The organism is Arthrobacter globiformis, from assembly GCF_030818015.1.
Taxonomy (GTDB): domain Bacteria; phylum Actinomycetota; class Actinomycetes; order Actinomycetales; family Micrococcaceae; genus Arthrobacter; species Arthrobacter globiformis_C.
The window spans coordinates 964,885-1,192,593 of sequence record NZ_JAUSZX010000001.1 but is presented as its reverse complement, the minus strand read 5'-3'; the positions used below and the strand labels follow the sequence as shown (position 1 = coordinate 1,192,593).

Genomic DNA, 227,709 nt, shown 5'->3' with positions numbered 1-227,709 from the left:
TGGACGTCGATTCGTACAAGAGGCATTTGATCTCCTTTGATAGTTTGTCCTGACATACTATCAAAGCAAAGGCTAGGCGCAAGGCACTCCCCTGCGTCTGCCCAACTAGGCGGGGGTGAGCGTTCCCGTTAAAACGCCGACGGCGGCCGGTGACGTTCAAGATGAAGGTCACCGGCCGCCGTCGGACGATTTAGTTGCGGTGCGGGCCCTACTTGGCCAGCACCTCCTCGAGCCGCTCGTAGCCGTCACGGAGTCCGGTTTCCATGCCGGAGTCAGCCATGCCGTCGCGGGCTTCCAGAGTGGGACAGACAACATGGTTGCGGAGCCGGGACCGTCCGCCGCCGAGATCCTCGAAATGGGTGAACTCGATGCTGACAATGTCCGGGTAGCCGCTGAACTCAAAGGTCTGGACGGCAAACTCGTTGTCCCGGACGGTATGGAAGAGGCCATTGGCGGTGTAGGTCACGCCATCAGGTGCGGTGTGGTTGTAGAGATAGCTGCCGCCGGTGCGGAAATCGTAGTGGTCGATGTCCATGCTGGTTCCACGCGGGCCGAGCCACTGCGCGATCAGCTCGGGCTCCCTGTGGGCGCGGAACACGTCCGCCACTGGAAAGTCGAACTCCCGCTCAATGTCGATGAAGGGTACGCCGTCCGGGATGGTGAGTTTGAGTGCATTGGTCATGATCGGTCCTTGTCGCTGCTGCCGTGCTTAGAGACCGCCAACATAGACCTCACTGCACGCAGAGGCAAGGCTCTGTCCGCCCGCGCTTAAACGAAGAAACGCGGGGTTACCCTGCGCCCAATCCGGGGGGGTGGATTGGGCTGGGAGTGACCCCGCGTTGCCTGCGGTGAGGCTTAGAGCGCTGCGTAGACTTCGCGCAGCAGCTTAGCGGTCTCGGACGGCGTCTTGCCGACCTTCACGCCTGCAGCCTCGAGGGCTTCCTTCTTTGCCTGGGCGGTACCGGCGGAACCGGAGACGATGGCGCCTGCGTGGCCCATGGTCTTGCCTTCAGGCGCGGTGAAGCCAGCCACGTAGCCGACAACCGGCTTGGTGACGTTGGCCTTGATGAAGTCGGCGGCACGCTCTTCGGCGTCGCCGCCGATTTCGCCGATCATCACGATGGCCTTGGTCTCCGGGTCAGCCTCGAACGCAGCCAGGGCGTCGATGTGGGTGGTGCCGATGACAGGGTCACCGCCGATGCCGATGGCGGTGGAGAAGCCGAGGTCGCGCAGTTCGTACATCATCTGGTAGGTCAGCGTGCCGGACTTGGACACCAGGCCGATGGGGCCCTTGCCGGTGATGTTCGCCGGGGTGATGCCCACGAGGGCCTCGCCCGGGGTGATGATGCCGGGGCAGTTCGGTCCGATGATGCGGGTGACCTGGTTGCCATCGGCGTCGACCTTGGACTGCGCCAGTGCCCAGAACTCGGCGGAGTCCTGAACCGGCACGCCTTCGGTGATGACGACGACCAGGCCGATGCCGGCCTCGATGGCTTCAACGACGGCGTTCTTGGTAAATGCCGGCGGGACGAAGACGATGGAGACGTCGGCGCCGGTCTCTGCCATGGCTTCCTTGACCGTGCCGAAAACGGTGATCTCGTTTTCGCCGTGCAGGACGGTGGTGCCGGCCTTGCGGGCGTTGACGCCGCCCACGATGTTGGTGCCGGCCTTGAGCATGAGGGCGGTGTGCTTGGTGCCCTCGCCGCCCGTGATGCCCTGGACGATGACCTTGGAGTCCTTGTTCAGATAAATAGACATGTTTTCTTTCCTAGATCTCGACAGGCTCGATCAGCGGGCGTTGGCGAGCTCGGCGGCCTTGTCGGCGCCCTCGTCCATGGTGGCGGCCAGGGTGACCAGCGGGTGGTTGGCCTCGGCGAGGATGCGGCGGCCTTCTTCGACGTTGTTGCCGTCGAGGCGGACAACCAGCGGCTTGTTGGCGGAGTGGCCCAGCTCGGCCAATGCGCCCACGATGCCCTTGGCAACAGCGTCACAGGCGGTGATGCCGCCGAAGACGTTGACGAATACGGACTTGACCTGCTCGTCGCCCAGGATGACGTCCAGGCCTGCGGCCATGACCTCGGCGGAGGCTCCGCCGCCGATGTCCAGGAAGTTGGCGGGCTTGACGTTGCCGTGGTTCTCGCCGGCGTAGGCGACGACGTCGAGGGTGGACATGACGAGGCCTGCACCGTTACCGATGATGCCGACTTCACCGTCCAGCTTGACGTAGTTCAGGTCCTGCGCCTTGGCCTTGGCCTCGAGCGGGTCTGCGGATTCCTTGTCCTCAAGCTGGGCGTGCTTGGGGTGGCGGAACTCGGCGTTCTCATCGAGCGTGACCTTGCCGTCGAGCGCAACGATCTCGCCGGCGCCGGTCTTGACGAGCGGGTTGACCTCCACGAGGGTGGCGTCTTCCTTCTTGAAGACGTCCCAGAGCTTCAGAATGACGCCGGCGACTTTGCCGCGCAGTTCTTCAGCGAAACCGGCAGCAGCGACGATTTCGTCAGCCTTGGCCTGGTCGATGCCCACAGCGGGGTCGATAGCTACCTTGGCCAGGGCCTCGGGCCGCTCGACGGCGAGCTGCTCGATCTCCATGCCGCCTTCAACCGAGCACATGGCCAGGTAGTTGCGGTTGGCCCGGTCCAGAAGGACGGAGAAGTAGTATTCCTCGGCGATGTCCGCACCCTGGGCGATCATCACCTTGTTGACGGTGTGGCCCTTGATGTCCATGCCCAGGATGTTGGTGGAGTGCTCAAGCGCCTCGTCGGCGGACTTGGCAACCTTGACGCCGCCAGCCTTGCCGCGGCCACCGACCTTAACCTGTGCCTTGACGACAGTTACGCCGCCGATCTTCTCGGCAGCTGCCTTTGCTTCTTCAGGGGTGTGCGCCACGATGCCGGCGAGCACGGGTACACCGTGCGCTTCGAACATATCGCGCGCCTGATATTCAAACAGGTCCACGGTTTAGTGTCCTTCTACGTCGAAGTAGTTTCTGTACAGCCGGACAACACCAAAGGTGCGGACCGGGCTGCGGAATTAACGCGCCCTGCGGCAGGTCCGGAAACGAGCCACGCGGCGCAATGCTCCTTTGGGAACTCTAGTCCTTTGGAGGGACCGGCCCGTTCCAGACTACCTGTTCTGTGAGTAAGGACACTATTCTATGGACCGTAGAAAAACCCCTAGATTACGGGGTTTTTGAGGCCTTGGTGGGCGCCGTTTGGACGTTTTTGCCGTTCGCGGAGATGAGTTCGTAATGATCCCGGCTGACAAAGAAACCGACGCCGCCTGAGACGTTTCCGCAGGCCACCCCCGAGCGGTATGCGGAGCATCGCAGGCCGTTCCGTTCAAGGTTGCCGCCCTCAGGCAGGACGGGAAGCTTGGAGACGGGCCCGTTGCGCGTGCCCTTTGGCCCGTACTCAGCCTCCATCTGGGTGACGCCGGACCGGCATTCACCGTACCCGGCCCGGCTGGGCGTCAGGAGTGCCGCGCCGCCCAGATAGCCGAGCCCGGTTCCCGAGCAGTCGTCACCGACGTCCGTTGCTGCCGGTGCGGGATACACCGCGAGCTCGCAGTGCGCCACGGGCACGGTTGCCAGTTTTTGGTTGTCGGAATCGCTGAAGTTGTTGGTTTCGTAGGGCAGATTCAGGTGCGGTCCGCGGGCTGAGGTCAGGGCGCACACCGCGTTCCGGTCCGCGGTGACGAACGCCAGCACGTCTTCCCCTGCGGCAAACCCCGCGGGGTCTGTGAGCGGTGCCTGTTTCAGCTGCTCCATGGCTGGCAGCGGCGGCGGAGGGGTGTACTCCGGATCCGCGACGGTTACTGAACAGCCAGCCAGAGTCAATGAAAACAGCGCCATCGGGAACAGCAGCGCCCGGCCTGCAACGCGATCCAGGCGCCGCACCGGCACGCTCAGGCGTCGATCTTGGTCAGCGGCGCGTAACGGAGCAGCAGTCGCTTCTCGCCGACGTCGAACTTCACCTTAGCCACGGTCTTGTCCCCGGCGCCTTCGACGGCGAGCACGGTGCCGTTGCCGAAGCTGGTGTGGTTGACCTTGTCCCCCACGCTGACCGCAATGACTTCCTTCTGCGGCTGCACGCGGTTTTTCGCGACGGCGGCCGGAACGTCGGCGTTGAAGCCCGCGGAGGAATCGGCCCGGGTGCCGCGGGCCGATCCGGCGCCCCAGAAGGATCCGCTGTACCGGCTCGATCCGATGGCGGCGTCGCTTCCCCAGCCGCCGGCCTGCCGGCTTGTGCCCTCGCGCTTCCATTCGACGAGCTCGGAGGGGATTTCCTCCAGGAACTGGCTGGCCGGGTTGTACTGGCTTTGCCCCCACATGTTGCGGACCTCGGAACGCGTGACGTACAGGCGCTTCCGGGCGCGCGTCAGTCCCACGTACGCGAGGCGGCGCTCCTCCGCCAGTTCCTTGGGGTCCGTTGCGGAACGCTGGTGTGGGAAGAGCCCGTGCTCCATGCCGGTCAGGAACACCACGGGGAATTCGAGGCCCTTGGCCGTGTGCAGCGTCATGAGCGTGACCACGCCCAGCCGCTTTGCCTCCGCCACCGCGGCGTCGATGTCCGCACCAGGGGCGTCCGGGATCTGGTCAGCGTCGGCCACCAGGGACACCTGCTCGAGGAAGGCGCCCAGGGATCCTTCGGGATTGTCGCGCTCGTATTCACGGACGACGGCGACAAGCTCGGCGAGGTTCTCCACCCGGGACTCGTCCTGCGGATCGTTGCTGGAGCGCAGCGTGGCGAGGTAGCCGGTCTGTTCCAGCACCGCCTCGAGCGCGGCCGCGGCGCCGGAACCTGCGGCGACCTCGGCGAGGTCGTCCAGGAGCTTCACGAAGCCGAGCACCGCGTTGACGGAGCGGGTGGCCATGCCGGGCGCCTGGTCGGCGCGGCGGGCCGCAGCGATAAAGGACGTGCGCTCCCGCTCGGCGAGGGCCGCCACGGCACCCTCGGCCCGGTCCCCGATCCCGCGCTTGGGTTCGTTGAGGACGCGGCGGAGGTTGACGTCGTCGTCCGGGTTGACCAGCACGCGCAGGTACGCCAGGGCGTCCTTGATTTCCTTGCGCTCGTAGAACCTGGTGCCGCCCACCACTTTGTACGGCAGCCCCACGCGCACCAGGACGTCCTCGATGGAACGGGACTGGGCGTTGGTGCGGTAGAAGATGGCGACGTCGCCGGGGCGGAGGTTGTCCTCGTCCTGGAGCCGGTCGATTTCCTTGGCAATGAACTGGGCTTCGTCGTGCTCGTTCTCGCCCACGTAGCCGATGATCTTATGGCCCTCGCCCTCCGCGGTCCAGAGCCTCTTCTCGGGGCGGTTGGGGTTGCGGGAGATTACGGAGTTGGCCGCGGTCAGGATGTTCTGGGTGGAGCGGTAGTTCTGCTCCAGCTTGATGGTGCGGGCGTCGGGGTAGTCCTTCTCGAACTCCACGATGTTCCGGATGTCCGCGCCGCGGAACGCGTAGATCGACTGGTCCGAGTCGCCGACGACGGTCAGCTCCGCCGCCCCCGGCCCCTCGCCGACGATTTCCCGGACCAGGGCATACTGCGCGTGGTTGGTGTCCTGGTATTCGTCCACCAAGACATGCCGGAACCGGCGCCGGTAGGAATCTGCGAGCGCCGGGAAGGCCCGGAACATGTAGACCGTCTGCGCGATCAGGTCATCGAAGTCCATGGCGTTGGCCTGGCGCAGCCGCTGGGTGTAGCCCTTGAAGACGTCGGCCACGGCGCTTTCGAACGGGTCACTGTGGTTGGCGGCGGACGCGAAGGAGTCGTCGTCGATCAGTTCGTTCTTGAGCGCGGAAATCTTGTGCTGGATGGCCTTGGGCGCGAACTTCTTGGGGTCCAGGTCCAGGTTCTTGGCCACCAGCGTGATCAGCCGCAGGGAGTCGGCGGAGTCGTAGATGGAGAAGTTGGAGTTCAGGCCGACGTTGGCGGCCTCGCGCCGCAGGATCCGGACGCAGGACGAATGGAACGTGGAGATCCACATGGCCTTGGCCCTGCCGCCAACAAGCGCCTCGATGCGTTCGCGCATTTCCGCGGCGGCCTTGTTGGTGAACGTGATGGCCAGGATCTCGCCGTGGTGGGCCCGCTTGGTGGCAATCAGGTAGGCGATCCGGTTACTGAGGACGCGGGTCTTGCCGGAGCCGGCTCCGGCCACGATCAGCAGTGCGCTGCCGGAGTGTTTGACCGCTTCCTCCTGCTGCGGGTTCAGGCCGGCCAGCAGCGCCCCGGCGTCAGGGAGGTGGTGCCGCGCATGCTCCTCTGCCGGGCCCCCACCAGCCGGTCCGGCCGCGGGGCCGCCTGCCGGGCGGCCCGCGGGTTCACCCGGGCCGCCGCCGAACCCGGGCGCCATCAGCCCTGTTTCGGGGCGCGACTTGGTGATGGCACCGGCGTGGGAACCAGCCTTGAACGGACCGTCAGCGTAGGGGTCAAACAACATATCCATGGTGACTACAAGTCTAGGCGGTGGGGCTGACACTGGATTCCGCCCTGTGGATAACCCCGCTGCGGGGAGGTCCCGACGGGGATCCGGCGAACGGACATCTAGTCGACAGAGCCTGACTCGAGGGCGGCACGCAGCTGGTGCACCGCCGTCGTTCCTCCCGCCATGAACCATTCCAGGCCGTTGACGTGGACGCTGCCGGCAACGCCGCCGGCGGCCGTCACGATCGCTTTTCCGGGAAGCCAGTCCCATTCGGGGCAGCTGTGCTGGAACCAGCAGCCAAGCTGCCCGTCAGCGACGCGACCAAGGTCGCACGAGCCAGATCCGAGCATCCGCAGCGTCGCGGCCGAGGTCGCGGCGGCGTGCCACGGCATGGCGCACATCGGGTCGGAGAGCCAGCGCGGGTGGATGTAGGTGGCGGCGCCGAGGTGGGACAGGTCGGCGGCGTTGCGGTTGGTTCCGTCCTCCTTGAAGGTGGTGACGGGATCGCCGTTGAGGGTGGTGGCGCGTTGCTTGCCGCCGATCCAGAGTTTGTCCTCCTCGGGCTGGAAAATGGCTCCTAGCAACACATCGGATTCGTCCCTGAGGGCGATGGCTGAGCACCAGTAGGTGGAGCCCTGCAGGAAGTTGTAGGTGCCGTCCACCGGGTCGATGACCCAGGTCCGCCCGCTGCTGCCGTGCACCGCGGCGCCTTCTTCGCCCAGGACGCCGTCGTCCGGGCGGCAGCGCTGCAGCTGCTCCAGCACATACGCTTCGGCCGCGTGGTCCGCGGCTGTGACGATGTCGGAGATCGAGGTCTTGCGCTGGGCGTCGAGGCCGCCCTGCCGCATCAGCAGCGCCAGCTGCCCGGCCTCGCGGACCAGTTCAGCCGCCAGCTCATAGTCGTCGAGCTCGGGGCTCAGGTTGGTGGCACTGTGTTTGCCGAGTTTGTGTCTGCCCAGTTCCGTCACGGTTCCCACCCTATCGGCGCCGGGCACGCCCTGCACAGCAGAGGCGCGGCACAGCAGAGGCGCGGTAGGCCAGTACAGCCTGCGGTGCAGGCGGGCCCGGTTTGCAGCGGGCGATAATGGACGCATGGCCAAAACACCTGCACAGCGGATCAAGAAGCACGGCGCGAAGGCCGCAGTACCCCAGCACCACCTGCCGCCGGTGATCAACCCCGGCACCGACCGCACTCCCGCGAAGGCGCAGAACAACGCCAACCTGATTGTCATTGCCGGCGTGGTGGCCAGCCTCTTCCTGTTCTGGTACGTCCACCTGCTCACGCTGAACCAGCTCACCCAGCTGTCCGGCGGGCTGGCCATGCCCGATTCCCTGATCGGCGGCTTCGACCCCGGCTACGCCGAGCAGCTCCGCCGCGCCCTGGACGCCGACGCCCGCGGCCAGCTCAATTACGTCCACAAGACGGCGGGCACCCTGTTTCCGCTGATCTTCGCCTTCACCTGGCTGCTTCTGATCGGCACCAACGTTGCCCGGAAGTCGCTTCGCTGGGCGCTCTGGGCGCTGCCGCTGCTGTTCGTCGTGGTCCGGCTGTGGGGCAACGTCACCGTTGATTCCATGATCGCGGCGGTAAATCTCGACGCCGGCCAGGTTGCCTTGGCCTCGGGCCTCACCGTGACCGGCTGGGTACTGTTCGTGGCCAGCCTGCTCGCAGGCGCAGCTGCCGTATTCCTGGGGCGCCGGTCCTCGAAGAACCCCACCCCGCAACAGGAAGCCTAAACGCGGTCTGTCCAACGCAGGAGGCCTAGGCGCTCCGAACCGCCCGGGCCCGGGCGAAGGCCCTGCGAACCTGCCGTTCCTGCCGGACGCGCTGGGCGATGACCAGGCCGGCGGCGGCGAGGCCAATGGTGATCGGGTAGCCCATCAGCCGTTCCAGGGTACCCGGCTCGGGGACGTCCAGGCCGGTGACGGCCGCCGTGACGAGCGCGGCCGCGGACACCCCGCCGGAGGCCAGAACGAACCACCCCAGCGGAGATTGCCGGAACCACAAGGCGCCGAGCAGCAGCAGCGCCAGGGAGCCGGCGATGAAGTACATCACGGCCCCGGCGTAGTGCCAGCCCGATTCCAGGTCCTCCGGGACCAGCCCCACGATGATCGTGCCGGTACCCGCCGTCCCGGTCAGGATCCGCGCCGCCACCGCCGAGTACCAGGGCACTTCACCGGAATGGCTTACCGCCACCCGCACGCCGGCCCGGGCGGCCACCCGCAGCAGCGCCGAGCTCAGCAGCAGCGCGCCCAGCAGCATCCCCAGGCCCTGCACCACGAAGGAGGAATTCATGAGCACGTGCAGCGGCGAACAGATGCTGCGGCCGTTGTAAAGGCCGCAGGTGACGGCACCCAGGTCGCTGATGAGGCCGGTCCGCCGGCTGTAGGGGTCGGGTCCGGCCCAGGCGCCGATGACAGCGGCCTCCGCCACGAAATACTGGACCACGCTGAGCACCGCCCACGCCCCGATGTACTGGCGCGTGGAGGCGGTGTCTGGCAGGAACGTTGCCCGGGCGGTCGGGACTTGAGCTGCGGCGGCCATGCCAAGAGCGTAGTACGCGCCGTCACCTTGTATGCTTGTAAGCGTGCCCGAACGGGCCGGTCCAAAACCCGGCCGCGGCGGGCGCCCGCCCTCGTAGCTCAGTGGATAGAGCACGGCTCTCCTAAAGCCGGTGTCGTTGGTTCGATTCCAATCGAGGGCACTTGAATCTGCAGCACCCGCCCGGGCTCCGCGACTATCTGCTGGGCATAACGCCGGCGGACCCCCCATCCCCCGGCCGTCCCCAGGCAGGGCGCTGGTCGGTGGAACGGACCCTGCTGGACCGGGCCGCCGGCACCCACGGCACCTTCACCGGCGTCGTGATCTTTTCCCCCGACGGCGACGGCGGGCTCCGCTTCCACGAGGAAGGGACCGTTGTCTGGCCTTCAGTAAACTGGCCTGCCGGTGACGGCGACACCTTCACCGGCCCGGCTACCCGCGACTACCTGCTCAGGCCCACGGACACGCCGGACGCCATGGACATGCTGTTTCACGACGGCCGGCCCTTCCACCGGATGAGCTTCTCGCCGGAGGCCAGCCAGGACCGGCACTGGTGCGATCCGGACACCTACCGCGTCACCTACGTCCGCCACGGCGAGAACGAGTTCAGCTACGTCTGGGATGTCACCGGCCCGCGCAAGGACCTGCTGCTGGAGTCAGTGCTGCGGCGGCTGCCCGGAACGGCGGCGGCCGCAGACGGGCTAGGCTCGAAACCGTGAATCCACGCATAATCGTTTCCGCCGTGTGTGTCTACGACGCCGCTGGCCGGCTCCTGACCGTCCGTAAGCGCGGCACGGACAAGTTCATGCATCCCGGCGGCAAGCCCGAGCCCGGCGAGACCGCGGTGCAGGCCGCCGCGCGGGAGCTCCAGGAGGAGGTCGGCATCATTGTGGATCCGCGGGAGCTGACCCTCATGGGCGTCTGGCTGGCCGATGCCGCCAACGAGGCAGCCACGGAAATCGAAGCCACAGTCTTCACCGCGCCGGGCACCTGGGTGGCCCACCCCTCCGCGGAGATCGCCGAGATCCGGTGGCTGGACCTCGCGGCAGAATTGCCCGGGGACCTGGCGCCGCTGCTCACGGACCACATCCTTCCGGCGCTGGCGGAATCCGGGCGCTGACGCCGGGCCCTGGACAGCAGGGGCCGGCGCCCAAAGCTCAGTACTCCGGGACCGCTTCCTCCGCCACAGCCGTGGCCTCGGCGAACTGGGTCCGGTACAGCTCGGCGTACCGGCCGTCCGCGGCCAGCAGCTCGGTGTGGGTTCCGCGCTCCACGATCTGTCCGTCTTCCACCACTAGGATGACGTCGGCCGCACGGATCGTCGAAAGCCGGTGGGCAATGACGACGGCGGTGCGCCCTTCCAGCGCAGCGCCCAGCGCCGCTTGCACGGCGGCTTCGTTCGTGGAGTCCAGCGCGGCGGTGGCTTCGTCCAGGATGACCACGCGGGGCTGGGCGATCAGCAGCCGGGCGATGGTGAGCCGCTGCCGTTCCCCACCGGAGAGCCGGTAGCCGCGCTCCCCCACCACAGTTTCCAGTCCGTCGGGAAGGGAACGGATCATGGCCTCGAGCCGGGCCTGGCGCAGGACCGCCCACATGTCCTCGTCGGTGGCCTCCGGCCGGGCAAGCCTGAGGTTGGACGCGATGGTTTCGTGGAACAGGTGCCCGTCCTGGGTGACCATGCCCAGGGTGGCGCGGATGGAGTCGAAAGTCAGGTCGCGCACGTCCAGGCCGGAGGCCGGGGCGGTGCCGCCCAGGCGCACGGCGCCGGAGTCGACGTCGTACAGCCGTGACAGCAACTGCGCCACAGTGGATTTGCCGGCGCCGGAAGAGCCCACGAGGGCGACGGTCTGTCCGGGTTCCACCCGGAAGCTGATGCCGTGCAGCACTTCCTCGCCGCCGCGGGTGTCCAGCGTGGAGACCTCCTCCAGCGAGGCCAGCGAGACCTTGTCCGCGGAGGGATAGGAGAACCGCACGTCGTCGAACTCCACGGCCACGGGCCCGGGCGGGACTGCCAGCGCACCGGGCTTTTCCTGGATGAGGGGCTCGAGGTCCAGGATTTCGAAGACCCGTTCAAAACTGACCAGGGCGCTCATGATCTCCACGCGGGCGTTGGACAGCGCGGTGAGCGGCGCGTAAAGGCGGGTAAGCAGCAGCGCCAGCACCACGACGTCGCCCGGGGCGAGCTGTCCGCCGATGGCCAGCCAGCCGCCAAGGCCGTAGACCAGGGAGAGTGCCAAGGCTGAGACGAGCGTCAGCGCCGTCACGAACGTGAACTGGAGCATGGCCGTCCGCACGCCGATGTCGCGGACCCGGCCGGCACGGAGCGCGAACTCGCGGGACTCGTCGTCGGGCCGTCCAAAAAGCTTCACAAGGGTGGCGCCGGGCGCAGAGAAGCGCTCGGTCATCTGGGTGCCCATGGCGGCGTTGTTTTCGGCCGCCTCGCGCCGCAGGTCCGCGAGCCGGGAGCCCATCCGCCGCGCGGGGATGAGGAAGATCGGCAGCAGGATCATGGCCAGCACGGTAACCAGCCAGGAGGTATTCAGCATCACCACGAGGGTGAGGATGAGGGCCACCACGTTGCTGACCACACCGGACAGGGTTCCGGCGAACGCGGACTGCGCGCCGATGACGTCGTTGTTCAGGCGGCTGACCAGCGCGCCGGTGCGGGTCCGCGTGAAGAACGCGATGGGCATTCTCTGGACATGGTCGAAGACCCTGGTGCGGAGGTCCACGATGACGCCCTCGCCGATGGTGGAGGACAGCCAGCGGCTCACCATGCCCAGGACTGCCTCGGCCACTGCGACGCCGGCGATCAGGGCCGCCAGGCGGATCACCTCGCCGGAGTCGGCGCGGGCAACGATCGTGTTGACCACCTGGCCGGCCAGCACGGGCGTGGCCACAGCCAGGAAGGCCATGGCGACGGACACGGCCACAAACGCGATCAGCCTGCCGCGGTGCGGCCGGGCAAAGCCGAGGACGCGTTTGAGGGTCTCCTTGGAGAACGGCCGGGAGCCGCTCTTGGCCCGGGTGATGTTGTAAAGCGAGCGCCACGCGACGCCGTCCATGCTCATCTGTTCTGCTCCATCTTGCCTGCCACCAGTTCGGTGACGACGCCGTTGTCCACGTTCCAGCGCACGTCCAGGCGCACGTTCTCCAGCAGCCGCCGGTCGTGGGTGACCAGCAGCAGGGCGCCGTCGTAGCTTTCCAGTGCTTCCTCCAGCTGCTCGATTGCCGGGAGGTCCAGGTGGTTGGTGGGCTCATCCAGGACCAGCAGGTTCACGCCGCGGGCCTGCAGCAGGGCCAGGGCGGCACGGGTCCGCTCCCCCGGCGACAGCGAGTCCACCGTGCGCGGGGTGTGGTCCGCCCTGAGGCCGAACTTCGCCAGCAGGGTCCGGACCTCGGCGGGCGTGTAGTCGGTCAAGACGGCTTCGACGGCGTCAGCCAGTTTCATGTGCCCGGCCAGCAGCCCGCGGGCCTGGTCGATCTCGCCGACGGCCACGGACGCACCGCGGGAAGCGTCGCCGGAGTCCGGTGCCTGGGTTCCCAAGAGCAACCGGAGCAGCGTCGACTTGCCGGCCCCGTTCGGCCCGGTGATGCCGATCCGCTCGCCGGCGGTGAGCTGCAGGTTGACGGGCCCCAGGGTGAAGCCGCCCTGCCGGACCACGGCGTCGCGCAGCGTTGCGACCACAGAGCTGGAGCGCGGCGCCTGGCCGATGCTGAACTGCAACTGCCACTCCTTGCGCGGTTCTTCCACCACATCCAGCCGGGCGATGCGCGATTCCATCTGCCTAACCTTCTGCGCCTGCTTTTCAGAGGACTCGGTGCTGGCGGCGCGCCGGATCTTGTCGTTGTCCGGGTTTTTCTTCATCGCGTTCCGGACGCCCTGGGAGCTCCACTCGCGCTGGGTGCGTGCCCGGGACACCAGATCCGCCTTCGTGGAGGCGAACTCCTCGTACCGTTCGCGGGCATGCCGGCGGGCCACGGCGCGTTCCTCCAGGAAGGCCTCATAGCCGCCGTCGTACACGGCCACCGAGTTCTGGGCGAGGTCCAGTTCCACGATGGAGGTCACGCAGCGGGCGAGGAACTCGCGGTCGTGGGAGACCAGCACCACTCCGCCGCGAAGGCCCTGCACGAATGCTTCCAGCTTGGCCAGGCCGTCCAGGTCAAGGTCGTTGGTGGGCTCGTCCAGGAGCACGACGTCGAAGCGGCTCAGCAGCAGGGCCGCGAGCGCGACGCGCGCAGCCTGGCCGCCCGACAGCACTGTCATCTCGGCGTCGGGACCGACGTCCAGGCCAAGGTCGGCGAGGACGGGGGCTATCCGTTCATCCAGGTCCGCGGCGCCGGAGGCCATCCACCGGTCAAATGCCACCGAGTAGGCGTCGTCGGCTCCCGGCGCCCCCGAGCCGAGGGCCTCGGCCGTGGATTCCATCTCAGCGGTGGCTTTGGCGCAGCCGGTGCGGCGGGCGATGTAGGCGGCGACGGTTTCGCCGGCAATGCGTTCGTGTTCCTGCGGCAGCCAGCCCACAAAGGCGTCGGCCGGGGCGAGGCTGACTGTGCCGGCCTGCGCCTGGTCCACGCCGGCAAGGAGCCGCAGCAGCGTGGACTTGCCTGCACCGTTGGCGCCGACCACGCCAACAACATCCCCGGGAGCCACTGTGAGGGACAGCCCGGAGAACAGGGTGCGGTGATCATGACCGCCCGAAAGGTCCTTCGCAACAAGGGTTGCAGTCATCAATCCATCCTCTCACCGCTGCCCGGTTTCACCCGAAAATTCAGGCGGGCATGAAAGAACCCGCTGGTCCGGACTTGGGGGGTGTACGGACCAGCGGGTTCGACCACCTAGCATAGTTGAAGCGGCGCGCAAAATAAAATCGAGGCTTGCGGCCCGCCGTCAATTCACCGTTCCAGTCAGCAGAGAGCGTTCCATGCCCATCCCCGCCAAGGCTTTCCAGCGCTGGCTGCACGGCGTCGCGCCGGACGCCAGCGTTGCTGATGTGGCCAGGGCTTCGGGGGTCAAGCGCACCACCCTGGCCCAGCAACTGGTCCGCGGCAAGGTGGCCGAGGCAACCGTGGTGGGGATCAGCCGGGCCTTCAACATCAACCCGGTGGCAGCGCTGGGCTCCTTCGAGGCTTACCGGGAGCTGGGAAAGCCGCCGATCCCGCCCACACTGCAGGAGCTGGTCAGCCAGATCGCCACCGCAGACCTGCTGCACGCCATCATTGCCCGCACCGAGCCGGACACCGGCACAGGGACGGGCGCGGTCCCGCCGGAGCTCAGCCCGCCGCCGCACGCCACCTCCGTGAAGAACTGGGTGGACGCGATCGACGACGGCGAACTCCGCCACCGGGTCTCCGCCGCCACCGGCGTGGCCCCCCAGAACTACTCAGCGCAGCTGACCGCCAACCGCCTCGCCCCGGAACTGGCCGTCGCCACCTCCCGGGCAGCCGGCGTCGGACTGGCAGGCGGACTGGTAGCCACGGGGCTGGTGACCGAAGCCGAAGCCGGCTGGCCGCCCGGCGCACGGCAAGCGGCGCTGGACCGGCTCAGCGACGGCGAACTGACTGTCCTGGCCGGCGAACGCCTCCAGGCACTCGGCAAAACCCTGCGGCGGCAAGAACAGGACCAACGACAAACCGAAACGATCTGGGAGAACCTCGGATGATTGAAATCCTGCAATGGACCACCCTGATCGCGTCCGGTGCTGCGGCGTTGAGCCGGATCCCGAACCTGGTCCGCCGGAAGAACAGATCGATTTTCTATGCTCTGGTGCTCCTGACGCTGGCGATCCTGCTGAGCATCCGCGGTCCCTACATGGCGATCGATGCGCTCCTCGGCGGTGTGAACGTGGCCAACCTCCTGCTGCGTTTCATCATCTTCGGGGCCATCTTTTTCCTTGCCCTCCGGATTGCGGCCGGGTTTGGCGACAGCCGTGGAGTTCAGCTGATCCGGGGCCGGACTGGAATGCTTGCACTGGGACTGATTTCGGCCGTGCTGGTGGTGTGCTTTGTCCTGATGGATACGTCGGGTTCGTCTGCGGGCCTGGTGGAGGTGGCAGGCAAGAACCAGCAGAACGCCCTCCTCGTCGAGTACTACGGCGCCGCCGGCCGCGCCTACCCGGCCTACGTGTGTCTCGCGATCCTCCCAGGAATGCTGCGGGCCATCAGGAGCCCGCTGCCGGCACTGCTCCGGGCGAGCGCAGCGCTTCTGGCCGCCGGCAGCATCGCGATCCCCCTTTCGCTGCTGTTCCCGGTCGTCCCTCCGGGGCTGGGGTTCCTGCGTTTCGCCATCAATTACGCGGCCATCCTTTGCTTCGTCGTTGGCCTGGCACTCATCTGGCTTGCCAGCGGCCTGGCCGCCAGGAAGCACCGGCTGCTGTCCGGCGAACGCCGCTAATATGAGTCAAACATTCGTTCAGCAGAGAGTGTTTCATGCCCCTCCCCGCCAAGGCATTCCAGCGCTGGCTTAGCGGCGTAGCACCGGATACCAGCACGGCCGATGTCTGCAGACTCTCCGGAGTCAAGCGCACCACCCTCGCCCAGCAGTTGGTGCGGGGCAAGGTTGCAGAGACTACAGTCGTGAGCATCAGCCGGGCCTACAACATCAACCCGGTTGCCGCGCTGGCCACCTTCGAGACTTACAGCGACCTCACCAGTTCCTCCTTCCCGCCAACCGACAAGGAACTGGTAAGCCAAATCGCCACCATCGACCTGCTGCGGGCCGTCATTGTCCGCACCGCGCCTCTTGGCTCCACCGGCGCGGTCCCGCCGGAGCTCAGCCCGCCGCCGCACGCCACCTCCGTGAAGAACTGGGTGGACGCGATCGACGACGGCGAACTCCGCCACCGGGTCTCCGCCGCCACCGGCGTCGCCCCCCAGAACTACTCAGCGCAGCTGACCGCCAACCGCCTCGCCCCGGAACTGGCCGTCGCCACCTCCCGGGCAGCCGGCGTCGGACTGGCAGGCGGACTGGTAGCCACGGGGCTGGTGACCGAAGCCGAAGCCGGCTGGCCGCCCGGCGCACGGCAAGCGGCGCTGGACCGGCTTAGCGACGGCGAACTGACTGTGCTGGCCGGCGAACGCCTCCAGGCACTCGGCAAAACCCTGCGGCGGCAAGAACAGGACCAGGAACAGACCGAAAGAATCTGGGAGAACCTGGTATGAGCGAGATTCTCCCGTGGATAACGCTGGTTGTCTGTGCGGGCGCCGCACTGGCCCGTTTTCCCAGCGCCGTGCGCGGTGTGAACCCCGCCCTGTTCTTCATCTTCATGTTGGCGACGGTGGCCGCGGTCCTGAGCATCGAACAGTTCTATGTGGCCATCGACGGTGCCCTCGGCGCCAGGAACATTACCCACGTCGTGCTGCGCCTGATTGTTTTCGCCACGATCTACCTCATCGCGCTCCGCGTCACTAAGGGGTTCGGCGCCCCTGACGCCCACCGCATGATCGCCGGTCCGCCCGGTCTGGCCATGCTCGGCATTTTCTCCGCTGCCTTGGTGGTCATTTTCCTCATGATGGATGCCTCCGCCTCGTCAGTGGGCTTCAGGGAAGCCGGGACCAGCGCCTGGAATGAGGCCCTGATGCCGTACTACTGGGCCGCCGCCCGGGGCTACCTGGCGTACGTCTCCCTCGCGCTGCTGCCTGCCCTGCTCCGCAGCGTCAAGGAAAGCCTGCCCGGGCTCGTCAGGACTGGGGCGGCCCTCATGGCAGCCGGAGCTGTGGCCACTGTTGCCGGGCTCTGCCTTGAGTTCGCGCCTCCCCAGCTCCTCCCGGCGGCGCCCGCGGTGAACAACGGGGCGGTGGTTTTCTACATCTCCGGCCTCGTTATGGTCTGGCTTGCACGGGTGAAGGCCGCCAGCCCCAGGGGTCACGGAACGTCATCTACCGATGGGTAGCAACCCGGGATTCACAAAATCATTAGACCGTGAGAGAATCATGAATGTGTGAAAGGAGTTGCTGCCTGGCTTACAAGCCGTGGCGCCTGCCGGATCGCACATTGGGGGGATGAGTGGTGGCGGCCGTTGGGGACCGCCCCCACTCAGCCTTTTTAAGGGCCCGTTTCAGCCCCCGTATGATGGCGAAATAAGAGACTTTGCCAATGCGTTGCACGCACTGGCACCGCGGGGCCGGATCCGGCCGCCGCGTTGCCTCCGCCGCAGCCTGAAGAAGAAGGTACCCGCCATGAACCGTGTCCATTCCCGCCGCTCCGCCCTTGCGGCCACCCTTGCCGGACTGGCCCTGGCTCTGACGGCCTGCGGCAGCGGAGGTTCCCAGGCCCCGGCCGCCAGCAGCTCGGACACGTCACTCAGCGATGTGAAGTCCAAGGGCGAGATCGTCATCGCCACGGAGGGCACCTACAAGCCGTTCTCGTTCCACGCCGAAGGCGCCGGCGACCTGACTGGCTATGACGTGGAGATCGCACGGGCGGTAGCGGAGAAGCTGGGCGTGAAGGCCGCCTTCCAAGAGACCCAGTTCGACGGCATCTTCGCCGGCCTCGACGCCAAGCGCTTCGACACCATCGCCAACCAGATCTCCATCAATGACGAACGCAAGGCCAAGTACGACTTCTCCAAGCCGTACACGGTCTCCACGGGCGTGATCGTGACGAAGGCGGACAACAACAGCATTACCGGCTTTGACAGCCTCAAGGGCAAGACCACAGCCCAGTCGCTCACCAGCAACTTCTACAAGATGGCCGTCGACGCCGGCGCCAACGTCCAGTCCGTGGAGGGCTGGGCCCAGGGCGTGGCGCTGGTCCGGCAGGGACGCGTGGACGCCATCGTCAATGACAAGCTCACGTACCTCGACTACGCCAAGACGAACCCGGATGCCGGGCTGAAGATTGCCGCCGAAACCACGGAGAAGTCCGAAAGCGCCTTTGTGTTCCGCAAGGGGTCCACGGAGCTCACGAAAGCGGTGGACAAGGCGCTCGAGGACCTTCGCACTGCCGGGACGCTGGCCAAGATCTCGGAGAAGTACTTCGGCACGGACGTCACCAAGTAGATGCCGTTGAACTGGGATCTCATCTGGAGCTCCTTCGGCCCTATTGTCACGGGGGCAGTTACCGGCACCATCCCGCTTACGCTGGCGTCGTTCGTGATCGGCCTCGCTCTGGCCCTGCTGGTGGCGCTGATGCGGCTGAGCCGGAACGCCGTGGTGTCCGGCGTGGCGCGGTTCTACGTTTCGGTGATCCGCGGCACGCCGCTGCTGGTGCAGCTGTTTGTGATCTTCTACGGCCTGCCCAGCCTGGGCGTGAAGCTTGATCCGTGGCCCAGCGCCATCATCGCCTTTTCACTCAACGTTGGCGGCTATGCCGCGGAGGTCATCCGGGCCGCCATCCTGTCGGTGCCCAAGGGGCAGTGGGAAGCCGGCCACACCATCGGCATGTCCCGTGGCCAATCGCTGCGCCGCATCATCCTGCCACAGGCCGCGAGGGTGTCCGTGCCGCCGCTGTCCAACACCTTCATTTCGCTGGTCAAGGACACGTCCCTGGCCTCGCTGATCCTGGTCACGGAGCTCTTCCGCAACGCCCAGCAGATCGCGGCCTTCAGCCAGGAGTTCATGGCGCTCTACCTCGAGGCTGCCCTGGTCTACTGGGTGATCTGCCTGGCGCTCTCCTCCGGGCAGTCCGTTCTTGAAAGGAGATTGGACCGCTATGTCGCCCACTGACGGAGCAGCACACACGGCAGCCCACGGAGCCTCAGCACAGGCCAGGCCCGTACTGTCGGTCCGCAACCTCGCGAAGGCGTTCGGCAGCAATGTGGTGCTGAGGGACATCGACCTCGACGTGCGCCGGGGCAATGTGGTGGCCCTGATCGGGCCGTCGGGTTCGGGCAAAACCACCGTGCTGCGCTCACTGAACGGACTGGAAACGCCCGACGCCGGGACGGTCACCTTTGCGGGGCCGGGCACCGATCTGGCGCTGGATTTCTCGGCCAGGGTCTCCAAGAAGGAGATATCAGACCTGCGGGACCGCAGCGCCATGGTGTTCCAGCACTACAACCTGTTCCCGCACATGACCGTTTTGCAGAACGTCATCGAAGGACCCGTCCAGGTGCAGAAGCACAAGCGAGCCGAGGCGGTGGCCGAGGCCGAAAAGCTGCTCGCCAGGGTGGGGCTGGCGGATAAGCGGGACGCCTACCCGTTCGAGCTCTCCGGCGGCCAGCAGCAGCGGGTGGGGATCGTGCGGGCTCTGGCCCTGAAACCCCAGCTGTTGCTGTTCGACGAGCCCACCTCGGCGCTTGACCCGGAACTGGTGGGCGACGTCCTGGGCGTCATCCAGGAACTGGCCGACGAGGGATGGACCATGGTCATCGTCACCCACGAGCTTGCCTTCGCCCGCCAAGTGGCGGACGAGGTCATCTTCATGGACGGCGGCCTCGTGGTGGAGCGCGGACCGGCCGCCGAAGTCCTCCGCGCGCCGCGGCAGGACCGGACCCGGCAGTTCGTCCGGCGCCTGCTGCACGAGTTCTGAGCGCTGGCGCTGGCCGTTTACCTCAGCGGGCGAGCCTCAGTGTGACCAGCTGGAACGGCCGCAGGGTGAGCTCGGCGGAGTCCGCCCCGGCCACCACGCCCGTCGCCTCAACCGGCCGCTCGAGCAGGTCCACGGTCTGGATTCCCGTGGCCGGGAAGTTGGCTGCGAGCCGTCCGGCCGAGCGCTGGCCCAGTGATTCGTACAGCCGGACGATGACATCGCCGGAGCCGTCTTCGGCCAGCTTCACGGCTTCAATCACCAGGGCCGGGTTGTCCACCGTAACCAGCGCTTCGGCCGGGTGGGCGCCCCGCACCGTCCTCGGCGCGAGGTTGGCGCGGTAGCCCTCCTCCACGGCCTCGGCGATTCCCGCTGCCGGCCGGACCCAGACGTCAAGCACGTGTCTGCCGCGGTCGGCTTGGGGGTCGGGGAACTTGGCGGCTCGCAGCAGCGAGAGCCGGACGGTGGTGGTGGTCCCGCCGTCGTCCCGGACAGACCGGGCGACGTCGTGCCCGTAGGTGGAGGCGTTGGCGATGGCCACGCCGTACCCGGGTTCCGCGACGTGGATCCAGCGGTGCGCGCAGATCTCGAATTTCGCCGCCTCCCATGAGGTGTTCACGTGGGTCGGCCGGAAGACGTGGCCGAACTGGGTCTCCGCCGCCGAGCGGTCGGCCCTTAGGTCCAGCGGGAATCCCAGCTTGAGCAGCTTCTCCCGTTCCTGCCAGTCGACCTCAGTCGAGATTCCCAGGGACGGGCTGCCCGCCGCCAGCGTGATGCGCTGGGTGATGCAGGAGGAACCGGTGAGCCGTTCCACCACGACGACGGCGTCCCCGCCGTGCCGCTCCAGCCGCACCTCCGCGGCGTCGGTAAGGCTCGTGACGTTGCGCCGGTAGAACTCGTCGATGTCCCAGGCGTCCCACTCGTTGGGGGTGTCGCGGTGCAGTTCCAGGTGGTTTCCGAACTGGCCCGGTGCGATCGCTTCGCGGCCTGACCTGTGATCCCGCAGGGACGTCAGGAGCCCGTTGTCATCGAGCACGGCACGGATAACACCGTTGTCCAGGACAAAGCCGCCATCCAGCGGCGTAGCCTCAACCTCATCCTTGGCTGACACTGCGTCCTGGGTTGACACAGGCACTCCTGCCGCGAGCGCCGGGACTCCCAGCCGGCCATGAGGGCTGGCATTGAGCAGGAACTCCTGCGTCCCTTCGCCAAGGAGTGCCGCGGCAGCCTCGGTGATGAGTGCTTCCAACCCCTTGGCCACGGCTGCGTAGTTGCGTTCGGCGTCCTGGTGCACCCAGGCGATGGCGCTGCCGGGCAGGATGTCGTGGAACTGCTGCAGCAGGACCAGCTGCCACAGCCGCTTCAGCTCGGCGGCGGGATAGGTGTACTCCCCGCCGGAGCGGACAGCGGCTGTGGCGCACCATAGCTCCGCCTCGCGGAGGAGGTGCTCGGACCGGCGGTTGCCCTGCTTGGTCCTGGCCTGGCTCGTATAGGTGCCGCGGTGCAGCTCCAGGTACATCTCCCCCACCCAGACCGGCAGCGCTTTGTACTCGGCCTCGGCCTGTTCGAAGAAGCTGCGAGGCGAGCCGATCCGAACTTTCGGTGAGCCTTCCAGGTCGGCCGCGCGGTGCGCGGCAGCGACCATCTCCCGCGTCGGTCCGCCGCCGCCGTCGCCATAGCCGAAGGGAACGAGCGAGATGGTGCCGTGGCCGTGGTCCCGGTAGTTGCGCTCGGCGTGCGCCAGATCCCGGGCGCTGAGTTCAGAGTTATACGTGTCCACTGGCGGGAAGTGCGTGAAGAGGCGTGTGCCGTCAATGCCTTCCCAGTTGAAGGTATGGTGCGGCATCCGGTTGATCTGGTTCCAAGAGATCTTCTGGGTCAGGAACCAGCGGCTGCCGGCGGCCTTGACGATCTGCGGCAGGGCTGCGGAGTAACCGAAGGAGTCCGGTAGCCAGGCTTCCCTGCACTCGACGTCGAATTCCCTGAGGAAGAAGCTCTTGCCTTCCACGAACTGCCGGGCCATGGCCTCCCCGCCTGGCATGTTGGTGTCGGATTCCACCCACATGCCGCCCACGGGAATGAACTGGCCCGACTTCACCTTTTCCCGGATGCGCCCGAAGAGCTCCGGGTAGTATTCCTTGATCCAGGCGAGCTGCTGGGCCGACGAGCAGGAAAACACGAAGTCCGGGTCCTCGTCCATGAGGGCAACCACGTTGGAAAAAGTCCGGGCGCACTTGCGCATGGTCTCCCGCACCGGCCACAGCCAGGCCGAGTCGATGTGCGCGTGCCCGGTGGCGAGCAGCCGGTGGGCGGAAGCGTAGGCGGGCCTGGCCAGCACCTCGGCCAGGGCAGCCCGCCCTTCCGGCGCGGTGCCCGCGACGTCGTCGGGGTCCATGGTGTCCATCATGCGCTCGAGGGCACGGAGGATCTCGTGCCGGCGTGGCAGCTCCGTGGGCAGCTCGTGCATGAGGCCGCTGAGCGTCAGCACGTCCTGCTGGAGCTCCCACACGGCGCGGTTCAGTTCGGCTATGGCGATGTTGCCGAGGCGGTACTGCGGTTCGGTTCCGGCGGTGGCCTTGTCCCCGTACGGAGTCGCAGCGAAGCTCCAGCCCTGGGCGACGTCGGGGTTGGCCGCCGCCTCCACGTAGAAGTCCACGGCCAGTCCGCTGCCCAGGAGCTTCAGCGGGATGTGCTGGTTGCGGGGCGAGATGGCCTTGATGATGGTGCCGTCCGGGCGCCACGCGATCCCCTCGCACTGGAAGCCGGGAATCTCCGTGGTGAACCCGAGGTCCACCACGATCTCCACCTCGGTATCCGGCGCCGTTCCCCAGGCATCCGGCACCTCCCCCTGGAGCCGCAGCCATTTTGTGCTCCACGGACGTCCCCAGGCGGCACCGTGTTCCTGCGGCGTGAACTCCTGGCGCAGCGCCTCCAGAACCGCGACGGGTTCATCCGGAACATCCCAGCTGCTGAGCTCCAGCGGCACGCTACGACCATAGATGGCGGGGGTAATGCGTTCGCGGAGAAAGCGGTCCAGGCGGACTTCCGTGATCCGGCGGTCGTCGTGCAATGTGTACCTCTTTAGTACGTGAAAGCAGAAGCGGGCTGTGCTGGCTTTCGTGCGGGCATGGGCGTCGCGGTCAGCTTAGGTCCGGGCAGTTCAGCTGTCGTGTGGGATCAACGCTTCTATTCGATGGATAAAATCTACTGCTTTGGCGTGCGGACGCCAAGGTGCCACGCCCCTACCGCGGCACCGGAGCAGGCGTGGAGATGCGGCCAGGACCTGCGTAGACATTCAGGCTGGTTCCCCGGCTGAACCCGGCAAGGGTGACGCCAGCGGACTCGGCTAGCTCCACCGCCAGGCTGGAGGGTGCGCTGACCGCGGCAAGCACCGGGATGCCGGCCAGTGCGGCCTTCTGGACGAGCTCGAAGGAGGCCCGCCCCGACACCTGGAGCACGGTGTTGGTGAGCGGCAGCCGCCGTTCACGCAGGGCCCAGCCAACTACCTTGTCCACCGCGTTGTGCCGGCCCACGTCCTCCCGCAGGCACAGCAGCTCCGCCCCGCCGTCGTCGTCAATCCTGAACAGTCCGGCAGCGTGCACTCCCCCGGTCACCTCGAAGACTGCCTGCGCCTCCCGCAGCCGGTCCGGCAGGGAGGCAAGCGTTTCGACCGGAACGGTGAGCCGGTCGGCGGCGGGGTTGAAGTGCGAGGACTTGGTCACCGATTCAATGGAGTCCGTGCCGCAGATCCCGCACGAGCTGGACGTGTAGACGTGCCGGCCGGTGTCCGGCAGGGGCACATCGGGCCGCAGCTGGGCTTCGACCACGTTGAATGTTTGGACCCCGTTTTCATCCTCACCGGCGCAGAACCTGAGCGAGATCAGCTGGTCGGCGTCCCAGATGACGCCTTCTGAGACGAGGAACCCTGCCACGAGGTCGAAGTCGTCCCCGGGCGTGCGCATGGTGACTGAGAAGGACAGGTTGCCCAGCCGGATCTCAAGCGGTTCCTCGACGGCGAGCACGTCCTCGCGGTGCCTGACGGGGAACTCCAACGCCGCGGCCGAGCCGTCCAGGACGTAGCGGTGCACCTTGCGTCGTTGCGTTACACGGCCCATGCGAGACTCCGCGCTGAGTGGCTGTTCATGCCTCCATCATTGCACCTCAGTCGAGCAGGGCGCTCCAGTCCACGGGCCCGCTTTGCGCGGCCTGTTTGGCGGAGGTGCGGGAGGAGGACTTCCGCGCCGGGCTCTTGGGCTTGGGTTCGGCGGTCTTGGGCTCGGGAATGGCCGGACCCCAGGGCAGGGCGAAAGCCGGCACCATCTCGCCCAGCTGCACGCCATGCGGCGGCACCACCAGGACGCCGTCGGCGGACGCCAGTCCACGCATCATGCCGGGGCCGGTGTGCTGCGCGGGCGACGCCATGCCATAGAGGAGCCGGAAGGGCATCAGCCGGGTGCGGCCTGGATCGGGTTCGAGCATGGTTCCGGAGGGAACTTCTTGCACGGGCGGCAGCTTGCCATGTCCGAGGGCGGCCAGGAGCGGCGCGCCCACCGTGGACAGTGCCATCATGGCGGCCAGTGGGTTGCCCGGCAGCCCCAGCACGAAGCGCCCGTCCGGCAGCTCGGCGAGGACGGCGGGGTGTCCCGGCCGCATTGCCACGCCGTCGATAATCAGGCGTCCGCCCAGTTCAGCCACGGCGCGCCTGAAGTGGTCGGTGCCGGACCGGCCGGTGCCACCGGTGGTGATGACGACGTCGGCCGGCAAGTTTTGTGCCTCGGCGATGCCTGTGTCCTCGAGGCCCTGCAGCCATTCCGTGTAGCCGTCGCCGATGCGAACCTGTTCCCGGCAGAGGCCGCCCAGCATCTCCACCACCGTGGCCAGCTGTGGCCCGAACGTGTCACGCACCCGCCCGGGCTCGGGCACTCCCTGTTCCACCACTTCGGAACCTGTCAGCAGCAGTTTCACCACCGGTTTGCCGAGGACCTCCACCTCGTCGTACCCGGCGAGGGCGGCGAGGGCCACATGGGCGGGGTTAAGCACGACGCCGGCCCTGACCAGCACGTCCCCGGCAGCCGCCTCCTCCGCAGCCTTGCGGATGTGCTGGCCGTTCCTCGGTTCGCCGGGTCGGGCGGTGCCGCCCAGCGTCAGGATGGGCAGCCCGTCGTCGTCGGTGGAGAGCACACCGCTCTCGGTGCGCAGCACCGCCTTGGCGCCGGCGGGAATCAGTCCGCCCGTCACGATCACGCTCGCCTGGTGCGGTGCCAGAGGCAGTCCCGGTTCGGCCAGGATCCACGGACCCGTTCCGTTAACGGCCCAGCCGTCCATGGCGGATGACGCGTAGTGCGGCATGTCCTGGTGGGCGATGATGTCCGCGGCCAGTGTCCGGCCCACGGCGTCGCGCAAGGGAACGGGTGCCGCAGGTATCGGGGCAGCACAGTCGAAGGCGGCCTGCCGGGCCTCCTCCCAGGTGTGCGCCAAGTGCTTGGCATGCGCGTCGGGCTCCCCCGGTGCCTCCGGCTCCCCCTGACCATCCGGCGCCCCTGCCGCGGAAGCGGGTTCGGCGTCGGGCGCGGATTCGGCGGCATCGGAATCGGGTTCCGCGGCGGAAGCAGTTCCGCCGACGGCAGCAGTCGCGTCCCCGGCAGGGGTTGCCTCCGCGGAGGAGGGGTCGTCAGAGCGGTGCTCGGGCGCGGCTGTCATTCCCTCGGGGTCCCGCTGGGCGCCGAAGTTCCGGCGGAGCCTGCGGCCGGGGAACCGGCCGCAGCCTGCGCCTCGTCGGCCGCGTAGGCCTTGGCAACGGCCCGGGCCACGTCCATGGCGCTTTGCATGGCGTGGACGTCAGGCGCCTGGCCCGAAGCGCATTTGAAGCCGGCGGCGAGCCCCGCTATGAAGGTGGTGAGGGGTGCAGCCGGACGCACCACGGAGTGCGCAGCTACTCCCGCGACGGACAACACCTCGTTGATGTCCACGTCCACATCCTCGAGCTCAAAGGCCCGCAGCAGCAGACGGCACCATTCCTCAAGCGTCTCGTCCTGGCTCTTCATGCCTGCCTCCAAATTCACGGCGGTCCGGAATGCGCGTCACTGCTCCCGGACAGCTACTCCCAACGCAGCCGCATCGTCCCACGTGTCCACATCATCCGTGGAGCCCGTTGGGACAACCACAGCCTGCACGTCAAGACTAGCAAGGAGGGCGAAGACTGACCCGTGAACCAGGGCGTTGCGTGCGGCGGCATCCTGCACAGCGCGTTCCAGCGCAGCTGTGCTATAAAAACCTGCCAGCGGCTGCCGCCGCCCGTCGGCCGACGCCGCCATGACGCCGTCCGCACCGGCGCCGGGGAGAGCATCCAGGAGTGCGCGGACGGCATCGCCCACGCGCGGCATGTCGCACGCGAGGACCAGGACCAGGTCCGCGGGATCTGCGCCCCGGAGCGCGGCAAGGCCGGCGGCGATGGCCGCGGCCGGACCTGCAAAGGGCGGATCCTCACGCGAGGTGAGAACACCGCCGGGGAGGCCAGCCGTCTCAGGTCCCACCACCACAGTGTGCCGGGCTTCCGCGGCCGCCGCGAGGGAGCGCTCAAGGAGGGTGGCGCCGTCGAACATCAGGGCAGACTTGGGTGAGCCTCCCAGTCGCGAGGAGCGGCCGCCGGCCAGAATTATTGCATCAAAGTCCACACACCCAGCGTAATGCTGTGAGGCTCAGAGCAGCGTCAGGCTGCTCTTTCCGGAAGCAGGAACGGATCCCACGCCGGTGTGGGCTTCTCCAACTCCTTGATCTGCCACATGGTGCCCACCGGTGGAGCCGGATCGAACCGAAGCTTCCAGCCCATTTCACCGGGCGTGTGGTCACCCTTGACGTTGTTGCAGCGGAGGCAGGCGGCGACGAGGTTCTCCCAGGAGTCGGCACCGCCCCGGGATTTAGGCTGGACATGGTCTATGGTGTGGGCTGCCTTGCCGCAGTAGGCACACCGGTGGCCGTCGCGGCGAAGCACACCGCGCCTGCTCACCGCGGTGATCATGTTGTACCGGGGGCGGATGTAGCGGTTAAGGAGAATCACGGACGGACGGCCCATGATGTCCTGCGGCCCGACGACAGGATCGTCGCCTTCGGCCACCACGCTTGCCTTTCCGGTGAGCACAAGGACCAGCGCCCGGCGGAATGTCACTACCGCCAGCGGTTCATATCCAGCATTCAGAACGAGTGTGCGCATGCACATACCTCTTCACGGCCGCACCCGGCAGAGGCGCGAGGGCCGGCTGCCCTCTGCATGTCCGGGCTATGGATCGACACAATAAGAGTAAACACTCACTAGGCAGATGGGCGAATCGAACACAAGCATCGTCATGGCGTGTCACCAAAAATTAATGCGGGCGCAAGGCAAAAAAGGACCCCCGCCGGCTGGCGGGGGTCCTTTTTAATGCTTCGGGAGTCTTAGCCGCCGACGCGGATGAAGACCGGGCCGGAGCCGACGTTCACGCTGAACAGTGCGGTGGTTCCGCCGTTCCAACCGCCGTGGACCGCCTGGCCGTTGCCGACGTACACAGCGATGTGGGCCAGGCCCATGCCGCCGTTCTGGTAGTAGGCGAGGTCGCCCGGCCGAGCCTCAGCAGCACTGACGGTGCGTCCGAGGGACAGGTAGCCTGCCGGCCAACCGTGGTAGTGGATGCCCACGGCTGCGAGCGCGTTGGTGGCGAGCGCGGTGCAGTCCTGGGAGACTCCCAGCTGCGCGTAGGCAGCAGCAGCGATTGCAGCGCCCTTGCCGCTGGCGGCAGTGGTCTTCGGGGCAGCGGTCTCGACGGCGGCGGTGGCCTGGACCGCCGGTGCGGCGTCGGCAACGGGAGCAGCGTCAACGGCGGGAGTGGCTTCCTGGACCTTGACAACAGGCTTGGGGGCCTCGACGACGGGAGCCGGCGTGGTGGAGACAGCAGGCTTCTCGTAGGAGATGGCGATGCTGGAAGCAGCGGAGATGGTTGACGGTGCAGCGGACTGGACTTCCAGCGTGGAAGCTGCGGCGGATTCGCGCTGAACGTTGGTCTCAGCGGCGTTGGCGGCGATGCCGCTGGTCAGGACAAGACCGGAAGCAGCAGCGATAACTGCGGCCTGGCGGCCCATGCCACCTGCGTTGTCGCCGACGGCTTTGGCTATGACAGCGAGCGAGTTGGTCTTGGTGACCTCGGCGCGGTGCCGTGCAATGGTCGCACGTGTAGTCATTAGTTTCTCTCTTTCGTGTTCCACGGACCGCGGTAGCAGGCCATGGGTTATCGACGCGCCGGCATCTTGGGGGTAAGCCGGCCCGCCTCGAATCGGATTCTTAGCGAAGGGTGTAAAAAGCGGACGTGCCCGTTGCGGACACCGCGTGCAGGAGAGTGCCCTGCGAGGGGTTCAGCGCGCTGATCATCATGCCGTTGCCGACGTAGATGCCCACGTGGGCGCCGCCGTTCTGCATGACCAGGTCGCCGGGAGCAGGCGTGGACGTGGGCTTCATGGCGTTCCACGCGTTGACGCGGGGAATGCTGATGCCTGCCTGAGCGTAAACCCACTGGGTAAAGCCGGAGCAGTCCCAGCCGCTGGGCGTGGTGCCGCCCCAGACGTAGGGGCTGCCGATACCGGTGTACGCGATTGCAGCCAGCCCGGAAGCTGCGGCGGAGGCCGCACCATCGGTGGACTTGGCGGTGACGGCCTGGGCCGCACCTGCGCTCTCGTTGCCGGCTTGGCCTCCATCGGCCGTCTGGCTCTCATCGTTCGACTGCGGAGCGATGGTTTCGGCGACCGGGGCTGCCACCGTGGTGACGGCAGGACGCTCGAAGGAGACAGTGGCGGTGGGTGCGGCGGTCACAGCAAGCTGCGCGGCCTGGGATCCGGTCTCCGAGGAGGCGGAAACACCAATGTTGGCGTCGGCTGCGTTGGCAGGCATGCCAACGCTCAGGATGAGTCCTGAAGCAGCTGCGATGACAGCTGCCTGGCGACCTACTGTGCCGGCATTGGCGCTAACCGCCTTGGACACGGAGTCCAACGGGTTCATACGAACCGTTTGCGCGCGGTGGCGCGCGGCATTGTGGCGTGAAGACACGAAGGTAGCCTCTCCCAATGCCTGCGAGGTGAGCTGTCGGATTCGGATGGGAGTCACCCGGCCGCTCCGCTTCCTGGGAAGCTTTGCGACTTAACCCCAAGGCCTTCTTGCGAAGACCAAAATTGGTTCCCCCGCCCCTGCCAGACGATGTAATGCGAACGGACCTTGAGCGGTGGCAGAGTTAGGCAATCCACTCAAGAGCGTCAACTTCGGAAAAGTTGACGCGGTTTAGACGGTACAGCAGTTCGGAGCCAATGTCACATTCAGGTCACGGCGTGTCACGGGAATGAGAGTGCTCACTCGGCTTGGCTCAGAGCCAGCCGGTGGGATCAACGACATCCCCGTTGACCATCACCTCGAAGTGGAGGTGGCAGCCGGTGGAGGCGCCTGTGGTCCCGCTGAGGGCGATCACTTCGCCGCGGGTAACCTTCTGGCCAACCTGGACGCTGGAGGACGACAGGTGGTTATAGGTGGTTTCCAGGCCGTTGCCGTGATTGATCACCACGCGGTTGCCTCCCCCGTACGGGTGCCACCCGGAGAAAGTCACCGTGCCGCTGGCTGCGGCCAGCACCTCGGTGCCGCACTCGGCGGCAAAGTCCTGCCCGCGGTGGAACTCGCCGGCGCCGCCGGTGATCGGGCTGACCCGGTAACCGAACGGCGAGGACTTGACCAGCGTGGTCAGCGGCCCGCCCAGAGTGCCCGCCGAGGCCGAGCGGCTGATGCTGCCGGCCGATTGCGCACTCAGGAGTTGCTTGAGCTTTCCGTCCGGGTCACCGGTGGTGGAGACGGACGTGCGGCTGAAGTCGATCTTTGCCGCCGCTTCAGCCGAGACCTTCGGTTGGGCCGGTGAGGCAGCGGACGCGGACGCCCCTCTTTGCTGCTCTCCGGCGGCCAGGACAGGGCTGGTGGCGGGGACAGTAACAGTCAGCAGCAGGCCTGTGGCCGCAAGGGCTACGCCGGCCTTCTGCCCAACGCCACTGGCGGAGGCGAAGTCCGTAACCTGCCGGAACGGACCCCGGCGGCGGCGAGCTTCACGCTGGGCGTCCCGGGGACGGTCCGCGGCAATGGCCTCCGCAAGGCGCGGCTCCGGAGCGGGACCGGACGCGCGGCGGCGGCCCCGGGCATTCTGCATGGACAAGTACTGTTTCCTCTCTGGATAGCCTGCGAAGTTAGCTGTCGGATTCGGGTCAGAGAGTTCGGACCCGGTCCGCCGTAACAAGCCATTCCGGCACAGGGGTATCCCGGGAGGATTCCTTCTGCGGAAAAGACTTGCTGCTGCGGACTTCACCCCAAGGCTGTAGAAACAGCCGCTTGTGGTTCCCCCGCCCCTGCCAGTGGGTGACTCGTACTGCTGATCTGCTGGCAGGGTTCGGCTCCAGATCAGGTAACGCTTTGGTATCGGCGTTGCCGTTTAACTATAGGCGATTAAAGGGCGCAGTAATAATTCCGTTATATTCACTGTGCAGAAGTGGTAGGTCATCCTGCCTGCAGATGTCAGACAGGAAGCGGCGTCCGCCCCGCGGCCGTTTGGAAGCTAGCCGACGCGCACGAACACGTGCGCAGCAACTTCCGGCGGCAGCTCAAGGGCACCTTCGAAACCGGGCACACGGACAGAGATGTACTCCCCCACGCGTTCCAGCGAGACGGCGGCGCCGGGCCGGATCCCGCCTTCATCCAGCTGGAGCAGCAGCTCCGGCTCCACCTGGATGGGTTCTGCTAGGCGGCTGACGGTGACCTTGGATTCCGGGCCGTAGCCGGTCATGGCGTCGAGCAGGTTCACCACGCCGTCAGAGAAGGGGCGGGCAGGCTGCCCGCCCAGTGCTGCCAGGCCGGGGATCGGGTTGCCGTACGGCGACTCGGTGGGGTAGTCGAGCAATTCGTAAATCCTGCGCTCCACCCGTTCACTCATGACGTGCTCCCACCGGCAGGCCTCGTCATGCACGTAGGCCCAGTCGAGGCCGATGACGTCGGCGAGGAGGCGTTCGGCGAGGCGGTGCTTGCGCATCACTTCGGTGGCGCGTTTCCGGCCCACTTCGGTCAGTTCAAGGTGGCGGTCACCGGAGACGACGACGAGGCCGTCGCGTTCCATCCTGCCGATGGTCTGTGAAACGGTGGGGCCCGAGTGGCGGAGTCGTTCGGCAATGCGTGCCCGAAGCGCCACGATGTTCTCTTCCTCCAGCTCCAGAATGGTGCGAAGGTACATTTCCGTGGTGTCGATCAGATCCGTCATTCAGCTCAGCTCCTCGAGCACAGTATTTGTGTCCGTCCCACCGTACCGCGGGCCCGCCGCACCGGGTTCCGGCAAGCTGCAGCGGCGGTCGGATATCCGACGGCGGCGCAGCACCGGCGCTCTGCCCGTACGTTCAGTGCCAGCTTAGCCTATTTTGAATTAGTCCGGATAATCTGCAGCATGGAGACGGCGGGCACCGTCTCAATGACTGGACTATGACGGGGGCATGTTCCTGCGGTATCCGCGCTTCGGGCAGAATAAGGAGGGTCTTCGTGGCGGTCAAGGTTGCCTGCCGGCCATCGCCCCGACCAGCCGAACCGCACTTCCAAGCCGAAAATTGGAGCCACTGTGAGCGACACCAGCATCACTATTCCCGCAAACCTCCTGCCCAAGGACGGACGGTTCGGCGCCGGTCCTTCCAAGGTCAGGCCGGAGCAGATCGAGGCACTCTCAGCAGCCGCCACGACGCTCCTTGGTACGTCCCACCGCCAGGCCCCGGTGAAGAACCTCGTGGGCTCCGTCCGCGAAGGCCTCAGCACCTTCTTCCGTGCCCCCGAAGGCTACGAGGTGGTCCTGGGCGTCGGCGGTTCCACCGCGTTCTGGGACGTCGCCAGCTTCGGCCTGGTGGAAGAGAAGGCACAGCACCTGTCCTTCGGTGAATTCGGGTCCAAGTTTGCCGCGGCCACCGACAAGGCGCCGTTCCTTGCGGAATCCTCCATCATCAAGTCCGAGCCCGGCACCTGCCCCGTCGCCAGGGCCGAGGCGGGCGTTGACGTTTACGCCTGGCCGCAGAACGAGACCTCAACGGGTGTTGCCGCGCCTGTCCAGCGGGTGAACGGCGCCGACGAGGGCGCGCTGGTGCTGGTGGACGCAACCTCGGCTGCCGGCGGCCTTGACGTCGACGTGGCCCAGACGGATGTCTACTACTTCGCACCGCAGAAGAACTTCGCCTCCGACGGCGGGCTGTGGCTGGGCCTCTTTTCCCCGGCAGCGCTGGAGCGGGCCGAGCGCGTCAAGGCCAGCGGGCGCTGGATTCCGGACTTCCTGGACCTGAAGACCGCGATCGACAACTCCAGGCTGAACCAGACGTACAACACCCCGTCGCTGTCCACGCTCGTCACGCTGGATGCCCAGGTGCAGTGGTTGAACGCCAACGGTGGCCTGGACTTCGCCGCCGGACGCACGGCCGACTCGGCCGGACGCATCTACAAGTGGGCGGAAGCCTCCGAATTCGCCACGCCGTTCGTTGCCAATGCCGCCGAGCGCTCCAACGTCATCGCCACCATCGACTTCGATGACTCGATCGATGCCGCCGCCATTGCCAAGGTGCTTCGCGCGAACGGCATCGTGGACACCGAGCCCTACCGGAAGCTGGGACGCAACCAGCTGCGCATCGCCACCTTCGTGGCCATCGAGCCGTCAGATGTCTCTGCCCTGCTCGAGTGCATCGACTACGTGGTGGGCGAGCTGAAGAAGTAGCCAGGCTCAATCACTGGTGACGCCAAAGCGTCGGTGTTCGACGGCGTCGTCCGGGCTTGTGTCCCGGCCGGCGCCGTCGGCCGTTCCGGCCCCCCTGGCCGTGACGGGATTTGTCAGGCATAAGCCAGTGGCGTCGGGCCCCATGGGGCCCGACGCCACTGGGGTGTCAGCACTGTCAAAGTCAGCGGTCATTGAGGTGACCCCGACGGCGTGATCAGTCTTTCGCCGGGCGGTCAGTTCCAGTCTGGCCGTCGGTTCCGGTCTGGGCGCTGGTTCGAGCCTCACCATCCGTAGCCGCATCGGCACCCGGTTCTGATTCGTCACCGGACCCTGTTTCGTCACCGGACTCAGTTTCGGCGTCGGCGGCAGTCTCGCCCGGAGCTCCGTCCGCAGCCACGCCTTCAGCCGGTGCTTCCTCCCGGGCGTCTTCCGCGTCCTGCTCCCGGGCGTCCTCAGGGCGCACGCGCTCGGCCCACGGCACCCACTCCGGGGCGAGGATCGAGTCTTCGGACGGGAGCAGGCCAAGCTCGTTGACCGTAATCACCTTGGAGCGGGAGTTCCGGGTCAGGACGGCATACCACTGCCAGCCGATGTACCCCGGCAGCCGTGATTCGAAAAGGTGCGTCACCACGCGGTCGCCCTCGGTACGGGCTGCCAGGTGGTCCCCGATTTCGGAAGCCTTTGCAATGCCTTCGATGGCGGCCCGGGCGGTGTCCACGGCAGCGGCCAGCACGGCGTCGGGTTTCCCCGTCCGCCACACCGGGATACCGGCGCGCCGCCTGGGTGCCTTGGGTTCCACCTTGGATTCAGCCTGTTCAGGTTCCGGGTTCATCGGGAGGCCTAGGCGTCCAGCTCGTCGGCAACCTTACGCAGGGCAGCGGCAATGGCCTTGCCCTTGTTGCCATCCGGGTACTTGCCGGACGACAGCGTGCCGGACAGGTTGTCCAGAACCGTCACCAGGTCCTGCACCAGCGGGGCAAGATCCCTGGCGCTGGGGCGCTTGGCCTTTGCGATGGACGGCGTCTTTTCGAGGACGCGCAGGCCCAGGGCCTGGGCGCCCTTGCGTCCGTCCGCGACGCCGAACTCAACCCGGGTGCCGGCCTTCAGTTCCGAAACTCCGGCGGGCAGCGCGGACTTGGGGAGGAATACTTCCTGCCCGTCCTCGCCCGCGAGGAATCCGAAGCCTTTGTCCTTGTCGTACCACTTGACCTTGCCGGTAGGCACCTAATCAACCTTCTTCGTTCTGACGTTTCTGGGACATGGCCGGCCGTCACCGCATCCGCACTGATGTGCGGGTTCAGGGTATGACAGCCTGGTCCATGTTGGTCTGCTCCTTCAAGGTTATCCTGACTGGCACGCTAATCCCGCTTTGAGGCGCGGCCGCGGCGCTGCTGTTAGCGTTACGTCCATGACATCCGCGCGTATCCGGCGGCCACTGATGGCCACCGCAGTGCTCCTTGCAGTTTTGTCCCTCGCAGCCGTCGGGGCGGTCATGGCGCTGGCCGCTGCGGGCCACGCCGCACCGCAGTGGGTCACGTCGACGGCGCTTTACGGCCTTCCGGCGGCCTTCCTGCTGATGCTCGTGCTGGTGGCCGACGGCGTTGCCGCCCGCCGCCGGGCAGGAAGCCCCGGCGGGCGGTAACGTTGGACTGATGTCCCTCATTCGAGCGCTCAGCAAGGAACTGGAGGCACGCAGCGACGAGTCACTGCGGGCTTTGTTCGCTGCGCGGCCGGACCTGATCTCCCCCGGCGTTCCCGACTTCCCCGCACTGGCCGCCCGCGCCAGCGCGCGGGTGAGTGTGCAGCGGGCCCTGGAACGCCTGAACCGCCCGCAAATGCAGGTCCTGGAGACGCTGCACCTGTGCACCAACACAGACACCGGGCACAGCGCATCGGCCGCGGTGCTGAAAAAGACCATCGCCGGCTCCACCGTGGCGGCCATCGAGCAGCTCCTGCAATCGCTGCATGACCTGGCCCTCGTGCAGCGGGCGGAGCCGCCGCACGGAGCGGGACCTGGCGCCCAGCGGCAGCGCTTCTACCTTCCGGTGAGCAGCCTGAAGGACGTCGTCGGGATCTATCCGGCCGGGCTGGGGCGCAGCTACACCGAGCTGGTCAGGCTCCAGCCGGCCTTCGCCCAGCGCGTTGTCCAGCTTGTCGCGGAGCTGCACCGCAGCGGCGCCGCCGTGCAGGCTGCCACCACTCCTATGGAGGCAGCGCTGGCGCTGCAGCACTGGACATCTTCCCCCGAGGAACTGCACGCGCTCCTCGCCAGCGCTCCGGAACGGACGACTGCACTGCTGGCACGGTTCAGCAACTGGGCCATGGGCGCCGTCCCCCAGGCCCAGCGGAAGGCGTCCGTCACAACTGAAGGTCACGACGTCGGGCCCGTCGACTGGCTGCTGGCCCGGGGCCTGCTGGTGCCGCTGGACGCCGCCCATGTGGAACTGCCGCACAGCGTGGGAATCTCCCTGCGCGGCGGCGCCATCATCGACAACTTCTCCCTGACTCCCCCGGCGCCGACGCTCGGCGTCACTACCGCGGCGCTCCGCCGCAACGCCGCGCTCGGCGCCATCGCCGAGACCCTGCGCCTCACCGGCGAACTGCTGCATGCCGTCAGGGACCAGCCCCTGGCCACCCTGCGGAGCGGCGGTGTGGGCATCCGCGAGATGCGGAGGCTCGCCGAGACGCTCCGCGTGGACCACCACACCACCGCCGTGCTGCTGGAGCTCAGCGCCCTGGCCGGCCTGATCCGGCTGGACGTGGACAGCTCGTGCTGGGTGCAGCCGCCCCAGCTGGAATGGCTCGGGCTGCCGCGGCAGGAACAGTGGCTGTGGCTCGTCAACGCCTGGCTGGCCAGCGAGCGGGCCCCATCACTCGTGGGCCAGCCCATCAACGGCCAGCCCGCCGGACCGGCGAACCACCGGGCGGCCCCGGCGGCCACCGTCAACGCCCTCTCTGCCGAGGCGCAGCGGTCCGACGCACCCGTCATCCGCAAGCGGATCCTGGAGATACTGCGGGAACTGACGCTCGAGGCGGAGATGCCGGACGGGGCTGCGCCGGTGCTCAATGCGGAGGCTGTGCTGCAGCGTGCCGAGTGGTCCCAGCCCCGCATGGCGCGGCGGTTCAGTTCCCTGATCAGCGGCGTCCTTGCCGAGGCGGAGCTGCTGGGGCTGATCGGGTCCGGCGCCCTCAGCCAGCTGGGTGCCGCCATCGCCGCGGACGCGCCAGACGACGCCATGAACCTCCTCGGCGAACACCTGCCTGCTGCCCTCAACCACGTGCTCCTGCAGGCCGACCTGACCGCGGTCGCGCCCGGCTATCTGGCCCCCGACCTGGCAGAGCAGCTTCAGGGGATGGCCGACGCCGAAGGGCAGGGCCCGGCCACGACGTACCGGTTCTCCGTCGAGTCCATCCGGCGCGCACTGGACTCGGGCCAGGACGCAACAGCCATCCTCGATTTCCTCCGCCGGCACTCCGCCACCGCCGTGCCGCAACCGCTGCAGTACCTCGTGGAGGACACGGCCGCCAGGCACGGCAAGCTGCGGGTCGGGGCGGCCGCCAGCTTCATCCAGAGTGACGACGAGGCCGCACTCAGTGAGCTCTGCCGGGAAGCTGCGGCCTCGTCCCTGGGCCTGGTCCGGATCGCCCCCACCGTCCTGGTCTCCATGGCCTCTCCCCGGCAGACGGCCCTCGTGCTGCGCGGGCTGGGGCTGTCACCCGCCGTTGAAGATGCCGGACCCGCCGTCGTCCGCCTCAACCGCACCGCGCCCCTTACGGGCACCGCGCGGCCCGTCTACAGCGCGCCGCGCTCCGCCCTTCCCGACGCCGACGTCACCGCCCAGCTCGCCGTTCTCCGCAGCCAGGCGGCCGCCGGCTCCGGCCCCAACGGCTCCCGCCCGGCTGCCGCCGGCGGCGAGGAGGCAACCCAGCTGGGACTGGAGACCCTGCACAAAGCCATCCGGCTCAGGCAGAAAGTCGTGATGAACGTCGTGGACAGCCTGGGGAATGCGAAACTGGAAACGGTTGTTCCGGTATCCGTCGCGGGTGGACGCGTCCGTGTCTTCGACCCCGCGAAGGACACGGAGCGGGTGCTTTCCATCCACCGGATCATCGACATCGAGGCAGCAGAGGAAATGCAGCAGTGAAGGTTCTACCTGCGTGAATGACGGACCGCTGATTGTCCAGAGCGACAAAACCATCCTCCTCGAAGTGGACCACGAGCAGGCGACGGAGGCCCGGCACGCCATCGCGGCCTTCGCCGAACTGGAGCGCGCGCCAGAGCACATGCACAGCTACCGGCTCACGCCGCTGGGGCTTTGGAACGCCCGGGCAGCAGGGCTCGACGCCGAGAAGGTGCTGGACACGCTGCTCACCTATTCCCGGTTCCCCGTGCCGCATTCCCTGCTGATCGACATCGAAGAAACAATGTCCCGGTACGGCCGGTTGCGGCTGGAGAAAGACCCCCAGCACGGGCTGGTCATGCGCACCAGCGACTATCCGGTGCTGGAGGAGGTCAGCAGGGCCAAGAAGATCCAGCCGCTGCTGGGCCCACGCATCGACGCTGAGACCGTGGTGGTCCATTCCTCCCAGCGCGGCCAGCTGAAGCAGCTGCTGCTGAAGATCGGCTGGCCGGCTGAGGATCTGGCCGGATACGTCGACGGCACGCCGCACCTCATCATGCTCAACGAATCCGGCTGGACCCTGCGGCCATACCAGCGGCTGGCCACGGAAAACTTCTGGGCTGGCGGCAGCGGCGTCGTCGTACTCCCCTGCGGCGCCGGAAAGACGCTCGTGGGCGCCGCGGCGATGGCCACCAGCTCCACCACAACTCTAATCCTCGTCACGAACACGGTCTCGGCACGGCAGTGGAAGGACGAGCTGCTCCGGCGGACCTCGCTGACCGAGGACGAGATCGGCGAGTATTCGGGCGCTGTCAAGGAGGTCCGCCCGGTGACGATCGCAACCTACCAGGTCCTCACCACCAAGCGCGGCGGCCTGTACCCGCACCTGGAGCTCGTCGACGGCCACGACTGGGGCCTGATCATCTATGACGAGGTCCATCTGTTGCCCGCACCGATCTTCCGGATGACCGCCGATCTGCAGGCCCGGCGACGGCTGGGCCTCACGGCGACCCTGGTGCGTGAAGACGGCCGGGAAGGGGAGGTCTTCAGCCTCATCGGCCCCAAGCGCTATGACGCGCCGTGGAAGGACATCGAGGCCCAGGGATACATCGCCCCCGCGGACTGCGTGGAGGTCCGCGTGGACCTGCCCAAGGACGAGCGCGTGGCCTACGCCATGGCCGAGGACGCGGACAAGTACCGGCTGTGCGCCACGTCCGAGACCAAGACCCTCGTCGCCGAACAGCTGGTGGAGCACCACCGGGGCGAGCAGGTCCTCGTAATCGGGCAGTACATCGACCAGCTCGACGAACTCGGCGAGCGGCTGGACGCTCCGGTCATCAAGGGCGAAACCTCGGTCAAAGCCCGCCAGAAGCTCTTTGACGCCTTCCGCGCCGGGGAGATCCAGACCCTCGTGGTGTCCAAGGTGGCGAACTTTTCCATCGACCTGCCCGAAGCCTCCGTGGCCATCCAGGTCTCCGGGTCCTTCGGCTCCCGCCAGGAGGAGGCCCAGCGGCTCGGCCGGCTGCTGCGGCCCAAGCAGGACGGCCGGGCGGCACGCTTCTACTCCCTCGTTGCCCGCGACACCCTGGACCAGGATTTCGCGGCCAAGCGCCAGCGCTTCCTGGCCGAGCAGGGCTATGCCTACCGCATCATGGACGCCAAGGACGTCGAGTCCTGCTGACCCAAGCAACACACAACATACATCCAGAAAACTCCCAGATTCTGGGAGCATCATGGGAGATATGAAAAAGAACAGCGCCGAAGCGAAGCTCCTCGTGGTTGATGACGAACCGAACATCCGCGAGCTGCTTTCCACGTCCTTGCGCTTCGCCGGCTTTGAAGTGGTGTCCGCGGGGAACGGGCGGGAGGCGCTGGCTGCTGTCGAGGCACACGCCCCCGACCTCGCGGTGCTGGACGTCATGCTTCCGGACATGGACGGCTTCACCGTCACCCGCCGGCTGCGCGCCGCCGGCAAGCATTTCCCCGTCCTCTTCCTGACCGCCAAGGATGACACGGAGGACAAGGTCACCGGGCTGACAGTGGGCGGGGACGACTATGTCACCAAGCCCTTCAGCCTGGATGAGGTGGTGGCCCGCATCCGCGCCGTGCTCCGCAGGACGCAGCCGATGCTGGAGGATGACGAGGCCGTCATCCGGGTGGACGATCTGGAGCTCGACGACGACGCCCACGAAGTGCGCCGCGGCGGCAAGGTGATCGAGCTGTCCCCCACCGAATTCAAGCTGCTCCGCTACCTGATGCTCAATCCGAACCGGGTCCTGTCCAAGGCACAGATCCTGGACCACGTCTGGGAATACGACTTCAACGGTGACGCCTCCATCGTCGAGTCCTACATTTCCTACCTGCGGCGCAAAGTGGACATCGATCCCGACGCCCCGGCCCTCATCCAGACCAAGCGCGGCGTCGGCTACGTGCTGCGGACAGCAGAAAAGCGCTGACCTTGCTGGAGCGATGGAGGTCCGCGCTGGAGCGCTGGAAGTCCGCCACCCTCCGGTCGCAGCTGGTGGCCATCATGATGGCGCTCCTGCTGGTGGCGCTGGCCGTGACCGGGGCGGTTGCGCTGACGCTGCTGCGCGGCTACCTCGAGGGCCAGGTGGACGACAAGCTGCGGGCCGCCGTCGCTGCCGCCCAGTCGCAGCGCTCCATCTCCCCCATTGCCAACCCGGCAGTGCCCACGGACTACACGGTGACGCTCTACTATCCGGGAACGCAGCGGGACCCCATCGACGAGAAGCTGGCCCGCCCCGACATTGCGTCGATCACCGTTGACGAGGCCCGCGAGCGTGATTTCCGCCCTTACCAGGTGCGGGGCACCGACGGCAAGAACTGGCGCGTGGTGGCTGTTCCCGTTGTTGTTGGCAGTGAACAGCAGCGGGCGGTGGTGGTCATCGGGCTGCCGCTGTCCACGGTGGATGAGGTACTGCGCCACATCAGCCTGGTCGGGGTGGGTGTCGGGGTACTGACGCTCATCCTCGCCTTCTTCATCGCCAACTGGACCGTGACCAGGTCCTTCCGCCCGCTGGCCAGGGTGGAGAAGACCGCCGCCGCCATTGCCGCGGGCGACCTGTCGCGCCGCGTCGACGTGGAGAACCCCTCCACGGAAGTGGGCCGCCTCGGCAGGTCGCTGAACGCCATGCTCGCCCACATTGAGGCGGCCTTCGCGGCCCGGATGGCCTCCGAGGACCGGATGCGCCGGTTTGCCGCGGACGCGTCCCATGAGCTGCGCACCCCGCTCGTGACGATCAGGGGCTACTCGGAGCTTTACCGGCACGGCGCGCTGCAGTCGCCGGAGGATGTGGCCAGCGCCATGGGCCGGATCGAGAGTGAGGCCAAGCGGATGGGCTCCATGGTGGAGGACCTGCTGCTGCTGGCACGGCTTGACGAGCAGCGGCCGCTGCAGCGCAAGCCCATCGACCTGCAGCTGCTCGCCCATGACGCCGTGGTGGACACACAGGCCAGCGAACGGAAGCGCACCATCAGCCTGACCGGCCTGCACAACGGCAGCGCCGAACCGGCGCCGGTGCTAGGCGACGAGGCGAAGCTCCGCCAGGTCATTGGCAACCTGGTGGGCAACGCACTGCGCTACACGCCCGAGGGAACTCCCATCGAACTCGCCGTGGGCGTCCGGCGGGCCGACGACGGTTCCGCCCAGTCCGTCCTCGAGGTCCGGGACCACGGCCCCGGGATCTCCGACACGGAGGCGCCCAGGGTCTTCGAGCGCTTCTACCGGGCCGACACGTCACGCACCCGGGAGACGGGCGGCAGCGGGCTGGGACTGGCGATTGTGGCTGCCATTGTCGGCTCGCATGGCGGCTCCGTCCAGGTGGAGGGTACCGACGGCGGAGGCGCAACCCTCGTCGTCAGCCTCCCCCTCCGGGAAGACTCCCCCGAGGCGGACAGTCCGGAGGCGTATGGCCCGGAGGTGGACAGCATCGGGACGTTCTCGGACAGCGTCGACGGGAACAGCGTCGACGGGAACAGCGTTGCCGGGGACAGTGCTGCCCACGGGAACCGGGCAGCTGGCGGGAACCGGTTATCCACATAGCGAAAACCGGCTATGGCACCGCCCGCCGGCGGGTTCCTAGGCTCGACGTAGCGGACCGGAACGGCCGATCCGCCAGCCACAGCGACTGCCCTGCCGGGGCAGTCCCTCAAGTTGTCGAGAGGCCCGCCATGAGCATCATTTCCGTCGATACCGACCTACTGCAGGTGAAATCAGCCAACGTCAAGGCGACCGTTGACCGGATCAGCGCCGACGTCCAGGCGATGAAGCACGGCCTGGACGAACTGCAGGCCACGTGGCGAGGCTCGGCTGCCACCAACTTCCAGGCCCTCGTTGCCGAGTGGACACTGACGCAGGGCAAGGTGGAGGCCTCCCTCGCCTCCATCAACCTCGCCCTGTCGTCGGCCGCGGACACCTACGCGCAGGCGGAGCAGGGCAACGCGCAGCGCTTCAGCTGACACGGCCGGCGGCGGCTCAGGCCTCGGGTGTGCCCTGGTGGAACCGCAGGCGCCACTGTTCGCCGTCCAGGACCCACAGGGAGCTCCGCAGGGCTGAGCCGGCACGGGAGTAGCTGCGGTAGGTCAGCAGGACCGTGTCCGTGCCGATCCGGTCGGCGCTGAGAACGTCCAGGTCGACATGACCGGACGGGCTCTCCTCGAGGGACATCATCATCGCGTCACGGGTCCAGAGGCGCCCCGCGGTACCGATTTCCGTGAAGTCCGGGTGCAGGAGCTGGCCCGTCCGGCCGATGTCGCTGCGGACATCCGGGCGGAGGAGCTCACGTTCTAGGGCCTCGACAATCTCTTCGGGCGTGGCGCCCACAGGGGGTTCCGCAAACGCCTCGTCACCGAGTTCGCCGGCGCCCAGTTCGCTGAAGAGGTCAGGCTCGTCTCCGAAGAGAGCGGGGGTCCCGGACTCGAAGCGGTCCTGCTTGGCGGCTTCGCTGCGGACCGGGGTCCCGGCCGCGCCCCGGGCCGCTGATTCAGCCGCGCCCCGGGCCGGTGGTTCAGGTTCAAACAGCGAAGGGATACCGCCCTCGCCACGGCCCTCCTTGACGGCCCGTCGGGCTGCTGCCGGTTCGGCGTCGGGGAATCCGGGTCCTGAGCGGGCGGCAACGCCCTGCTGGTAGGCGAGTGCCACGGCCCTGGCGCGCTCGTCGGCGGCCTCGTTCAGCTCGTGCCCGGCGTGGCCCTTGACCCATTCGAACCTGTACTTCCGCCCGGCGAGCTCCCGGTCGATGTCCTTGAGGATGTCCATGTTCAGCACGGGCTTGCCGTCCGCCTTGCGCCACCCTTTGCGCTTCCATCCGGGCATCCACTTTGTCACAGAGTTGATCACGTACTGGCTGTCGCAGAGGATGTGCAGGTCCTCGTCGGGGAGGTGCGCGGTGGAGCGGAAGAGGTCCAGGACGGCCATGAGCTCACCCTGGTTGTTGGTGCCGTGCGGCCAGCCGCCGGCCCGCCAGCAGTCGTCGTTCACGTACCAGGCCCACCCTGCGGGACCCGGGTTTCCCAATGCCGAACCGTCGGCTGCTGCAGTAATCGTCACCGAACCATCCTGCCAGACTGGACAGACAAAAAATGCGCAGACAAAAGCGCAGACAGAAAAGTGCGGCCCCCTCGGTGGAGGGGGCCGCACTTTTTAGACGCTGGGAGCAGCGGGAGGCTAGAAGCCGCCCATGCCGCCCATCTCGTCGCCGCCGCCGACGGCCGGGGCGTTCTTCTCCGGCTTGTCGGCCACAACGGCCTCGGTGGTGAGGAACAGGCCGGCAATGGATGCCGCGTTCTGCAGGGCAGAGCGGGTCACCTTGACGGGGTCGTTGACCCCGGCGGCCAGCAGGTCGACGTATTCGCCGGTTGCAGCGTTCAGGCCGTGGCCGGCAGGCAGGCCGCGGACCTTGTCGACCACAACGCCGGGCTCGAGGCCGGCGTTGAAGGCGATCTGCTTCAGCGGGGCGTCGATGGCAACGCGGACGATGTTCGCACCGGTTGCTTCGTCGCCGGTCAGGTTCAAGTTGGCGAATGCCTTGGCGCCGGCCTGGATCAGGGCCACGCCACCACCGGCAACGATGCCCTCTTCGACGGCAGCCTTTGCGTTGCGGACAGCGTCCTCAATGCGGTGCTTGCGCTCCTTGAGCTCAACTTCCGTGGCGGCACCGGCCTTGATGACTGCAACGCCGCCGGCCAGCTTGGCCAGGCGCTCCTGCAGCTTCTCGCGGTCGTAGTCGGAATCGGAGTTTTCGATCTCGGCGCGGATCTGGGAAACGCGTCCGGCGATCTGGTCGGCGTCGCCTGCACCTTCGACGATGGTGGTCTCGTCCTTGGTCACGACAACCTTGCGTGCCTTGCCCAGGAGCTCGAGGCCGGCGGTCTCAAGCTTGAGGCCCACTTCCTCGGCGATGACCTGGCCGCCGGTGAGGATGGCGATGTCAGCAAGCTGTGCCTTGCGGCGGTCACCGAAGCCCGGAGCCTTGACGGCGACGGACTTGAATGTGCCGCGGATCTTGTTGACGATCAGGGTGGCCAGGGCCTCGCCCTCGATGTCTTCGGCGATGATCAGCAGCGGCTTGTTGGACTGCATGACCTTCTCGAGGACAGCAACCAGTTCCTTGACGTTGGAGATCTTGGAGTTGACGATCAGGATGTACGGGTCTTCGAGGACCGTTTCCTGGCGCTCGGTGTCCGTGACGAAGTACGCGGAGATGTAGCCCTTGTCGAAGCGCATGCCTTCGGTGAGCTCCAGCTCGAGGCCGAAGGTGTTGGACTCCTCGACCGTGATGACGCCTTCCTTGCCCACCTTGTCCAGGGCTTCGGCGATCAGGGCGCCGATTTCGTCGTCACCGGCGGAGATGGAAGCCGTGGCTGCGATCTCTTCCTTGGTTTCGATTTCCTTGGCGGAGTTCAGCAGTTCAGCGGTGACGGCCTCAACGGCCTTCTCGATGCCGCGCTTGAGGGACAGCGGGTCAGCGCCGGCCGCGACGTTGCGCAGGCCTTCCTTGACCAGTGCCTGGGCCAGGACGGTGGCCGTGGTGGTGCCGTCACCAGCGACGTCATCCGTCTTCTTGGCAACTTCCTTGACCAGCTCGGCGCCGATCTTCTCGTAGGGGTCGTCCAGCTCGATCTCCTTGGCGATGGAAACACCATCGTTGGTGATCGTGGGGGCGCCCCACTTCTTTTCGAGGACGACGTTGCGGCCACGCGGGCCGAGGGTGACCTTGACGGCGTCGGCGAGGATGTTCAGGCCCCGCTCAAGACCGCGGCGTGCCTCTTCATCAAATGCAATGATCTTGGCCATAACGGCAGTAGTCCTTTCGGGACAGTCGTTAAGAAGGAACCTCGCTGCGGTGCCCGCGACGGACGATCCATTCCGCAGGCCTCTGTACGCCTGACAGTCCGGATCTCACCCCAACCAGGTGTTTCTTTCGCTCCTTGTGTCGCTGCCGGGGTGGTGCCGGTGTGAACCGGACGACCCTTTAGCAGTCGGCACGCTGGAGTGCTAATCAATAATTAGCACTCCCCCGGGGAGAGTGCAAGCAGATGTGCTTGTTTTTCCCGCAACCGGGCGGAGTATTCGCTGCCAGCGATCAGCCGGCAGACCTGCCGGCTGCCTCGCTGCCCGTGAGCTTGGCCTTGTTGTCGGCTCCGTAGGTGAACACCATATACTTCGCGGCAGTCACGTCTCCGTTCGCATCGAAGCGGACAGGTCCTGACTCGCCGTCGTAGTCAATGGCCTTTCCGTCCCGGATGGCGGCAAGGCAGTCCTTGTACGTCGAGCAGACGGCCGGCTCGCCGGACAGCGAGGCGGACGGTGAGGCGGACGCCCGACTGCCGGAAGAGCCGCCGGAGACGGAGATGAGCGTACCGGCGATGGAGGCACCGGCGTCGTCCTCTGCCGCAGCGGCGGCCAGGGCCGCGAGGTTCACGGCATCATAGGTTTCGGCCGCGAACGTTGTGTCCTTGAGTCCCGCATCGACGGCCACGAGTTCAGCCTGGAAGTGCGCCGAGGGGAAGACCCCGGGCACCAGGGCGCGTGTTCCCTCCAGCGACTTTGATCCGAGGTCGGACCCGTACTGCCTGAAGGCGCCGTCGCCCAGGATGAGTTTGTTGCCCGGCAGTCCGGCGTTGGTGAGCTCGGCGATGGCGCCCTGCGCACCGTCCCGGGCAATGACGACGACGGCGTCCGGCGCCACGTCGCGGGCGGCGGCCGCGGACTTCTGTGCCTCGCCCGCCTTGAAGCCGGAGACGGTGACCGGATCCAGCCCGCCGGCCTTGGCGGAAGCGGACACTGCTGCAGACACGGCCTGGCCGTAGCTGCCGTCCTCGTAGACCACCGCGAGGCTCTTGGCACCGGCGTCCTTGGCGAGTTTCACCAAGACAGGAGCCTGTGCGATGTCCGCCGCGGCCGTCCGGAAGTAGTAGCCGCCGCTCTTGTAGCTGCTGAGTTCCGGAGCCGTGTTGGCGGGAGAGATGAGCGTGATCCTGGCTTTGGACAGCACGTCGATGGCGGCCGGCGCACGGCTGGAATCGGTGGGACCAATCACGACGTCCGCCTTGGCATCGACGAGTTTCCGGGCCTGCGCGCCGGTGTCGCCCTCGGTTGTCTCAGGCAGCAGCTCGACGGGCCGGCCCTTGTGCCCGCCTGCCGCGTTGATCTCCTGGACGGCGAGCTTGGCGGCGGCCAGTTGGGCGGCGTTCAGGAAGGCCTGGGGTCCGGTGTTGTCGAGGATCAGCCCGATCCGCAGGGTCCCGTCGCCACTGGCTTCCACCGGAGCCGTCCGGGCGTTGTCCCCGGACCCTGAGCAGGCACCCACCGTCAGCACGACGGCGGCGCCCCAGACAGCAGAACCCCGGAGACCTGTGCGGCGTGCCACTAGACGGGCCGGACATTTTCTGCCTGCGGACCCTTTTCGCCTTCGCCCACTTCCAGCTCCACGCGCTGGCCCTCATCCAGTGCCCGGTACCCGTCGGTCTGGATGGCCGACCAGTGCACAAAGACGTCGTCGCCCGAATCGTCAACGGTGATGAAGCCGTAGCCCTTTTCCGCGTTGAACCATTTCACGGTTCCCAATGCCATGATCCCCACACTTTCAGGTTGCTCCCGTAAGGCCCACGTCGGTGTGTGCCGTGAATTACGCCTTGAAGCCTGCCATCACTCTATCCAGTCAAGCCCTTTCAGACGCAGGCCAGCGGCCGGCAGCGACGGCAATAGTTATTCAGGCGTAACCGGAATGGCTACTCGTAGCCGGGGCCCAGCACCACCACAACGGGCGTCGGGAAGTCCGCACTCTCCACCAGCGTGGGGATGTTCAGCAATGCACTGAGCGCCTCGGCGTTGGCCCTGTGGGCAGCGTCCGAGTAGAAGATCACCGACTGCTGCTGGGGTGCACCCTGCCAGTTGGCCACCTCACCGAGCACCCAGCCGTCGGACTTGACTGTGGCACCCACACGTCCGGCCAGTCCGGAAGTCAGCGTGCCATTGAAAATGGCAACCGGCTGCGACTTGTCCACCGCCGCAGGGGCAATGGTTTCCGAGGTGGCGGGCTCCAGCGCGGAGGGCGAAGCCGTTTCGGAGGCGGACGCCGAGGCCGAGGCGGTGGCGCTGGGCGTCGCACGCGCAGACGTCGTCGCCGTTGAGCTGGGCGACACCGTGGAAGTGCCGGCCGCAGCGGCAGGCTGCGGCGCGATGGCGGGCTGGAAACCCAGCTGCGGCAGCAGGAGGAAAGCAACCAGGCCGACGGCCAGCGCGCCGATTCCCACGGAAAGGATGGGCCACAACTTCGGGCGCGACGGCGCAGAGACATCGCGGTGTACGCCCTGCCGGGAGGAGACCTCAGGCACCCTGTCAAATTCGTCCCGAGCAAAATTAGTCATGGTAAACAGGCGTCCTTGTTGGTTTTCGCCGGCAGTCCGGCACTAGCAGTTACGCGTCAGATCCAAGGCGGCGAGCAGTGCGGGCCCGCTGACGTGACGTACGTAGTCTACGCAATCTCTTCACGAGCATGGGGTCGTGGGCCAGCGCGTGCTCTGTATCAATGAGGGCATTAAGGATCTGGTAGTAGTGCGTCGCGGACAAATCAAAGAGCTCGCGGATGGCCTGTTCCTTGGCACCGGCGTACTTCCACCATTGCCGTTCCAGGGCGAGAATCTGCTGCTCCCGCTCGCTCAGTGGCGAGTCCCTGAGCCTGAAGTCGTCCAGCAGCGAGCCGCTCCGCAGCCCGTGCTCCAGCGCTGAGTCCTGCCCTGGATCCTGCTCCGCGAGGTGGTCCTGCAACGGCTCGGCCACTGCGCTCTCCTTAGCTGAATCCGGTCAAAGTACCTCCCCTATGTTACGGAGGAATAACAGCCTTGTCATTTGCGGCGCGGCGGCACCGGCCTCCGCGCCCCGGAGGCTGGCACCGGGCTTCCGGCATCATTGCGGGAGAATGGACACCGTGACGGAACCTGAACCACTCTTCGACCTCGAGCCCACAATGGCGGCTGGCCCGGACTTTGCGGAGCTGGCCGGGCTGCCCCTCGGCGAGCTGATGGCACCTGACTGGGCGGACGCGCTGGCGGGAGTGGAGGCCGAGTTGCGGTCCGTACTGTCCTTCCTCGCCAGCGAGGAGGCGGCCGGGCAGCGTGTGCTGCCGTCGGCGTCGAACGTCCTCCGGGCTTTCCGGCAGCCGTTGAACGGGGTACGGGTCCTGATCGTGGGCCAGGATCCGTACCCCACACCCGGACATGCCGTGGGGCTCGCCTTTTCCGTGGACTCCGGCACCCGCCCCATCCCGCGCAGCCTGGCCAACATCTACAAGGAGCTTGAAGCGGACCTGGGCCTGCCGCCGCGGATCCACGGCGACCTGGGCGCCTGGGCGGACCAGGGCGTATTGCTGCTGAACCGGGTGCTGAGCGTGCGTGAGGGCGCTGCGGGATCCCACCGGGGCAAGGGCTGGGAAACGGTCACGACGGCCGCTGTTGCCGCCGTCGTTGGCCGCCGTACAGCGGAGGGAACCACAGCGCCGCTCGTCGCCCTACTCTGGGGGAAGGACGCCGAGAGCGTCCGCCCCCTGCTGGGCGGCACACCCGTGGTGGCCAGCGCCCACCCCAGCCCGCTCTCCGCCTCGCGGGGCTTCTTCGGCTCCAGGCCGTTCAGCCGGGCCAACGACCTGCTGAAAGAGCAGGGCGCCGGGCCTGTGGACTGGGAACTCCCCGCCGTCCCGCTAAGGTACTTAGGCTAGGCTTACCTCCATGACTTCCCTTCCGGCCCCCACAACCGCCACGAAAAAATCCCGCCCGCAGGTCACCCTGACTGTCCTTCGCCGGGAGCAGCTTTCCGCGCACATGGTGCGGATCGTCGCCGGCGGCCCGGGGTTCGCTGATTACGTCAACAACGACTTCGTGGACCGGTACGTCAAGATCGTCTTTCCGCAGCCCGGGGTGGACTACCCCCAGCCCCTGGACCTTTGGGCCGTCCGGGAAACGATGCCCCGGGAGCAGTGGCCGCACACCCGGACATACACGGTCCGCTGGGTGGATACGGCCGCCGGCGAACTGGCCATTGATTTCGTGGTCCACGGAGACGAAGGCCTGGCCGGTCCCTGGGCTGCCGCGGCCGAACCGGGCGACAGCCTCATCTTCACCGGCCCCGGGGGCGGCTACAACCCCGATCCGGCCGCGGACTGGTACCTGCTGGCCTGCGACGAGGCAGCACTGCCGGCAGTTGCCGCCGTCATCGAATCCCTTCCCGCGCAGGCCCGCGGCCTGGCCTTCATCGAAGTGGGCACGGAGGCTGACGTCCAGGCGCTTGCTGTCCCTGCCGGGCTTGAGCTGGTCTGGCTGCAGCGCGGCGACGTTCCCGCGGGTGAGAGCAGCCAGCTGGTGGAAGCAGTGCGCAACGCCGCCTGGCCCGACGGCCGCGTGAACGTTTTTGTGCACGGCGAGCGGGGCTACATGAAGGGCCTGCGGGACGTGCTGTTCCGCGAGCGCGGCCTGGACCGCAGCCAGGTTTCGCTGTCCGGCTACTGGGCCAAGGGCCGCGTCGAGGACGTGTTCCAGGCCGAGAAGAAGCTGCCGATAGGCAAAATCTAACCCGGAAAGATCCAGCAGGGCCCTAGCGGCGGCGGGACCGCCGCCGCTCATTGCTGGCGAGGCTCCGCGTGAGCGGCCGTGCCAGCGTGTCACCAAGCACAATGCCGCCGGCAACGCCAAACACGATCGCCCCGGCGCTGAGCATCCCGCCCGCCCCGAGCAGGATCTCGGACTCCTCGATGGTCAGGACGTACATCGACCGGAAAATGGTGAGCCCGGGCAGGAGAATCAGACCGGCCGGCACGGCGACCACAAGCTGCGGGGCGCCCATCTTCAACGCCACCACGCGGGCCAGCAGGCCGATCACCACAGCGGCGAGTGCCGGCGAAAACCGCGGGCCAATGCCGATCGCCTCGCCGCCGATGAGGGCCAGGTGCCCCACCACACCGACGGCCGCCGTCGGAAGCAGCAGCTTCCAGTCCGTCTGTTCCGTAATGCCGATCGCCACGACCGCGATGGCCACCAGGATCACCTGCACCCACAGCGGGTAAGCAGGCGGGAAGGATTCCGTGACGTTGATGGGCTCCATGCCGATCCTGTCCCCCACCACAAACGCGACAGCGATGCCAGCGACAACGGCCCCGAAGGTCAGCAGGGTGGACAGGAATCTGCCCGCAGCCGTGACTGGGAAGCCGTTGATGGCATCCTGGACCGAGGACACGAGCCGCCCTGTGGGAAGCAGCAGCAGGATGCCGCCCACCACCACAATGGCGGGGGCCAGCCGGATCCCCACAGGGCTGCCGAACCTCCACATCAGCAGCGCGATGACCGTCACCACAAACGAGCAGGCCGCCGTGATGAAGAAGTCAGGCGTCCGCCAGCGGCCCAGCTTCCGGGCCACCAGGCTGATGAGCAGGTTGGAGGCGAACGCGACGGCCGAGGCGCCGGGACCGCCGCCGATGACGGCCACGAACACGGCCGCGAACACCGCGAACGCCACCGTCACCATCCAGCGCGGGAACGGCTTGGGGCGGCGGAGGATCTCGTCGAGCCGGCGGACGGCCTCGTCCCGGCCGACACCGCCGGCCACGATATCTGTGACCAGTTGGTGGACCTGGGCAAGCCCCGCATAGTTATTCGTCCAGGAACGGACCACCCGCAGGAGGGCGATGGGCGTCTGGTCCTTGGCTGCGTAATTGATGCCCACGGACTGGTTGGTGATGTCCACCTCGATGTTTTTCAGCCCCAGCGCAGCCGTCACGGCAATGATGCTTGTTTCCACCTCCAGGGCGCCGGCACCGTACCGGAACATGGACTCGGCAAGATGCAGCGCAAAGTCCATCGTCTTGCGGGCGGACTCATCGATCCCGCCCACCTGGATCATGGGATTGGCGTAGGGGCTCCCGGCGAGCCTGTCCACGATGCTCAGTGGTGCCGTCGGCGGATTTTCCCCCTGGACCAGGCGGCGCAGCATGCGCTTGGCCGCCGCGTTCTGGTGCAGCTGCGAGGCGGTGAGCGGCTCCGTCTTGGGCAGCCCGTCCGTGGGCTGCCGGTTGGCGCCGCGGGGTTCTTTGGTCATCGGGGCTCCCTCCGTTCAGTGCCTTAGCCGTTCAGTGCCTTAGCCGTTCAGTGCCTTAGCCGTTCAGTGCCTTAGCCGTTCAGTGCCTTAGCCGTTCATGCCTCAGTAAAACTGCTGCCCGGTGCGGCGCGTATACAGCTGCCGGGCGACGCGTTCGCCGGCAGCAATCCACGCCTTGTACTTCAGCGGGCTGATGACCTGGTCATAGCAGCCAACGAAATCCGTGACCGTCTTGCTGAAGCTGGTCTTGAAAAGCCCCAGTCCGTGGAAGGGGTTCGACGTGTCCTTGAGCTTGTCGCTGGGCGGCGTCCCGCAGAAGTCGTATTCGGTGCAGCCCAGCTCCTTGAGCTGGTTGATGGCGGTCCACTGCACCAGGTGCGAATCGCCGTACTGATTGCGCTTCTGCAGGGAGCCGCCGTCCTTGTACGTGCCCTTGCGGCCGTAGTTGATCACGAAGGCACCCACCGAGGGAACGCCGTTTTCGTACACAAACATAAGCCTGCCCTGGCCGCGCTTGATGAAGTTCGTCCAGAACTGGCGGTAGTACTCGTATTCGCGGACGCGGACCTGCGACTTCGCCTGGACGGTGTCGGTCATCAGGGCGTACATGGCCTTGAAGTTTTCCTCGCTGGGGTCCACGTTGTGCACTTCGACGCCCTCGCGGATGGCGCGGCGGACGGCGTTGCGTCCACGTGAGTGGAGGTTGCGCAACAGCTGATTCTCCTCGGGGGAAATATCCAGCAGTGCTGTGGAGTCGTTGGGCTGCAGGTTGTGCGTCTTGACCAGCCCAGCCCCTTCGATGACCCCGCGGGCGGCGTCGCTGAGGATGATGTCCGGCTCGATCTTGATGGCGAAGACGCCCAGCCGGGCGCGCTTGACGAACTCTGCATTCGCCGCGGCAATGCCCGGGATGTCCTCGACGCCGGCCACATCCGGTCCCTTGATGAGGTACCAGAGCTTGCCGAGCAGCGGGAAGCTCTTTTCCAGCACCAGGTTGTAGCTCGTGTAGTCGGCTGTTTCGTAGACGAGGTGCAGGGTCTTCCAGCCGAAGTGCTGCTTGACCTCGGCGAAGGCTTCCGACTGCAGCAGGTTTCCGCCGTTCGGATTCGCGGTGACGTGGGAGTCCCAGTTGGCAACCTCTTCGGAGGTGGCAAAGCGGGCAGTGAATTCTCGCAAGTGTGCCGTGTCCAATCTTCGCTTACGTTTCGTGCAGATGCCGGAGGAGCAGCCTCAAGTCTATCCGTCCGGCTTCCCGTACCGCTTGCCGCGGGCCCGTGATCCTGGTCAGAGCCGCACCTGCCGAAGGTCCGTGAGCGCAATCGCTGCCGGCCCCGGGCCGCCTTCCGGAATGCCGGCGGTGAACCGGTCGGCGTCGGCGAGGCGCGTCAGCACCATGCCGGTCAGGGCAGCGATTTGCGGAATGGGGACCTGGAAGGTCCGGTAGGGCCCCAGCGGCGGTGGCTCGTCCGCCAGCAGGCGTTCCCTGACAACCCGGGCCAGTTCCTCCGGGCCCAGCAGCGGGGACTGGTCCAGCAGGAAGCCAGCCGCGGCCAGCCGTCCATCCGTGGTCCAGGCCGCGATCTTCCAGAACTTCCGGGGGATCTGGATGCCCCGGTACGGCAGGTCGCCGGCGTCGAGGACGGGTCCGGTGAAGACGCTGATCCTGGCGTCGTATTGGCCGGCATGGTTGAGCACGTGGTCCTCCAGACCAGCCCAGAGTTCCTTGCCCTGGTTGAATGCTGCTGCCTGCGGCGCCGCATTCGGGTATGTGAAGGTGTCCTGGTTTGCGGTCAGCGCGGTGCTGTCATCACCCCAGACGGGGTCCAGGCGGCGGACAAGGTGGCCCCGGTCCAGGTCGTTGTGCTGGTAAACATCGGGTCCGGTCTGGAGCCCCCGCGGCACCCGGGGGTCGTAGTGCCAGGTTCCCTCGCGCCCAAGCGGTACCAGTGCTTGTCCGTCGATGTTGACGCCGGTCACGGCTGCGAGCCTGCGTGCCGGCAACAGCCGCACCGAGAAGTGGGTGTAGTCGAGGAGGATGGTGGGCGCCTCCGGGCCCGGCAGCTCAAGGGCCTCGCGCAGGAAGCCGGGATCGTAGCCTTCGCCCATGGTTCCCATGGTGGCACGCCATCCTGACAATCCGGCGTTCCCGCCTTGACTCCGGCTGTGCCCCTGGCAACTGTAGAGCAATGGAAAGCAGGGACCGCGGGCCAGCCGCGGAAGCCGGAAGAGGCGCCAGCAGCAGGAGTGACGGCGCGCAGCCCAAGCCGCGGCCCACCGCCGTCGAACTGGCCGCACTCCTGTTGTTCCTGGCAGCCAGCGCCCTGGTGGCCTGGCTGGGTTCGCAGGCGACCATCAGCAATGTCACCGGCTGGTATGCGGCGGCCAACAAGGCGCCGTGGTCCCCGCCCAACTGGGTGTTCGGGCCGGTTTGGACCGTGCTGTACACCGCCATGGCGGTGGCGGCCTGGCTCGTTTGGCGGAGCCGTAGCCCGAACCGCCGGGCTGCGCTCACCGTTTACAGCGTGCAGCTTGCCTTGAACCTGGCGTGGACGCCCGTCTTCTTCGGGCTGTTTCCGGTGTGGGGTTCGGCCGCCCTCTGGCTGGCGCTGGGCGTCATCATTGCGCTTGCGCTTGCCGTCGCCACCGCCGTGCTGCTGTTCGGGCCGATCCGCCGCACTGCCGGCCTGCTGATGCTGCCCTACCTGTCATGGGTCATCTTCGCGGCGAGCCTCAACCTGTGGGCCGCCGCCAACAATTAGGCACCGGGTCAACCGCCGATTAGGCGGTCAGCACTCGACGACGTTGACCGCAAGTCCGCCCATGGCGGTTTCCTTGTACTTCGAACTCATGTCCCGGCCGGTCTCCCGCATGGTCACGATGACCTCGTCCAGCGAGACCCGGTGCGAACCGTCACCCCACAACGCCATCTTCGCGGCGTTGATGGCCTTGGCAGCGGCGATCGCATTGCGTTCGATGCAGGGCACCTGCACCAGCCCGCCGATCGGGTCGCAGGTCAGGCCCAGGTTGTGCTCCATGGCGATTTCCGCGGCGTTCTCCACCTGCGCGGGTGTGCCGCCCATGACCTCGGCAAGCCCGGCGGCGGCCATCGACGACGCCGATCCCACCTCGCCCTGGCAGCCCACCTCCGCGCCGGAAATGGACGCCTGCTCCTTGTACAGCACCCCGACGGCGCCCGCGGCGAGCAGGAAACGGACCACCACGTCGTCGCGGTCTTCCTGGCGGGCCTTATCCATCCCGGGGGCAAAGTACAGCGCGTAGTACAGCACCGCCGGGATGATGCCCGCGGCGCCGTTGGTGGGGGCGGTGACCACGCGCCCGCCGGAGGCGTTTTCCTCATTGACGGCCAAGGCGATGAGGTTGACCCATTCCTGCCAGTACTTGGGGTCCCGGTCCTTGTCCTCCTTCAGGAGGCGTTCGTGCCAGTCGGGAGCACGACGGCGGACCTTCAGTCCGCCGGGCAGCAGCCCCTCCCGCTTCAGGCTCACCTCCACGCAGCCTTCCATCACCGAATAGATGTGGAGCAGGCCTTCGCGGATGTCCTCCTCGGACCGGGAAGCGCGTTCGTTGACCAGCATGATGTCGGCGATGGACAGGCCCTGGGCGCGGCAGTGCTCCAGCAGTTCCGCGGCGGTGCGGAACGGCAGGGGCAGTTCCTTCTTCGATTCCTCCAGCTCCTGCTGGGCCGCGTCCTCCTCGCCCTCGCGGACAATGAAACCGCCGCCCACGGAGAAGAACGTCGCCTTCCGGAGCTCGGAGCCGGCGGCATCAAACACCGTGAACGTCATGCCGTTGGTGTGCCGGGGCAGCACGGTCAGCGGCCGCAGCACCATGTCCGCCACGCCATAGGGCAGCGGAACCGATCCGGCCAGCTGCAGCGTCCCGGTCTCCGCGATCGACGCCAGCCGTGCTTCCACCTCATCGGGCAGGATCAGCTCGGGGTGGTAACCCTCCAGGCCAAGCAGGATCGCCGTCATGGTTCCGTGCCCGTGCCCCGTCGCCGCGAGCGAGCCGTACAGGTCCACCCGCAAGGAGGCCACGTTTTTCAGCTTGCCGGAGGACTTCAGCTCCTCCGAGAACACCGCGGCGGCCCGCATCGGGCCCACCGTGTGTGAACTGGACGGTCCTATTCCGATGGAAAAAAGGTCAAAGACTCCAACGGCCATAAATCAATCCTAACTAGACATGTCATCGGGTTGGGTGGGAGGTGACCGAATTCCTCCGCGTGCTGCTCCTTCGTCGCTTTGACGCACGCTTCCGGAATCCACTCACCTCCCATCCGCCGGTCACCACACTGCACATTCACTGGCGGTAGGAACTCTGAAGGAGGTGAGCCGACGGGGCCCCTTTGGGGCCGGCATCCGGAAGCGTTCTCCCCACCGTCTCCCTAACCTCGCAAGCTCAGCCAGGGAACCCGGAGGGTGTGGCCCCGAGGGAGCGTCACGTCCACTCAGCGGGCGTCTTCGCGACCGAGCACGCGGAGGATGCTGGCCCCAACGGGCCAACGGTGACCGTCAGCCAAGTGCCGCCACGCCCGGGTAGAGCGGGTGCGCGGCGGCGAGTGCCTCCACACGGTGACGCAGGCCGGACAGGTCCGCGCCGGCGTCGGCCGTCAGGGCTTCGGCGATGATGTCCGCAACCTCGGCGAAGGCGGCCTCACCGAAGCCGCGGGTGGCCAGCGCAGGCGTGCCGATGCGCAGCCCGGAGGTGACCATCGGAGGGCGGGGATCGAACGGCACCGCGTTGCGGTTGACCGTGATGTCGATTTCCGCGAGGCGGTCCTCGGCCTGCTGTCCGTCCAGCTCGCAGTTGCGCAGGTCCACCAGGACCAGGTGCACGTCGGTGCCGCCGGAGATCACGTTGATCCCCTTGGCGGTGACGTCCGGCTGGACCAGGCGCTCGGCCAGAATCCGTGCACCGGCGAGCACGCGCTCCTGGCGTTCCTTGAACTCGTCGGATGCGGCGATCTTGAACGCCACAGCCTTGCCCGCGATGACGTGCTCCAGCGGACCGCCCTGCTGGCCCGGGAACACGGCCGAGTTGATCTTCTTGGCGACGTCAGCGTCGTTGGTCAGGATGATGCCACCGCGCGGACCGGCCAGGGTCTTGTGCGTGGTGGATGTGGTGACGTGCGCGTGCGGGACCGGCGACGGGTGCAGGCCCGCAGCCACCAGGCCGGCGAAGTGCGCCATGTCCACCATCAGGTAGGCGCCCACGGAGTCGGCAATCCGGCGGAACTCGGCAAAGTCCAGCTGCCGGGCGTAGGTGGACCAGCCGGCGACGATCAGCTGCGGCTTGTGTTCCTGGGCCAGGCGCTCCACCTCGGCCATGTCGATCCGGTGGTCCTCTTCGCGGACCTGGTACGGGATCACGTTGTACAGGCGGCCGGAGAAGTTGATCCGCATGCCGTGGGTCAGGTGGCCGCCGTGGGCCAGGTTCAGGCCCATGATGGTGTCGCCCGGCTTGATGAGGGCGTGCATCACCGATGCGTTGGCCTGGGCGCCGGAGTGCGGCTGCACGTTCGCGTACTCGGCGCCGAACAGGGCCTTGACGCGGTCGATCGCCAGCTGCTCGATCACGTCCACGTGCTCACAGCCGCCGTAGTAGCGCTTGCCCGGGTAGCCCTCGGCGTACTTGTTGGTCAGCACCGACCCCTGTGCCTGCATCACGGCCGCGGCGGTGTGGTTCTCCGACGCGATCATCTCCAGGCCCGAGCGCTGGCGGCCGAGCTCGTCATCGATCTTGGCCGCGATCTCCGGGTCCAGCTCCGCGAGGTCAGCGTTCAGGCTCGCGGATACGACCTGCTCGAAAGCCACGGTCTCTGTGCCTGCGGCACCTGCCGCGCTCACAGCTCGCCGCCGTTCTTGGAGGCGTATTCCTCGGCCGACAGCAGCGGGCCCTCGGAATCAGCGGCCACCTTGAACAGCCAGCCGGCGCCGTACGGGTCATTGTTGATCAGGGCGGGGTCCTCGACGACGACCGGGTTGATCTCCGTAACCTCACCCGTCACCGGGGAGTACAGGTCCGAGACCGACTTGGTGGACTCCACCTCGCCGCAGGTCTCCCCCGCGGTCACGGCCGAGCCGACCTCGGGAAGGTCCACGTAGACGATGTCGCCGAGGGCGTCAGTGGCCACGGCAGAAATGCCAATGGACACAACGTTCCCATCCTCGCGGGAGACCCACTCGTGTTCGTCGGAGTACTGCAGTTCAGGGGCAACTTTTGCCATTTCGTTCCTTATTCTCGTTGCTGCTGTGGTCGGGTTGGGAGGCGGGTGACCGAATTCCTCCGTGAGCTCGGTCGCGAAGGCGCCCGCTGAGCGGACGCGACGCTCCCTTAGACGCTCACTTCCGGAATCCAGTCACCCGCCGTCTCCGGCCGTCAGTTCCGGAAGGGAACAAACGGCAGTGAAAGATAAAGCGGTTCTCCGGTCGATTTCTTGGCCTCGAGTGTTCGGCAAGCTCAACCCCCAATGATCGAGCTTGCCGTAGCCGCCGATTCGGACAAGCCAACCCCCGGCAGGCGGCTCATCCCCCAGCACCTTTGGCTGCCGAAGGCGCTGGTCCCGGCTGCGGTTTTGTCCTGTTACTACCGATGGTGAGCTGCCCTCGAGGGGCTGGCTGGCCGCGGTTTTCGAAAGCGTGCGTCAAAGCGACGAAGGAGCAGCACGCGTGAAAACTGGGGCCCGCCGGCCCCGGAGCCGGGGAGGATTTCGCCGCTGGTTTCGACAGGCTCAACCGGCGCCGTGCTACTTTTGGCGCTTGTAGAAAGGCAGTGCGACCACTTCGAACGGCTCCGCCTTACCCCGCAGGTCGATGTCCAGTGCTGTGCCGGGCTCGGCGTAGGCGACGGCGACGTACGCCATGGCGACCGGGTAGCCGAGGGTCGGGCTGGGCTGGCCGGAGGTGACTTCGCCGACGACGTTGCCGTCCTTGAGAACCGGGTAGTGCCCGCGGCCGGCGCGGCGGCCCAGGCCTTTGAGGCCCACGAGCTTGCGGCCCGAGGTGGATCCCGCTCCGGCTTCCTTCTTGGCGGCCAGCGCGGCCTTGCCTACGAAGTCACCTTCCTTGGACAGCGCGACGACGGGACCCAGGCCGGCAGCGAACGGGTCGCCTTCCAGGGAGAGCTCGTTGCCGTACAGCGGCATGCCGGCCTCAAGGCGGAGCGAATCGCGGGAGGCGAGGCCGGACGGCGTCAGCTCCCCCTCCTCCGCGATGGCGACGATGGACTGCCAAAGGGCAGCGGCGTCGTCGTTCTCCACGAAAATCTCGAAACCGTCCTCGCCGGTGTAACCGGTGCGGGCCAGCAGCAGGTTCCGGCTGGCGCCCCCCACCAGGAAGGAAACCTCGACGGCGGCGTAGTACTTCAGACCGGTAACGAGCTCGTGCTGGGCTGCGGGAACCAGTCGGAGGAGGATCTCCTCGGCCTTGGGACCCTGCACCGCGATCAGCGACGTCTCTGCGGAGGCGTCCTCGACGGCGGTGTCGAACCCGCCTTCCTTGGCAGAACCAGCCCGCTGCACCAGTGCCTCGGCCACCACCTTGGCGTTGCCGGCGTTCGGGACCACCAGGAACCTGTCGGCGCCCTCAACCTCGGAGGGGCGGCGGTACACGATGAGGTCGTCGATGATGCCGCCGTCCTCGTTGCAGATCAGGGAGTACTTGGCCTTGCCGACGGCCATGGCGGAGATCTTGCCGGCCAGGGCGTAGTCGAGGAACGCTGCGGCATCCGGGCCGGTCACCCAGATTTCGCCCATGTGGGAGAGGTCGAAGATGCCGGCCGAGTTGCGGACGGCGTGGTGCTCCGCCAGTTCAGAGCCGTACTTGAGCGGCATCTGCCAGCCGCCGAAGTCAGTGAACGAGGCGCCCAGCTTCTTGTGCTCCTCGTAAAGGGCAGTGTAGTTCTCAGTCATTGAGGAATCCTTTATGTGCGGGTTGAGCCTGTTGGACCCGGGGTTTCAGTCCCCACCCGTTCCCTGGCCTCGCAGGCTCGGCCAGGGAACGTGCCGGTCGTGGGCCCGGCTCAACCACCGGACGAATCTAGTTCTCGAAGGCTTCGATCGGCGGGCAGGAGCAGATCAGGTTCCGGTCGCCGGCTGCGCCGTCGATGCGGCCCACCGGCGGGAAGTACTTGTCCTGCTTGAGCGAGTGCACGGGGAAGACGGCCTGCTCGCGCGGGTAGGCGCGGTCCCAGTCGGAGCTGATCGCAGCGGCCGCGGTGTGCGGTGCGTTGCGCAGCGGGCTGTTCTCCACGGTGAAGTCGCCGTTTGCCACCTGGTCGATCTCGCCGCGGATGGCGATCATGGCCTTGATGAACCGGTCGATCTCGCCCAGGTCCTCGGACTCGGTGGGCTCCACCATCAGCGTGCCCGCGACCGGGAACGCCAGGGTGGGCGCGTGGAAGCCGTAGTCGATCAGGCGCTTGGCCACGTCCTCGGCGGTCACGCCGGTCTTGGCCGTGAGTTCGCGCAGGTCCAGGATGCACTCGTGCGCCACCAGGCCGCCTTCGCCCGTGTAGAGCACAGGGAAGAAGTCGTTGAGGCTGGCGGCCACGTAATTAGCGGCGAGCAGCGCGGACTTGGTGGCCTCGGTCAGGCCGCTGCCGCCCATGAGCTTCACGTAGGCCCAGGAGATCGGCAGTACGCCGGCAGAGCCGAAGCGCGAGGCGGAGATCGGAACGTCGTTTCCTTCGGTCCAGGTTGCCGCATCGCCCGGCATGAATGGAGCCAGGTGCGCCTTTGCCGCAACGGGACCGACGCCGGGGCCGCCGCCGCCGTGCGGGATGCAGAAGGTCTTGTGCAGGTTCAGGTGCGAGACGTCGCCGCCGAACTTGCCGGGCTGGGCCAAGCCCACGAGCGCGTTGAGGTTGGCCCCGTCGATGTACACCTGGCCGCCGGCCGCATGGATGGCGTCGCAGACCTCGCGGACGTCGGCGTCGTAAACGCCGTGCGTGGACGGGTAGGTGATCATGATGCAGGAGAGCGCATCCCGGTGCTGCTCGATCTTCGCGTACAGGTCAGCGTGGTCGATGGTGCCGTCGGCGGCGGTGGCCACGACGACCACCTTCATGCCGGCCAGCACGGCCGAGGCCGCGTTGGTGCCGTGCGCCGAGGCGGGGATCAGGCAGACGTTGCGCTGCTGATCGCCGCGGGAGAGGTGGTAGCCGCGGATGGCCAGCAGGCCGGCAAGCTCGCCCTGGGAACCGGCGTTGGGCTGGATGGACACCTGGTCGTACCCGGTGATCTCGGTCAGCTGCGCCTCGAGGTCGGCGATCAGTTCGCGCCAGCCCTCGGTCTGGGAATCCGGGGCGAACGGGTGGATCGAGGCGAACTCCGGCCACGAAATGGCTTCCATCTCCGCCGTCGCGTTCAGCTTCATCGTGCAGGAACCCAGCGGGATCATGGTGCGGTCCAGCGCCAGGTCGCGGTCGGAAAGCTTGCGGATGTAGCGCAGCAGCTGGGTCTCCGAGCGGTGCGTGTTGAACACCGGGTGCTGCAGGTACGCGGAGGAACGCTCGACGGCGGCGTCCAGGGCGAAACCGTCAGTCGCCTCCACTGCCCTGGCACCGAAGGCAGCGAGAAGGTCGGCCACGATGGCCGGCGTCGTGGTTTCATCGGTGGAGATGCCAACGGTGTCGGCGTCGATGCTGCGAAGGTTGATGCCCTTCTGCTCGGCGGCGGCGATGATGCCGGCGGCCTTGCCCGGAACGGAAACCGTCACGGTGTCGAAGAAGCTGGTGTGCAGGACGTCCAGGCCGGCGGCCTTGAGCGACGCTGCCAGGGTCTTCGCGTGGCCGTGCGCGGTTTCGGCGATCGCCTTCAGGCCTTCCGGGCCGTGGTAGACGGCGTACATGGAGGCAACGATGGCCAGCAGTGCCTGCGCCGTGCAGATGTTGGACGTGGCCTTCTCGCGGCGGATGTGCTGCTCGCGGGTCTGCAGCGCCAGGCGGTAGGCGGGAACACCAGCGGAGTCCTTGGAGACGCCCACCAGGCGGCCGGGCAGGGAGCGTTCAAGGCCCTTCTGCACGGCCATGTAGGCCGCGTGCGGGCCTCCATAGAACAGCGGAACGCCCAGGCGCTGGGCGGAGCCGACGGCAATGTCCGCGCCCTGCTCGCCCGGGGGCGTGATCAGGGTCAGGGCGAGCAGGTCTGCGGCCACCGTCACCAGTGCGCCGCGTTCCTTGGCGGCGGCGATGACCTCACTGTGGTCGAAAACGCGGCCGGAGACACCGGGCTGCTGGAGGACAACGCCGTTGATGTCGCCGTCGGGCAGGCCCTGGGAGAGGTCCGCCACCTCCACCTCGAAACCGAGGGCTTCGGCGCGGCCCCTGACGATTGCAATGGTCTGCGGCAGGCAGTCCGCATCCAGGACCGTCTTGCCGTCGTGGGCGGTCTTGTTCTTGTTGGCCCGGCGCATCAGCAGCACAGCCTCGGCCACGGCCGTCGCTTCATCCAGCAGCGAGGCGTTGGCGATGGGCAGGCCCACCAGGTCCTGGACCATGGTCTGGAAGTTCAGCAGGGCCTCGAGCCGGCCCTGGGAGATCTCCGGCTGGTAGGGCGTGTACGCGGTGTACCAGGCGGGTGCCTCTAGGACGTTGCGGCGGATCACCGGGGGCGTCACGGTGTCGTAGTAGCCCTGGCCGATCATCTGGACGGCCGTCTTATTCTTGGCCGCAAGCTTCCGGAGCTCTGCCAGTGCTTCCACTTCGCTCAGGGCCGGCGCGAGCTCCAGCGCTGAGTCCTGGCGGATGTCGTTGGGCACTGCCGTATCAACCAGCGCGTCGACGGTGTCGTAGCCGACGGCCTTGAGCATGGCTTCGACGTCGGCCTGCCGGCGGGCGCCAATATGCCGGTCGACGAAGGACGAGGAGGCTGAATTAACGGTCAAAAGGAACTCCATAACTAAGGCGACGCAGGGTACGCCACATTGATTCGGGTTCCTCCCCGCTCTGTATTGGACCTGAGAGTTTCCGCGTTGCTGCGCTTTCGCACAGCTCCGCTTGCACCGTCGGTGAGCACAGCATGCCGTGAACCGTCCGCGCGAAGGCGGAACATTTCAAGCGGGCAGCCTGCTGCTTTCCAGAGTTGCCTTGCCGCGGCGGTACGTGGGCCTGAGAGATTCCTGGGGAGGTTTTGCTCCTACGGCGCCTGCTTGTACCTACTTGCAGGACTCTCCCGCCGCAGATCAAAGGCTTATTCAATTGAGCGGTGACAGCTGTCACAGAGGCTATTGTCCTACGCCGGGATCGCGTCTGCAAACTGTGGCGACGCGATCGGCCGGCCGCAGTGACAGGCGCCTACCGGAATCGTCGGAACGCCGCCTGAGGAGCGACGCCCGGACCCGGCCTACCCCCTGAGCCGGTCAAGAGCGGCAAGAAGGCTTTCGACGTCAGCCGCCGTCTCGGATGGCGTCGCCGCCGGCCCGACGGACAGCATGGCGTTGAAGTAGAGCCCGTCACCCATGTACAGGACCGCCTTGGCCAGGCCCGGCCCGACGTCGCGGGCGATCTCATCCAGCCACCGCTGCTGGATGTGGGCGAACCGGCGCCGCGTCTCCTCGTGCGCCACCTCGGCAAGCCTCGTCGCAGCCACGATGGCACGGTCCAGCGGGGTGTCCGCCCAGACGGACGATTTGATGAAGTAGGCTGCCGCACCCTCGGGAGCTGCAGCCATGGCCTGGGCATCCGCTTCCGCGAACTCCTCGAGGCGGTCCAGCAGGACACCGATCAGCGCTTCCTTGTTCGGAAAGTGGTACAGGAGCCCACCCTTGGAGACGCCGGCACGGGCGGCCACGGCATCAAGGGTGGCGGCGCGCTCCCCCACCTCGATCAGGAGGGATTCAAACGCATCGAGCACTGCGCCGCGGGCGACCGGTTTTCTGGGCATGGCTTCCATCATGCCGGTTCCAACCCAGGGTTTATAACTGTACCGTCTGGACGGTATAGTTATTTCATGACCCTGCACTCAACCCTTCGCCCGGAGCACACTTCCGCAAATCAGGCCAGCGGGGGCGGCGTGCGCGACTGGTTCGCCCTGGCCCTGCTCATGTTCCCGGTCCTCCTGGTGGCCGTGGACAACACTGCACTGACGTTCGCCCTTCCCGCGATCGCCCGCAGCCTCGACCCCTCAGGCGTGCAGCTTTTGTGGGTGGTGGATGCCTACGCCCTGGTCCTCGCCGGACTCCTCGTTGCCATGGGCAGCCTCGGCGACAGGATCGGGCGCCGTCGGCTGCTGCTGGTTGGAATTTCGGGCTTTGCGGTGGTCTCCGCGGCGTCGGCCTTCGCCCCGAGCGCCGAATGGCTCATTGCCGGCCGAGCGGCCCTCGGATTCTTCGGCGCCATGCTCATGCCATCTACGCTGTCACTGATCCGCAACGTCTTCCGGGAGCCGGGCAGGCGGAGGCTGGCCGTGGCCATCTGGGCCGCAGGGTTCTCCGGCGGCGCAGCGCTGGGGCCGATCTTTGGCGGCTGGCTGGTGGAGCACTTCTGGTGGGGCGCCGTCCTGCTCGTGGCCGTGCCCATTATGCTGCCGCCGCTGATTCTTGGCCGCTTCCTCATTCCGGAATCCAGGGATCCGAATCCGGGCCGCGTGGATCTGGCCAGCGTGGCACTGTCAATGCTGGCCATGGTGCCGGTGGTCTACGGCATCAAGGAACTGGCCACCCATGGACCCCGCCTGACGTCGTTCGGAGTTCTGGCGTTTGGCCTGGCCATGGGACTCGTGTTTGTCCGCCGCCAGCAGGCCCTCGCATCCCCCCTCCTGGACATGTCGCTGTTCAGGAACCGCGTGTTCAGCACGGCGATCACGGCAAACATCCTGGCGCTGTTCTCCTATAACGGCTTCATCCTGTTTCTGGCCCAGCACCTGCAGCTGCTCGAGGGCATGTCACCGTCGGAGTCGGGCACCGCCATGCTGCCGGCCCTGACGGCCACCGTGGTGGCGGGTTTGCTCGTGGTTCCGCTGGTCCGGAAGGTCCGGCCGGGCTTTGTGGTGGCCGCGGGACTGGCGCTGGGCGCCGCCGGTTACTGCATCGTGGCGTTTGGGGATCACGACGCCGGGCCCGCCGCGCTGCTGGCCGCCCTCCTCATTCTGGCGCTGGGTGTGGGTTCTGCCGAGACTATCTCGAACGATCTGATTCTGGGCGCCGTGCCGGCGGAAAAATCCGGCGCAGCTGCAGCCATTTCGGAGACCGGCTACGAAGTGGGCTCACTCCTCGGGACAGCCATCCTGGGGTCCATCCTGACCGCGTCATACCAGCAGCATCTCGCCCTGCCGGAGACCGTTGCCCAGGCAGTGCCGGCAGAGTCGGCGGACCAGGCCAGGGAGACCCTGGCGGGGGCCATGGAGCTCGCCGGGTCACTCCCGGCCCCGCTGGCCGAGGGGCTCACGGCGGCGGCCCGGGCCGCCTTCGATTCCGGCGTCCACATCACCGCGGCGATCGCGCTGGTCCTGATGGCAGGAGCGTCGGTGCTCGCCGCCGTCGCACTTCGCCGCGTCCCGCCAGCGAAGTAGCCGCACGCGGCACCTGGCACCGCACGGGCAGTAACTGCCACAGAAACGGACAGCCCTGGAGAAAGTTCTCCGGGGCTGTCCGTTGCCGTCGGCGCGGCATATCCCGCTGGTCGGCTACTTGCTGTCAGGGTGCGTGACGCTGGCCGACGCCTTCATGTTCTCGGCGCCAACCATCCACGCATACTGCTCGAGCTTTTCGATGAAGGTGTGCAGCAGGTCTGCGGTTGTGGGGTCTTCCTCATCCACCTCGTCATGGACCTTGCGCATGGTGCCTACGGCCGCTTCGAGCGCTGCCACAATGCGGTCGATCGCATCCTTGGTGTTGATCAGCCCGTCGGGGAACTGGGGAAGGTGGGTCGACTTCGCCACGGTGGCGCTGCGGCCGTCCGGCAGGGCGTGCAGGGCGCGCATGCGCTCCGCGATGTCGTCGGCAAAGGCCCGAGCGGCGTCCACGATCTCGTCGAGCTGAAGATGCAGATCCCTGAAGTTGGTTCCAACAATGTTCCAGTGCGCCTGCTTGCCCTGGATGTGCAATTCGATCAGGTCCGTCAGGACGGCCTGCATGTTGTTGGTCAGTGTCGGTGAAGCCTTCATGAATCCTCCTCGATTAGTCCAGTGGTTCCGACGCTACCGCAGCCGCCCCGGCTCGGGGAGCGCCTGCACCCGAATTTCACGATCAGCTTACTTACTACTTTGCGGGTCATAAATGATCCGCATTCAAAATGCCCTTGCCACACCCACGCTGCACGTGCATACTAAATGAACGTCATTCATTTAGTGACGCTCGTCTCACTGGAGTAATCATCATCATGATCGAAATAACCTGCCTCAACGCGCCTGCTTCCCTCGCCCGGACAGCGCCGTCCGGCCGTCCCGCCTTACGGGTGGGCGTTGTGCAGCACCGCTGGCACAGCAGCGCCGCCGCACTCCGCGCGGAACTCAACGACGGCATCGACCAGGCCGCCCGGCTGGGTGCCACCGTGGTGTTCTTGCCCGAGCTCACCCTCTCCCGCTACCCGGCAGACCAGGTTCCGGAAAATGACCTCGCACGGGAGGGCCAGGACCGGCCGCGCCCCTCCGACGCCGCGGAGGACCTGCTGACCGGCCCCACGTTCCGCTTTGCCGCCGAGGCCGCCCGCCGGAACGGCATCACCGTCCACGCATCGCTCTACCAACGCGCCGGCAACCCGGACGGCTCGGATGACGGCCTGGGCCTGAACACCTCCATCCTCGTGTCCCCGACCGGCGAACTCCTGGCCCGCACGCACAAGCTGCACATTCCGGTGACCGCCGGATACTACGAGGACAAGTTCTTCCGCCAAGGTCCTGCCGCGGAGGACGCCTACCAGGTCCACGCCCCGGCTGAGCTCGGCAACGCCCGGCTGGGCATGCCCACCTGCTGGGACGAGTGGTTCCCCGAACTGGCCCGCATGTACTCCCTCGGCGGCGCCGAACTGCTGGTGTACCCGACGGCGATCGGTTCCGAGCCGCTGTTCCCGGACTTTGACACCCAGCCGCTGTGGCAGCAGGTGATCGTGGGCAACGGCATCGCCAACGGCCTGTTCATGGTGGTCCCGAACCGCTGGGGCCAGGAGGGCAGCCTGAACTTCTACGGATCCTCCTTCATCTCGGACCCTTACGGCCGCATCCTGGTCCAGGCGCCCCGTGACGAGTCGGCGGTCCTCGTGGCCGACCTCGACCTCGACCAGCGCAAGGACTGGCTGACGCTGTTCCCGTTCCTGACCACCCGCCGCCCCGATACCTACGCCCGGCTCACTGAACCGGTCCGCCCCGAGGAACCGTTTGGCACGCCGGAGGCACTTGTGGCCCCAAGTTCAACCGCCGGAGTAAACGCGTGAGCAGGTGGCGCATGCCGGCCGAGACGGCGCGCCAGGAGCGGCTCTGGATGGCCTTCCCCACCGGCGGCTACACCCTCGGCGACACCGCGGAGGCGGCGCACGCCGCCCGGTCCGTCTGGTCCGCCGTCGCGAACGCCGCCGTCGAGTTTGAACCGGTCACCATGGTGGTGGACCCGTCCGACGTCGGGACCGCCGCACGCTATCTGTCCCCCGCCGTCGAGGTGCTGACGGCGGAACTCAACGACGCCTGGATGCGCGACATCGGCCCGACGTTTGTCCTGGACGGAAACGGCGCCCTGGGCGCCGTGGACTGGGTTTTCAACGGCTGGGGCGCCCAAGACTGGGCGCAGTGGGACAAGGACTCGCTGGTCGCCGCCGAGGTGGCCGGCCGGTCCAACGCCCGGCACCTCGTGTCCGAACTGGTTAACGAGGGCGGCGGAATCCAGGTGGACGGCGAGGGCACGGTCCTGGTCACCGAAACGGTGCAGCTTGATCCTGGCCGCAATCCCGGACTCAGCAAGGCCGACGTCGAGGCCGAATTGGCCAGGACCATCGGCGCCAAAAAGGTGATCTGGCTGCCGCGCGGGCTCACCCGTGACTCACAGCGGTTCGGAACGCGCGGGCACGTCGATATCGTTGCCGCCATCCCGTCCCCGGGCACCCTGCTGGTCCATTCCCAGCAGAACCCCGCCCACCCGGACTATGAGGTGAGCCGCGAAATCATCAGCTTCCTGTCCTCCACTGCGGATGCTGCGGGCCGGGAATGGTCCATCATCGAAGTCCCGGCGCCCGTTGCCCTGGCGGATCCGGAGGGCTTCGTCGACTACAGCTACATCAACCATGTGGTGGTCAATGGCGGAGTCATCGCCTGCACGTTCTCCGACCCCAACGACGAGAAGGCACTCCGCACCCTCGCGGATGCGTATCCCGGGCGCAAGGTGGTGGGCATCGATGCCCGCGAACTCTTCGCCCGCGGTGGGGGCATTCACTGCATCACCCAGCAGCAGCCCGCTGCCATCTAGAAAGGGCCAGTCATGAGCCAAACCACGCATGAGAGCATCCAGCCCGGCGGGAAGAGCGCTTCCCCGGCCGGCGAAGCAACGCACGGCATCACCGGGAAGGGCCTCAAGGGCGGGCAGCTGGGCCTCCTTGCCGTCGTCGTCCTGGGTATTTCCTCGGTGGCTCCGGCCTACAGCCTCACCAGTTCGCTGGGGCCCGCCGTCGGGGCCGTGGGAGTGCAGCTGCCAGCGATCTTTATCGTCGCGTTCATCCCAATGATCCTGGTGGCGTTCGCCTACCGCGAGCTCAACGCCGACTCCCCGGACAGCGGCACCACGTTCACCTGGGCGACAAAAGCGTTCGGCCCGTTCGTCGGCTGGATGGGCGGCTGGGGTCTGCTCGCCGCCAACATCATCGTTTTGTCCAATCTGGCAGGCGTCGCGGTGGACTTCTTCTACCTCTTCCTGGCGCAGGTGTTCAACAACCCCGAACTCGCGGACCTGACCTCCAACACGGCAGTCAATATTGCCACCTGCCTCGCGTTCGTGGCTCTCGCCGTCTGGGTCAGCTACCGGGGCCTGCACGCCACCAAGCTCGTGCAGTACAGCATGGTCGGTTTCCAGATCCTGGTCTTGGGTGTCTTCATCGTCATGGCGCTCACGCACGCAGCATCCGGCGACGCCGGTCCGTCCCTCGCGTTCAGTTGGGACTGGTTCAACCCCGCCAAGATCGAGAGCTTCGAGCAGTTCACCGCCGGCATGTCGCTCGCCGTCTTCGTCTACTGGGGCTGGGACGTGTGCCTGACCGTGAATGAGGAAACCAAGGGCGGCAGGGGCACGGCAGGCAAGGCGGGAACGACGACGGCGGTCGCGGTCCTGGCCCTCTACCTCGCCGTGATCGTGGCCACCATGATGGTGGCCGGCACCGGCGCCGACGGCATCGGCCTGAACAACCCGGACAACCAGTCGAATATCTTCGCTGCGCTGGCCTCGCCGGTGATGGGTCCGCTGGCCATCCTGATGTCGCTCGCCGTGCTCTCCGGCACCGCCTCGTCCCTGCAGTCCACCATGGCCTCCCCGGCACGCAGCCTGCTGGCGATGGGTCACTACGGCGCCCTGCCGCCGCGTTTCGCGTCGGTCAGCAAGCGCTTTGGGTCCCCCGGCTTCGCCACGCTTATCGCGGGCGGGATCTCCGGCGGCTTCTACGCCGTCATGAAGGTGGTCAGCGAGAACGTCCTCAACGACACCATCCTGGCGCTGGGCCTGATGATCTGCTTCTACTACGGCCTCACGGCATTCGCCTGCACGTGGTACTTCCGGCACAGCCTGTTCTCCAGCGTCCGCAACTTCTTTATGCGGCTGCTGTTCCCCATGGTGGGCGGACTGGTCCTCACCATCGTCTTCATCCAGACGGCCGCGGACAGCTGGGCCCCCGAGTTCGGCAGCGGTTCGGAGATCTTCGGTGTGGGGCTCGTGTTCGTGCTGGGCGTCGGAATCCTAGCCCTGGGGATCGTCGTCATGCTGGTGATGGCGCGGCTGCGGCCCGGCTACTTCCGCGGCGACACGATCCGCCAGGACACCCCCGCGCTGGTGGTGCCCGAATAACACCACTGTGAATGCGGCGATGCCCCGCCTCCCGGACCGGGAGGCGGGGCATCGCTGCTCTCATTGGAGCCAACCAGCGTCTCAGGGACCCCCTTGTCCCGTCAGCTGCCCAGCTCTCCTATCTCAGGCAACTCACCAGTAGTGGGCGACGTCGACGACGAGCCGGGAGCCGGATCCGGGGCCGTCCAGCGTGTACACCTTGAATGGCAGCCGGGCGCGGACGCCCAGGCCAAGGGTGGTGTAGCCCTCGAAGCTGCCGGCCCACGCCACCTGCCGGAACGTGTGGTACCCGGACACGTTGGTCACCTCGGACCGGTTGGCCGGAATGAAGGTGGCCTTGCCGGTGGCATTGTCATATGCCGGCGAGTTGATGGTGAGCTGCAGGAACGCCCCGCCGCGGAGCTTGAGCGGCTGGCCGGAGCCTTCCTGGGCCACCTCGGAAACGTAGCGGACGTTGTAGCCTTTGGCTTTGCCCTTGAGGTCGATCACGAGGCGGTCGAAGCAGTAGTGCTGCCCCGAGCGGACGTTGGTGACGGCTGCGGTGCTCATGGTCCGGTCCGCCTTCGCCAGCGAGCCCCACACCTGCCCGCAGTAGGAGGCTGCCGAGGCGGAGCCCGGAGCCAGCAGGCCGAGCCCAACAGCCATGAGGATGACTGTGAGCCAGGCGGGAATTCTTTTCATTTGGCCACCCCTTTCGGGTGAGTGGTTGGATACCTCCAGAGTAGGAGCGCCAAACGCCCTATACGAGGGTTGTGGCCGGTTCGGGGCGCAACCGTTAGCCTTGCGAATTACGGGTCACGAGGCCGTAATTCGCGGCGTACTTTTCAAGGCGTCGAGAGACGTTCGTGGCCCTTTCTCCACGTTTCCGTTACCAGGGATAACGGCGTTGGTGGGGAAAAAGCGAGGCGCCGGCCTCCCCGTGGGGAGCCGGCGCCTCGCGTGGCTTTGCTCTGGCGGCTGCCTGGCTATGAAGGCTGCCTGGCTGCAAAGCAGGTCTGCGTGTGGCAGTTTTAGCCTTCGCAGTCGTGGCAGTACTTCAGGCCGTTCTTTTCCTTTGCTACCTGGGACCGGTGACGGACCAGGAAGCAGGAGCCACAGGTGAACTCATCGGACTGCTCGGGAACGACGATGACCGTCAGTTCCTCGTTGGACAGATCGGCGCCCGGAAGGTCGATGCCCTCGGCGGTGTCGTTCTCGTCGAGGTCGATGACGGCGGTCTGGGCACCGCCGCCGCGGGACGCCTGGAGTGCCTCCAGTGATTCGGAGGGAGACTCTTCTTCTGTCTTGCGTGGGGCGTCGTAATCGGTAGCCATAGCGTTGTTCACTTTCGTTGCTGCACAGCGCCATTCAGGCACCTCAGTGAAGCAGTTTAGGTCATAAAGCGGCAACGTCAAGAATAGTGTGGCCAAGGCGACACTAATTGATCATTTCCGCCTGATCCGCCGCCTGGCTGGCGGCATTTCCATGCGTCCTCAGCACGTGGTCGCCCCCGAACGCGACCCCGCTGAGCGGAGGCAGCCACGCCCACCGCGTGACCTCCTGAAGGGCGTCGCTGGCCTGCTCGGCGGTGGCAGGAACCGGCGGGAAGAGCAGGGCGTCCGCGAGCGCCGCACGCATCCGGGTGAGCAACTCTGCGATGGTCATGGCGCAAAGCTATGTGGCCAGTGTTGTGGACTCGTTTCGGCCGCGTCTCCAAACAGTTAAACCATGTGCCCAGGTTGCCCATTCATGGAGCCACCGGGACGGGGTCCAACGGGGCCTGGGCCAAACCGCGGGGACTGGCGGGAGCGCCGTCGTCGGTCCTAGCCTTGAGCTGTTCCTGGATTTGACCACCCAGCAGGCGGAGGCACCACATGGCGACGAAACTGAACCGCAAGGCACTGGAGCACGCACGCAGCCTCGTGAAGAAGGGGAAGGTGGAGCGGGATGTCCGTGATGACTGGAGTGAACACGCGCCGTCAGCGGACGACGAGAACTCCTTTATCGACAAGCACGGCTTCGACGAGTTCTCGAAGTGGCATCTCGGCATTGATAAGGAGAAATCCGAGGGCACCAAGGGCAGCGTGAGTTTTCCTTTCGGGGACCTTAAGAAGGTCCACCGCTGCGCCATTATTTCGCTGGAGAGCCGGGCGGCGCAGTACGACCACGACGACATCCGCAAGGCCGCAAAGGACTTGCTGGAGGAGATTGACGCGGACTAACCGCAACGTCGTCTGCACGAGGGAAGCCCCTCCGTCCCGGCGAAGCGCCGGAACGGAGAGGCTTGCGGCCCTGTGGGACTGGTCTCAGCCGCGGTTGTACATGACGTGCTTGGTGCGGGAGAAGTCCTCCAGGGCATAGATGGAGAGGTCGCGGCCGTAGCCGGAGCCCTTGAAGCCGCCCCAGGGCACTTCGTTGGCGATGACCAGGTGCGAATTGACCCAGACGGTGCCGAAGTCGAGCCTGCCGGGACGGACAGTGAGCGGGCGGCGTTCGTGGTCCACACCGAGGCGGCAAGCCCATAAACGGTTTCGTTGGACCGGGTGATGGCCTCCTCGTCGGTGCTGAAGGTCTCCACCGACACCACCGGGCCGAAGATTTTCGGTGGAACTGTACGCGAGTACTAAACCGCAGGTCTAAGGAAAAAATGGGAGCCCCCTGTCGGATTCGAACCGACGACCCCCGCTTTACAAGAGCGGTGCTCTGGCCAACTGAGCTAAGGAGGCGTGCCCGTCAGGGCAGGCGCCGCTATGGCGCTAGATAAGGTTAGCCCAAGGACAGCCCGCCCGTAAAAACAGACGTGCGCCTAAAAGGAAAGGTGGCCCGGTATCCGGAAAATCCGGACGCCGGGCCACCGCCCAGAATGAACGCCTAGGCCTTGGCCTTGATGGCCGCCTCAACGAAGGCCGGGAATTCGGTCTGGGCGCTGTCGCCCTTGCCCCACTGCTTGCCGTCCACGAGGACAGTCGGCGTACCGCTCACGCCAATGGCTGCGGCTTCCTGGGTGGTGTACTTGACCCAGGGACGGTACGTCTTGTTCTCGACGCAGGAGTCGATGCTCTTGGCGCCGACGTCCGTGGCCAGCTTCTTCAGCTCGTCGTCGGAGAGCCCGGCGCTGCCCTCGGCTGGCTGGTTAGCGAACAGGGTGTCCACAAACGCCGAGTACTTCTCCGGGGATTCGTTCACCACGCATGCAGCGGCGTTGGCCGCACGCGAGGAGTAGTTGGTGGTGGAGCGGCTGTCCAGGAAGCCCAGGGCCCGGTACTCCACGGTGATCTTGCCTTCGTCACGGAGTTTCGTCAGGGTCTTGTTGTACGTCGCCTCGAAGTTCTTGCAGACGGGGCAGATGAAGTCGATGTATAGGACGACCTTCACCGGCTTGCCCTTTTCGGCTTCCGCGCCGGGCGCCGTGACGGTTGCAGGCGCCGAGGCTGCCGGCGAGGGAATGTCTGCGACGTTCACGTTGGCGGCGGCGGACTTTGCCACTTCGGCGCCCTTGAGCAGGGTGACGCCGCCGTGGACGTTGCCGTTGGCGGGAGTGGGGCCCTGGTCCGCCACCGGGGCGTTGCTCTTGAGGCTGGTGGTCACCACCAGCGCGACGACGGCAAGGATGGCCACGACGGCGACCACGATTCCCCAGCCAATGAGCAGTTTGTTCCGCTTGTCCTTCTTAAGCTGCGCCTCCCGGATTTCGCGGGCTTTCTCGCGGGCCTCGGCCGTGCGCTCTGCTTTGGACTTGCGGGGTTCGTTTGCGGGGCTCATTAGTTCCTCGTGTCGTACGGACAAGTGCGGGCCACCAGGGGCAACTCCCCCAGTTTAGGGGAGAACCCTGGAGCTTGCGCTTTCAAGTATTCGTTCCAGCCTGCCCAACGGACGAATGGCCCCTAAGATTCCGGCCCGATAGGGTTGATGAGAGTCACAAGCAACCTCAGGGAGCCCCAATGCACGGAGCCGTAAGCGACAAATCCGACACAAAAACGGAAAGCTCGGCGGTGCCCGGCGGCAGCTCGGACGCCACCAAGGACGGGACGAAGGACGCCACCAAGTACGACTTCATGGTGGTCTCCAACCGCCTGCCGGTGGACCGCTGCGCGCCCGGTGAGCCCGGCGATGACGGCTCCGGCTGGCGGCGCTCCCCGGGCGGCCTGGTGACCGCACTTGCTCCCATGATGACCCGGACCGACGGCGCCTGGGTGGGCTGGCACGGTGCCGCGGATGAGACAGTGGAGCCGTTCAGCCACGGCGGCATGGACCTTGTGCCGGTCCAGCTCAGCAGCGATGACGTTGAGCTGTATTACGAAGGGTTCTCCAATGCGACGCTGTGGCCCCTGTACCACGATGTCATCGCGCCGCCGGAGTTCCACAGAACCTGGTGGGACGCCTACCGCACGGTGAACAGAAGGTTCGCCGACGCCGTCGTCCGTACTGCCGATGAAGGCGCAACCGTCTGGGTGCAGGACTACCAGCTCCAGCTGGTGCCGCGGATGCTGCGCCAGGCGCGGCCGGACCTGAAGATCGGGTTCTTCAACCACATCCCCTTCCCGCCGCCGGAAATCTTCGCCCAGCTCCCCTGGCGCCAGGCCATCATCGACGGGCTGCTGGGGGCTGACCTGGTGGGCTTTCAGCGCAGCAGCGACGCCGGCAACTTCATGCGTTCGGCCCGGCGCTTCCTCGGCGCCAGCGTCAAGCAGCAGCAGGTCCACGTCAAGGACACCGCCGGCGATCTCACGCACATCGCCCGTGCCCAGGCCTTCCCCATTTCCATCGATGTCCAGCACATCACTGAACTGGCCCAGAAGCCCGAGATCATCGAACGCGCCCGCCAGATCCGGCAGGACCTCGGCAACCCCAAGACCATCCTGCTGGGCGTGGACCGGCTGGACTACACGAAGGGCATCGGCCACCGACTCAAGGCGTACGAGGAGCTCCTGAATGAGGGCCAGCTCAAGGTGGGCGATGCGACGCTGATCCAGGTTGCCAGCCCCAGCCGCGAGCGCGTGGAGCAGTACCGGCTCCTGCGTGAGGAGGTCGAGGGCACCGTGGGCCACATCAACGGCACCTACGACACCATCGAGAATACGGCCGTCCGCTACCTGCACCACAGCTATCCGGTGGAAGAGATGGTGGCCCTCTACCTGGCGGCGGACGTCATGCTGGTCACGGCCCTGCGCGACGGCATGAACCTCGTCGCCAAGGAGTACGTCACGGCCCGCACCAACAATGACGGCGCCCTGGTGCTCAGCGAATTCGCCGGCGCCGCAGACCAGCTCAAGCAGGCCCTGCTGATGAACCCGCACGACATCGACGGCCTGAAAGACGCCGTGATGCGGGCGGTGAAGATGTCCCCCAGGGAGTCTGCCCGCCGCATGCGCGCCATGCGCAAGCAGATCCTGGACCACGACGTCGACCACTGGTCGGCCGACTTCCTGAACGCCCTCAAGGAGAAGGTGATCCGCGATGACTCCTGACGCAGAGCACACCACCGGCGAAACGGGCAGTACCCGGCTGACGCTGTCCCCCGAACTGCTGGACGCGGTGCGCCGCATCGCAGGCACGGACCATCTGCTGGTGGCCATGGACTTTGACGGCACCATCTCCCCCATCGTGGACCACGCCGGGGACGCGCGCCCACTCCCCCGCTCGGCTGCCGCCTTCGCCGAACTGAGTTCCCTTCCGCGTACGACGACGGCACTTATCTCCGGGAGGGCACTGGACAGTCTGCGGGCGGTCGCCTCCCCGCCGGAGGAGACCCTGCTGATCGGGAGCCACGGCGCCGAGGCGTGGCTGGGTCCGGGTTCGGCGCCGCTGACCCTCGACCCCGAGCAGCTTTCGCTTCTCGACGAGGTCCGGGGCATCCTGACGGAGATCGTGGAACTCGCCCCAGGCACCGTCCTGGAGGAAAAGCCCGCCGGCGTTGTGCTGCACACACGGCTGGCGGCGGACGACGTTGCAGAGGATGCCGTCGCGGCCGCCCGCGCCGCACTCCAGGACCGCCAGGGCGTCTATCTCAAGAACGGCAAGCGCGTCCTGGAAACGTCCGTGGTACATGCATCCAAGGGTGAAGGCGTCGACTTCCTCCGCCAGGCCACCGGAGCCACCGGAGTACTGTTCGCCGGCGACGACACCACCGACGAGGACGCCCTGGCCCGCCTGGGGCAGCACGACGTCGGCGTGAAGGTGGGCCTTGACTTCACGCAGGCACAGTTCCGGGTGGAGGCCCCGGTCCATATCGCCGAACTCCTCGAGGCGCTGCTGCGGGAACGCCGGAAGGCCGTTACTCCCGCATAAACGCCTTTGTGCCGCATCTCATATGTGACACTCGTAACATTTTGTCCGATTCGCGATAAATCTGACATACTCTTGTTTGTGATGTGGCGCACAGGAACCGTGCGGCGTCACTGGATGCTCCTCGGCCCCAGGCCGAGGAGTCATCATGTAGGGCACAACTGAATTACATGAACCATTCACTACGGATCGTCCGGCACGTACCTGCCGGTGAAGGGATTGATAACTGTGGCAACAGTTACTTTTGACAACGCTACGCGTCTGTACCCGGGCACAGAAAAGCCCGCTGTTGACAAGCTCAACATCGAAATCGCCGACGGCGAATTCCTGGTCCTCGTTGGACCCTCCGGTTGCGGTAAGTCCACCTCCCTGCGCATGCTCGCAGGCCTCGAGGACGTCAACGCCGGCCGGATCCTCATTGGCGACCGCGACGTCACCGACGTTCCGCCGAAGGACCGCGACATCGCGATGGTTTTCCAGAACTACGCCCTGTACCCGCACATGACTGTGGCGGACAACATGGGCTTCGCCCTCAAGATCGCCGGTGTGAGCAAGGAAGAGCGCGCCGAGCGCGTCCGCGAAGCTGCAAAGCTCCTCGACCTTGAGCAGTACCTCGACCGCAAGCCGAAGGCACTCTCCGGCGGTCAGCGCCAGCGTGTTGCCATGGGCCGCGCCATCGTCCGTAACCCCCAGGTCTTCCTCATGGACGAGCCGCTCTCCAACCTGGACGCCAAGCTCCGTGTCCAGACCCGCACCCAGATCGCTTCCCTCACCCGCCGCCTGGGCGTCACCACCGTTTACGTGACCCACGACCAGGTCGAGGCCATGACCATGGGCGACCGCGTTGCTGTGCTCAAGGACGGCCTGCTGATGCAGGTGGACACCCCGCGCAACCTGTACGACCGCCCCAAGAACGTCTTCGTGGCCGGCTTCATCGGCTCCCCCGCCATGAACCTGCTGGAACTTCCCGTGGTCGACGGCGGCGTCCAGTTTGGCGGCACGGTGTACCCGGTGCCGCGCAACATCCTCGAAGAGGCCCACGGCGCCACAGTCACCCTGGGCAGCCGGCCCGAAGACCTCGAGACCGCAGCCCAGGGCGAAGGCATCCAGGTTGAGGTCGACGTCGTCGAGGAACTTGGCGCCGACGCATACGTCTACGGCCACACCACGCTGGACGGCAAGACCCACGACATCGTGGCCCGCGTCGACGGCCGCCGTCCCCCGATGAAGGGCGAGTCCATCTGGGTCCGCCCGCAGTCTGGCCACGTGCACCTGTTCGACACCAAGACCGGCGAACGCCTGGGCGACTAGTCCCTCTCCCAACCAAAACCTTGGCGGCGGTCCTCCCCAACCGGAGGGCCGCCGTCGGGCTTTAACCGCTGCCCCCTTTTAGGCACCCCCCGCAAAATACGGAAGAATTGACCCATGACCGAGGAACGCAACGCGCAGTGGCACGATGAACCCACCGACTACGGGCAGATCGGCAAGCTGCCGCGGTTCGAAGCGGCCAGCGCCAATGACGACAAGGCAGCCTCGGTCGCAAGCAACCTCAACATCACGGCCGCTGCCGCCGACCCCGAGCTCCTCGACCTGCCCTGGCATATAGCGCTCGAAGACTGGCCGGCGGAAAACCTGGCCGCGCTCCCCCGCGGTATCTCCCGGCACATCGTGCGGTTCGCCCACCTCGGCGGCTCCGTCATCGCCATCAAGGAAACGTCCGAGCACGTGGCCCGCCACGAGTACCACATGCTCCGCAAGCTCGCGCGTCTGGACGTGCCCTGCGTGGAGCCCGTGGCAGTCATCACCGGCCGCACCACCCCCGACGGGCGCCCCCTGAACCCGGTCCTCGTGACCCGCCACCTGAAGTTTTCCATGCCGTACCGCGCGCTCTTCTCCCAGATGCTGCGCAAGGACACGCTCACCCGGCTCATCGACGCCCAGGCGCTGCTGCTGGTCCGGCTGCACCTCATCGGCTTCTACTGGGGCGACGTCTCGCTCTCCAACACCCTGTTCCGCCGGGACGCAGGCGCCTTCGCCGCCTACCTGGTGGACGCCGAAACCGGCGAACTGTACCCGGACCTCTCCACGGGGCAGCGCGAGTACGACCTGGAGATCGCCCGCGTCAACATCGCCGGCGAACTCATGGACCTTCTCGACGGCGGCCTGATCGAGGAGAAGGTGGACCCCGTGGCCACCAGCGAACTCATCATGGAAAGCTACCGGCGCCTGTGGACGGAGCTGACCGCCAAGGAATCCTTCGAACTCGGCGAGCGCTGGCGCGTCGGCGCCCGCATCCGCCGGCTCAACGAGCTCGGCTTCGACGTCGAAGAGTACGCGATCAAGACCACGCAGAACGGCTCCACCATCCAGTTGCAGCCGAAGGTCGTCGACGCCGGCCACCACATGCGCCGCCTGCTGCGCCTGACCGGCCTCGACGCCCAGGAGAACCAGGCCCGGCGCCTGCTCAACGACATGGACTCCTTCCGGGCCGACAACAACCCGGAGATGGACGAGGAATACAGCGCGCACCTGTGGGTCAGCCAGATCTTCGAGCCGATCGTCCGTTCCATCCCCCGCGACCTCTCCGGAAAGCTCGAACCGGCCGAAGCCGTGCACGAGGTGCTGGAGCACCGCTGGTACATGTCCGAAAAGCAGGAACGGCACATCCCCCTGGCCGAGGCCGTCCAGTCCTACATCGACTCGATCCTGCGCCACCGCCGCGACGAGGCCGCCATCATGCTGAACCCGGACACGGAGATGCTGAAGATCCTCGCCGTGGAGACCGAGGAGTCGCGGTACGGGGCCGATGAGACCGAGGACGAGTATCCCGACGCCGACGACTGAGTTTACTGGGCGGCCTTTGGCCCGGCTTTAGTCGACCTGCCCTAGATCGCCTTGCCAGGGTTCAGGATGCCCGCGGGATCGAAGAGGTCCTTGACCCGGCGCTGCAGTTCCCGTAGCGGCTCGGGCTGTTCCAGGCCCAGCCAGCGCAGCTTGTACTGCCCCACGCCGTGCTCGCCCGTGATGGTTCCGCCCATTTCCAGTGCCGCCACGATGGACGCGTCGAGCGCCGTGTTCAGGCGGCGCACGGCGGCGGTGTCCACCTCGTCGTTCACGCGGTCAATCCAGAACGTCGGGTGCAGGTTGCCGTCGCCGGCATGAGCCACGACTTTCAGGCTGACGTCGTGGACCCCGGCCAGCGTTTCCAGCGCCTCCACATAGTCCACCAGCCTGGAGCGCGGCACGGCAACGTCCTCGCCCACACGGTACTGGTCATCCACCTCCACGCCCCTGCTGTTGCGCCGCAGTTCCACCAGCTGTTCCGCCTCCGCGCTCGCCTCAGTGGTGACCACGGCACCACCGGCCGCCAGGACCTCCCGCACGACGTCGGCCTCGGCCGCCGCCCCGAAGCCGTCCGTCTGGACCAGGAGCAGTGAAGCTCCCCGCGACGCGAGATCCGAGCCGTACAGCTCATCAAGCTGGGCCAGCGACCCGCCGTCGAGCAGTTCCATGATGGCCGGCTGCACGCGGGCCCTTCCGACGGCGAGCACACCGGTCGCCGCCTGCCGGAAATCAGGGTAGAACGCTGCGATGGTGTGCACCTCACGGGGCAGGTACTTCAGCCGGACCGTCGCGCCGACCACGATGCCCAGCGTGCCCTCCGAACCCACGAACAGCCCGGTCAGGTCGTAGCCGGCCACGCCCTTGAACGTCTGGTGGCCGGTGTGCAGGAGCGATCCGTCCGCGAGCACCACGTCCAGTGCCAGCACAGAGTCCCGGGTCACGCCGTACTTCGCGCACCGTAGGCCGCCGGCGTTGGTGGCCACGTTCCCGCCGACGGTGGATATCCTGAAGCTTGCCGGGTCCGGAGCGAACATGAGCCCGTGCGCCGCGGCGGCGTCGTTCAGGTCGGCGTTGATGACGCCGGGTTCGACGACGGCGGTCTCGTCATCCGCCTTGAGCTCCAGAATGCGGTTCATCCGTTCCAGGCCAAGAACAACACAGCCCTCACTGGCATGGGCGCCTCCCGAGACTCCAGTCCCGGCCCCGCGGGGCACCAGCGGCACATTCCGGGCCGCGCAGGCTTTGACGGTGGCCTGGACGTCATCGACTGTCTCCGCCAGGACCACCGCGGCGGGCAGCCGGTAGGCCAGCACGGGTGCCTGGTCCACCGCGTACAAGGCGAGTGCGGCCTCGTCCCGGAGGACTTTCCCCGCCCCCAGGATTGATGTCAGTTCGTCGGCGATGCTGCCCATGGGTCTCCCGTTCAGTTTCTTTTCTTCAGTCTAGATGTCGCTCAAAGACTGCCTCTTTCCCCTGCCGGACTTTTACCAGGAAGGGCATGGGGCTGGAAGCGTTTCCAAGTTTGTGATGCCAGTGACGTTGCAGCCCGGCAGGTTGACCCGAATTGTCAATGGATTTGCCGGTGTAAACGCTTTCATTAAGGCTGAATCCGCCTTTAAGATGGCCCAATGTCTGTTGACTCGTTTCTGCACTCGGCGTCGCCGCTGGCTGGCGCCCTGACGCCCGTCCACGCCCCTGACAACGCGCACGGCTGGTGGCGGTCAGCCGTCATTTACCAGGTGTACCCGCGGTCCTTCCGGGACATGAACGGTGACGGCATCGGTGACCTCGCAGGGATCACCGCCGAGATGCCGCAGCTTGCCGAGCTCAACGTGGACGCTGTCTGGCTCTCGCCCTTCTACCGCTCACCGCAGCGCGACGCCGGATACGATGTCAGCGACTACTGCGACGTCGACCCCATCTTCGGCACGCTCGGGGACTTCGACGGCATGGTGGCTGAGGCGAACCGCCTGGGCCTTCGCGTTATCGTCGACCTGGTCCCGAATCACTGCTCCGACCAGCACCGAGATTTCCAGGCGGCGCTGGCAGCCGGCCGGGGCAGCCCCGAACGGGACATGTTCATCTTCCGCGACGGCCGGGGCGCCGCGGGGAACGAAGCACCCAACAACTGGGAGTCGCACTTCGGTGGACCCGCCTGGACCCGCATCACCGAACCCGACGGCGCTCCCGGCCAGTGGTACCTGCACCTCTTCGATTCCTCGCAGCCGGACTTCAACTGGGACAACCAGGCGGTGCATGACGAGTTCGAGCGCATCCTGCGCTTCTGGCTGGACCGCGGCGTCTCCGGCTTCCGCGTGGACGTGGCCCACGCCCTGGTCAAGGCCCCGGGCCTTCCCGCGTGGGGCGGACGGGCGGACGGCAGCAGCTCCGATGGCTTCCCCGGGCATGAAGCTCCCATGTTCGGCCAGCCGGCCCTGCACGACATCTACCGTGCGTGGCGCCGGATACTTGAGCAGTACGGTCCCGACCGCATTCTCTGCGCGGAAGCCAACGTGGATCCCCTGCCGCGGCTGGCGCACTGGGTCCGGCCCGACGAAATGCACCAGGCCTTCAACTTTCCCTACCTCCATGCGGGGCTGGATCTCCCCCGCCTGCGCCACATCGTCACCGAGTCCTTGACGTCCCTGGATGCCGTGGGTGCGCCCAGCACCTGGGTGCTGTCCAACCACGACGTCGTCCGGCACGCCACCCGCTTCGGGTACGACTGGTCCGGGCCGCGGGGCGGAGACGGCATCGGCCCCCACGATCCCCAGCCGGACGAGGAGCTGGGCAGGACCCGGGCCGCGGCTGCGTCCCTGTTCATGCTCGGGCTCCCCGGCGGCGCCTACCTCTACCAGGGTGAAGAACTTGGGCTCCCTGATGGCATCGATATCCCGGACCACCAGCGGCAGGACCCGACGTTCGCACGGACCGGCGGCGCCCGGCTGGGACGTGACGGCTGCCGGGTCCCGCTGCCGTGGAAGGCTTCCGGGCTCCACAGCGGCTTCGGCGACGGCGACGCGCCCTGGCTACCGCAGCCGGAGAGCTTCGCGAAACTGGCCCGTGACGCCCAGGCCGGGGACCCGTCGTCGCACTTGAACCTGTACCGCCGCATGCTCTCCGTCCGCCGCGAACTGGACCTTGGACGCGGCTCCCTCGCATGGGCGGAGGAATGGTGCACCGCTTCGTCCCTGGCATTCCTCAACGGGGACATCCTGGTGGTCATGAACATCGGCCCCGATCCGTTGGAACTTCCCGCCGGCGAGGTTGTGCTGCGCAGTTCATCGCCAACGGGCTACGGCGAGGATGACCAGCGGTTTGGCCTGGGCTCCGGGGAGACCGTCTGGCTGCGGATTCCGGCAGAGGGGACAGAAAGCTAAGACATGGCCGGCATCAAGGACGTTGCGGAACGGGCAGGGCTTTCCATAGCCACCGTTTCCCGCGCCTTGAGCGGCAAGGGCCATGTGTCCACCGCGAGCCGCGAGCGTGCCAGGGCGGCAGCGGCCGAGCTCGGTTTCGTTCCCTCCTACCAGGCATCCAGCCTCGCCTCCGGCCGTACCCGCAACATCGGCCTCGTGGTCCCCACAGTCCGCCGCTGGTACTTCTCGTCCGTGGTGGAAGGCATTTCGGCTGCTCTCCTCGACGCCGGCTATGACCTGACGCTCTACAACATCACGGAGGGGCCGGTCCGGCGGCGGAGTATCCTCCAGGATTTCCTGCTGCGGAAACGCGTGGATGCGGTCATCGCGGTGGCGCTGGCGCTGACGGAGGAGGAGATCGGCCAGATGCTCGCCATCAACCGTCCGCTCGTGGGCATCGGCGGACCGCTGCCCGGAGCTTCCACCATCCGAATAGACGACCATGGTCTGGCAGAGTCAGCGGTCAACCACCTCATCCGGCTCGGCCACCGGCGGATCGCGCACCTCACGGGCGACTCGGTATACGAGCATGATTTCAAGATCCCGAGTACCCGGCGAGCAGGCTATGAGAAGGCAATGACGGCCGCAGGACTCCCCCTGCGTTCCTCGTGGGTGGTCAGGGCGGACTTCACCATCGAGGGTGCCTACGCCGTCGCGCGGGACCTTCTCGGCGGAACTTCGGAACGGCCAACGGCAGTCTTTGCTGCCTCGGACGAGACGGCGATAGGAACCATCCTGGCCGCCCGGGACTTCGGGCTCCGGGTGCCCGAAGACCTGTCAGTCATCGGCCTGGACGGACACGAACTGGGGGAACTGTTCGGCCTGACCACGATCGATCAGGATCCGCGGGGCCAGGGAGCATTGGCGGTGCGCCTGCTGCTCGAGGAGTTCGACGCCGGAGCGGAGAGCGCCGTCGTGAACACCGAATACCCAACGCGGTTTGTCATTCGGCGGAGCACGGCGGTACCCCCGTCGTAGGACCGCACTACTCTGAAGTGCCGCCCATGAATCTGACGTACCGGCTCAGCACTTCCGGCCAGTCCCTCTCCCAACCGGCACGGGTGCCGGCCGGATCCTCTGCGCCTTCCCAGCCGTCGTGGACCGCCCGTACTTCTGTGCCTTCGTCCACACCCCGGAACACAACACGAAGCTCTGTGGACCACAGCGCGGTGCTGCCGGGGTACCAGGATGCGTGGAAGGACAGCGGAGGCTGCCAATCGTCAATGGTTCCCCAGATTGCGCTGCGGCCGTCATCGGCGGTCTCCACGATCAGGTTCTCCTCGAACTCCACGTGGGAGCCGGGTCCGTACACGCTGTTGGTCTCCATGGGCCACCAGAGATGCGTGTGGTCGGTGAAGCCCATGAATGCCCGGGACACAGGTCCGGGGACCACCACCGTGCAGATGACGGGGTCCAGGCTGACTGCGGGCTCGGGCACATCGCTGCCGGCGGCGTGGCTGAAGAGATTATCCATGGCTACCAACTCTACCGGCCCACCCCGCCGGATCCTCCCTCACATCACCCGTCACAGGTGAGGCTGTAGCGTTCGACAACGACACGGCAACCGGCTTGATGCCGATTGCGCACCGCGACGAAGGTGTGCGATTATTCCCGTGATCGTTGTCCATCGGCAGGAGGTGAGACCCATGTACGCAGTATCCGTAGTGGGCGCTCCCCTGCAGGGGACGATCGCGCGACTGGGGTAGTCGCAATTGGGAGGCCCGACAGTCATTCCGCGAAAGGCGACTCCCATGAACGCAACACCTTCTTCGACAAACAAGCGGGCCTTGGTCCTCGCCGGTGCCGGAGCGGCAGGCAATGCCTGGGAGCTCGGTCTCATCGCCGGCCTGTCCGATGCCGGGGTCGATGTAACCGAGGCCGACCTCATCATCGGGACGTCGGCAGGATCGACGGTTGCTGCCCAGATCACCAGCGGGACAAGGCCGGCCGAACTGTATGCCGCCATCCTCGCCGAGGTGCCTCAGCCACGGGCCGGCCACGCCGGATCGGACAGGAGACACGCTCCGAGTCTCGCGGGGCCGACCTACATGGAGTGGTCGAACGAGATCATCGGTTCTGCTCAGGATGCGTCCGACATGCGCCGCAGGATGGGCGCCGCGGCGCTCGAAATGGACGCGTCCGACGGCTCCAGCCAGACGCGCTGGCGCGACATCGTCGCGGCCCGGCTGCCCAGCCGGCACTGGCCGCAACAGCCTATGCTGATCGCGGCTGTCGATGCGCATACCGGGGAACCGGTCGTGTTCGACCGTCACAGCGGAATCGATCTGGTGGACGCCGTCGCCGCCAGCACCAGCAACGGCTTCGGAGGGCCCTACAGGATCGGCGGGAACGGATACATCAACGGCGGCTATCGACGCAGTGAGAACGCCGACCTGGCGGCTGGACACGGGCGGGTGCTGGTGCTGTCACCGTTCGGCGGCAGATCGCGGATGCCGCTGGAGTGGGGCATGGATCTCGCAACCCAAGTCGCCGAACTGCGCGCACGCGGTAGCAGGGTCGAAACGATCTTCCCGGACAGCAACTCCGAGAACATGTTCGGCGCCAATGCGATGGATCTGTCGCTTCGTCCGCCCGCGGCTCGAGCTGGCTACAACCAAGGCAGAGCCCTTGGCGAGCAGCTCAGCGAATTCTGGCGGTAACACCCGGCACCGGTCGACTCGGTAAGCGCCGCCTGGGGCATCTACCAGCATGCGGCAGGATCTGAGGGAGCGTTGAGGAAAAAGCAGCGGGATGTGAGGGAGGGTGTGACGCCCTTGATGTTAAAAGGGTCAGGCCCCGACGTTCATCGTCGGGGCCTGAGCCGTAAATAGTGTCCGGCGGTGACCTACTCTCCCACACCCTCCCGGGTGCAGTACCATCGGCGCTGTGGGTCTTAGCTTCCGGGTTCGGAATGGGACCGGGCGTTTCCCCCACGCTATGACCGCCGTAACCCTTGCTCCTCCGCCGCGGCCGGGCCGTGACGGGGAAATCTTTGTGGTTACAACCTTCCTGCCTGGTGAGGCAGGTGTGGTGTTGTTATTCAATTTTGTCGGTTCTCAAGCAACGGGTTTGTTGGTTGGGAACCACATAGTGGACGCAAGCAGTCTTGTTATCTTTTTACCATCCCTGGTTGCAAACGCTTTTGAATCCGTTTGCGGGATGGTGTGTGGTGTAAGTTATCGGCCTATTAGTACCGGTCAGCTTCACGAGTCGTTAGTCCTCGCTTCCACATCCGGCCTATCAACCCAGTGGTCTGGCTGGGGGCCTCTCACACACAAGGTGTATGGAAATCTCATCTCGAAGCGAGCTTCCCGCTTAGATGCTTTCAGCGGTTATCCCATCCGAACGTAGCTAATCAGCGGTGCACTTGGCAGTACAACTGACACACCAGAGGTTCGTCCGTCCCGGTCCTCTCGTACTAAGGACAGCCCTTCTCAAATTTCCTGCGCGCGCAGCGGATAGGGACCGAACTGTCTCACGACGTTCTAAACCCAGCTCGCGTACCGCTTTAATGGGCGAACAGCCCAACCCTTGGGACCTACTCCAGCCCCAGGATGCGACGAGCCGACATCGAGGTGCCAAACCATGCCGTCGATATGGACTCTTGGGCAAGATCAGCCTGTTATCCCCGAGGTACCTTTTATCCGTTGAGCGACGGCCATTCCACAATGTACCGCCGGATCACTAGTCCCGACTTTCGTCCCTGCTCGAGATGTCTCTCTCACAGTCAAGCTCCCTTGTGCACTTACACTCGACACCTGATTGCCAACCAGGCTGAGGGAACCTTTGGGCGCCTCCGTTACTTTTTAGGAGGCAACCGCCCCAGTTAAACTACCCATCAGGCACTGTCCCTGACCCGGATTACGGGCCGAAGTTAGATGTCCAAAGTGACCAGAGTGGTATTTCAACGATGACTCCACCCGAACTGGCGTCCGGGCTTCAACGTCTCCCACCTATCCTACACAAGCCACTCCGAACACCAATACCAAACTATAGTAAAGGTCTCGGGGTCTTTCCGTCCTGCTGCGCGTAACGAGCATCTTTACTCGTACTGCAATTTCGCCGAGTTTATGGTTGAGACAGCGGGGAAGTCGTTACTCCATTCGTGCAGGTCGGAACTTACCCGACAAGGAATTTCGCTACCTTAGGATGGTTATAGTTACCACCGCCGTTTACTGGGGCTTAAATTCTCAGCTTCGCCCTTGCGGACTAACCGGTCCTCTTAACCTTCCAGCACCGGGCAGGAGTCAGTCCGTATACATCGTCTTGCGACTTCGCACGGACCTGTGTTTTTAGTAAACAGTCGCTTCCCCCTGGTCTCTGCGGCCCCGATCCCCTCCCGGTCGCTAGTACCGTTCAAGGTTGGGGCCCCCCTTCTCCCGAAGTTACGGGGGCATTTTGCCGAGTTCCTTAACCATAATTCTCTCGATCGCCTTAGTATTCTCTACCTGATCACCTGTGTCGGTTTGGGGTACGGGCGGCTAAAACCTCGCGCCGATGCTTTTCTAGGCAGCATAGGATCACCGAATCCCCCCTTTACGGGAGTCCCGTCAGATCTCAGGCACATGAACAGCGGATTTGCCTACCGTTCGCCCTACATCCTTGGACCGGGACAACCATCGCCCGGCTCGGCTACCTTCCTGCGTCACACCTGTTAATACGCTTGCCTCCCAGGATCAGGTCCCGCGCTCCACCAAAAACCGCACACCACAAGGGTGATTGGTCAGGTCTCGGGCGGTTAGTATCCCCTGTTCAACATGGGCGGTTTTTCGCCGGTACGGGAATATCAACCCGTTGTCCATCGACTACGCCTGTCGGCCTCGCCTTAGGTCCCGACTTACCCAGGGCAGATTAGCTTGACCCTGGAACCCTTGATCATCCGGCGGACGGGTTTCTCACCCGTCTTTCGCTACTCATGCCTGCATTCTCACTCGTGTAGGCTCCACCGCTGGTTTACACCGCGACTTCACCGCCCACACGACGCTCCCCTACCCATCCACACTCCTGAACCACAAAGGCTTGGAAAATATGTGAATGCCACAACTTCGGCGGTGTACTTGAGCCCCGCTACATTGTCGGCGCGGAATCACTTGACCAGTGAGCTATTACGCACTCTTTTAAGGATGGCTGCTTCTAAGCCAACCTCCTGGTTGTCTTCGCAACTCCACATCCTTTCCCACTTAGCACACGCTTAGGGGCCTTAGTTGGTGGTCTGGGCTGTTTCCCTCTCGACTATGAAGCTTATCCCCCACAGTCTCACTGCTGCGCTCTCACTTACCGGCATTCGGAGTTTGGCTGACGTCAGTAACCTTGTAGGGCCCATTAGCCATCCAGTAGCTCTACCTCCGGTAAGAAACACGCAACGCTGCACCTAAATGCATTTCGGGGAGAACCAGCTATCACGAAGTTTGATTGGCCTTTCACCCCTACCCACAGCTCATCCCCTCCATTTTCAACTGAAGTGGGTTCGGTCCTCCACGACGTCTTACCGTCGCTTCAACCTGGCCATGGGTAGATCACTTCGCTTCGGGTCTAGATCACGCCACTGCAACGCCCTGTTCAGACTCGCTTTCGCTACGGCTTCCCCACACGGGTTAACCTCGCGACGTAACACTAACTCGCAGGCTCATTCTTCAAAAGGCACGCCGTCACAGCTACAAGGCTGCTCCGACGGATTGTAAGCACACGGTTTCAGGTACTGTTTCACTCCCCTCCCGGGGTACTTTTCACCTTTCCCTCACGGTACTGGTCCGCTATCGGTCATTAGGGAGTATTTAGGCTTATCAGGTGGTCCTGACAGATTCACACGGGATTTCTCGGGCCCCGTGCTACTTGGGATACTCATCAAAGGCGGCGCACAGCATTACGGTTACGGGGCTCACACCCTCTACGGCCGGCCTTTCAAGACCGTTCACCTATACCAGCACTCACACCTCCCCGGTCCGGCAGAACCAGGACAACAAGTCCCACAACCCCGCCCATGCAACGCCCGCCGGCTATCACACATGGGTCGGTTTAGCCTGATCCGCGTTCGCTCGCCACTACTAACGGAATCACTGTTGTTTTCTCTTCCTGCGGGTACTGAGATGTTTCACTTCCCCGCGTTCCCTCCACGCACCCTATGTGTTCAGATGCGGGTCACCAGATCACTCGCGCGTCTGGCGGGGTTTCCCCATTCGGACACCCTGGGATCACAGTCCGGTTATCGACTCCCCCAGGCTTATCGCAGATTCCTACGTCCTTCTTCGGCTCCTAATGCCAAGGCATCCACCGTGTGCTCTTAAAAACTTGACCACAAAAGATCAAAAAACACTTTCGAGAGAACCACGGAAACCAACCCCACACCCCGAAAGATGCACGGCCAGATCCAGGTTCATATTCTTGGAAATTGCTTCTTATAAAAGATGCTCGCGTCCACTATGTAGTTCTCAAACAACAACCCCGTACCACACACCCCACACACAACCCCAAAAGGTCAACCGTGCGATCGGTGCAGCCAGGAAACCAGAAACACAAGTCCCGGAAAACAGGCAGCCAAAACCACCCCTCCCCCGGCCCTGTTGCCTCAGGACCCAACAGTGTGCCAAACACAAAACCACACAACCCCCGCCCCCGCCGTTCCAGGACAGCCACCCACAAGGGGCACACCATCCGTACTGAACCAGGACAAAAACCATGCAGCCGCTATTTGCTGATATTCCACCCATGAGCACCCGCCGCAGAACAATCGCCTGCGCAACGGGCCTTTACTCCTGACAACCCCTCCACACCCGCATACACGGGGCAAGGGAACTGTAGGTGCTCCTTAGAAAGGAGGTGATCCAGCCGCACCTTCCGGTACGGCTACCTTGTTACGACTTAGTCCCAATCGCCAGTCCCACCTTCGACGGCTCCCTCCCACAAGGGGTTAGGCCACCGGCTTCGGGTGTTACCAACTTTCGTGACTTGACGGGCGGTGTGTACAAGGCCCGGGAACGTATTCACCGCAGCGTTGCTGATCTGCGATTACTAGCGACTCCGACTTCATGGGGTCGAGTTGCAGACCCCAATCCGAACTGAGACCGGCTTTTTGGGATTAGCTCCACCTCACAGTATCGCAACCCTTTGTACCGGCCATTGTAGCATGCGTGAAGCCCAAGACATAAGGGGCATGATGATTTGACGTCGTCCCCACCTTCCTCCGAGTTGACCCCGGCAGTCTCCCATGAGTCCCCACCACTACGTGCTGGCAACATGGAACGAGGGTTGCGCTCGTTGCGGGACTTAACCCAACATCTCACGACACGAGCTGACGACAACCATGCACCACCTGTGAACCGGCCCCAAAAGGAGAAACCACATTTCTGCGGCGGTCCGGTCCATGTCAAGCCTTGGTAAGGTTCTTCGCGTTGCATCGAATTAATCCGCATGCTCCGCCGCTTGTGCGGGCCCCCGTCAATTCCTTTGAGTTTTAGCCTTGCGGCCGTACTCCCCAGGCGGGGCACTTAATGCGTTAGCTACGGCGCGGAAAACGTGGAATGTCCCCCACACCTAGTGCCCAACGTTTACGGCATGGACTACCAGGGTATCTAATCCTGTTCGCTCCCCATGCTTTCGCTCCTCAGCGTCAGTTAATGCCCAGAGACCTGCCTTCGCCATCGGTGTTCCTCCTGATATCTGCGCATTTCACCGCTACACCAGGAATTCCAGTCTCCCCTACATCACTCTAGTCTGCCCGTACCCACCGCAGATCCGGAGTTGAGCCCCGGACTTTCACGGCAGACGCGACAAACCGCCTACGAGCTCTTTACGCCCAATAATTCCGGATAACGCTTGCGCCCTACGTATTACCGCGGCTGCTGGCACGTAGTTAGCCGGCGCTTCTTCTGCAGGTACCGTCACTTTCGCTTCTTCCCTACTGAAAGAGGTTTACAACCCGAAGGCCGTCATCCCTCACGCGGCGTCGCTGCATCAGGCTTTCGCCCATTGTGCAATATTCCCCACTGCTGCCTCCCGTAGGAGTCTGGGCCGTGTCTCAGTCCCAGTGTGGCCGGTCACCCTCTCAGGCCGGCTACCCGTCGTCGCCTTGGTGAGCCATTACCTCACCAACAAGCTGATAGGCCGCGAGTCCATCCAAAACCACAAAAGCTTTCCACCCCCCACCATGCGATGAGGAGTCATATCCGGTATTAGACCCAGTTTCCCAGGCTTATCCCAGAGTCAAGGGCAGGTTACTCACGTGTTACTCACCCGTTCGCCACTAATCCCCGATGCAAGCACCGGATCATCGTTCGACTTGCATGTGTTAAGCACGCCGCCAGCGTTCATCCTGAGCCAGGATCAAACTCTCCGTTGAAGAAAAACAGACACAACCAACACCCCCGGAAATAACAGGAACGAAGGCTGCACAAAATTTGAAACCAGCCAAAAACACCAGGCCACACCACGGGGGTGGGCAGCCCGGCAAATTCAACCAATTTAATAAAAAATCGGTATCAACAAACTTGGCACACTATTGAGTTCTCAAACAACAGACACACCCGGCACCACCCAAACCAACGTTCAGGATCGCTCCGGAGCAACTTTTCAAACTTACCCGCTCGCTTCATCCGAGTCAAACCGGCGGTTTTCGTCCGGCCCAGCCTCTGGCTTCCGGATCACCCTACCGACTCGCTCCGGGGAGCGGCGCGGAAATAAACTATACCACCACTTCGACGGAATGCCAACCGGGGCAACCCAACGCCGGGTGGGCCCGGAACCCCAAGGGATTCCGGGCCCTCCTTCTGGTGAAACGACCGCCGTGGTGGCTGCGGCCGGATCTTAGATCACCCGCCGGGACTCAGACGAGGGGCCCGCCGGGCAAGGCAGCCTTCCCCGTCTCACCCTTAGGGTCGACACCCTTCGGTTCAACACCCTTCGGTTCAACACCCCCGGCTTCAGCACCGTGGGTCTCAGCACCTCGGGCCCCAGCAGCCGTGGGCCCGGCAAAGACGGATCCAGCCTCAGTGGCTTTGGCCTTGGCGGCAGCCGGCGTGGTGATCACGTTGGCATCGGCCGGCCGGAAGTACGTGGCGCCCAGCGGTGGCAGCGTAACCGTAAGTGTTGCCGGCTGGCCGTCGATTCCCTCGTCCGCCGCGGTCAGCGTCCCGCCGTTAAGGACGCCCGATCCGCCGTAGTCCTCGGAGTCGGTGTTCAGCACCTCGGTCCACGCTCCGGTGGACGGCACGCCCAGGGCGTACTCCTTGTGCGGCCCGCCGGAGAAGTTGACGGCGCAGACCAGCGGGTTGCCCTCGGTGTCCCAGCGGACAAAGGTCAGGACGTTGCGGTCGGCGTCGGCCCCGTTGATCCACTGGAACCCGCCGGGTTCGTTGTCCCGGGCGTACAGGGCCGGCGTCGACTTGTACAGTTCGTTGAGGTCCTTGAGCAGCATCTGAATGCCCCGGTGCGCCGGGATGTCAGCCAGCCACCAGTCGAGGCCGTGCTGTTCGGACCACTCGGCTTCCTGGCCGAATTCCGTACCCATGAAGATCAGCTGTTTGCCCGGGTGCGCCCACTGGTAGCCGAGGAAGGCGCGGAGGTTGGCCAGCTGCTGCCAGCGGTCGCCGGGCATCTTGCGGAGCATCGAGCCCTTGCCGTGGACAACCTCATCGTGGCTGATGGGCAGCAGGAAGTTTTCCGTGAAGGCATAGACCATGGAGAACGTGACCGTGCCGTGGTGCCACTTGCGGTTGACGGGGTCTTCGGAGGCGTACTTGAGCGAGTCGTGCATCCAGCCCATGTTCCACTTGAGGCCGAAGCCGAGGCCGCCTTGGCTGGTAGGTGCGGTGACGCCCGGGAAGGCCGTGGATTCCTCGGCGATCATCACCGCGCCGGGGTGCGTCTTGTACACCGTGGCGTTGGCCTCCTGGAGGAAGGAGATGGCCTCCAGGTTTTCGCGGCCGCCGAACCGGTTGGGCTGCCACTGGCCGTGCTCCCGTGAGTAGTCCAGGTACAGCATGGAGGCGACGGCGTCCACGCGGAGGCCGTCGATGTGGAACTCATCGAGCCAGTAGAGCGCGTTGGCCACGAGGAAGTTCCGGACTTCGGTGCGCCCGAAGTCGAAGATGAGGGTGCCCCAGTCCGGGTGCTCGCCAAGGTTCGGGTCAGCGTGCTCGTAGAGCGGCTGCCCGTCAAACTGCGCCAGAGCCCAGTTGTCCTTCGGAAAGTGCGCCGGCACCCAGTCCAGGATCACGCCGATGCCTGCCTGGTGGAGCGAGTCCACCAGGAAGCGGAACTCATCGGGATGCCCGAAGCGCGACGTCGGTGCGTAGTAGGAGGTGACCTGGTAGCCCCAGGAGCCGCCGAAGGGATGCTCGGCCACGGGCATGAACTCGACATGGCTGAAGCCGAGCCACTTCACGTACTCCACGAGTTCCTTGGCCAGCTCGCGGTAGCTAAGCCCCAGCCGCCAGGATCCGAGGTGGACCTCGTAGACGCTCATGGGCGAGTTGTGCGGATCCCGCGCGGCGCGTTCCTTCATCCAGTCCGCGTCCTGGAACTGGTAGTGGGACTCGACAACCCTCGAAGCGGTGAGCGGGGGCACCTCGGTGCCGAAGGCCAGCGGGTCGGCCTTCTCCACCCAGTAGCCGCCCTTGGTCTTGATTTCGTACTTGTAGCAGGCGCCGGCCGGGACACCCGGGATGAACAGTTCCCAGACGCCCGAGGAGCCCAGGGAGCGCAGCGAGTTTTCCCGCCCGTCCCAGGCGTTGAAATCGCCCTTGACCCGGACCGCTTCGGCGTTGGGGGCCCACACGGCAAAGGACACGCCGTCAATGTCGCCCATCGAGGACTTATAGTGCTGCACGTGGGCGCCCAGCACGGTCCAGAGCTTCTCGTGGCGTCCTTCGCCGATCAGGTGCAGGTCCACTTCGCCCACCGTGGGAAGGTACCGGTACGGATCGTCCACGGTGACCGGTTCGGCACCTTCGTAGGTCACCTCAAGCCGGTAGTCCGGCACGTGGCCGTGCTGCAGCGGCTCCAGTACCGCCACCCAGACGCCGTCGGTCTCGTGGGTCATGGGCACGGTTCCGGCTTGGGTCACCACGTTGACCGCCTCCGCAAGGTGCTTGACGGTGCGGACGGTCACGTGACCGTAGTTGTCCAAATGGGCACCAAGCACCGAGTGCGGAGCGTGGTGTTCACCGGCCCCGACGCGTGAGAGCGTGTGCGCGTCCACGTGCAACGGTGCGTGGGGGCTGTCGGTGTGTGCAGAGCCTGTCATGTTCTTACCTTCCGCTGCTGCTCCGGCCGGTTCGCCGGAGCTTTTAGTGCTGAGGAGCCGCCTAGCCGCATTCACCGGAATGGCCAGCCAGCCGGGCCGGTTGCGCAACTCATACACGACTTCGTAGAGCGCCTTGTCCAGCCACAATGCCACAAAGAGCGGCGAATTACGGTCCACCGTTCCGGGAGTTACTTCCGCGTAGCCTGCCAGGAAGGCCTCGGTGCAGTCGTCCACCCAGGATTCCGGGACACGGACGTCCGGCCGTTCGCGTTCGGCGGCGCCCGCCGCGTAGTCGAAGGAGCGAAGCATGCCCGTCACGTCCCGAAGCGGGTCGTCGGGGAAGTTGCGCTCGGAGATTGGCCGGAGCGGCTCCCCCTCGAAGTCGAGGATGGCCCACCGGTCATGGCCGCCTTCGGCGCCGGGTACCTGGAGGATCTGGCCGAGGTGGAGGTCGCCGTGGATGCGCTGAAGCGCGCCGGCCGGGGTGCCTTCGAGCCTGCTGAGCAGGCTCTCCAGCCCTTCTTCGTAAGGTCCGACGGCGGGCCCCGCCTCCGCCCACATCTGGCGGACGCGCCGGGCTACTCCGGGGGCAATATCCCCGCCCGGAACCGCTTCGGCCGAAACACCCAGTGTTTCCGCAAGCCTGCGGTGGACAGTGGCGGTCGCATGGCCAAGGGCATGCGCCTCGGCCGTGAAGTCCACTCCCCCGGCCGCCGCCTCCACGGCGAGCCGCCACGCGTCCCGGCCGCCGGCCAGGAATTCGTGGGCCACCGCCAGTTCGCCCTGGAAACGTCCGCCCGATGCGGACTCGGGAAGTTGCCCCTGCGGGTACCACTCGCCGGTGACCCAGCCCAGCGTGGCAGGGACCTCCGAGGTGCGGGCCGCGGACAGTGCCGCGCCAACCTCCACCTCCGGGTTGCGCCCGGCGGAAAGCACACGGAAGAACTTCACGATTGCCGCGGAGTCGCCGTCGTCCACAATCACCGACGTGTTGGACTGCTCGCCGGACAGGACACGAACCGTTCCGGAGGCCTGCGGCAGCGGTTGCCCGGCCCCGGAAAGGTGGCCGCTGGCGGTGCCGGTGGTTTCCTCTTTTCGGATCAGATCCAGCCACGCGGCAATGAAGGCGGGGTCATGGACGGCATCGTAGACCCAGCGGTGCCCAAGCCCGGCGTCGTCGCTTTCACCGATCAGGGCCCGTTCGGCTCCCGGCAGCGGCTGGCTGCGGTAGCTGAGCGGGATCTGGACAACGTCGGTGCGGGAGACGCCGTCGGCCGTTTTTGACTCAACGGAAGCGAGGAACACCTCCAGGCCGGCCTGGCCGGTGGCATCATCCAGGACCAGGCCGCCCACCGGCGCCAGGGCGAAGTCCGGCGACTTCACCGGGAACCATCTCTGGGCCGGCAGCCAGTCGCGGAGCAGTTGTTCGAGTGTGGGTGTCAGTGTGGTTTGGGTCATCTCATCCCTCAATCGACAGTATCGGCATCGCTTGGGTAAAGGGTGAAGCTGGATTGGAGGCCGCGGCCCGCAGGCGCAGCCAGAAAAAGTCGTGGCTGCCCAGCGTCAGGGTCAGCTGTCCGTCATCGCTGATGCCTGGGAACGGCTGGCCTCCGAAGACGTCCCGCAGGCCCCGGCCGGAAAAGTCCGGGAGCCTCAGGGTGGAGGACACCGGATGCTGGGAAAGGTTGAAGACGCACAGGATGGATTCGGCCGGTTCGCCCGCCGAGTTCCCTTCCGGCAGTTCGCGGAGATAGGCCAGCACGACCTCATGGTCGGCCTCCACATGCCTGAACGCCCCGAGCCCGAACGCCGGGTGGTTCTTTCGCACGCTGAGGATCTGGCGGGTCCAGCGCAGCAGCGATCCGGAATGTGCAGCCTCGGCCTCCACGTTCGCCATGGCGTAGTTGTAGACCAGCGACTGGATCACGGGGAGGTAAAGCTTGCCGGGATCGGCGTTGGAGAACCCGGCGTTGCGGTCGGGGTTCCACTGCATGGGGGTGCGGACGGCGTCACGGTCCTCGAGCCAGATGTTGTCGCCCATCCCGATTTCGTCCCCGTAGTACAGGAACGGGCTGCCGGGCAGGGACAGCAGCAGGGCGTTGATGAGCTCGATTTCTGCCCTGGAGTTGTCCAGCAGCGGCGCCAGCCTGCGCCGGATACCGATGTTGGCCCGCATCCGGGGGTCCGGCGCGTACCAGCCGAGCATGGCCGCCCGCTCATCCGCGGTGACCATTTCCAGGGTCAGTTCGTCGTGGTTGCGCAGGAAGGTTCCCCACTGCGCACCTTCCGGGATGTCCGGGGTGTCGTGCATGGTCTCGATGATGGGCGCGGCCTTCTGGTCACGCAGGGCGTAGTAGAGCCGCGGCATGATCGGGAAGTGGAAGGCCATGTGGCACTCCGGTTCCTCCTCGGTGCCGAAGTACTCCACCACCTCGTTGGGCGGCTGGTTGGCCTCGGCGATGATGACCCGGCCGGGGTAGCTCTCGTCCACCATCTTCCGCAGCCTTCGCAGGAACTCGTGTGTCGCCGGGAGGTTTTCGCAGTTGGTCCCCTCCTCCTCGTACAGGTACGGGATGGCGTCCGCCCGGAACCCGTCGATCCCTTGGTCCAGCCAGAACCGCACGACGTCGAACACGGCGTCGATGACCTTCGGGTTCTCGAAGTTCAGGTCAGGCTGGTGGCTGAAGAACCGGTGCCAGAAGAACTGCCGCCGGATGGGGTCGAAGGTCCAGTTGGACTCCTCGGTATCCACGAAGATGATGCGCGCGTCCTGGAATTTCTCGTCCGTGTCACTCCACACGTAGAAGTCGCCGAAGGGACCCTCAGGGTCCTTCCTGGACTCCTGGAACCATGGATGCTGGTCTGATGTGTGGTTCAGCGGGAGGTCGATGATGACCCGTACGCCGCGCGCATGCGCCTCGGCCACCAGTCTCTTGAAGTCGCTGATGGTGCCGAACTCGTCCAGGACGGAGTTGTAGTCCGAGATGTCATACCCGCCGTCCCGCAAGGGGGACTGGAAAAACGGTGGCAGCCACAGGCAGTCCACTCCCAGCCACTGCAGGTAGTCGAGTTTCTCGATCAGCCCGTGGAAGTCGCCCGACCCGTCACCGTTGGCGTCCGCAAAGCCCCGGACCAGCACTTCATAGAACACCGCTTTCCGGTACCACAGCGGATCGTGCTGCAAACCCGGTGCATTGAGCTCGAACGTGCTCTTGGGGGTGAAGTGCTGGAAGGGACTTTGCGGACTGAAACTCACTGGCGGCTACCTCCGGATGCTCAGGATATGTGCAGGTTCAACATGCGCGTCCAGCCTCACGTAGTTGTACTCCCCCCATTCCCACGACTCGCCGGAGATCAGGTCATCCACCCAGAAGCCGCCGTTAGGGGTGAGCTCGGCGGGGTCCAGCCCCAGCGCGGCCAGATCCAGCGACACCATGCCTTCCCGGGCGCTGTGCGGGTCCACATTGACCACCACGATGATGGTGTCCCTCGTGCCGTCCGGCAGCGTCTTGTGCTTGGAGTAGACCACCGTGGCGTCGTCCGTGGACTGGTGCAGGGTGAGGTTCTGCAGGTCCCCCAGCGACGGGTGGGCCCTGCGGATTTCATTGAGCCTGGTCAGGTACGGGGCGAGGGTGCGGCCGGAGGCTGAGGCAGCATCCCAGTCGCGGGCCTTGTACTCGAACTTCTCGTTGTCGATGTACTCCTCGGCACCGGGCCGGGCCACGTGCTCGTACAGTTCGTAGCCGGCGTAGACGCCCCACAGCGGACTCGCGGTTGCCGCCAGGGCCGCCCGGATCTTGAACGCCGCCGGCCCACCGTACTGCAGGTATTCGGTGAGGATGTCCGGCGTGTTGACGAAGAAGTTGGGCCGGAAGAAGGCAGCCGACTCGTGGCTGACGTGGTGGAAGTACTCCTCCAGCTCCTTCTTGGTGTTGCGCCACGTGAAGTAGGTGTAGGACTGCTGGAAGCCGGCCCTGCCCAGCGCGTGCATCATGGCGGGGCGGGTGAAGGCCTCTGCCAGGAAGACGACGTCGGGGTCCTTCTTGTTCACCTTGGCGATGAGCCACTCCCAGAACCACACCGGCTTGGTGTGCGGGTTGTCCACCCGGAAGATCTTGACACCGTGGCTGACCCACAGCCGGACGATCCGCAGGATTTCCTTGGACAGACCCTCGGGGTCGTTGTCGAAGTTAAGCGGGTAGATGTCCTGGTACTTCTTCGGCGGGTTCTCTGCGTACGCGATGCTGCCGTCCACGCGGGTCGTGAACCATTCCGGGTGCTCGGTGACCCAGGGGTGGTCAGGAGCGGCCTGGAGTGCCAGGTCGAGCGCCACTTCGAGGTTGAGCTCATTCGCCCGCGCCACGAAGGCGTCGAAGTCCTCGAAGGTTCCGAGGTCGGGGTGGATGGCGTCGTGCCCGCCTTCCTTGGCGCCGATGGCCCACGGCGAACCGGGATCGTTCGGGCCGGCGATCAGCGTGTTGTTCGGGCCCTTGCGGTGCTGGATGCCAATCGGGTGGATGGGAGGCATGTAGATGACGTCGAAGCCCATGCCCGCCACGGCGTCCAGCCGGTTGGCGGCGGTCTGGAAGTTGCCGGACGTCCAAGCCCCCGTGGCGGGGTCGCGCACCGCGCCCTCGGAGCGCGGGAAGAATTCGTACCAGGAGCCGCGGCCTGCGCGGTCCCGCTCAACCAGCAGGGGGAACGGTTCGGAGACGGTGACGAGTTCACGGATCGGCTCGCGCTCAACCACGCCGGCGACGTCCCGGCTGAAGCCGGCGGCCAGGCGGTCCTCGGGCGACAGGGAGGCGTCCGAAAGGATGGTGGCTGCCGAGCGCAGCGTCTGCCGGTCCGCATCGTTCCGGGCGGGCTCCTCGGCTGCCTGCGACAACAGCGCGGCGCCCTCCGCAAGCATCAGCTCGACGTCGATGCCCGCGTCCACCTTGACCTCGGCGTTGTGGTGCCAGGTGCCGTAGCGGTCGTGCCAGGCCTCGATGACGAAGGACCAGTTTCCGGTGGAATCAGGTGTGAGCAGGCCTTCCCAGAGGTCGGTTCCCTTGCCGCGGTCACCGGACGGCGGTTGGAGCCGAGCCCGCTGGCGCTCGTTGCCCTTCGGGTCAAGGAGGACCGCGCTGACGCCCAACTGGTCGTGGCCCTCCCGGAAGGACCGGGCGCTGACCACGATTCCTTCACCGGGCAGCGCCTTGGCCGGGAACTTCCCCCCTTCGACAACAGGCTGAACGTCCGTGATAGGGAAACGGCCAAACCGAAGGCCCTCCGTGATCGAAACCTTCGGCGTTTGCTTTGCTGGGGCACTGGTTCGCGTGTTAGTCGTCACAGCCTCGACGTTAGCGAGAAATGAGGCGGATTGCTAAGCCTGCGAACTTAATTAATGAAGCGATTCGTCATTTACCGGAAAGTAATCAAAAGCGGTTCCTGCCGTTCACCCAGTCGGTTAGTGTGGCGCAGGTGAAGGCAATCCGCAGATTTACAGTCCGTACCGTTCTTCCCGAGCCGATCCGGCCGCTGGCCCGGCTGGCGACCAACCTCCGCTGGTCCTGGCACCGGCCCACCCGGGAACTGTTCGAAAGCCTGAACCCGCGCGTCTGGGCCCAATGCGGCAACGATCCGGTCAGCTTCCTGGGCCTGGTGGGCCGCGAAGACATGCACCGGCTCGCGACGGACCAGGACGTGGTGGCCAGGGTCCGGGCGGCAGCCGCGGACCTGGACCGGTACCTCACCGAACCCCGCTGGTACCAGGGCCTGGGCAGCGACGCCCCCACCTCCATTGCCTACTTCTCCCCTGAATTCGGCATCACCGAAGTCCTGCCGCAGTATTCAGGCGGCCTCGGCATCCTCGCCGGCGACCACCTGAAGGCCGCCTCCGACCTCGGGGTGCCGCTGATCGGCGTCGGCCTGCTGTACCAGGCCGGCTACTTCAAGCAGTCGCTCTCCCGGGATGCCTGGCAGCAGGAGACCTACCCGGTCATCGACCCCGACGGCCTGCCGTTAACGCTGCTGCGGGAACCGGCCGCGGACGGCAACGGCAAGCCGCTGGAAATATCCCTGCCACTGCCCAACGGGCGGCACCTTGCGGCACACATCTGGCGTGCCGACGTCGGACGCGTCCCCCTCCTGCTGCTGGACTCCAACGTCCCCGGGAACGATGACGCCGCCCGCAGCATCACCGACCGCCTGTATGGCGGCGGTGGCGACCACCGGCTGCAGCAGGAGCTGCTGCTCGGCATGGGTGGCGTCAAGGCGCTTCGCGCCTACCAGAAGCTCACTGGCACGCCCGCACCCGAGGTGTTCCACACGAATGAAGGCCACGCCGGCTTCCTCGGCATCGAACGGATCCAGGAGCTGATGGCTGGCGAGCAGGCGCTCACCTTCGACGAGGCCCTCGCCGCCGGACGCTCGTCCACCGTGTTCACCACCCACACGCCTGTTCCGGCCGGCATTGACCGCTTCGAAGCAGCGCAGATCCAGCACTTCTTCGAAGCCGGGCTGGCGCCCGACGTTCCCACCTCCCGCATCCTCGACCTGGGCCGGGAGAACTTCAGCGAAGGCAACCCCTTCGTCTTCAACATGGCCGTGATGGGCCTGCGCCTCGCACAGCGCGCCAACGGCGTTGCCAAGCTCCACGGCGAAGTCTCTCGCGGCATGTTCTCGGCGCTCTGGCCTGGATTTGACCACTCGGAGGTGCCGATCACCTCCGTGACCAACGGCGTGCATGTGCCCACCTGGGTGGATCCCCGGATTGCGAAGCTCGCCCGGGAGCGGTTCGGGCCCGAAGCCGAGGTGATGGGCCGCTGGGACCTCGCCTACAACGTCTCCGACGCCGAGGTGTGGGCGCTCCGGCGTGAGATGCGCGTTTCGCTCGTAGAGGACGTGCGGCGCCGGCTGCGGGCAGCGTGGAAGAAGCGCGGTGCCGCCGACGCCGAGCTGGCATGGACCGACTCGGTGCTGGACCCGGACGTCCTGACCATCGGTTTCGCCCGGCGGGTGCCCACCTACAAGCGGCTGACCCTCATGCTGCGGGACCCGGAGCGTCTGAAGGACCTTCTGCTGCACAAGGAACACCCCATCCAGCTGGTCATCGCCGGCAAGTCCCACCCCGCGGACGATGCCGGCAAGAAGATGATCCAGGACCTGGTCCGCTTCACGGACGATCCGGCAGTCCGGCACCGCATCGTTTTCCTGCCGAACTACGACATCGCGATGGCCCGCACGCTGTTCCCCGGCTGCGACGTCTGGCTGAACAACCCCCTGCGGCCGCTCGAGGCGTGCGGCACCTCCGGCATGAAGGCCGCGATCAACGGGTCCCTGAACCTGTCCGTTCTGGACGGCTGGTGGGATGAAATGTACGACGGCGAAAACGGCTGGGCGATCCCCACCGCCAACAACGGCGCTTCCGCCGACGAACGGGACGACATCGAGGCCGCGGCACTGTACGAGCTGCTCGAGACACAGGTGGCGCCGCGGTTCTACGGCAACACCGTCTCTGAAGCGGCCGGCGCCGCCGGGCCGTCCGAGTCCGGCCACGAGAAGATCCCCACGCACTGGGTCGCCATGATCAAGCACACGCTGGCGCATCTCGGCCCGGCCGTCTCGGCCGAGCGGATGCTGCAGGACTACGTCAACGTCCTGTACCGGCCCGCCGCGGTTTCGGGACGCGAGGCGGTCGCAGGCTCCTACGCTCAGGCCAAGGCACTGGCGGCATGGGTCGCCAGGGTCCGGGCGGCATGGCCGCAGCTGCACGTGGAGCACGTGGACTCGCTGGGCGTCTCCGAGGACCCGCAGATCGGCGACACCCTCCAGGTCCACGCCTACGTGGGACTGCACAACCTGTCTCCACAGGACGTGGCAGTGGAGGTGGCGTACGGGCAGGCAGCCGAGAGCGACGAACTGGCCAATGTGACGATGGTGGAACTGGAGGCCAAGGAGGAGCTCGGCAACGGCCGCTACCTCTTCGCCGGGTCCATCGTGATCGACCGCTCCGGCTCCTTCGGCTACACCGTGAGGGTGCTTCCCAAACACGAGGCCCTCGCATCCAGGGCCGAGCTGGGGCTGATCGTCAACGCGTAGGGTGTTCGCACTTTGCGGCGCAACTCCGCCGTCCTCCGCGTGCTACCTCGTTCCTCCCCACCGTCCCCCTAGCCTCGCAAGCTCGGCCAGGGAACCCGGACGGCGTGGGCCCAGCTTTGACGCACGCTTCCGGACGCCGGCAGTTGCACCGCCGCTGATCCCGCGGCGCCGCTAGAGGAGCACGGCTATGACTGCGAGATCCTTGCCGGCGTAGGTCTCGGCGTCCTGGAGGATCTCGCAGATGATGCCGAAGGAGCGGTCGCCGCGGAAGGCTGCAGGGACCTGCCAGATCACGGTCAAGGGCTCCGGGCCGTCGTCCGAAATGGCGTCTGCGAAGTCGTGCAGTGAGTCGTTGAGCGCATCGAGGTTCACGCCGAAGTGCTCCGGAAAATCCAGGGCCTCTCCAAAGGCGGCGAGAACGGACTTCCTGGTGTCGGCGGCCGGCACCAGGAGGCTGCGGCGGCCGGCGTCCGCAACCTGCTCGCGGAGTTCCTCGACGGTCCAGGTGTCGCCGGAGTAGATCTTCATGGTGCTACTTGCCCTCTGCTATGAACTTGAACGATCCGTAGTGGTCCGGTGTGTAGTACTTGTCGCCGGCCTGCCCTGCCACGATCCTGCGGGCTCCGCGGTCCGGCTCGCCCGGGGTAGGAACCGTGTACTCCTTGTAGTACCCGCTGGCCTTGCGGGGCAGGATGCGTTCGAAGTTACCGAACGTCACGCCGTCGCGGGTGTACGGGTAAGGGCCGCCCTTCCGGATCAGGGCAAGGGTCCGCCGGCCTTCAGCCGGCAGCTGGGACTCCCGGATAGCGGGGAGGCCGGACGCGTTCGGCACTTCGGTGGCCTTGCCGTCCGGTGACGACGGCGCGGCGGCGGGTGACGACGGCGCGGCGGCGGGTGCCGTCGTCGCAGAGGCGGGTGCCGTCGTCGTCGTTCCCTGCGGTCCCGCGGCGGGCGGCGTGCCGCCCGGTGAGATGAAAAGGTTGAAGACCGCAAGGGCAGCCACGGCAAGCCCCAGAAGCAGCGTTCCTACAGTCCAACGCCTGCGCATGCCTGATTCCCCGTAGTTTATGTGCGGTAGATGTTGATGGTGTAGGCCTGCACTTCGTCACGTTCGCCGGACGCCACGAGGGTGCCCTGGCGCCGGTCGTGCAGCTCGGACGTGGTGAGGCGCAGATCGAACAGCCGCTTGCCGGTGCCGTCGTCGTTGGTGACCTGCGGAAGGGTGACCACGATGTCCTCAGGGCCGCCGTTGACCACGATGAGCCCGGCCACGTGCCCGTCGTCGGAGCCGAGGAGCAGCTGAACCACCCGGTTCCCGTTGTCGTTCCACCGTTCCATGGACATGGGCTGCCCGGTCCGGTCGTACCAGTACAGGGAGGATCGGGCGTCGCGGACCGGATAGTCGTGCGGTTGGGCAGCCAGGAATTCCCGCCGGATCCGGATGACACGCTTGGTGCTGCGGAGCATGGCGTGGGATTCCGGCGTGCTGGTCCAGTCAATCCAGGTGAGCGTGTTGTCCTGGCAGTACGCGTTGTTGTTGCCCTGCTGGGTGCGGCCGAGTTCGTCTCCCGCCGTGATCATGGGGACGCCGATGGAAATCATGAGCGAGGCCATGAGGTTGCGCTGGCTCTGGGCGCGGCGCGTCAGAATGCCCTCGTCCTCGGTCCGCCCTTCGAAGCCATGGTTGTAACTGCGGTTGTCGCCATGCCCGTCCCGGTTCTGTTCCCCGTTCGCTTCGTTGTGCTTGCGGTCGTAGGACACGAGGTCTGTCATCGTGAAGCCGTCGTGGGCGGTAATGTAGTTCAGCGAGGCCATCCGGGAGCGGCCCGACGGCTCGAATAGGCTCGCCGAGCCGGACAGTGCATCGGCCAGCCGGGCTACGGATCCCCCCTGGCCGCCGTTGTCGAGGGCGGCACGGTCCGCCAGCCAGAAGGAGCGCACGGCGTCCCGGTAGTGATCGTTCCAGTCGACCCAACCGCCGGGGAAACGGCCGGTCTGCCAGCCGCCGTAGCCCACGTCCCACGGTTCCGCGATCAGCTTGACGCGGGAGAGCGAGGGATCGGCGGCGACCGCCACGAGGAACGGGTGGTGGGGATCGAACTCGTTGGCTGCATTCCGGCAGAGCGTGACGGCCAGGTCGAAGCGGAAGCCGTCGATATGGAACTCGTCCACCCAGTACCGCAGCGAGTCCAGCACCATCTGGACGACGCGGGGCTCGGCGAAGTTGAGCGTGTTGCCGCAGCCCGTAGTATCGACGTATTTTCCGTGGCCGTCGGTGCGGTAGTACTTCTGCTCTCCCAGCCCCCGAAAGCTTAGGGTGGCCCCGTCCGGCCCGCCTTCGGCCGTGTGGTTGTAGACGACGTCGAGGATGACCTCGATGCCGGCTGCATGCAGCACCTTGACCATTCCCTTGAATTCATCCTGGACGGCCTGCGGTCCGGCTTCCTGCGCGGACTCGGTGGCGTACGCCGGGTGCGGGGCGAAGAACGCCGCCGTGTTGTAGCCCCAATAGTTGGTGAGGCCGAGGTTCTGGAGGTGGGGCTCGTCCAGATGGAAATGCACCGGCAGCAGCTGCAGGGCGGTGATGCCAAGACCTGTGAGGTGTTCGATCATCGCGGGATGGGCCATGCCGGCATACGTGCCGCGCAGCGCCTGGGGGATGTCTGGATGGAGCATGCTCTGTCCGCGGACGTGTGCCTCGTAGATGATGGTGTTGCGCCACGGAGTATTTGGCTTCTCGTCCGTGGCCCAGTCGAAGTCGGAAGAAATCCTGACGCTGGTCAGGAAGCCGTGGCGTTCATCCACTGCCCGGCCGTAGGGGTCCAGCAACAGCGGTTGCCGGCTGCCGTCGTCATCAAAATCAACGGAGGGGACCGCCAGCGGCAGCACCTCTTCGCCCTTCGCTGCGGCTTCGCCCCGGGGAGCTGCAAGGAAGCCGTACCGGGATCCCACGGGGAAACCGTCGACCACCCCGTGGTGGACACCGTTCGTGAGGCTGGACAGGGTCTGAAGCCGCCAACTCTGGCCGGGCGCCTGATAGGCCACCTCAAGCGTCGTGATGCCGGGAGCGTACACGGCGACGTTTGCACGGCTGCCTGATGTACCCCCCGGACCTTGGCGCGCTTCGCTGACCCCGAGGGGAAAGGCCTGGGAGTCATCCACCGTCAGGGCTGTGTCTAAAAGGGGCATTACCATCAATTAAAGCTTAGCCGTCACGTCCAAATCGCTGATCTTCTCCCGCGAGTTGCGCGTGGGCAATTGTGGTGGCACTGCTGACCGCTGTTGAGACGCACCGACTGGAGGTTTTCGTGAAGATTGCATTGGCCCAGATCATCACCGGAAGGGACGTGGCCGGGAACCTCACCGTGGTCGAAGAATGCGCCCGCCGCGCCAAGGACGGCGGCGCCGAGATCGTCGTTTTCCCCGAGGCCACCATGCGCGCTTTCGGCAACTCGCTGCTGGACATCGCCGAGCCTTTGGACGGCCCCTGGGCCAGCCGCGTCCGCTCGATTGCCGGCGAGTTGGGGATCGTGATTGTTGCCGGGATGTTCACCCCGGGTTCATCGCCATCCGAGGGGCAGACGAAAGTCCGCAACACGCTGCTGGTGACCGGCCCGGGCGTGGACGCCAGCTACGACAAGGTGCACTTGTTCGACGCCTTCGGATTCCTGGAGTCCGACACCGTGGACGCCGGCACCGGCCCTGTAACGTTCGACGTCGGCGACCTCACCTTTGGTCTGGCCACCTGCTACGACATCCGTTTCCCGGCCCTCTTCACGGCCAATGCCGATCGCGGAGCGGTCGCCAACATCGTCTGTGCTTCCTGGGGTTCGGGCCCCGGCAAGGTGGACCAGTGGCAACTCCTGGCCCGGGCCCGCGCCGTGGACACCACCACGTACGTCCTCGCCTGCGGTCAGGGCGACCCCGCCACGCAGGGCATCGAGCCCCGCGGCGCAGCGCCCACGGGCGTCGGACACAGCGCCGTCGTCTCACCTTTCGGCGAGGTGCTCCAGGAGCTCGACGGCGCCCCCGGCCTCCTGTTCGCCGACCTGGACCCCGATCTGGTCAAGGAAGCCCGCACCAAACTCCCAGTCCTGGCCAACCGCCGGGAATTCTAGAAAAACGCTTCCTCAGCTCTCGTCGCCCAAAACGGAACGCTCGCGCAGATCCTGCAGTAAAAGCGCAAATGCTTCCGCACCTAGGTGCGGAAGCATTTGCCGTGTCGCTGCGAAAGCCGAGGAAGCGTTCCCGATTTTCTTGCGAAAGCCGAGGAAGCGTCTGGGGTCTCGACGGGAAGGGTCCCCGTGGGCTTACTTGACGGAGCGCTGGCGGGAGACCTCGTAGAGCGAGATGCCGACGGCCATGGAAGCGTTCAGGGATTCCATGGCGGAGTCGATCGGGATGGAGACGATCTGGTCGCAGTTTTCCCGGACGAGGCGGCTGAGGCCCTTGCCTTCGGAGCCGACCACGATGCAGACGGGTTCGGTGGCGAGCGTCAGGTCCGGCAGCGAGACGTCGCCGTCGCCGTCGAGCCCCAGCACGAAGATGCCCATGTTCTTGAACTGCTTCAGGGCGTTGTTCAGGTTCGAGGCACGGGCCACGGGCACGCGGACGGCCGCCCCGGCGCTGGTCTTCCAGGCTGCGGCGGTGACGCCCACGGAGCGGCGCTCCGGGACAATGACGCCGTGGCCGCTGAATGCGGACACCGAGCGGATGATGGCGCCCAGGTTGCGGGGATCCGTAATGCCGTCGAGGGCGACAAAGAGGGGTGCGTTCGCGACATGTCCCTTCTTCCAGCGTTCCACGGTCTGTTCAGCGAGATCGTAGGCGTCCTGGTATTCGTACGGCGGGATCTGCAGCACGAGGCCCTGGTGCACGGCGTCGTCGGTCATCCGGTCGAGCTCAGGCTTGCCGGTTTCCAGCAGCGGGATGCCGCGTTCGGCAGCGAGTTTGAGGGATTCCTTGACGCGGTCGTCCATCTCGATGCGGATGGCCACGTGCAGTGCCTTCGCCGGGATCCCGGCCCGGAGCGCCTCCACGACAGAGTTGCGGCCCGTGACCACTTCCTCGGTGGCACGGCCCTTCGGGCCCGACCGGGCACCGGCGCTGCGGCCGCCGCCGGAGCGCTTGGCCTCGGAGCGCTCGGAGAGCTGCTTGTTCTTGTAGGCCTTGTGATACGGGCGGTCTTCGGCCTTGGGGGTTGGCCCCTTGCCTTCGAGTGCCTTGCGGCCGTGGCCACCGGTTCCGGTGGTGGGGCCCTTCTTGAGCTTGCGGATTGCGCCCGGGCGACCGTTGTTGGCCATGAGTTCCACCCTTGGTTGTGTTGAGTACGTCTGCACTCCAGTCTACTGACTGGCGTTAAATCGTTAACCGGACGGCCCAGGAGCCGCGAAGGCTAGCCGCGCTGCAGGCTCCACGTGGCGCCGTCGGCGTTGTCCTCCACCAGGACGCCGGCCGCCGCGAGGGTGTCCCGGATGGCGTCCGAGGCAGCCCAGTCTTTTCTTGAGCGGGCTTCGGCGCGGGCAGCGAGCTGCGCTTCAATCAACGTGCCGAGGGCACTGGTGGCCTGGTCGTCGACGGCCGGCTGCGCGGCGGCGCTGATGCCCAGGACCCTGAGCATGTCGGTCACGCTGGCCAGCGCCTGCCGGGCAGCCGCGAGGTCGCCATCGGTGAGCGCTGAGTTTCCAGCGCGGACCGTGTCGTGCAGCACCGCGAGGGCCTGCGGCACGTTGAGGTCGTCATCCATCGCAGCGGCGAACGCCTCAGGAACGGTGCCGTGGCTGTCAAACAGCAGGGCACCGTCGGAGGACAGCGCCCGGACGGCGCGGGCCACGAAGCCGTCAATGCGCTCGACGGCGGCAGCGGCCTCCTGCAGCGACGTCGGCTGGTAGTCCAGCACCGAGCGGTACTGTGCTTGGCCCAGGTAGTATCGGACGACCCGCGGCGGCGCGAGCTCCAGCATCTCCGCCGGGCTGACCGTGTTGCCGACGGACTTCGACATTTTTTCGCCCTGGTACGTGACCATGCCGTTGTGCATCCAGAAGTTCGCGAAGCCGTGGCCGGCCGCCTGGGATTGCGCCATCTCGTTTTCGTGGTGCGGGAACCGCAGGTCGAGGCCGCCGCCGTGGATGTCGAATTCGGTGCCGAGGTATTTAGTGACCATCGCCGAGCATTCGAGGTGCCAGCCCGGGCGGCCGGGGCCCCACGGCGACACCCAGCTCGCCGTCGTCGGCTCCCCCTCTTTATGGCCCTTCCAGAGGGCGAAGTCACGAGGGTCTTTTTTGCCGCGCGGGTCGGCGTCGGCGGCGCCCTGCATGTCATCGATCTTCTGGCGCGTCAGTGCGCCGTACTTGTTCCAGGAGCGCACGTCGAAGTAGACGTCCCCCGAGCCGTCGAGGGCAGGGTACGCGTGGCCGCGGTCGATCAGCTGCTGGATGAGGGCGTGCATCTCGGGGATGTGACCCGTCGCCCGGGGTTCGTAGGTGGGCCGGGAGACTCCGAGGGTGTCGTAGGCCTTGAGGAACTCCTGCTCATACCGGTAGGCCAGAGCCCACCATTCCTCCTCCGGCACGGAGCCGGGCTCCTGCTCGAAATCCGGGTGGAACGAGGCCTCGGACTTGGCGAGGATCTTGTCGTCGATGTCGGTGACGTTACGGACCACGGTGACGCGGAAGCCGCGGTACTCAAGCCAGCGGGTGAGCTGGTCGAAGGCGATCGCGGAGCGGATGTGTCCCACGTGCGGCATGCCCTGCACCGTGGCGCCGCAGTAGTACAGGCTTACCTTGCCCGGTACCAGGGGAACGAAGTCACGGACTTCGGCGGATGCAGTGTCGTAAAAGCGCAGGGTCACCGCTCCAGATTAGCCGATGCCAATGTCCCCGCTTACCTGCAGACCTCGCCGATCCTGTTGTTCTGCTTGGCGAGTTCCGCCGTCTGCTCTGCGCTCTTGTTTCCCAGCGACGTGCCTGCCACCTGCTTCATGATGTCGGCCATCTTCTGGATGGGGTCGGCGACGTCCTGGGCCACCTTGTCGGCGACCTCCTGGTAGTGCTTGGCGATCTGGTCGGCCTGCTGCTGCTGGTTGCCCGTGGGCTTGAACGTGTCTCCCTGCAGGAACTTGCAGCTCTCCTCGACGCTCATGCGGGGGCTGCCGGCACAGCCGGCCAGAAGCATCCCTGCGATCACGACAGCGGGAAGCAACTTTTTCACGGCGGGTCTCCTGGGATTGCGGTACTCGTGCTTATTCCAGCCTAGGCGATTTGGCGGTGGGGGCGGACAGCCGCCCTGCGGGCCGGTTACATCGGAGCAGCTACGCCGCCGGGTAGACCAGGGCCGTGGCCACAGCGGAAATGCCTTCGCCGCGGCCGGTGAAGCCGAGGCCGTCGCTGGTGGTGGCGGTGACGCTGACCGGGGCGTCCGCGGCCCCGGTGAGAACTCGCTGGGATTCTTCCCTGCGCGGCCCAAACTTGGGCCGGTTGCCTACGAACTGCACCGCGATATTGCCGATCTCGAAGCCTGCTGCCCGGACGATCCGGGCTGCTTCGGCCAGCAGCGTGACTCCGGAGGCCCCGGCGAACTCGGGCCGGTCTGTCCCGAAGTGGGTGCCCAGATCCCCGATCCCGCATGCAGAGAACAGCGCGTCGGCTGCGGCGTGCGCCACGGGATCGCCGTCAGAATGGCCGGCGAGGCCCCGCTCCCCCTCCCAGAAAAGCCCGCCCAGCCAGAGCGGCCGCGGGTCGCTGTCCGGGGCAAAGGCGTGCACGTCGATGCCGATGCCTGTCCGTGGCAGGAGCACGGAGGTCCGCGAAGCGTTGTCTGTCATGGCGCCTTTCGTCATGTGGTTGATCAGCCTTCCACCCAACGGGCGCCGAGGGGGCCTTCGAGCAGACCCTCGGCGATGATGAGGTCCAGCGGCGTGGTGATTTTCAGGGACTGGCTGGCCCCGCGGACGGCATGCACTGGCACCCCGAGAAGCTCAACCAGCATGGCGTCGTCGGTAACCGCGGCGGCTTGGCGCTCATCGAAGCCCGAGGCTGCCTCGTGTGCCTGCCGCAGAACGGAGAGCTTGAACCCCTGCGGGGTCTGGACCGCCCGGAGCTCCTCCCGTGGGGCGGTTCCCGTGACGAGTTCAGGTGCGATGTCCGTGGCCGGCCCCTCGGTGGCGGTGACCGTTTTGACCGTGTCCACCACCGGAATTACCGGAATCACTGCTTCGGCGCCGGCGGCCAGCGCCTGGGTCACGCGGTGGAAGACCTGCTCCGGCGTCAGCGCACGTGCTGCGTCATGGACCAGGACCGCTTCGGTGCCGTCCTCCACGGCGGCCAGTGCAGCGCGGACGGAATCCGCCCGGGAGGCTCCGCCGTCGACCATGGTCACGAGCGGGCCGCCGTCCACCAGCTCCACCCGGAAGTCCTCGCAGAGCCGGCGAAGCCTCTCTTCCCCTGACGGAAGCGCGATGCACACCTGGCTGGCAATGCCTGCCGCGACGATCCCGCGGAGCGCATGCATGAGGATCGGTTCACCGCCCAGCGGCACGGCGGCCTTCGGCATGCCATACCCCAACCTCTGCCCGGAACCGGCGGCGACGAGGATCACGGCGGTCACAGGGCGCTTGGGTGCAGTGTTCATGCGCTCTAGCCTACGTCCCTGCCTCACTCCCCCTCCATCTCCCAACTCAGTAGCAGCTGCGGGCGTTCTCAGCGCTGGGAACACCACGAGCTGCTACCTGCATGGGGATTTGGGCTGGCTAATTTTGGGCAAGAAGAAACCCCGGCGGCACCGTGCGACCGGGGTTCAATTCTTGTTAGGAAGCCAAGACCTCGTCGAGAACGCTCGCGGCCTTCTCTTCGTCGGTCTTTTCAGCCAGAGCCAATTCAGAAATCAGAATCTGCCGGGCCTTGGCCAGCATTCGCTTCTCGCCTGCGGAAAGGCCGCGGTCGTGATCCCGGCGCCACAGGTCGCGGACGACCTCTGCAACCTTGATGACGTCACCGGAAGCAAGCTTCTCCAGATTTGCCTTGTAACGACGCGACCAGTTGGTGGGCTCCTCAGTGAACTCGGCACGGAGCACGTCAAACACGTGCTCCAAACCGTCTTTGCCCACTACGTCGCGAACCCCAACAAGGTCAACGTTCTCTGCTGGAACTTCAATGGTCAGATCACCCTGAGCCACCTTGAGCTTGAGATACATCTTCTCTTCGCCCTTGACAGTGCGCATCTTGATCTCTTCAATTTTTGCTGCACCGTGGTGAGGGTAAACTACTGTCTCGCCGACCTCAAAAACCATGTGGACTTTCCCCTTTCCCGCAGACCAGTCTATCACGATTAAGGCATATGACTGGCGTGGATACGGCCCGAGAACCCCGTAAATCCGCGGAAAATGGCCCAAATCAGCCCCTCAGACCCCTTGACGAATGCGAACAATAGTGCATCGCATGCAGGCCCACAAGCGTTACGCGCGGGTAGTTGCGGGTCTCCGAAGACGGCCCTGGGACCCCCATAAATCGCGGCGGAGGGGCCAGTCATGTGGAGGGGCCGAATCCTTGTTTGACCGTCTTTGCCGATAGGCTATGCCTGAAAACTGTTTCAAAGACTTTTCGAGGAGTGCGTGACGTGCGTTTCACTGCGATGAACCGGGGCCAGAGCGGCAAGATGGCAATGGCGGCAGCCGCCCTGAGCGTCGGTCTGCTGGCCCTGACGGGCTGCGGCTACGTTAACGCCCAGCAGACCTCTCACCAGTACGCCGCCTCCGACGGAACCCGTGCCGAAGTCGGACCGGTCCAGCTGCGCAACATGCTGATCGTTTCCGCCGGCGAAAACCAGCCGGGCCGCGTCATCGGTGCCGTCTACAACTCCTCGTCGAAGGACGTCAAGGTCACACTCAAGGGTGCCGAAGGCGCGCAAACTGAAGTTTCAGTCAAGCAGAACGCCTACACCATGCTGAACCAGTCCGCGGACGCAGCCATCCTGAGCACGTCCGGCGGCAAACCCGGATCCCTCGTTGACGTCCAGGTGACCGAGGACGGCACCCACGTCAACAAGACCGTGAAGATTCCTGTGGTGGACGGCACGCTGAAGGAATACGCCGCCTACCTGCCGGGCGGCACGCCCAGCGAGTCCGCAACGCCGAGCGAGTCCGCAACGCCGGGTGAGACCGCAACGCCGAACGAGTCTGCCTCAGCCACGCCCACCGAAAGCCACTAAGAGCGCAGCCAACAGGGCAGCGACACAAGGAGGAGGGGTTCCCGGCCGGGAACCCCTCCTTCTTGTGTCATCGGTGTCTTGTGTTGTCGGTGCCTTGTATTGTCGGGGCCCGGCACGGCAGCTCCCCCGGCGGGCCGCCACCTTCTACGGCTCGAACTTGTAGCCCAGTCCGCGCACGGTGACGAGGTACCGCGGCAAAGACGGGTCGGGCTCGATCTTGCTGCGCAGGCGCTTCACGTGGACATCGAGCGTTTTCGTGTCGCCCACATAGTCGGAGCCCCAGACCCGGTCAATCAGCTGGCCGCGGGTCAGTACGCGGCCGGAGTTGCGCAGCAGCATCTCCAGCAGTTCAAACTCCTTCAGCGGCAGCGACACCTGCTCGCCGTCGACACTCACCACGTGCCTCTCGATGTCCATCCGCACCGGACCGGCATGGACGGTGGATGAGATGAGTTCCTCCGGTTCGCCCTGGCGGCGCAGCACCGCGCGCACACGGGCCACCAGCTCACGGGAGGAGTAGGGCTTGGTGACGTAGTCGTCTGCGCCCAGCTCAAGCCCGACGACCTTGTCGATCTCGCTGTCCTTGGCGGTCAGCATGATGACGGGAACAGTGGAGCGCTGCCGAAGCTGCCGGCAGACCTCCGTGCCGGACTGTCCCGGCAGCTGCAGGTCGAGCAGCACCAGGTCCGCCCCGTTGCGGTCGAATTCCGTGATGGCGTCGAGGCCATTGTCCACGACCTCCACTTCGAACCCTTCCTTGCCCAGGAGATAGGACAGGGGATCGCTGAACGACTCCTCGTCCTCGACAATAAGAATCCTGCTCAAGCGTTAGCTCCTCGTTCGTGGACGCCGGCGGCGTCGTGTGGTTCCTTGGCCTGTTGCGGCCGGTCAGGCTGGCCCTGCGGTGAGGCGTGCGCCAGCGCTTTGGCTTCTCTGGCGGCGCGGGCATCCCCGGTGCGGGGGCACGGTTCCGGTGCGACCTCCTCGTCCTGCCCTTCCATCTCCGGCAGCCGGAGGGTGAACGTGGAGCCTTGCCCGGGCTGGGACCAGAGAGTGACTTCACCGCCGTGGTTGGAAACAACGTGCTTGACGATGCTCAGGCCCAGACCGGTTCCGCCGGTGTGGCGGGACCGGGCCGCATCCACCCGGTAGAAGCGCTCGAACACCCGTTCCTGATCCTCGGGTGACAGGCCTTCGCCCTGGTCTGTCACAGAGACGGAAACCAGACCTTCCTTGGACCGCACGCCGATGCCTACCCGGGTGTTTTCCGGCGAGTACCGGATCGCGTTGTCGATGAGGTTCCGCAGCGCCGTGACCAGCAGATCCTGGTCACCGTAGACCTTGGCCTCAGCGCGGCCGCCAATGACGATCTGGATGTTCTTGCTCTCGGCGGGCAGCTGCGACCGGTCCACCGCTTCGGAGATCACGTCGTTGATATCCACGGGGTGCCCCTGCTGCGCCACGTTCGCGCCCTGCAGCCGGGACAGCTCAATGATGTCCTGCACCAGCGCGGCGAGGCGGGCCGACTCCTTGTGCATGCGTTTCGCGAAGCGGCGGACGGCATCCTCGTCGTCCGCCGACGACTCCAGCGCTTCAGCCAGCAGCGAGATGGCGCCCACCGGGGTCTTCAGTTCGTGGGATACGTTGGCCACGAAGTCGTTGCGGATCTCCTCGGTCCGGGTGATCTCGGTGCGGTCATCGGCCAGCAGGACAATGTATTCCTCACCCAGCATTGCTGCCCGGACCTGCACGATGATGGTTCCCTGGCCGAGCGGCCCCCGGGGCAGTTCAAGCTGCCGCTCCAGAATGACGCCGTCGCGCCGGACGTTCGCCGTCATTTCCAGCAGTTCGCGGTGCACCACAGTGTGGCCGCGAACCAGGCCGTAGGCGTAGGCCGCCGGGCTTGCCCGGACGACGCCATCGATTGCGTCCACCACCACGAACGCCTGCCCGACGACGGCGAGGACTTCCGCGGAGCCCTGGGGCAGCGCCGGTTCGTCGTACTCGATGTCCACGAGCTCGCGCTGCTTCTCGCTGGCACGGAAGGCGAGCACGCCAAAGACGCCGAACGACAGGCCCAGCAGGCCGGCGATGACACCTAGGAGCATTGGATCCACGCCTCCAGCTTATGCTTCCGGGAAGCCCCAAAATCCGATAAACGGCCCACGCGGTGCGGGTTCAGCTAACGTTCATCTTGAGATGTGTAACAGTTCACCGAACACTGGAAGAGTGTGCGGTTGGACTGCCGGAACGGTGACACGAAATTCTGACCGCCGCGGCGGGGCGGAGTTTCCAAGGAAAGGACGCCTACGTGCGCAAGGTATTTCAGGAGGAACTGGCCCATGTGGGCGAGGACCTCATCGAGATTTCAAAGCTGGTCAGCGAAGCGATCGGCAAGGCAACCACCTCGTTCGAGAGTGCCGACGTCGACCTGGCACAGGACGTCATCGCCGCCGACGCCAGGATCGATTTCCTGCAGAACAGCCTCGACGAGCGCGCCATCGACATCCTCGCGCTGCAGGGCCCCGTGGCCAGTGACCTGCGGATGATCGTCGGGTCGCTGCGGATGAGCGCATCCCTGGAGCGCATGGGCGATCTTGCCCGCCATATCGCCCAGCTGGCCCGGCTGCGGTTTCCCTCCACAGTGATCCCGGAGTCGCTCACCGGAACGTTCAAGAGCTTCGCCGAGCAGGACATCGAGATCGCGAACAAGCTCACGCAACTGTTGGAGACCCGCGACCTTGAGGTTGCCCGCGACATCCTCAAGGCCAACTCCGCGGTGAACGACCTCCACCTCAGTGTCTTCAAGGCGATCGCACACCCTGACTGGCAGGAATCCCCGGCCACCACCGTGGACGTGGCACTGGCCAGCCGCTACTTCGAGCGGTTCGCGGATCACGGCGTGTCCGTGGCGCAGAAGGTCACCTACCTCGTGACCGGCGCGTGGCACCCGAACAGCATCGAGCACGGCTAACCCGTCGAATAGGCTAAGCAACACAAACGGACGACGCCGGCTGGTCACCTGAGGTGACCATCCGGCGTCGTCCGTTTTTGGTTTCGAAAGGCTCAATCAGCGGCGAGCAGCGGGCTACTTTTTGCCCTGGTTGGCCACTGCCAGAATGGCCTCCGCCGCAGCGTCCGGATCGAGGTACGTTCCGCCGCGGGTGATCGGCTGGAAGTTCTCGTCCAGGTCGTAGACCAGCGGGATGCCGGTGGGGATGTTCAGGCTGGCGATGGCGTCGTCGCTGATGCCGTCCAGGTGCTTGACCAGGGCGCGCAGGGAGTTGCCGTGGGCGGTGACCAGGACGGTCTTGCCGGCCTTCAGGTCTTCCTTGATGTCCGACTCCCAGTATGGGAGCAGGCGGATCAGGACGTCCTTGAGGCACTCGGTGCGGGGCAGTTCATCGCCGAGGTCCGCGTAGCGCGGATCGCGGGACTGGGAAAACTCGCTGCTGTCGTCCAGGGGCGGCGGCGGGGTGTCGTAGGAACGGCGCCACAGCATGAACTGGTCCTCACCGAATTCGGCCAGGGTCTGGGCCTTGTCCTTGCCCTGCAGTGCACCGTAGTGGCGCTCGTTGAGTCGCCAGTCGCGCTTGACGGGGATCCAGCCACGGTCGGCCTTGTCCAGGGAGATATTGGCCGTGTTGATGGCCCGCTTCAGGAGCGAGGTGTAGAGGATGTCCGGGAGAACGTTGTTCTCAACCAGCAGCTCTCCACCGCGTGCTGCTTCCTCGCGGCCCTGGTCGTTCAGGTCAACGTCCACCCAGCCGGTGAACAGGTTCTTGGCGTTCCATTCGCTGTGGCCGTGGCGCAGCAGAATCAGCTTGTAAGTCATGATTTTTATCCTAGCCGAGCGCGGCCCGCGGGTGCCGAGAGTTACATCACGCGGCAGGGGCCGCCAAAGCGTCGGCCGCACCCGAGGCCCGGGAAGGCGCGCCCGATAGGCTGGGACCGTGGTGCAGAAAGCAGAACGGGTGGTGACCAGCCAGAGCAGCCGGGGCAGGCCGGTGGGGAACGTGACCCGCGGCACCACCAACCCGAACCGCATGCGCCGGCTGGACCGGTGGCTGGCGGGGCCGCAGGCCTGGCGGCTCCGGAGGGCCGCTGACCCGCTCGTGGTGGACTTGGGCTACGGCGCCTCGCCGGCCACCGCCGTCGAACTCTTTGAACGGCTCCGGGCGGTACGGCCGGACGTGCGCGTCTGCGGGATCGAAATCGAACCGGAACGGGTGCGCGCGGCGAAGGCCCTGGAGCGCCCAGGCCTGAGTTTCCACAATGGAGGATTCGAACTTCCGGTGCCCGGGAACCCGGTGTTTGTGCGCGCGTTCAACGTGCTGCGGCAGTACGAGGAGGCGGACGTCCGCGGCATCTGGGAACTGGTGCAGGGCAGGCTGGCTCCGGATGGCCTGTTCATCGACGGGACGTGCGACGAGATTGGCCGGCGCTCCGTGTGGATTGCCCTCGATGCCGAGCGTCCGCTCAGCCTCACCATGTCAGTGCGGTTCGGGAGTTTCGTGCTGCCGTCCGAGATCGCGGAACGCTTGCCAAAAGCCCTCATCCACCGCAATGTTCCCGGCGAACGCATCCACACACTGCTGCAGGCGAAGGACCGGGCCTGGCTCGAGGCGGCGCCGCTGGCGCCGTTCGGAAACCGGCAACGGTGGACGGCCATGTGCCGGGCACTGCTCGACGGCGGGTGGCCGGTGCAGGATGGTCCTTCGCGTTGGCGGCTGGGGGAACTTACCGTCGGCTGGGAAGCCGTGGCGCCAGGCTAACGCCTTGGGCGGAGATTAACGCCTGGCCACGCCGGCAGGGTTCCCCGGGCGAGCTTGCGAGCCGAGGGGGCCGGTGGTGGGCCCACGTCGGCAGGGTTCCCTGGGTGAGCTTGCGAGCCGAGGGGGCCGGTGGGGATTACCAGGGGCCGTACGGGGATTACCAGGGGCCGTACGGGCCCATGTTCCGGCTGCCGCCACGGCCGGCGTCCTTCACGGCCGGCCGGACGTCGGCCAGGTAAACGGAGGCTGCCACCACGGCTCCGAGGCCAAACAGGCCGAGCGGGCCGAGGAGGCCGCTCGCTCCGCCGCCAAGCACGGACAGCGCTCCGACGGCCAGGCTGCCGCCGGTCAGTGCCAGCCAGAACGTCTTGGTGCGCTTGCCTACAGCCTCGAAGGCATTGGGCCGGTGGCGGACACAGTCAAAGAAGGCCCACACCTCAAGGGCCAGTGCTATCAGCCCCAGGATGTAGTAGACCGTGCTCTCAACGTAGAAAATCAGTAGTCGTCCGTCCACCAGCCCAGCCTATCTGTCCAGCGCGTCCAGCGCCTGCTTCAAATCGGCCCAGAGGTCCTCGACGTTTTCGATGCCGACACTCAGCCGGACCAGGTTCTCCGGGACACTGACCGGTTCCGCGGCATGCCGGCGCCGCCGCTCGATGAGCGACTCAACCCCGCCAAGGGACGTGGCCGGCAGCCACAGGTTCAGGGCACGGACCAGTTTGTCCGCGGTTTCGGAAGCGCTGAGCCCGCCGGCAGCGGCAACCTGGACGCAGAGAATCGAACCGAAGCCACTCATCTGTGACTTGGCCAGATCGTGGCCAGGGTCCGACACCAGGCCCGGGTACCGCACACTCTCCAAGGCCGGGTGCGCGCTGAGCCGCTCGGCGAGCACCGCTGCCGAGGCCTGCGAACGCTCAATCCGAAGGGCCAGGGTCCGCAGTCCGCGCAGCGCCAGCCACGCTTCGAAGGGTCCGGCGATTCCGCCGTGGATGATGCGGTGGTGAAGGAGGGTTTCGCGTAGTTTCGCATCAGAGGTCACCAGGGCGCCCAGTACCACGTCGGAGTGGCCGGCCAGGTACTTGGTCACCGAGTGAAGAACGACGTCGGATCCGAAGCTGAGCGGCTGCTGCACCAGAGGGGTGGAGAAGGTATTGTCCGTGACGACGACGGCGCCGGCGTCATGAGCGGCCTGCGTCAGGGCCCGGATGTCTGCGATGCCGAGCATCGGGTTGGTGGGGCTTTCCAGCCACAGCATGTCCGCCGCTTTGCCGGCCTGCGGGGCAATCTGGGCCCGGACCGCCTCGGTGTCCGCGATATCCACGGTGCGAAGCTCGAGGAGCCCCTTTTCTGCAAGCTCGGCGGCCATGACCAGCGATCCCGAATAGCTGTGGGACGGCATGACCAGGACGCCCCCGTTGGGGATCAGGGAGAGCGCGGAGCTGACCGCTGCCAGGCCGGAGGAGTACAGCAGACCCGGCAGCGACGCGCCCTCGAGCTGGCCGAGCGCTTCCTCGAACGGGTCCCATGTGGGGTTCGAGTAGCGGCCGTAGCCCCGGTCGCCGTCGTCGAGCGTGCCGGTGCCGAAGTAAGTGGAGGAGAGCACGATGGGCGGGTTGACGGGCGCATCGTGTTCGCGGGGCGGACGGCCGGCGGCCACCACCACTGTTTCGGCAGACAGGGAGGCCGCGTGCTGATCGGAAAGACTCATGGTCAAAGGGTACGTTGGGTGCCTGCCTGCTGGGAAAATGGCTGCTTCTGGCGAGGTGCAGAAGCAGGCGCCGGGCATTTTCGTCGGTGGAAATCGGTAGGCTGGATAAGTGAATATGCAGAGTTCCGGACTTTTCATCGCCTTCGAGGGCGGTGACGGTGCCGGCAAGTCGACGCAGGCGGCCCGGCTGGCCGGCTCGCTGGAATCGCGCGGCCTCACCGTGCTGCGCACCCGGGAACCCGGAGGTACGCCCATCGGCGAGAAGCTCCGTTCCCTGGTGCTGGATCACGGCCACGGCCACATCGACGCCCACACCGAGGCCCTGATCTTCGCCGCCTCCCGGGCCGCGCACGCCAGCCAGGTCATCAGGCCCGCCCTGGCCCGCGGCGAGGTGGTGCTGACGGACCGCTACATTGACTCCTCGGTGGCCTATCAGGGCGCCGGCCGCGGCCTCGGGACGGACGCCGTCCGGAGCGTTAACGAATGGGCCACCTCCGGGCTGCAGCCGGACCTGACTGTGCTCCTGGATGTCCACCCGGCCGAGGGACGCAGCCGCCGCACCGCCGGGGATGCTGCCGAGGACCGGCTGGAATCAGAAGCCGACGAGTTTCACGCCCGGATACCGGCAGGCGTTCCTGGACCTCGCCCAGGCCAGGCCGGAGAGTTACCTGGTGCTGGAGGCAGGGCTGCCCGTCGAGGAGATCGCGGGACTGATCCTGGAGCGCGTCGAGCAGCTTCTTTCGGCAACCGGCAGGCGGCCATGACCGTCTGGGATGACCTGCAGGGGCAGCCAGCCGTCGTCGCCCAGCTGCGGCAAGCATCCATGGGTGAGGGGCTAACACACGCCTGGCTGTTCACCGGGCCTCCGGGTTCGGGGCGTTCAAATGCCGCAAAAGCTTTCGCCGCCGCACTGAACTGCGACCGGGACGACGTCACCATGCGCGGCTGCGGCACCTGCCCGGCGTGCCTGACCATCCTGGGTGAAACCCACGCCGACGTCTCCTTTGTCCGCACCGAAAAGGTGACCATCACCATTGAAGAGGCGCGCGAACTCGTGGCCACGGCCGGCAACCGGCCGTCGTCGGCGCGCTGGCGGATCATCGTGGTGGAGGACGCCGACCGCATGGCAGAGCGCACCACCAACGTGCTGCTCAAGGCCATCGAGGAGCCCACTCCACGCACCATCTGGATGCTGTGTGCTCCATCCCCCGCGGACGTCCTGGTGACCATCCGGTCGAGGTGCCGTGCGGTGGCGCTGCGCCTGCCGCCGGCCGCCGACGTCGCGGCCCTGCTGGTGAAGCGCGACGGCGTGGATCCGGCCCTTGCCGAGCGTGCCGCCCGGGCAGCGCAGAGCCACGTGGGCATCGCCCGGCGTCTGGCCCGCGACGCCGCGGCCCGGGAACGGCGGTTGGAGACCGTCCGGTTCCCGCTGGGGCTGCGGGGCATCACGGCCGCCGTGATGATGGCTGACAAACTCGTCAAGATCGCCACCGAAGAGGCCACGAGCTCCAACGAGGAACGTGACGCCGCCGAAAAGGCCGCATTGCTGGCCACCCTCGGCGCCCCCGAGACCGGCACCCTGCCGCCCGCCATGCGCAGCCAGGTGAAGCAGCTGGAGGACGATCAAAAGCGGCGCGCCAAGCGCTCGGTCACCGATTCCCTGGACCGGACACTGACCGACCTCCTCTCGTTCTACCGGGACGTCCTGATCATCCAGCTGGGGAACGCCGTGGAACTGGTGAACGTTGAGTTGAGGAGCGAGCTGGAAGAGTTTGCCCAAAGGTCCGGGCCCGAAGTGACCCTCGCCCGGATGGACGCCATTAACAACGCCCGCAAGCGAATCACCACCACCAACGTCGCTCCGCTGTTGGCCGTAGAGTCAATGGCCGCAAGCCTGATCCAGTAGCCACGTACCCCCGCCATTTGCCTGACCGAGCTGGCCCCGCCCACAAGGAGAAACCGCATGATGTCTGCACCGCCTCTGCCCTCGCGACCCCGGACCCTCGCGGCCGGGATGCGGGCGGCCGGCGCCATGGCGCTGGCCGTACTGCTGGCATCGTGCAGTGCCCTGGGCCCGTCCAAGGACGAGTCCTCCCAGAACGGCTCCACGGGACAGGCCGATCCCTCCATAGCGGCGGCCGCCCCCAAGGGGCTGAAGGCCTATTACTCCCAGAGGATCGTTTGGGAGCCCTGCGAGGACAAGCTGCAGTGCGCCAAGGTCAAGGTGCCTGTCGATTACGCGAAGCCTGACGGCGACACCATTGAACTGGCTGCGGTGAAGATCGCCAGCACCGGGGACAAGAAGGGCAGTCTGCTGGTCAACCCCGGCGGCCCCGGCGCGTCCGGCTACGACTTCGTCAGGGACGCCGGCAACAGCCACTTCTCCGAGAGTGTGCGCGCCAACTACGACCTCGTGGGCTTCGATCCGCGCGGCGTCAAGCGTTCCGCGCCTGTCACCTGCCTCACCGACAAGGAGCGGGACGAGGCCCGGGCCAAGATCTACACGCCGGAAACCGATGCAGGGCTGGCCACGCTTCTCGCCGACAACAAGGCCATCGCGGCCAAGTGCGCAGAACAGACCGGGCCCGTGCTCGGGCACATCGACACCGTCAGCGCGGCCAAGGATCTGGACGTCCTGCGTGCTGTGCTCAACGACTCCAAGCTGAACTACATGGGCTTTTCGTACGGGACCTTCCTCGGTTCCACGTACGCTTCCCTGTTCCCTGAGAACGTGGGGCGCATGGTCCTCGACGGCGCCATTGACCCCTCGCTCAGCGCCGAGGACCTGACCCTGGGCCAGGCACGGGCGTTCGAAAAGGCGCTGCGCGCCTACGTTGAACATTGCCTCGGCGAGGAAGGCTGTCCCCTGAGCGGCACGGTCGACGACGGCCTCCAGCAGATCCGCGACCTCATCACTTCCGTGGTCCAGACTCCCCGCACTGCCACGGACGGCAGACTGGTGGGCGGCAACCTCTTCGTCAGCGGCCTCATTGTGCCGATGTACGGCAACGAAAGCTGGCCGGCCCTGACCCAGGCACTGGACGCCGCCCTGAAGGGCGATGTCAGCCCCATGCTCCGCCTGGCCGACCTGGGCGCAGACCGCTCCCCCAACGGCAAGTACACCTCCAACACGGCGTTGGCCTTCGGCGCCATCAACTGCCTCGACTACCCCACTAGCAGCGATCCCGCGGCCATGCGCGCAGAAGAGCAGCGGCTCCTCGAGGCCTCCCCCACCCTGGGGTACTTCTTCGCCTACGGAGGTGCGAACTGCGCCGACTGGCCGTACAAGAATGTCCGCACCCCGTCCGCCGTCAAGTACAGCGGTTCCGCACCCATCGTCGTCGTCGGTACCACCGGCGACCCGGCAACGCCGGTGGAATGGGCCAGCGAACTGCGGAAGCAGCTGGGCAACGCGTCCCTGCTGACCTTCAAGGGCGAGGGCCACACCGCCTACGGCAGGTCCAACAGCTGCATCAGCAACGCTGTGGACAAGTACCTGGTTGACGGAAAGGCACCGGCGGACAACACCGTCTGCTGACCCCTGCGGCGGTGCCGGCCGGTACAGCAACAGCCGCAACGCCGCCGTCCTGCGCTTCAGTGCTCTGGAGCCTCAGGGCCGGGATGCCCGCCGCTCCAGGAGGGCCGGAAAGTCCTTGATGGAGGGCACGACGTCAGTGGCACCCGCGCTGCGAAGCGCCGCCTCGGAGTTCGACCCTGTCAGGACCCCCGCCGCCACCGAGGCCCCGGCGCGCAGGCCCGAATGGATGTCCGCGGCGGAGTCCCCCACCACGGCCACTTTCCGGACGTCGTCGATGTCGAGGGCCAGGACCGCCGTCAGCACCATGTCCGGGAAGGGCCTGCCCCGGCCGGCGTCCGCGGGGCACAGGCTGAGGTCGGCCAAGCCCATCCAACCCAGCGATTCCAGCACCATGTTCTGCGTGTGGCGCCCGAAGCCGGTGGCCAGGCAGACCTTGATGCCGGCGTCCCGCAGCCAGCCGATGGTGTCCTCCGCCCCGGGGACGGCCCGTACTCCGCCGTCGGCGATGAGTTCGTCGCAGTTCAGCTCAAACTTCCTGTTGGCGCTGGCAGCCGCCTGGGGGTCGTCGAACAGTTCGCCGAAAACCGTCATCCGCGAGATGCCGGAACGCTCCCTCGCGTAGCGCAGCATGCCTTCAAAGCGCGCCGAGCCGGCCGGAACTCCCTGCTCCACCAGCGTGCGGGACATCGCGCGGTCCGTGAGGCCGCCGTCGTACACGGTGGTTCCCACCATGGCCAGCACCGCCAGCAGGACGGGCTGGCCATGGTCCGCCGCGTCCGCATCCGCCGCGGGGGCAGTGCGTAGTGCGCCACGGGTTGAGATTGCGCTGTCTGGTGTCATGGTCGAGCTCCTTTGCCGCTGGCGCGCAGGCATGCTGCGCCACACTGTTGGAGCCAGCATGGCGGCCGTTGCTGTTGTAGGCCTGAACCGGATCCGACGGCGGAATGAACGTCCCGCCAACGTCAATCTCAGCCCGCGGGTCGCTCATTTTGACCCGGACGCGGGGACTCTATTACAGTTGTCTCTTGCATGAACCGGCCGGTTTCCCGGCTGATTGGTGCGGTGCTTCCTTAGCTCAGTCGGTAGAGCGTTTCACTCGTAATGAAAAGGTCATCAGTTCGATTCTGATAGGAAGCTCGGGAAGAACCCCGTATTGTCGCTCGTTCGGCGGCGGTACGGGGTTTTTTGCTGGTTTCGCCCGCAGGCGCCGATAGGCGCAGGGCACATCTTTGGCGCCCTTCGGCGTAAACGTCCACGGTGTACCGGGTGGGGCCGTCCACCCAGGAATGGAATCCCGGTGGACTCCTCACCAGCGCCTGAGTCTTGAGCCAATCTTGTATTGCCGGCCGCGGGACAGATTTTCTTGAGCCAGTATTGAGCGGCACTCGATCGATCCTTGAGTCAACGAAGGCAGAGTGTTCATTACCGGCACCGAAGACCGGTCATACGAAGTCCGCACGCCGGGCTCCTTCAAGAAACGGACGTTCGCAACCATGGGTTGCCACCCGAACTCCACCACGGGCAGGGCCCCCGGCTCCGTGGTCCTCACCGGCCCCCAGCCCTCCCGTGCCAACAAATAACCCACATACGTCCCCTCCGTCGTCTGGCCCCAGAACCGCGGCGGAGGGGGCCCATCCGTAAGGCAGCACGCCCATGACAGCAGCAACAACCCCGTCGGCCGGGGCTCCCGGGGGGCTGGTCTGTGTGATGCTGGCCCGGATCTGGCGGAAGGGCCCCGACGCTGCTGACGGGTCAAGGAACGGGGCGGATGGTGCAAAATCACCGGCCTCAGGCTGAGGCACCCAAGGCGACCCTGGACGGGCAGCACCTTCGAAACTTGGCGGAAGAATGTTCGACGGCGGCAGCTGAGACCTTTGCGGACAACTACACAGCCCTCCTCACACACCGCGTTGACCGCATCATCCGAAGTGTCGGCGTCGGGCACCGGGAGATGGCCATGGATGCTGTCCTGAGCCTGCGAACGGCGTCGTCAATGGCCGGTGCCCAGCAGATGAGCCACCTGTGTGCCCAACTGGAGAAGGCCCTGGTGGCCGCTGACCTGGCTGCTGCTGCAGGCGTGGCGCGGGACATCGACCTCCACCTGCCGGAACTGCAGGAAGCCCTCGCGAGCCGCCAGCGCCCGGACCAATAGTGCCTTCAGCGCTGGGCGCAGGCTGACGTCACAAAGTCGTAAATCAGCCCACGCAGTGCCGTCCCGGCCGCGATCTTCAACTGCCCCTCACGTCCTCCCACACTCACATGAAGGGGCAGCAGGGTGCCCACTTTGTCCTCGGCGATGGCATGCGGATCGCAGCGGGCAGGGCGGATCCGCAAACGCAGTTCAGTGCGTGGGGCGCCCGGCACGATGCGGACGTTCCGCGGCCACGGCCCCTCCGCCGGTTCGGCAATCAGGGTGGTCCCGTCGATGCTCGCGATGGTCAGCGGTCCTACGCCCGGGCCGGCGCCGTCCGTTTCCTTCGGGGTGATGACCAGACGGACGACGGCGGTGCGGGAGTCCGGGGCAACCTCAAGTCTGCGGTCCAGGACGATGTCCGCCACGGCGGCCGCCTCTGCCGCAAGGCACAGCTCCATGTTGTTCCGCTCCAGGACCCCGAAGGGGTCGACGGCTACGGGCGCCACCTCCCGCACGCCGGCCTGCCCGGCCTCCGAATATCTCACGGTGGCGACTGGCTGCTGCGTGGTTGATCGCGGTGGGGTTGCTTGCTGCGAGGTTGATTGACCCCCGCCGCAGGCCGGGGCCGGAAGCCGGGCTGGAAGACTCTTGGGCTGGCCGGGGGGCAGTTCGAGGCCGCCGCCGGTTGGCTCCCACAGGATCCCCCCGCGGAACAGTGGCGACGCGAGCTGCGCAGCAGCCACCGTCAGGGGCCTGCCGGAGACGTTGGTGAGCAGGATCTGGATGGCCTGTTTTCCGTACTGGTCGCGCGACTGGTTCACCTCCACCGTTATCGGCAGTGGCTCAACAGACTCCTGTCGCTCCGGCACGGTGCAGGCAGACAGCACCGGAACTGCTGCCGCCGCCAAGGCAGTCACCGCTACGATGGCGAGCCACCGGCGTGCGCGCGCACGGCTCCCCACCGCAGGCGACCCCTGCGCTGGGGACCCCTGCGCACAGGGGCACGGGCGGTGGACCTGTTGTTCATGCAACAGGTCCATGCCCAGAGCCTCTCTAGAACTGCCCGGTGGGGCCGGTGTCCTCGACTTCGCCGCGCCAGCCACCGGTTTCGGTGCCGCGTGATTCAATGAAGTCCTTGAACTTCCGCATGTCGGCCTTCACCTGCATTTCGTCGATTTTCAGGGCCGCGCCCGCTTTCTCAGTAACGGTTTCCGGCGCCCACTCGAAGTGGACCTTCACCTTGGTGTGATTGGCGTCCAGTGGCGTGAACCTGATGATGCCGGCATGGGACTTGCCGTCGGTGCTGCGCCAGGCGATCCGATCATCCGGCTCCTGGTCCACTATCTCCGTATCAAATTCCCGCTTCACGCCGCCGACCTTCGTAACCCAGTGATTGGTGGTGTTGCTCAGCTGGGTTACGGATTCCACGCCGGACATGAACTGCGGAAATGATTCGAACTGTGTCCACTGGTTATAGGCCGTATGGACCGGAACTGCGACATCAACGGTCTCTTCAACAGTTTCCATCTGCTTCCTCCTGTCATTACGGGTGGCCCGGTTATGGGCCCTCGGCAGTCGCCCTCGTCTCCCGCAGCAACCGCCACCTGAACGGTAGGTCCGGTGGCTTCCCGTGTCCAGACCCTGCGGGTGATCGGGATCAGGGAATGCCAGCGGTGCCGCCTGAGGTAACCAGAAGGTCCCCGACCTGGCAGTCCAAGGCGTCACAGATAGCTGTCAAGGTGGAGAACCTGATCGCTTTGGCCCTGTCGTTTTTCAGCACCGACAGGTTCACCAGGCTGACGCCGACCCGCTTGCTCAGTTCGGTCAGGGTCATCCCGCGGTCTGCCAGCAGCTCGTCGAGCCGGCAATGGATTCCTGGGGTTTCCTCAGTCGGCATCAGACCAGGCCCTCAGTGTCCTTCTGCAGCCGGCGGCCAAACTGAAAGACTCCGGCAACAAGAACCAGGGCGATGCCCAGCACCAGCGGGCCGGCGTTGAAGTCCAACGAGACGAGGTAGTACTCCCCCGGCACGTGCCCGTTCACTCCGAGCAGGTCTGCCAGCCGGCTCCGCGCAAGGGAATCGAGAATCTGCCCCACCGTCCCGGCCACAGCGAGGACGGCTCCCCCGGCACCAACGAGCCATGCAGAACCAGGGGTGAAGAGAACCTCGCTCCGAAGCCGGTAGGCCAGCAGGAAGATCAGCGCCAGAACGGCCAGAATACCGGTCTGATTCAGGGCCTCCGCCCAAGCCAGCAGCGCGGCCGGGCCGGAAGGAAGGACCGGGATGGTCGCATCCATGGCCGTGTATTGTCCGGTAGCCCCCAGCGACAATCCTGACGCCGTTTGACGCGGCGTTGCCACAGGAAGCGTGAGCGTAACCTGCCCGGCAGAGGACGCTAAGATGCCCGACACCGTCAGGGCCGTCGTCGTGACTGCTGCCGCTGCCGAGGCAACCATCAGGAAAAGCGCATCGGTTCTGGACACGATCTTCTTCCGGCCTGAAGCCAGAGCGGCGCGCTTGGTAACTTTCATCAATCCCCCAGTTATCGAAACTCGTTAATAACGACAATCGATAACCTAGGGTCTTCACAAGCCGGCGTCAATGCCCTGCGGGCCAGCATGTTGCCCTTCACAGAGGACAAGAAGGAGCCCGCCGCGACGGTCAGGTGATCCGTCGTCGGCGGGCTCCTTATGCTAATGCCCCTGACTCAGGCCGTCGGCGCGTCGAACCGCTGCCCTTCGGGCTTGGACGGCAGGATGGTCAGGACCAGCAGTGCTATGCCTCCAAGGAACGGCACGAGACCCAGCAGCACAAACCAGCCACTCAGGTTCACATCGTGGAGACGCCGCGCAGTCAAGGCCAGCGACGGCACGATGGTGGCCAGTCCCCAGATGGCGATCAGGACATAACCAACCACTGCGCCCGGACCGGGCACTGCAGTACCGTTGGCGGCCACGGTTGCTCCCGCCGAACCCCCGACTGCCGTGATGATGTTGATGATGATGCCGACCACGACCGCGACGAGCACCCACCACCAGTACTCGCTCCGGCTCGCACGGCCCGAGAACGTGGCGTACTTCTTGAAAAATCGGCGGACTGCTACCGGAAAGGGCGCCCCGTAGTACGGTGCCCAAAGCGGCGGTTCGCCGCCTCCCGCCTGGTAGGCCTGCTGCTGTGGATATTGCTGATAGCTCATGGATTTTCCCCCCACGGGTTCTGAGTTATGAGACGACCCCATCGTAGGGGCCAAACTGACGGAACAGGCTTTCGATGGAGAAAATTTACTGCGATTTTCACTGCATGAATGGATAGGTGCAGGGATTTCAGACTTCCAGGAGCCGCTGGCGCCGCGAGCCTGGATGCCGGCAATCAAATGCCCATCGACATGGTCCCCGCGCGGGCTTAACCTTTCTTCGCTGGGACCCGACAACGACGACGGTGAGGTGGCGAAATGGGAACCCGGGAAGATGTTGATTTGGTGCGGCGGGGTTACGAAGCGTTCGGTGCAGGGGACATGGACACTCTCCGCGGCCTGTTCACCGAGGACGCCGTCTGGCATCTGGGAGGCAGCGGCGGGCTGTCCGGTGACAAGCAGGGCCTGGACGCCATCCTCGCCTACTTCGGCGAACTGTTCACACGATCCGACGGCACAATCAGGGTCGACTTGGATGATCTGATCGGCGGGGAAAATCACACCGTTGGCTTCCAGAGGGTGCACGCGCAACGCAACGGCGCAGCCATCGACCAACGCGCCGTCCTCGTCTTCGCACTAAAAGACGGCAAAGTCAGCGAGGTATACGAATTCCCGGAGGACACCGCCAAGGCCGCCGATTTCTGGTCCTGAGAATTGGCTGCACTCTCCCGGGAGCCGTCTGCGTATCCGGGTCTTTTGGTGGCCAGTCACCTAGAGTGGGGCCATGGCAGATGCGATGAAGTCCCTCACCGAAAGCTTCAGAAACGTGGGCGTTTCCAGGGCCTACGGGGATCCGATCCGGCTCGGCGGGAAAGAGATTGTTCCCGTTGCGCTGGTCTCCTTTGGGTTTGGCGGCGGCACCGAAGGTGGTGATCCGGAGGCTGCGGGCTCCGGCGGCGGAGGAGGGGGACTCGTCTTCCCCCTGGGCGTGTATACGTACGACGACGGCGGCCGGCTGGCTTTCCGTCCAAATCCCCTGTCGATGACCGCCTGCCTGGTCCCGCTGGTATGTGCCGTCGGTTTTGCGCTGCGCGGCGCACTCCGGGCGGGGCAGTAGCCTCCCTCATATTGGCCGGAAGTCGCTACGCGACGTCGTCGGCGATGCTCCGGTCCGACAGGTGGGCCAACAGGGCTTTTTCCGGATTGCCCGGGTTTTCCTCAAGGTGGCGCAACAGGTTGACGCGCACGTCGGGCCCCGTGGCAACCGCGGAGAGGACATCGATAATGACATCCATGACCTGACGGCGGATCGTCCAATCCTCCGAAACGTACGTCATGAGCACCTCCCAACCGGCCGCGAGCCTTTCCCCCAAGTGTTCTTTCGATCGATACTGTTTCCTCGATCGATATCGTCGATTCCAGCGTCCCCGCTTAGCCTCGGAAACGCGGGAACCAGTGGGGCCGGCCCCTGTTTGGGCCGACCCCACTTGCAGGTCCCTGTGCTACGAAATCAGGTCAGACCCGGCTTCTGCGTGTGACGGCGCCGTAGATCAGCAACACAATGACAGCTCCGAGGATGGACAACAGCCAGGTCCTCAGGTCGAAGAAGTCACCCAAGCCACCACCGAAGATCAGCGAACCGATCCAGCCGCCGAGGATGGCCCCGACGACACCCAAGACGAGGGTGATAATCCAACCGCCGCCCTGCCTCCCGGGAAGAATGGCTTTTGCAATGGCCCCCGCAATCAGACCGAGCAGGAGAAATCCAAGAATTCCCATAACGCACTTTCCTTTCCACCAGACAGGTACCGCGGGTGTGGCACCAGCTATAGAGATGAGTTAATCAGCATGCTTAGTAGCTGGCAAGCACCCGATGCCCGTGCCCCGAAAATTCTCTTGTCAGGGCCTGCGGGGCGGTGCTATAAAAATCGGTATCAGCCAGCATCGGAAACTGAGCTCAAGGAGGGGTCCCCGGCAGCTAGTCAACGCCTCATGGACCGGGACGGGATACCGGTAAACGCAAAGCTGCTTTTTGGGCGGAGAGCTTTTAGAGAACGCCACGGCGCATAGTGTGCAAGTGCAGCATAATCAGCGTGCGGATCCTATTCCCGCTAAGTGGTCCCCGGCTGCAGAAGCAGCCGGGGACCACATCACCCTAGCTGCAGAGGGGAACGCAGCATCCGGAGTCATTGAGCTGGTTGTGGTGGGATTCAAGTGGACCAGGCGACAATCGTCAGCTACGCTCTCGGCTATATCGCCGTTGCCATAGCCGTTTTTCTTATGTTCCTGCCGGCGCTCGCTATTCTTGGCCTGCTTCTGATCGGTGCCGGCGCCGTGCAAGTGATCGTTCTGCTCATCAATGCATTGACCGTTGGCCTCTACAGAGCTGTCCACAGGATGTATCACCACCTGCTGGACAGGTGGCAGAGCGGCCATGGCGGCAGACTGGCCGCCCACTAGGGCGGAACCACGCCCCGGCGGAATGCGTCCCGCCGAAACTCCGCCCCGTGCTGGGGCGTGCTGAAACCTGCGCGCCGAAACATATGATGGCTGTCATGGACAAGGAACTGGAGCGCGCCGCCCAGGCCCTATACGCGCTTCCCTTCGACGAGTTCGTCGCCGCCCGCACTGCCGCAGCCAAGGATGCCTCCGCATCGAACAAGCCCCTTGCCCAAGCGATCCGGACCCTGCCGAAGCCTTCCGTGGCCGCCTGGACCATCAACATGCTGGCCCATCACAGCCCCGGCGCCGTTCAGCAGCTCAGGACTCTCGGACAGACCATGCAGGAGGCCCAGGCTTCACTCGATGCCGCAGTTCTGAGGGAACTCGCCAAGGAACGGCGGAAGCTCCTCGGCACCGCTGTGGGTGAAGCGCGGCTCGCCGCTGAGAAGCAGGGCCGCAAGATCAGCGGCGCAGTTGCCACCGAAGTGGAGGAGACACTGAGGGCCGCAACTGCGGATCTGGCGGCTGCCGCTGCCGTCGAAAGCGGGCTGTTGCTCCGCGGGCTGTCAGCCGACGGCGTGGACCAGGTTGACGTCAGTGATGCAGTGGCGGTTCCGTCCGCCCTTGGCAAGCTTCCGCCGCGGCCGCTCCCGCCGCAGCGGTCCAGTGCAACGCAGCGCCCGGCTGGTGGTGCGCCGAAGGGTCGCCGCCAGGAGCCATCCGCCGCAACGGCTCCGCCCGGTCAGCGCACAGGGGCCCAGCCTCGGAAGGCCACGGCGCGAACGGACACCGGCGCCGACGCCGTCGAGACCGAAAAACCGCGGCTCCGGGCAGTCCGCACCATTCCCCGCCCCGTCACACCGTCACTGCTGGAGAAGGCCCAGGCAGCGCTGGCGGAGGCCGAGGAAGCGGCCGCTGATGCCGCAGACGAGGCCGCACGCCGCGCCCAGGCCCAGGAAGAATCCGCGGCAGCCTTCGACCAGCTCACCGCGGAAGTCAACGAGGCACGGCAGCGGCTCCGGGCCTTGGAGCTCTCACTCGATGCCGCGCGCAAGGAACGCGAGACGGCTGCCGCTGAGGCGAAGCAGTACGCCCGGGCAGCGGAGAAAAGCGAGCGGTCGGCGGTGCTGGCGAAGGAACGTGTGCTCCGGCTCCGCAACACGCCGGACTGAACTGCCTGAAATGTCAGACCCCGGTTGCACCATGGAGCCATGGAAATTAATCAGGAGTTCCACGTAACTTACTTCGACGCGGACTGCGGCCGGATCCGCATCGAGGTCTTCGACACCGTGGCGGCGGCAGAGCGTTTCGCCAGCCGCAGCATCACCGGCGAGGACGGCTGGGCCGTCGTCGACGCCGTCGCTGTCCAGCAGGAACAGCTCGCGGCTTAGTGCCGGCCAGGGCTGATCAACACGGCGAGGCCCCGCCCCGTCCGCGTAAACGAACATGGCGGGGCCTCTCAGCTGGCAGCCCGGGAAATTAGGCGAAGTCAGAGACTGCCGGGTCCGGGCCGATCCTGCCGGTTCCGTCCGCGGTGCGGTCCAGCCCATTAATGGCCGCAACGTCCTCGGCGTCCAGCGTGACGTTCAGGGCGTCAAAGTTCTCACGGATCCTGGACTCGGTGACGGACTTGGGGATGACGACGTTTCCGATGGCGAGGTGCCATGCGATGACCACCTGCGCCGGAGTGGCGCCGTGCTTCTGTGCGATGCCCGCGATAATCGGGTCCTCGAGGAGCTCACCGCCCTGGCCAAGCGGAGACCAGGCCTGGGTCAGGATGCCCTGGGCGGCATTGAATTCCCGCAGTTCCGACTGGCTGAAGTACGGGTGCAGTTCCACCTGGTTGATGGCCGGAACCACGCCGGTCTCGTCGATGATCCGCTGCAGGCCTTCGATGGTGAAGTTTGAGACGCCGATGGACTTGACCTTGCCGCGCTTCTGAAGTTCGATGAGCGCCTTCCAGGTGTCCACGTACTTGTCCTGCTTGGGCTGGAGCCAGTGGATGAGGTAGAGGTCCAGTGTTTCAAGGCCCAGGCGCTCCAGTGACTCCTCGAACGCGGCAAGCGTGGATTCGTAGCCTTGGTCGGCGTTCCACAGCTTGGTGGTGATGAAGATTTCCTCCGCCGACAGCCCGGAGCTGGCGATCGCGCGGCCGACGCCGGATTCGTTGCCGTAGATCTTGGCGGTGTCGATGTGGCGGAAGCCGGCCTGGAACGCCTGGAAGACAACCTTCTCGGCTACGTCGTCTTCAACCTGCCAAACCCCGTAGCCCAGCTGGGGAATGGTGTTGCCGTCATTGAATGTCAGTGTTGGTGAAGAAGTCATTTGTCCATCCTGCCAACAATCGAACTTGGTGCGCACGGAATATGACGAAGCTAAGCTAGCCGCGTAACGGCGCGTCACGGGGAATTTTTCGGCGGGGACTGAATACCGTCCGTCAGGCCTCCGAGAGATGCCGTTCTGCATCGGCCACCTGCTCAAAAACGGTCTCCGCCCGGCGCCAGACGGAGGCCGCGCCAACGGGCACGGGTCCCACGGCGAGCCGGAGCATCGCGGCCGCCTCGGCGGTGGCGGCCAGCGAATTGCCTGCCTTGGACAGCGAGCGGTGGACACCGGACAGATTGTGCGGAATGTCCAGGCCGTCGCTGGGCGATCGCCGCTGCGCCTCAACGCAGATCTCCCGGACGCGTCCGGAGAGGCTGGCCAGCTGGTTGGCTATCTCGACCAGCTCTCCGTAGAGCTGGTCGTCCTCCACACCCTCGAGCACCTGGTGGTACCGGTCCAGTCCGCGGTGGAATCGGTCATGGGCACGGCGCCATAAGCCCTTGCCAAGTTCGGCGTCGTCTTTCCGCCCTTGCCGGGCGGCCGTGAAAAATCCCAAAGGGGCCTACAAATACTGGCCGGGGCCGTGGTCGGAGTCTTCCTTGCGACCCGGATGCAGCGGGTCGGCACCGGGCTGCGGTGCCGTGGCACGCTGCGGCTCGCCGTTATCACCGATGACGACGCCGGGTGCGATGACAGTGCCTGGCGGAAGCTGCCGGAGCTGCATCTGGGCGAGCGCGTGTTCCCGGGCTGCGTGCTGGGCGGCGATGGCCGTCTGGATGCCATGGAACAGGCCTTCCAGCCAGCCCACCAGCTGGGCCTGCGCGATCCGCAGTTCGGCGTCCGACGGTGTGCCGTCGTCCGGGAAGGGCAGGCTGATCCGTTCCAGCTCCTGCACCAGTTCCGGCGCGAGTCCGTCCTCGAGCTCCTTGACGGACCGCTCGTGGATCTCCGCCAGGCGGCCCCGTGCGGCGTCGTCCAGGGGCGCCGACTTCACTTCTTCCAGCAGTTGCCGGATCATCGTGCCGATCCGCATCACCTTGGCAGGCTCATCCACGAGGTCCTGCAGGCTGGCCCTTTTCGACTTTTCGGCCTCGGGGCGGCCGGGAGCCTCCGCATCCAGCGTGGTGCCCTCCACGGGCTCCTCTTCCTGTGGCACGGAAGGCTCCGCTGCCGGCTGCGCAGCGGGCTGAACGCCCGGCTGGCTGGGCTCGACGGCTGCCTGCGGAGCCGCCGCCTGGGTGGGTTGAGTGTCTTCGGGATCGCTCATGCGTTCATACTCTCACGGGCCCGGAATGCGGAGTCCAGTCAATGAAGCTCCTTGACCAGGATTTCGCCTTCGTCCGTAGCGAAACCGCATTTGCGGTAGAAGCCGACGGCGTACGTGTTGGCCGGAACCCACACTTCCGCCACTCCGTTGCCCCTCATCCAGACCTCCATCTCGGCAATAAGCGCCCGCCCGATACCCCGATGGCGCCAGTCGGCGTGGGTTCCCATCTCCATCAGCAGCAGCTCGGCCCAGGGGCCGGGCGTCCGGCGCCGCTGGATGCAGCAGTGGAGGAAACCCACGGTCTGTCCCCCGGCCTCTGCCAGCCAGAAGAGAACCGCGGGGTCGGCGAGGAAGTCCCGGGCGCCGTCGGGGGTTATTTCCCCCGACGGCGCCATCCCCGGGTCCTCGTCAAAGAGGTTGTCCGTAGCAGCCAGCGCGATGAGCGCGCCGGCATCCGCCGGCCCGATCCTGCGGACGGCGAATTCGGCCGGCAGAGCAGCCACGGTCAGCAGCACCTGCCCTGCGGGTTGGTGTCCTGCCGGTCCGCCCGGTCCCGCCAGAACGCACGCTCGTCCATGGGCGGCGTACCGTGGCCGGCCGCAGCATGGTGCTCCAGATACTTCCTGTACGCGTCAGCCCCCATGACTCCCTGCAGGTACCGCGAGAAGCCGCGAAGCGCCTGCGCCACTGGGGGCATCAAACCGCCCAATCCCGCTCCGACGCTCATCAGTGATGGCCTGCGCGCTCGACACGCAGGTCGGCGGGCAGCTTGTTCCATTCCGCCATGAGCTGGCGTTCGGCTGGGGTGGGGATCAGCCCGGCGGGCGCGTACACACGCGACGGATGTGGCCGGTCCTCGTTATTGACGTTGGGAACGCCGGCCGTGGTGTTCCGGACGGCCTTCACCGTGGCCACCACCGCCGTAACGATGACAATGATGCTCAGGACCACGAAGATGACGGACAGCCAGCCCTGGATCATGGTGTTGCGGACCACCGCCTCCATGGCCGCGGTGGTCTTGGCCGTACCGAAGGAGGTCTTCCCGTCGGCCAGCGCCTTGCTGAAGGCGGCGTTGTTGGCGAAATAGCCCACTGCCGGCACGGAGGAGAAGATCTTGTGGATGCTTGCCGTAATGGTGACGACGGCAGTGAAGGCCAGCGGCACGGCCACGATCCACAGGTACCTGAACGAGCCGCGCTTCGCCGCGATGGCCATGCACACGGCCAGCGCAATCGCGGCCAGCAGCTGGTTGGCGATGCCGAACAGCGGGAACAGGGTGTTGATGCCGCCCAGCGGGTCGGTGACACCCATCAGAAGCACCGCGCCCCAGGCGCCCACCATGATGGCCGTGCAAAGCCACGCGCCGGGCCGCCAGGACGCTTCCTTGAACTTCGGGGCAAAGTTCCCGATCGAATCCTGCAACATGAACCGCGCAACGCGGGTTCCGGCGTCGACCGCTGTGAGGATGAACAGAGCCTCGAACATAATCGCGAAGTGGTACCAGAAGGCCATCATGCCGGTGCCGCCGATGAACTGCTGCATGATGTGGGCGAGGCCCACGGCGAGCGTCGGTGCACCGCCGGAGCGCGAGACGATGCTTTCCTCGCCCACATTCGAGGCGGTCTGGGCCAGTACGTCGGGAGTGATGTTGACGCCGGCCAGGCCGAGCCCGTTGACCCACTGGGCCGCCGTCTCCACCGTTCCTCCGGTCAGTGCCGCGGGGGCGTTCATGGCGAAGTAGATCCCGCGGTCGATCGAAATCGCGGCCACCAGCGCCATGATGGCGACGAAGGATTCCATCAGCATGCCGCCGTAGCCGATGAAGCGGGTCTGCCGCTCCTTCTCGATGAGCTTCGGCGTGGTGCCGGAGGAAATCAGGGCGTGGAAGCCGGACAGCGCGCCGCAGGCGATGGTGACGAACAGGAACGGGAACAGTGCCCCGGAGAAGACCGGACCGTTCTCGCGGCCGGCGAACTCGCTGAAGGCGGGAACAGTGATTTCGGGGCGCACGACGATGATGGCCACGGCGAGCATCGCGATCACGCCGATCTTCATGAACGTCGAGAGGTAGTCGCGCGGTGCGAGCAGGAGCCACACGGGCAGGATGGCAGCGATGAAGCCATAGACGATGAGGCCCCACGCGATGGTGACCTTGTCCAGGTGGAAGAACGCCGCGCCCCATTCCGTGCCTGCCACGGCGCCGCCGCCGATGATCGCCGCCATGAGCAGCACGAACCCGATGATGGAAACCTCCATGACCTTGCCAGGACGCAGGTACCGCAGGTACACGCCCATGAACAGCGCGATCGGGATGGTCATGCCCACGGAGAAGACGCCCCAGGGGCTCTCCCCCAGGGCGTTGACGACGACGAGCGCCAGGATCGCGACGATGATCACCATGATCAGCAGGGTGGCCACGAGGGCGGCGGTCCCGCCGATGACGCCGAGCTCCTCGCGCGCCATCTGGCCGAGGGAACGGCCGCCGCGGCGCATGGAGAAGAACATGACCACGTAGTCCTGGACCGCACCAGCGAGGACGACGCCGATGATGATCCAGATGGTGCCGGGGAGATACCCCATTTGGGCGGCGATTACGGGCCCCACGAGCGGGCCGGCTCCGGCAATGGCGGCGAAGTGGTGTCCGAAGAGGACGTTGCGGTCAGTGCGGACGTAGTCCTTGCCGTCGGCCTTGTATTCGGCCGGCGTTGCGCGGCGGTCATCGGGCTTCAGCAGATACCGCTCAATGACTTTAGAGTAAAAGCGGTAGCCGATCAGGTATGTGCACACCGAGGCAAACACGAACCAGATGGCGTTGACCGTTTCGCCCCTGACAATTGCCAGCATGAACCAGGCCACGCCGCCCAGGAGTGCGATGGCCACCCAGATGGCGATCTTCGCAGGGGTCCATCTGCGCTCTTCGGCGTCGCGGACCGCGTCATCAACGGACGTCGGCGGCAGCGATTCATCCGCGGCGGGATTCAGGTCCTCGGCCGCGGTTCGGGTCCCGTCCTCAGGCATGGTGCCCATGTCTCCTCCTTGAGATTCCCAGCTGGCACGGAGTGTGCCACGGGCACCCTACCAACGGGCATGGCTTCAGTCGCGGCCATTTGCGGGGTGCTGCCCTGGGAATCGACGAGCGGTCCCGATACCGCGGTGAGCGGACGGCCTGCCGGACCGTTCCCCGCCCGCCCCGTACCGGCTGTCAGGTGCCGGCCCTCAGGGCCAACTCAGCTGAGACTTCGCCGGGACACCGGCAGGCGGGCACGGGCAAAGACCCAGGCCAGTGCGCTGCCGGTCAGCGGCACGGCAACGAGCAGGGCCAGCAGCGGCAACCACGGGACGACGGGCTCTGCAAACATCCGGGTGGCCCCAATGAGGAGGAGTGAGGGCACCACGCCGGCGGCCACTCCGAGCGAGGTGCCGAGGGACGCGGTCATGAGCGACTGCGCACCGGCCAGTGCCTTCCGCAGCCGCGGTGGCGCCCCGACCCCCGCCAGCGTCATGTGGTCTGCCCGGGCATCGGCGAGCGCCAGGCCCGTGGTGATGCCGGCGGCGCTGAGGGTGATGAGTGCACTGGTGCCAACGATCAGCCACAGCAGTTCGGACCCGGTGTGGTCCGCTCCCGGCTCAACGTAGAAGCCCAGGGCCTGGATCCGGTAAACCTGCGCAAGTGCCGCCGACGCCCGATCCTGCTCAGCGGCTTCCGGGTATGCGGACAGCTGGGCGAGCAGAACGGAGTTGTCGACGTGGATGCCCAGCTTGGACGCGGTGCCAGGCGGGATGACTCCGTAGAACGGGACCGGCACCTCCGGCGCCTCCACGACAGCCGGCAGCACTGTGTTGCTCTGGGGCTTGTAGGCAACGACGGAACCGGGGCCGGGAACGGGCTGGCGAACGTCATAGGACTGGAGCGTGGTTTTCCCGTCCTTTTCGAAGACCGGGTTGCTGACCACCACTCCGCCGCTGTTCAGTGCCTCCACCGCCGCAGGACTGGGTTCCCGGCCCAGCAGTGCCCGCAGCTCGTCGACGCCGCCAACCACTAAGGGCGGAAGCTGGCCGGCGGCTCCCGCCGGGAACATCGATCCGTTGCACCGCCAGTCCTGCCCGTCCAGGACGCGGCCCTGTGGCGTAGCGGGGCATTCATGGCCGGCCGGCACCGCGAGCTTGTATTGCCGGCAGTCCACTCCGTCCGTTTTGGCGGGAAGGGATCCGTCGGCGGACGCCTGCATGTCGCACTTGCTCAGCACCGGGCCCTTCAGGATCTGCGTCCACTGCACGGTGCTGAGCTCCCGCTGCAGTGCCGCGGCCACGGCAGCCGGGTCAATGGGCGGGGCGGAGGCCGTCCCCGGCGATGGGACAGGAGCGGTTTCCAGCGGCAGCGAGACCTGGTTTTCCTGCGCAGCCCACATGTGCGTGCGCGTTGCCTCCTGCATCTGGCTGGCGGAGAGGACCATCGCGGCACTGGCCAGCGTTGCGGCGGCGAGAACTGCCGCCACGGCGGGAACCGTGCGGCTGCGGTTCCTGGCAGAGTCACGGGCGGCCATCCGCAGTGGCAGCGGCAGCCAGGCCGTGCGTGCAGTCAGGACCTTCACGAACGTCCCGGTGAGCAGCACCAGAGCCACAACCGCCAGGACCGCGCCGCCGGTGAGCAACGCCGCGACCAGCGGGGTGCGGGCAGCGACGGCGTCCAGGTCACCGGTCAGCCCCAGCGTTCGCCCGGCCGCCAGGCAGATGATGGCCACAACCAGCAGAAGGACTCCCACCCGCGCGGGCCAGGGCCCCAAAACAGCGGGTGCGCGGCCGGACTTCAAGGCGCCGAGCACCGCCTGCCGCGCAACCTGCCGGGCAGGAACCACGGCGGCCAGGAAACATGCCAGCAGGCCCATGGCCATCGCAGCCACAGTGGGCAGGATGTCCAGATGGAACCCGGGGAAGCGGACGGAGCCGAGGTGCCTTGCTATGCCCACCACAGCCGCGGCCCCACCGGCCCCCAGCACGGCACCGGCAACCACGGCGATAGTCCCAAGCCACAGCCCGGCGGCGGTCACCACCGCCCGCACCGTGGGTGCTTCCGCACCGCTTGCGGCAAGCAGCGCGAGCTCCCGGACTTGGCGCTTAGCTCCCACAGCAAACGCTGCACCGGCCAGCAGGCCCACTTCGAGCAGGGCAAGTGCCCCGATCAGCACGCCGGTAACGTAGCCGGCGGCGTCCATGGGCCCGGAGCCGGCGGCAGCACCGGACGGGACCGGCGGATCGAGTGCCACGGCGCGGGACAGCACCGCGATGCCATACCTGTTCAGGTCACGAATCTGGTCCCACGTTACGGGTTTTGAGCCCACGAGGTAATACATCGTTTCGCGGAGCGGACTCCCCTGGGCCGGGCGGCCCATGGCCGCCTGGCCAGGCTTCAGGAACAGGATGGGGTTGCCGTCCGAGTAGGTGGCATCCCGGAGGGTGCCGACGACGGCGAAGGTGCCGTCCGCCGTCGTCAGCCTGTCGCCGAGGCGGATTCCAAAGCGTTCCAGCGCACCGGGCGAGACGAGGATTTCGTCACGGGCGGCGGCGGGCCTGCCCTGCAGAAGTGTGTATTTGCGGGTGAAGGCGGGGTTCAGGGCGTCGACGGCCTTGGCCATCACCGGGACATCCGACGCGCCGCCATGGGACGCGCGGGCCCTGACCGTGAGTGTGAGCTGCGTTTCGGTGAGGACTTCGTAGCCCGCCGGGATGGCGTCCCGCGGATTCCGCGGTGTGAAGTCCGGATCGATGGTGAAGTTCCGCGTCATAGTTGCCGTCTCAAGCACGGGGTCCTGCACCGTCTCGGCGTTCGAGGCAGGCATGCTGCGGAACCGCGCCTGCGTGCTGCCCAGCTGGTACTGCACCCGTTCCGCCGGCGTTTCCTGCATGCTTTGCGCCAGGGCCGCGGCACCGGTCATGCCGGCAACGGGCAGCAGGATCAGCAGGATGATCAGCAGGGAGCGGCCGCGGTGCCGGCTGATGTCCCGGCGCGCCATCCGAAGGGCAAGACGGAAACTGTGCCACCGGCCGTACGGCACAGGCGCAACGTCAAGGGCCATCTCAGCCGGCCGGTGCCAGGAGGACTGCGGGATCGTGCATGGCCGCTGCCTCATCCACGATCCGGCCGTCGCGGATGAAGACCACGCGGTCCGCCCACGCGGCATGGCGGGCCTCGTGCGTGACCAGCATGACGGCGGCGCCGGCGTCGGCGCGGGAGCGGAGCACCTCCATCACGCCGTGGCCGGTGGTGGAATCCAGCGCGCCGGTGGGCTCATCGGCGAGGATCAGCCGGCGGCTCCCCACAATGGCGCGGGCGATGGCCACGCGCTGCTGCTGCCCGCCGGACATTTCATCCATGAACCGGTCCGCGAGCTCGGGGATCCCCACCTGCCGCAGGGCATCCAGTGCCTGCCGGTGCGCTTTCCTGGCCGGCACGCCGTCGAGTTCGAGCGGCAGTGCGGCATTTTCCACGGCCGACAGCGTCGGAACCAGGTTGAAGTCCTGGAAGACGTAGCCCACGGCACGGCGGCGGAGCCGTGCCAGCGCGTTCAGTCCCAGCCCCGCCAAGGGCGTTGACTCCACAAAGACGCCGCCCGACGTCGGCCGGTCCAGTCCGCCCGCCAGCGCCAACAGCGATGATTTTCCGGAGCCGGACGGCCCCATCACCGCGACGAATTCCCCGGCGTTGATGGTGAGGTCCACATCCCGCAGGGCGGCAACGGCCGTCGCTCCCTGCCCGAAGGTCCTGCTGACTTTGGCGAGCTCGAGGACCTGCTGCGGTCCGTGCACGGTCACCGGCGGTTCTCCGCTGTGAGCGGGGCAGCCTCTTCCACAGTGACCCCGTTGGATGGCCTACGTGCCGGGTTGCGCGTCCCGGAGCCCTGCGCAAGCTGCACCATCCTGGCCTCGCACAGGTCCAGCCAGCGGATCTCGGCCTCCGTCTGGAAGATCAGCGAATCCAGCACCAGCAGCCACGCCGTGTCCGCCGCCCGCTGGTTGGCCGCGGTGTCCCGCCGGGACTTCGTATAGTCCTGCAAAGCGCGCATGGAAGCGGCGCGCTGGGCCTGGATGATGGCTGCCACGTCCACCCCGGGCAGGGTGACGGCGAGCGCCAGCTTGATGGCAAGCTCGTTGCGCGGCGGATTGCTGCGTTCCACCGGCGTCGCAAACCAGCCCTGGACCTCCGCCCTGCCGGCGTCGGTGATGCTGTACACGACGTGGCCTTCGCCGTCGCCGCCGTCGTTGCTGACAAGGCCGTCACGTTCCAGCCGGTCGAGGGTGGTGTAGACCTGCCCGATGTTCAGCGGCCAGGTGGACCCTGTGCGGTCTTCGAATTCGACCCTGAGCTGGTAGCCGTAACGCGGCTGGTCCTGCAGGAGGGCGAGGAGGCTGTGGCGGATGGACATCTGGCTCCTTGGCTGGAAGTCGGCGGTATGCACGCGCCCCCAAGGCGCGTGCATACCGCGTATGTTCCGAGCCTAGTCCGTCTTTTGGTGAAGCGCAATACTGAGTATCTACCGCTCGGGGGCGGCGTTACATCACCAGTAGGACCTTGCCCACGTGTTCGCCGGAGTCGAAGTACTTGTGGGCCGCCCTGGCCTGGTCCAGCGGAAAGGTTTTGGCCACCAGCGGGTGGATCCGCCCTTCAGCGACGAGGGGCCACACGTAGTCCCTGACCGCCGTCATGATGACGCCCTTCTCCGCAGCCGGTCGGGGCCGGAGCGCCGTGGCCACGACGGCTGCCCGCTTGCGCAGCAGCTGACCGAGGTCCAGTTCCCCCTTTGCGCCTCCCTGCAGCCCGATGACAACGAGCCGGCCGTAATCCGCAAGGGCGTCGACGTTCTTCTGCAGGTACTTGGCGCCCACCACGTCCAGGATGACGTCGGCACCCTTGCCCCCGTTCTGCGTGCGGAGGCTCTCGGCGAAGTCTTCCTCCGCATAGTTGATAGCGATGTCCGCACCAAGAAATGCCTTGGCGGTGCTGACCTTTTCGTCGGTGCCCGCGGTGGCTGCCACGGTAGCGCCCAACGCCTTGGCCAACTGGATGGCCATGGTGCCGATGCCTCCCGTGGCGCCGTGGATCAGGACCGTCTCCCCCGGCTGCAGCTGCGCGGTCATGACCAGGTTTGAATACACGGTGGCCGCCACTTCAGGCAGGGCGGCAGCGGTGACCAGATCGACGCCGTCGGGAATCCTCAGCACCTGTTCCGAGGGCACCGCGACCTGCTGCGCATAGCCGCCACCGGACAGCAGCGCCACGACTTTGTCCCCGATGGAAAACGGCTTGGTCACCCCCGGGCCGAAGCCCGCGATCCTGCCGGCAACCTCCAGCCCTGGTATCTCCGAGGCACCCGGCGGGGGCGGGTAGTAGCCCCTCCGCTGCTGGACGTCGGCGCGGTTCAGGCCCGCCGCCACAACATCGATGAGGACCTCGCCCTGGCCCGGCTCGGGAGCCGGCACCTCGCGGATTTCCAGCACTTCCGGCCCGCCGGGCTCCGAGATAAAGACGGCTTTCATGGCGAACTCCCGATTTCTAGCTGATTCCTGCCCCAAAAATACTGTGCACCGGCGACAACTGCCACGCGGCGATTTTTGTTGCAGCCAACTGCCTATGAAACACTACTAGTCAGGGAAGGTTGTCCGAGCGGCCGAAGGAGCTGGTCTTGAAAACCAGTGTGCGGTAACCCCGTACCAAGAGTTCGAATCTCTTACCTTCCGCGCAGGGGCCGGCGTCGTGCGAAATGCACGGCAATACGGCCATTTTGAAGGCCGGCCGGGCCAATCGAAAGGTTGGCTCGGCCGGCCTTTTGCATGGCCAAGTAGTGTCCCACTTGTACGGGCAAGTAGGGGTGCGGACAGGCGCGCCCGAAAATCAGGTAATCCGAGTACCTGCTTTGGAGAATTCGAGTACGCCCCACTCATGCGCGGCCGTCGCCGAAGGCGTTCACTTGTATCAGCACCGCTCTTTCCCGCGACCGCGGGAGGGAGATTCCGCATCCACCGTTGCATGTGGGGGTCGAGGTCATGAGCAAGGCTGAGAAGCAAAGCCTGCGGTACTCGGACTACTACTGGTGCATGTCGCTGAAGGACTTCATCGAGTGGATCGAGGCCGACGACGACCAGGAGCCGGCCACGTCATACTCGGACCAGCGCTGAGCGAACTGACGGCGCCGGCAGCCGCCCATTGAAGCTGGCGGCCGCCCATTGAAACTGTCCCACCCCCGGCATAGTGTCTGTCCTGTCCGTAGTACCTCCATGACCTGCGGAGACATCCCGCACAGCACACCAGGAGCAGACTATGCCCACCCCTGAAATCACGCCCGGCGCACCTTGTTGGATTGACCTCATGACCACCGACACCAACCAGGCGAAGCAGTTCTATGGCGAACTGTTCGGCTGGGATTTCCAGACTGGAGACCAGGAAAAGTACGGCGGATACATCACCGCCACCAAGAACGGCAAGAGCGTGGCCGGCATCATGCAGAAGCAGGAGGACCAGGCCACCATGCCGGACGCGTGGTCCGTGTACCTGCGCACCGACGACGTCGCCGCCACGGCCGCGGCGGTCACCGCCAACGGCGGCCAGGTCTACATGGAGCCCATGGATGTCCCGGAACAGGGCCACATGGCCTTCTTCGGTGACGCCTCCGGGGCCGCCGTCGGCGCGTGGCAGCCCAGGGAGATGCGCGGCTTCGATCTTGTTGCCGAGCCAGGCGCGTCGGCTTGGCATGAGCTCCACACAAAGGACTACGCCGCTGCGGTGAAGTTCTACCAGGAGGTGTTCGGCTGGAACACCGACGTCATGAGTGACACCCCGGAGTTCCGCTACACCACCCTGGGGGCAGGCCGGGACGCGAAGGCCGGAATCTACGACGCCACAGCCGACCTTCCCGGCGAAGTCCCCTCCAACTGGGTTATCTACTTCGCCGTCGAGGATGCAGACGCCTCCATCGACAAAGCTGTCAGCCTGGGCGCGACCCTCGTCGACGGGCCGGATGACACCCCCTTCGGCCGGTTGGCCACGCTGACGGACCCCACCGGGGCCAGGTTCAAGCTCGTCGCCGACACTGGCCAGGGCGAGGCGGACGTCGCCGAGACCGGCGGACAGGGCGCCCTGTAACCCACGTCCCTGAACGAATGCCGGCCGGGAGCTTCGCAGGAAGCTACCGGCCGGCATGCTTTGTGCGGCCTGAGGCTGGCGATACGCCGGGAAAATGGGGGAGCGTTCCCACCCAAGCGGCAGGACCTGAGGAAGCGTCCGGACCCAGGCGGCAGGACCTGAGGAAGCGTCCGGATTCAGGCGGCAGGACCTGAGGAAGCGTCCGGATTCAGGCGGCAGGACCTGAGGAAGCGTCCGGATTCAGGCGGCAGGACCTGAGGAGGCGTTTGGGGCAAGGCCAAGGATGCCGCGGGCGATCTCGTCGGCGTCGCGGAGGGTTCGCTGTCCGCTCGGGTACACCGGACCGGCCTGCTGGGCCGCTTCGGCGGCAATGGCCGTTCCCCACTGGGTGGCCGAGAGCTGAAGCCCAAGCACGTACATCCTGTCCGTGAGCTCGCCGTTCGCCGCAACCGGCCGGTACGGGTGCGGGCGGACGTCGAGGCCGGAGGACTGCACCGGCGTGCCTTCCACCGTCATCATGGTCCGTGGCCGCACGAGCCCGTCGGCGAGGAGCTGCTCCAGCAGCGGGGACTCGTTGAGGGCCACCCGGTTGGCCGGCGCCAGTGCCTCCACCAGCGTGTGTGCTTCCGCGGCACCCCCATGCACCCACGGCGAGGCGGCGGTGAAGGCGCGCTTCCCGCGGGCCACGCCGAACTTAGGATCCGGACCCACGAAGCTGACAATTCCGGCGCGTGCCAGTGCCGCCAACTGCTCGGCGCGCAGCGCCGGAGGACCGCTGGCGAGGCCCTCCACCAAGGGCTCAAACCAGCCCCGCAGGCCGGCGACCCATGACTCATCGGTGATCCCGCCGTCGGCCACCACCGATTTCAGCACGGCACGGCCGTGGTGCAGCGCCCCGATGGCCATCTTGACGGGGTCGTCCTCGCCGAGCGCGGAGCGGCGCGCATCGTCGTCGAGGTAATCGACGACGGCGGCATCCAGCTCGGCACGCGAGGCGAAGGTCCGCCCTGACAGCGGAGCGGCAAGGCCTCGCAGGTCCAGCCTGCTGCCCGGATGGACATGGCGGCCTACGACGGCATTGAAGTCCTCTTCCCACCGCCCGGTGCTGTGGGCATGCGGGTGCAGTGCCTCGTCCAGCTCCTTGAGGAACGCGGCATGGTCCTGAACGGCATCCGGCTGCGAGCGCAGCAGGGTTGTGTAATAGGCCCAGAGGGCGTCCCGGTGCAAGAGCGGCCAGAGGTCGTGGTCGAACGCCGGAACAATTCCGGCCGCCGCGAACCTCTGCAGTGCCTTCCCGGTGAAGTAGCGGAGCGTGACCGACGCCGGGTAGTAGCCCGCAAGGGTGGCCTTGGACCGGTACGGCGTTCCGCGCCGGGACGCGGCGTAGATTATCGGCTCCTGGCCCGAAGCCCGGTACTCGAGGGCGTCCCCTGCCTCCACGAACTTCCCTCCCCTGCCCTCCGTGAGCTGGCCCATCACGTCGAAGAAGTTCAGCCCCATCCCGCGGACCAATACCGGCTCCTGGGCAGGAATCACGCTCCAGTCGACGTCGGCCGGGACGGCGGGCGGGAAGTAACGCAGGCCGAATCGGGCGGCGGCAGCCTGCAGTTCGCGCTGTTCCGGGCTGAGGCGGGACGCGAGGTGGCCCAGCGCGAGGACGACGGAATCGACGGTGAGGGTCCCGCCGTCGTTCAGTCCACCCCCGTTCAGTTCGACGTCGAACGTTCCGTCCTGCTGCCGGCGCGCAGCGGTGGCCGTCGCCTGGTGCATGTCGATGGTGACGCCGTCAGGCAGCGCGGCGAGCAGCTCCTCGAAGGTGGACCGCAGGTAGCGGCCGTAGATGGCGCGGCTGGGGAAGTCGCCGGATCCCAGCACGGCGAGCTCTGCCCGTTCGTCGTCGGAGAGCTCCGGCAGGGGGCTGTGCTGCTGGGCTTTCCGCCAGCGGTCGAAGGTGGTGCCCGCCACCGGCGCGGCCAGACCCGTGTCCTCGGGAACCAGCGTGGGGTAGAACGACTGCGTGTTCATCAGGTAGAGACGCGACTGTCCGGGCTGCCAGACGTGCCCCGGACCGGCGGGAAACGGATCGATGACATCGATGTGCAGGCGGGCTCCGGCGGGGCGGGCGGCGGACCAGTTGGCGAGCAGCCGCTCCAGCACGCTGGTACCCCGGGGACCGGCGCCAATCAGCGCCGTCCGGATGCTCTGCGAAATAGCCACGCCTTCCAGAGTATCGGCATGTGACTTGCTAGCTGAGCGGGGATGTTGTTTGGATGGGCGCATGACCACCACCGCAGCTGATTCTGCCCCTGCGTCCGGCGCCGCTCCCACGGAGACCGCGCCCGCGCCCACCGACGAGAACATCTGGCTGGAGGACATCTACGGCGAGGAACAGCTGGCTTGGGTGCGCGAGCAGAATGCCCGCACGGAGGACCTGTTGGAGGACGCCGACTATGCCCGGCTCGAGGGCGGGATCCTTGAGGTGCTGGACTCGACGGACAAAATCGCCATGGTGAACAAGCACGGCGAGTGGTACTACAACTTCTGGAAGGACCGGCAGAACCCCAAGGGCCTGTGGCGCCGGACCAGCTGGGACAGCTACTGCAGCGACGCCCCGGAGTGGGACGTGCTGCTCGACGTGGATGCCCTGGCGGCCGCCGACGGCGTGGAATGGGTCTTCCACGGAGCAAACCTGCTCCGGCCGGAACCCGGGCAGCCGTACCGGCGCGCGCTGGTGGCGCTCTCCCCCGACGGCGGCGACGCCAACCGCTACCGGGAGTTCGACGTCAAGACCCGCACCTTCGTTGATCCCGCCGCCGGCGGCTTTGACCTCCCGACGGCGAAGGGGAACGTCTCGTGGCTCGACGCGGACACGCTGCTGGTCGCCAGTACGGCAGAGGATCTCCCCCGCACTGCGTCGTCGTACGCCCGCACCGCCGTGCGGCTGCGCCGCGGCCAGGACCTGACGGATGCACCGCGCATCTTCGAGATTCCCGAGGACCACATGATGGCGATCGTGGCCCACGACTCCACGCCCGGCTTTGAGCGGACGTTCGCGGTGGACTGGATCGACTTCTTCAACCACCGCACGTCCGTGCTTCAGGACGGTGGCTGGGTGCCGGTGGACGTGCCCACCGACGTGAACACGGGCGTCCACAGGGAATGGCTGCTGTTCAGGCCGCAGCGCGACTGGACGGTGAACGGCACCACCTACGCGGCCGGCTCCCTGCTCGCCGCCGATTTCCGGGCGTACCTGGCCGGCGTGCGCGAACTGACGGTTCTCTTTGCCCCGGACCCGCACACGTCCCTGCAGTCCTGGAGCTGGACGCGGAACTTCCTGCTGCTGAACCTGCTGAAGGATGTGTCCTCGGAAATCCGTGTACTGGATCCGGCTGCCTCGTGGCGGTCCTCGCTGCTGGACGCCTGCCCGCCGCTGCACGACGTCAATGCCTTCGCCGTGGACGACGAGGACGACGCGGAAAGCGGGGCCGGGGACGACTTCTGGCTCGTTGCCACGGGCTTCACGACCCCGAGCACGCTGACCCGCGGGACGCTGGCCCGGGGAACCGCCGGCGGCGGGGCTTCAGGCGGAACTGCCGGGGCAGGCGTGGTGAGCAGCCATGCGGAGGTGAAGGCGTCGCCGTCGTTCTTCAATGAGGCGGACTACGAGGTGCAGCAGCACTTCGCCGTCTCCGCGGACGGCACGCGGGTGCCGTACTTCCAGGTGGCCGCGCGGGGCCTGGTCCTCGACGGGCAAAACCCCACGCAGCTCTCCGGCTACGGCGGCTTCGAGGTCTCGCGCACGCCCGCGTACAGCGGCACCATCGGCCGGGCATGGCTGGAGCGGCGCACCGCCGCAGTTCCAGGCGACGGCCTTGCGGAGGGGCACAGCCGGGGCGGCGTTTACGTCGTGGCCAACATCCGTGGCGGCGGGGAATACGGCCCGTCCTGGCACCGCGCAGCGCTGCAGGAAAACCGGCACCGCGCCTATGAGGACTTCGCGGCGGTGGCCAGGGACCTGATCTCGCGGGGTGTCACCAGCAGGGAGCGGCTCGGCTGCGTCGGCGGCTCCAACGGCGGCCTGCTCGTGGGCAACATGCTGACGCGGTACCCCGAACTGTTCGGTGCCGTGTCCTGCGGGGTGCCGCTGCTGGACATGCGCCGGTACGCGAAGCTGTCGGCGGGACACTCGTGGATTGCCGAGTACGGCGACCCCGATCTGCCCGAGCACTGGGAATTCATCAAGACCTTCTCGCCGTACCACCAGCTGAAGGACGGCGTGGAGTATCCGGAGACCTTCATCTGGACCGCGACGTCCGATGACCGCGTGGGTCCCGTGCAGGCCCGGAAGATGGCCGCGCGCATGCTGGCCATGGGCATCCCCAACGTCTGGTTCCACGAAGCGCTGGAGGGCGGGCACGCCGGTGCCTCGGACAACCGGCAGGCCGCCGCGCTCCAGGGCCGCAGCCAACACTTCCTGTGGAAGGCGCTGGCGGAGGGCATGGCCTAACACCGGCGTTTTGCACTCGATGGCCGGTTCTGCGTATCCTTGGTTGGCTAGTAATAGCAATTGGAGACGTGCCAGAGCGGCCGAATGGGCTTCACTGCTAATGAAGTGTGGGGCACAACTCCACCGGGGGTTCAAATCCCCCCGTCTCCGCGTTTGGCCCCGGTCTTCGGACCGGGGCCTTTTGCCTTTCCGGGCTCCTGTGCCTCAGCGCCGGCAGCCGTCCGCGTGCCGGACGCTCGAGGCGATAAAGCGCTTTCCGGTGGCAGGATGATTGCATGAACAAGCTTTCTGCCAACCAGGCCTGGAGCCCCAGGCTGGCCCTGCTTGTGGCGGCCACGTTCTTCATGGAGTTCCTCGACGGGACGGTCCTGACGACCGCCATCCCGAGCATCGCTGGGGACTTCCGGGTGCCGTCGGCCAGCGTGAACATCACCATGACCGCCTACCTGATGACGGTGGCCATGGGCATCCCGCTGAGCGGCTGGCTGGCGGAGCGACTCGGGGCCCGGCGGATTTTTTGCCTGGCCATCGCTGTCTTCACCGTGGCGTCGCTGCTGTGCGCCGCCAGCCAGGACCTCACGGTGCTGACCGTCAGCCGCGTCCTGCAGGGCCTGGGCGGGGCGATGATGGTGCCGGTCGGTACGCTGCTGGTGCTTCGCGGGACGCCAAAGTCGGATCTGCTGCGCGCCACGGCCTATCTCGTCTGGCCCGGGCTGCTGGCTCCGGTCCTGGCGCCACTCGTGGGCGGCGCCCTGACCACTTACCTGTCCTGGCACTCGATCTTCCTGATCAATCTGCCGCTTGGCGCCGCAGCCTTCCTCGCCGCCCTGCGCCTGGTCCCCGCCGTTCCCGGCGACCGCAGCCGCCGGCTGGACTGGCTTGGGCTTGCCCTCACAACGGCCGGCGTGGGAGCGCTCGTGGCGGGCCTTGAACTGGCCAGCGGCCACCCCGGCGGCTTTTGGACCTGGCCGAGCATTCTGGCCGGGGTTCTCGCGCTGGCAGCGGCGGTCTTCTGGATGCGTCGCGCGGCCCACCCGTTGTTTGATTTGACAGTGTTCGGCACCCGCACCTTCCGGGCCACCAACTCGGGCGGCTTCATCTACCGGCTGACCATCAGTGCCGTGCCGTTCCTGTTACCGCTGATGTTCCAGAACGGCTTCGGATGGAGCCCGCTGCATGCGGGCATCATGGTGGCCGCCGTGTTCATCGGCAACATCGGCATCAAGCCCGCCACGACGCCGCTCATCAGGCGCTTCGGATTCAAGCCCGTATTGGTGTTCGCGTCCCTGGCGTCGGCTGCCACCTTTGCCCTCTGCGCGATGCTGACCCCAGCTACGCCGGAACCGCTGGTATTCGCGCTGCTCGTGTGCAGCGGGGCGTTCCGTTCCATTGGCTTCTCCGCGTACGCATCGGTCCAGTACGCCGACATCCAGCCTGGGCAGCTGACGTCTGCCAATGCCGTCTCGGCCACGATCGTTCAGCTGGCCACCGGGGCCGGAATCGCAGTGGGCGCCCTGCTGCTGCGCCTCTTCGAGTCGGATTCCCTGCTCTCGTCCGGGCTCGGCGGCATCCTGTCAGCCGGACCTGACGGCAGCGGCGTGGCCGCCTACCGCGGCGCATTCCTGTCGATTGCGGTGCTGATGCTCCTCAGCACCGTCGACAGCCTTATGCTGCACCGGCATGCGGGGGCCGAGGTCAGCCGGCCTGGGCCAGCGCCAGCGGAAGCACCGCGCCCGCACCGGCCCGCCTGAGGGCGCGTCCCGCGACGGTAACCGTCCACCGGCTGTCCACGAGGTCGTCGATGAGCATCACGCTGCCGCCGCCCAGCCCGGCGAGCTCTGCCGCCAATGACTCCCCCACCACGAGACGGTCCCACACCCCGGCCAGCCGGTAGGCGCTGTTGCCGCCGCGTCCGCCAGTGGGCCCGCCGTGTTCGAGCTGCAGCTGGCCGATGTACGGGATGCGGCCGATCTGCGAGATGCCCCGGGCCAGGGAGTCCACGAGTTCGGGCCTGCTGCGCGAGGGCATGCTGACGACCGCTGCCGGCCTGCCTGCGCCGCTCCAGCCGGGAATCCGGGAGTCACCGGCGCCCCATTCGCGCAGCACCTGGACACAGGCCTGCAGCATGCCGGGATCGACAGCGCGGTCCGGAGCCCCGGCCGCGAAAAGTTCGCGCAGCGCCCCACCCCAGCCCAGGTCAGTCAGCCTGGCGAGGACCCGGCCGTCCGCTGTGTTTTCGTCGGGTTTGATCTTGCCCTTCACCGGCACCCCAAGGCGGTCCATTCCGCTGGGCCACTGCAGCCTGGACTCCAGCACGATGCCCGCGCGGCTGAGGGTCTGCCCGGCAGCCTCCGTGGCTGTGGACGCGACCTCCGCGGGGAACCATCTGCCGCGCAGTTGTCGCAACGGCCGCAGGCGGCTGCGGTCTCGTCGTCCAGGACGGAGGTGATGTACTCCATCCGGCACCCGGCTGTGTCCTGGTAGATGACCATGGAGTCCTGCTCGTCCACCCGGGCCTCCGCGATACGGCGGTACCGTTCGGCGTCGTACGTCCAGGGCATTCCGGTGGAGCGCCAGCCGCCGCCTACCCGCTCCACTGCGCCGTCCACGGCGAGCACCTTCAGCAGGAGTTCCAGGGGCGTCCGGCGAAGGTCCACCCGGGCCTCCAGAGCCACGGTGGACACGGCCGAGCCAGCCTCCGCCAGCGCGGTCAGCACAGCCGTGGCCTTCTCCTCGGAGGGCATGGAGGCAGTGGCAAAGTACTGCCAGATTTCGCGGTCCTCCGACCCGGGCAGGAGCAGGACGTCTGCGTTGGCTGCGCCACGGCCCGCCCTGCCCACCTGCTGGTAGTAAGCAACAGGGGATGACGGGGCGCCGAGGTGCACCACGAAACCGAGGTCCGGCTTGTCGAAGCCCATCCCCAGCGCGGAGGTGGCCACAAGCGCCTTGACCTGGTTGTCCTTGAGGAGCTGCTCCGCCCTCTCGCGGTCAGCCGGGTCGGTGCGGCCGGTATATGCCAGTACCTCGTGGCCTGCCTCCGCGAGCAGCCGGGCGGTGTCCTCGGCGGCCGAGACCGTCAGGGTGTAGATGATCCCGCTGCCCTGCAGATCCGCGAGGTGTGTGAGAAGCCAGCCGAGACGCTCACGCGAGTCGGGCAGCGCCAGGACGCCGAGACGCAGCGACTCCCTGCCCAGCGCGCCGCGGATGGTCAGCACGCCGTCGCCGAGCTGTTCCTCGATGTCGTGGACCACCCGGGAGTTGGCAGTGGCTGTGGTGGCCAATACGGGCACGGTGTCCGGCAGCTGCGTGATGAGGTCGGCAATGCGCCGGTAGTCGGGCCGGAAATCGTGACCCCAGTCGGAGATGCAGTGGGCCTCGTCGATAACCAGCAGCCCCGTGCGCCGGATGAGTTCCGGCAGCTGGTTTTCGCGGAACGAAGGGTTGGTGAGCCGCTCGGGGGAAACCAGCAGGACATCCACCTGGTCGGCGGCGAGCTGCTCCCGCACCGTGTCCCACTCCAGCTGGTTGGCGGAGTTGATGGCAACGGCCCGTACACCTGCCCGGGCTGCCGCCGCCACCTGGTCCCGCATCAGGGCCAGCAGCGGCGAAACGATGAGCGTAGGTCCCGCCCCGCGCCGCCGGAGCAGCAGGGACGCCACGAAGTAAACGGCGGATTTTCCCCAGCCCGTCCGCTGCACCACGAGCGTCCGGCGGCCGCCGTCGACCAGCGCCTCAATGGCCTCGAACTGGCCGTCGTGGAAGTCGGCATCCGGCCGGCCCACCAGCTCGCGCAGCACCGACAGGGCCTGGCCTCGGGTCCCAGTGACCGCTCCCTGTTCCCTTCCGGCGCCGGTACTGGAGGGGCCGGGGGCAGAAGCAAGGACGGGAGCGTGCTGGTTATTTGCCATCGATTCAGTATCCCAGCCGCCTCTGACACAGCAAACCCCGGGCACCCGCCATGTGGACAACAGCCGGCGCGCGCTTCTGTGACTTCCCCTTCACGGGCCGCCGCGCGCGTGCCCGTAAGATAAGTGCCGTGACTAGCGACCAGACCCGTACTTTTGACCTTTCGGCCTCGTTCAAGGCGTATGACGTCCGCGGCATCGTGGGTGAATCCATCACCGCTGAAATCGTCGAAGCCGTAGGAGCAGCGTTCGTTGACGTGCTTGGCCTTGAGGGACAGACAGTCCTTGTCGGCGGTGACATGCGCCCGTCCTCCCCCGAATTCAGCAAGGCGTTCGCCAGGGGTGCCGCCACCCGGGGCGCCAACGTCCAGCTGCTGGACCTGATTTCCACAGACGAGCTGTACTACGCGTGCGGAGCCCTGAACGCCGCGGGCGCCACGTTCACCGCGAGCCACAACCCGGCCGAGTACAACGGCATCAAGATGGCCAAGGCCGGCGCCGTCCCCATCTCCTCCGAGACCGGCCTCAAGGAGATTCAGGCTCTCGCCGAGCAGTACCTGAACACGGGCTTCATCCCCGCTGCCGAAACTCAGGGCCAGATCGGCGTCCGGGATGTGCTGAAGGACTACGCCGAGTACCTGCGCGCACTCGTTGACCTCTCCGGTTCGCGCCCCCTCAAGGTCGTGGTGGACGCCGGTAACGGGATGGCCGGACTGACCACGCCGGCCGTCCTGGGCGACACGCTGCTTCCGAAGCTGCCCTTCGACATCGTTCCGCTCTACTTCGAACTGGACGGCTCTTTCCCGAACCACCCGGCCAACCCCCTGGAGCCGGAAAACCTGCGCGACCTGCAGGCAGCCGTCGTCGAACACGGCGCGGACATCGGCCTGGCGTTCGACGGCGACGCCGACCGCTGCTTCGTCATCGACGAAAAGGGCGAGGCGGTCTCGCCATCGGCCATCACGGGCATGGTGGCCCGCCGCGAAATCGCCCGCGCAAAGGCCCAGGGCGAGGCAAAGCCCACCATCATCCACAACCTCCTGACCTCCCGCGCGGTGCCGGAACTCGTCGCCGAAGACGGCGGCCGGGCCGTGCGGACCCGGGTGGGCCACTCCTTCATCAAGGCCGTCATGGCAGAGGAAGGCGCAGTTTTCGGCGGCGAGCACTCCGCCCACTTCTACTTCCGTGACTTCTGGAACGCGGACACCGGGATGCTGGCTGCCATGCACGTGCTGGCCGCCCTCGGCGAACAGGACGGCCCGCTTTCGGAGCTCGGCCGGGAGTACGAGCCGTATGTTTCCTCCGGCGAAATCAACTCGGAAATCGAGGACAAGGCCGGCGCGGTGGAGCGCGTCCGGGCCGATTTCGAGACCGAGGACGTGGCGGTGGACCACCTGGACGGCAGCACCTTCACCGCCGCTGACGGCAGCTTCTGGTTCAACCTTCGCCCCTCCAACACCGAACCGTACCTGCGGCTGAACGCCGAAGCCACGGACCGGGCCACGATGGAGCGCGTGCGCGACCGCGTGCTGGCCCTGGTCCGCAGCTAGGACAGCCCCGTGGCATCACGCGACTCGACCCCGGCCCAGTCATCGTGGCGCGCATCCGTGCCGGAGTCCACGGCCACGGATCTGGAAAACCTTCTGGGCACCGGAATGGCGGCAGCCCAGGAACAGCTTGAGCGAAGCGGCGGGTTCCTGCCGTTTGCCCTCGTGGTGGAGAACGACGGCGACGTCCGCCTCGTGGCTGTCTCGCCGGCGGATCCGGATGCAGACGGGGACAGCGAGTTCGACGCAGACGGGATGATCCGCGACATCACGGAGCTTTTGCGCCAGCACCGGGACGAGTTCCGAGCCGCCGCCGTCGTCTGCGACATCACCCTGGTCGAGGAGGGCTCGGACGCCATCCATGTGGCCACAGAACACCGGGACGGTGCGGTTTTCGCAGCCGTCCTGCCGTACTTCCCCAACAACGAGGGCAGTGAATGGGAGTTCGGCGACCTTGCCGCCGACTCCAACGAGCCTGTCATCTGGGCTGACTAGACGGGGCCGAAACAGCACTTCGTCCCGGCCACGCGACGCGCGCAGATCACGCGCTGCGCTCCGGACGGACGATTTGCACAGGGCCATTAGGCTAGAAGCATGAAAATCAACGCCTTCGCGGACGTCAGCCTGCGCGCCCTCATGGTGCTCGCTGCTGCACCCGAGGGCGGCCTGCTTACCACCCAGAATGTCGCGGACGCCGTCGGAACCCCTTACAACCACGTCAGCAAGGCCGTGGCGAAGTTGCGCATGCTGGGTCTAATTGACGTTGAGCGTGGCCGCAACGGTGGTTCGAGGCTCAGTGTCGCCGGCCGCCGTGTCACCGTGGGCCAGGTTCTACGGGAGCTGGACACCCGCGAGGACGCCGCCGAGTGCATCGGCCCGGCTGGCAGCTGCCCCCTCATCAGTGAATGCCGGCTCCGGGGCGCCCTGGCGCGGGCGCGCGAGGCTTTTTACCGCGAGCTCGACGACGTCGTGGTGGCCGAATTGCCGACCTCACGCCAGATGACGCCCGTTTTCGAGGCGATCGGGCTGCGCCCCGGCGCCTGACCGATAGCCGGCGTCCAGGCAGCGCATGACCGACCCGGCCACCGCGCGCCCCGAAGCCCCCGCCGACTGCCCTCTCCATTTGAAAAATTCCTTCTACAGGGTGTAGAAATGACTCAGCAGAAACTCGTATTTCAAATACCAGTTATCTGCAGTTCCGGTCCGGCCAAAGACCCGGACCACTAGCTCAGGAGTGTCAATGCTCTCGGACAAAGCCCGTCCTGTCATCGAAGCCACCCTTCCCCTGGTCGGTTCACGAATCGGTGAGATCACCCCCAAGTTCTATGCCCGGCTCTTCGCCGCGCACCCGGAACTCCTGGACGGGCTGTTCAGCCGCTCCAACCAGCGCTCCGGCAACCAGCAGCAGGCCCTTGCCGGCAGCATCGCCGCCTTCGCCGCCCACCTGGTGAACAATCCGGGCACACTGCCGGAAGCCGTCCTCTCCCGGATCGCCCACAAGCACGCCTCCCTGGGCATCAGCGAACCGCAGTACCAAGTGGTCTACGAGCACCTGTTTGCCGCTATCGCCGACGACCTGGCCGAGGCCATCACGCCGGAAATCGCCGAAGCCTGGACCGAGGTCTACTGGCTCATGGCAGACGCCCTGATCAAGCTGGAAAAGGACCTGTACGCAGCACAGTCCAACACCAAAATATGGATGCCCTGGACCGTCGTCGAAAAGACCCCGGCGGGAACCGGCGCCATGACGTTCACCCTGGCGCCGGCGGATGACACCCCCGTCACCCCCGCACTGCCGGGCCAGTACATCAGCGTGAAGGTCCAGCTGCCCGACGGCATCTGCCAGGTCCGGCAGTACTCCCTGTCCGACGAGGCCGGGACAAGCCGCACCTTCACCGCCAAGCTGGACGACGGCGGCGACGTGTCCCCGGTTCTGCACCGCAGCGTGGCCGTGGGCGACACCCTGGAGATCTCCAACCCGTACGGCGAAATCACCCTGAAGGATGGCGATGGTCCCGTGGTCCTCGCTTCCGCCGGCATCGGCTGCACGCCCACCGCATCGATCCTGCGTTCCCTCGCCCAGGCCGGTTCCGAACGCCAGGTCCTGGTTCTGCACGCCGAAAGCAGCATGGAGAGCTGGGCGCTGCGCGGGCAGATGACCGCCGACGTGGAACGCCTGGACGGAGCGGATCTTGAAGTCTGGCTCGAGGAGCCGCAGGCCGGCACGAAGGCCGGCTTCATGTCCCTGCGCGAGCTGGAACTTCCCGCCGACGCCTCCCTGTACCTGTGCGGCCCGCTCCCCTTCATGAAGAAGATCCGCGACGAAGCCATCGAGGCAGGCATCCCGGCAACACGGATCCACTACGAGGTCTTCGGCCCGGACATCTGGCTGGCCGCCTAGGCGGTGGAGCGCGAACGGACACTTAAGCCCCGGGGCTTAAGTGTCCGTTCGCGCAAAGTACGACGACGGCCCCGCACCTTTGACGAAAAGGTGCGGGGCCGTGGTCTAGGCCAGGCGGGCCTTCAGGCCGTCGAGCTCCTTCTGGAGCGCGGCCGGCAGCGAATCGCCAAAGTTGGCGAACCACTCCTCGATCGAGGCGAGCTCGGTCTTCCACTCGTCGGGGTCGACGCGGACTGCTTCCTCAACCTGAGCGGGGGTCATATCGAGTCCGTCGAGGTCGATGGAGTCACCGGTCGGCACGAAGCCGATGGGGGTCTCCACGGCGTCGGCCTTACCTTCGAGCCGCTCGATGGCCCATTTGAGGACACGGGCGTTGTCCCCGAAGCCCGGCCAGGCGAAGCCACCCTCTGCCGTGCGGCGGAACCAGTTGACCAGGAAGATCTTGGGCAGTCGCTCCGGATTGGCCTTGGCCGAGAGGTTGACCCAGTGGTTCAGGTAGTCGCCGGCGTCGTAGCCGATGAACGGAAGCATGGCCATGGGGTCGCGGCGGACTACGCCGACGGCACCGGCCGCAGCAGCGGTGGTCTCGGACGACAGGGTGGAGCCCATGAAGATGCCGTTGGTCCAGTCGCGGGCCTCGGTGACCAGCGGAATGGTGGTCTTGCGGCGTCCGCCGAACAGGATGGCGGACAGTTCCACACCGTTCGGGCTGTGGTACTCCTCGGCCAGCATGTCGATCTGGTCGATCGGGGTGCAGAAGCGCGAGTTCGGGTGCGCTGCCGGCTTCCCGGACTCAGGCGTCCAGGAGTTGCCCTGCCAGTCGGTCAGGTGGGCCGGGGTTTCCTCCGTCATGCCCTCCCACCAGACGCCGCCATCGTCGGTCAGCGCAACGTTGGTGAAGATGCTGTTGCCCTTGGCGATGGCGCGCATGGCGTTGGGGTTGGTGCCCCACCCGGTGCCGGGGGCCACGCCGAAGAGGCCGGCCTCAGGGTTGACGGCCCGGAGTTCGCCTTCCTTGCCGAACCGCATCCAGGTAATGTCGTCGCCGAGGGTCTCGACCTTCCAGCCCTTGATGGTGGGGTCCAGGAGGGCAAGGTTCGTCTTGCCGCAGGCGGACGGGAAGGCCGCCGAGACGTAGTATGTCTTCTGTTCCGGCGAGGTGAGCTTGAGGATGAGCATGTGCTCGGCAAGCCAGCCCTCGTCATGAGCCATGACCGAAGCGATGCGCAGGGCGTAGCACTTCTTTCCCAGCAGGGCGTTTCCGCCGTAGCCGGAGCCGAAGGACCAGATGGAGCGCTCTTCGGGGAAGTGCACGATCCACTTGTCCGGGTTGCAGGGCCACGGGACGTCCGCCTGGCCGGCCTCCAGCGGAGCACCCAGGGAGTGCAGGGCCGGAACGAAGAAGGCGTTGGTCTCGGTGATCCGGTTCAGCACGTCCGTACCAATACGGGCCATAATGCGCATCGACGCAACAACGTAGGCGGAGTCTGTGATCTCGACGCCGAACTTGGGGTCCTCGGCGTCGAGGTGGCCCATGACGAACGGGATGACGTACATGGTGCGGCCGCGCATGGAGCCGGAGAAGAGCCCGCGAAGCTTCTCCTTCATCTCCGCCGGAGGCATCCAGTTGTTGGTGAAGCCAGCGTCGTGTTCCTTCTCGGAGCAGATGAAGGTCTGCTCTTCGACGCGGGCCACGTCAGCGGGATCCGAGAACGCTGCGAAGGAGTTGGGGAACAGGTCCTGGTTCAACCGCTTCAGGGTGCCAGCGGCGACGAGTTCGTCGGTGAGGCGGGTGTTTTCTTCCTCGGAGCCGTCAACCCAATGAATCCGGTCCGGCTGGGTCAGGCCAGCGACCTCTTCAACCCACGCCAGCAGGCCGGCATGGGTGGTGGGTGCTTTCTCAAGCAGCGGCAGTCGCGCCAGGTGGGCCATTGCAGTTCCCTTCTTCGGGTTCAGTGTGGTGTGTGCTAAATGCTATTTCTGATGCTCTGGACCAATTCACTGTCAGACATCGGATGTCCCGCCCGAGGGGAGGCAACTTCCGCGGAAATTCAAGGAATTTGGATTTAGGAAACTCGAAATTAGTGACGAAGGTCACGTAGACCGGTCTAGTTGTGTAAATTACATGGTTCTCGATTTGGAACTGCGGCCGTCCTCGCGTAAAGTTATTCGAGGTTCGGGGCGAGCGAAGAGTTCGGCAGGAACCGAAAGATGCGCCCATAGCTCAGCTGGATAGAGCGTCTGTCTACGGAACAGAAGGTCAGGGGTTCGAATCCCTTTGGGCGCACAGAGAGAAGGTCCGCACCGGGAAGCCGGTGCGGACCTTCTGCGTTAAGTGTGCCTGCCGAGGCCGCCGCCACAGGACCGCTACCCCACTCTCCGGAACCCAGCTACCTATTCGCCAACGGCCTCAAGTATCCGCCTGCGGAATCCGTCGAAGTGGTGAGTCAGCTCGCGGGCTGCCCGCGCCTTGTCCCCGGCGGCGACGGCCGAAAAAATGTTCCGGTGCAGGGCCGCGATCGCGGGAAGGTCCTCCGGCCCGGGGCCAACCTCGGTGTAAATCTTGCGGTAGACCTTCCAGAAGACGCCCAGCAGGCTGAGCAGCAGTTCATTGTTCAGGGGTTCAAAGAGCCGGCGGTGGAATTCGGCATCGGCGTCCACGAAGGGCTCCCCTGCCGCCGCGCTCTGCTCCATGCGGACCACGGTCTCCTCGATGGCGGACAGCTGTTCGGCCGTCATCTCATCCATCGCGCTGCCGACGAGGCCCGCCTCCAGCGCCTGGCGGACATCCACAAGCTGCCGCGCTTCCAGGCCATGGTGGCGCAGGGACAGCCGCCCGCGGAAAATCAGGCCGTCGGCGAAGGACTCGAAATTGCTGGGCGCGACGAACATTCCGAAACCGTGGCGGATCTCGATGACCCCCAACGCCTGCAGGACCTTCAGCGACTCCCGCAAGGTGTTCCGGCCCACACCGAGGGCGAGGCACAGCTCGTTTTCGGTGGGAAGTGCATCTCCGGGCTCCAGTTCACGGTCCAGGATCAGTTCCATGATGTCCGACTGCAGGGCGCGCAGGCGGGCGTGGGCGCTGAAGCGGGCCGGTGGAACCACGTTGGAGGGCTGCATGGAGGGCTCCTTTGCACTGTCCGTACTTTTCCTCACCGTAGCGGATGTCCCACGTCCCCGGAACGGCCGGTCCATTGTTACGGCTGCGCCTGCCGGAATCCGCGTCAGGCGGGGGCGTAGTCTGAGGCCATGCCACGTCTTGTTGAACGGGAATTCGATGTCATTGTGATCGGCGCCGGCGCGGCAGGCGAAAATGCCGCAGACCGGGTGGTGCAGGGAGGCCTGACGGCGGTCCTCGTGGAAGCCGAATTGGTGGGCGGCGAGTGCTCCTACTGGGCCTGCATGCCGTCCAAGGCGTTGCTGCGCCCGGGCACCGCACTGCACGGGGCCCAGGCAGTTCCCGGCGCCAGCGAAGCCGTGACCGGTACGCTCGACGCGGCCGCGGTCCTCAAGGGGCGCGACTCCTTCACCTCCCACTGGCAGGATGCCAGCCAGGTGGAATGGGTGGACGGCGCAGGCATCGAACTGATCCGCGGCCGGGCACGGATCACCGGCGAGCGGTCAGTAGGAGTAGCCGGGCTGGACGGTGCCGACTACGCACTTACGGCGCGTCACGCCGTCGTACTTGCCAACGGCTCCACGCCCAACCAGCCGCCCGTCGAGGGGCTGTCCGAGGTTGAGTACTGGGGCACGCGGGAGGCGACCTCGGCAAAGGAGGTCCCCGAGCGGCTTGGCGTGCTAGGCGGCGGCGTCGCCGGGACGGAGCTTGCCCAGGCCTTTGCCCGCCTCGGGTCCACGGTCACGCTGGTGGCTCGCAGCGGGCTGCTGCGCAACTTCCCCGCTGAGGCCGCTGAACTGGTGGCCGCAGGCCTGCGGGCCGACGGAGTGGAGCTCCGGCTCGACACCAAGACCCGCAGCGTCCACAGGAATTCCGACGGCTCCCTGTCGCTCACGTTCGACGGCGGCGACACCGTCACGGTGGACAAGCTGCTGGTGTCCACCGGCCGGCGGCCCGCATTGGAAGGGCTCGGGCTAGAGAGCGTGGGGCTGTTCGCCAGCGACGGCAAGCCCCTGGCCATCCGCACGGACTCGACCGGCCTGGTGGCGGAAGCGGCGGGCAACGACGACGGTCCATGGCTGTACGCGGTGGGCGACGCAGCCGGCAAAGTACTGCTGACGCACCAGGGCAAGTACGAGGCCCGGGCCACTGGCGCAGCCATTGCAGCCCGGGCAAAGGGCGAGCTTCGCGGGGAACCCGAGCCGTGGAGCCCGTATGCGCAGACGGCTGACGAACATGCCATTCCCAACGTGGTGTTTACCGACCCTGAGCTGGCCAACGTCGGCAGGTCGCTGGAGCAGGCCCGCAAGGATGGCTACAACGCGTCGTCGGTGGAGCTGCCCATCGCCGTGGCGGGCTCCTCCCTGCATGCCAGGAACTATGAGGGCTGGGCGCAGCTCGTGGTGGATGAGGACCGCAAGGTGCTCCTCGGCGCAACGTTCGCCGGGCCGGACGTCGCCGAACTCCTGCATGCCGCGACGATCGCCGTCGTCGGGGAGGTTCCGCTGGACCGGCTCTGGCACGCAGTGCCCTCCTATCCAACCATCAGCGAAGTCTGGCTGCGGCTGCTGGAAAAGTACGGCCTCTGACTGTTATTTGAACTGACTAGTCAGTTCAGTTAGCCTTGGAGCAGACAACTTCTGCGAAAGGCTCCCTTTGCTCTGCGCACGACAGCTCAGCGTGAAAGGCCGGCGGCTCGACCTCCTGCCACCGACTTCCCTGCAGGTAGCCCGCGGCGAACTGCTGCTGGTGACCGGCGACCGACAGGACCAGCGGACGGCCCTCGCCCTTGTCCTCAGTGGGCGGATGAAACCCGACGGCGGCACTGTCGGCTGGGACGGCACGGCCGGGATCATGCCGCTGCGGCGCGCCAGCGCCCTGGTGGACTCCCCCGGCGTCAACGAACCCGAACAGCACCTGAGCGTCGCGGATCTCGTCACGGAGGATCTGGCCCTGGTTCCCCGCCGTTACCGTGGCGCCCTGCTCAGCAAGCCGTGGCTGAAGGTCAACCGCTTCGAGGATGTCGCCGGCATGTGGACGGAACAACTGCCGCCGGCCCGCCGCACCGAGCTCCTCACGGCGCTGGCCCTCGCCAACCCCGGCACGGACCTCCTCGTCGTGGACTCCCCTGACCGGCACGGCGCCGACCCCGCCGAATGGCTGCCGCGGCTCAGCAAACTGGCGTACGACGGCGGCCGGCCCCTCGCCGTCGTGGCAACCGTTACTGCCCTCCCGGACCTCTGGACCGGACCGTCCGCAGCGATCGGCAACGCGGACCGCCGCAACTCCAGCCTGACGGCTGAGGGGGCCAAGTGACTGTTTTGCGGCTGGCGCGCTCCGAACTCAAGCGCATGACCGGCGGGCTGCTGCCCAAGCTGACCATTCTGGCCCTCACCCTGGTTCCGCTGCTCTACGGCGCGGTGTACCTATATGCCAACTGGAATCCGTACGGCAACCTCGACCGGATCGACGCTGCGCTCGTGGTGGAGGACGCCGGGGCGGCCACCGGCAATGGAATGCGGCTGGAAGCCGGGCAGAACGTGGCGGACAGCCTCCTCGAGGGGCACGTGTTCAACTGGCAGACGGTCCCGACCGCCGCGGAGGCGGACCAGGGCGTCAGCGACGGAAAGTACGCCTTTGCGCTCAAGATCCCCAAGGACTTCTCCGCCAACCTCGCCTCGCCCGGCAGCTTCGATTCGGCCACCCAGGCCATGCTCAACGTCACCACCAACGACGCCAACAACTACCTGTTGAGCACCATCGTGGACAAGCTGACCACGGCCGTGCATGCGTCGGTGGCCAAGGAGGTCGGCGCGGAGACGGCCAACCAGCTCCTTACCGGGTTCGGCACCATCCACACCCAGATGGTGAAGGCGGCCGACGCTGCCGCCCAGCTGGCCGACGGCGTCACCCACCTTCACGACGGCACGGTCATCCTGCATGAGGGAACCGGGAAGCTGGAAACCGGGGCCGCCGACCTTCACAACGGCCAGGTCAGGCTCCGTGACGGGGCAAACGAGCTTTCGGCCGGCGCGGGACAGCTGAGCGGAGGTCTGGCGGAGCTGCGGGACAGAACGGCCGGGCTTCCAGCGGACTCGCAGCGCCTCGCTGACGGTGCCGCGCAGGTTGCGGCAGGAAACGCGGCGCTGAACAGCAAGGTGCAGGACGCCGTCGGGCAGCTCGAGACAGCTGAAAACGGTCTCCGCGGCCGGCTGCAGGAGTCCAACAACAAGCTGGTGGCCGCCGGTGTCCTGACCCAGGAACAGGCGGACAGGGTGCTCGCGGAAGTTGATTCCGCGGCTGCCTCCGGCCCGGTCAGCGATGCCAAGGTGAAGATCCAGGCAGACGCCGCGCAGATCCAGCAGCTTGCGGACGGATCAGCTGCCGTCAGTGCCGGCGCTGCGCGCCTGGCTGCCGCGGCACCCGCCTTGACCGGCGGCATCTCGACCGCGTCCGCCGGGGCGGACCGGCTGGCTGCCGGCGCATCGACGCTCGCGTCCGGTGAGCAGACGGCGGTGGACGGTACCGCCGCTCTCTCGGCCGGCGCCCAAAAGCTCGACGACGGTGCGGCGCAGCTGGAGAGCGGAGCCGGCACCGCCGCGGCCGGTGCTGGGAAACTAGCTGACGGGCTGTCCCGGGGCGCCGGCAAGGTCCCCCACCCCGACGACTCGCAGAAGAGCAGCCTCTCGACCGTGATGTCCGACCCCGTGGCCGTCAACAACGTCTCGCAGGCAAAGGCAGGCTCCTACGGTGCAGGACTCGCCCCCTTCTTCATGACCCTGGCCCTGTGGATCGGCATCTTCATGCTGGTCCAGGCCATGCGGCCCATAACCCAGCGCGCCCTGGCCTCCAACGCGCCGGCCTGGAAGATCGCCGTCGGCGGCTGGCTTCCGTTCCTGGCAGTGTCTGCCGTGCAGGCAAGCCTGCTCACGGTCGTCGTCAACGTGGGCCTTGGACTGCATCCTGCCCATCCGTGGCTGATGTGGCTGTTCCTGCTGGCAGCCGCCATGGCGTTCAGCGCCATCATCCAGGGCGTGGTGGCGCTGCTCGGTTCGCCGGGGAAGCTCTTGGTGCTCATCCTACTCGTGCTGCAACTGGTCTCTTCCGGCGGCACTTTCCCGTGGCAGACCACACCGGAGCCGCTGCACGCCGTCCACCGGGTCCTGCCCATGGGTTACGTGGTGGATGGCATGCGGCACCTGGTCTACGGCGCAGACCTGTCCCTGATCCCGGCCACCGTGGCGGGGCTGTTTGGCTACACTTTGCTGGGGATAGCCCTTTCGACGCTGGCCGTCCGCAGCAACAAGTTCTGGACCCTTAAGACCCTGAAACCGGAGATCGCCGTATGAGCATGCTGGAGGCGGACCAGGAACCCGTTGCACCGAGGAGGCTCCGCCCCGGCCGGACCAACGCCACGAAGCAGAAACTGTTCGAGGCATCCATGGACCTGATCGGGGAACGCGGCGCGTCAGGGGTGACGGTGGACGAGATCGCCGCCGCGGCCGGCGTGTCCAAGGGGACCGTCTACTACAACTTCGGCAGCAAGTCTGACCTGATTGCCCAGCTGTTGCGGCACGGTGTGGACATCCTCGAGGCCAGGCTGCTCAGCGTGAAGGGCGGGACGGCGGACCCGCTGGCCGGCATGGAGGCGATGATCGGCCAGGCCATGGACTTCATGGCCGAGTATCCCTCCTTCGCCAGGCTGTGGGTGGGCGAACAGTGGCGCACCCCGAGCGAATGGCAGGACACCTTCGCAGAGCTCCGGACCCGGCTGCTGCAGGTGATCGGCACGGCAATCGAAGGTGTTGCCGCGCAGTACCCGGTGGACGCCACTATCTCCCGGGGAAGCCTGGAAGCGGCCGTGTTTGGCGCCTGCTTTGTGGTGGGCCTGGACCGCCAGACGTACAACCCGGAACGCAGCCGTGACCAAAGCGTTGCAGCCATCATGACAATCATGCGCGGCTACGTGCTGAAGGGAGCCGATCCTCGGGGATGATTAGTCCCATGCGCCACATGGGTAACAGCGGAAAGACAGCGATCGGTGCGTTTGCCGCAGCGGCAGGCCTGCTGGTGCTGACGGCCGTCACGCTGGAAGAGGCCGCACTGGTCGCCTTCCTGGGCGCCCTGGCCGTGGGCTATGTGGCGTCCGTGGCGGAAGCGTTTGCCCGGCACCGCTACCTTGCCCTGTTGGCGGGCGGCGCCGGAACCAGCCTGTTTATCGGCTGCAGCATAGCCTTCCTGCGCATGTGGGGGCTGGCCTTCAACCAGGACGCAGCAGCCCTGGGCCAGGCCGTGACCACACGGGATTCGGACATCTACTTCTACCTGGCCGCGGCCTCGGGATGCCTGACCCTGCTGGTGTTGTTCTGCGCCGCGGTCTGGCCGTCCCGCCGGCGGCTGCGGCACGAGGAGCTCACGCGAGCCACCGGCACAGCCCGGCCTGCTGACCTGGCCAAGTCCCGGAGCACCAACCCGGCCCGCACCACCAAAAGGCCGGCGCCCGCGTCCACCGCCCGGGCGCCCCAAGCACCGGCCCGTCCTGCAGCGAGGCTTCCCGCAGGCGCCCGGCAATCCGCCCAGCGAACAGGCCAGCAAAAGCCAGCCCAGCGGACAGGCGCACAAAGGCCTGCCGCGCCACGCCCTTCCGGCACGCGTACGAACAGCACCGGGACATCGGACGGAAGCACGCCCCGCCGCTGAGCCCGGCAACACGCAGTCCGCCGCCGGTCAGCGGACGATATTGAAACGTCTGCCAGCCCGGCCCGCCGGACGGGCGACAAGCCTACTCGTCCCGGCTAGTGTGCGCGCGGGACCTTGAAGTGCGTGAGCTTGGCGTCCTGGCCATCCAGTTCGGCCCAGGGCTTCTCCGTCTCCAGCACGGTCAGGCCGCTCGTGGGAAAGCGCGTGGCGGCATCCATATAGGCGTCGTGGTTGGAATCCCGCGACGCCAGGTGCATGGCCAGGTCCTGCACGCCGGGCATGTGGGAGATCACCATCAGCGTGGTCACGGTGTCTGGCACGTGGTTGATGACCGCAAGCATGCTAAGCGCGGAGGCGCCGTAGAGGCCGTCCTCTAGTTTCGGCGTCGGGGCCTTCTCACCGAGTTCACTGCACACCCACGTGCATGTCTGCCGTGTCCGCAGGGAACTCGAGCACAGGATGAAATCCGGGACGATGTTGTGCTTGAGCAGCCATTTGCCGGCAAGCGGAGCCTCGCGGTGGCCGCGTTCCTCCAGTGGACGCTCGTGGTCCGCCACCCCGCCCGGCCAGTCGGCCTTGGCATGGCGCATAAGGACCAACCGCTTCTTATGGTGCGCACTCATGGCCCAAGCCTAACGCCAGCGACCTAAACCGGCCGCGGAGGCCGCATTCGAGCGGAGGGGACTAGATCGAGTACTCCGGAGCGGCCCAGACAACGACCTCCGGGTGCTCGTAGAAGCGGTAGCCCTGGCCGCGGACTGTGCGCACGGTGTTGGCGAGACGGCCGAGCTTGGAACGGAGGCGGCGGATGTGAACGTCGATGGTGCGCTCGTTCGGCACTTCTTCGGCGTTGCGCCACAGGCCCTCGAGCAGTTCGTCGCGGCCCACGGTGCGGGTGCCGTTCTCCACGAGGTAGTTGAGCAGTTCGAATTCCTTGAACGTCAGGTTCAGGGACTCGCCGTCGAGGTGCACCTCGCGGCGGGCGAGGTCGATCAGGACACCGGAGGGACGGGCATCCTGGGCCGGCTGCACGCGGGCCGTCTCGGTGCGCTGCCGGGCATTGACGGTGGGGTCACCAAAGGTGGAACGGACCACGTCGAGCGCCGAACCAGGCGCGCTGGCCGGCGCGACAGCGACGGCGGCGTAGCTCTCGGCACCGGTAACCAGCGACTGTGCGTAGGCCCGGATCTCCTGGGCAAGCTTGGCGATCGAGGTTCCGGCGGCAGCCGCGGTTTCCTCGTCAATGCCCATGTACAGGACGAACCCGCGGGCGACGTTTTCGTTAGGCACGGGGCGGACCGGGGCGGAGGCAGCCGGGGCCACCAGAGGCGTGGGCGCGGTCAGCGGCGCGGCTTCGTCAGCCTGCACGGCGCGCAACTGGCCGTACGAATTCGGGTTGTAGCCCTGCGGTGCGTAACCCGGGGCCGCGGGAACGGTATTGGCCTGGCCTGCCGGGGCGAAGGCGGGACGGGCGCCGAATCCTTGGCGCAGTCCCTGCGCCTGACCTGCCTTGTTGGCGTTACGGACTGAGATGTGGACGTATCCGGATGCAACTGACATGAATGCTTACCTCAATGTGAATGGCCGTCATCGCGGCTCGAATGCTTGGGTCCCCGCAATGATTCTGGGGAGGGCGCCCTACGCTGGGCTGGGGGCGAATGCCTAAAAACTTCGTGGGGTGGTGAAAGTTAGGCGTGCATTCGACAACAGCGCATGTCGGCAGCAGCGGGTGTGCTGGACCAATATTCTGCGGCTGCAGGTGCTGTTGAGTTCTTGTTCACATTTGAAAGTGTGCAACGTAACAATGAGAACTTGCAAGTAACAATGGACGGAACCGTCCGCATGCTGAGACAAATGGCCTGTTTGTGTGGTAAATCACAGTTTTGCAGCCGGCCATTTTTCTGATTTATTTTCCTGAACGGACGGTCGGAAAGCAGCCCCTACAGAATGTTCTTCGATTTTTCCAGAAATATGCGCTGAATATTCAATGACATATGAAATGCCGGAAACCCGCAGGCGCGATACGCCGATTGTCCAGCTATGACGCAGGCGGGACATAGGTTTTTTGCTCAAGCGCAGGTGGCGGCTGGGGTCAAATCCGTCAGAACGGCGGCCGCAGCGCCCGATTCGACTGGGCGCTGCGCCTTCCCGCATGGATAGCTGGACTGACTCGAGCCGCTGGTTCCTCCTGATTGCGTGGTTCCGCTCGATCCGCCTGACTGCGTAGTGGTCCCGCTCACCTGCACGTTCTCGGCTGCAAACGCCGAGCCATCCTTGCCGGCCACAATCGGACAGTGGCTCCGGAAACGATGTCAGCTACCGTCAGGTCGCCGGTCGCTGACTGCTGCCGCCTCTGCAGCAGATTGCTCACCACCGTTTCGCCGCTGAGTGTGTAGGTGCGCGTGAAGCCGTCGGAACTCTTCACCGTGATCGAATCGGAGGAAACGGTGGGAACAGTGCCAAGCTGCGCCACTTTGGTGACGTACTGCCCGTTCTCCTCGACGACGTACTCCGAATGGACCGCCGCCGAGACGCCGCTGCCCATGCTGCCGAGCCCGTTGGGCGCGAAGTCGCCCCCTTGGCCGGGCACGGTTCCGCTGCCCGGGGCCTGCATGCCGCCCGGGCCCCCATCGACCCGCCGTCCTGTGGCAGGCCACCCTGCGTGCCGCCCTGACTCAAGCCTCCCTGCATCCCACCCTGCGCCAACCCGCCTTGGGCCCCGGCGGCAGTTCCGCCGGCAGCGGCAGCGTTGCTGCCCAGGCCGTACACGGCGGCTCCGGCCCCTGCCGCCAGTGAGCTTAGGCTCCGCCGGCACCGGAAAGCCTTCCTGTGTTTGGCCTGTGCAGTGCAAGAGCCATGGCTGTGACCCAAAAGATGCGTTCGTGGAGACTTTCAGCTCGCTAGGCTGGGATTCACAGCTGGCGCACAGGGTTGCCAAAGCGGCGGCTAAACACCAGAACGGAGAGTTGGCACATGGCCACTTCGCACTCCATGAGCAACAACCTTCCCCAGCTGACCCACCCGGACGGCTCCCCCATCCGCGCCCTTGTGGTTGACGACGAGCCGAGCCTCTCCGAGCTCATGAGCATGGGCCTGCGTATGGCCGGCTGGTCGATCGCCGTCGCTGCCGACGGCCCCGAGGCCGTGAAACTCGCCAAGGAGTTCCGCCCGGATGTGCTGGTGCTTGACGTGATGCTTCCCGGGTTCGACGGCGTCGAGCTCCTGGGCAGGATCCGCGCCTTCGCGCCGGAAGTCCCGGCCCTGTTCCTCACCGCCAAGGACGCGGTGCAGGACCGCATCGTGGGCCTCGCCGCGGGCGGCGACGACTACGTCACCAAGCCGTTCAGCATGGAGGAAGTCCTGCTGCGCCTACACCGGCTGGTCCAGCGCTCCGGCGTGGCCGCCATGGATTCCGCTGAGCTCGTGGTGGGCGACCTGGTCCTGAACCTCGACACGCGCGAAGTCACTCGCGCCGGCGACGAGCTGCAACTGACCGCTACCCAGTTCGAGCTGCTGCGCTATCTCATGGAGAACCCCAAGCGTGTGGTCAGCAAGGCCCAGATCCTGGACCGCGTGTGGAACTACGACTTTGGAGGCCAGGCCAACATCGTCGAACTGTACATCTCCTACCTGCGCAAGAAAGTGGATGCCGTGCATCCGCCGATGATCCACACGGTCCGCGGCGCGGGTTACGTCATCAAGCCGGCAGAGTAGGCCGTGGCAAACCTTTCCGGTGCAGTGCGTACCCAGCGCCGATGCTGGCTGAAGCCGGGTACCTGGCATCTGCGCACCCGCCTGGTCCTGGTGGCCATGGCACTGCTTGTCGCGATTTGCGGTGCCATCGGCCTGTTCAGCTACGCCTCGATGGACTCGTTCCTTACCCAGCAGCTGGACAAGCAGCTCAGCGATGCCTCACACCGCTCAAGCGAGTTCGGCCGGCCTCCGATCGGCAACCCCAGCGGAAGGCCGGATCCCCTGGAGGCGCGGGGCCAAAGGGTCGGCACCCTCATCGCCCGGATAGAGAACGGCAATGTCAGCAGCGCGGGCTTCCTAGCCACCGATGCCAGCCGTGCCTCGCTGTCGTCGGGGGACAACCAGCTCCTCCTGGGCCTCCGCACCGACGGTGTCCCGGTTGACCGCACGCTTTCGTCCGGCGCCTACCGCCTGATTGCCACGCAGACCCCTTACGGGGACGTCATCGTCACCGGGCTTCCCCTGGCGGACAAGCAGAACACCCTGACGTCGCTCGTCTGGACCATCACGATTGTCTCGCTGGGTGGCCTCGTGCTGATTGGCCTGGCGGGAACGGTGCTCATCCGCCGCACCATGAAGCCGCTGGAGCAGCTCTCCGAGGTGGCCACCCAGGTGTCGCGCCTGCCGCTGGACGCCGGTGAGGTGGCACTCGCCGTCCGCGTCCCGCCGTCGAACGCCGATCCCGGGACCGAAGTGGGTAGCGTGGGGCACGCCCTGAACCAGATGCTGGACAACGTTTCCAACGCGCTGGAGGCGCGGCAGGAAAGCGAAATGAAGGTGCGGCAGTTCGTGGCGGACGCCTCCCATGAGCTCCGGACGCCGCTCACCGCCATCCGCGGCTACACCGAGCTGATGCGCATGACCGAAAAATTCACCCCGGACGGCCAGCGGTCCCTTGCACGCGTGCAGAGCCAGTCGGAACGCATGACCGCCCTGGTGGAGGACCTCCTGCTGCTCGCCCGGCTCGACGAGGGCCAGCCGCTCAAGGTCAGCGACATTGACCTCACGCAGCTGGTGATCGAAACGGTCAGCGACGAAAAAGTCATGGCGCCGGACCGCGCGTGGCATCTCGACCTTCCGGAGGAACCTGTGTCGGTCCGGGGCGATGCCTCACAGCTGCACCAGGTCCTCGTGAACCTGCTCTCCAATGCCCGCAAGCACACTCCGCCCGGCACCACGGTGACCACGGGCGTGATGCGGTCGGCAGACGGAAGCGCTGTGATTACGGTCACGGACGACGGCGCCGGCATCCCGCCCGAATTCGTGGACAAGGTGTTCGCCCGCTTCGCCCGCGCAGACGCCTCACGAGCGACGCCGGTGCAGCCGCCCGTGGCGCCGGCATCCGCCGCCGGGAAGGGTTCTGCCGCCGGTGGCGCAACCGCAGGAACGGCCCTCCATACCGCGGCTACACAGGGAGAATCCGGGGTTGCCTCGGCGGAGGGAACCAGCGGCCTGGGGCTGTCCATCGTGCAGTCCATTGTGGCGGCGCACGGGGGCACGGTGGAGGTCACGTCACGGCCCGGACGAACGGAATTTGCCGTCCGGCTGCCCATGCAAGGCGCCGCGCCGGGCGTCGTGATGTCCGTTACCTAAATGTGACTTAATCAGAAGCCTCCTGTACCGTCGATATGGTGCGGCCGCCACTAGAGCCGCATGTCCGGATTGACGCCCAGCTCTGCCGCTTTCCCGGATTCCGCTAGATCAGGCAGAGGCGGGGGAACCAGAGTCCCGGGCTTTCCGCATCAGCCCTTGGGGTGAAGCCGACACGTGAATTTTCCGTGCGGCCGGATGACCTCATCCGAACCCGACAGCTAACTCCGCAGGTGTTGAGAGGCAATCCACCATGTCTGAATTTAAGACTCAGGCGCGCCCTGAACGCGCCCCCAAGCAGTCCGACAGCAAGATTTCCCGTCATCGTGCCGAGCCTGCCAAGCCCGCCTCCCCGTGGGCACGGCTCACCGCCGGCGTCCCGTCGATCGGCCGACGCGCAGCCGTCGTGACCACCGCGTGCGCAGTGCTCATCGGCGTCGGCGCCGCAGGCCACGCGGCCGACCAGGCTACGCCTACCGCCGCCGAGCCGGCCGCGGCCACAGCTGACGCGGGGCAGACGCTGAGCTTCGACAAAACGCTGATCTCTGCCCTCCCGGCTCCGTCCGCGGCGTCCATTGCTCCGCAGTCCGCCGCGAAGGCGACCGCCAAGGCTGCTCCCAAGGCTGCCGCGCCAAAGGCCACCAAGGCTGCCGCTCCGAAGAGGGTTACCAAGGCTGCCGCACCCAAGGCCGCTCCGGTTGCGAAGGCTGCCGCGCCCGCCGTCAAGGTGGCCGCCAAGGTTGCCCCCGCGAAGGCCGCTGCGCCTGTTGCCCTGAATGATCCCGCCGGCGCCCAGGCCTACGCGGCCAGCAAGCTGGGGTCCTTCGGCTGGGCCGCAGACCAGATGCAGTGCCTGAAGCGGCTCTGGACCAAGGAATCGGAATGGCGTACGACGGCCACCAACGCGAGCAGCGGCGCCTACGGCATCGTCCAGTCACTTCCCGCCGAGAAGATGGCCACCGCCGGAGCGGACTACCGCACTAATTACCGCACTCAAATCAACTGGGGCCTGGACTACATCAAGGAGCGCTACGACTCCCCGTGCGGTGCGCTGAACTGGCACCTCGCCCACAACTGGTACTGACCGGTTGCCGCGGGCGAACCGGCTGACGGCGAGCATTTCTGCACCGCTTTAGGTTGCCCGGCTTACGGGCCGAGGGCCCCGGATCCGCCAGGATCCGGGGCCCTTCTGCTGTCCCCGCCATTCCCGCGGCGAGCAAAGTGGTGCAGAAACGCGGCAACTCCACAGCCCCCGCACAGCTTCGCCCTAAAACCCTCATAACAGCGGCGGCCACTGTTGATGCATGACCATCACTGACCAGACTGCGCTGCAGACCGACGCGGCAAACTACACCTGGGCCGCCGCCGTCGTGGGTTCCAACAACGCGGCCGGCTACCAGCTTGCCGCCGAACTGCCGGTCATGGCCGTTGGAGGCTTCAACGGGAAGCCAACTTCCAGGCCGAAACCATCGGCGGCGCCACGGTGTACGACCTGTCCTGACGGGCCGAGACCGTTTGACCCACAGGCCGTCTGACCCATAGACAGTTCAGTCGGCTACAGCCGCAGGGAGATCGCCGGGCGCCCGTCCTCACCGGTCTCCACCGACGCGGAAACGGCGGTGTAGTCCGGAATGTGCAGCACGCCGTCGGGAAGGACGCCGGTGTTCGGGCCCACCGCGACGGTCCGGATGCCGGCGGCGACTCCTGCTGCGATGCCGGCGGGAGCGTCCTCGAACACCACCGTCTCCGAGGGGTCGGCACCGAGCAGGGACGCGCCGAGCAGGTAGCCCTCGGGATGCGGTTTGCCGCGGGACACGTTCTCGGAGGTGACAACCGCCGCCGGCATCGCCACCCCTGCCGCCGCCATCCGGACGGTGGCGAGGTCGCGGGACGCCGAGGTCACCAGTGCCACGGCGCCGGCCGGCAGGGAGTCGAGCAGCTTCAGCGCACCCGGCACCGCGACGATGCCGTCGGTCTCGGTCAGTTCCATGTGTCCCAGCTCGGCGGCCAGGGCGTAGACGTCGGCACCCTCGGGAGCGAAGCGGCGGACCGTATCCAGCGCCTGCACTCCGTGGGAGGTGCGGAGGATTTCCGCGATATCAAGGCCGTAGCGTCCGGCAAATTCTGTCCACACGCGCTCCACGATGGCCGTGGAATCCACCAGGGTGCCGTCCATGTCGAACAGGACGGCCCGGGCTGTCAGCGTGATGGTGGCGGAGTCGGCAGGAAGGCTCATGGCTTCCATCCTGCCTCATCCGGTTTGCAGACGCGTCCTCCGTGACTCAGCCGTTCGGCCGGTTGGGGAGGTACTGCACCGCCCACTTGTTGCCGTCCGGGTCGGCGAAGTAGACGAAGTGGCCCCAGTCCTGGATGTCCACGTCGCTGACGTCCACGCCGTTAGCCTTGAGCTGGTCGTGGGCGGCGTTGATGTCGCTCACCACCAGCTGAAGGCTGGGCGCCGTGCCCGGAGGAGCATCGTTGAGGCCTTCCCCAATGGCGATCGAGCAGCCCGAACCAGGCGGGGTCAGCTGGACGAAGCGGAGGCCGTCCATGGGCCGCTCATCGTAGTCGGCGTTGAAACCGACCTTGTTGACGTAGAAGTCCTTGGCGCGGTCCACGTCGGACACGGGTACGAAGACGAGTTCAAGTTTCCAGTCCATGCTGCACAGGCTAGCCGGGGCGCCCTGCGCTCCGGAAGGCCTCCGCCCGTGAACTTTAGTCGTGGGGGACTTTGGTCCCAACGCCGGTTCGAAGCGTCCGGGACATAGACGTAAGGTCTACCCGGCGATGCCGTAGAGCCGGTCGCCGGCGTCACCCAGGCCGGGCACGATGTAGGCCTTCTCGTTCAGCTTCTCGTCGATGGAGGCAAGGACGATGGTGACGTTGGCGTCCTTGAGTTCATCCTCCAGCTTGGCCAGGCCCTCCGGAGCGGCCAGCAGGCAGATGCAGGTGACATCAGCGGCGCCGCGCTTGAACAGGAACTTGATGGCCTCACGCAGAGTGCCGCCGGTAGCGAGCATGGGGTCCAGGACGAAGATCTGGCGGCCTGAAAGGTTGTCCGGCAGGCGCTCTGCGTAGGTGATGATGTCCAGTGTTTCCTCGTCGCGGGCCATGCCCAGGAAACCCACTTCGGCGGTGGGGACCAGCTTGGTCATGCCCTCGAGCATGCCCAGCCCGGCGCGCAGGATGGGGACCACCAGTGGCGTGGGTTTGGTGAACGCGGTGCCGACCGTGGTGGCGACCGGGGTTTCGATGGTGACCGGCTGGGTGCGGACGTCGCGTGTGGCCTCGTAGGCGAGGAGCGTGACCAGTTCCTCGGTGAGCTGGCGGAAGACCGGCGAGGGGGTGTTCTTATCCCGCAGGACGGTGAGCTTGTGGGCGACCAGCGGATGGTCCACGACGAGTGTGCGCATGGGTCAAAACTATCACCCGGGGCTTGGCTCGCCGCCCCGGTTTCCGGCTCCTCCCCCGGCATCGGAGGTGCCCTGAAGGCGGTCCTTTTGCTCGGCTTTGCCGTTCTTCAGATGGGCCGGGTGCTCGAACGTGGGCGCGGGGCCGGCTTGCTCCCGCCGGCGGATGACATGGAACATCCTGTGGGCCAGGATCACCACGCCCACCCAGGCCGCGCCGATCAACCAGGCTGCCATCACGTCTGTCAGCCAGTGGTGGCCGAGGAACACGCGGCTCAGTCCCATGGCGATGATGAACACCGCCCCCGCGATGATCACCCACGTCCGTGCCGAGGTCTTCCGGAACTCCAGGCACACCAGGTACACCACGATGCCGATCACCACGGTGGTGTTCAGCGTGTGCCCGCTGGGAAACGACGGCGAGAATTCAAACGGCGGAACGGCGTCCACATGGTCAGGACGGGTGCGGCCCAGCAGCGTCTTGCCCACGCTGGTGGCGGTGATCGAGACTGCCGCCGCACCGCCCACCAGGATGAGCGGCCGCCAGCTGCGGCTGACATAGATCAGCCAGGCCACCAGGAGGCTCGCCAGGATGGGCATGCCAATGCCGCCACCGATGTTGGTGAAGGCCGTAACAGCTGAGTCGAGTCCGGGGTTCCGGTATTCCTTGGCCAGCTGGAGGGCGGGTTTGTCCAGCCCCGAAACGCCGTCCTGGTCCACGACGCTGTTGTATACCTCAGCGCTGAGGAGCGTCAGGACGACCACCAGGAAGCCTCCGATGACGAGGGTGATCCACAGGGCCGCGTACGGCCCCAGCCACCTGCCGTACCGCTCAGTCAGGGACTTCATCGTTGCTCCCGGCGCTTGCGTGTCCGATGCTAAGTATCCTTCGAAACTATCATTGACCCATGGCCCCGGCAGATCCGCAACACCTGGCATGGATGGGCCTTGCCCTCGAAGAAGCCCGGCGGGCCCTGGCAACCGAGGACGTGCCGATAGGCGCCGTCGTGATCGGTCCGGACGGGACGGTCCTGGGTACCGGACGTAACGAACGCGAGGCCCTCGGGGACCCCACCGCCCACGCCGAGGTGGTGGCCATCCGTGAGGCCGCCGCGCGGCTGCGGGAACGCGCGGCTCTCAACGGCGGCAGTGGCGACGGCTGGCGGCTGGAGGACTGCACGCTGGTGGTGACCCTGGAACCGTGCGCCATGTGTGCCGGAGCGATCGTTCTGGCCAGGATTCACCGCGTGGTGTTCGGGGCCTGGGATGAGAAGGCCGGGGCTGCGGGCTCTGTGTTCGACATTCTGCGCGAACGCCGCCTGAACCACTGGGTGGAGGTCTATGCCGGAGTGCAGGAGGAGGAATGCGGCCTGCTGCTGCGGGAGTTCTTCGCGGCGCACCGCGCCAGCGGCTAGATGCCGGGGTAACCTGCCCGGCTAGCCGCCGGCGGCGTCGAGCGCGTCGATCCGCTCCTGGCGGGACGCCGGTGAATCAAGGCTGAAGGAGCGGAAGTCGCCCAGGTCCTCCCGGATCCACGCCTCAACCTCGGCAATGCGCTGTTCGACGGCGGGCGTCCGGCCGGCAAAGAGCCAGGCGGCGATCCTTTCCCTGCCGGGGTCGTACTGCCAGAGTCCGATGATCGTGCCGCGGTCAAAGATGGGGTGGTCCGGCAAATCCGCCTGCAGCGCCAGGGTGGTGTTCAGCAGCTTCCGGTCCCGGTCCGCGTCCGCGAACAGGTCACCGGCGTTCCGGCGGTGCAGCACGAGCGAATCGGTGCCGGCCAGCAACTGGATCTGCTCCCGGTCCGGCGGACTGAAGTCCGCGAGGCGTTCGACGTCGGCCGGCAACATCCAGAGCACGTCGCCCGCGGCGGTGGGAACCTCCACGGCCCCGACGGCGGCGAGCGCCGCCTTGGTGTCGGTGAGGGTGAAGCCGGTGAACCACTGGGATTGCTTGATGGTGGCGCCGCCCGTCCAGCCGAGGTAGCGGCGGATCAGTTCCTCGCGGGCGCCTTCTGGGCGGAGCCGGCTGGGCGGCAGGCCCCACGGCGTGTAGGCATAGCGCTGCTGGTCCAGCCGCCCGTTGACCGGAACACGGCGGATCCGGCCGTCTGCCTGCAACAGCCCCAGCGCCGTGGGCAGCGTGGTGGCGGCCCCCTTTTTCTTGCCTTCCTCGCCCAGGCTCCGGACCGACTCCCCCAGCTCCTCCTTGAGCTGCCTGGGGTCCAGCGGACTCTCGGCTTCGCCGAGAACATGCAGGATCTGCTCCTCCAGCAACGTGATCTCGCCGCGGTCCACGCCCAGCCGGGCCAGCACCCGGAAGGCCTCCTCAGCGCTTTTGCCGAGGCTCAGCGCCCAGTCGAAGTCCTCCCGGCCCAGCACGTAGGTGCAGCCGCGGGCGGTGGGCAGTTCGTGGATCCTAAGCTCGCGGACGTCCGTGTCCACCTGGTCGCGGCGCATTCCGGCACGGGCGAAGAGGGTCAGGTAGGGATTGGCGCCCACGGACCGCGCCCAGCCCGCCGTGGCGAGCACCTCCTGCGACGTGCGGCCTTCGAGCGTGCCGTCCAGCCCCTGCCGGTGCCAGGCCCAGGCACGGAGAAGCTCCGGGGTGAGGGCCGTAGCAGTTTCCAGGGTGGCAGCAGACGGGACGTGGGTGGTCATGCCTCATTCTCCATCAGCAGGCGGGTGCGAGGAATGGTCGCCCTGCGATGCTTCCGGTGCCACGTAGCCGAGCACCTGCCGTGCTGTGGCGTCCCAGCCAGGCAGGAGTTCCCGGCCGGCGAGGGCGCGCCGGCGCCATTCGGCACGCAGAGCGGGGTCCGTGAGCCAGCTGCGCAGCAGGGCCGCCAGCGGCTCGGGGTCCCCCTCCCCGGGCTCAGCATCCCCGACGTCACCGAGTTCGACGACGGCGCCAGGCAGGGTGGGCGCTGCACCTTCCGGACGCCCTGGCGCTGTTTCTGCACCCAGTCCCAGCGCCTCCACCGCCCCGGTGCCAGCCCGGACGATGACCGGCACCCCGCGGGCCACAGACTCGGTGACCGCCATGCCGAAAGCCTCCACTTTGGAGACCAGCAGGCTCAGGTCAGCGGCGTGCCACTGCTGCTCGAGCGACTGGCCTGTCAGTTCGCCGGGCAGCTGCACCCGGCCGCCCAGCCCGTGCCGGTCGACCGCCGCCGCGACCTGGCGTGCGTAGTCCGGGTCCGCCGTCGCCGAACCGACGAGGGCTGCCGTCCACTCCAGATCCTGCAGCCGAGCCAGCGCGCCGAGGAGAACAAGCTGGTCCTTGTTGGGCAGCAGTGCCGCCACGGCAAGCAGGCGCGGCGGCTCGGATCCCCCCGCCACCCGGGCAGGCTCGGTTCCGGGCAGCGCAGCGCGGACGCCGGCCAGGCCGTGCCGCCGGCTGATCTCCGCGGCGGCTGAGCCGCTGGTGCAGATCACGCCGGCAGCCGCGCGGAGTGCCCGGACTTCGAGGTCCGGGTGCTCGTCCAGGGGCATGTGCAGCAGGACCCACGGCGCATGGCCGACGGCGGCGGCAGCCTCCATGGCCTCGGGGGCGCCGGAGGCCACCAGGCCGTCAACGATCGTGACCGTGTTGGCGGGCACCCCCGCCGGGCCCCCTGCTGCGGTTCCTGAACCGAGCAAGCCGGCCAGCCGCCGTCGTTCTTCCTTGCTGCCCACCGGCCAGTCGCCGGCGACCGCCTGGATGGTGACAGCGGCTCCCAGTTGCTCGAGGCCCTGCACCAGTGCGGCGTTGTAGACGTTGCCGCCGGAGTTATGGCGGATGTTCGCGGGAACCAGGAGCCGGATGGAGGGCGGGGGCAGCATGGCGGCCTCAGCGGCGCTCGAACTCGGGGGCCTGGAACTTGAGGGCTCCGAACTCGAGGGCATAGCTCGCCCAGGCATCGGGGTTTTCCCGCAGGGTGACGTCCAGGCCGGCGAGTTCCCGGCCGTCCTTGTCCTCCCGCAGGCGCTCTGCGACGGCGCCGGCAATGTACTGCGCCAGCGCCTCCGTGGTGCTCAGTTTCCCGGCGAAGTCCGGGTGGTCGTCCAGGTTGCGGTAGTTGAGCCCGGCCAGCACCTCCTCGATCATCCCGCCGGCGGCGCCGATGTCCAGCACAATGGCGTCGTCATTGAGGGCACGACGGCGGAAGGTCACCTCTGCCACGAAGGTGGCACCGTGCAGGCCCTGGGCAGGCCCGAACGCCTCCCGGGGAAGGCTGTGGGCGATCATGAAGTGGCGGCGAACGGTCAGGCTGAACAATGGTTACCTCGCTGTTTCGGTGGTGGCGGTCTGGTGGTCTTCGGTCAGGTGGTCTTCGGTCAGGGGATCTTCAGTGGCGGGATACTCAATCACGTGGCACAGCGCGTCGAGCCGGCCGCCGGCCAGGTCCTGGACCACGCCGGGCAGCTCGGCGAACGCGGAGGCACCCGTGAGGAAGGCGTCGAACACCGGATCTGCCAGCAGGGACACGGCGAGCTCCAGCCGGTCGGCGTTGGTCCGGCGGTGCCGGCGGGCCCGTGCCACGGCCCCCACCTGGCTGGCCCGAATGGACAGCCTGCGGGCGTGGAAGTCCTCGCCAAGCGGGATCGTGATTTTCCGGTCGGCGTACCAGGACATCTCGATGATGTCGCCCTCGTCCCCCACGAGCTTCAGGCTGCGCTCCAGCCCGCTTTCGGACGCGGAGCAGTGGAACACAATGTCGCAGTCCGGCAGGGCGTCGTCCGGGTGTGCGAAGTCCACGCCCAGCGCATCGGCCAGGTTCTTGCGGTTGGGGTCCAGGTCGACGAGCTGGAGCCGCGCCAGGGGAAACGTGCGCAGCAGCGTGGCCACCATGCCGCCCACCAGCCCGGCGCCGATCACGGCGACGCGGTCACCCAGCCTTGGCCCCGCTTCCCAAAGGGCGTTCACGGCCGTCTCCACGGTGCCGGTGAGGACGGCGCGGCGGGGCGGAACGCCATCGGGAACGCGGGTGAGCGCCGACACCGGCACCACGTAGCGGTCCTGGTGCGGATGCAGGCAGAACACGGTTTGCCCCACCCAGTTATCCGGGCCCTGCTCTACCACCCCCACGGACAGGTAGCCGAACTTTACCGGCGACGGGAAGGAGCCCTCCTGGTGCGGGGCGCGCATCTCCTCGGCGACGCAGGGCGGAACGGCGGCCTGGTGGACGACGAGCTCGGTGCCCTTGCTGATGCCCGAGTACAGCGAGCGGACCAGTGCCTCCTCCGGGCCGGGGGCGGGCAAGGCCTCGCTGCGCAGTTCACCCCGGCAGGGGCCCACGGTCCAATATGCTGTCGCTTCGGTGTGCTGCTGGGAAGTAGTCATCTTGCTTATGAATCTAGTGCCCGGCCCCGATTTCCGGGAAGATGCGCCCCGGCGTGCCCGCTCCGAACGCTGGACCGCTGACTGTACTGCCGGCAAAAGTATGCCGTTTTGGGGATGCGGGCCTTGCTCCGGTACCCTATACAGGTTGGTGACGTGTCCGAGCGGCCGAAGGTGCAACACTCGAAATGTTGTTTGGTGTAAAAGCCAACGTGGGTTCAAATCCCACCGTCACCGCCATATAGCGAGGCCCCGGTTCCCCTTATAAACAAGGGGAACCGGGGCCTTTTGCATGCCCGGGCAGTGTCCCTGCGGTAACACAGCAATCAGGGACTCCGCGCGGCACGGCCCCAGCCGCCGCCGGGGGCTGCAACTGGGGCCGTACTGCTACGTGCGCCTCGCCGGGACCGGGTCAGCCGCCCCACATGGCCTGGTTCATTGGAGTCACCGTCAGACTTTCGAGCCGTGCGGTTCCTCCTTCGGAGAAGACCGAGATGTTGTTCGCGCCTGCGTTGGGGAAGACCTGGTCCGTGATGGTTGTCAGGCCGTCCTGGGCGAAAAGCTCCACGGATGCCCGGTCTACATACAGGCGCAGGCGGAGCCGGCCATTGATCAACTCGACCCGCGGGTCCTCTACTGAAGTGAAGGCCGGATGGAAACCCTCGTTCCCGGAGTTGGTCCTGTCGATAGAGAGCCGTTGCGTGGCCGGCGCGTAACCGATCCGGGTTGATTCGCTGGCGTTTCCGAGCACCGTCAGTCCAAACGACGACGCGGTGCCAGGGGAGAACTCGGCATCAATCTGTACCACGTCCCCCGTGACCGGGAGCGTGGTGGTTCCCGGCCGAATGTCCTGGGCGGATGCCGTGTACGTCTCGGCTGTGTTCTTCAACGCGTCGGCCTGGGTCACCACCTGTTGCCGCAACCTTGGGCCTGCAGGCGTCTGGGTTAGGACGACTTCACGTGGCAGGGTCATGGTTCCACGCCAGGTGGTGGTGGGGGTGTCCTGGCCGTAGTCCCAGTTGTTCATCCAGCCCAGCATGATGCGCTTTCCGCCGGGAGCATTGTTGAAGGACACCGTGGCGTAGTAGTCCCTGCCCGAGTCCAGCCAGTCGTGCGGCTCAAGGCGGGATTCGTCCGAGGAGACAAACTCATCCGCCAGGATGTGCCCCCATCCGCCGCGGTTATTGTCCACGATCTTAATGGTGGCCTGGCTGCCCTTGAAGGCGCTGACGTCCCAGGCGGTCCATGCCAATTGTTCCGAATTAGCGCCGGTTGCGCTGCGGACTGTCTGGCCGTTGACCACAAGGTTCACCGTGGTTTCGCTGCTCCGGACTTTTGCCGGTTCCGAACCGAGGACCATGTTGTCCAGCGTCAGATGCCCCCATGGGCCGGTTGCGTTGTCCACGATTCTGATGCGGGCGATCTGGCCGTACCACGGTGAAACGTCCCAGTTCTTCCAGTTCAGGTCTCCTGAGTTGGTGCCGGTAGCGGTGCGGACCGGCACTCCGCCCACCAGCAGTTCGACCTGGAGTTGGCCGTCAGTCCGTTCGCCGCCGCCAAGAAGGAAGCCGATGTTGGTGTTGGTCAGGTAGAACTCAGGCGAGGTGATGGTGCCGACGTTGTCGTCCTGGTGCGGGCCTCCTTCGAAGGTGTTGATCCGTTTCCCGATGGCGAATTCACCGCCGGACGTGGAGGGGTTCAGTGCCGCCTGGAAGTCGTCGGTGAGTTGCCAGCCGGCTTGGGTGAGCGTTCCGGGGTAGTCGAAGCCGTCGAACAGCAGATAGCCCGGAGGAGCCTGGTTTCCCGACTGCTGGCCGGGTTCCCGCGCGTGCTTTCCGCCGCCGACCAGGAAGTTGAGGTGGTCCTTGTCCACGGTGAAAGGTGCTGATTCCATGGTGCCCACGGGAGCATCTCCACCGTGGAAACCGTTCACCAGTCCGGCTCCGATGTTGCCCGTGACCGCCATTTGTCCTGAAAGACTTCCGGAGGCTGGGGCGCTTCCCCAGGGACCGGAACTGTTCGACGGATCGTTCTGGACGTTCCAGCGGCTGTAGTTGCCGCCGTTGAAGCCGGCAATGACGTTGCCGGGTGGAAGCTGGTCGGCGGGATCGATGTTCTCGGCGGTGAACGTTGTGCCGTTGAAGGATCCGACGAAGTACTGCCCGCCGCTGCCACCGCCCACGCCGCCCGGGTTGATGTTCACGGCGAGGACCCATTTGACGTTATTGGGGTTCCCATCGACGGCCAGGGGGAACAGGTCAGGACACTCCCACTGCCCGCCTATGGCATTTGCCGGCCCGAAGTCGTCCAGGTAGTCCCATTGTTTGAGGTCGGTGCTCTTGTAGAAGAGGACCCGGTGCTCGTCGGCTTCCACGGCGGCCATCACCCAATAGTCCGCTCCAGACGGGTTGTCGTACCGGAAGACCTTGGGGTCGCGGAAGCTGGAGGTATTCCGGTTGAGGACCGGGTTGTTGCCGTACTTGGCCCAGGTTTGCCCGTCGTCAAGGCTAAAGGCCAGCGATTGTGCTTGCTTGCCGGGATAGAGCGGGTGGGAGTTTGTGTAGTTGCTTGTGTACACGGCAACCAGAGGCGGGTTCTGCAGAGTTCCGAACCCGCTGCTGTTCAGGGTGTCCACCACCACGGATCCGGAGAAGATTTCTTCGATGACCTGGTCGTTTCCGTTGATTCCTCGCGGGATGGCGAGCGGTTGTTCGTCCCAGTGGATCAGGTCGGTCGAGGAGGCGTGGCCCCAGCTCATGTTTCCCCAGCGGGTTCCGTTGGGGTTGTACTGGTAGTACATGTGGTACTTGCCGTTGTGGTAGACGAGCCCGTTGGGGTCATTCATCCAGTTGGCCTCCGGCGTGTAATGCAGATAGGGCCGGCATTGCTGCGTAGCCGGATCCGGGTCGGTGGCCCGGGCAGGATTTGTTGCGATGGCGAAAGAGGCGGCAGTGAGGGCCATGGCCGTCCCGAGTGACAGCAATGCTTTGGTGCGTCTGGTCATCTTTGACAGACCTTTCAAGAGTGCTTGCCTTGCAGTGCATCGAAGGGCGCAGTACAGCGAACGACGACGGCGGACATCACCCAGGGGCGGCGTCCGCCGTCGTCGTTGTTCTGGCCGCGATGCGGCCGGTGTCATGGCCTCGCGGTTACGGCGTGGCCCTGAAGGAGTTGCTGCTCTGGAACGGCTGGAACTGGTCCAGGGACCCGCTGTCCAGGACCTTGGTTCCGGTCGTCGACGAGTCAAGGGTGACCGTCTTGACGGCAATGGAGGACACGGTGTTGTTGGTGGCAATGTAGTTGTTGTTTCCGGACGCCACCAGGATGATGGTGGGCATCTGGCCCGACGGCGTGACGGAGCCGGACGGGACGTCGTAGCTGAAATGGTTTCCGATCACGGAGTTGTTGCCACCCTCGAGGTGTACCAGACCGAAGAGGTCGTCCAGCCCGTTGTTGTATTGGACCAGGGGCGGGAACTTCTCGGTCTCGCGGAAGAAGTGGTTGGCCCCGACCAGGTTTTCCGTGCAGACGCCCTCGAAGTACACCATGCCCGGGTAGTAGCCGTGCAGGCGGTTGGCGCTGATCGAGGACCGGATGACGTTCTTGAAGTGCACCATGCTCTTGCCGCGGGGGAAGATGTTGTTTCCGGAGACGAGCAGGCCGTAGTGTCCTTCCGCGAAGATGGAGAATCCCACGTAGCCGGCGCCGATCAGGTTGTCCGTCACCTTGGAGGCCTGGCCGGAACCGACCAGTTTCACACAGGTGCCGTTTTCCGCCAGGAAGTTTCCGCTGACGCTCAAGGCATCGGCGTCGCGGACAATCAGGCCGTGTTCCAGATAGACCATGCCCATGCCTTCGACCCTGCAGGAATCGTTGGCGGAGTCGAAGAGGATGCCCGTCTTGCCGTTGACGTAGGAGTTCTGGTTGCTCCCGAAGGAGACACCGTCCAGGCAGAACTTCTCGAAGACAATTGCGCTGAGGCGCGGGTCACCTGTGCGGTACACGCGGAAAGCCTCGGTGTTTCCGTCGGTGTTTTCCACTCGGACACGGCTGCCGCCGGGGTTGATCTCGTGCCAGTTGCCGGTGGGACCGGCGTTGTAGCGAATGCTGAGAGAGGTGAAGCCGTGGCCCGAGCCGCGGATTGTCAGATAGCTGATGTCGATGTTGACGCGGGTCTTGAGGGAGTAGTCTCCCGGCGGGATGTAGATGACGGCGCCGGGCTTGGTGGCCTGGTTGGTCTGCTGGGACTTCACATCGGCGATGATGCTGTTGATGACAAGCCCGATGTCGTTGTACGGGTTGGCCGTGGGATTCCCTGGCACGCTCCAGGTGGTGACGTCGTAGACGGTGGTCAAAGCTGGTTCTCCTCATCGTTGGGGATTGAACGTTTGGGGTGCTTCTAGAGGACACCGATCAGGTGACGGTGCCCCGACGGCCCCTGTCCGGCGTCGGGCGTTGCGGCCACCTGTGTGGGTGCTGCGGTGGCAGGGCTGCTGGTGGCTGCCATGGCGAAGGCAGTGCCTGCCACTGCCGCGGACACCGTGAAGGCCCGAAGCACACTCCTGCGGCTGACGTCCGGGATGGGTTTCATCTGTTCTCCTTTGAATTGGTGACGAGAGGACCGAGGTTCCCGACTGAGCGTGCGAAAGGTCGGGAAGGGCCCGAACGCCAGGGGTGGCCTGCCGGGCGCACAACATGCGGCGACTTGCCAAAATTTGCCAAAACGATTTGTCCTCGGCCGTGGCTTACTGTATGGCGGCCGCCATGGCGTCGTCAAGGGTCCGGAAAACTTGCATGTGACGCTTGACACGCATCTGCCGCCGCCCCTAATGTGATGCCAAGTCGATTTGGCAAAACGGTTTTTCACCGAGACTTGAAGTTTCCAAGCCCCACCCAACGTAGATTCCGTTCAAAAGAAAGGGAGTCGACAGCGATGTCCTCTCGAACCACGATTTCCCGGATCACCGCCATTGGCGGCCTGTCCACCGCGGTGCTTCTGGCAGCAACCGCCTGCGGCGCGGGGGGCCCGGCAGCGACGTCGGGTAGCGCCGCGAGCACCGTCAACGTCCTTGTAGAGGCCGGCGGCCACGCCGAACTGACAGGCGTCGCCGAACAGTGCAAGAAAGATACAGGCGTTAACGTCAACTTCGTCGAACTGCCTTACGAGGGCATGTTCAACAGGCTCTCCAGCGAGTTCTCCTCCGGCAACGTCTCCTTCGACGTCGCTGCGCTCGACTCCGTCTGGCTCCCCAGCTTCAAGGACGCGGTCCAGCCCATTGACGAGCTCTTCACCGACGAGGTGAAAAAGGACATCTTCCCCGCGCTCGTGAAGGAAGCAAACGTGGACGGACACTTTATCGGCATGCCGGCCTGGACCAACGCCGAAATCATCCTGTACCGCAAGGACCTGTTCGACGATGCCAAGAACAAGGCTGACTTCAAGGCCAAGTACGGTTACGACCTCGCCGCTCCGACCACGTGGAAGCAATACCAGGACATCTCCGAATTCTTCACGAAGGACGGCATGTACGGCACTGACGTGAAGGGCGGCGTCGAAACCGAATGGCTGGCCCATGTCCTCCAGGCCGGTTCCCCGATGGTCCTCGATGAGAACAATAACGTCGTGATCGACAACGCCGCACACAAGGACGCGCTCGACTTCTACACCAGCCTTGTCAAGTCCGCCCCTCCCGGCGCCGCTCAGGTCGACTGGGCAGCAGCGCAGAATCTGTTCAACCAGGGCAAGACCGCGATGACCCGGTTCTGGGCCCACGCCTACCGCCAGATCCCCAAGGATTCCCCGGTCGCGGGCAAGGTCGGCGCCGCTCCGATGATCGGCGGCTCCGCCGGCGTTGCCGGTGTTCCCGGCCCCTGGTACCTCTCCGTGCCCAAGGCAACCAAGAACAGCGACGCTGCCAAGAAATTCGTCAAGTGCGCCTATGACCATAACGACCTGGGCATCGAATCCAGCCTCGGCCTTGCCTCCCGCATCTCGGCCTTCGAAAAGTACCAGGACAAGGCGGGCTACGAGAGCTTCAAGCCGCTCATCGAGACCCTCAAGGGCCAGGCAACAGCCACGCGCCCTGCCACGGCCAAATGGCAGCAGATCGTGGACACCGCCCTGGTTCCCATGCTGCAAAAGGCCGTAGCCGGCGGCGACTCCGCCACTCTCCTGGCCGCCGCGAAAAAGCAGATCCAGGACCTCCTCAAGTAAGACTCCGCGGCCGGCACCGAAACGTGAGTGCCGGCCGCGGCCCCAACCATCGGAAGAGAAAACCGTGCGTATCTCCGATCGCCGCTTCGCCCTGTACCTCATGGCGCCGGCGGCCCTGTTCCTGGCAGTATTTGTGGCCTACCCGCTGTTCCGCCTCGTGGCAGACAGCCTCTTCAAGATTTCCCCGACCGCCGGGGGCCCCCGCGACTTCGTCGGCCTGGACAACTACGTCCGCGCCTTCGCCTCCGAAGCATTCATGGGCGCCGGCTGGCGCACCCTGGCCTACACCTTCGTGGTGGTCGCCCTTGAGTTCGCCCTTGGGCTTGGAATGGCCCTTCTGTTCACGGCCCTTGGGCGTAAATCCGAGGTCTGGCGGACGGTGTTCCTCTACCCGCTGATGATCGCGCCCATCGTCGCCGGCCTGTTGTGGAAATTCCTGATGATCGACAACTTCGGGCTCATCGGCACCCTCCTGCACCAGGCGGGAATCCTGCAGAACCCCAACCAGATCGGCTGGCTGTCAGACCCAGGAATCGTCCTCTTCTCCGTAGCCGTCCCGGACATCTGGCTGACCACCTCCTTCATGTGCCTCGTCCTCTTCGCCGGCCTCCAGAACATTCCCGGCGACCTCATCGAGGCGGCCCGGCTCGACGGCGCCAAGGCCCCAACCCTCCTCTTCAGCATCATCCTGCCGCTCCTGCGCCCAGTCATCGCAGTGGCATTGGTTGTGCGCGGCATCGACGCAGCCAGGGCCTTTGACACCATCCTTATCCAGACCAACGGCGGCCCGCAGTCCGCATCCGAAACCATGAGCCTGCTGATCTACCGCACCATGATCCGCTTCGGCGATCCGGGACTGGCCAGCGCCATGGGCACCATCTACCTGCTGGCCATGCTCGGCGTCGCGTTCTTCGCCGTCGCGACCATCTGGCGCCCAGGGAAGGACAACTGATGAGCACCGCCGACACCCCCATCAACGACGGCTTTGACGCTGAGCCGCTGGCCCACCGCCCCCGGCACGCAGGCGTCTCGGCCATCCTGGCCACCGGCACCAAGGCGTCCGGTGCCACGGCCGGTGCTGCCCCCACGGGAGCCCTGCCGGCCGAGCCGGCGATGCCCACCCCCGCAGCCTCGGGCACGGGCAGTCCCCGCCGTAGGAATCACCATGCTGAAGGCCTGGAAGCCGGAAAACGCAGCACCCGCACCCTGCTGTGGGTCATCCTTGCAGCGGCCATGGTCCTCTACGGGTTCCCGTTCCTCTACCTGCTGTTCACCTCGTTCAAGACGCCGATCGACACCATCGCGGTGCCGCCCACAATCCTTCCCAAGGAATGGACGCTGGAGAACTACGCCAACGCCCTGGGCCGCAACGGAGTTCTGGCCTCGTTCATCAACAGCACACAGACGGCCGTCATCAGCACGGTCCTGTCCCTCGTCCTGGCCGTTCCGGCCGCTTACGGCATCACCCGCTACAAGACGCCGAGTGGCCGGGTGTTCATCATGGCAGCGCTTGTGACCCGCATGGTGCCGCCGGTAGCCATCGCCATCCCCCTGGCTTCCATGATGGCCTCCGCGGGGCTGGCCGATACCCCCATCGCCCTCTCCATCGCCCACACCACCATCTCGCTGCCCCTGTCCATCTGGCTCATGTCCAGCTTCTTCGAAGCCGTTCCCAATGACCTTGAAGAGGCCGCAACGGTGGATGGCTGCAGCAGGCTCGGGGCCCTGTGGCGGGTCGTGATCCCGGTGGTTTCCGGTGGCATTGCGGTCACCGCGATCTTCGCCTTCCTCGCCTCCTGGAACGAGTTCCTCTTCGCCCTCCTCATGACCGCCATCCGGTCCCAGACCACCCCGGTGGTGATCGCAAACTTCCAGACCCAGTTCGGCCTGGACTGGGGATCCATGACGGCGCTGGCCGCCGTGTACTCCATCCCGGTCATCCTCCTCACACTTCTGTTGCAGCGCAAGATCGTCGCAGGCATGACCCTCGGCGCCGTCAAGGGCTGAGAAACCACAACACAAAGGGAAGAACGTATGTCAAGCAACAACTACTACGACGTGACTGCGTGGCCCGTCGGCAATCCGTCCGAGGACGTCGGTGAAGTAATCAACAGCATCATCGCTGACATCAAGGACCGGCAGACGGTCACCAATGCGAACAATGGAGGAAAGCCGGGCGCGGTGATCTACATTCCGCCCGGGGACTACCGCCTTCGTACGCAGGTGGTGATCGACGTCAGCTTCCTCAGGATCCATGGCTCGGGACACGGCTTTACGTCGTCGAGCATCCGGTTCAACGTTCCCGAAAACGAATGGCCCGACCTGCATGAGCTGTGGCCCGGAGGCAGTCGCATTCTCGTCGACATTCCCCTCGACGGAGACGGTGAGGAATCCAAGGGAGCCGCCTTCTACGTTGAGCGAAGCGGGAGCCCGCGGATCAGCTCGGTCGAGTTCTCCAACTTCTGCATCGACGGGTTGCACTTCAACTCGGATGGCTCGGGAATGCATCCGGAGAACACCTACGTCAACGGCAAGACCGGCATCTATGTCGCGAACGCCAATGACTCATTCCGCGTAACCGGCATGGGGTTCGTCTACCTTGAGAACGCCCTCACTATCTACAACGCGGACGCGCTTTCCGTTCACGACAACTTCATCGCTGAATGCGGAAGCTGCATCGAGCTGCGCGGGTGGGGACAGGCATCAAAGATCACCGACAACTTGGTCGGAGCAGGCTTCAAGGGTCACTCGATCTACGCCGAGAACCATGGCGGGCTCCTGATAACCGCGAACAACGTATTCCCCCGCGGTGCGAGCAGCGTCCATCTCGACGGCGTCACACGTTCAAGCGTCACCAACAACCGTTTGCATTCGTTCTACCCCGGGATGCTGATTCTCGCAGCGAATAGTTCGGAGAACCTCGTGGCCACGAATCACTTCTTGCGTGACCATGAGCCCTGGACGCCCTTCCTGGGAGTCGACAACGGACTGAACGACCTCTACGGACTTCTCTGTGTCAGCGGCAGCAACAACTCTGTCGTCGGCAACCACTTCTCCCAGATCATCGACTCACAGAGCATCCGGCCGACAGGTGCGACGCCTGTCATCATCCGGCTGACGGCGGGGGTTGGCAACTTCGTCTCCAACAACCACGTGGTGGCGATGGACGTTCAGTCCAAGTCAAGTGACTCCTGCTTCTCCGCTCAGGTGGACGCTCTATTGACGACCGAGGCTTCGGACGGCCTCGCCGTTACGGCCGTCATGGTCGATGCCGAATCAGCGCGGAACACGATCCTTGACTCCGGAAGTGACGCCCAAGTTATCGCAGACAGGGCTGTTAACGCCTTTAGGGCCACACCCACGGTCGGTTTCCAGGCGGCACATGCACTTGTGGCCCAGTAACCCGCTCAGGCCCGGCGAGACCCCCGCGGATGGCAACGACTATTCCTCGGTAGCCTACTGGTATCAAACCGGAAAGCACACGGATCAACGCCGAACTGCCGCCGATGGAGGACCGGCTTCCGCCGCTGGCCGGAGCACGGGCTCTGGGACGAATGAGCCGAACGTAGGATCAGCACCAACACCATGAGGACGTGGGAGACCAAATGACCAATAGATCAGTCGGTATCAAGGATGTGGCGGCCGCGGCCGGGGTCTCTGTCACGACCGTCTCCCACGTCCTCAATGACGTTGCCTACGCCCGAGTTGGCGCGGGAACGAGAGAACGGGTCCATGAAGCGGCCCAACGGCTGGGTTACGGGCCCAACCGGCTCGCCCAGGCCCTGCGCACCCAACGCTCCGGGATGATCGGGTTCATCAGCGAGGAAATCGCCACCACCCCGCACGCAGGCAGGATCATCCTCGGGGCCGAGGAAACGGCGCGGGCCCGCGGATACCGCATCATGATCATCAACTCCACCAGCACCAGTTCCCAGGACTCCAGGGAAAGCGATGTCGCCGATCTGCTGGACCGGCAGGTGGACGGCATCCTGTACGCCACGATGTATCACCGGAAGCTGGCTGTCCCGAGGAACCTGGCCGGACTGCCGGCAGTCCTGGTGGACTCCGAAGACATCAGCCACACTGTTTCCTCCGTCATCCCAGACGAAGTGGGCGGCGCAAGGTCGGCCGTGCAAACCCTGATCGACGCCGGGCACACCCGGATCGGCATGCTCAACAACACCGACGACGTTCCGGCAACCCACTCCCGGCTCAGGGCCTTCAAGGACGCGCTGGCAGATGCCGGGCTGCCGTTCCACGAAGAACTGGTCCAGTCCGAGCATTCGGAGGTGCCTGGCGGCCACCAGGCGGCCCTGCGCCTCCTGAAACCCCGAAGCCGGCCCACGGCCGTCTTCTGCTACAACGACCGGATGGCTATGGGCGCGTACCGGGCCGCCGGGGAACTTGGTCTCAGGATTCCGGACGACATCTCCTTCGTCGGTTTCGACAACCAGCAACTCATCGCCGAAAACCTTTACCCCGCACTGACAACCGTCGCGCTCCCCCACTACGAAATGGGCGCATGGGCAACCGAAAACCTGATCGACGCCATCGAGGGAAAGACCGACCTGCAACTGTTCCCCGCTCACCCGACCGTTCTTCCCTGTCCCCTGGTCCTTCGCGATTCCGTCGCCGCCCCAAAACATGAAGACGCTTCCAGTAGGGCGGCACGGGACTCGCCTACGCACGCCAGCACCTGACCTCGAGCGCGGCCAGTACAGGACGCGCCCAACCCTCCAAGGACCTCAAAATGCACAGCACCCCAGTTCCCGCCTGCCCTGAAACGGATGTCGTCGTCGTCGGCGAGGCCATAATCGACATCATTGACACCGCCGCAGGCCCCGTCGAGTTTCCAGGCGGATCGGGGATGAACGTCGCGTTCGGACTCGGTCGGCTAGGCGTCAGCACCGCATTTCTCACCGCACTGGGCAGAGATGAGCGCAGCAGGAGCATCCAACGACACCTGGACACCGCGGGAGTACGTCTGCTTCCGGGGGCCGAACACCTCAACCGCACGTCCACCGCCAGGGCGCTTCTGGACAGCACCGGTTCCGCAGAGTACGAATTCGACTTCGAATGGAACCTCCCCCAAATCAGCCCCATTTTCCTCCCCAGGGTGCTGCATACGGGGTCGCTGGCCTCCTTCATGGAACCCGGGGCAACCCAAGTCCGGTCCCTGCTGGAACTGTTCTCCCGCCGCTGCCTGATCACGTATGACCCCAACATCCGCCCCACACTGCTCCACAGCCACACTGAAGCGCTCACGACCTTCGAACACACAGTTGCCCTGGCTACTGTGGTGAAGCTCAGTACGGACGATGCCCGGTGGCTCTACCCCGGCACGTCTCCTCACGACGTCGCGCGGGGGCTGCTTCATCTCGGGACAGAACTGGCAATCATCACGGATGGCGCCTCCGGATCCTATCTGCGCTCGAATGCCGCCGAGATCGAAGTGCCGGCACCACCAGTGGTCGTCAAAGACACTGTCGGCGCAGGCGACTCCTACATGTCTTCGCTTATTGCCGGCCTCATCGAGGACCCCGAGGACGATTTCGACTACGGCAAACTCACCCGCCTGGGAACAGCCGCCTCCCTTGCCGCAGCCATAACCGTTGGACGGCACGGAGCGAACCCGCCCACACAGGCAGAACTGATCCAATCCCTGGAACTGGCCCAGACTTCCCGAAAGAACTCCGATGACTGAGACAACAACGCACCCGGCCGGCCCCGCCGAAGAAACCGCCCTAAACATCCGGCCGATACTTCACTACACAGCCAAGAACACTTGGCTGAACGACCCCAACGGACTCATCTACAGCAACGGCATCTATCACCTGTACTACCAGAACAATCCCTACGGAAACGTCTGGGGCAACATGGCCTGGGGACACGCCACCTCAACAGACCTCACCACTTGGACCGAACACCCTGTCGCTATCCCGGGAGACGAAGAAGAAGACATCTTCTCGGGCAGCATCGTCATCGACCACCTGAACACCTCAGGCTTCGGAACCGAAGACCGGACACCCTGGGTTGCCGTCTACACCAGCGCCTTCAAAGATCCATCCCCGCACAGAGGAACCCAGGCCCAGTCTCTCGCCTACAGCCTGGATGAGGGCATGACGTGGAGCAAGTTCACAGGAAACCCTGTACTCAGCAGGGGTTCCCTGAACTTCCGCGACCCCAAGGTCTTCTGGTACGAGGGACCCGCCGGCTCCTACTGGGTAATGGTGGCCGTCGAAGCACAGGAACAGAAGGTTCTCCTCTACCGATCCGAAAATCTCAAAGACTGGGACCAACTCAGCGAATTCGGACCTGCAAACGCCACCGGAGGCGAATGGGAATGCCCTGACCTGTTCCCCCTCCCCTTGGACAATGACCCACTCCTGATGAAATGGGTCCTGACCGTAAACATCAACCCAGGCGCAGTGGCAGGCGGATCCGGAGGCCAGTACTTTATCGGAAACTTCGACGGCACCTCCTTTATCCAGGACGAACACGACGACAGCCCGCCTGTCTCATCGGAGGCTGAACCCACTGACACTGCACAGCAACTGCGTAAATACAACTGGCTCGACTGGGGCAGGGACTACTACGCGGCGGTCTCGTTCAGCAACGTCCCCGACAACCGTCGAATCATGATCGGCTGGATGAACAACTGGGATTACGCAAACGACACCCCCACATCGCCATGGCGCTCAGCCATGTCGGTGGCAAGGGACGTGACCCTAAGAACCATCGGGGGACGTCCCGCGGTGATCCAGCAGCCGGCCTTCCGGCTCCCGGATCATGGTGTGCACGTGTATGAAATCAGCGACCAGGTGGAACTCAATGGCACACCCGTCACATTTCCCGGCTCAGCGGACGGAACCGCCCTCATCGTCAGGGCTGAATTCCAGACCGGGACCGCCAGTCGCCTGGGCCTGATCCTGGGTAGCCCATCAGCCGCAAACGCCGACAGCCGCACGGACATCGTCTACGACACCGGAACCAGCGAACTCGCGGTCGATCGCACGAAATCGGGACATACAACGTTCCACCCGCTCTTTCCCTCCGTCGAATCGTGCCCTCTGGCCCTCTACGGAAAAGACCTGACGCTGGAGATAATCATCGATCGCTGCTCCCTGGAAGTGTTCGCTCAAAACGGTCAGGTCGCCATCACAGATCTGATTTTCCCCGCCAGGGGTCAGCAATTCATTTCCGCTTTTGCAGAAGGCGGTGACGCCACCCTGAAGAAGCTAACGATCACCGAAGTCGGATGATGCGGAAAGGGAGAGCCGAGTGCGCCATTGCCCGGACCTGAAAACCAGGGGGTACTCGCCCTTAAGACGATGGTTACGAGCAGTTGGTTTCTCAGCGGACCGGGCGCCTTTTGCTTTGCCCGCTGGGTGGCGGCTGCCCGGGCATGTCCGGGGGGCGGCGGCCCGCTCATTCCCCGGTTCACAGAGCAGGCCGCCTACCGAAGCCGTAGATCCAGGAGACCCGTTACGGCGGCGGTAGCGGGATGATACCGCCGTGGCCTTGGGAAAAAGTGGCGCCGATTTGAGACCTAAGCAAGCTTTCCATTAGTTTTGACAGGAACGCTCCGTGTTCCCCCATATGCGGAGCGGTCGCCTGGAAGAACCCCGCTGCACTCCGGTACAGCGGGGTTCTTCGCTTGGGGCTGCTACTCGGAGCCGGACTTCTGTTCCCGGTCGAGGATGTTCTTTTTGATCTCGTCCAGCTTCTCCTTGATGACCCGCTCCGCATCCGAAATGGTCTTCCCTGCGCTGCTCAGCGGGTCCAGCTGCACATACACCTCGTGTGCCACGGGCAGGTCGTATTCATCCTTCAGGTGCGTGCCGCCGCCAACCCCGTCCAGGGTCAGGTACACCTGGGCGTCGGTGCGGGCGATGCCGGCGATCCTGCCGAACACCACGGTGAAATCGTTCGGCTGAAAGCTCACCGTCTGGCCGACGTGGCTGCGGTCAAGCTCCCCCGCCGTCACGGCCTTCTCATACTGGCTTCCGCTGTAGTTCATCGCTACTCCTCAATTTTGGGCGTGGTGACTTACGCCAGCAGTCTATGGCGGACGGGCGGCACGCGCTTGAATGGTTGCAGATCTTTTCGCGGGCAGGAGGCACAAATGAACGCCAAGGGCACCAGGAGCACGGACTACACCTTCGTCACGGTCTGGCGGGTGGCCGGGAGCGCGGACGACGTCGCCGAGATCCTGGGCGACCCCGTCGGACTCGCCCGGTGGTGGCCGTCCGTGTACCTCCGGGTGGACCTCATCCATCCGGGCAAAGAGAACGGTGTGGGGCGGATGGCCAGGCTCCACACCAAGGGCTGGCTCCCTTACACCCTCCGCTGGACCCTGACCGTCACGGAACCGATCAGCAACAGGGGCTTCGCAATCCGGGCTACCGGTGACCTGGACGGGACCGGGCGCTGGACGTTCGAGCAGGACGGGCCGGAAGTCCTGATCACCTACGACTGGCGGGTCAGTGCCACCAAGCCGCTGCTGAGGCGGCTCAGCTGGCTGCTGAAGCCCGGCTTCGAGGCCAACCACCGCTGGGCAATGGCCCGCGGGCAGGAAAGCCTGGCGCTGGAACTGCGGCGCCGGCGGGCGGGAACCGGCACGCGTTCCGTCCCCGCACCACCGCCGCCCACGTTCCCGCGGGTGGCGGGGCGTGGGCGGCGGATGGACCAGCGGGTTCGTGGCTAAGCGTTAGCCAGGACGGGCTCCGGCGGTGCCTGGTGCCGCTCGGCCTTCGGCTTGGCGAACCTCAGGTACAGGGACGGGACCACGAACAGGTTCAGGAGCGTGGACGTCACCAGCCCGCCAAGGATCACCAGGGCCATGGGATGTTCAATCTCATGCCCGGGGATGTTCCCCAGGACCACCAGCGGCACCAGGGCAAGCCCGGTGGCCAGGGTGGTCATAAGGATCGGCGAGAGGCGTTCCCCGGCGCCCCGCAGCACCAGTTCCGGACCGAACTTTTCACCCTCATACTTCTCCAGGTGCTGGCAGTGGTTGATGAGCAGGATGCCGTTCCTGGCCGCGATGCCCATGACCGTCAGGAAGCCCACTATGGACCCCAGTGACAGGACACCTCCGCCCATGAAGGCGGCGAACACCCCACCCACCAGGGCAATCGGCAGCGTGAGGATCACCAGCGTCGCCAGACGCCAGCTTCCGAAGGCCACCTGCAGGAGCAGGTAGATCACAGCCAGTGCCCCGATGGCGAGCGTCAGCAGGGTCTTGGTCGCCGCCTGCCGCTCCTGGAACTCACCCAGGATCTGGGTGCGGAAGCCCTGCGGCAACTCCACCTTCTTGAGCCCTTCCTCCATGGCCGCAACCACCGAGCCCAGTGCGCCTTCCTTCACGTTGGCCTCGATATCGATCCGCCTGGAGTGCGCGTCACGCTGGATGACGTTCGGGGTCGGCTTCACCTGGACGCTTGCCACGTCGGACAGCAGGATTTTCTGCCCGCTGGGGGTGTCGATGGGGAGGTTCCGGATGGAGCTGATATCGGAACGGACCGCCGGCGGGCTCCAGACCTGGACGTCGTATGCCTTGCCGCCCCGGTAGACGTCGCCGACTTCCTCGCCGGCGACCAGTGTTGCCGCCGCCCGCCGGACGTCGCCCGGCTTCAGCCCATAGCTCTGGGCCTTGGCCAGATCAACCTCGATGTTAAGCTGCGGGATGTCCTTTTGCAGTGCCGTATGGGGGGCAACCGTTCCTTCGGTGTGCTCAAAGATCGCCTGAATTTCCGCGGCCTTTGAACGCAGGAGGGCCAGGTCGTCCCCGTAAAGCCGGACGACGACGGCATCGCTGGCACCCGTGAGAACCTCACGGATTCTCTCCTTCAGGTAGGTCTGGACGTCCCGCACGATCCCGGGATAGCCGTCCACCACCTCGTGGATTGACTTCAGTGTCTGGTCATAGTCCACCGCAGGGTCGATGCTGATCCAGTTCTCACCGAAGTACACTCCCACGACTTCGTCGGCGTTGAAGGCCTGCCCGATGTGCGAGCCGCAGTTCCGGACACCCGGAATCGTGAGCAGTTCCTCGCAGGCCTTCTGGCTGACGCGGTACTCCTCCGTAACCGACGTGCCCGGCTGTGTCAGCCAGTGCATCAGGAAGTCGCGTTCCTTGAAGTCAGGCAGCAGCGATTGCCCCAACAGCGGTGCGGTGATTGCCCCAATGGCCGCCATGGTGCCGAAGGTGGCGTACCCGGCAACGGGCCGCCTCACTATCCGGCTCAGGACCGCCCGATAGCCGCGTTTGAGCACCCTCACCAGAGGCGGTTCCTGCTCCTTCAGCGGGACTTTCCGCATGAAGATCAGTGCCAGTGCGGGGGTGACGGTCAGTGCCACGAGCATCGATGCCAGCACCGCCAGGGTGTAGGAGATGGCCAGCGGCCTGAAGAAGGCCCCGGTCAGTCCCTGGAGGAAGAAGATCGGCACCGCCGCGGCGATGATGATCAGCGTGGCGTAAATGATGGGCCCTCGGACCTCAAGCGAGGCCTCCAGAACCACTGAGGCCGTGGACCGGGTCCCGCCCTCCGCGCGGTGCTGGCGGAGTCTTCGGATGATGTTCTCGATGTCGATGATCGCATCATCCACCACCACCCCGACGGCAATCACCAGCCCCGCCAGGACCATGGTGTTCACCGATGCTCCTGTGAGGTAGAGGACGGACGCCGCCGTCACCAGTGACAACGGAATGGCGATCAGGCTGATCAGCGCGGTGCGCCACTGGAAGAGGAACGCGCCCAGCACCAGCACCACGAGGATGCACCCCAGCATCAGCGCGCGGCTCAGATTATCAAGGGACTCCTCAATGAAGGTCGCCGGCCGGAAGATTTCCGTATCAACGGTGATGCCGCTGAGTCCCGGCTCCATCTGCTGCAGAGCAGCCTCAACGCCCCTGGTAACTTCCAGGGTGTTGCCCCAGGGAAGTTTTTCGACGATAAGCATCAGCCCGGGACCCTGGTTGATCACGGCGTCGCCAATGAGCGCCTGGTGGTCTTCCACGACGTTGGCCACGTCACCAAGGCGTAGCGGTTTCCCGTTCTTCTCCTCGATGGTGATCTCGGCGAGGTCCTTCGGAGTGGTGATCGGCAGCACGTGCTGGATGCCGAGCCGCTGGTTGGGCGTCTCAATGTGGCCGCCGGTGCCGATGACGGAACCCGGCGAATACTGCAGCAGGCCGGCGTCGAGGGCGTTTGCGGTGACCTCCATGACCTGGTTCAGGCTGACGTCATTGGCCTTCAGCTTGTCCGGAATCGCTTGCACCTGCAGCATCTGCAGACGCTCGCCCCAGATGGCCACGTTGGCCACACCGGGGACCCGCAGCAGGTGGGCGCGGATCTTCCAGTACGTGATCATGGACATTTCCATGAGCGAGCGCTGGTCCGAAGTCAGCCCGATCTTCATGACGCGGCTGGTGGACGACAGCGGCTGCAGGATCACCGGCGGCGCCGCCCAGGTGGGCAGCGACGGAATGACGGTGGCGATCCGCTCTGAGACCAGCTGGCGCGCCTTGAGCAGGTCCGCCCCCGGGGCGAAAATCAGCACGATCGAGGACAGCTGCTCCACGGACTTGGAGCGGATCTCATCCAGACTCTCGACGCCGTTGAGGGCGTCTTCGAGGGGAACGGAAACCAACTGCTCCACCTCGGCAGCGGTAAGGCCGATGCAGATAGTCTGAATCTCCACCTTCGGCGGCGCAAATTCGGGAAAGACGTCCACCGAGGCCGTGCTGAGCTGGACGCCGCCGAACGCCATCATTCCCACGGCGATGGCCACCACCAAGGCGCGGAATTTCAGGCTGAACCCGACAATCCGGCGCATGTCAGTGACCCTTTGTGCCGAATTCGGCACCGAACAGTTCCGCGGCACCAACGGTGACAACATCGGTTCCAGCAGGGGGACCGGACTGGAGCTGCACCTTGTTGTCGGCGATCTTGTCCACCGTCACCGCTGCCCGGATGTAGGTCCGGGGCTCGGGATTGGTGTAGACCCAGGTCTTTCCGTTGGCGTCATAGACCAGTGAGCCGTAGGGCACCTGCAGCGGACTGCCTTCACCCTTGGTCACCTTGACCGTGGTCACGCCCAGCCTTTCCACTGCCTTATCCGTCAGCGTCAGTTTGTTCAGGTCCGGGCCGGCTTTCTCCATGGTGGACGCTGCCTGCCCGGCGGGCGCCGCGGCGGTTTTCACTGTGGCACATCCGGAGAGGCCAATGGACGCTGCGCAGACCAGCACCAGAACAGAACGCCAGCCGCCAAAATCACTATTGCTTTTCATGACAATTCCGACCTCTCTGGCAGAACTGGTCCGTTGTTAATCACCAATGAGCTCCCCCAGTCCGTGTTGGTGCGTGGACCAATGCGGAGGAAGAGGATCGGCAGAATAAAGAGGGTCAGCAGGGCGGTGGTAATAAGCCCGCCCCACACAACCAGCGCCAGCGGAAGGAGCATGCCTCCGCCGACCGGCCCGCCGAGCAGCACCAGCGGCACCAGCGCCAGTCCGGTGATCACGGTGGTCAAAACAGTTGGCAGAAGCCGCTCTCCGGCTGCCTGCCGCATGAGATGTGCCGGCGAGGCCGACGGGGCACGGGACTGCAGTGATTGATAGGTTCCCATCAACATGACCACGTCTCTGATCGCCAGGGCGAGCACCGCCGCCAGCGCCACCAGCACGTACACGGAGCCGAAACCGCCGGCCAGGTCGGCGGCGAGGATTCCGCCGGAGAGTGCAACCGGAAGCAGCAGGAAGACGAGCCCTGCGAGCCGCCAGTTGCCGAGGACCGTCAGCAGCAGGACCAGGATGCCGGCTGCCGCCGCCAGGGCGAGCCACCAGATGAGCGCACCGGCAGCTTGCTTTTCGGCGTACTGCGGCGGGATCTCAGCGTGGTACTCCACGGGGAACTGCATGCCCTTGATGGCGGCCTGGACATCGCTGGTGACGTCACCGAGGCTGCGGCCCTGAATATTGGCCACGACGTCGACGCGCCTGGAGGTGTCGTCATGATGGATCACGGTCTGGTTCGGGCGGAGCGTGACCTTGGCCACGTCACCCAGCCGGACCTGCCCGCCTTCAGGCTTGTCAACCATCATGTCGGTAACACTTGTCAGGCTGTTCCGGGTGGATTCCGTACCCTTGACGATCACCTGGAACACCTTTTGCTGCTCGAACAGGTACCCCACCTCGATGCCCTGCAGGACGGTGGCAGCCGCACGCCGGACATCGCCGGGCTTGATGCCCTGCTTCTGCGCCTTGGCGAGGTCAACCTCGATTTCCGCAACAGGCTGGTCTACCGTGACATCCACCTGCGGCTCAACCACGCCGTCCGTACGCGACAGGATTCCGCGGATTTCGTCTGCTTTCTGCCGGAGGATGTCCAGGTCAACGCCGAAAACGCGCACCCTGAACTGGCGGTTGTCGATTTCACTGGCAGCAGCAACCTGCTGCTCCGGGTAGGTGGTCACCTTCGCCGTCAGACCCGGGTACCCCTCAACAATCTCCTGCACCTCGGAGCGCACGCTGCTGATGTTGGCGCCGTCCTCCATGGTCACCCAGAGCTCGCCGGCATTGACGTCAGAGGAGCTATCGGAGGTGATGGCACGTCCAACGTGGCCGCCCACGGAAGAGACTCCGCGGATTCCGCTCAGCTCTTCGCTGGCATTGGTCATTACCCTGTTCATCACATCGGTACCTGTGCTTGCCGCCGCCTCCCATTCCACGAGGAGGGTGCGGTCGGGAACAGCGGCCACAACAGGAAGCTCCTTCGTAGCGGACGGAATGATGGCAAGTGCGGCGATGGCCATTGCTGCCGCCGCAAGGGCGAACACCGTGGCCACCTTTCCGGTGAAGGCCCGCGCCGAGCGCTCGTAACCGAGCCGGGCCTTGCGAACCACCGAAAGGCTGCGCCGTGGCCGCCTGTGACCCCGCAGCAGCAGGACCGCCAATGCCGGCGTCACCGTCAGCGCCACGAGCATCGCCACAGCGGTGGCCAACAGGTAGGACAGCACCAGGGGCTTCAGGAACGCACCCTCCACACCCGGGACAAACAGCGCCGGCGTGAGGGCAAGCAGAGCGGCAAGTCCGGCGAACAGGACAGGCACGCGGGACCGCTGCAGCCCGTGGGCAAGCAGGGCTTCGCGTGACACCCGGTCATCGGCCGATTCCCGCCGGAAGCTGTGCAGGTCGGTGATGACATCGCCGATGACCACGAGGAGGGCAAGGACCAGGCCCGCGAACGCCATGACGTTCAGGACCGCTCCCTGGAACTGCAGCACCAGCGCCGCAGCCATGGCCGCCACGGAAATGGCGATGAAGGCCAGCAGGGCGTACCGCCAGGACCGGAATGCGAAGCCGATCAGCGCCGTAACCATCAGGAGACTGACCAGCAGGGCAAGACCGAGGCTGCCAACGGCGGACTCAACGAAGGAGGCCGGGCGGAACACGGTGGAGTCCACGGTGATGCCGGAAAGGCCCGGACGCAGACCGTCCAGCACCGCCTCGACGCCTTGCGTCACGTCGGCGACGCTCGTGTCCGGGAACTTCTCGATGACCAGCAGCAGGCCGGGCGACTTGCCGGTGACAGCATCGCCGATCAGCGGCTGGTGGTCCTCACTCAGGGTGGTGACGTCGGCCAGCGTCAGCGACTTGTCGGATGCGCCTTCAACGCTGACCTTGCCGAGGTCTGCCGGTGTCCGGATCGGAAGCACGTGCTGGATGCCGATGCGCTGGTTGGCGGACTCAAGGAAGCCGCCTGTGCCCGGGGTTGATGCTTCCAGGAAGCTCAACGGGGACACCCACACCGCATTGCCGGCGGTCTCAACCACCTGGTTAAGGGTGACGTTTTTCGCGTGGAGCTGCTTCGGGTCCACCTGCACCTGCAGCTGCTGTTCGCGCTGGCCGTAAATGGAGACGTTTGCCACGCCCGGGACACCCATGAGCGCCGGCTTGACATCCCAGCGGGCCAGGACGGACATGTCGATTGGCGACACGTCCTGTGAGGACATCTGCACCATCATGACGCGGCTCGTCGAGGAGAGCGGCTGCATCAGTACCGGCGGAGTTGACACGTTGGGCAGCGCGAAGGCCTGCGTCAGCCGCTCTGCAACGAGCTGCCGGGCACGGAGGATATCGGTGCCAGGCTCAAAAATCATCTCAATCGAAGAGAGGCCCGGGACTGACTTCGAACGAATTTCGTCGAGCCAGGCAACCCCGTTCAGCAGGTCGGCCTCCATAGGCGAGGTAATAAGCTGTTCGACCTCCACGGCGGACAGGCCCAGTGCCTCGGTTTGAATCTCCACATGCGGTGGAGAGAATTCTGGAAGGTTATCCACTGGCATTGACGGCAGGGTGGTTAATCCGAACCCCAGAATGCCGGCAGCAGCGGCTAAAACAATTAATCGAAACTTAAGACTCCAGCGGACAAGCCAACCGGTCATAACCTCAGCCCCCATCGTTATTGGCTTCGGCGGCGTTGCCGGAAACCAATGACTGATGCGCCTCTTCAGGAACGTCCACAGCGGCGTTGCCGTGGACGAGTGCCGAGCTGTCTCCCCTCAACCCTGCGCGTCCCCCTTACCGGAGGACACTTCTGGCCACGGGAATCATGATGGACCGCGGCCAGACTGTGAGCATTTTTCCTTGCCGGATTTCCCTTGCCGGCTTTTCGCTTCCTACAAGGTATGGACAAGCGAGACCAAGATCAGTTTGGCACACCGAAATCTGCAGATCAACGCAACTTTTACCGCGACATTGGCTAATTCTGCGATAGCAAACTGGTTTATCGTTGCATCAGCGTCGGCTATAACCGTCCTGAACCGAACGGATGGAGTCCGCGAGCTTAGGTCACAATCCTGCCATCAAATCAGGGTGTCCGCCGCGCCTTCGTTGACTCCGGTGGGAACGCCCGCAATGTTAAAGCCATGAGGCCTCAGCGAATCAACAACGGACTAATAGGCACGACGGCGGCTGCCGCACTGGTGCTGCTGCTCACCGCTTGCGGACCAAGCCAGCCCGCCACCCAGGGGACAACTGAACCGGCAACCGGACCGGCAACCGGCTCAGCCACCCCCAGCACGCAGGCAGCCCCCGAAGCTTCCACCCCGCCGTCGCCCTCTGCTTCGCCGTCCCAACCGCAGCCCGCTTCGCCAACTTCGACGTCAGCGGAACCGCAGTCCACCGCCGCCGGCACCCAGCTGTGCAAGGCCCCAGGACTGGAGGCCACCACCGATGCCACGGGCGGCGGTGCCGCCGGCAGCGTCTACATGGAGCTGATCCTCACCAACAGCGGCAAGTCTGCCTGCCACCTAAAGGGGTTCGCGGGCGTGTCCCTGACCACCGGACCCAACGGCCCACCGATCGGGGCCCCGGCCCAGCGCGACACCTCCGTCGCCGTCCAGGATGTCCTGCTGGCACCCGGGAAGTCGGGCACCGCGGTGCTCCGTTACACGCAGGCAGGGAACTACCCGGACTGCAAGAAGACCGCTGCTGCCGGATTCCGGATCTACCCGCCGGAGGACACTGCATCGCTGTTCGTGGCCCGGCCCTTGGATGCCTGCAGCAATGCCTCCATTGAGCTCCTGAGCATCGGGGCATTCCAGGCCCGCTGACGCAAAGCTTGCCCCGAGCAACTTGCCCTGTTCCAAGCCTGTTCGGACCCTAACTCCGTAAGTACACTTACGATTACGTCGGGGTCCTGGCGGGCAGCACCAGGCCTGCCGCGGGAACGCCTCGCGACAAAGACGCAGGCCAAAGGCAGGTTGAGACACGTGACGTCACTCTGGTTGGACCGTACCGACACTTTCACGAGCGATCCGTTCACTCCCGGCGAGTCCTTTGACACCGCGGTGGTGGGTGCGGGATTGACCGGCCTGACCACGGCGCTGCTGCTGGCCCGCTCGGGACAGGACGTGCTTGTTCTGGAGGCACGCGGGCTGGGCGCCGTGGCAACCGGCAACACCACCGCCAAAGTCACCCTGCTGCAGGGTACCGTGCTGTCTGCCCTCCGGCAGCAGTACCCCCAGAAGGTGGTGGACGCCTACGTCTCCGGCAACCGGGAGGGACAGGCGTGGCTGCTGCGGTATCTCGAGCAGCGCGGTGTGCCGTTCCAGGTGCGCGACGCCTACACCTACGCCACCACGCCGCAGGGCACGGAAGCCGTCCGCGGGGAGCTTGTCGCGGCCCTCGGCGCCGACTTGGAGGTGGACTACGTCCGGGATGCGGGCCTGCCGTTTCCCGTGCGGGGAGCTGTGCGCCTCCGCGGTCAGGCCCAGATCAACCCCATGGATGTACTGACTGCACTGGCAGAGGACGTCCGGAGCCACGGCGGCAGGATTGTCACAGGGGTGCGGGTCCGGAACGTCACCGGCGCAGGGCCGTCAACCATCCACGTTGACCGCGGATCGGTCCAGGCCGACTCGGTAGTGCTGGCCACGGGCAGCCCGATCCTGAACCGCGGCCTCTACTTCGCCAAACTCAAGCCAAACCGCTCCTACGCCGCAGCCCTGGAGCTGACCGGAGATGCGACACCGCCCGAAGGCATGTACCTGTCCGTCGAGCAGCCCGTGCGTTCCATCCGGGACTACCCGGCGGACGGCCGGAATCTGCTCCTCGTGGGCGGCAACGGGCATCCGGTGGGAAAGGCACGCTCGGAACAGGCGCATCTGGAGGATGTCCTGTCCTGGGCGCGGCAGCACTTCCCCGTTGCCGCCGTCACCCACACGTGGTCCGCGCAGGATTACCAGGCCACCAACCTCATGCCGTTCTTCGGCAAGCTCCCCCGCGGCCGCGGACGCATCTTCTTCGCCACCGGTTACAACAAATGGGGCATGACCAACGCGGTGGCCGCATCTCTGGGAATCACCGCGGACATCCTCGGAGGCCAGCTGCCGTGGGCCAACACCATCCACCGCCGGGTGACATCGCCTCCGGGCGCAGCCTCGGCCGTGACTCTGAATGCCGGAGTGGCCGCCACGCTGGCAAAGGACTGGGGCAGGCTGAAAAAGCTTCCACCGGCGGACGGCGCCGTGCCGGCCGAGGGCACGGGCACCGTGGCGATGAGCGGCCGGAAGCCCGTGGCCACGTCCACTGTTGACGGAACGACGTGCAGCCTGTCCGCGGTATGCACGCATCTGGGCGGAATCCTGCACTGGAACGACAACGAGAAGTCCTGGGACTGCCCGCTCCACGGCTCCCGGTTCAGCAGCGACGGGCAGGTCCTTGAGGGCCCGGCCACCCGCGACCTTCCCCCGGCCGGGTAGGGCATACCTGATGTTCCTATAGGTGTCAGTACCGTGAGGCATGATGGAGGCATGCAGTCGCAGGAGCCCGCCGGCAATTCCGCCGGCACGTCCACCGGGGACTCCATGGGCCAGTTCAGCCGGCCCACCAGGGAGTGGTTCCTCGGTGCATTCTCCGAGCCCACCCCCGCCCAGCAGGGGGCCTGGAACGCGATTTCGTCGGGTTCACACGCCCTGGTGGTCGCCCCCACTGGCTCCGGCAAAACCCTCGCGGCGTTCCTCTGGGCGCTGGACCGGCTCCTGGTGTCCGGGTCGGCTGCAGCCGCCGCTGCTTTGCCGGACGCTGAAGTGCTGCCCCGCGTTGAAGAACCCCCCGCCGGAGCCAGGCCCAGACAGCCCCGGACACGGAAGCCCAAGCGGAAAACCCGGGTAGTGTATATTTCCCCGCTCAAGGCGCTTGGCGTCGACGTCGAACGCAACCTCCGGTCCCCGCTCATCGGCATCACCCAGACCGCCAAGCGGCTGGACCTGCCGGCTCCCCTGATCACCGTCGGAGTCCGGTCCGGCGATACCCCCGCCTCCGAGCGCCGCTCCTTGCTCAGCAACCCGCCGGACATCCTGATCACCACCCCCGAGTCCCTCTTCCTGATGCTCACCTCCAGGGCGCGGGAAACGCTCAGCGAGGTGGACACCGTCATCGTGGACGAGGTCCACGCCGTGGCCGGCACCAAGCGCGGCGCGCATCTCGCCGTCTCGCTCGAGCGGCTTGACGCTTTGCTCGCCGCGCCGGCGCAGCGGATCGGGCTCTCGGCCACCGTCGAGCCGAGGGAACTCGTGGCGCAGTTCCTGGCCGGTTCGGCACCGGTGGAGATCGTGGCCCCGCCCTCGCGGAAGAACTGGGACCTCACCGTATCTGTCCCCGTGGAGGACATGTCCGATCTCCAGGGCGCCGCCGGAGCCTTCGATTCCGGGCCGGCCTCCGGTCTGCAGCCGCAGGCCTCCATCTGGCCTCATGTGGAGGAAAAGATCGTGGACCTTGTGCTGGCCAACCAGTCCACTATCGTCTTTGCCAACTCGCGCCGGCTTGCCGAACGCCTGACCGCGCGGCTCAACGAAATCCACGCGGAGCGCCAGCTCCTGACGGTGGGCGGAGGCTGGGATGAGCCCGCTCCACCCCTGCCCGGAAGTGTCCCGACGTCGACCGCCACACCTGCGCACATGATGGCGCAGGCGGGAAGCACCGCGGGGGCCGAGCCGCTGCTGGCCCGGGCCCACCACGGCTCCGTGTCCAAGGACCAGCGCGCCCTGATCGAGGACGACCTCAAGTCCGGCCGGCTGCGCTGCGTGGTGGCCACGTCATCGCTGGAACTCGGCATCGACATGGGCGCCGTGGATCTCGTCGTGCAGGTCGAGTCGCCGCCATCGGTGGCCAGCGGGCTGCAGCGGGTGGGCCGCGCCGGGCACCAGGTGGGCGAGATCTCCCAGGGCTACCTGTTCCCGAAGCACCGGGCGGACCTCGTGCACACCGCCATCACCGTTGAGCGCATGCTGGACGGCAAGATCGAGCGGCTGAGCGTGCCAGCCAACCCCCTGGACATCCTGGCCCAGCAGACCGTCGCGGCAACCGCGCTGGGCAGCATAGACGTGGAGGAATGGTTCTCCACCGTCCGCCGCTCGGCCCCGTTCGCCACGCTCCCCCGGTCCGCCTTCGAGGCCACGCTGGACCTGCTGGCAGGCCGCTACCCCTCGGATGAATTCGCCGAGCTCCGCCCCCGTATCGTCTGGGACCGCAACGCCGGGACCATCGAGGGCAGGCCCGGCTCCCAGCGCCTGGCCGTCACGTCCGGCGGCACCATCCCGGACCGCGGGCTGTTCGGCGTCTACATCATTGGCACGGAGACCGAGGGATCAGCCTCGCCGGCCGGAGCGGGAGACGGCAAGGGCACGGCCCCGGCCAAGGGCGGCCGGCGGGTCGGCGAGCTCGACGAGGAAATGGTCTACGAATCCCGCGTCGGCGACATCTTCGCGCTCGGCGCCACCAGCTGGAAGATCGAGGACATCACGCACGACCGCGTGCTCGTCTCGCCCGCCTTCGGCCAGCCCGGCAAACTTCCCTTCTGGAAGGGCGACTCGTTGGGACGCCCCGTGGACCTGGGCCGCGCCCTCGGCGCGTTCGTCCGCGAGCTGTCAGCGTCCGACGTCGGCCCCGCCACCGAACGCTGCAAGGCCAGCGGCCTTGACAACTTCGCCGCGAACAACCTCCTGCAGTACCTGTCCGAACAGAAGCTGGCCACGGAGGTGGTACCCAGCGACACGACCCTCGTGGTGGAACGCTTCCACGATGAACTCGGCGACTGGCGGGTTATTCTGCACAGCCCGTTCGGAATGCCGGTCCATGCGCCGTGGGCCCTCGCCGTGGGCCAGCGGCTGCACCAGCGGTACGGCCTGGACGGGTCCGCCATGGCGGCCGACGACGGCATCGTGCTCCGCGTGCCGATGATGGAGGACGAGCCTCCCGGCGCCGAGTTGTTCCTGTTCGACCCCGAGGAGCTGGAGCAGATTGTCACCGCCGAGGTGGGCGGCAGCGCGCTGTTCGCTTCCCGCTTCCGCGAGTGTGCGGCGCGCGCCCTGCTGCTGCCGCGGCAGACACCCGGCAAGCGGCAGCCGCTGTGGCAGCAGCGGCAGCGGTCAGCCCAACTGTTGGATGTCGCCCGGAAATACCCGTCGTTCCCGATCGTGCTGGAGACCGTCCGCGAATGCCTGCAGGATGTGTACGACCTGCCGGCCCTGAAGGATATCGCCGCCTCGGTTGAACGGCGCGAACTCCGGATTGTCCAGACCACTACCCAGCAGCCGTCCCCGTTCGCCAAATCCCTGCTGTTCGGCTACGTGGCGCAGTTTCTTTACGAAGGGGATTCCCCGCTCGCCGAGCGCCGGGCGGCTGCGCTGGCGCTCGACTCCACGCTGCTCAACGAACTCCTGGGGCGTGTGGAACTGCGCGAGCTCCTGGACGCCCGGGTCATCGACGCCACAGAACGCGAGCTGCAGCGCCTTGTCCCAGACCGGAAAGTCCGGGGTATGGAGGGGGTGGCCGATCTTCTCCGGCTGCTCGGACCACTGGACTCAGGGGAAGTCGCCGCCAGGCTTGCCCCGCCGGCTGAGCCCGCCGAAACCACGCCGGCTGAGCCTGTCGAAGCCGACACCCCGCTGGTTGAGCCTGTCGAAACCCCGGCTTCCCAAGCAACAACTGCCGAAGCCGCCGCCCACCTCGCCGCCCTCCAGCGGGCTAACCGGGCCATCAAGGTGACCGTCGCCGGCGTCGAACGCTTCGCCGCGGTGGAAGACGCCGCCAGGCTGCGCGACGCCATCGGTGTCCCGCTGCCCATGGGCGTCCCCCTCGCCTTCATCGAACCGGTGGCCGACCCCCTGGGCGACCTCGTCTCACGCTACGCCCGCACGCACGGTCCGTTCACGGCCACCGAAGCCGCGGCCAGGCTGGGACTTGGTGCCGCCGTCGTCGGAACTGCCCTGAAGCGGCTGGCGGCTGACGGCCGCGTGGTGGAAGGCGAATTCCGGCCCCACGCCGAGCCCGCTGCCGGCCAGTCCGCTGCCGGCAAAGGCTCCACCGCCATGCCCTATTCCGATGCCGGATCCGGACTTGACCCCGTCGCGGAAGCGGCGGCTGCGTCGGCCGTTGCCTCGGCGGCCGTGGCCCTGGCTGGCAGCGAATGGTGCGACGCCGAAGTCCTCCGCAAGCTCCGCCGCCGCTCGCTCGCCGCACTGCGGGCAGAAGTGGAGCCCGTTGATATCACCGCCTACGGCAGGTTCCTGCCCGCCTGGCAACATGTCCGCACACCGGGCGCGGGACGGGGACAGCCGGCGCTGCGCGGACTCGACGGCATCATCACCGCCGTGGACCAGCTTTCCGGCGTGCCCATACCCGCCTCCGCCTGGGAACCGCTGGTACTTGCCGGCCGGGTGTCCAACTACCAGCCCGCCATGCTCGACGAACTCATGGCCGCCGGGGAGGTCCTCTGGTCGGGTGCCGGCGCGCTGCCGGGCAACGACGGCTGGATCAGCCTGCACCTCGCGGATTCGGTGGAACTGACCCTGAATCCGGCCCCTGACTTTGAACCGGGTGACGCCCAGCGTCGGCTGCTGGACCACCTGCAGGCCAACGGCGGCGGCTACTTTTTCCGGCAGCTGACGGACATTGCCGGCGGTATGGACGCGGTGCTGGGCGACCAGGACGTCGTGTCCGCCATCTGGGATCTTGCGTGGGCCGGCCGGATCACCGGGGACACGTTCGCCCCGGTCCGGGCCCTGATCGCTGGCGGACACACAGCCCACCGGCAGGTCGCGCGGGCCCCCCGGGCCAGGGCCCCGCGCCTCAGCCGGCTGGGACGGTCGCACGGCACGGGGCTGCTCGGTTCGCCGGGCCTGTCCGGTGGACGCTACGGATCAGTCAGCGGCGCAGTCCCCACCCCGCCGCTGGCGGCCGGGCGCTGGTCCGCGCTCCCGACGCCCGAGCTCGACCCCACCATCCACGCCCGTGCAACCGCTGAGCTGCTCCTCGACAGGTACGGCGTGGTCACGCGCGGATCAGTCATGGCCGAGAACATCCTGGGCGGATTCGGGCTCATGTACAAGGTCCTGGCCCGGCTGGAGGAGGCCGGACGGTGCAGGCGGGGGTACTTCATCGAACATCTCGGCGCTGCCCAGTTCGCCGTGCCCGCTACCGTCGACCGGCTGCGCTCGTATACCGAAGACGCCCAGCTGGCCAAGCCGGAACCCGTGGCGCTGGCCCTGGCGGCAACAGATCCGGCCAACCCCTACGGCGCCGCTCTGCCCTGGCCTGCCGGCAACGTCGAAGCCGGCAGCGGGCACCGCCCGGGGCGGAAGGCCGGTGCGCTGGTGGTGCTGGTCGACGGTGCACTGGTGCTGTATGTCGAACGGGGCGGCAAGACGCTGCTGGTCTTCACGGAAGACGAATCCGTCCTCGCCGCCGCTGCCGGAGCCCTCGTGGACGTGGTGAAGCGCGGGGCAGTGGACAAGCTCGTCATGGAAAAGGTCAACGGCCACGGCATCCTCGACACCCCTGCGGCATCGGCACTGACTGCCGCCGGCGCATACTCCACACCGAAGGGGCTGAGGATCCGTGCCTGAAGGCGACTCCGTCTGGCGCGCCGCCAACCAGCTGCACACTGCCCTCGCCGGCCAGAAACTTCTCGCGTCCGACTTCCGCGTGCCCCGATTCGCCACACTGAACCTGGCCGGCTGGACCATGGACGAGGTTGTACCCCGCGGCAAGCACCTGCTGATGCGGCTCGCCAGCCCGGCCCACGAGCGGCTGACCATCCACTCGCACCTGAAAATGGAGGGCAGCTGGCAGATCTACCCGCCCGGTGGCAGGTGGCGGAAGCCGGGATTCACGGCCCGGTGCGTGCTCCGCACGGCCGTTGCCGACGCCGTCGGATTTTCCCTTGGCCTGCTTGAGGTGATCAAGACCAGCGAAGAGGACAAGGCTGTCGGATTCCTGGGCCCGGACCTGCTGGGCCCGGACTGGGACCCGGCCGAGGCCGAGCGCCGCGTGGCGGCGAGGCCCGATGTGCCGGTCGGGGTGGCCCTCCTGGACCAGAGCAACCTCGCGGGCATCGGGAACATCTACCGCTGCGAGGTATGCTTCCTCGCCGGCATCCACCCGGCATCGCCTGTTGCTGCTGTGAAGGACTGGCCGGCCATTTTTGCCGACGCCAAGCAGTTGCTCGAGGCGAACCTGGGACCGGGCCGCCGGACAACACTGCTCAACGCCCGTGGTACTCCGGTGGGCCGGGCTGCCGGCCGTCCCGGCTACTGGGTGTACCGGCGCGAGCACCAGCCGTGCCTGCGCTGCCGGACCCCCATCCGGCACGGCGTGCTGGGCAAGAGTGTGCCGGGCAAAAACCTTGCGGGAGTGGCTGCGCCGGGCAGCGCGCCCGTGGCGGTCACCGAAGAACGCGACATTTACTTCTGCCCTACCTGCCAGCCCCTGCTCGGCGGCTCCGAAGCCTGACACTGCCGCGCCGGGCGCAGGAAAAACGGTGTCAGGAGGTGGCCACCGGCGTTCCGGACCGGCCCTCGCGGTCCCCGGACCTGGAACCGACAGATGATTCGGCAGCCTGGTCCTCGGACTTCGAACGGGCAGCCTGATCTCCGACCGGTTCCCGCGCCGGAACCATGAAGTACGGCAGCAGGAGCTGGACCAGGGGGCCGATCGCCAGGGCATAAACCACGGTCCCCACGCCGACCGAGCCGCCGAGGAGCCAGCCTGCCCCGAGCACCACAACCTCGATCAGTGTCCGCGAGAGGCGCACCGACCAGCCGGTGCGCCGGGCCAGGCCGGTCATGAGCCCGTCGCGGGCGCCGGGGCCGAAGCGGGCGCCGATGTAGCACGCGGAGGCGATCCCGTTGAGCACCACCGCGCCGGCCAGCATCGCGGTCTGGCCCCCGAGATGGGAGAACGTGGGGATCAGGGCGAGCCCGACGTCGGCAAAGACCCCCACGAGGATGGCATTGCACAGTGTGCCGAAGCCCGGCCGCTGCCGCAGTGGAATCCACAGCAGAAGCACCAGGAAACTGACGATGATGACCACCACGCCAATGCTCAGCCCGGTTTTGCCGGCAACGCCCTGATGGAACACGTCCCACGGGTCCAGCCCGAGCCCGGCCCGGATAAACAGGGCCAGTGAAATGCCGTACATGGCGAGGCCGGTGAAGAGCTGTGCAAGTCTTCGGATCATCATTGAACCATCCTGCGGCAGAACTGGCCTTGTTTTCCATGGCCAGTTTGGAATACTGGCCTCATGTCCGGATCCCTCACCCCCACCGCCCTTGCCCGCCTCCTGGGCCAGTGGCACCGCGGCAACGCTCCCGCCTACCGCGAACTGGCCGACGTCGTGCGCCTTTTGGTGCTTGACGGGCGCATCCCGCTGGGCACCGCGCTGCCTAGCGAACGGACGTTGTCCGCCACCCTCGCCGTCAGCCGCACCACGGTAACCGCGGCGTATTCCAGCCTGCGCGATCAGGGTTTCCTGAGCAGCGGCCAGGGCACGCGCGGCCGCACGTGCCTGCCGCGGACTGCCTACGCGGCAGGTCAGGAGCGGGACTCGGGGGTGGGCTTGTCGGGGGCGCCGGGCCTTGCTGTTCCCGACGGCGTCATCGACCTCGCGTATGCGTCGCTCCCGGCCAGCGGCGAGGCGGTCCATCAGGCGTTCGCCGCTGCCCTCACAGAACTGCCCGCCCTGCTGCCCGGCTTCGGTTACGACGCCCTGGGGGTGCCGGCCCTCCGGGAGGCGATCGCCGGCCACTATGCCGACGCCGGCGTGCCCACCACGGCCGGGCAGATCCTGGTGACGTCCGGCGCGCAGCATGCGCTCAACATCGTGCTGCGGGCGCTCGTCGGAAAACAGGACAAGGTCCTCGTGGAGCAGCCGACCTACCCGAACGCGCTCGACGCCATGCGCGCCACGGGCTGCCGCCTGGTGCCGGTGCCTCTTCCGCCTGCGTCGGAGCGGGGCTGGGATCTGGACTCGATCGAGTCTGCCCTCATGCAGCAGCGGCCCCGCATGGCCTACACGGTCCCGGATTTCCACAACCCCACCGGCCGGCTGATGCCCAACGCACAGCGCCGCCGACTGGTCCGTGCCGCCGCGGCGTCGGGCACCGTCCTGGTGGTGGATGAGACCCTCCGTGAGCTGAACCTCGACGGCGGCACAACCGCTCCCCTGGCATCGTTCAGTCCGGCCGTGGTGTCCATCGGATCGCTAAGCAAGTCGCACTGGGCGGGCATGCGCACGGGCTGGATCCGCGCGTCAGACAGCCTGATTCAGCGGTTCGCGGCCGTCCGGACCACGATGGACCTTGGTGGTCCGGTGGTGGAGCAGCTTGCGGCGGCCCACCTGGTGCGGAACCTGGCCGGTCCACTGCCCGCCCGCCTGTCCGCGCTCCGCGAGAACCGCTCCGCACTGCTGGAGCTGCTCAAGGCTCATCTGCCGCGGTGGGAGGCGGAACGGCCCGACGGCGGCCTGGCCGTCTGGTGCCGGCTGCCATCACCCAGCAGCACGGCACTGACCGTCGTAGCCCCGGAACTCGGCATCCGCCTCGCTGCCGGCCCGCGCTTCGGCGTTGGCGGGGTGTTTGAGAACTTCCTCCGCATTCCGTTCACACTGCCGCCGGACCAGCTGGAGACCGCAGTCCTCGCGCTGAGGGCCGCCCAGGACAGGCTGGACGCCGCTCCGCAGCTAAGGCGGACCCTCAGGGACTCCCCCGCCGCCGCCATCGCCTGACACGCCAATCGCCTGGCGACAAACAAACGGTCCGGCGACATGCGTATTCGAGTGTCACCGGACCGGTTGCGCGTCCTGAGGCCACAGGTGCGTCCTGAACCTAGGCGTAGACCTCTTCAAGGAACGCACCCCAGGCCCTGGCAGTTGCCGCAGAATCCCCGCTGCCGCTGAAGTCGTGGACGGTCATGCCCACGGGTGCGCCGAACGAGTTGCGGCCAAAGAACCGGTACATGGTGTCCGCGGTCCGCAGGCCCAGGAAGTTCTCGTTGGAGAAGTCCACCTGCCCGCTCAGCCGCCCGACGCCGTCGACCTCCACATCAAAACTCTCGCCCTGCGACGCATTCTCCACGCCGAGCGCCTTCTTGAGCCGCACGAAACCGGCCTTGGCGGGGATGGTTTTGGTTGAGTCCTGTGTTTCCGGCTTGAGTGCGGGGTGAAGCGCGACGACGAGCCGTTGCTTCCGTCCCCCGGCACCGCCGTGGTGGTCCTGGTCCACAAGCCGGGTGACCGCCACGCCAAGATCCTCGGCGAAGGCTGCACGGTCGGCGGCGGTGCGGAAGGTAATCTCGCCGTCGATGGCGAACGTGGCGAGTTTCTGCGGCGAGGCGGCAGCACCGTACCGAGGTCGCCGGAACGGTGTGAAGTCGCCGGAAGGTTCCGGCGAACCGGCATGGTTCCGGCGAACTCGACGCCGGGAGGCACCACGGACCGGCGCGCAGGGCGGCAGGGCGCAAAGTAGAATGGACCCGTGATGCAATCCCCCCTCCCCGTGCGCGACGGCGTGAACGCCACCCGTCTGCGCCTCCCGGACGAGGGCCCCTGGGACACCGCAATGGACTACATGATGCACCGCTGGGGGCACATCGACCCCCAAGGCATCGAGGACCGGTTCGACGCCGGGGAGATCGTGGGCGAGGGCGGCATCCCCCTGCATCGCAGCACCAGGCTCGAGGACCACACCTTCATCTGGTACTACCGCACGCTCCCGCCGGAAACCCGGCTGCCCGTGGAACTAAACATCCTGCACCAGGACGAGCACATCCTTGTGGTGGACAAGCCGCACTTCCTGCCCACCACGCCCGGGGGCACGTACATCCAGGAATCGGCGCTGGTCCGGCTCCGGAACCAGCTGGACCTCCCGGACCTGATCCCGATGCACCGCCTGGACCGCATGACCGCGGGCATCCTCCTGCTCTCCACCAACCCGGAGACCCGCGGGAAGTACCAGGTGCTGTTCGAGAAGCGCCAGGTCCAGAAGGAATACGAGTGCGTGTCCGCCGCTGAACCGGCTCACGGGCATCCAGCTGTCGACTATCCGGTGGTAGTGCGCAACCGGATGACTAAGTCCCGCAGCTACCTTCTGGCGGAGGTGATCGAGGGCGAGCCGAATGCGGAGACCCGCATCGACCTGCTGCGGACGTTCGACGGCGCTGATTGCGGCGGCCACGCGACGGCCGGAGCAGGACGCCTTGGCCTCTACCGACTCGAACCGCACTCCGGGAAAACCCATCAGCTCCGGGTGCACATGGCCTCGCTGGGACTGGGCATCCTGCACGATTCGTTCTACCCCGAGCTGCTGGACAAGGCACCAGACGACTACACCAAGCCGCTCCAGCTGCTGGCCCGCGGCATCCGGTTCGTGGACCCCATCACGGAAAAGCCCGTCGAGTACCGCAGCCGCCTCGAGCTGAGCGAAGTCCGCTAGCCAGGTCGAGGTGCGCTATGCAGCACCTTCAAGGACATCCCGGAAGACCGCAACGGTTTCCGGGCTGAAGAGCACGAACTCCACCAGCTCGACGCCGTGCTCGCCGCCTTCGGCAGAGCGGCTGGAGGCGTACGATCGGACGGCCTCAAACGCCACCTGCGCCACCTGGCGGGCGTCCCAGCCGTAGACCCCGGCGCTCACCGCGGGAAAGGCCAGCGACCGGATACCCAGGCCCTCGGCAACACGCAGGCTCTCGGTGAAGCAGGACGCCAGCAATGCCGGGTTGGTCTGCCCGGCGCGGCGGTTGGGCCCGACGGTGTGGATGACCCAGCGCGCCGGCAGCCCGAACCCGGGGGTGGCCACGGCAGCGCCCACCGGCAGCCCGTCCTGGAGCGTCGTTGCCCTCAGCTCGCGGCAGGCGGCCAGCAGTTCCGGCCCCGCCGCCCGGTGGATCGCCCCGTCCACGCCACCGCCGCCCAGCAGCGAAGAGTTGGCCGCATTCACCACCGCGTCCACCTGCCGTCCGGTGATGTCACCCTCAACGATCTCAATCCGCATGCAGCCAGTGTGGCACTGTGCCCCCGGTCATGCGTAGGGGTCCCCAGCCGCAGGGGTCCACCTGGCGGAGGGTGTTCCGAGGGGTGCAGGCGATCCGCACGGCGCGCTCCCGTTCTGTGTGCGGTACGTTGAGCAAATGGACTTCGGCAACCCGGACACCTGGAGCACGGCGATCTACTTCTGGATCATTCCCGCTGTCCTCGGCGATGCCATCTTTCCGCCGATCCCGTCCGAAATGGTGCTGATCACGGGCGGTGCCCTGTCCGCCGCGGGACGGGCCAACCTCTTCCTGGTCGGTCTCCTGTCCGCCGTCGCCTCGTGGCTGGGCGACATGGTGGTGTTCCAGCTGTTCAAGCGCCGGCTGAGCCACATCCTGGACCGCTGGACGTGGGGCAGGAAAATCCACCACGGCATCCACGAAGCCATCGCCAAGGCGGGCCGGTCTTCCGCCTACGGCACCATCATCGGCGCCCGATTCATCCCCGGGGGCCGGCTTGCCACGTCCGCCGCCGCTGGCATCGCCGACGTCTCCACCCGGGGTTTCAGCCTGTGTGCCGGGCTGGGAGCGGTGCTGTGGGCGACGTGGCTCGTCGGGCTCGGCTACTTCACGGGCTCCGCCACGCGGCTGCCCTTCTGGGCGAGTTCACTAATCGGCGTGGCTGTTGGCTTGGTGATCGGCGCCGTCGTGGGTCTGATCGTCACCCGCCGTCGCGGCGACCGCTCCCCCGTGGACGAACCGGGCGGGGCCTCCGGCCCAGGCAATTAAGGTCCGGGGCGCCTAAGCCTTAGACGGGCGCCCAGCGGCCGCGGCTGCGGCGGAGCACCGAAAGCGAGCCTGTCAGCGCCACGCGTTCGACGGCGTCGCGCATCACGGCTGCCGACTCCCGGGCCGCGCTGTTCTCACTGTTGTATTCGGTGGCCTCCACGAGGAACCGCAGGTTCAGCTGTGGCACGCCGCCAGCCAGTTCCAGCTGTTGCGACTCCACATGGTGTCGCGACCCCAGCGCCTCCACGGCGGTGTCCATTACGGCTTCGGGAGGGTTGCCCGGCCTCAGCCCGGTGATCTTGAGTCTGGTCTGGAAGGACGGCATCCTCCCACCCTAGCGCCGGGCGCGAAGGACGCAGCGCGAACGGACACTTAACGCCCCAAAATTCGCGGGTCCGAGGGGCGTCAACTGTACGTTCGCGCCGGGAGCGGCGGTCGGGTATCTGGACGGTTGCGTTTTGTCTGGCGCGAGCCTATCTTGGCATGAAGGGGCGCCATTATGCACGAACTCTCCATCACGCAGGGCCTTGTCGACGCCGTTCTTAACCGCACAGGCGAACGGACGGTCACGGCGGTCAACCTGAGGATCGGTCCCCTTTCCGGCGTACTGGCTGATGCCGTGCGCTTTTGTTTTGACGTGGCAGCGGCCGGTACCCCGCTGGCCGGCGCGCGGCTGCAGATCGATGAGCCGCAGGGCCGCGGACGGTGCCGCAGCTGCCAGGGCGAATTCAACCTGAGCGATCTCATTCTGCTTTGCCCTTGCGGAAGCGCGGACGTCGAAGTCCTCAGCGGCCGCGAGCTGATGCTGATGTCCGTGGAGGTGGCATAGGACATGTGTACAACATGCGGTTGCGGCGACGAGGCCGGCACCCGCATTTCAAACCTAGCAGGCGAACTGCAGGCACCCGGGCAGGGTCCGCTGCACAGCCATACCGATGAGCACGGGCGCACGTACACCCACGAGCACCCGGACTCCCATGCGCACACCCACGTCCACGCCGACTCCCATGACCACCACCACGGGCATTCCGACGGGCACCACCATGCGGCACCGGGCACGGAGACCATCCTGCTCGAGCAGAGCCTGCTGGCCAAGAACGACCTGCTGGCCGCCACTAACCGCGGCTGGCTCGCCGGCCGGGGAGTCCGTGCCTTCAACGTCATGAGTTCGCCCGGTGCCGGCAAGACCACCCTCCTGGTCCGCACCCTGACCGAACTCGGCGGGCGCCTGAATGCAGGCGTCATCGAAGGGGACCAGGAGACGTCCCTCGACGCTGACCGCATCCGCGCCACCGGGCGCCCGGTCATCCAGATCAACACCGGAGCCGGCTGCCATCTCGACGCCGCCATGCTGCGGCACGGCCTCGATGCGCTGTCCCCGGAGCCGGGCTCCACGGTCTTCATTGAAAATGTGGGCAACCTCGTCTGCCCAGCGCTTTTTGACCTCGGCGAAACAGCCAAGGTGGTGATCGTCTCGGTAACGGAAGGTGATGACAAACCCCAGAAATACCCGCACATGTTTATGGCAGCCGACCTCGTGATCGTCAACAAGTCGGACCTGCTCCCCTACGTCGAATTCGACGTCGACGAGTGCCTGCGCCGCATCCGGCAGATCAATCCGCGGGCCGAATTCCTCACGCTGTCCGCCACCACCGGCGAAGGCCTCGCCGACTGGTACGGCTGGCTCGACCGCGCCACCTCCCCAGCGGCGGCGGCGCCAACCCCCGGGGCAGCCCGGTCAGAACCCTTGACCGGCTCCCTGACAGAAGCACACTGAGCTCCGCAAGGGGCACTGAAAGAGGCAACGATGCCTACGGAAACTTCCCTTAAGGCCGAAGAAGCCCTCATCCACGTGCTGTGGATCAATGCAGGGCTCAGTTGTGACGGCGACTCGGTGGCCCTGACCGCCGCCACCCAGCCGAGCGTCGAGGAAATCGCCCTCGGGGCGCTGCCCGGCCTGCCGAAGATCGCCATGCACTGGCCGCTGATCGACTTCGAATGCGGCCCGCAGGAAGGGGCCGACGATTTCCTGGAATGGTTCCGCAAGGCGGACCGGGGCGAACTGGAACCGTTCGTGCTGGTGGTCGAGGGATCCATCCCCAACGAGAAACTCCACGACCCCGGCGGCTACTGGTGCGGTTTCGGCAACGACCTGGAGACCGGCCAGCCGATTACCACCAGCGAATGGCTGGACCGCCTGGCTCCGAAGGCCACCGCCATCATCGCCGCCGGAACCTGCGCCACCTACGGCGGCATCCACGCCATGGCGGGCAATCCGACCGGTGCCATGGGCGTGCCGGACTACCTCGGCTACGACTGGAAGTCCAAGGCCGGCATTCCCATTGTGTGCGTGCCCGGATGCCCGATCCAGCCTGACAACCTCTCCGAAACCATGACGTACCTGCTGTACCAGGCCACCGGCCAGGCACCGATGATTCCCCTGGACGAGGCACTGCGTCCCACATGGCTGTTCGGCAAGACGGTTCATGAGGGCTGCGACCGGGCCGGCTACTACGAGCAGGGTGACTTCGCCACCGAGTACGGCTCCCCCAAGTGCATCGTCAAGCTCGGCTGCTGGGGTCCCGTGGTGAAATGCAACGTGCCCAAGCGCGGCTGGATGAACGGCATCGGCGGCTGCCCCAACGTCGGCGGCATCTGCATCGGCTGCACCATGCCGGGCTTCCCGGACAAGTTCATGCCCTTCATGGATGAGCCTCCCGGCGGAAAGCTTTCCACCAGCACCATCCGGCCCTACGGCTCCGCCATCCGGACTCTAAGGGGCATCACGACGCACACGCTGGACCAGGAGCCCAAGTGGCGCCGGCCCGGACCCGAGCTCCTCACCGGGGCCCGGCGCACCTGGTAACCCACCCACTTCCAGACAGGCGAAGACAATGACGTCCACAATTCCAATGGGTTCCGGAAGCGGAACGGGCAACAACAACCTGGTGGAGATGAACTGGGACCCCATCACCAGGATCGTCGGCAGCCTCGGCATCTACACCAAGATCGATTTCGAGAACAACCAGGTCGTGGAATGCAAGAGCACTTCCTCGATCTTCCGCGGCTATTCCCTCTTCATGAAAGGCAAGGACCCGAGGGACGCCCACTTCATCACCAGCCGCATCTGCGGGATCTGCGGCGACAACCACGCCACCTGCTCCTGCTATACGCAAAACATGGCCTACGGCGTCAAGCCCCCGAGCCTGGGGGAATGGATAGTCAACCTGGGCGAAGCCGCCGAGTACATGTTCGACCACAACATCTTCCAGGAAAACCTGGTGGGCGTGGACTACTGCGAAAAGATGGTCTCCGAGACCAACCCCGGCGTCCTGGCCAAGGCCGAGAACACCAGGGCCCCGCACGAGGCCGACCACGGCTACCGCACCATAGCCGACATCATGCGCTCGTTGAATCCCTTCACCGGCGAGTTCTACCGCGAAGCGCTGCAGGTCAGCCGCCTCACCCGCGAAATGTTCTGCCTCATGGAGGGCCGCCACGTGCACCCCTCCACCCTCTATCCGGGCGGGGTGGGGACGGTGGCCACCATCCAGCTGATGACGGACTACATCACCCGGCTCATGCGCTACGTCGAGTTCATGAAAAAGGTCGTCCCGATGCACGACGACCTGTTCAACTTCTTCTACGAGGCGCTGCCGGGCTACGAACAGGTGGGGCTGCGGCGCACGCTGCTGGGCTGCTGGGGATCGCTGCAGGACCCGGAATACTGCAACTTCGAATACAAGGACATGACCGAATGGGGCCGGAAAATGTTCGTTACCCCGGGTGTGGTGGTGGACGGCAAGCTGGTCACCACCGACCTGGTGCGGATCAACCTGGGCCTGCGGATCATGCTCGGCTCCTCGTACTACGAGGACTGGGAAGACCAGGAAATGTTCGTCACCCACGATCCCCTGGGCAACCCCGTGGACCGCAGGCATCCCTGGAACCAGCACACCAACCCGCGGCCGCAGAAGCGCGACCTCTCGGACAAGTACAGCTGGGTCATGTCCCCGCGCTGGTTCGACGGCCAGGACAACCTCGCCCTGGACACCGGCGGCGGCCCGCTGGCACGGCTCTGGGCCACGGCGCTCGCCGGACTCGTGGACATCGGCTACATCAAGGCCACCGGCACGAGCGTCCAGATCAACCTGCCCAAAACGGCGCTGAAGGGACCCGTCACTTTCGAGTGGAACATCCCGCAGTGGAGCAACACGCTTGAACGCAACCGCGCCCGCACCTACTTCCAGGCCTACGCCGCCGCGGCCGCGCTGCACTTCGCGGAAAAGGCCCTCGAGGAAATCCGGGCCGGCCGCACCAAGACCTGGGAAACCTTCGAGGTCCCCGATGAAGGCATCGGCTGCGGCTTCACCGAGGCGGTCCGCGGGGTCCTGTCCCACCACATGGTGATCCGGGACGGCAAGATCGCCAACTACCACCCCTACCCGCCCACCCCCTGGAACGCCAGCCCCACCGATTCCAACGGCGTGGCCGGCCCCTATGAGGATGCGGTTCAGGGGCAGCCGATCTTCGAGGAGAACGACCGGGAGCACTTCAAGGGCATCGACATCATGCGCACCGTCCGCAGCTTCGACCCCTGCCTGCCCTGCGGTGTCCACATGTACCTGGGCAACGGGCAGACGCTGGACATGCTGCACTCCCCCACCCAGACCCTGACCGGCGAGTAGGCCATGCTCGGCGGGGACCGGCCACCGCTGCTGAACGGTGACCAAATCGGCACACTCCTCGACGCCCTCGGCGCCGGCGGGGCGGTGGCCCGCGGCCGTGCCGAGGACCTGGTCCGCCAGGTGACAGACCTCTACGGCGCCGGACTGCAGCGGATCATGGAGATCCTGCAGGCCCAGGGAAAGCTCGACGACGCCACTCTCGAAGCGCTGACCGCTGACAGCCTGGTGGCCGGCCTCCTGGTCATCCACGGGCTGCACCCCCATTCGATGGAGGCACGGGTCGCCGCGGCGCTGGACAGCGTCCGGCCCTACCTGGGCTCCCACGGCGGCGACGTGGAACTGCAAGGCATCAGCCCCGACGGCGTGGTGCGGCTCAAGCTGCTGGGCACCTGCCAGGGCTGCCCGTCGTCGTCCGTCACCCTCAAGTACGCCGTTGAGGAGGCAATCCAGAACGCAGCCCCCGAAGTAACGGCCATCGACGTCGTCGAAGCGGAAAAGCAGCCGGGTGCGCCGGCGCTGATTCCGGTGGACTCGCTGCTGGTCCGGCTGAACAATCCGGCGGGCGGCACGCCCGCAGAATCCTGGCACGACATGTCCGGCGGCACGTGGGAACCCGTTCCGGAGATCGCCGGGCTCGAACCCGGCGAGGTGGCAGGCTTCCTCGTCGGCGGCTACCCGGTGCTGGCCTGCCGTACCGGGCAGGACATCTACGCGTACCGCGACTACTGCCCCCGCTGCACCGGCTCGATGGCCGGCGCCGTGCTGCAGCGCGCCCTCGCGGCACCGGTTGGCGGAGGCCTGCTCACCTGCCCCACCTGCCGCGGCCACTTTGACGTCCGGCGCGCCGGCGTGTGCCTCGAGGACAAGAACCTGCACCTGGAGCCGCTTCCGCTGCTGGTCCGGAACGGAGTGATGTCCGTGGCGGTCCCGACGGTGTCCGTGCAGTCCGCGGTGTTGCCGGTTCCACCTGTGCCGGTGGCCCCGTTGCCGGCAGCCCCGTCAGAGGTGACGCCGGTGCAGGCACTCCCGCTGGTGACGCCGGCAGGGCTGCAGGCGGTCCGCGAATCGGAGCCGGTGCAGGCACCGGCTGCCGTGTCCGTGCCGGCGGCCTCGGTGTCCACACCAGCGCCGGCAGCCGTCATGGCCCCGGAGCTGCAGGCAGCCGCAGGGCAGGACCGCTGAAATGAACTCGGGGAACGGAGCTGGTACAGGGCGCGGCCCGGGGACCGGCCGGGCCAGCGGCGCCTTGCCGGTAGCCTTACTGCGGCGGATTTCCGCGAACCGGCCCGCTCCCGCCGCCGGGGAATGCTGCGAAATGTGCGGCGAACCGATTCCCGACGCGCACCAGCACGTGGTGGACCTGGAGAGCCACGCGATGATGTGCACCTGCCGGCCCTGCTACCTCCTCTTCACCGACGCGACCGCCCACATGCGCTACCGCTCAGTGCCGGACAGATACCTCTCATTCCCCGACTTCGATCTCGGCCTGGGGCAGTGGGACGAACTGGAAATTCCGGTGGGCCTCGCATTCTTCTTCCGCAGCTCCAAGCTCGACCGCACGGTCGCGTTTTACCCGGGTCCGGCCGGGGCCACGGAGTCGGAACTGCCCCTCGCAGCCTGGGACGGCGTGCTGGCCCGCAACCCTGCCCTCGGCCTCGCCGCGCCGGACACCGAGGCGCTGCTGATCCGCGGCCCGGGTCCGGGCAGGCCCGCCGCGGACTGCCACCTCGTTCCGGTGGACGCCTGCTACGAGCTGGTGGGCAGGCTGCGCCGCCTCTGGAAGGCGTTCGACGGCGGCCAGGAGGCGCGCGATGAGCTCACCGCCTTCTTCGATCGGATCGCCCGCCGCAGCGTTCCAGCACCGGCAGACCCCGCCAGCGAAGCATCCGGCAGTGCAGTGTCCAACAGAGCGTCCGGCAGGACGTCCGGTACGGGAGGCGTCCGGTGACCGAACTTTCCTTCGCCGTGCTGGAGATCCGGCCAGAACCCTACGCAGCCGCCCCGCAACTGACGGCCAGGCTGCAGGTAGCGGAAGGCACCGGCGCCGTGGTGCACGCTGTGGCGCTGCGCTGCCAGGTCCGGATCCTGCCGCAGCGCCGCGGCTACGCGCCCGAGGAGGAGACCGGCCTGCTGGACCTCTTCGGCGGCCGCGGGCGTTGGCCCACCACGCTCAAGTCATTCCTCTGGATGCAGTGCAGCACCATGGTGCAGGGTTTCACGGGCAGCACCGAGGTGGACCTCCCGCTACCCTGCACGTTTGATTTCGACGTGGCTGCCGCCAAATACCTGCATGCCCTGCACGACGGCGAGATACCGCTGGAGCTGCTGTTCTCCGGCACCGTCTTCACCAAGGGGCAGACCGGGTTCACCGTGGAACAGGTGCCCTGGGACCTGGAGGCGTCCTACCGGCTGCCCGTCGCCGCCTGGCGCAGCCTGATGGACCAGTATTTCCCCAACGCCGGATGGATCCGCCTGGACCGCGACGTCCTGGCAGCACTCGCCCAGTACAAGTCCTCACGGGGCCTCACGTCCTGGGAAGCCACGGTGGAGAAGCTGCTCGCCCAGGCCACCGCCGATGTGTCCGGGGAGCGGCCATGAACACCACTCTGGCCCTCGCCCGGGCCGTCGCCGATGCCGTCCTCTACGAGGGCTACCTGCTCTACCCCTACCGAGCCTCCGCCCAGAAGAACCAGGCCCGCTGGCAGTTCGGGATCCTGGGTCCCCCTGGCGCCGCGGCTGAGGGCAACGGGGAGGAACCGTCCATGTCCGCCGACTGCCTGCTTGCCCCGGGAGCCCAGGCCGGGCTTGAAATCCACTTCCGCTTCCTGCAGTTGCAGAGGCGTGCGGTCGAAAAAGCGGACGACGGCGGCGGCTTCACTCCCGCTGACAGCCTCGCCGTGGGCGATGCGAACTGGCTGAGCTGGGACGAGGCCGTTGAGCACGAGGCGACGTTCGGGCCCTTCTCCGTCGCCCAGCTCCGGGCCGGACAGTTCCTGCCGGTGGAGGCCCCGGAGGGATTCGACGTCGAAGAACTCAAGGACGACGCCGGGAGGCTGGCCGGCCGGCTGGTGCGCCGCCGTCGTGCCCTCCGCGGCGAACTGCGGATACAGGCCGCCGAAGATTCCCCAGGCATCCTGCGGCTCAGCATCGCCGCGGCAAACACGACCCGGCCCCTCCCGGCCGGAAACCGGCACGACGCCATCGCGGTCTCCTTCATCGGCGCGCACATGCTGCTCGCCGTGCGGGACGGGGATTTCGTCTCGCTGCTGGACCCGCCGCCGTGGGCACAGTCCGTCGCCGGGCTGTGTTCCCAGCACCGCTGTTGGCCCGTGCTGGCCGGCCCCGAAGGCCAGACCGACGTCCTGCTGATCTCGCCCATCATTCTCTACGACCACCCCGCCGTCGCCCCGGAAAGTTCGGTGACGCTGTACGACTCCACAGAGATCGACGAGATCCTCACATTGCGTGTACTGGCGCTGACCGACGAGGAGAAAGCCGAGGCGCGGGCGACGGATCCGCGGGCCGCCGCAGTCATCGACCGCTGCGAGGCGATGTCGGCGGAGGACTTCCAGCAGCTGCACGGCGCTCTGCGGAACCCGCACGCGTTCGCTGCGGATCCCGCCGAAGCATGGACCACAGCCGGCCAGGACGTTCCCTGGTGGAATCCCGAGGCGGAGGCCAGCGTTCGGCCGGACGAGGACGCTGTCGTGATTGACGGCGTCGCGGTGGCGCGCGGCAGCCGCGTGCGCGTGCACCCGAAGCGGCGCGCCGACGCGCAGGACCTGTTCTTCGGCGGACAGACCGGGCGGGTCACCAGCGTGCATTTCGACGTCGACGGCAGCACCCACGTCGGGCTCGTCCTTGAGCAGGATCCGGCGGCCGATCTCCATGAGGGCTACGGCCGGTCCTTCTACTACGCGCCCGACGAACTGGAACCGCTGGAGGGAAGGGAAAACCCGCAATGAAGGCAATAGGAATGGCCACTGTTTCAGTGCTGGCAGCGATGGCCCTCTGGGGCATCTACGCCGGAATCCGCGCAGTTCCGGATATCCGGCGGTACATGAAAGTGCGGCGGATGTGACCGCCGCCAGCAGGGCAGGGACAGCCCGGCAAGGCTCCGGCGAGCGCACGGGCCGCGTCCTCGTGGCCGGCGTCGGGAACATGTTCCTGCACGACGACGGCTTCGGACCCGAGGTGGCACGGCACCTCGCCGCCCACCTGCAGCCGCTGGCCCCCGACGTCCGCGTGGTGGACTACGGCATCCGCGGCATGCATCTGGCCTACGACCTCCTGGCCGGTATCGACTTCCTGGTCCTCGTGGACACCGTGCCTGCGGACGGCAGCTCTGCCCCGGGCAGCATCCGCGTGCTGCAGGTCAGCGCCGCGGACCTGGACGGCAGGGCCCTGCTTGATCCCCACGGCATGGACCCCGCGGCGGTGCTCGGCCGGCTTCGGTCCATGGGCGGCAGGTTGCCGGCCACGTATGTCGTGGGCTGCGTCCCGGCCGACCTGTCCGAGGGCATCGGTCTCTCGGCAGCGGTGGCCGCGGCGGTGCCCGAGGCCGCCGCCGCCGTTAGGTCCCTGCTCGGCCAGCACTCTTCCACTCCAAGCTAAGGCGGCGTCCCAACATGTGCCTCGGAATACCCGGCAGGGTCGTTGAACTCCTCGAGGGCTACGGCGGCCAGCTCGCACTCGTCGATGTGGCCGGAGTGCACCGGAAGATCAACATCGGTCTGCTGGATGACGGTCCCCTGGAACCCGGCACCTGGGTCCTGATCCACATGGGCTTCGCGCTGGAACGGGTGGACGCCGCGGGCGCGGAACAAGCCATGGAAGGACTGGAACTGATGGGCCGCCCGGCGGACACCGCCACCGGACCCCAGCCGGCACAACCACCACAAGGAGAGCAGCATGTCACCCACGAACCAGCCTGATCCAGCCGACACGGCAAAGGGCACCACGCAGGACCAGGGCACCACGCAGGGCACGGCACCAGGTACAGCGCGGGCCTTCGGCAGCGAGCCGCCGCTGAAGGAACCGGCCCAGCCCGGAGCAGACGAGACCCCGGAGGACGCGGCGCCGGCTCCCGCCGACGTCGGCGTAAGCACCACGCGCAGAGGCGAGGACGTCATCAAGGAGGAGGCCGCCGAACCGGGACGCGAGCACACAGGAACCGACGAATCTCCTGCCGGCAGGCCAACCGGCGAGTCGTCCGCCCGCGATGCCACCGCCGTCAAGACCCCCGAGCATCCCGACGGCGCGGCGCCGCAGTCACCGTAGCTGGCCGTTCCGGCCGCAGGTTTCCGGCTAGCGTTCGAGCGCTATTGCCGCGCCGCGGTGCTCGACGCCGCTGTTGGCGATCCGGAGGTGCCGCGCCGTAAAGTGCTTCAGGTGCTGGAGCTGGTGCGCCGAGAGGCGGTCACACACCCAGTCCCAGTGCAATGAGACCACGTCGCCCACGGCCAGCCCTTCCACGAAGCCGGTTCCGTTCACGGCAAACTTGGCGGACTCCACCACGGGTTCGCCGATGTCCAGGGCTGTGCCGTCCCATACCAGCGGCCGCGACCGTACGACGGCGTCGTCCCCGGTGATAGCGAGCACCTGCCCCCAGCGAATACGGCACCTGTCGAGCACGTTCAGCGCGGTGGCGTGCCGGCGTTCGTCGCGCAGCAGGCCAAGCCAAGGGTAGATCTCGAACACGTGGAAACTATGGTGCGGGACCCCGCCGGCCAACACGCCTTCCACCAGATGCGGGAACTGCCGTCCGGTGCGGGCCCGGAACCTGTCCTCCATCGAGTTGCCGAGGTTCGTGATGCCGACGGAATCAAGCAGGCGGTTGCCCACCCAGTAGGCCTCCACCACCCGGGCGTCCAGCGGATCGGCAATGCCGTGCGACCCCGCAATCAGTTCAAGGTAGGGCCAGGCGCCGGCAAAGCCCTTGGCCAGTTCGCGGAGCCCCTGGTCCGTGACGCCGGACTGCCCGTAATGCAGCAGGGCGTCACTGTCCGGCGGCCCGCAACTCCCGCGTGAATTGGGCGGATAGGCATAGCGGACAAACAACTGGGCACCATCGATAACCATCCCGTGGCCACCTTCTGCGAGCGTCTTCTGAAAGTAGCACCGGGCCATGGCGTGGACAAGGGAAGGCCTGCAGCCGGCAATTCCTGCGAGCCGGAGAAGGCGTTGACAGCCCTGCCCTTGAAGCGGATGCTGTGAAGACCCACTCGCGGGGAGTCAACGATGACAGCTGCAGACCTAAACCGCCGGGCCGCCCTACAGGTGTTCATTGCAGGCGGCTCCGCCGCCGTGCTGGCAGGATGCGGCGCATCCGGCACCGCCCCGCCGTCGTCCCCTGCGGGCAGCACCAACAGCATCAGCCTCACGGACCAGCGCGGCAAGAGCCTGTCCTTTGCCCGGCCCGTGTCCCGGGTGGTGACCATCCCGATGCCGTCGGCGTCCCTACTGGTAGCCGTCGACCGCAGCGCCGACCATCTCACGGCCATGCACAACGCCTCCTGGGTGGCCATGCGCGACGGCATCATGGGTGCCATGTTTCCCGCCGCCCTGGACCTCCCGCACGACATCGCCACCCAGGACTTCACCGCCAACGTTGAGAGCATCCGGGCCCTCAACCCGGACGTGGTGGTCCAGTGGTCGGACGCGCAGCTCATCGAGCCCCTGGAGAAGGCGGGACTTCAGGTTCTGGCGCTGAAAAACTCCGGCACGCAGGAGGATGTGGATACCTGGGTCACCATGTTCGCCGCCATGCTCGGCAAGCCCGAACGTGCCACAGAGCTCAAGACCCGCAGCGACCGGGAGCTTGCCGAGGTCAAGTCCCTGGCGGCAGGACGCGCGTCCAAGGGTCCGAGCATCCTGTATTTCAACCGCTTCACGGGCGGGCTCAAGGTTGCCGGCGCCAACAGCTACAACGACTTCTACATCAAGCTGGTGGGCGGCTCCAACCCTCCGACCGGCAACGATCCGCTGACCGGGGCCGGCATGGTGGGCGTGGACATCGAGCAGGTGCTGCGCTGGGATCCCGAGGTCATGCTGCTGGGCAACTTCGACGCCGCCATGCCGCAGGACATCTACTCGGACCCGGTGTGGCAGAACGTGGCCGCGGTCCGCTCGAAGCGCGTATACAAAGTCCCGCTGGGCGGCTACCGCTGGGATCCGCCCGGGCAGGAGTCGCCGCTCATGTGGCACTGGCTGGGCGACATCGCCTTCCCGCAGCAGAGGTCGGCGGTGCGGGACAAGGTCTCCGAATACTTCAGGTTCCTCTACAACCACGAGCTCACGAAGGCTGAACTGGACAAGATCCTCTGGACCGCGGAGAACGGGCAGTCCGCCAACTACCGTCAGTTCAATGCTTGAGGAGGCCAGTTCCCCGCGCTTGCGAAAGCGGCGCCCCGGCCGCCAAGGTCCGGACAAGCCCGGTCCGGTTGAACCCCGGGCAGCGCCGGCGCAGCCGGCACGGCCGCGGGCGGGCCCGGCTTCTGCCGCGGGCGGGACGGTGGAACGAGAGGCGACGGAACGACGGCGGGAACCCGCCGTCGTCGTTCCCATCGCTCTCACTGCCTGCTTCCTGGCCGCGGTGGCGTTGCTGGCACTGGCGGTGGGGCGCTACAGCGTGCCGCTGGACCACGTGGTCCAGATCCTGACCGCACAAATTGCGCCGGTCCCGGTTCAAGCCAGCGGCACCGAACAAAATGTGGTGCTGCTGGTGCGGCTGCCCCGGGTGCTGCTCGCACTGCTGGTGGGCGGCGGCCTGGCGATCGGCGGCGCAGCGCTGCAGGCCATTTTCCGCAACCCCCTGGTCAGCCCCGAGATCATCGGTGTCTCCGCCGGTGCGTCCTTCGGCGGTGCCCTGGCGCTGCTGCTCGGCCTGGGTCCGTTCCTCCTGGTGGGCGGTTCCTTCGTGTGCGGGCTGCTGGCCCTCGGAACGCTGTTCCTGATCACCTCGGGCCGTGCGGGGACGCCGATGCTCATGATCGTGCTCGGCGGCGTTGTCACGGGGTCCTTCTTTTCGGCCCTGGTCGCCCTGGTGACCTACATTGCGGACCCCAACACCACACTGCCCGCCATCGTCTTCTGGCTGCTGGGCAGCGTGTCCACGGCCACCTTCGCCAAAGTCGTGGTGGCCCTCATCCCTGTCCTCGGTGGAGCCGCCGTCCTCGTGGCCCTGCGCTGGCGGATCAACGTGCTGTCCCTCGGCGACGAGGACGCGGCGGCGCTGGGTTTGCGCCCGCGGCCGCTCCGGTGGATGGTGCTCGTGTCCGTGGCATTGATTGTGGCCGGTGCGGTGGCGGTCAGCGGCGCCGTCAGCTGGGTTGGCCTGGTGATTCCCCACCTTGCCCGGATGTGGGTGGGCCCGGACCACCGTGTCCTCCTGCCCGTGTCCTTCCTGCTGGGTGGCGCCTACATCGTCCTCGTGGACACTATCGCCCGCACAGCCACGGCCGGAGAGGTCCCGCTCGGCGTCCTCACGGCCCTGATCGGCGCACCCGTATTTTTCCTGCTCCTGCGCCGGAACCGCGAGAAGGTCTGGGACAGTGCTTGAACTCGACGGCGTGGGCTTCGGTTATTCGCCCCGGGACTGGGTGTTCCGCGGCGTCAGCTTCCGCGTGCCGCCGGGAACGGCCACCGCCGTACTGGGCCCGAACGGCAGCGGCAAGACCACGCTGGTGCGCTGTGCCGCGGGATTGCTGGACCCGCAGGAGGGAACGGTCCGGCTCAGCGAGAGCGCCGGCTACGTCCCACAGGCGCACGGCAGCGCCTTTGCCTACCGGGCACTGGACATGGTCCTGATGGGGCGTGCCCGCCACATTGGAGTGTTTCGGACACCCGGGCCCTCCGACCATAGGGCAGCGCTGGAGGCGATGGAGCGGGTAGGCGCGGCCGGGCTGCGGGACCGGCGTTTCCCCACCCTCAGCGGCGGCGAGCAGCAGCTGATCCTGATCGCCCGGGCCATTGCCGCCGGCTCGCCCGTCCTGGTGCTGGACGAGCCCGCCACCGGCCTCGACCTCAAGAACCAGGCCCGCGTCCTGACGCTGCTGCGCGAACTGATGGCGGACGGAATGGCCCTGCTCCTCAGCACCCACCATCCCGACCACGCCCTGCACCTCGCCGACCGCGTGGTCCTGCTGGGCCGCTCTGGTGTGCGGACCGGCGCGGCCGCGGAACTCCTGACTGACGCCCAGCTGTCGGCACTGTACGGAGTGCGCGTGAGCACTGTGGCCTACTCCGACGACGGCGACGGTTTCCCCAGCAGCACGCCCCGCCGGACCATCGTGGTGCACTACGGCAGTTGACGCTTCCTCACCTTTCGCACCAATTCCATCAACGCTCCCGCAGATCCCGTCGCTTCAGACCAAACGCTCCGGCATGCGGTGAGGACGGGTCCGGAAGAACCCGACCAAAAGTGAGGAAGCGTCGTGGGCAGCACGGGCTACCCGGTGTTGCGCAGGCCGGCGGCCACCCCGTTGACAGTGATGAGCATGGCCCGCTGCAGGCGCTCGTCGATCTCACCGCCGGAAATGCTGGCCGCCTCAACGCGCACGCGGCGGAGCAGCTCCACCTGCAGGTAGCTGATCGGGTCGAGGTACTGGTCGCGGATTTCCAACGACCGCTTGAGCGTGGGCTGGGCATCCAGGAGCACGTTCTCGCCGGTGAGGTTCTGGATCTCGGAGACGGTGAGTTCGTACTCGTCACGGATGGCGCGGAAGAGGTGGTGCAGTTCCGCCGGGACAAGGGTGTCGACGTAGTATCCCGCGATCTCCATGTCCGTCTTGGCCAGGGTCATCTCCACGTTGGAGAGCACCGAGCGGAAGAAGTGCCAGCCGTGCATCATCTCCACGAGCTGGGCTGAGTTGCCGGCTTCCCGTGCCGCCTTCAACCCGGAACCGACGCCGAACCAGCCCGGCACGATCTGCCGCGACTGGGTCCAGCCGAACACCCACGGGATGGCGCGCAGGCCGCCCAGCCCAGCACCGGAATCCGGGCGCTTGGACGGGCGGGAGCCGATGTTCAGCGAACCGAGCTGCTCCACAGGCGTCGAGGCCAGGAAGTACGCAGGCAGGTCCGGGTGGTCGATGAGGCTGCGGTAGCGGGCAAACGCTGCGTCGGAGATGGTCTCCATGACATGGCCGAACCGCTCGCGCTGGTCGTCGGACGTGCGCGGCGTGCGGTGCAGCGCAGACCCCTGCAGCACGGCGGCGAGGGACAGCTCCAGGTTTTCGCGGGCAAGTTCCGGCAGGGAGTACTTGTCCGAGATGACCTCGCCCTGTTCCGTGAACTTGATTTCGCCCTCGAGGACGCCGTTGGGCTGCGCCATGATGGCGTCGTACGTGGGTCCGCCGCCTCGGCCCACAGAACCGCCGCGGCCGTGGAACAGGCGCACCCGGACACCGTGCTTTGCGGCGATGTCGCGCAGCTTGCGCTGGGTTTTGTGGATTTCCCATTGGCTGGTCATCACGCCGGATTCCTTGTTGGAGTCCGAGTAGCCG

The 227,709-nt window shown here is 66.3% G+C and carries 200 protein-coding genes, 7 tRNA genes, 3 rRNA genes, 4 pseudogenes and 4 riboswitches (2 of these 218 cut by a window edge); of the genes and pseudogenes, 100 read left to right on the top strand and 114 right to left on the bottom strand.

The annotated features are described in order from the left end of the window. The 7 genes from QFZ23_RS05585 to QFZ23_RS05555 all read right to left on the bottom strand — a co-directional run. A protein-coding gene (locus tag QFZ23_RS05585) for a tautomerase family protein (RefSeq protein WP_306921141.1) crosses the window boundary here: on the bottom strand, positions 1-26 show its beginning. It extends 379 nt beyond the left edge of the window; 26 of the gene's 405 nt are visible here — the first part of the coding sequence; the start codon lies at positions 24-26; its stop codon lies beyond the left edge, outside the window. 182 nt (positions 27-208) lie between these two features. After that, positions 209-682 carry an SRPBCC family protein gene (locus tag QFZ23_RS05580; RefSeq protein WP_306921139.1) on the bottom strand — a complete coding sequence of 158 codons (474 nt, stop codon included), beginning with the start codon at positions 680-682 and terminating at the stop codon, positions 209-211. 173 nt (positions 683-855) lie between these two features. Continuing rightward, positions 856-1,758 carry a succinate--CoA ligase subunit alpha gene (gene sucD, locus QFZ23_RS05575; protein ID WP_306921137.1) on the bottom strand — a complete coding sequence of 301 codons (903 nt, stop codon included), beginning with the start codon at positions 1,756-1,758 and terminating at the stop codon, positions 856-858. Between the two features lie 30 nt (positions 1,759-1,788). Next, positions 1,789-2,955 carry an ADP-forming succinate--CoA ligase subunit beta gene (sucC, locus tag QFZ23_RS05570; protein WP_003804621.1) on the bottom strand — a complete coding sequence of 389 codons (1,167 nt, stop codon included), beginning with the start codon at positions 2,953-2,955 and terminating at the stop codon, positions 1,789-1,791. Between the two features lie 223 nt (positions 2,956-3,178). Next, positions 3,179-3,850 carry a hypothetical protein gene (locus QFZ23_RS05565; protein ID WP_306921135.1) on the bottom strand — a complete coding sequence of 224 codons (672 nt, stop codon included), beginning with the start codon at positions 3,848-3,850 and terminating at the stop codon, positions 3,179-3,181. Positions 3,851-3,903: 53 nt separating this feature from the next. Continuing rightward, positions 3,904-6,447: a DNA helicase PcrA gene (gene pcrA / locus QFZ23_RS05560; RefSeq protein WP_306921133.1), complete on the bottom strand. Its 2,544-nt coding sequence runs from the start codon at positions 6,445-6,447 to the stop codon at positions 3,904-3,906. Positions 6,448-6,545: 98 nt separating this feature from the next. Then, a complete protein-coding gene (locus QFZ23_RS05555) occupies positions 6,546-7,394 on the bottom strand; it encodes an inositol monophosphatase family protein (RefSeq protein WP_306926681.1) in 849 nt (282 codons plus the stop codon). A 124-nt stretch (positions 7,395-7,518) separates the two neighbouring features. Here QFZ23_RS05555 and QFZ23_RS05550 point away from each other — a divergent pair, with 124 nt between their 5' ends. Continuing rightward, complete coding sequence (locus tag QFZ23_RS05550; RefSeq protein WP_306921131.1) at positions 7,519-8,163, top strand: hypothetical protein; 645 nt, start codon at positions 7,519-7,521, stop codon at positions 8,161-8,163. Positions 8,164-8,188: 25 nt separating this feature from the next. Here the strand turns inward: QFZ23_RS05550 and QFZ23_RS05545 are convergent, their stop codons facing one another. Continuing rightward, positions 8,189-8,971, bottom strand: a complete 783-nt coding sequence (locus QFZ23_RS05545; RefSeq protein WP_306921129.1) for a DUF998 domain-containing protein — start codon at positions 8,969-8,971, stop codon at positions 8,189-8,191. 87 nt (positions 8,972-9,058) lie between these two features. Here QFZ23_RS05545 and QFZ23_RS05540 point away from each other — a divergent pair. The 3 genes from QFZ23_RS05540 to QFZ23_RS05530 all read left to right on the top strand — a co-directional run bounded on the left by QFZ23_RS05540 (position 9,059) and on the right by QFZ23_RS05530 (position 10,088). After that, positions 9,059-9,131, top strand: a tRNA-Arg gene (locus QFZ23_RS05540). A 1-nt stretch (position 9,132) separates the two neighbouring features. Then, entirely contained in the window at positions 9,133-9,687 is a 555-nt protein-coding gene (locus QFZ23_RS05535) for a DUF6314 family protein (RefSeq protein WP_373427849.1), read from the top strand. Continuing rightward, positions 9,684-10,088, top strand: coding sequence for an NUDIX hydrolase (locus tag QFZ23_RS05530; RefSeq protein ID WP_306921127.1), 405 nt, complete (start codon positions 9,684-9,686; stop codon positions 10,086-10,088). Before QFZ23_RS05535 ends, QFZ23_RS05530 begins: the two co-directional genes overlap by 4 nt. Before the next feature lie 37 nt (positions 10,089-10,125). Here the strand turns inward: QFZ23_RS05530 and QFZ23_RS05525 are convergent, their stop codons facing one another. Both QFZ23_RS05525 and QFZ23_RS05520 read right to left on the bottom strand, forming a co-directional pair. After that, a complete protein-coding gene (locus QFZ23_RS05525; RefSeq protein WP_306921125.1) occupies positions 10,126-12,039 on the bottom strand; it encodes an ABC transporter ATP-binding protein in 1,914 nt (637 codons plus the stop codon). Continuing rightward, on the bottom strand, positions 12,036-13,700 hold the full coding sequence (locus QFZ23_RS05520) for an ABC-F family ATP-binding cassette domain-containing protein (RefSeq protein WP_306921123.1): 1,665 nt from the start codon (positions 13,698-13,700) through the stop codon (positions 12,036-12,038). Before QFZ23_RS05520 ends, QFZ23_RS05525 begins: the two co-directional genes overlap by 4 nt. A gap of 193 nt (positions 13,701-13,893) precedes the next feature. On the opposite strand from QFZ23_RS05520, the gene QFZ23_RS05515 reads away from it, so the two are divergent. The 7 genes from QFZ23_RS05515 (at position 13,894) to QFZ23_RS05485 (ending at position 19,439) form a co-directional block, all read left to right on the top strand. Beyond that, positions 13,894-14,631, top strand: coding sequence for a hypothetical protein (locus tag QFZ23_RS05515; RefSeq protein ID WP_306921121.1), 738 nt, complete (start codon positions 13,894-13,896; stop codon positions 14,629-14,631). Continuing rightward, positions 14,628-15,362, top strand: coding sequence for a hypothetical protein (locus QFZ23_RS05510; protein ID WP_306921119.1), 735 nt, complete (start codon positions 14,628-14,630; stop codon positions 15,360-15,362). The genes QFZ23_RS05515 and QFZ23_RS05510 overlap by 4 nt, the downstream gene beginning before the upstream one ends. Positions 15,363-15,397: 35 nt before the next feature. Further along, a complete protein-coding gene (locus QFZ23_RS05505) occupies positions 15,398-16,129 on the top strand; it encodes a hypothetical protein (RefSeq protein WP_306921117.1) in 732 nt (243 codons plus the stop codon). Further along, complete coding sequence (locus tag QFZ23_RS05500) at positions 16,126-16,860, top strand: hypothetical protein (protein ID WP_306921115.1); 735 nt, start codon at positions 16,126-16,128, stop codon at positions 16,858-16,860. Before QFZ23_RS05505 ends, QFZ23_RS05500 begins: the two co-directional genes overlap by 4 nt. A 286-nt stretch (positions 16,861-17,146) precedes the next feature. Then, positions 17,147-17,968, top strand: a complete 822-nt coding sequence (locus QFZ23_RS05495) for an amino acid ABC transporter substrate-binding protein (protein WP_306921113.1) — start codon at positions 17,147-17,149, stop codon at positions 17,966-17,968. After that, entirely contained in the window at positions 17,969-18,634 is a 666-nt protein-coding gene (locus tag QFZ23_RS05490; RefSeq protein WP_306921112.1) for an amino acid ABC transporter permease, read from the top strand. It abuts the gene before it with no gap. Further along, complete coding sequence (locus QFZ23_RS05485) at positions 18,621-19,439, top strand: amino acid ABC transporter ATP-binding protein (RefSeq protein WP_306921110.1); 819 nt, start codon at positions 18,621-18,623, stop codon at positions 19,437-19,439. Before QFZ23_RS05490 ends, QFZ23_RS05485 begins: the two co-directional genes overlap by 14 nt. Before the next feature lie 22 nt (positions 19,440-19,461). Here the strand turns inward: QFZ23_RS05485 and QFZ23_RS05480 are convergent, their stop codons facing one another. From QFZ23_RS05480 to QFZ23_RS05435, 10 genes are all read right to left on the bottom strand, one after another. Beyond that, a complete protein-coding gene (locus QFZ23_RS05480) occupies positions 19,462-22,506 on the bottom strand; it encodes an alpha-mannosidase (protein WP_306921108.1) in 3,045 nt (1,014 codons plus the stop codon). Between the two features lie 172 nt (positions 22,507-22,678). Then, positions 22,679-23,551, bottom strand: coding sequence for a formate dehydrogenase accessory sulfurtransferase FdhD (gene fdhD / locus QFZ23_RS05475; RefSeq protein ID WP_306921106.1), 873 nt, complete (start codon positions 23,549-23,551; stop codon positions 22,679-22,681). 46 nt (positions 23,552-23,597) lie between these two features. Beyond that, on the bottom strand, positions 23,598-25,136 hold the full coding sequence (locus tag QFZ23_RS05470; RefSeq protein WP_306921104.1) for a molybdopterin-binding protein: 1,539 nt from the start codon (positions 25,134-25,136) through the stop codon (positions 23,598-23,600). Further along, a complete protein-coding gene (locus tag QFZ23_RS05465) occupies positions 25,133-25,480 on the bottom strand; it encodes a DUF6457 domain-containing protein (RefSeq protein ID WP_306921102.1) in 348 nt (115 codons plus the stop codon). The genes QFZ23_RS05470 and QFZ23_RS05465 overlap by 4 nt, the downstream gene beginning before the upstream one ends. Positions 25,481-25,516: 36 nt before the next feature. After that, complete coding sequence (mobA, locus tag QFZ23_RS05460) at positions 25,517-26,110, bottom strand: molybdenum cofactor guanylyltransferase (RefSeq protein ID WP_306921100.1); 594 nt, start codon at positions 26,108-26,110, stop codon at positions 25,517-25,519. 35 nt (positions 26,111-26,145) lie between these two features. Next, on the bottom strand, positions 26,146-26,646 hold the full coding sequence (locus QFZ23_RS05455; protein ID WP_306921098.1) for an HNH endonuclease: 501 nt from the start codon (positions 26,644-26,646) through the stop codon (positions 26,146-26,148). Between the two features lie 221 nt (positions 26,647-26,867). After that, positions 26,868-27,647, bottom strand: coding sequence for an NlpC/P60 family protein (locus QFZ23_RS05450; protein ID WP_306921096.1), 780 nt, complete (start codon positions 27,645-27,647; stop codon positions 26,868-26,870). Between the two features lie 100 nt (positions 27,648-27,747). Further along, positions 27,748-28,458: a C40 family peptidase gene (locus QFZ23_RS05445; protein WP_306921094.1), complete on the bottom strand. Its 711-nt coding sequence runs from the start codon at positions 28,456-28,458 to the stop codon at positions 27,748-27,750. Positions 28,459-28,510: 52 nt separating this feature from the next. Continuing rightward, positions 28,511-28,680: riboswitch (cyclic di-AMP (ydaO/yuaA leader) on the bottom strand. A gap of 136 nt (positions 28,681-28,816) precedes the next feature. Further along, positions 28,817-29,638, bottom strand: coding sequence for a M23 family metallopeptidase (locus QFZ23_RS05440; RefSeq protein ID WP_306926677.1), 822 nt, complete (start codon positions 29,636-29,638; stop codon positions 28,817-28,819). 11 nt (positions 29,639-29,649) lie between these two features. Next, positions 29,650-29,891, bottom strand: a riboswitch (cyclic di-AMP (ydaO/yuaA leader). A 149-nt stretch (positions 29,892-30,040) separates the two neighbouring features. Next, complete coding sequence (locus QFZ23_RS05435; protein WP_306921092.1) at positions 30,041-30,736, bottom strand: metal-dependent transcriptional regulator; 696 nt, start codon at positions 30,734-30,736, stop codon at positions 30,041-30,043. A 348-nt stretch (positions 30,737-31,084) separates the two neighbouring features. On the opposite strand from QFZ23_RS05435, the gene serC reads away from it, so the two are divergent. Continuing rightward, a complete protein-coding gene (gene serC, locus QFZ23_RS05430; protein ID WP_306921091.1) occupies positions 31,085-32,215 on the top strand; it encodes a phosphoserine transaminase in 1,131 nt (376 codons plus the stop codon). Between the two features lie 214 nt (positions 32,216-32,429). Here serC and QFZ23_RS05425 read toward each other — a convergent pair whose 3' ends face one another. Further along, positions 32,430-33,047 carry a DUF3027 domain-containing protein gene (locus QFZ23_RS05425; protein WP_306921089.1) on the bottom strand — a complete coding sequence of 206 codons (618 nt, stop codon included), beginning with the start codon at positions 33,045-33,047 and terminating at the stop codon, positions 32,430-32,432. 8 nt (positions 33,048-33,055) lie between these two features. Next, positions 33,056-33,439, bottom strand: a complete 384-nt coding sequence (locus tag QFZ23_RS05420) for a cold-shock protein (protein ID WP_003804678.1) — start codon at positions 33,437-33,439, stop codon at positions 33,056-33,058. Between the two features lie 184 nt (positions 33,440-33,623). On the opposite strand from QFZ23_RS05420, the gene QFZ23_RS05415 reads away from it, so the two are divergent. The 6 genes from QFZ23_RS05415 (at position 33,624) to QFZ23_RS05390 (ending at position 40,815) form a co-directional block, all read left to right on the top strand. Beyond that, positions 33,624-33,857: a hypothetical protein gene (locus tag QFZ23_RS05415; protein WP_306921088.1), complete on the top strand. Its 234-nt coding sequence runs from the start codon at positions 33,624-33,626 to the stop codon at positions 33,855-33,857. 10 nt (positions 33,858-33,867) lie between these two features. Continuing rightward, positions 33,868-36,360: a helicase-associated domain-containing protein gene (locus tag QFZ23_RS05410; protein WP_306921086.1), complete on the top strand. Its 2,493-nt coding sequence runs from the start codon at positions 33,868-33,870 to the stop codon at positions 36,358-36,360. Between the two features lie 13 nt (positions 36,361-36,373). Continuing rightward, positions 36,374-38,017: a DNA repair helicase XPB gene (locus QFZ23_RS05405; RefSeq protein WP_306921084.1), complete on the top strand. Its 1,644-nt coding sequence runs from the start codon at positions 36,374-36,376 to the stop codon at positions 38,015-38,017. 61 nt (positions 38,018-38,078) lie between these two features. Next, a complete protein-coding gene (locus QFZ23_RS05400) occupies positions 38,079-38,792 on the top strand; it encodes a response regulator transcription factor (protein WP_043419482.1) in 714 nt (237 codons plus the stop codon). Between the two features lie 74 nt (positions 38,793-38,866). Beyond that, complete coding sequence (locus QFZ23_RS05395; RefSeq protein ID WP_306926675.1) at positions 38,867-40,399, top strand: sensor histidine kinase; 1,533 nt, start codon at positions 38,867-38,869, stop codon at positions 40,397-40,399. 128 nt (positions 40,400-40,527) lie between these two features. Beyond that, the gene (locus QFZ23_RS05390) at positions 40,528-40,815 is read left to right on the top strand and encodes a WXG100 family type VII secretion target (protein ID WP_111902971.1); all 288 of its coding nucleotides are present in this window, start codon (positions 40,528-40,530) and stop codon (positions 40,813-40,815) included. A gap of 16 nt (positions 40,816-40,831) precedes the next feature. Here the strand turns inward: QFZ23_RS05390 and QFZ23_RS05385 are convergent, their stop codons facing one another. The 6 genes from QFZ23_RS05385 to QFZ23_RS05360 form a co-directional block, all read right to left on the bottom strand. Next, on the bottom strand, positions 40,832-41,905 hold the full coding sequence (locus tag QFZ23_RS05385; RefSeq protein WP_306921078.1) for a ribonuclease HI family protein: 1,074 nt from the start codon (positions 41,903-41,905) through the stop codon (positions 40,832-40,834). Between the two features lie 117 nt (positions 41,906-42,022). Then, a complete protein-coding gene (gene groL, locus QFZ23_RS05380; protein WP_003804695.1) occupies positions 42,023-43,651 on the bottom strand; it encodes a chaperonin GroEL in 1,629 nt (542 codons plus the stop codon). 289 nt (positions 43,652-43,940) lie between these two features. Further along, complete coding sequence (locus QFZ23_RS05375) at positions 43,941-45,227, bottom strand: ABC transporter substrate-binding protein (RefSeq protein WP_306921075.1); 1,287 nt, start codon at positions 45,225-45,227, stop codon at positions 43,941-43,943. After that, a complete protein-coding gene (locus tag QFZ23_RS05370) occupies positions 45,227-45,430 on the bottom strand; it encodes a cold-shock protein (RefSeq protein WP_306921073.1) in 204 nt (67 codons plus the stop codon). The genes QFZ23_RS05375 and QFZ23_RS05370 overlap by 1 nt, the downstream gene beginning before the upstream one ends. A 158-nt stretch (positions 45,431-45,588) precedes the next feature. Then, positions 45,589-46,227, bottom strand: a complete 639-nt coding sequence (locus QFZ23_RS05365; RefSeq protein WP_306921071.1) for a LytR C-terminal domain-containing protein — start codon at positions 46,225-46,227, stop codon at positions 45,589-45,591. Between the two features lie 49 nt (positions 46,228-46,276). Beyond that, the gene (locus QFZ23_RS05360) at positions 46,277-46,639 is read right to left on the bottom strand and encodes a DUF3263 domain-containing protein (protein ID WP_373427848.1); all 363 of its coding nucleotides are present in this window, start codon (positions 46,637-46,639) and stop codon (positions 46,277-46,279) included. Positions 46,640-46,778: 139 nt separating this feature from the next. Here QFZ23_RS05360 and QFZ23_RS05355 point away from each other — a divergent pair, with 139 nt between their 5' ends. Further along, the gene (locus tag QFZ23_RS05355) at positions 46,779-47,573 is read left to right on the top strand and encodes a uracil-DNA glycosylase (RefSeq protein ID WP_306921069.1); all 795 of its coding nucleotides are present in this window, start codon (positions 46,779-46,781) and stop codon (positions 47,571-47,573) included. Positions 47,574-47,583: 10 nt separating this feature from the next. Then, on the top strand, positions 47,584-48,423 hold the full coding sequence (locus QFZ23_RS05350; RefSeq protein ID WP_306921067.1) for a siderophore-interacting protein: 840 nt from the start codon (positions 47,584-47,586) through the stop codon (positions 48,421-48,423). A 22-nt stretch (positions 48,424-48,445) separates the two neighbouring features. Here the strand turns inward: QFZ23_RS05350 and QFZ23_RS05345 are convergent, their stop codons facing one another. The 3 genes from QFZ23_RS05345 to QFZ23_RS05335 form a co-directional block, all read right to left on the bottom strand. After that, the gene (locus QFZ23_RS05345; protein ID WP_306921065.1) at positions 48,446-49,942 is read right to left on the bottom strand and encodes a threonine/serine ThrE exporter family protein; all 1,497 of its coding nucleotides are present in this window, start codon (positions 49,940-49,942) and stop codon (positions 48,446-48,448) included. Between the two features lie 102 nt (positions 49,943-50,044). After that, entirely contained in the window at positions 50,045-51,118 is a 1,074-nt protein-coding gene (locus tag QFZ23_RS05340) for a lipid II:glycine glycyltransferase FemX (RefSeq protein ID WP_306921062.1), read from the bottom strand. Between the two features lie 108 nt (positions 51,119-51,226). Continuing rightward, positions 51,227-52,057, bottom strand: a complete 831-nt coding sequence (locus tag QFZ23_RS05335) for a DNA/RNA non-specific endonuclease (RefSeq protein ID WP_306921060.1) — start codon at positions 52,055-52,057, stop codon at positions 51,227-51,229. 71 nt (positions 52,058-52,128) lie between these two features. Between QFZ23_RS05335 and QFZ23_RS05330 the strand changes: the two genes are divergently transcribed. Then, positions 52,129-52,701 (top strand): TspO/MBR family protein, encoded by a 573-nt coding sequence (locus QFZ23_RS05330; RefSeq protein WP_306921058.1) that lies wholly within the window; start codon positions 52,129-52,131, stop codon positions 52,699-52,701. A gap of 27 nt (positions 52,702-52,728) precedes the next feature. Here the strand turns inward: QFZ23_RS05330 and QFZ23_RS05325 are convergent, their stop codons facing one another. The 6 genes from QFZ23_RS05325 to QFZ23_RS05300 form a co-directional block, all read right to left on the bottom strand. Then, positions 52,729-54,126, bottom strand: a complete 1,398-nt coding sequence (locus QFZ23_RS05325) for an L-serine ammonia-lyase (RefSeq protein ID WP_306921057.1) — start codon at positions 54,124-54,126, stop codon at positions 52,729-52,731. A gap of 348 nt (positions 54,127-54,474) precedes the next feature. Then, positions 54,475-55,776: a serine hydroxymethyltransferase gene (glyA, locus tag QFZ23_RS05320; protein WP_306921055.1), complete on the bottom strand. Its 1,302-nt coding sequence runs from the start codon at positions 55,774-55,776 to the stop codon at positions 54,475-54,477. Positions 55,777-55,805: 29 nt separating this feature from the next. Further along, positions 55,806-56,189: a glycine cleavage system protein GcvH gene (gene gcvH / locus QFZ23_RS05315; RefSeq protein ID WP_306921053.1), complete on the bottom strand. Its 384-nt coding sequence runs from the start codon at positions 56,187-56,189 to the stop codon at positions 55,806-55,808. 519 nt (positions 56,190-56,708) lie between these two features. Beyond that, the gene (gcvT, locus tag QFZ23_RS05310) at positions 56,709-57,872 is read right to left on the bottom strand and encodes a glycine cleavage system aminomethyltransferase GcvT (RefSeq protein ID WP_306921050.1); all 1,164 of its coding nucleotides are present in this window, start codon (positions 57,870-57,872) and stop codon (positions 56,709-56,711) included. Between the two features lie 127 nt (positions 57,873-57,999). Beyond that, a complete protein-coding gene (gene gcvP / locus QFZ23_RS05305) occupies positions 58,000-60,858 on the bottom strand; it encodes an aminomethyl-transferring glycine dehydrogenase (protein WP_373427847.1) in 2,859 nt (952 codons plus the stop codon). A 189-nt stretch (positions 60,859-61,047) separates the two neighbouring features. Beyond that, positions 61,048-61,146, bottom strand: a riboswitch (glycine riboswitch). A 158-nt stretch (positions 61,147-61,304) separates the two neighbouring features. Then, the gene (locus QFZ23_RS05300; protein WP_306921046.1) at positions 61,305-61,844 is read right to left on the bottom strand and encodes a TetR/AcrR family transcriptional regulator; all 540 of its coding nucleotides are present in this window, start codon (positions 61,842-61,844) and stop codon (positions 61,305-61,307) included. 66 nt (positions 61,845-61,910) lie between these two features. On the opposite strand from QFZ23_RS05300, the gene QFZ23_RS05295 reads away from it, so the two are divergent. Continuing rightward, positions 61,911-63,470, top strand: coding sequence for an MFS transporter (locus tag QFZ23_RS05295; RefSeq protein WP_306921044.1), 1,560 nt, complete (start codon positions 61,911-61,913; stop codon positions 63,468-63,470). 114 nt (positions 63,471-63,584) lie between these two features. Here QFZ23_RS05295 and QFZ23_RS05290 read toward each other — a convergent pair whose 3' ends face one another. Then, a complete protein-coding gene (locus QFZ23_RS05290) occupies positions 63,585-64,064 on the bottom strand; it encodes a Dps family protein (RefSeq protein WP_306921042.1) in 480 nt (159 codons plus the stop codon). Positions 64,065-64,279: 215 nt separating this feature from the next. On the opposite strand from QFZ23_RS05290, the gene QFZ23_RS05285 reads away from it, so the two are divergent. The 3 genes from QFZ23_RS05285 to QFZ23_RS05275 are packed head-to-tail and all read left to right on the top strand — an operon-like array spanning position 64,280 to position 67,932. Then, positions 64,280-65,329 carry a nitrilase-related carbon-nitrogen hydrolase gene (locus QFZ23_RS05285; RefSeq protein ID WP_306921041.1) on the top strand — a complete coding sequence of 350 codons (1,050 nt, stop codon included), beginning with the start codon at positions 64,280-64,282 and terminating at the stop codon, positions 65,327-65,329. Then, positions 65,326-66,351 carry an agmatine deiminase family protein gene (locus tag QFZ23_RS05280; protein WP_306921039.1) on the top strand — a complete coding sequence of 342 codons (1,026 nt, stop codon included), beginning with the start codon at positions 65,326-65,328 and terminating at the stop codon, positions 66,349-66,351. The genes QFZ23_RS05285 and QFZ23_RS05280 overlap by 4 nt, the downstream gene beginning before the upstream one ends. Before the next feature lie 12 nt (positions 66,352-66,363). Beyond that, positions 66,364-67,932, top strand: a complete 1,569-nt coding sequence (locus tag QFZ23_RS05275; protein ID WP_306921038.1) for an APC family permease — start codon at positions 66,364-66,366, stop codon at positions 67,930-67,932. A gap of 132 nt (positions 67,933-68,064) precedes the next feature. Here QFZ23_RS05275 and QFZ23_RS05270 read toward each other — a convergent pair whose 3' ends face one another. The 3 genes from QFZ23_RS05270 to QFZ23_RS05260 form a co-directional block, all read right to left on the bottom strand. Beyond that, a complete protein-coding gene (locus QFZ23_RS05270) occupies positions 68,065-68,613 on the bottom strand; it encodes an AMIN-like domain-containing (lipo)protein (protein ID WP_306921035.1) in 549 nt (182 codons plus the stop codon). Between the two features lie 329 nt (positions 68,614-68,942). Then, positions 68,943-69,245 carry a DUF4193 domain-containing protein gene (locus QFZ23_RS05265; RefSeq protein WP_306921033.1) on the bottom strand — a complete coding sequence of 101 codons (303 nt, stop codon included), beginning with the start codon at positions 69,243-69,245 and terminating at the stop codon, positions 68,943-68,945. Between the two features lie 103 nt (positions 69,246-69,348). Beyond that, positions 69,349-69,576 carry a hypothetical protein gene (locus tag QFZ23_RS05260; RefSeq protein WP_306921031.1) on the bottom strand — a complete coding sequence of 76 codons (228 nt, stop codon included), beginning with the start codon at positions 69,574-69,576 and terminating at the stop codon, positions 69,349-69,351. 209 nt (positions 69,577-69,785) lie between these two features. On the opposite strand from QFZ23_RS05260, the gene QFZ23_RS05255 reads away from it, so the two are divergent. Beyond that, on the top strand, positions 69,786-70,133 hold the full coding sequence (locus tag QFZ23_RS05255) for a hypothetical protein (protein WP_306921030.1): 348 nt from the start codon (positions 69,786-69,788) through the stop codon (positions 70,131-70,133). Positions 70,134-70,217: 84 nt separating this feature from the next. Here QFZ23_RS05255 and QFZ23_RS05250 read toward each other — a convergent pair whose 3' ends face one another. The 4 genes and pseudogenes from QFZ23_RS05250 to QFZ23_RS05235 all read right to left on the bottom strand — a co-directional run bounded on the left by QFZ23_RS05250 (position 70,218) and on the right by QFZ23_RS05235 (position 71,673). After that, on the bottom strand, positions 70,218-70,415 hold the full coding sequence (locus QFZ23_RS05250) for an aldehyde dehydrogenase family protein (protein WP_306921028.1): 198 nt from the start codon (positions 70,413-70,415) through the stop codon (positions 70,218-70,220). A 26-nt stretch (positions 70,416-70,441) separates the two neighbouring features. Continuing rightward, positions 70,442-70,489: pseudogene (locus QFZ23_RS05245) on the bottom strand (hypothetical protein); the annotation flags it as partial. 74 nt (positions 70,490-70,563) lie between these two features. After that, positions 70,564-70,637 (bottom strand) — tRNA-Thr (locus QFZ23_RS05240). A 145-nt stretch (positions 70,638-70,782) separates the two neighbouring features. After that, positions 70,783-71,673 carry a DsbA family protein gene (locus tag QFZ23_RS05235; RefSeq protein WP_306921026.1) on the bottom strand — a complete coding sequence of 297 codons (891 nt, stop codon included), beginning with the start codon at positions 71,671-71,673 and terminating at the stop codon, positions 70,783-70,785. A 179-nt stretch (positions 71,674-71,852) separates the two neighbouring features. Between QFZ23_RS05235 and otsA the strand changes: the two genes are divergently transcribed. The 4 genes from otsA to QFZ23_RS05215 all read left to right on the top strand — a co-directional run bounded on the left by otsA (position 71,853) and on the right by QFZ23_RS05215 (position 77,040). Beyond that, positions 71,853-73,379, top strand: coding sequence for an alpha,alpha-trehalose-phosphate synthase (UDP-forming) (gene otsA, locus QFZ23_RS05230; RefSeq protein WP_373427846.1), 1,527 nt, complete (start codon positions 71,853-71,855; stop codon positions 73,377-73,379). After that, positions 73,369-74,199, top strand: coding sequence for a trehalose-phosphatase (otsB, locus tag QFZ23_RS05225; RefSeq protein WP_306921024.1), 831 nt, complete (start codon positions 73,369-73,371; stop codon positions 74,197-74,199). Before otsA ends, otsB begins: the two co-directional genes overlap by 11 nt. Positions 74,200-74,424: 225 nt before the next feature. Beyond that, entirely contained in the window at positions 74,425-75,507 is a 1,083-nt protein-coding gene (locus QFZ23_RS05220) for an ABC transporter ATP-binding protein (RefSeq protein ID WP_306921023.1), read from the top strand. Positions 75,508-75,621: 114 nt separating this feature from the next. After that, the gene (locus QFZ23_RS05215; RefSeq protein WP_306921021.1) at positions 75,622-77,040 is read left to right on the top strand and encodes a DUF4032 domain-containing protein; all 1,419 of its coding nucleotides are present in this window, start codon (positions 75,622-75,624) and stop codon (positions 77,038-77,040) included. Between the two features lie 41 nt (positions 77,041-77,081). Here QFZ23_RS05215 and QFZ23_RS05210 read toward each other — a convergent pair whose 3' ends face one another. After that, positions 77,082-78,452, bottom strand: a complete 1,371-nt coding sequence (locus QFZ23_RS05210) for an FAD-binding oxidoreductase (RefSeq protein ID WP_306921019.1) — start codon at positions 78,450-78,452, stop codon at positions 77,082-77,084. A 216-nt stretch (positions 78,453-78,668) separates the two neighbouring features. On the opposite strand from QFZ23_RS05210, the gene QFZ23_RS05205 reads away from it, so the two are divergent. Further along, a complete protein-coding gene (locus tag QFZ23_RS05205; RefSeq protein ID WP_306921017.1) occupies positions 78,669-80,420 on the top strand; it encodes a glycoside hydrolase family 13 protein in 1,752 nt (583 codons plus the stop codon). Between the two features lie 3 nt (positions 80,421-80,423). Further along, positions 80,424-81,437, top strand: a complete 1,014-nt coding sequence (locus tag QFZ23_RS05200) for a LacI family DNA-binding transcriptional regulator (protein ID WP_306921015.1) — start codon at positions 80,424-80,426, stop codon at positions 81,435-81,437. Positions 81,438-81,444: 7 nt separating this feature from the next. Here QFZ23_RS05200 and QFZ23_RS05195 read toward each other — a convergent pair whose 3' ends face one another. Then, a complete protein-coding gene (locus QFZ23_RS05195) occupies positions 81,445-81,933 on the bottom strand; it encodes an SRPBCC domain-containing protein (RefSeq protein WP_306921013.1) in 489 nt (162 codons plus the stop codon). Positions 81,934-82,210: 277 nt separating this feature from the next. Between QFZ23_RS05195 and QFZ23_RS05190 the strand changes: the two genes are divergently transcribed. Next, positions 82,211-83,119, top strand: a complete 909-nt coding sequence (locus QFZ23_RS05190) for a patatin-like phospholipase family protein (protein ID WP_306921011.1) — start codon at positions 82,211-82,213, stop codon at positions 83,117-83,119. A gap of 172 nt (positions 83,120-83,291) precedes the next feature. Here QFZ23_RS05190 and rrf read toward each other — a convergent pair. The 6 genes from rrf to QFZ23_RS05160 all read right to left on the bottom strand — a co-directional run bounded on the left by rrf (position 83,292) and on the right by QFZ23_RS05160 (position 97,033). Continuing rightward, positions 83,292-83,408, bottom strand: a 5S ribosomal RNA gene (gene rrf, locus QFZ23_RS05185). A 217-nt stretch (positions 83,409-83,625) separates the two neighbouring features. Further along, positions 83,626-86,753 (bottom strand): 23S ribosomal RNA (locus QFZ23_RS05180). A gap of 515 nt (positions 86,754-87,268) precedes the next feature. Next, positions 87,269-88,794 (bottom strand): 16S ribosomal RNA (locus QFZ23_RS05175). The 16S, 23S and 5S rRNA genes sit together here, the layout of an rRNA operon. Before the next feature lie 483 nt (positions 88,795-89,277). Beyond that, positions 89,278-93,156 (bottom strand): 1,4-alpha-glucan branching enzyme, encoded by a 3,879-nt coding sequence (locus tag QFZ23_RS05170; protein ID WP_306921009.1) that lies wholly within the window; start codon positions 93,154-93,156, stop codon positions 89,278-89,280. A 1-nt stretch (position 93,157) separates the two neighbouring features. Further along, positions 93,158-94,954, bottom strand: a complete 1,797-nt coding sequence (gene treS / locus QFZ23_RS05165; RefSeq protein ID WP_306921008.1) for a maltose alpha-D-glucosyltransferase — start codon at positions 94,952-94,954, stop codon at positions 93,158-93,160. 6 nt (positions 94,955-94,960) lie between these two features. After that, a complete protein-coding gene (locus tag QFZ23_RS05160) occupies positions 94,961-97,033 on the bottom strand; it encodes an alpha-1,4-glucan--maltose-1-phosphate maltosyltransferase (RefSeq protein WP_306921007.1) in 2,073 nt (690 codons plus the stop codon). 131 nt (positions 97,034-97,164) lie between these two features. On the opposite strand from QFZ23_RS05160, the gene glgP reads away from it, so the two are divergent. After that, positions 97,165-99,783: an alpha-glucan family phosphorylase gene (gene glgP / locus QFZ23_RS05155; protein ID WP_306921006.1), complete on the top strand. Its 2,619-nt coding sequence runs from the start codon at positions 97,165-97,167 to the stop codon at positions 99,781-99,783. Between the two features lie 171 nt (positions 99,784-99,954). On the opposite strand, the gene QFZ23_RS05150 is transcribed toward glgP, so the two are convergent. From QFZ23_RS05150 to glgX, 3 genes are read right to left on the bottom strand one after another with little or no spacing between them, the layout of a single operon-like run. Then, complete coding sequence (locus QFZ23_RS05150; RefSeq protein WP_306921005.1) at positions 99,955-100,311, bottom strand: barstar family protein; 357 nt, start codon at positions 100,309-100,311, stop codon at positions 99,955-99,957. 4 nt (positions 100,312-100,315) lie between these two features. After that, complete coding sequence (locus tag QFZ23_RS05145) at positions 100,316-100,831, bottom strand: ribonuclease domain-containing protein (RefSeq protein ID WP_306921004.1); 516 nt, start codon at positions 100,829-100,831, stop codon at positions 100,316-100,318. A gap of 17 nt (positions 100,832-100,848) precedes the next feature. Further along, positions 100,849-102,978 (bottom strand): glycogen debranching protein GlgX, encoded by a 2,130-nt coding sequence (gene glgX, locus QFZ23_RS05140; protein ID WP_306921001.1) that lies wholly within the window; start codon positions 102,976-102,978, stop codon positions 100,849-100,851. Positions 102,979-103,091: 113 nt separating this feature from the next. Here glgX and QFZ23_RS05135 point away from each other — a divergent pair, with 113 nt between their 5' ends. Beyond that, on the top strand, positions 103,092-103,901 hold the full coding sequence (locus tag QFZ23_RS05135) for a carbon-nitrogen hydrolase family protein (RefSeq protein ID WP_306920999.1): 810 nt from the start codon (positions 103,092-103,094) through the stop codon (positions 103,899-103,901). Between the two features lie 192 nt (positions 103,902-104,093). Here QFZ23_RS05135 and rlmB read toward each other — a convergent pair whose 3' ends face one another. The 6 genes from rlmB to QFZ23_RS05105 form a co-directional block, all read right to left on the bottom strand. Next, positions 104,094-105,086 carry a 23S rRNA (guanosine(2251)-2'-O)-methyltransferase RlmB gene (gene rlmB, locus QFZ23_RS05130; protein WP_306920996.1) on the bottom strand — a complete coding sequence of 331 codons (993 nt, stop codon included), beginning with the start codon at positions 105,084-105,086 and terminating at the stop codon, positions 104,094-104,096. A gap of 92 nt (positions 105,087-105,178) precedes the next feature. Continuing rightward, positions 105,179-106,633, bottom strand: a complete 1,455-nt coding sequence (gene cysS, locus QFZ23_RS05125; RefSeq protein WP_306920994.1) for a cysteine--tRNA ligase — start codon at positions 106,631-106,633, stop codon at positions 105,179-105,181. 32 nt (positions 106,634-106,665) lie between these two features. Beyond that, positions 106,666-106,992 carry a hypothetical protein gene (locus QFZ23_RS05120; protein ID WP_306920992.1) on the bottom strand — a complete coding sequence of 109 codons (327 nt, stop codon included), beginning with the start codon at positions 106,990-106,992 and terminating at the stop codon, positions 106,666-106,668. A 100-nt stretch (positions 106,993-107,092) separates the two neighbouring features. Continuing rightward, positions 107,093-107,605, bottom strand: a complete 513-nt coding sequence (gene ispF, locus QFZ23_RS05115) for a 2-C-methyl-D-erythritol 2,4-cyclodiphosphate synthase (protein ID WP_306920990.1) — start codon at positions 107,603-107,605, stop codon at positions 107,093-107,095. A 23-nt stretch (positions 107,606-107,628) separates the two neighbouring features. Beyond that, on the bottom strand, positions 107,629-108,411 hold the full coding sequence (ispD, locus tag QFZ23_RS05110) for a 2-C-methyl-D-erythritol 4-phosphate cytidylyltransferase (protein ID WP_306920988.1): 783 nt from the start codon (positions 108,409-108,411) through the stop codon (positions 107,629-107,631). A gap of 175 nt (positions 108,412-108,586) precedes the next feature. Then, on the bottom strand, positions 108,587-109,069 hold the full coding sequence (locus QFZ23_RS05105) for a CarD family transcriptional regulator (RefSeq protein WP_003801164.1): 483 nt from the start codon (positions 109,067-109,069) through the stop codon (positions 108,587-108,589). A gap of 326 nt (positions 109,070-109,395) precedes the next feature. Here QFZ23_RS05105 and QFZ23_RS05100 point away from each other — a divergent pair, with 326 nt between their 5' ends. Then, on the top strand, positions 109,396-109,986 hold the full coding sequence (locus tag QFZ23_RS05100) for a hypothetical protein (RefSeq protein ID WP_373427845.1): 591 nt from the start codon (positions 109,396-109,398) through the stop codon (positions 109,984-109,986). Positions 109,987-110,130: 144 nt separating this feature from the next. Here QFZ23_RS05100 and QFZ23_RS05095 read toward each other — a convergent pair whose 3' ends face one another. After that, positions 110,131-110,811, bottom strand: coding sequence for a response regulator transcription factor (locus QFZ23_RS05095; RefSeq protein ID WP_306920982.1), 681 nt, complete (start codon positions 110,809-110,811; stop codon positions 110,131-110,133). Further along, positions 110,808-112,094: a sensor histidine kinase gene (locus tag QFZ23_RS05090; protein WP_306926670.1), complete on the bottom strand. Its 1,287-nt coding sequence runs from the start codon at positions 112,092-112,094 to the stop codon at positions 110,808-110,810. The genes QFZ23_RS05095 and QFZ23_RS05090 overlap by 4 nt, the downstream gene beginning before the upstream one ends. A gap of 203 nt (positions 112,095-112,297) precedes the next feature. On the opposite strand from QFZ23_RS05090, the gene phoU reads away from it, so the two are divergent. Further along, positions 112,298-112,960: a phosphate signaling complex protein PhoU gene (gene phoU / locus QFZ23_RS05085; protein WP_306920980.1), complete on the top strand. Its 663-nt coding sequence runs from the start codon at positions 112,298-112,300 to the stop codon at positions 112,958-112,960. Between the two features lie 114 nt (positions 112,961-113,074). Here phoU and QFZ23_RS05080 read toward each other — a convergent pair whose 3' ends face one another. After that, entirely contained in the window at positions 113,075-113,821 is a 747-nt protein-coding gene (locus QFZ23_RS05080; protein ID WP_306920979.1) for a phosphoglyceromutase, read from the bottom strand. Between the two features lie 118 nt (positions 113,822-113,939). On the opposite strand from QFZ23_RS05080, the gene QFZ23_RS05075 reads away from it, so the two are divergent. Next, positions 113,940-114,761, top strand: a complete 822-nt coding sequence (locus tag QFZ23_RS05075) for a class I SAM-dependent methyltransferase (protein WP_306920977.1) — start codon at positions 113,940-113,942, stop codon at positions 114,759-114,761. Positions 114,762-114,918: 157 nt separating this feature from the next. On the opposite strand, the gene QFZ23_RS05070 is transcribed toward QFZ23_RS05075, so the two are convergent. Continuing rightward, positions 114,919-115,275, bottom strand: coding sequence for a DUF2516 family protein (locus QFZ23_RS05070; RefSeq protein WP_306920975.1), 357 nt, complete (start codon positions 115,273-115,275; stop codon positions 114,919-114,921). A gap of 9 nt (positions 115,276-115,284) precedes the next feature. Next, on the bottom strand, positions 115,285-116,469 hold the full coding sequence (locus QFZ23_RS05065; RefSeq protein WP_306920973.1) for a trans-sulfuration enzyme family protein: 1,185 nt from the start codon (positions 116,467-116,469) through the stop codon (positions 115,285-115,287). Positions 116,470-116,584: 115 nt separating this feature from the next. On the opposite strand from QFZ23_RS05065, the pseudogene tmk reads away from it, so the two are divergent. From tmk to QFZ23_RS05050, 3 genes and pseudogenes are all read left to right on the top strand, one after another. Continuing rightward, positions 116,585-117,233 (top strand): annotated as a pseudogene (gene tmk / locus QFZ23_RS05060) (dTMP kinase). After that, a complete protein-coding gene (locus QFZ23_RS05055; RefSeq protein WP_306920971.1) occupies positions 117,230-118,375 on the top strand; it encodes a DNA polymerase III subunit delta' in 1,146 nt (381 codons plus the stop codon). Before tmk ends, QFZ23_RS05055 begins: the two are co-directional and overlap by 4 nt. Positions 118,376-118,435: 60 nt before the next feature. Further along, positions 118,436-120,007 carry an alpha/beta hydrolase gene (locus QFZ23_RS05050; RefSeq protein WP_306926668.1) on the top strand — a complete coding sequence of 524 codons (1,572 nt, stop codon included), beginning with the start codon at positions 118,436-118,438 and terminating at the stop codon, positions 120,005-120,007. Positions 120,008-120,079: 72 nt separating this feature from the next. On the opposite strand, the gene QFZ23_RS05045 is transcribed toward QFZ23_RS05050, so the two are convergent. Beyond that, positions 120,080-120,847, bottom strand: a complete 768-nt coding sequence (locus QFZ23_RS05045) for an HAD family hydrolase (protein WP_306920969.1) — start codon at positions 120,845-120,847, stop codon at positions 120,080-120,082. A 224-nt stretch (positions 120,848-121,071) separates the two neighbouring features. On the opposite strand from QFZ23_RS05045, the gene QFZ23_RS05040 reads away from it, so the two are divergent. Together QFZ23_RS05040 and QFZ23_RS05035 are read left to right on the top strand one after the other, a co-directional pair. After that, positions 121,072-121,144, top strand: a tRNA-Thr gene (locus QFZ23_RS05040). 631 nt (positions 121,145-121,775) lie between these two features. Next, positions 121,776-122,159 carry a hypothetical protein gene (locus tag QFZ23_RS05035; protein WP_306920967.1) on the top strand — a complete coding sequence of 128 codons (384 nt, stop codon included), beginning with the start codon at positions 121,776-121,778 and terminating at the stop codon, positions 122,157-122,159. 5 nt (positions 122,160-122,164) lie between these two features. On the opposite strand, the gene QFZ23_RS05030 is transcribed toward QFZ23_RS05035, so the two are convergent. From QFZ23_RS05030 to QFZ23_RS05010, 5 genes are all read right to left on the bottom strand, one after another. After that, positions 122,165-123,181: a hypothetical protein gene (locus tag QFZ23_RS05030; protein WP_306920965.1), complete on the bottom strand. Its 1,017-nt coding sequence runs from the start codon at positions 123,179-123,181 to the stop codon at positions 122,165-122,167. 13 nt (positions 123,182-123,194) lie between these two features. Next, complete coding sequence (locus QFZ23_RS05025; RefSeq protein ID WP_306920964.1) at positions 123,195-123,668, bottom strand: SRPBCC family protein; 474 nt, start codon at positions 123,666-123,668, stop codon at positions 123,195-123,197. Positions 123,669-123,798: 130 nt separating this feature from the next. Further along, positions 123,799-124,038 (bottom strand): helix-turn-helix domain-containing protein, encoded by a 240-nt coding sequence (locus QFZ23_RS05020; protein WP_306920962.1) that lies wholly within the window; start codon positions 124,036-124,038, stop codon positions 123,799-123,801. Continuing rightward, entirely contained in the window at positions 124,038-124,673 is a 636-nt protein-coding gene (locus QFZ23_RS05015) for a hypothetical protein (RefSeq protein WP_306920960.1), read from the bottom strand. Before QFZ23_RS05015 ends, QFZ23_RS05020 begins: the two co-directional genes overlap by 1 nt. 176 nt (positions 124,674-124,849) lie before the next feature. After that, entirely contained in the window at positions 124,850-125,338 is a 489-nt protein-coding gene (locus tag QFZ23_RS05010) for a DUF805 domain-containing protein (protein WP_306920958.1), read from the bottom strand. A gap of 255 nt (positions 125,339-125,593) precedes the next feature. On the opposite strand from QFZ23_RS05010, the gene QFZ23_RS05005 reads away from it, so the two are divergent. Beyond that, positions 125,594-125,986 (top strand): nuclear transport factor 2 family protein, encoded by a 393-nt coding sequence (locus tag QFZ23_RS05005; protein WP_306920956.1) that lies wholly within the window; start codon positions 125,594-125,596, stop codon positions 125,984-125,986. 73 nt (positions 125,987-126,059) lie between these two features. Next, positions 126,060-126,392, top strand: coding sequence for a hypothetical protein (locus QFZ23_RS05000; protein WP_306920954.1), 333 nt, complete (start codon positions 126,060-126,062; stop codon positions 126,390-126,392). A gap of 25 nt (positions 126,393-126,417) precedes the next feature. On the opposite strand, the gene QFZ23_RS04995 is transcribed toward QFZ23_RS05000, so the two are convergent. Together QFZ23_RS04995 and QFZ23_RS04990 are read right to left on the bottom strand one after the other, a co-directional pair. Then, entirely contained in the window at positions 126,418-126,612 is a 195-nt protein-coding gene (locus tag QFZ23_RS04995; RefSeq protein WP_306920952.1) for a hypothetical protein, read from the bottom strand. A gap of 178 nt (positions 126,613-126,790) precedes the next feature. Then, on the bottom strand, positions 126,791-127,054 hold the full coding sequence (locus tag QFZ23_RS04990) for a GlsB/YeaQ/YmgE family stress response membrane protein (RefSeq protein ID WP_306920950.1): 264 nt from the start codon (positions 127,052-127,054) through the stop codon (positions 126,791-126,793). A gap of 435 nt (positions 127,055-127,489) precedes the next feature. Between QFZ23_RS04990 and QFZ23_RS04985 the strand changes: the two genes are divergently transcribed. From QFZ23_RS04985 to QFZ23_RS04975, 3 genes are all read left to right on the top strand, one after another. After that, the gene (locus QFZ23_RS04985) at positions 127,490-127,735 is read left to right on the top strand and encodes a hypothetical protein (RefSeq protein ID WP_306920948.1); all 246 of its coding nucleotides are present in this window, start codon (positions 127,490-127,492) and stop codon (positions 127,733-127,735) included. A gap of 95 nt (positions 127,736-127,830) precedes the next feature. Next, complete coding sequence (locus QFZ23_RS04980) at positions 127,831-128,889, top strand: hypothetical protein (protein ID WP_306920946.1); 1,059 nt, start codon at positions 127,831-127,833, stop codon at positions 128,887-128,889. A gap of 39 nt (positions 128,890-128,928) precedes the next feature. Next, the gene (locus QFZ23_RS04975) at positions 128,929-129,108 is read left to right on the top strand and encodes a hypothetical protein (protein WP_306920944.1); all 180 of its coding nucleotides are present in this window, start codon (positions 128,929-128,931) and stop codon (positions 129,106-129,108) included. Positions 129,109-129,196: 88 nt separating this feature from the next. On the opposite strand, the gene QFZ23_RS04970 is transcribed toward QFZ23_RS04975, so the two are convergent. From QFZ23_RS04970 to QFZ23_RS04925, 10 genes are all read right to left on the bottom strand, one after another. After that, on the bottom strand, positions 129,197-130,042 hold the full coding sequence (locus tag QFZ23_RS04970; protein WP_306920942.1) for an aldo/keto reductase: 846 nt from the start codon (positions 130,040-130,042) through the stop codon (positions 129,197-129,199). 112 nt (positions 130,043-130,154) lie between these two features. Continuing rightward, complete coding sequence (locus tag QFZ23_RS04965; RefSeq protein WP_306920940.1) at positions 130,155-130,598, bottom strand: hypothetical protein; 444 nt, start codon at positions 130,596-130,598, stop codon at positions 130,155-130,157. Positions 130,599-130,604: 6 nt separating this feature from the next. Next, positions 130,605-131,309 carry a bacterial proteasome activator family protein gene (locus tag QFZ23_RS04960; protein WP_306920938.1) on the bottom strand — a complete coding sequence of 235 codons (705 nt, stop codon included), beginning with the start codon at positions 131,307-131,309 and terminating at the stop codon, positions 130,605-130,607. Positions 131,310-131,347: 38 nt separating this feature from the next. Further along, the gene (locus tag QFZ23_RS04955) at positions 131,348-131,812 is read right to left on the bottom strand and encodes a GNAT family N-acetyltransferase (protein ID WP_306920936.1); all 465 of its coding nucleotides are present in this window, start codon (positions 131,810-131,812) and stop codon (positions 131,348-131,350) included. Between the two features lie 2 nt (positions 131,813-131,814). Further along, on the bottom strand, positions 131,815-132,006 hold the full coding sequence (locus tag QFZ23_RS04950) for a YbdD/YjiX family protein (protein ID WP_306920934.1): 192 nt from the start codon (positions 132,004-132,006) through the stop codon (positions 131,815-131,817). A gap of 29 nt (positions 132,007-132,035) precedes the next feature. Further along, complete coding sequence (locus QFZ23_RS04945; protein ID WP_373427844.1) at positions 132,036-134,336, bottom strand: carbon starvation CstA family protein; 2,301 nt, start codon at positions 134,334-134,336, stop codon at positions 132,036-132,038. A 200-nt stretch (positions 134,337-134,536) separates the two neighbouring features. Next, positions 134,537-137,383, bottom strand: a complete 2,847-nt coding sequence (locus QFZ23_RS04940) for an FtsX-like permease family protein (protein ID WP_306920932.1) — start codon at positions 137,381-137,383, stop codon at positions 134,537-134,539. A gap of 1 nt (position 137,384) precedes the next feature. Continuing rightward, the gene (locus QFZ23_RS04935; protein WP_306920931.1) at positions 137,385-138,119 is read right to left on the bottom strand and encodes an ABC transporter ATP-binding protein; all 735 of its coding nucleotides are present in this window, start codon (positions 138,117-138,119) and stop codon (positions 137,385-137,387) included. Continuing rightward, a complete protein-coding gene (locus QFZ23_RS04930) occupies positions 138,116-138,730 on the bottom strand; it encodes a PadR family transcriptional regulator (RefSeq protein WP_306920930.1) in 615 nt (204 codons plus the stop codon). The genes QFZ23_RS04935 and QFZ23_RS04930 overlap by 4 nt, the downstream gene beginning before the upstream one ends. Before the next feature lie 127 nt (positions 138,731-138,857). Then, positions 138,858-139,841, bottom strand: coding sequence for an NAD(P)H-quinone oxidoreductase (locus QFZ23_RS04925; RefSeq protein ID WP_306920928.1), 984 nt, complete (start codon positions 139,839-139,841; stop codon positions 138,858-138,860). Positions 139,842-139,954: 113 nt separating this feature from the next. Here QFZ23_RS04925 and QFZ23_RS04920 point away from each other — a divergent pair. From QFZ23_RS04920 to QFZ23_RS04910, 3 genes are all read left to right on the top strand, one after another. After that, positions 139,955-140,042, top strand: a tRNA-Ser gene (locus QFZ23_RS04920). A gap of 306 nt (positions 140,043-140,348) precedes the next feature. Continuing rightward, the gene (locus tag QFZ23_RS04915) at positions 140,349-140,480 is read left to right on the top strand and encodes a hypothetical protein (RefSeq protein WP_306920926.1); all 132 of its coding nucleotides are present in this window, start codon (positions 140,349-140,351) and stop codon (positions 140,478-140,480) included. Positions 140,481-140,622: 142 nt separating this feature from the next. Continuing rightward, on the top strand, positions 140,623-141,444 hold the full coding sequence (locus QFZ23_RS04910) for a VOC family protein (RefSeq protein WP_306920923.1): 822 nt from the start codon (positions 140,623-140,625) through the stop codon (positions 141,442-141,444). Positions 141,445-141,684: 240 nt separating this feature from the next. On the opposite strand, the gene QFZ23_RS04905 is transcribed toward QFZ23_RS04910, so the two are convergent. Then, on the bottom strand, positions 141,685-143,661 hold the full coding sequence (locus QFZ23_RS04905; protein WP_306920920.1) for an FAD/NAD(P)-binding protein: 1,977 nt from the start codon (positions 143,659-143,661) through the stop codon (positions 141,685-141,687). Positions 143,662-143,722: 61 nt separating this feature from the next. Between QFZ23_RS04905 and QFZ23_RS04900 the strand changes: the two genes are divergently transcribed. The 3 genes from QFZ23_RS04900 (at position 143,723) to QFZ23_RS04890 (ending at position 147,702) form a co-directional block, all read left to right on the top strand. After that, on the top strand, positions 143,723-145,951 hold the full coding sequence (locus QFZ23_RS04900; RefSeq protein ID WP_306920917.1) for a prolyl oligopeptidase family serine peptidase: 2,229 nt from the start codon (positions 143,723-143,725) through the stop codon (positions 145,949-145,951). Positions 145,952-146,013: 62 nt separating this feature from the next. Continuing rightward, a tRNA-Ser gene (locus QFZ23_RS04895) sits at positions 146,014-146,101 on the top strand. Between the two features lie 125 nt (positions 146,102-146,226). Beyond that, positions 146,227-147,702, top strand: a complete 1,476-nt coding sequence (locus tag QFZ23_RS04890) for an MFS transporter (protein ID WP_306920915.1) — start codon at positions 146,227-146,229, stop codon at positions 147,700-147,702. Here QFZ23_RS04890 and QFZ23_RS04885 read toward each other — a convergent pair. Continuing rightward, positions 147,647-149,859 (bottom strand): annotated as a pseudogene (locus tag QFZ23_RS04885) (RecQ family ATP-dependent DNA helicase). The gene QFZ23_RS04890 and the pseudogene QFZ23_RS04885 overlap by 56 nt on opposite strands. A gap of 128 nt (positions 149,860-149,987) precedes the next feature. Here QFZ23_RS04885 and QFZ23_RS04880 point away from each other — a divergent pair. The 4 genes from QFZ23_RS04880 to QFZ23_RS04865 all read left to right on the top strand — a co-directional run bounded on the left by QFZ23_RS04880 (position 149,988) and on the right by QFZ23_RS04865 (position 153,804). Beyond that, a complete protein-coding gene (locus QFZ23_RS04880; RefSeq protein ID WP_306920914.1) occupies positions 149,988-151,406 on the top strand; it encodes a phosphomannomutase/phosphoglucomutase in 1,419 nt (472 codons plus the stop codon). Positions 151,407-151,415: 9 nt separating this feature from the next. Further along, complete coding sequence (locus QFZ23_RS04875; RefSeq protein ID WP_306920912.1) at positions 151,416-151,898, top strand: hypothetical protein; 483 nt, start codon at positions 151,416-151,418, stop codon at positions 151,896-151,898. 99 nt (positions 151,899-151,997) lie between these two features. Then, the gene (locus QFZ23_RS04870) at positions 151,998-152,447 is read left to right on the top strand and encodes an RrF2 family transcriptional regulator (protein WP_306920909.1); all 450 of its coding nucleotides are present in this window, start codon (positions 151,998-152,000) and stop codon (positions 152,445-152,447) included. 196 nt (positions 152,448-152,643) lie between these two features. Beyond that, a complete protein-coding gene (locus tag QFZ23_RS04865; RefSeq protein ID WP_306920907.1) occupies positions 152,644-153,804 on the top strand; it encodes a globin domain-containing protein in 1,161 nt (386 codons plus the stop codon). 105 nt (positions 153,805-153,909) lie between these two features. Here QFZ23_RS04865 and QFZ23_RS04860 read toward each other — a convergent pair whose 3' ends face one another. Next, the gene (locus tag QFZ23_RS04860) at positions 153,910-155,736 is read right to left on the bottom strand and encodes a phosphoenolpyruvate carboxykinase (GTP) (protein WP_306920905.1); all 1,827 of its coding nucleotides are present in this window, start codon (positions 155,734-155,736) and stop codon (positions 153,910-153,912) included. Positions 155,737-156,017: 281 nt separating this feature from the next. Here QFZ23_RS04860 and QFZ23_RS04855 point away from each other — a divergent pair. Further along, a tRNA-Arg gene (locus QFZ23_RS04855) sits at positions 156,018-156,091 on the top strand. A gap of 107 nt (positions 156,092-156,198) precedes the next feature. Here QFZ23_RS04855 and QFZ23_RS04850 read toward each other — a convergent pair. Further along, a complete protein-coding gene (locus QFZ23_RS04850; RefSeq protein ID WP_306920903.1) occupies positions 156,199-156,927 on the bottom strand; it encodes a FadR/GntR family transcriptional regulator in 729 nt (242 codons plus the stop codon). Between the two features lie 129 nt (positions 156,928-157,056). On the opposite strand from QFZ23_RS04850, the gene QFZ23_RS04845 reads away from it, so the two are divergent. The 5 genes from QFZ23_RS04845 to QFZ23_RS04825 all read left to right on the top strand — a co-directional run bounded on the left by QFZ23_RS04845 (position 157,057) and on the right by QFZ23_RS04825 (position 162,625). Then, a complete protein-coding gene (locus tag QFZ23_RS04845; protein ID WP_306920901.1) occupies positions 157,057-158,514 on the top strand; it encodes a dihydrolipoyl dehydrogenase family protein in 1,458 nt (485 codons plus the stop codon). A gap of 67 nt (positions 158,515-158,581) precedes the next feature. Next, positions 158,582-159,241: an ABC transporter ATP-binding protein gene (locus tag QFZ23_RS04840; RefSeq protein ID WP_306920899.1), complete on the top strand. Its 660-nt coding sequence runs from the start codon at positions 158,582-158,584 to the stop codon at positions 159,239-159,241. Then, complete coding sequence (locus tag QFZ23_RS04835; protein WP_306920897.1) at positions 159,238-161,274, top strand: YhgE/Pip family protein; 2,037 nt, start codon at positions 159,238-159,240, stop codon at positions 161,272-161,274. Before QFZ23_RS04840 ends, QFZ23_RS04835 begins: the two co-directional genes overlap by 4 nt. Next, positions 161,271-161,921 (top strand): TetR/AcrR family transcriptional regulator, encoded by a 651-nt coding sequence (locus QFZ23_RS04830; protein ID WP_306920895.1) that lies wholly within the window; start codon positions 161,271-161,273, stop codon positions 161,919-161,921. The genes QFZ23_RS04835 and QFZ23_RS04830 overlap by 4 nt, the downstream gene beginning before the upstream one ends. A gap of 8 nt (positions 161,922-161,929) precedes the next feature. Next, positions 161,930-162,625, top strand: a complete 696-nt coding sequence (locus QFZ23_RS04825; RefSeq protein WP_306920893.1) for a hypothetical protein — start codon at positions 161,930-161,932, stop codon at positions 162,623-162,625. 95 nt (positions 162,626-162,720) lie between these two features. On the opposite strand, the gene QFZ23_RS04820 is transcribed toward QFZ23_RS04825, so the two are convergent. The 4 genes from QFZ23_RS04820 to QFZ23_RS04805 all read right to left on the bottom strand — a co-directional run bounded on the left by QFZ23_RS04820 (position 162,721) and on the right by QFZ23_RS04805 (position 165,215). After that, entirely contained in the window at positions 162,721-163,248 is a 528-nt protein-coding gene (locus QFZ23_RS04820; RefSeq protein WP_306920890.1) for a SixA phosphatase family protein, read from the bottom strand. Positions 163,249-163,309: 61 nt separating this feature from the next. Further along, positions 163,310-164,185 carry a winged helix-turn-helix domain-containing protein gene (locus QFZ23_RS04815; RefSeq protein WP_306920889.1) on the bottom strand — a complete coding sequence of 292 codons (876 nt, stop codon included), beginning with the start codon at positions 164,183-164,185 and terminating at the stop codon, positions 163,310-163,312. A gap of 315 nt (positions 164,186-164,500) precedes the next feature. Then, positions 164,501-164,698, bottom strand: coding sequence for a hypothetical protein (locus tag QFZ23_RS04810; RefSeq protein WP_306920887.1), 198 nt, complete (start codon positions 164,696-164,698; stop codon positions 164,501-164,503). Between the two features lie 163 nt (positions 164,699-164,861). Next, the gene (locus tag QFZ23_RS04805; RefSeq protein WP_306920884.1) at positions 164,862-165,215 is read right to left on the bottom strand and encodes a hypothetical protein; all 354 of its coding nucleotides are present in this window, start codon (positions 165,213-165,215) and stop codon (positions 164,862-164,864) included. Positions 165,216-165,598: 383 nt separating this feature from the next. Here QFZ23_RS04805 and QFZ23_RS04800 point away from each other — a divergent pair, with 383 nt between their 5' ends. The 4 genes and pseudogenes from QFZ23_RS04800 to QFZ23_RS04785 all read left to right on the top strand — a co-directional run. Further along, positions 165,599-166,339: a response regulator transcription factor gene (locus QFZ23_RS04800; RefSeq protein WP_306920883.1), complete on the top strand. Its 741-nt coding sequence runs from the start codon at positions 165,599-165,601 to the stop codon at positions 166,337-166,339. Positions 166,340-166,342: 3 nt separating this feature from the next. Then, entirely contained in the window at positions 166,343-167,971 is a 1,629-nt protein-coding gene (locus tag QFZ23_RS04795) for a sensor histidine kinase (RefSeq protein ID WP_306920882.1), read from the top strand. An 81-nt stretch (positions 167,972-168,052) separates the two neighbouring features. After that, a riboswitch (cyclic di-AMP (ydaO/yuaA leader) is annotated at positions 168,053-168,216 on the top strand. A gap of 5 nt (positions 168,217-168,221) precedes the next feature. Continuing rightward, complete coding sequence (locus QFZ23_RS04790) at positions 168,222-169,052, top strand: hypothetical protein (protein ID WP_306920881.1); 831 nt, start codon at positions 168,222-168,224, stop codon at positions 169,050-169,052. A 241-nt stretch (positions 169,053-169,293) separates the two neighbouring features. After that, positions 169,294-169,446: pseudogene (locus tag QFZ23_RS04785) on the top strand (hypothetical protein); the annotation flags it as partial. A gap of 77 nt (positions 169,447-169,523) precedes the next feature. Here QFZ23_RS04785 and QFZ23_RS04780 read toward each other — a convergent pair. The 4 genes from QFZ23_RS04780 to QFZ23_RS04765 all read right to left on the bottom strand — a co-directional run bounded on the left by QFZ23_RS04780 (position 169,524) and on the right by QFZ23_RS04765 (position 172,227). Continuing rightward, complete coding sequence (locus tag QFZ23_RS04780) at positions 169,524-170,204, bottom strand: HAD-IA family hydrolase (protein WP_306920880.1); 681 nt, start codon at positions 170,202-170,204, stop codon at positions 169,524-169,526. 46 nt (positions 170,205-170,250) lie between these two features. Continuing rightward, the gene (locus QFZ23_RS04775) at positions 170,251-170,628 is read right to left on the bottom strand and encodes a VOC family protein (protein ID WP_306920878.1); all 378 of its coding nucleotides are present in this window, start codon (positions 170,626-170,628) and stop codon (positions 170,251-170,253) included. A gap of 117 nt (positions 170,629-170,745) precedes the next feature. Beyond that, positions 170,746-171,381, bottom strand: a complete 636-nt coding sequence (gene upp, locus QFZ23_RS04770; RefSeq protein WP_306920876.1) for a uracil phosphoribosyltransferase — start codon at positions 171,379-171,381, stop codon at positions 170,746-170,748. A gap of 12 nt (positions 171,382-171,393) precedes the next feature. Beyond that, entirely contained in the window at positions 171,394-172,227 is an 834-nt protein-coding gene (locus QFZ23_RS04765) for a phosphatase PAP2 family protein (RefSeq protein ID WP_306920875.1), read from the bottom strand. Positions 172,228-172,286: 59 nt separating this feature from the next. Here QFZ23_RS04765 and QFZ23_RS04760 point away from each other — a divergent pair, with 59 nt between their 5' ends. After that, a complete protein-coding gene (locus tag QFZ23_RS04760) occupies positions 172,287-172,793 on the top strand; it encodes a nucleoside deaminase (RefSeq protein ID WP_306920873.1) in 507 nt (168 codons plus the stop codon). A 21-nt stretch (positions 172,794-172,814) separates the two neighbouring features. On the opposite strand, the gene QFZ23_RS04755 is transcribed toward QFZ23_RS04760, so the two are convergent. From QFZ23_RS04755 to QFZ23_RS04740, 4 genes are read right to left on the bottom strand one after another with little or no spacing between them, the layout of a single operon-like run. Then, on the bottom strand, positions 172,815-174,038 hold the full coding sequence (locus QFZ23_RS04755) for a DNA glycosylase AlkZ-like family protein (RefSeq protein ID WP_306920872.1): 1,224 nt from the start codon (positions 174,036-174,038) through the stop codon (positions 172,815-172,817). A gap of 3 nt (positions 174,039-174,041) precedes the next feature. Beyond that, a complete protein-coding gene (locus tag QFZ23_RS04750) occupies positions 174,042-175,202 on the bottom strand; it encodes a glycosyltransferase family 4 protein (RefSeq protein WP_306920870.1) in 1,161 nt (386 codons plus the stop codon). Between the two features lie 7 nt (positions 175,203-175,209). Beyond that, positions 175,210-175,638 (bottom strand): 6-pyruvoyl trahydropterin synthase family protein, encoded by a 429-nt coding sequence (locus tag QFZ23_RS04745; protein WP_306920868.1) that lies wholly within the window; start codon positions 175,636-175,638, stop codon positions 175,210-175,212. 3 nt (positions 175,639-175,641) lie between these two features. Next, on the bottom strand, positions 175,642-176,703 hold the full coding sequence (locus QFZ23_RS04740; protein WP_306920866.1) for a zinc-dependent alcohol dehydrogenase: 1,062 nt from the start codon (positions 176,701-176,703) through the stop codon (positions 175,642-175,644). A gap of 147 nt (positions 176,704-176,850) precedes the next feature. Here QFZ23_RS04740 and QFZ23_RS04735 point away from each other — a divergent pair. Next, a tRNA-Ser gene (locus QFZ23_RS04735) sits at positions 176,851-176,940 on the top strand. Positions 176,941-177,112: 172 nt separating this feature from the next. Here QFZ23_RS04735 and QFZ23_RS04730 read toward each other — a convergent pair. The 3 genes from QFZ23_RS04730 to QFZ23_RS04720 all read right to left on the bottom strand — a co-directional run bounded on the left by QFZ23_RS04730 (position 177,113) and on the right by QFZ23_RS04720 (position 181,291). Beyond that, entirely contained in the window at positions 177,113-179,704 is a 2,592-nt protein-coding gene (locus QFZ23_RS04730; RefSeq protein WP_306920865.1) for a GH32 C-terminal domain-containing protein, read from the bottom strand. Between the two features lie 145 nt (positions 179,705-179,849). Beyond that, positions 179,850-181,055: a fructotransferase gene (locus QFZ23_RS04725; protein WP_306920863.1), complete on the bottom strand. Its 1,206-nt coding sequence runs from the start codon at positions 181,053-181,055 to the stop codon at positions 179,850-179,852. 44 nt (positions 181,056-181,099) lie between these two features. After that, a complete protein-coding gene (locus tag QFZ23_RS04720; protein WP_306920861.1) occupies positions 181,100-181,291 on the bottom strand; it encodes a hypothetical protein in 192 nt (63 codons plus the stop codon). A 342-nt stretch (positions 181,292-181,633) separates the two neighbouring features. On the opposite strand from QFZ23_RS04720, the gene QFZ23_RS04715 reads away from it, so the two are divergent. The 7 genes from QFZ23_RS04715 (at position 181,634) to QFZ23_RS04685 (ending at position 190,176) form a co-directional block, all read left to right on the top strand. Next, on the top strand, positions 181,634-182,914 hold the full coding sequence (locus tag QFZ23_RS04715) for an ABC transporter substrate-binding protein (protein ID WP_306920859.1): 1,281 nt from the start codon (positions 181,634-181,636) through the stop codon (positions 182,912-182,914). Positions 182,915-182,978: 64 nt separating this feature from the next. Further along, a complete protein-coding gene (locus tag QFZ23_RS04710) occupies positions 182,979-183,866 on the top strand; it encodes a carbohydrate ABC transporter permease (protein ID WP_306920857.1) in 888 nt (295 codons plus the stop codon). Between the two features lie 161 nt (positions 183,867-184,027). Next, positions 184,028-184,921 (top strand): carbohydrate ABC transporter permease, encoded by an 894-nt coding sequence (locus QFZ23_RS04705; protein ID WP_306926664.1) that lies wholly within the window; start codon positions 184,028-184,030, stop codon positions 184,919-184,921. A 27-nt stretch (positions 184,922-184,948) separates the two neighbouring features. Further along, a complete protein-coding gene (locus QFZ23_RS04700; RefSeq protein ID WP_306920855.1) occupies positions 184,949-186,316 on the top strand; it encodes a right-handed parallel beta-helix repeat-containing protein in 1,368 nt (455 codons plus the stop codon). 203 nt (positions 186,317-186,519) lie between these two features. Continuing rightward, complete coding sequence (locus tag QFZ23_RS04695) at positions 186,520-187,614, top strand: LacI family DNA-binding transcriptional regulator (protein ID WP_306920853.1); 1,095 nt, start codon at positions 186,520-186,522, stop codon at positions 187,612-187,614. A gap of 50 nt (positions 187,615-187,664) precedes the next feature. Next, a complete protein-coding gene (locus tag QFZ23_RS04690) occupies positions 187,665-188,618 on the top strand; it encodes a carbohydrate kinase family protein (protein ID WP_306920851.1) in 954 nt (317 codons plus the stop codon). Further along, positions 188,611-190,176: a glycoside hydrolase family 32 protein gene (locus tag QFZ23_RS04685; RefSeq protein ID WP_306920849.1), complete on the top strand. Its 1,566-nt coding sequence runs from the start codon at positions 188,611-188,613 to the stop codon at positions 190,174-190,176. The genes QFZ23_RS04690 and QFZ23_RS04685 overlap by 8 nt, the downstream gene beginning before the upstream one ends. Before the next feature lie 404 nt (positions 190,177-190,580). On the opposite strand, the gene QFZ23_RS04680 is transcribed toward QFZ23_RS04685, so the two are convergent. Continuing rightward, entirely contained in the window at positions 190,581-190,934 is a 354-nt protein-coding gene (locus tag QFZ23_RS04680) for a hypothetical protein (RefSeq protein ID WP_306920848.1), read from the bottom strand. Positions 190,935-191,039: 105 nt separating this feature from the next. Between QFZ23_RS04680 and QFZ23_RS04675 the strand changes: the two genes are divergently transcribed. Then, on the top strand, positions 191,040-191,621 hold the full coding sequence (locus QFZ23_RS04675; protein ID WP_306920846.1) for an SRPBCC family protein: 582 nt from the start codon (positions 191,040-191,042) through the stop codon (positions 191,619-191,621). Here the strand turns inward: QFZ23_RS04675 and QFZ23_RS04670 are convergent. The 3 genes from QFZ23_RS04670 to QFZ23_RS04660 are packed head-to-tail and all read right to left on the bottom strand — an operon-like array spanning position 191,618 to position 198,364. Then, a complete protein-coding gene (locus QFZ23_RS04670; protein WP_306920844.1) occupies positions 191,618-194,755 on the bottom strand; it encodes an efflux RND transporter permease subunit in 3,138 nt (1,045 codons plus the stop codon). The genes QFZ23_RS04675 and QFZ23_RS04670 overlap by 4 nt on opposite strands. A 1-nt stretch (position 194,756) precedes the next feature. Then, on the bottom strand, positions 194,757-195,209 hold the full coding sequence (locus QFZ23_RS04665) for a hypothetical protein (RefSeq protein ID WP_306920842.1): 453 nt from the start codon (positions 195,207-195,209) through the stop codon (positions 194,757-194,759). After that, positions 195,206-198,364 (bottom strand): efflux RND transporter permease subunit, encoded by a 3,159-nt coding sequence (locus QFZ23_RS04660; RefSeq protein ID WP_306920840.1) that lies wholly within the window; start codon positions 198,362-198,364, stop codon positions 195,206-195,208. Before QFZ23_RS04660 ends, QFZ23_RS04665 begins: the two co-directional genes overlap by 4 nt. A 483-nt stretch (positions 198,365-198,847) precedes the next feature. On the opposite strand from QFZ23_RS04660, the gene QFZ23_RS04655 reads away from it, so the two are divergent. The 4 genes from QFZ23_RS04655 (at position 198,848) to QFZ23_RS04640 (ending at position 207,215) form a co-directional block, all read left to right on the top strand. Then, positions 198,848-199,534 carry a DUF4232 domain-containing protein gene (locus QFZ23_RS04655; protein WP_306920838.1) on the top strand — a complete coding sequence of 229 codons (687 nt, stop codon included), beginning with the start codon at positions 198,848-198,850 and terminating at the stop codon, positions 199,532-199,534. A 159-nt stretch (positions 199,535-199,693) separates the two neighbouring features. Beyond that, complete coding sequence (locus tag QFZ23_RS04650) at positions 199,694-201,184, top strand: FAD-dependent oxidoreductase (protein WP_306920835.1); 1,491 nt, start codon at positions 199,694-199,696, stop codon at positions 201,182-201,184. Positions 201,185-201,235: 51 nt separating this feature from the next. Next, positions 201,236-206,329 carry an Lhr family ATP-dependent helicase gene (locus QFZ23_RS04645; protein WP_306920833.1) on the top strand — a complete coding sequence of 1,698 codons (5,094 nt, stop codon included), beginning with the start codon at positions 201,236-201,238 and terminating at the stop codon, positions 206,327-206,329. Further along, positions 206,322-207,215, top strand: coding sequence for an Fpg/Nei family DNA glycosylase (locus tag QFZ23_RS04640; protein ID WP_306920832.1), 894 nt, complete (start codon positions 206,322-206,324; stop codon positions 207,213-207,215). The genes QFZ23_RS04645 and QFZ23_RS04640 overlap by 8 nt, the downstream gene beginning before the upstream one ends. Positions 207,216-207,246: 31 nt before the next feature. On the opposite strand, the gene yczE is transcribed toward QFZ23_RS04640, so the two are convergent. Beyond that, the gene (gene yczE / locus QFZ23_RS04635) at positions 207,247-207,945 is read right to left on the bottom strand and encodes a membrane protein YczE (protein WP_306920830.1); all 699 of its coding nucleotides are present in this window, start codon (positions 207,943-207,945) and stop codon (positions 207,247-207,249) included. Between the two features lie 60 nt (positions 207,946-208,005). Here yczE and yczR point away from each other — a divergent pair, with 60 nt between their 5' ends. Further along, positions 208,006-209,487 carry a MocR-like transcription factor YczR gene (gene yczR / locus QFZ23_RS04630; RefSeq protein WP_306920828.1) on the top strand — a complete coding sequence of 494 codons (1,482 nt, stop codon included), beginning with the start codon at positions 208,006-208,008 and terminating at the stop codon, positions 209,485-209,487. Between the two features lie 100 nt (positions 209,488-209,587). Here the strand turns inward: yczR and QFZ23_RS04625 are convergent, their stop codons facing one another. Beyond that, entirely contained in the window at positions 209,588-210,244 is a 657-nt protein-coding gene (locus tag QFZ23_RS04625; RefSeq protein ID WP_306920826.1) for a hypothetical protein, read from the bottom strand. Here QFZ23_RS04625 and QFZ23_RS04620 point away from each other — a divergent pair. Next, on the top strand, positions 210,239-211,192 hold the full coding sequence (locus tag QFZ23_RS04620) for an RluA family pseudouridine synthase (protein WP_306926662.1): 954 nt from the start codon (positions 210,239-210,241) through the stop codon (positions 211,190-211,192). The genes QFZ23_RS04625 and QFZ23_RS04620 overlap by 6 nt on opposite strands. 15 nt (positions 211,193-211,207) lie before the next feature. Here QFZ23_RS04620 and QFZ23_RS04615 read toward each other — a convergent pair whose 3' ends face one another. After that, positions 211,208-211,750 (bottom strand): O-acetyl-ADP-ribose deacetylase, encoded by a 543-nt coding sequence (locus tag QFZ23_RS04615; protein WP_306920824.1) that lies wholly within the window; start codon positions 211,748-211,750, stop codon positions 211,208-211,210. Between the two features lie 136 nt (positions 211,751-211,886). On the opposite strand from QFZ23_RS04615, the gene QFZ23_RS04610 reads away from it, so the two are divergent. Beyond that, positions 211,887-212,516 carry a DedA family protein gene (locus QFZ23_RS04610; RefSeq protein ID WP_306920822.1) on the top strand — a complete coding sequence of 210 codons (630 nt, stop codon included), beginning with the start codon at positions 211,887-211,889 and terminating at the stop codon, positions 212,514-212,516. Between the two features lie 19 nt (positions 212,517-212,535). Here QFZ23_RS04610 and QFZ23_RS04605 read toward each other — a convergent pair whose 3' ends face one another. Then, positions 212,536-212,841: a hypothetical protein gene (locus QFZ23_RS04605; protein ID WP_306920821.1), complete on the bottom strand. Its 306-nt coding sequence runs from the start codon at positions 212,839-212,841 to the stop codon at positions 212,536-212,538. A 174-nt stretch (positions 212,842-213,015) separates the two neighbouring features. Between QFZ23_RS04605 and QFZ23_RS04600 the strand changes: the two genes are divergently transcribed. From QFZ23_RS04600 to QFZ23_RS04550, 12 genes are all read left to right on the top strand, one after another. After that, positions 213,016-213,345 (top strand): hydrogenase maturation nickel metallochaperone HypA/HybF, encoded by a 330-nt coding sequence (locus QFZ23_RS04600; protein WP_306920819.1) that lies wholly within the window; start codon positions 213,016-213,018, stop codon positions 213,343-213,345. Positions 213,346-213,348: 3 nt separating this feature from the next. Beyond that, positions 213,349-214,293, top strand: coding sequence for a hydrogenase nickel incorporation protein HypB (gene hypB / locus QFZ23_RS04595; RefSeq protein ID WP_306920817.1), 945 nt, complete (start codon positions 213,349-213,351; stop codon positions 214,291-214,293). A gap of 30 nt (positions 214,294-214,323) precedes the next feature. Next, a complete protein-coding gene (locus QFZ23_RS04590) occupies positions 214,324-215,382 on the top strand; it encodes a hydrogenase expression protein HypE (protein ID WP_190604541.1) in 1,059 nt (352 codons plus the stop codon). Positions 215,383-215,410: 28 nt separating this feature from the next. After that, positions 215,411-217,204, top strand: a complete 1,794-nt coding sequence (locus QFZ23_RS04585) for a nickel-dependent hydrogenase large subunit (RefSeq protein WP_306920814.1) — start codon at positions 215,411-215,413, stop codon at positions 217,202-217,204. Between the two features lie 3 nt (positions 217,205-217,207). Continuing rightward, positions 217,208-218,386: a NifU family protein gene (locus tag QFZ23_RS04580; RefSeq protein WP_306920812.1), complete on the top strand. Its 1,179-nt coding sequence runs from the start codon at positions 217,208-217,210 to the stop codon at positions 218,384-218,386. Positions 218,387-218,519: 133 nt separating this feature from the next. Beyond that, positions 218,520-219,152, top strand: coding sequence for a DUF5947 family protein (locus QFZ23_RS04575; RefSeq protein WP_306920809.1), 633 nt, complete (start codon positions 218,520-218,522; stop codon positions 219,150-219,152). After that, positions 219,149-219,802, top strand: coding sequence for a DUF6084 family protein (locus QFZ23_RS04570; protein WP_306920808.1), 654 nt, complete (start codon positions 219,149-219,151; stop codon positions 219,800-219,802). Before QFZ23_RS04575 ends, QFZ23_RS04570 begins: the two co-directional genes overlap by 4 nt. Further along, the gene (locus tag QFZ23_RS04565) at positions 219,799-221,169 is read left to right on the top strand and encodes a hypothetical protein (RefSeq protein WP_306920806.1); all 1,371 of its coding nucleotides are present in this window, start codon (positions 219,799-219,801) and stop codon (positions 221,167-221,169) included. Before QFZ23_RS04570 ends, QFZ23_RS04565 begins: the two co-directional genes overlap by 4 nt. Before the next feature lie 11 nt (positions 221,170-221,180). After that, complete coding sequence (locus QFZ23_RS23680; protein WP_373427843.1) at positions 221,181-221,285, top strand: DUF6893 family small protein; 105 nt, start codon at positions 221,181-221,183, stop codon at positions 221,283-221,285. Next, a complete protein-coding gene (locus QFZ23_RS04560; RefSeq protein ID WP_306920804.1) occupies positions 221,282-221,818 on the top strand; it encodes a hydrogenase maturation protease in 537 nt (178 codons plus the stop codon). Before QFZ23_RS23680 ends, QFZ23_RS04560 begins: the two co-directional genes overlap by 4 nt. Before the next feature lie 14 nt (positions 221,819-221,832). After that, positions 221,833-222,138, top strand: coding sequence for a HypC/HybG/HupF family hydrogenase formation chaperone (locus QFZ23_RS04555; RefSeq protein WP_306920802.1), 306 nt, complete (start codon positions 221,833-221,835; stop codon positions 222,136-222,138). Continuing rightward, the gene (locus tag QFZ23_RS04550; protein WP_306920800.1) at positions 222,116-222,484 is read left to right on the top strand and encodes a hypothetical protein; all 369 of its coding nucleotides are present in this window, start codon (positions 222,116-222,118) and stop codon (positions 222,482-222,484) included. Before QFZ23_RS04555 ends, QFZ23_RS04550 begins: the two co-directional genes overlap by 23 nt. Positions 222,485-222,511: 27 nt before the next feature. Here QFZ23_RS04550 and QFZ23_RS04545 read toward each other — a convergent pair whose 3' ends face one another. Beyond that, positions 222,512-223,285, bottom strand: coding sequence for a DUF6390 family protein (locus tag QFZ23_RS04545; RefSeq protein WP_306920798.1), 774 nt, complete (start codon positions 223,283-223,285; stop codon positions 222,512-222,514). Between the two features lie 159 nt (positions 223,286-223,444). On the opposite strand from QFZ23_RS04545, the gene QFZ23_RS04540 reads away from it, so the two are divergent. The 3 genes from QFZ23_RS04540 to QFZ23_RS04530 all read left to right on the top strand — a co-directional run bounded on the left by QFZ23_RS04540 (position 223,445) and on the right by QFZ23_RS04530 (position 226,515). Next, positions 223,445-224,578, top strand: a complete 1,134-nt coding sequence (locus QFZ23_RS04540; RefSeq protein ID WP_306920796.1) for an ABC transporter substrate-binding protein — start codon at positions 223,445-223,447, stop codon at positions 224,576-224,578. A gap of 139 nt (positions 224,579-224,717) precedes the next feature. Continuing rightward, on the top strand, positions 224,718-225,764 hold the full coding sequence (locus tag QFZ23_RS04535; protein ID WP_306920794.1) for a FecCD family ABC transporter permease: 1,047 nt from the start codon (positions 224,718-224,720) through the stop codon (positions 225,762-225,764). Beyond that, positions 225,757-226,515, top strand: a complete 759-nt coding sequence (locus tag QFZ23_RS04530; protein ID WP_306920791.1) for an ABC transporter ATP-binding protein — start codon at positions 225,757-225,759, stop codon at positions 226,513-226,515. The genes QFZ23_RS04535 and QFZ23_RS04530 overlap by 8 nt, the downstream gene beginning before the upstream one ends. A 137-nt stretch (positions 226,516-226,652) precedes the next feature. On the opposite strand, the gene ppc is transcribed toward QFZ23_RS04530, so the two are convergent. Continuing rightward, a protein-coding gene (ppc, locus tag QFZ23_RS04525; protein WP_306920789.1) for a phosphoenolpyruvate carboxylase crosses the window boundary here: on the bottom strand, positions 226,653-227,709 show its final stretch. Its footprint extends 1,754 nt past the window's final position; only the last 1,057 of its 2,811 coding nucleotides appear in the window; the start codon falls outside the window, past its right edge; the stop codon is at positions 226,653-226,655.

Excerpts from the sequence above, each read along its gene's own strand:
- QFZ23_RS04850 (WP_306920903.1), bottom strand. The coding sequence starts at position 156,927 with ATGCAGCCCTCCAACGTGGTTCCACCGGCCCGCTTCAGCGCCCACGCC.
- QFZ23_RS04580 (WP_306920812.1), top strand. The coding sequence starts at position 217,208 with ATGCTCGGCGGGGACCGGCCACCGCTGCTGAACGGTGACCAAATCGGC.
- QFZ23_RS04680 (WP_306920848.1), bottom strand. The coding sequence starts at position 190,934 with ATGAACTACAGCGGAAGCCAGTATGAGAAGGCCGTGACGGCGGGGGAG.
- QFZ23_RS04945 (WP_373427844.1), bottom strand. The coding sequence starts at position 134,336 with ATGGGCACCATGCCTGAGGACGGGACCCGAACCGCGGCCGAGGACCTG.
- QFZ23_RS04980 (WP_306920946.1), top strand. The coding sequence starts at position 127,831 with ATGGACAAGGAACTGGAGCGCGCCGCCCAGGCCCTATACGCGCTTCCC.
- hypB (WP_306920817.1), top strand. The coding sequence starts at position 213,349 with ATGTGTACAACATGCGGTTGCGGCGACGAGGCCGGCACCCGCATTTCA.
- QFZ23_RS04700 (WP_306920855.1), top strand. The coding sequence starts at position 184,949 with ATGTCAAGCAACAACTACTACGACGTGACTGCGTGGCCCGTCGGCAAT.
- QFZ23_RS05000 (WP_306920954.1), top strand. The coding sequence starts at position 126,060 with ATGGCAGATGCGATGAAGTCCCTCACCGAAAGCTTCAGAAACGTGGGC.
- QFZ23_RS04865 (WP_306920907.1), top strand. The coding sequence starts at position 152,644 with ATGCTCTCGGACAAAGCCCGTCCTGTCATCGAAGCCACCCTTCCCCTG.
- QFZ23_RS04790 (WP_306920881.1), top strand. The coding sequence starts at position 168,222 with ATGTCTGAATTTAAGACTCAGGCGCGCCCTGAACGCGCCCCCAAGCAG.
- QFZ23_RS05010 (WP_306920958.1), bottom strand. The coding sequence starts at position 125,338 with ATGAGCTATCAGCAATATCCACAGCAGCAGGCCTACCAGGCGGGAGGC.
- QFZ23_RS05045 (WP_306920969.1), bottom strand. The coding sequence starts at position 120,847 with ATGACACCAGACAGCGCAATCTCAACCCGTGGCGCACTACGCACTGCC.
- QFZ23_RS04925 (WP_306920928.1), bottom strand. The coding sequence starts at position 139,841 with ATGAAAGCCGTCTTTATCTCGGAGCCCGGCGGGCCGGAAGTGCTGGAA.
- QFZ23_RS04845 (WP_306920901.1), top strand. The coding sequence starts at position 157,057 with ATGCCACGTCTTGTTGAACGGGAATTCGATGTCATTGTGATCGGCGCC.
- QFZ23_RS04685 (WP_306920849.1), top strand. The coding sequence starts at position 188,611 with ATGACTGAGACAACAACGCACCCGGCCGGCCCCGCCGAAGAAACCGCC.
- QFZ23_RS05370 (WP_306921073.1), bottom strand. The coding sequence starts at position 45,430 with ATGGCATTGGGAACCGTGAAATGGTTCAACGCGGAAAAGGGCTACGGC.
- QFZ23_RS04760 (WP_306920873.1), top strand. The coding sequence starts at position 172,287 with ATGGCCCCGGCAGATCCGCAACACCTGGCATGGATGGGCCTTGCCCTC.
- QFZ23_RS05055 (WP_306920971.1), top strand. The coding sequence starts at position 117,230 with ATGACCGTCTGGGATGACCTGCAGGGGCAGCCAGCCGTCGTCGCCCAG.
- QFZ23_RS04610 (WP_306920822.1), top strand. The coding sequence starts at position 211,887 with ATGGACTTCGGCAACCCGGACACCTGGAGCACGGCGATCTACTTCTGG.
- QFZ23_RS04675 (WP_306920846.1), top strand. The coding sequence starts at position 191,040 with ATGAACGCCAAGGGCACCAGGAGCACGGACTACACCTTCGTCACGGTC.
- QFZ23_RS04970 (WP_306920942.1), bottom strand. The coding sequence starts at position 130,042 with ATGACTTCTTCACCAACACTGACATTCAATGACGGCAACACCATTCCC.
- QFZ23_RS05490 (WP_306921112.1), top strand. The coding sequence starts at position 17,969 with ATGCCGTTGAACTGGGATCTCATCTGGAGCTCCTTCGGCCCTATTGTC.
- QFZ23_RS04910 (WP_306920923.1), top strand. The coding sequence starts at position 140,623 with ATGCCCACCCCTGAAATCACGCCCGGCGCACCTTGTTGGATTGACCTC.
- QFZ23_RS05440 (WP_306926677.1), bottom strand. The coding sequence starts at position 29,638 with ATGCAGAATGCCCGGGGCCGCCGCCGCGCGTCCGGTCCCGCTCCGGAG.
- QFZ23_RS05285 (WP_306921041.1), top strand. The coding sequence starts at position 64,280 with ATGATCGAAATAACCTGCCTCAACGCGCCTGCTTCCCTCGCCCGGACA.
- QFZ23_RS05525 (WP_306921125.1), bottom strand. The coding sequence starts at position 12,039 with ATGAGCATGGACGGCGTCGCGTGGCGCTCGCTTTACAACATCACCCGG.
- upp (WP_306920876.1), bottom strand. The coding sequence starts at position 171,381 with ATGCGCACACTCGTCGTGGACCATCCGCTGGTCGCCCACAAGCTCACC.
- QFZ23_RS04660 (WP_306920840.1), bottom strand. The coding sequence starts at position 198,364 with ATGACCGGTTGGCTTGTCCGCTGGAGTCTTAAGTTTCGATTAATTGTT.
- QFZ23_RS04575 (WP_306920809.1), top strand. The coding sequence starts at position 218,520 with ATGTGCGGCGAACCGATTCCCGACGCGCACCAGCACGTGGTGGACCTG.
- QFZ23_RS05505 (WP_306921117.1), top strand. The coding sequence starts at position 15,398 with ATGCCCCTCCCCGCCAAGGCATTCCAGCGCTGGCTTAGCGGCGTAGCA.
- QFZ23_RS04870 (WP_306920909.1), top strand. The coding sequence starts at position 151,998 with ATGAAAATCAACGCCTTCGCGGACGTCAGCCTGCGCGCCCTCATGGTG.
- QFZ23_RS05005 (WP_306920956.1), top strand. The coding sequence starts at position 125,594 with ATGGGAACCCGGGAAGATGTTGATTTGGTGCGGCGGGGTTACGAAGCG.
- QFZ23_RS05520 (WP_306921123.1), bottom strand. The coding sequence starts at position 13,700 with ATGACTGCAACCCTTGTTGCGAAGGACCTTTCGGGCGGTCATGATCAC.
- QFZ23_RS05290 (WP_306921042.1), bottom strand. The coding sequence starts at position 64,064 with ATGAAGGCTTCACCGACACTGACCAACAACATGCAGGCCGTCCTGACG.
- QFZ23_RS04600 (WP_306920819.1), top strand. The coding sequence starts at position 213,016 with ATGCACGAACTCTCCATCACGCAGGGCCTTGTCGACGCCGTTCTTAAC.
- QFZ23_RS04695 (WP_306920853.1), top strand. The coding sequence starts at position 186,520 with ATGACCAATAGATCAGTCGGTATCAAGGATGTGGCGGCCGCGGCCGGG.
- QFZ23_RS05270 (WP_306921035.1), bottom strand. The coding sequence starts at position 68,613 with ATGAAAAGAATTCCCGCCTGGCTCACAGTCATCCTCATGGCTGTTGGG.
- gcvT (WP_306921050.1), bottom strand. The coding sequence starts at position 57,872 with ATGACTGAGAACTACACTGCCCTTTACGAGGAGCACAAGAAGCTGGGC.
- QFZ23_RS05195 (WP_306921013.1), bottom strand. The coding sequence starts at position 81,933 with ATGGATAATCTCTTCAGCCACGCCGCCGGCAGCGATGTGCCCGAGCCC.
- QFZ23_RS04765 (WP_306920875.1), bottom strand. The coding sequence starts at position 172,227 with ATGAAGTCCCTGACTGAGCGGTACGGCAGGTGGCTGGGGCCGTACGCG.
- QFZ23_RS05500 (WP_306921115.1), top strand. The coding sequence starts at position 16,126 with ATGAGCGAGATTCTCCCGTGGATAACGCTGGTTGTCTGTGCGGGCGCC.
- QFZ23_RS04590 (WP_190604541.1), top strand. The coding sequence starts at position 214,324 with ATGCCTACGGAAACTTCCCTTAAGGCCGAAGAAGCCCTCATCCACGTG.
- QFZ23_RS05050 (WP_306926668.1), top strand. The coding sequence starts at position 118,436 with ATGTCTGCACCGCCTCTGCCCTCGCGACCCCGGACCCTCGCGGCCGGG.
- QFZ23_RS05425 (WP_306921089.1), bottom strand. The coding sequence starts at position 33,047 with ATGAACCCGGAACCTGAACAGGCTGAATCCAAGGTGGAACCCAAGGCA.
- QFZ23_RS04940 (WP_306920932.1), bottom strand. The coding sequence starts at position 137,383 with ATGGCCCTTGACGTTGCGCCTGTGCCGTACGGCCGGTGGCACAGTTTC.
- QFZ23_RS05150 (WP_306921005.1), bottom strand. The coding sequence starts at position 100,311 with ATGAAGATCTACTCCGGCGACACCTGGACCGTCGAGGAACTCCGCGAG.
- QFZ23_RS05260 (WP_306921031.1), bottom strand. The coding sequence starts at position 69,576 with ATGACCATCGCAGAGTTGCTCACCCGGATGCGTGCGGCGCTCGCGGAC.
- QFZ23_RS05345 (WP_306921065.1), bottom strand. The coding sequence starts at position 49,942 with ATGACCAAAGAACCCCGCGGCGCCAACCGGCAGCCCACGGACGGGCTG.
- QFZ23_RS05300 (WP_306921046.1), bottom strand. The coding sequence starts at position 61,844 with ATGCCCAGAAAACCGGTCGCCCGCGGCGCAGTGCTCGATGCGTTTGAA.
- QFZ23_RS04975 (WP_306920944.1), top strand. The coding sequence starts at position 128,929 with ATGGAAATTAATCAGGAGTTCCACGTAACTTACTTCGACGCGGACTGC.
- QFZ23_RS05035 (WP_306920967.1), top strand. The coding sequence starts at position 121,776 with ATGGTGCAAAATCACCGGCCTCAGGCTGAGGCACCCAAGGCGACCCTG.
- QFZ23_RS04545 (WP_306920798.1), bottom strand. The coding sequence starts at position 223,285 with ATGGTTATCGATGGTGCCCAGTTGTTTGTCCGCTATGCCTATCCGCCC.
- QFZ23_RS05390 (WP_111902971.1), top strand. The coding sequence starts at position 40,528 with ATGAGCATCATTTCCGTCGATACCGACCTACTGCAGGTGAAATCAGCC.
- fdhD (WP_306921106.1), bottom strand. The coding sequence starts at position 23,551 with ATGGGCCGTGTAACGCAACGACGCAAGGTGCACCGCTACGTCCTGGAC.
- QFZ23_RS04550 (WP_306920800.1), top strand. The coding sequence starts at position 222,116 with ATGTCACCCACGAACCAGCCTGATCCAGCCGACACGGCAAAGGGCACC.
- QFZ23_RS05470 (WP_306921104.1), bottom strand. The coding sequence starts at position 25,136 with ATGACAGCCGCGCCCGAGCACCGCTCTGACGACCCCTCCTCCGCGGAG.
- QFZ23_RS05495 (WP_306921113.1), top strand. The coding sequence starts at position 17,147 with ATGAACCGTGTCCATTCCCGCCGCTCCGCCCTTGCGGCCACCCTTGCC.
- QFZ23_RS04830 (WP_306920895.1), top strand. The coding sequence starts at position 161,271 with ATGAGCATGCTGGAGGCGGACCAGGAACCCGTTGCACCGAGGAGGCTC.
- QFZ23_RS05365 (WP_306921071.1), bottom strand. The coding sequence starts at position 46,227 with ATGACTAATTTTGCTCGGGACGAATTTGACAGGGTGCCTGAGGTCTCC.
- QFZ23_RS05205 (WP_306921017.1), top strand. The coding sequence starts at position 78,669 with ATGTCTGTTGACTCGTTTCTGCACTCGGCGTCGCCGCTGGCTGGCGCC.
- QFZ23_RS05015 (WP_306920960.1), bottom strand. The coding sequence starts at position 124,673 with ATGAAAGTTACCAAGCGCGCCGCTCTGGCTTCAGGCCGGAAGAAGATC.
- gcvP (WP_373427847.1), bottom strand. The coding sequence starts at position 60,858 with ATGGAGTTCCTTTTGACCGTTAATTCAGCCTCCTCGTCCTTCGTCGAC.
- QFZ23_RS05415 (WP_306921088.1), top strand. The coding sequence starts at position 33,624 with ATGACATCCGCGCGTATCCGGCGGCCACTGATGGCCACCGCAGTGCTC.
- QFZ23_RS04960 (WP_306920938.1), bottom strand. The coding sequence starts at position 131,309 with ATGAGCGATCCCGAAGACACTCAACCCACCCAGGCGGCGGCTCCGCAG.
- QFZ23_RS04780 (WP_306920880.1), bottom strand. The coding sequence starts at position 170,204 with ATGAGCCTTCCTGCCGACTCCGCCACCATCACGCTGACAGCCCGGGCC.
- QFZ23_RS05395 (WP_306926675.1), top strand. The coding sequence starts at position 38,867 with ATGATGGCGCTCCTGCTGGTGGCGCTGGCCGTGACCGGGGCGGTTGCG.
- pcrA (WP_306921133.1), bottom strand. The coding sequence starts at position 6,447 with ATGGATATGTTGTTTGACCCCTACGCTGACGGTCCGTTCAAGGCTGGT.
- QFZ23_RS04990 (WP_306920950.1), bottom strand. The coding sequence starts at position 127,054 with ATGGGAATTCTTGGATTTCTCCTGCTCGGTCTGATTGCGGGGGCCATT.
- QFZ23_RS05565 (WP_306921135.1), bottom strand. The coding sequence starts at position 3,850 with ATGGCGCTGTTTTCATTGACTCTGGCTGGCTGTTCAGTAACCGTCGCG.
- QFZ23_RS04820 (WP_306920890.1), bottom strand. The coding sequence starts at position 163,248 with ATGAGTGCGCACCATAAGAAGCGGTTGGTCCTTATGCGCCATGCCAAG.
- QFZ23_RS04950 (WP_306920934.1), bottom strand. The coding sequence starts at position 132,006 with ATGCCCCCAGTGGCGCAGGCGCTTCGCGGCTTCTCGCGGTACCTGCAG.
- QFZ23_RS04655 (WP_306920838.1), top strand. The coding sequence starts at position 198,848 with ATGAGGCCTCAGCGAATCAACAACGGACTAATAGGCACGACGGCGGCT.
- QFZ23_RS05030 (WP_306920965.1), bottom strand. The coding sequence starts at position 123,181 with ATGGACCTGTTGCATGAACAACAGGTCCACCGCCCGTGCCCCTGTGCG.
- otsB (WP_306921024.1), top strand. The coding sequence starts at position 73,369 with ATGACTCCTGACGCAGAGCACACCACCGGCGAAACGGGCAGTACCCGG.
- QFZ23_RS05325 (WP_306921057.1), bottom strand. The coding sequence starts at position 54,126 with ATGGCCGTTGGAGTCTTTGACCTTTTTTCCATCGGAATAGGACCGTCC.
- QFZ23_RS05330 (WP_306921058.1), top strand. The coding sequence starts at position 52,129 with ATGGAAAGCAGGGACCGCGGGCCAGCCGCGGAAGCCGGAAGAGGCGCC.
- QFZ23_RS04540 (WP_306920796.1), top strand. The coding sequence starts at position 223,445 with ATGACAGCTGCAGACCTAAACCGCCGGGCCGCCCTACAGGTGTTCATT.
- QFZ23_RS04730 (WP_306920865.1), bottom strand. The coding sequence starts at position 179,704 with ATGACCAGACGCACCAAAGCATTGCTGTCACTCGGGACGGCCATGGCC.
- otsA (WP_373427846.1), top strand. The coding sequence starts at position 71,853 with ATGCACGGAGCCGTAAGCGACAAATCCGACACAAAAACGGAAAGCTCG.
- QFZ23_RS05450 (WP_306921096.1), bottom strand. The coding sequence starts at position 27,647 with ATGACTACACGTGCGACCATTGCACGGCACCGCGCCGAGGTCACCAAG.
- QFZ23_RS05200 (WP_306921015.1), top strand. The coding sequence starts at position 80,424 with ATGGCCGGCATCAAGGACGTTGCGGAACGGGCAGGGCTTTCCATAGCC.
- glgX (WP_306921001.1), bottom strand. The coding sequence starts at position 102,978 with ATGGTAATGCCCCTTTTAGACACAGCCCTGACGGTGGATGACTCCCAG.
- yczE (WP_306920830.1), bottom strand. The coding sequence starts at position 207,945 with ATGATGATCCGAAGACTTGCACAGCTCTTCACCGGCCTCGCCATGTAC.
- QFZ23_RS04670 (WP_306920844.1), bottom strand. The coding sequence starts at position 194,755 with ATGCGCCGGATTGTCGGGTTCAGCCTGAAATTCCGCGCCTTGGTGGTG.
- QFZ23_RS05275 (WP_306921038.1), top strand. The coding sequence starts at position 66,364 with ATGAGCCAAACCACGCATGAGAGCATCCAGCCCGGCGGGAAGAGCGCT.
- QFZ23_RS04915 (WP_306920926.1), top strand. The coding sequence starts at position 140,349 with ATGAGCAAGGCTGAGAAGCAAAGCCTGCGGTACTCGGACTACTACTGG.
- ispD (WP_306920988.1), bottom strand. The coding sequence starts at position 108,411 with ATGAACACTGCACCCAAGCGCCCTGTGACCGCCGTGATCCTCGTCGCC.
- QFZ23_RS05485 (WP_306921110.1), top strand. The coding sequence starts at position 18,621 with ATGTCGCCCACTGACGGAGCAGCACACACGGCAGCCCACGGAGCCTCA.
- QFZ23_RS05410 (WP_306921086.1), top strand. The coding sequence starts at position 33,868 with ATGTCCCTCATTCGAGCGCTCAGCAAGGAACTGGAGGCACGCAGCGAC.
- QFZ23_RS05255 (WP_306921030.1), top strand. The coding sequence starts at position 69,786 with ATGGCGACGAAACTGAACCGCAAGGCACTGGAGCACGCACGCAGCCTC.
- QFZ23_RS23680 (WP_373427843.1), top strand. The coding sequence starts at position 221,181 with ATGGCCACTGTTTCAGTGCTGGCAGCGATGGCCCTCTGGGGCATCTAC.
- rlmB (WP_306920996.1), bottom strand. The coding sequence starts at position 105,086 with ATGGCCAACAACGGTCGCCCGGGCGCAATCCGCAAGCTCAAGAAGGGC.
- QFZ23_RS05025 (WP_306920964.1), bottom strand. The coding sequence starts at position 123,668 with ATGGAAACTGTTGAAGAGACCGTTGATGTCGCAGTTCCGGTCCATACG.
- QFZ23_RS04755 (WP_306920872.1), bottom strand. The coding sequence starts at position 174,038 with ATGACCACCCACGTCCCGTCTGCTGCCACCCTGGAAACTGCTACGGCC.
- QFZ23_RS04995 (WP_306920952.1), bottom strand. The coding sequence starts at position 126,612 with ATGACGTACGTTTCGGAGGATTGGACGATCCGCCGTCAGGTCATGGAT.
- QFZ23_RS05445 (WP_306921094.1), bottom strand. The coding sequence starts at position 28,458 with ATGAACCCGTTGGACTCCGTGTCCAAGGCGGTTAGCGCCAATGCCGGC.
- QFZ23_RS04900 (WP_306920917.1), top strand. The coding sequence starts at position 143,723 with ATGACCACCACCGCAGCTGATTCTGCCCCTGCGTCCGGCGCCGCTCCC.
- QFZ23_RS04720 (WP_306920861.1), bottom strand. The coding sequence starts at position 181,291 with ATGAAACCCATCCCGGACGTCAGCCGCAGGAGTGTGCTTCGGGCCTTC.
- QFZ23_RS04800 (WP_306920883.1), top strand. The coding sequence starts at position 165,599 with ATGGCCACTTCGCACTCCATGAGCAACAACCTTCCCCAGCTGACCCAC.
- QFZ23_RS04750 (WP_306920870.1), bottom strand. The coding sequence starts at position 175,202 with ATGCTGCCCCCGCCCTCCATCCGGCTCCTGGTTCCCGCGAACATCCGC.
- QFZ23_RS05465 (WP_306921102.1), bottom strand. The coding sequence starts at position 25,480 with ATGAAGAGCCAGGACGAGACGCTTGAGGAATGGTGCCGTCTGCTGCTG.
- QFZ23_RS05580 (WP_306921139.1), bottom strand. The coding sequence starts at position 682 with ATGACCAATGCACTCAAACTCACCATCCCGGACGGCGTACCCTTCATC.
- QFZ23_RS05210 (WP_306921019.1), bottom strand. The coding sequence starts at position 78,452 with ATGGGCAGCATCGCCGACGAACTGACATCAATCCTGGGGGCGGGGAAA.
- QFZ23_RS04930 (WP_306920930.1), bottom strand. The coding sequence starts at position 138,730 with ATGTCCATCCGCCACAGCCTCCTCGCCCTCCTGCAGGACCAGCCGCGT.
- QFZ23_RS05190 (WP_306921011.1), top strand. The coding sequence starts at position 82,211 with ATGAACGCAACACCTTCTTCGACAAACAAGCGGGCCTTGGTCCTCGCC.
- QFZ23_RS05355 (WP_306921069.1), top strand. The coding sequence starts at position 46,779 with ATGGACACCGTGACGGAACCTGAACCACTCTTCGACCTCGAGCCCACA.
- QFZ23_RS04860 (WP_306920905.1), bottom strand. The coding sequence starts at position 155,736 with ATGGCCCACCTGGCGCGACTGCCGCTGCTTGAGAAAGCACCCACCACC.
- QFZ23_RS04605 (WP_306920821.1), bottom strand. The coding sequence starts at position 212,841 with ATGCCGTCCTTCCAGACCAGACTCAAGATCACCGGGCTGAGGCCGGGC.
- QFZ23_RS04565 (WP_306920806.1), top strand. The coding sequence starts at position 219,799 with ATGAACACCACTCTGGCCCTCGCCCGGGCCGTCGCCGATGCCGTCCTC.
- QFZ23_RS05545 (WP_306921129.1), bottom strand. The coding sequence starts at position 8,971 with ATGGCCGCCGCAGCTCAAGTCCCGACCGCCCGGGCAACGTTCCTGCCA.
- QFZ23_RS05145 (WP_306921004.1), bottom strand. The coding sequence starts at position 100,831 with ATGCGCAGGCGTTGGACTGTAGGAACGCTGCTTCTGGGGCTTGCCGTG.
- QFZ23_RS04815 (WP_306920889.1), bottom strand. The coding sequence starts at position 164,185 with ATGTCAGTTGCATCCGGATACGTCCACATCTCAGTCCGTAACGCCAAC.
- QFZ23_RS05295 (WP_306921044.1), top strand. The coding sequence starts at position 61,911 with ATGACCCTGCACTCAACCCTTCGCCCGGAGCACACTTCCGCAAATCAG.
- QFZ23_RS04620 (WP_306926662.1), top strand. The coding sequence starts at position 210,239 with ATGCAATCCCCCCTCCCCGTGCGCGACGGCGTGAACGCCACCCGTCTG.
- QFZ23_RS05435 (WP_306921092.1), bottom strand. The coding sequence starts at position 30,736 with ATGACGGATCTGATCGACACCACGGAAATGTACCTTCGCACCATTCTG.
- QFZ23_RS05265 (WP_306921033.1), bottom strand. The coding sequence starts at position 69,245 with ATGGCTACCGATTACGACGCCCCACGCAAGACAGAAGAAGAGTCTCCC.
- QFZ23_RS04825 (WP_306920893.1), top strand. The coding sequence starts at position 161,930 with ATGCGCCACATGGGTAACAGCGGAAAGACAGCGATCGGTGCGTTTGCC.
- QFZ23_RS04615 (WP_306920824.1), bottom strand. The coding sequence starts at position 211,750 with ATGCGGATTGAGATCGTTGAGGGTGACATCACCGGACGGCAGGTGGAC.
- ispF (WP_306920990.1), bottom strand. The coding sequence starts at position 107,605 with ATGACAGACAACGCTTCGCGGACCTCCGTGCTCCTGCCACGGACAGGC.
- QFZ23_RS04555 (WP_306920802.1), top strand. The coding sequence starts at position 221,833 with ATGTGCCTCGGAATACCCGGCAGGGTCGTTGAACTCCTCGAGGGCTAC.
- QFZ23_RS05090 (WP_306926670.1), bottom strand. The coding sequence starts at position 112,094 with ATGCTCCTAGGTGTCATCGCCGGCCTGCTGGGCCTGTCGTTCGGCGTC.
- QFZ23_RS04690 (WP_306920851.1), top strand. The coding sequence starts at position 187,665 with ATGCACAGCACCCCAGTTCCCGCCTGCCCTGAAACGGATGTCGTCGTC.
- QFZ23_RS04645 (WP_306920833.1), top strand. The coding sequence starts at position 201,236 with ATGCAGTCGCAGGAGCCCGCCGGCAATTCCGCCGGCACGTCCACCGGG.
- QFZ23_RS04775 (WP_306920878.1), bottom strand. The coding sequence starts at position 170,628 with ATGGACTGGAAACTTGAACTCGTCTTCGTACCCGTGTCCGACGTGGAC.
- QFZ23_RS05350 (WP_306921067.1), top strand. The coding sequence starts at position 47,584 with ATGACTTCCCTTCCGGCCCCCACAACCGCCACGAAAAAATCCCGCCCG.
- QFZ23_RS05105 (WP_003801164.1), bottom strand. The coding sequence starts at position 109,069 with ATGGTTTTTGAGGTCGGCGAGACAGTAGTTTACCCTCACCACGGTGCA.
- groL (WP_003804695.1), bottom strand. The coding sequence starts at position 43,651 with ATGGCCAAGATCATTGCATTTGATGAAGAGGCACGCCGCGGTCTTGAG.
- QFZ23_RS04585 (WP_306920814.1), top strand. The coding sequence starts at position 215,411 with ATGACGTCCACAATTCCAATGGGTTCCGGAAGCGGAACGGGCAACAAC.
- QFZ23_RS05080 (WP_306920979.1), bottom strand. The coding sequence starts at position 113,821 with ATGACTTACAAGCTGATTCTGCTGCGCCACGGCCACAGCGAATGGAAC.
- QFZ23_RS05455 (WP_306921098.1), bottom strand. The coding sequence starts at position 26,646 with ATGCGCACACTCGTTCTGAATGCTGGATATGAACCGCTGGCGGTAGTG.
- QFZ23_RS05235 (WP_306921026.1), bottom strand. The coding sequence starts at position 71,673 with ATGAGCCCCGCAAACGAACCCCGCAAGTCCAAAGCAGAGCGCACGGCC.
- yczR (WP_306920828.1), top strand. The coding sequence starts at position 208,006 with ATGTCCGGATCCCTCACCCCCACCGCCCTTGCCCGCCTCCTGGGCCAG.
- QFZ23_RS05515 (WP_306921121.1), top strand. The coding sequence starts at position 13,894 with ATGCCCATCCCCGCCAAGGCTTTCCAGCGCTGGCTGCACGGCGTCGCG.
- QFZ23_RS05335 (WP_306921060.1), bottom strand. The coding sequence starts at position 52,057 with ATGGGAACCATGGGCGAAGGCTACGATCCCGGCTTCCTGCGCGAGGCC.
- QFZ23_RS05550 (WP_306921131.1), top strand. The coding sequence starts at position 7,519 with ATGGCCAAAACACCTGCACAGCGGATCAAGAAGCACGGCGCGAAGGCC.
- QFZ23_RS05400 (WP_043419482.1), top strand. The coding sequence starts at position 38,079 with ATGAAAAAGAACAGCGCCGAAGCGAAGCTCCTCGTGGTTGATGACGAA.
- gcvH (WP_306921053.1), bottom strand. The coding sequence starts at position 56,189 with ATGGCAAAAGTTGCCCCTGAACTGCAGTACTCCGACGAACACGAGTGG.
- QFZ23_RS05170 (WP_306921009.1), bottom strand. The coding sequence starts at position 93,156 with ATGACCCAAACCACACTGACACCCACACTCGAACAACTGCTCCGCGAC.
- QFZ23_RS05215 (WP_306921021.1), top strand. The coding sequence starts at position 75,622 with ATGACCGAGGAACGCAACGCGCAGTGGCACGATGAACCCACCGACTAC.
- QFZ23_RS04665 (WP_306920842.1), bottom strand. The coding sequence starts at position 195,209 with ATGAAAAGCAATAGTGATTTTGGCGGCTGGCGTTCTGTTCTGGTGCTG.
- QFZ23_RS04890 (WP_306920915.1), top strand. The coding sequence starts at position 146,227 with ATGAACAAGCTTTCTGCCAACCAGGCCTGGAGCCCCAGGCTGGCCCTG.
- QFZ23_RS04740 (WP_306920866.1), bottom strand. The coding sequence starts at position 176,703 with ATGACTACTTCCCAGCAGCACACCGAAGCGACAGCATATTGGACCGTG.
- sucD (WP_306921137.1), bottom strand. The coding sequence starts at position 1,758 with ATGTCTATTTATCTGAACAAGGACTCCAAGGTCATCGTCCAGGGCATC.
- QFZ23_RS04705 (WP_306926664.1), top strand. The coding sequence starts at position 184,028 with ATGCCCACCCCCGCAGCCTCGGGCACGGGCAGTCCCCGCCGTAGGAAT.
- QFZ23_RS04715 (WP_306920859.1), top strand. The coding sequence starts at position 181,634 with ATGTCCTCTCGAACCACGATTTCCCGGATCACCGCCATTGGCGGCCTG.
- QFZ23_RS05510 (WP_306921119.1), top strand. The coding sequence starts at position 14,628 with ATGATTGAAATCCTGCAATGGACCACCCTGATCGCGTCCGGTGCTGCG.
- QFZ23_RS05020 (WP_306920962.1), bottom strand. The coding sequence starts at position 124,038 with ATGCCGACTGAGGAAACCCCAGGAATCCATTGCCGGCTCGACGAGCTG.
- QFZ23_RS05065 (WP_306920973.1), bottom strand. The coding sequence starts at position 116,469 with ATGAGTCTTTCCGATCAGCACGCGGCCTCCCTGTCTGCCGAAACAGTG.